212 protein-coding genes, 2 tRNA genes and 2 pseudogenes (2 of these 216 cut by a window edge) are annotated in these 227,908 nt (G+C 57.8%); 117 read left to right on the top strand and 99 right to left on the bottom strand.

Annotated features, from left to right (window positions below; all coding sequences use genetic code 11):
* The 3 genes from U5A05_RS06895 to U5A05_RS06905 form a co-directional block, all read left to right on the top strand.
* A protein-coding gene (locus U5A05_RS06895; RefSeq protein ID WP_261741381.1) for an START domain-containing protein crosses the window boundary here: on the top strand, positions 1–67 show its 3' portion. It extends 542 nt beyond the left edge of the window; the window shows 67 of its 609 coding nt (coding positions 543–609); its start codon lies beyond the left edge, outside the window; the stop codon is at positions 65–67.
* Between the two features lie 265 nt (positions 68–332).
* Entirely contained in the window at positions 333–674 is a 342-nt protein-coding gene (locus tag U5A05_RS06900) for a ribonuclease E inhibitor RraB (RefSeq protein ID WP_019827425.1), read from the top strand.
* A 642-nt stretch (positions 675–1,316) separates the two neighbouring features.
* On the top strand, positions 1,317–2,045 hold the full coding sequence (locus tag U5A05_RS06905) for an amidotransferase (protein ID WP_261741382.1): 729 nt from the start codon (positions 1,317–1,319) through the stop codon (positions 2,043–2,045).
* A gap of 110 nt (positions 2,046–2,155) precedes the next feature.
* Here the strand turns inward: U5A05_RS06905 and U5A05_RS06910 are convergent, their stop codons facing one another.
* The 3 genes from U5A05_RS06910 to U5A05_RS06920 all read right to left on the bottom strand — a co-directional run bounded on the left by U5A05_RS06910 (position 2,156) and on the right by U5A05_RS06920 (position 4,903).
* Positions 2,156–3,127 carry a magnesium and cobalt transport protein CorA gene (locus U5A05_RS06910; protein ID WP_261741383.1) on the bottom strand — a complete coding sequence of 324 codons (972 nt, stop codon included), beginning with the start codon at positions 3,125–3,127 and terminating at the stop codon, positions 2,156–2,158.
* An 83-nt stretch (positions 3,128–3,210) separates the two neighbouring features.
* Positions 3,211–3,993 carry a lysophospholipid acyltransferase family protein gene (locus U5A05_RS06915; RefSeq protein WP_261741384.1) on the bottom strand — a complete coding sequence of 261 codons (783 nt, stop codon included), beginning with the start codon at positions 3,991–3,993 and terminating at the stop codon, positions 3,211–3,213.
* Positions 3,994–4,213: 220 nt separating this feature from the next.
* Positions 4,214–4,903 carry a crotonase/enoyl-CoA hydratase family protein gene (locus U5A05_RS06920; protein ID WP_261741385.1) on the bottom strand — a complete coding sequence of 230 codons (690 nt, stop codon included), beginning with the start codon at positions 4,901–4,903 and terminating at the stop codon, positions 4,214–4,216.
* A gap of 308 nt (positions 4,904–5,211) precedes the next feature.
* On the opposite strand from U5A05_RS06920, the gene U5A05_RS06925 reads away from it, so the two are divergent.
* Positions 5,212–5,301 (top strand) — tRNA-Ser (locus U5A05_RS06925).
* A 944-nt stretch (positions 5,302–6,245) separates the two neighbouring features.
* Here U5A05_RS06925 and U5A05_RS06930 read toward each other — a convergent pair.
* From U5A05_RS06930 to U5A05_RS06960, 7 genes are all read right to left on the bottom strand, one after another.
* A complete protein-coding gene (locus U5A05_RS06930) occupies positions 6,246–7,307 on the bottom strand; it encodes a 2OG-Fe(II) oxygenase family protein (RefSeq protein WP_321835993.1) in 1,062 nt (353 codons plus the stop codon).
* A gap of 1,081 nt (positions 7,308–8,388) precedes the next feature.
* Positions 8,389–9,717 (bottom strand): RES family NAD+ phosphorylase, encoded by a 1,329-nt coding sequence (locus tag U5A05_RS06935; RefSeq protein WP_321835994.1) that lies wholly within the window; start codon positions 9,715–9,717, stop codon positions 8,389–8,391.
* 74 nt (positions 9,718–9,791) lie between these two features.
* Complete coding sequence (locus U5A05_RS06940) at positions 9,792–11,378, bottom strand: hypothetical protein (RefSeq protein ID WP_321835995.1); 1,587 nt, start codon at positions 11,376–11,378, stop codon at positions 9,792–9,794.
* Positions 11,379–11,634: 256 nt separating this feature from the next.
* Positions 11,635–12,270, bottom strand: coding sequence for a hypothetical protein (locus U5A05_RS06945; RefSeq protein ID WP_321835996.1), 636 nt, complete (start codon positions 12,268–12,270; stop codon positions 11,635–11,637).
* 212 nt (positions 12,271–12,482) lie between these two features.
* On the bottom strand, positions 12,483–13,067 hold the full coding sequence (locus U5A05_RS06950; protein ID WP_261741391.1) for a DUF6630 family protein: 585 nt from the start codon (positions 13,065–13,067) through the stop codon (positions 12,483–12,485).
* Between the two features lie 336 nt (positions 13,068–13,403).
* Entirely contained in the window at positions 13,404–13,736 is a 333-nt protein-coding gene (locus tag U5A05_RS06955) for a tetratricopeptide repeat protein (protein ID WP_321835997.1), read from the bottom strand.
* A gap of 307 nt (positions 13,737–14,043) precedes the next feature.
* A complete protein-coding gene (locus U5A05_RS06960) occupies positions 14,044–14,937 on the bottom strand; it encodes a LysR family transcriptional regulator (protein WP_261741393.1) in 894 nt (297 codons plus the stop codon).
* Between the two features lie 94 nt (positions 14,938–15,031).
* Between U5A05_RS06960 and U5A05_RS06965 the strand changes: the two genes are divergently transcribed.
* A complete protein-coding gene (locus U5A05_RS06965; RefSeq protein ID WP_321835998.1) occupies positions 15,032–16,198 on the top strand; it encodes an MFS transporter in 1,167 nt (388 codons plus the stop codon).
* Positions 16,199–16,253: 55 nt separating this feature from the next.
* Here U5A05_RS06965 and U5A05_RS06970 read toward each other — a convergent pair whose 3' ends face one another.
* The gene (locus U5A05_RS06970) at positions 16,254–17,477 is read right to left on the bottom strand and encodes an MFS transporter (RefSeq protein WP_321835999.1); all 1,224 of its coding nucleotides are present in this window, start codon (positions 17,475–17,477) and stop codon (positions 16,254–16,256) included.
* A 220-nt stretch (positions 17,478–17,697) separates the two neighbouring features.
* Positions 17,698–17,778: pseudogene (locus tag U5A05_RS06975) on the bottom strand (type II toxin-antitoxin system RelB/DinJ family antitoxin); the annotation flags it as partial.
* 487 nt (positions 17,779–18,265) lie between these two features.
* On the opposite strand from U5A05_RS06975, the gene U5A05_RS06980 reads away from it, so the two are divergent.
* A complete protein-coding gene (locus U5A05_RS06980; protein WP_321836000.1) occupies positions 18,266–18,616 on the top strand; it encodes a DUF6124 family protein in 351 nt (116 codons plus the stop codon).
* Between the two features lie 69 nt (positions 18,617–18,685).
* Here U5A05_RS06980 and U5A05_RS06985 read toward each other — a convergent pair whose 3' ends face one another.
* Positions 18,686–19,831 carry a serine hydrolase domain-containing protein gene (locus U5A05_RS06985; RefSeq protein WP_321836001.1) on the bottom strand — a complete coding sequence of 382 codons (1,146 nt, stop codon included), beginning with the start codon at positions 19,829–19,831 and terminating at the stop codon, positions 18,686–18,688.
* Positions 19,832–19,984: 153 nt separating this feature from the next.
* Complete coding sequence (locus U5A05_RS06990; protein ID WP_321836002.1) at positions 19,985–21,040, bottom strand: fatty acid desaturase; 1,056 nt, start codon at positions 21,038–21,040, stop codon at positions 19,985–19,987.
* A 394-nt stretch (positions 21,041–21,434) separates the two neighbouring features.
* Between U5A05_RS06990 and U5A05_RS06995 the strand changes: the two genes are divergently transcribed.
* The 3 genes from U5A05_RS06995 to U5A05_RS07005 all read left to right on the top strand — a co-directional run bounded on the left by U5A05_RS06995 (position 21,435) and on the right by U5A05_RS07005 (position 23,222).
* The gene (locus U5A05_RS06995; protein WP_321836003.1) at positions 21,435–21,758 is read left to right on the top strand and encodes a GTP-binding protein; all 324 of its coding nucleotides are present in this window, start codon (positions 21,435–21,437) and stop codon (positions 21,756–21,758) included.
* Positions 21,755–22,510 carry a class II aldolase/adducin family protein gene (locus U5A05_RS07000; protein ID WP_321836004.1) on the top strand — a complete coding sequence of 252 codons (756 nt, stop codon included), beginning with the start codon at positions 21,755–21,757 and terminating at the stop codon, positions 22,508–22,510. The genes U5A05_RS06995 and U5A05_RS07000 overlap by 4 nt, the downstream gene beginning before the upstream one ends.
* Positions 22,511–22,700: 190 nt before the next feature.
* Positions 22,701–23,222, top strand: coding sequence for a hypothetical protein (locus tag U5A05_RS07005; protein WP_321836005.1), 522 nt, complete (start codon positions 22,701–22,703; stop codon positions 23,220–23,222).
* Between the two features lie 88 nt (positions 23,223–23,310).
* Here the strand turns inward: U5A05_RS07005 and U5A05_RS07010 are convergent, their stop codons facing one another.
* The gene (locus U5A05_RS07010; protein ID WP_321836006.1) at positions 23,311–23,646 is read right to left on the bottom strand and encodes a hypothetical protein; all 336 of its coding nucleotides are present in this window, start codon (positions 23,644–23,646) and stop codon (positions 23,311–23,313) included.
* A 233-nt stretch (positions 23,647–23,879) separates the two neighbouring features.
* Between U5A05_RS07010 and U5A05_RS07015 the strand changes: the two genes are divergently transcribed.
* Positions 23,880–24,398, top strand: coding sequence for a DUF4142 domain-containing protein (locus U5A05_RS07015; RefSeq protein ID WP_261741404.1), 519 nt, complete (start codon positions 23,880–23,882; stop codon positions 24,396–24,398).
* Between the two features lie 62 nt (positions 24,399–24,460).
* On the opposite strand, the gene U5A05_RS07020 is transcribed toward U5A05_RS07015, so the two are convergent.
* The 3 genes from U5A05_RS07020 to U5A05_RS07030 form a co-directional block, all read right to left on the bottom strand.
* On the bottom strand, positions 24,461–24,757 hold the full coding sequence (locus U5A05_RS07020) for a DUF6388 family protein (protein WP_016779995.1): 297 nt from the start codon (positions 24,755–24,757) through the stop codon (positions 24,461–24,463).
* A gap of 76 nt (positions 24,758–24,833) precedes the next feature.
* Positions 24,834–26,036 carry an MFS transporter gene (locus tag U5A05_RS07025; RefSeq protein ID WP_261741405.1) on the bottom strand — a complete coding sequence of 401 codons (1,203 nt, stop codon included), beginning with the start codon at positions 26,034–26,036 and terminating at the stop codon, positions 24,834–24,836.
* Positions 26,037–26,184: 148 nt separating this feature from the next.
* Complete coding sequence (locus U5A05_RS07030) at positions 26,185–26,502, bottom strand: ElaB/YgaM/YqjD family protein (RefSeq protein ID WP_261741406.1); 318 nt, start codon at positions 26,500–26,502, stop codon at positions 26,185–26,187.
* Between the two features lie 177 nt (positions 26,503–26,679).
* Between U5A05_RS07030 and U5A05_RS07035 the strand changes: the two genes are divergently transcribed.
* Positions 26,680–26,931 (top strand): hypothetical protein, encoded by a 252-nt coding sequence (locus U5A05_RS07035; protein WP_133077876.1) that lies wholly within the window; start codon positions 26,680–26,682, stop codon positions 26,929–26,931.
* A 110-nt stretch (positions 26,932–27,041) separates the two neighbouring features.
* On the opposite strand, the gene U5A05_RS07040 is transcribed toward U5A05_RS07035, so the two are convergent.
* Complete coding sequence (locus tag U5A05_RS07040) at positions 27,042–27,524, bottom strand: GreA/GreB family elongation factor (protein WP_321836007.1); 483 nt, start codon at positions 27,522–27,524, stop codon at positions 27,042–27,044.
* Between the two features lie 125 nt (positions 27,525–27,649).
* Between U5A05_RS07040 and earP the strand changes: the two genes are divergently transcribed.
* The 3 genes from earP (at position 27,650) to U5A05_RS07055 (ending at position 30,293) form a co-directional block, all read left to right on the top strand.
* The gene (earP, locus tag U5A05_RS07045; RefSeq protein ID WP_321836008.1) at positions 27,650–28,783 is read left to right on the top strand and encodes an elongation factor P maturation arginine rhamnosyltransferase EarP; all 1,134 of its coding nucleotides are present in this window, start codon (positions 27,650–27,652) and stop codon (positions 28,781–28,783) included.
* A gap of 49 nt (positions 28,784–28,832) precedes the next feature.
* Positions 28,833–29,405 (top strand): elongation factor P, encoded by a 573-nt coding sequence (locus tag U5A05_RS07050; protein ID WP_016780001.1) that lies wholly within the window; start codon positions 28,833–28,835, stop codon positions 29,403–29,405.
* 135 nt (positions 29,406–29,540) lie between these two features.
* On the top strand, positions 29,541–30,293 hold the full coding sequence (locus tag U5A05_RS07055; RefSeq protein WP_261741409.1) for a sulfite exporter TauE/SafE family protein: 753 nt from the start codon (positions 29,541–29,543) through the stop codon (positions 30,291–30,293).
* On the opposite strand, the gene U5A05_RS07060 is transcribed toward U5A05_RS07055, so the two are convergent.
* Entirely contained in the window at positions 30,283–31,140 is an 858-nt protein-coding gene (locus tag U5A05_RS07060) for a LysR substrate-binding domain-containing protein (protein WP_261741410.1), read from the bottom strand. The genes U5A05_RS07055 and U5A05_RS07060 overlap by 11 nt on opposite strands.
* A 96-nt stretch (positions 31,141–31,236) precedes the next feature.
* On the opposite strand from U5A05_RS07060, the gene U5A05_RS07065 reads away from it, so the two are divergent.
* Positions 31,237–31,416, top strand: coding sequence for a DUF1127 domain-containing protein (locus tag U5A05_RS07065; protein WP_321836491.1), 180 nt, complete (start codon positions 31,237–31,239; stop codon positions 31,414–31,416).
* 72 nt (positions 31,417–31,488) lie between these two features.
* Here U5A05_RS07065 and U5A05_RS07070 read toward each other — a convergent pair whose 3' ends face one another.
* The gene (locus U5A05_RS07070; protein ID WP_261741411.1) at positions 31,489–32,835 is read right to left on the bottom strand and encodes a class II 3-deoxy-7-phosphoheptulonate synthase; all 1,347 of its coding nucleotides are present in this window, start codon (positions 32,833–32,835) and stop codon (positions 31,489–31,491) included.
* A 158-nt stretch (positions 32,836–32,993) separates the two neighbouring features.
* On the opposite strand from U5A05_RS07070, the gene U5A05_RS07075 reads away from it, so the two are divergent.
* Positions 32,994–33,749 (top strand): spermidine synthase, encoded by a 756-nt coding sequence (locus U5A05_RS07075; RefSeq protein WP_261741412.1) that lies wholly within the window; start codon positions 32,994–32,996, stop codon positions 33,747–33,749.
* Positions 33,750–34,120: 371 nt separating this feature from the next.
* Positions 34,121–35,794 carry a DEAD/DEAH box helicase gene (locus U5A05_RS07080; RefSeq protein ID WP_321836010.1) on the top strand — a complete coding sequence of 558 codons (1,674 nt, stop codon included), beginning with the start codon at positions 34,121–34,123 and terminating at the stop codon, positions 35,792–35,794.
* Positions 35,795–36,099: 305 nt separating this feature from the next.
* Here the strand turns inward: U5A05_RS07080 and U5A05_RS07085 are convergent, their stop codons facing one another.
* Positions 36,100–36,867: a DODA-type extradiol aromatic ring-opening family dioxygenase gene (locus U5A05_RS07085; RefSeq protein WP_261741414.1), complete on the bottom strand. Its 768-nt coding sequence runs from the start codon at positions 36,865–36,867 to the stop codon at positions 36,100–36,102.
* Positions 36,868–36,968: 101 nt separating this feature from the next.
* Here U5A05_RS07085 and U5A05_RS07090 point away from each other — a divergent pair, with 101 nt between their 5' ends.
* Positions 36,969–37,628, top strand: coding sequence for a thiopurine S-methyltransferase (locus U5A05_RS07090; protein ID WP_261741415.1), 660 nt, complete (start codon positions 36,969–36,971; stop codon positions 37,626–37,628).
* 61 nt (positions 37,629–37,689) lie between these two features.
* Here the strand turns inward: U5A05_RS07090 and htpX are convergent, their stop codons facing one another.
* Together htpX and U5A05_RS07100 are read right to left on the bottom strand one after the other, a co-directional pair.
* Positions 37,690–38,577: a protease HtpX gene (gene htpX / locus U5A05_RS07095; protein WP_003446575.1), complete on the bottom strand. Its 888-nt coding sequence runs from the start codon at positions 38,575–38,577 to the stop codon at positions 37,690–37,692.
* 314 nt (positions 38,578–38,891) lie between these two features.
* The gene (locus U5A05_RS07100; protein WP_261741416.1) at positions 38,892–40,103 is read right to left on the bottom strand and encodes a pyridoxal phosphate-dependent aminotransferase; all 1,212 of its coding nucleotides are present in this window, start codon (positions 40,101–40,103) and stop codon (positions 38,892–38,894) included.
* Between the two features lie 222 nt (positions 40,104–40,325).
* Between U5A05_RS07100 and msrB the strand changes: the two genes are divergently transcribed.
* Entirely contained in the window at positions 40,326–40,721 is a 396-nt protein-coding gene (gene msrB / locus U5A05_RS07105; RefSeq protein ID WP_261741417.1) for a peptide-methionine (R)-S-oxide reductase MsrB, read from the top strand.
* Positions 40,722–40,738: 17 nt separating this feature from the next.
* Entirely contained in the window at positions 40,739–41,224 is a 486-nt protein-coding gene (locus tag U5A05_RS07110) for a glutathione peroxidase (protein ID WP_321836011.1), read from the top strand.
* 176 nt (positions 41,225–41,400) lie between these two features.
* On the opposite strand, the gene U5A05_RS07115 is transcribed toward U5A05_RS07110, so the two are convergent.
* Positions 41,401–43,716, bottom strand: coding sequence for a hybrid sensor histidine kinase/response regulator (locus U5A05_RS07115; protein ID WP_321836012.1), 2,316 nt, complete (start codon positions 43,714–43,716; stop codon positions 41,401–41,403).
* A gap of 176 nt (positions 43,717–43,892) precedes the next feature.
* On the opposite strand from U5A05_RS07115, the gene U5A05_RS07120 reads away from it, so the two are divergent.
* Positions 43,893–44,786 (top strand): ATP-binding protein, encoded by an 894-nt coding sequence (locus U5A05_RS07120; protein ID WP_261741420.1) that lies wholly within the window; start codon positions 43,893–43,895, stop codon positions 44,784–44,786.
* Positions 44,779–45,261 (top strand): GAF domain-containing protein, encoded by a 483-nt coding sequence (locus tag U5A05_RS07125; protein WP_261741421.1) that lies wholly within the window; start codon positions 44,779–44,781, stop codon positions 45,259–45,261. The genes U5A05_RS07120 and U5A05_RS07125 overlap by 8 nt, the downstream gene beginning before the upstream one ends.
* On the opposite strand, the gene U5A05_RS07130 is transcribed toward U5A05_RS07125, so the two are convergent.
* From U5A05_RS07130 to U5A05_RS07165, 8 genes are all read right to left on the bottom strand, one after another.
* Positions 45,258–48,215: an HD domain-containing phosphohydrolase gene (locus U5A05_RS07130; protein ID WP_321836013.1), complete on the bottom strand. Its 2,958-nt coding sequence runs from the start codon at positions 48,213–48,215 to the stop codon at positions 45,258–45,260. The two genes, U5A05_RS07125 and U5A05_RS07130, sit on opposite strands and share 4 nt — an antisense overlap.
* 98 nt (positions 48,216–48,313) lie before the next feature.
* Positions 48,314–51,937, bottom strand: coding sequence for a transporter substrate-binding domain-containing protein (locus U5A05_RS07135; RefSeq protein ID WP_321836014.1), 3,624 nt, complete (start codon positions 51,935–51,937; stop codon positions 48,314–48,316).
* 8 nt (positions 51,938–51,945) lie between these two features.
* A complete protein-coding gene (locus U5A05_RS07140; RefSeq protein ID WP_261741424.1) occupies positions 51,946–52,572 on the bottom strand; it encodes a response regulator transcription factor in 627 nt (208 codons plus the stop codon).
* 354 nt (positions 52,573–52,926) lie between these two features.
* Entirely contained in the window at positions 52,927–54,258 is a 1,332-nt protein-coding gene (locus tag U5A05_RS07145) for a deoxyguanosinetriphosphate triphosphohydrolase (protein WP_261741425.1), read from the bottom strand.
* A gap of 171 nt (positions 54,259–54,429) precedes the next feature.
* Positions 54,430–54,768 carry a hypothetical protein gene (locus U5A05_RS07150; RefSeq protein WP_321836015.1) on the bottom strand — a complete coding sequence of 113 codons (339 nt, stop codon included), beginning with the start codon at positions 54,766–54,768 and terminating at the stop codon, positions 54,430–54,432.
* Positions 54,765–55,139 (bottom strand): phage holin family protein, encoded by a 375-nt coding sequence (locus tag U5A05_RS07155; protein ID WP_261741427.1) that lies wholly within the window; start codon positions 55,137–55,139, stop codon positions 54,765–54,767. Before U5A05_RS07155 ends, U5A05_RS07150 begins: the two co-directional genes overlap by 4 nt.
* Before the next feature lies 1 nt (position 55,140).
* On the bottom strand, positions 55,141–55,455 hold the full coding sequence (locus U5A05_RS07160) for an ElaB/YgaM/YqjD family protein (RefSeq protein ID WP_261741428.1): 315 nt from the start codon (positions 55,453–55,455) through the stop codon (positions 55,141–55,143).
* Between the two features lie 143 nt (positions 55,456–55,598).
* Entirely contained in the window at positions 55,599–57,332 is a 1,734-nt protein-coding gene (locus tag U5A05_RS07165; RefSeq protein ID WP_321836016.1) for a cation:proton antiporter, read from the bottom strand.
* A 209-nt stretch (positions 57,333–57,541) separates the two neighbouring features.
* Here U5A05_RS07165 and U5A05_RS07170 point away from each other — a divergent pair, with 209 nt between their 5' ends.
* Positions 57,542–57,778, top strand: coding sequence for a glutaredoxin family protein (locus U5A05_RS07170; protein ID WP_261741430.1), 237 nt, complete (start codon positions 57,542–57,544; stop codon positions 57,776–57,778).
* A gap of 54 nt (positions 57,779–57,832) precedes the next feature.
* Complete coding sequence (locus U5A05_RS07175; RefSeq protein ID WP_321836017.1) at positions 57,833–58,723, top strand: pseudouridine synthase; 891 nt, start codon at positions 57,833–57,835, stop codon at positions 58,721–58,723.
* Between the two features lie 49 nt (positions 58,724–58,772).
* Here U5A05_RS07175 and U5A05_RS07180 read toward each other — a convergent pair whose 3' ends face one another.
* On the bottom strand, positions 58,773–58,994 hold the full coding sequence (locus U5A05_RS07180) for a YgdI/YgdR family lipoprotein (protein ID WP_261741432.1): 222 nt from the start codon (positions 58,992–58,994) through the stop codon (positions 58,773–58,775).
* 105 nt (positions 58,995–59,099) lie between these two features.
* Complete coding sequence (gene mobA / locus U5A05_RS07185; RefSeq protein WP_321836018.1) at positions 59,100–59,669, bottom strand: molybdenum cofactor guanylyltransferase MobA; 570 nt, start codon at positions 59,667–59,669, stop codon at positions 59,100–59,102.
* Between the two features lie 78 nt (positions 59,670–59,747).
* On the opposite strand from mobA, the gene moaB reads away from it, so the two are divergent.
* Together moaB and U5A05_RS07195 are read left to right on the top strand one after the other, a co-directional pair.
* Positions 59,748–60,287: a molybdenum cofactor biosynthesis protein B gene (moaB, locus tag U5A05_RS07190; protein WP_321836019.1), complete on the top strand. Its 540-nt coding sequence runs from the start codon at positions 59,748–59,750 to the stop codon at positions 60,285–60,287.
* Positions 60,271–61,497 carry a molybdopterin molybdotransferase MoeA gene (locus U5A05_RS07195; RefSeq protein WP_321836020.1) on the top strand — a complete coding sequence of 409 codons (1,227 nt, stop codon included), beginning with the start codon at positions 60,271–60,273 and terminating at the stop codon, positions 61,495–61,497. The genes moaB and U5A05_RS07195 overlap by 17 nt, the downstream gene beginning before the upstream one ends.
* A gap of 163 nt (positions 61,498–61,660) precedes the next feature.
* On the opposite strand, the gene U5A05_RS07200 is transcribed toward U5A05_RS07195, so the two are convergent.
* Entirely contained in the window at positions 61,661–63,106 is a 1,446-nt protein-coding gene (locus U5A05_RS07200; RefSeq protein ID WP_321836021.1) for a mannose-1-phosphate guanylyltransferase/mannose-6-phosphate isomerase, read from the bottom strand.
* 158 nt (positions 63,107–63,264) lie between these two features.
* Here U5A05_RS07200 and yegS point away from each other — a divergent pair, with 158 nt between their 5' ends.
* The 3 genes from yegS to U5A05_RS07215 all read left to right on the top strand — a co-directional run bounded on the left by yegS (position 63,265) and on the right by U5A05_RS07215 (position 66,068).
* A complete protein-coding gene (gene yegS / locus U5A05_RS07205) occupies positions 63,265–64,158 on the top strand; it encodes a lipid kinase YegS (RefSeq protein WP_321836022.1) in 894 nt (297 codons plus the stop codon).
* A gap of 95 nt (positions 64,159–64,253) precedes the next feature.
* Positions 64,254–65,189, top strand: coding sequence for a chemotaxis protein CheV (locus U5A05_RS07210; protein ID WP_321836023.1), 936 nt, complete (start codon positions 64,254–64,256; stop codon positions 65,187–65,189).
* A gap of 72 nt (positions 65,190–65,261) precedes the next feature.
* Positions 65,262–66,068 carry an MOSC domain-containing protein gene (locus tag U5A05_RS07215; RefSeq protein WP_321836024.1) on the top strand — a complete coding sequence of 269 codons (807 nt, stop codon included), beginning with the start codon at positions 65,262–65,264 and terminating at the stop codon, positions 66,066–66,068.
* A gap of 146 nt (positions 66,069–66,214) precedes the next feature.
* On the opposite strand, the gene U5A05_RS07220 is transcribed toward U5A05_RS07215, so the two are convergent.
* Positions 66,215–68,143, bottom strand: coding sequence for a transglycosylase SLT domain-containing protein (locus tag U5A05_RS07220; RefSeq protein WP_261741440.1), 1,929 nt, complete (start codon positions 68,141–68,143; stop codon positions 66,215–66,217).
* 215 nt (positions 68,144–68,358) lie between these two features.
* Here U5A05_RS07220 and U5A05_RS07225 point away from each other — a divergent pair, with 215 nt between their 5' ends.
* Complete coding sequence (locus U5A05_RS07225; protein ID WP_261741441.1) at positions 68,359–70,275, top strand: ATP-binding cassette domain-containing protein; 1,917 nt, start codon at positions 68,359–68,361, stop codon at positions 70,273–70,275.
* Between the two features lie 77 nt (positions 70,276–70,352).
* On the opposite strand, the gene U5A05_RS07230 is transcribed toward U5A05_RS07225, so the two are convergent.
* Positions 70,353–70,793: a universal stress protein gene (locus tag U5A05_RS07230; protein ID WP_019827477.1), complete on the bottom strand. Its 441-nt coding sequence runs from the start codon at positions 70,791–70,793 to the stop codon at positions 70,353–70,355.
* A gap of 103 nt (positions 70,794–70,896) precedes the next feature.
* Here U5A05_RS07230 and U5A05_RS07235 point away from each other — a divergent pair, with 103 nt between their 5' ends.
* The 7 genes from U5A05_RS07235 to U5A05_RS07265 all read left to right on the top strand — a co-directional run bounded on the left by U5A05_RS07235 (position 70,897) and on the right by U5A05_RS07265 (position 79,311).
* Positions 70,897–71,334, top strand: a complete 438-nt coding sequence (locus tag U5A05_RS07235; protein WP_261741442.1) for a hypothetical protein — start codon at positions 70,897–70,899, stop codon at positions 71,332–71,334.
* A gap of 381 nt (positions 71,335–71,715) precedes the next feature.
* Entirely contained in the window at positions 71,716–73,863 is a 2,148-nt protein-coding gene (gene fadB / locus U5A05_RS07240; protein WP_321836025.1) for a fatty acid oxidation complex subunit alpha FadB, read from the top strand.
* 27 nt (positions 73,864–73,890) lie between these two features.
* Entirely contained in the window at positions 73,891–75,066 is a 1,176-nt protein-coding gene (gene fadA / locus U5A05_RS07245) for an acetyl-CoA C-acyltransferase FadA (RefSeq protein WP_261741444.1), read from the top strand.
* 86 nt (positions 75,067–75,152) lie between these two features.
* Positions 75,153–75,389: a DUF1653 domain-containing protein gene (locus U5A05_RS07250; RefSeq protein ID WP_261741445.1), complete on the top strand. Its 237-nt coding sequence runs from the start codon at positions 75,153–75,155 to the stop codon at positions 75,387–75,389.
* Between the two features lie 114 nt (positions 75,390–75,503).
* Positions 75,504–78,131, top strand: a complete 2,628-nt coding sequence (gene topA / locus U5A05_RS07255; protein WP_321836026.1) for a type I DNA topoisomerase — start codon at positions 75,504–75,506, stop codon at positions 78,129–78,131.
* A 305-nt stretch (positions 78,132–78,436) separates the two neighbouring features.
* Positions 78,437–78,958, top strand: coding sequence for a DUF6586 family protein (locus U5A05_RS07260; RefSeq protein ID WP_261741447.1), 522 nt, complete (start codon positions 78,437–78,439; stop codon positions 78,956–78,958).
* Between the two features lie 119 nt (positions 78,959–79,077).
* Positions 79,078–79,311: a hypothetical protein gene (locus U5A05_RS07265; RefSeq protein ID WP_261741448.1), complete on the top strand. Its 234-nt coding sequence runs from the start codon at positions 79,078–79,080 to the stop codon at positions 79,309–79,311.
* 68 nt (positions 79,312–79,379) lie between these two features.
* On the opposite strand, the gene sulA is transcribed toward U5A05_RS07265, so the two are convergent.
* Both sulA and lexA read right to left on the bottom strand, forming a co-directional pair.
* Positions 79,380–79,853 carry an SOS-induced cell division inhibitor SulA gene (sulA, locus tag U5A05_RS07270; protein ID WP_261741449.1) on the bottom strand — a complete coding sequence of 158 codons (474 nt, stop codon included), beginning with the start codon at positions 79,851–79,853 and terminating at the stop codon, positions 79,380–79,382.
* 10 nt (positions 79,854–79,863) lie between these two features.
* Positions 79,864–80,472: a transcriptional repressor LexA gene (gene lexA / locus U5A05_RS07275; protein WP_019827486.1), complete on the bottom strand. Its 609-nt coding sequence runs from the start codon at positions 80,470–80,472 to the stop codon at positions 79,864–79,866.
* Here lexA and U5A05_RS07280 point away from each other — a divergent pair.
* From U5A05_RS07280 to nagZ, 3 genes are all read left to right on the top strand, one after another.
* The gene (locus U5A05_RS07280) at positions 80,471–80,710 is read left to right on the top strand and encodes a hypothetical protein (protein WP_321836561.1); all 240 of its coding nucleotides are present in this window, start codon (positions 80,471–80,473) and stop codon (positions 80,708–80,710) included. The genes lexA and U5A05_RS07280 overlap by 2 nt on opposite strands.
* 22 nt (positions 80,711–80,732) lie before the next feature.
* Positions 80,733–81,440: a TetR/AcrR family transcriptional regulator gene (locus U5A05_RS07285; RefSeq protein ID WP_321836027.1), complete on the top strand. Its 708-nt coding sequence runs from the start codon at positions 80,733–80,735 to the stop codon at positions 81,438–81,440.
* Between the two features lie 181 nt (positions 81,441–81,621).
* Entirely contained in the window at positions 81,622–82,620 is a 999-nt protein-coding gene (gene nagZ, locus U5A05_RS07290; RefSeq protein ID WP_321836492.1) for a beta-N-acetylhexosaminidase, read from the top strand.
* A gap of 370 nt (positions 82,621–82,990) precedes the next feature.
* Here nagZ and U5A05_RS07295 read toward each other — a convergent pair whose 3' ends face one another.
* Positions 82,991–85,693, bottom strand: coding sequence for a DEAD/DEAH box helicase (locus U5A05_RS07295; protein ID WP_321836028.1), 2,703 nt, complete (start codon positions 85,691–85,693; stop codon positions 82,991–82,993).
* 11 nt (positions 85,694–85,704) lie between these two features.
* Entirely contained in the window at positions 85,705–89,154 is a 3,450-nt protein-coding gene (mfd, locus tag U5A05_RS07300) for a transcription-repair coupling factor (RefSeq protein ID WP_261741452.1), read from the bottom strand.
* A 285-nt stretch (positions 89,155–89,439) separates the two neighbouring features.
* On the opposite strand from mfd, the gene U5A05_RS07305 reads away from it, so the two are divergent.
* The gene (locus U5A05_RS07305) at positions 89,440–90,903 is read left to right on the top strand and encodes a glyceraldehyde-3-phosphate dehydrogenase (protein ID WP_261741453.1); all 1,464 of its coding nucleotides are present in this window, start codon (positions 89,440–89,442) and stop codon (positions 90,901–90,903) included.
* A 165-nt stretch (positions 90,904–91,068) separates the two neighbouring features.
* Here the strand turns inward: U5A05_RS07305 and tcuC are convergent, their stop codons facing one another.
* Entirely contained in the window at positions 91,069–92,367 is a 1,299-nt protein-coding gene (gene tcuC / locus U5A05_RS07310) for an MFS transporter (protein ID WP_261741454.1), read from the bottom strand.
* A gap of 155 nt (positions 92,368–92,522) precedes the next feature.
* Positions 92,523–93,086, bottom strand: coding sequence for a chalcone isomerase family protein (locus U5A05_RS07315; RefSeq protein WP_321836029.1), 564 nt, complete (start codon positions 93,084–93,086; stop codon positions 92,523–92,525).
* A gap of 236 nt (positions 93,087–93,322) precedes the next feature.
* On the opposite strand from U5A05_RS07315, the gene sthA reads away from it, so the two are divergent.
* Positions 93,323–94,717: a Si-specific NAD(P)(+) transhydrogenase gene (gene sthA, locus U5A05_RS07320; protein WP_261741456.1), complete on the top strand. Its 1,395-nt coding sequence runs from the start codon at positions 93,323–93,325 to the stop codon at positions 94,715–94,717.
* A gap of 42 nt (positions 94,718–94,759) precedes the next feature.
* On the opposite strand, the gene U5A05_RS07325 is transcribed toward sthA, so the two are convergent.
* Together U5A05_RS07325 and U5A05_RS07330 are read right to left on the bottom strand one after the other, a co-directional pair.
* Positions 94,760–95,482, bottom strand: coding sequence for a glycerophosphodiester phosphodiesterase (locus U5A05_RS07325; RefSeq protein WP_261741457.1), 723 nt, complete (start codon positions 95,480–95,482; stop codon positions 94,760–94,762).
* A gap of 15 nt (positions 95,483–95,497) precedes the next feature.
* Positions 95,498–96,103 (bottom strand): PilZ domain-containing protein, encoded by a 606-nt coding sequence (locus U5A05_RS07330; protein ID WP_261741458.1) that lies wholly within the window; start codon positions 96,101–96,103, stop codon positions 95,498–95,500.
* A 94-nt stretch (positions 96,104–96,197) separates the two neighbouring features.
* On the opposite strand from U5A05_RS07330, the gene U5A05_RS07335 reads away from it, so the two are divergent.
* From U5A05_RS07335 to U5A05_RS07345, 3 genes are all read left to right on the top strand, one after another.
* Positions 96,198–97,448: a lipoprotein-releasing ABC transporter permease subunit gene (locus U5A05_RS07335; RefSeq protein WP_261741459.1), complete on the top strand. Its 1,251-nt coding sequence runs from the start codon at positions 96,198–96,200 to the stop codon at positions 97,446–97,448.
* Between the two features lie 7 nt (positions 97,449–97,455).
* Positions 97,456–98,139, top strand: coding sequence for a lipoprotein-releasing ABC transporter ATP-binding protein LolD (lolD, locus tag U5A05_RS07340; RefSeq protein ID WP_261742393.1), 684 nt, complete (start codon positions 97,456–97,458; stop codon positions 98,137–98,139).
* A gap of 63 nt (positions 98,140–98,202) precedes the next feature.
* Positions 98,203–99,447: a lipoprotein-releasing ABC transporter permease subunit gene (locus U5A05_RS07345; RefSeq protein WP_261741460.1), complete on the top strand. Its 1,245-nt coding sequence runs from the start codon at positions 98,203–98,205 to the stop codon at positions 99,445–99,447.
* Positions 99,448–99,559: 112 nt separating this feature from the next.
* Here U5A05_RS07345 and U5A05_RS07350 read toward each other — a convergent pair whose 3' ends face one another.
* Both U5A05_RS07350 and U5A05_RS07355 read right to left on the bottom strand, forming a co-directional pair.
* Positions 99,560–100,909: a heavy metal sensor histidine kinase gene (locus U5A05_RS07350; RefSeq protein ID WP_321836030.1), complete on the bottom strand. Its 1,350-nt coding sequence runs from the start codon at positions 100,907–100,909 to the stop codon at positions 99,560–99,562.
* Positions 100,909–101,589, bottom strand: coding sequence for a heavy metal response regulator transcription factor (locus U5A05_RS07355; RefSeq protein ID WP_321836031.1), 681 nt, complete (start codon positions 101,587–101,589; stop codon positions 100,909–100,911). Before U5A05_RS07355 ends, U5A05_RS07350 begins: the two co-directional genes overlap by 1 nt.
* A 150-nt stretch (positions 101,590–101,739) precedes the next feature.
* On the opposite strand from U5A05_RS07355, the gene copI reads away from it, so the two are divergent.
* A complete protein-coding gene (copI, locus tag U5A05_RS07360) occupies positions 101,740–102,276 on the top strand; it encodes a copper-resistant cuproprotein CopI (protein ID WP_321836032.1) in 537 nt (178 codons plus the stop codon).
* An 82-nt stretch (positions 102,277–102,358) separates the two neighbouring features.
* Positions 102,359–103,189, top strand: coding sequence for an NADPH-dependent 7-cyano-7-deazaguanine reductase QueF (gene queF, locus U5A05_RS07365; RefSeq protein WP_261741464.1), 831 nt, complete (start codon positions 102,359–102,361; stop codon positions 103,187–103,189).
* A gap of 138 nt (positions 103,190–103,327) precedes the next feature.
* On the opposite strand, the gene U5A05_RS07370 is transcribed toward queF, so the two are convergent.
* Together U5A05_RS07370 and U5A05_RS07375 are read right to left on the bottom strand one after the other, a co-directional pair.
* On the bottom strand, positions 103,328–103,801 hold the full coding sequence (locus U5A05_RS07370; protein ID WP_321836033.1) for a peroxiredoxin: 474 nt from the start codon (positions 103,799–103,801) through the stop codon (positions 103,328–103,330).
* Between the two features lie 13 nt (positions 103,802–103,814).
* Positions 103,815–104,375, bottom strand: a complete 561-nt coding sequence (locus U5A05_RS07375; protein WP_261741466.1) for a glycine cleavage system transcriptional repressor — start codon at positions 104,373–104,375, stop codon at positions 103,815–103,817.
* 328 nt (positions 104,376–104,703) lie between these two features.
* Here U5A05_RS07375 and dapA point away from each other — a divergent pair, with 328 nt between their 5' ends.
* From dapA to U5A05_RS07400, 5 genes are all read left to right on the top strand, one after another.
* The gene (gene dapA / locus U5A05_RS07380) at positions 104,704–105,582 is read left to right on the top strand and encodes a 4-hydroxy-tetrahydrodipicolinate synthase (RefSeq protein ID WP_261741467.1); all 879 of its coding nucleotides are present in this window, start codon (positions 104,704–104,706) and stop codon (positions 105,580–105,582) included.
* Between the two features lie 17 nt (positions 105,583–105,599).
* On the top strand, positions 105,600–106,715 hold the full coding sequence (gene bamC / locus U5A05_RS07385; RefSeq protein ID WP_261741468.1) for an outer membrane protein assembly factor BamC: 1,116 nt from the start codon (positions 105,600–105,602) through the stop codon (positions 106,713–106,715).
* 4 nt (positions 106,716–106,719) lie between these two features.
* A complete protein-coding gene (locus U5A05_RS07390) occupies positions 106,720–107,478 on the top strand; it encodes an MBL fold metallo-hydrolase (protein WP_321836034.1) in 759 nt (252 codons plus the stop codon).
* A 28-nt stretch (positions 107,479–107,506) separates the two neighbouring features.
* Complete coding sequence (purC, locus tag U5A05_RS07395) at positions 107,507–108,220, top strand: phosphoribosylaminoimidazolesuccinocarboxamide synthase (protein WP_019410660.1); 714 nt, start codon at positions 107,507–107,509, stop codon at positions 108,218–108,220.
* A 91-nt stretch (positions 108,221–108,311) separates the two neighbouring features.
* Positions 108,312–108,401 (top strand) — tRNA-Ser (locus U5A05_RS07400).
* Between the two features lie 314 nt (positions 108,402–108,715).
* Here U5A05_RS07400 and U5A05_RS07405 read toward each other — a convergent pair.
* Complete coding sequence (locus U5A05_RS07405) at positions 108,716–109,438, bottom strand: pirin family protein (RefSeq protein WP_321836035.1); 723 nt, start codon at positions 109,436–109,438, stop codon at positions 108,716–108,718.
* Positions 109,439–109,688: 250 nt separating this feature from the next.
* Here U5A05_RS07405 and U5A05_RS07410 point away from each other — a divergent pair, with 250 nt between their 5' ends.
* The 5 genes and pseudogenes from U5A05_RS07410 (at position 109,689) to ycaC (ending at position 114,814) form a co-directional block, all read left to right on the top strand.
* Positions 109,689–110,639 (top strand): GlxA family transcriptional regulator, encoded by a 951-nt coding sequence (locus tag U5A05_RS07410; RefSeq protein WP_261741471.1) that lies wholly within the window; start codon positions 109,689–109,691, stop codon positions 110,637–110,639.
* Positions 110,640–110,761: 122 nt separating this feature from the next.
* On the top strand, positions 110,762–111,586 hold the full coding sequence (locus U5A05_RS07415; RefSeq protein ID WP_261741472.1) for an alpha/beta fold hydrolase: 825 nt from the start codon (positions 110,762–110,764) through the stop codon (positions 111,584–111,586).
* A gap of 121 nt (positions 111,587–111,707) precedes the next feature.
* Positions 111,708–112,319, top strand: coding sequence for a putative antibiotic biosynthesis monooxygenase (locus tag U5A05_RS07420; RefSeq protein ID WP_321836036.1), 612 nt, complete (start codon positions 111,708–111,710; stop codon positions 112,317–112,319).
* A pseudogene (locus U5A05_RS07425) lies at positions 112,316–114,155 on the top strand (amidohydrolase). The gene U5A05_RS07420 and the pseudogene U5A05_RS07425 overlap by 4 nt, the downstream one beginning before the upstream one ends.
* Before the next feature lie 32 nt (positions 114,156–114,187).
* Positions 114,188–114,814, top strand: coding sequence for an isochorismate family cysteine hydrolase YcaC (gene ycaC / locus U5A05_RS07430; RefSeq protein ID WP_261741475.1), 627 nt, complete (start codon positions 114,188–114,190; stop codon positions 114,812–114,814).
* Positions 114,815–115,042: 228 nt separating this feature from the next.
* On the opposite strand, the gene U5A05_RS07435 is transcribed toward ycaC, so the two are convergent.
* Positions 115,043–116,470, bottom strand: coding sequence for a mechanosensitive ion channel family protein (locus tag U5A05_RS07435; protein ID WP_261741476.1), 1,428 nt, complete (start codon positions 116,468–116,470; stop codon positions 115,043–115,045).
* Between the two features lie 185 nt (positions 116,471–116,655).
* Here U5A05_RS07435 and U5A05_RS07440 point away from each other — a divergent pair, with 185 nt between their 5' ends.
* Complete coding sequence (locus U5A05_RS07440; protein WP_321836037.1) at positions 116,656–117,552, top strand: LysR family transcriptional regulator; 897 nt, start codon at positions 116,656–116,658, stop codon at positions 117,550–117,552.
* A gap of 29 nt (positions 117,553–117,581) precedes the next feature.
* Here the strand turns inward: U5A05_RS07440 and map are convergent, their stop codons facing one another.
* The gene (gene map, locus U5A05_RS07445; protein WP_321836038.1) at positions 117,582–118,373 is read right to left on the bottom strand and encodes a type I methionyl aminopeptidase; all 792 of its coding nucleotides are present in this window, start codon (positions 118,371–118,373) and stop codon (positions 117,582–117,584) included.
* Positions 118,370–118,612: a ParD-like family protein gene (locus U5A05_RS07450; protein ID WP_321836039.1), complete on the bottom strand. Its 243-nt coding sequence runs from the start codon at positions 118,610–118,612 to the stop codon at positions 118,370–118,372. Before U5A05_RS07450 ends, map begins: the two co-directional genes overlap by 4 nt.
* A 204-nt stretch (positions 118,613–118,816) precedes the next feature.
* Between U5A05_RS07450 and U5A05_RS07455 the strand changes: the two genes are divergently transcribed.
* The 15 genes from U5A05_RS07455 to U5A05_RS07525 all read left to right on the top strand — a co-directional run bounded on the left by U5A05_RS07455 (position 118,817) and on the right by U5A05_RS07525 (position 137,180).
* A complete protein-coding gene (locus U5A05_RS07455; RefSeq protein WP_321836040.1) occupies positions 118,817–120,493 on the top strand; it encodes a sensor histidine kinase in 1,677 nt (558 codons plus the stop codon).
* A gap of 186 nt (positions 120,494–120,679) precedes the next feature.
* Entirely contained in the window at positions 120,680–121,996 is a 1,317-nt protein-coding gene (locus U5A05_RS07460; RefSeq protein WP_321836041.1) for a sigma-54-dependent transcriptional regulator, read from the top strand.
* Between the two features lie 255 nt (positions 121,997–122,251).
* Positions 122,252–123,556 carry an ABC transporter substrate-binding protein gene (locus U5A05_RS07465; protein ID WP_321836042.1) on the top strand — a complete coding sequence of 435 codons (1,305 nt, stop codon included), beginning with the start codon at positions 122,252–122,254 and terminating at the stop codon, positions 123,554–123,556.
* Between the two features lie 28 nt (positions 123,557–123,584).
* A complete protein-coding gene (locus U5A05_RS07470; RefSeq protein WP_321836043.1) occupies positions 123,585–124,907 on the top strand; it encodes an ABC transporter substrate-binding protein in 1,323 nt (440 codons plus the stop codon).
* Positions 124,908–125,056: 149 nt separating this feature from the next.
* Positions 125,057–125,956, top strand: coding sequence for a branched-chain amino acid ABC transporter permease (locus U5A05_RS07475; RefSeq protein ID WP_261741484.1), 900 nt, complete (start codon positions 125,057–125,059; stop codon positions 125,954–125,956).
* A 1-nt stretch (position 125,957) separates the two neighbouring features.
* On the top strand, positions 125,958–126,902 hold the full coding sequence (locus U5A05_RS07480) for a branched-chain amino acid ABC transporter permease (protein WP_261741485.1): 945 nt from the start codon (positions 125,958–125,960) through the stop codon (positions 126,900–126,902).
* Positions 126,899–127,669: an ABC transporter ATP-binding protein gene (locus U5A05_RS07485; protein ID WP_321836044.1), complete on the top strand. Its 771-nt coding sequence runs from the start codon at positions 126,899–126,901 to the stop codon at positions 127,667–127,669. The genes U5A05_RS07480 and U5A05_RS07485 overlap by 4 nt, the downstream gene beginning before the upstream one ends.
* Entirely contained in the window at positions 127,666–128,313 is a 648-nt protein-coding gene (locus U5A05_RS07490; protein ID WP_321836045.1) for an ATP-binding cassette domain-containing protein, read from the top strand. The genes U5A05_RS07485 and U5A05_RS07490 overlap by 4 nt, the downstream gene beginning before the upstream one ends.
* A gap of 8 nt (positions 128,314–128,321) precedes the next feature.
* Positions 128,322–129,476 (top strand): iron-containing alcohol dehydrogenase, encoded by a 1,155-nt coding sequence (locus U5A05_RS07495; RefSeq protein WP_261741488.1) that lies wholly within the window; start codon positions 128,322–128,324, stop codon positions 129,474–129,476.
* 25 nt (positions 129,477–129,501) lie between these two features.
* A complete protein-coding gene (locus U5A05_RS07500) occupies positions 129,502–130,656 on the top strand; it encodes an iron-containing alcohol dehydrogenase (RefSeq protein ID WP_261741489.1) in 1,155 nt (384 codons plus the stop codon).
* Positions 130,657–130,896: 240 nt separating this feature from the next.
* Positions 130,897–131,433: a sugar dehydrogenase complex small subunit gene (locus tag U5A05_RS07505; RefSeq protein ID WP_321836046.1), complete on the top strand. Its 537-nt coding sequence runs from the start codon at positions 130,897–130,899 to the stop codon at positions 131,431–131,433.
* Positions 131,434–131,447: 14 nt separating this feature from the next.
* The gene (locus tag U5A05_RS07510) at positions 131,448–133,037 is read left to right on the top strand and encodes a GMC family oxidoreductase (protein WP_261741491.1); all 1,590 of its coding nucleotides are present in this window, start codon (positions 131,448–131,450) and stop codon (positions 133,035–133,037) included.
* A gap of 3 nt (positions 133,038–133,040) precedes the next feature.
* The gene (locus U5A05_RS07515) at positions 133,041–134,498 is read left to right on the top strand and encodes a cytochrome c (protein ID WP_321836047.1); all 1,458 of its coding nucleotides are present in this window, start codon (positions 133,041–133,043) and stop codon (positions 134,496–134,498) included.
* Between the two features lie 381 nt (positions 134,499–134,879).
* Positions 134,880–136,259, top strand: coding sequence for a glutamine synthetase family protein (locus U5A05_RS07520; protein ID WP_321836048.1), 1,380 nt, complete (start codon positions 134,880–134,882; stop codon positions 136,257–136,259).
* Between the two features lie 270 nt (positions 136,260–136,529).
* Positions 136,530–137,180, top strand: a complete 651-nt coding sequence (locus U5A05_RS07525; RefSeq protein ID WP_261741494.1) for a class I SAM-dependent methyltransferase — start codon at positions 136,530–136,532, stop codon at positions 137,178–137,180.
* On the opposite strand, the gene ampC is transcribed toward U5A05_RS07525, so the two are convergent.
* On the bottom strand, positions 137,177–138,337 hold the full coding sequence (ampC, locus tag U5A05_RS07530; RefSeq protein ID WP_425262895.1) for a class C beta-lactamase: 1,161 nt from the start codon (positions 138,335–138,337) through the stop codon (positions 137,177–137,179). The genes U5A05_RS07525 and ampC overlap by 4 nt on opposite strands.
* 254 nt (positions 138,338–138,591) lie before the next feature.
* Between ampC and rnd the strand changes: the two genes are divergently transcribed.
* The 3 genes from rnd to U5A05_RS07545 all read left to right on the top strand — a co-directional run bounded on the left by rnd (position 138,592) and on the right by U5A05_RS07545 (position 141,074).
* On the top strand, positions 138,592–139,725 hold the full coding sequence (gene rnd / locus U5A05_RS07535) for a ribonuclease D (RefSeq protein ID WP_261741495.1): 1,134 nt from the start codon (positions 138,592–138,594) through the stop codon (positions 139,723–139,725).
* The gene (locus U5A05_RS07540; protein WP_261741496.1) at positions 139,722–140,015 is read left to right on the top strand and encodes a YcgL domain-containing protein; all 294 of its coding nucleotides are present in this window, start codon (positions 139,722–139,724) and stop codon (positions 140,013–140,015) included. The genes rnd and U5A05_RS07540 overlap by 4 nt, the downstream gene beginning before the upstream one ends.
* A gap of 126 nt (positions 140,016–140,141) precedes the next feature.
* A complete protein-coding gene (locus tag U5A05_RS07545) occupies positions 140,142–141,074 on the top strand; it encodes a D-2-hydroxyacid dehydrogenase (protein ID WP_261741497.1) in 933 nt (310 codons plus the stop codon).
* 106 nt (positions 141,075–141,180) lie between these two features.
* Here U5A05_RS07545 and U5A05_RS07550 read toward each other — a convergent pair whose 3' ends face one another.
* Positions 141,181–141,774: a nitroreductase family protein gene (locus tag U5A05_RS07550; protein WP_261741498.1), complete on the bottom strand. Its 594-nt coding sequence runs from the start codon at positions 141,772–141,774 to the stop codon at positions 141,181–141,183.
* A 155-nt stretch (positions 141,775–141,929) separates the two neighbouring features.
* Here U5A05_RS07550 and U5A05_RS07555 point away from each other — a divergent pair, with 155 nt between their 5' ends.
* The 8 genes from U5A05_RS07555 to U5A05_RS07590 all read left to right on the top strand — a co-directional run bounded on the left by U5A05_RS07555 (position 141,930) and on the right by U5A05_RS07590 (position 151,905).
* Positions 141,930–142,379 (top strand): YcgN family cysteine cluster protein, encoded by a 450-nt coding sequence (locus tag U5A05_RS07555; RefSeq protein ID WP_016780096.1) that lies wholly within the window; start codon positions 141,930–141,932, stop codon positions 142,377–142,379.
* Positions 142,380–142,407: 28 nt separating this feature from the next.
* A complete protein-coding gene (locus tag U5A05_RS07560) occupies positions 142,408–143,640 on the top strand; it encodes a hypothetical protein (protein WP_321836049.1) in 1,233 nt (410 codons plus the stop codon).
* A gap of 272 nt (positions 143,641–143,912) precedes the next feature.
* Entirely contained in the window at positions 143,913–144,002 is a 90-nt protein-coding gene (kdpF, locus tag U5A05_RS07565; RefSeq protein ID WP_048358668.1) for a K(+)-transporting ATPase subunit F, read from the top strand.
* 8 nt (positions 144,003–144,010) lie between these two features.
* Positions 144,011–145,705, top strand: coding sequence for a potassium-transporting ATPase subunit KdpA (kdpA, locus tag U5A05_RS07570; RefSeq protein ID WP_261741500.1), 1,695 nt, complete (start codon positions 144,011–144,013; stop codon positions 145,703–145,705).
* A gap of 10 nt (positions 145,706–145,715) precedes the next feature.
* Positions 145,716–147,788, top strand: a complete 2,073-nt coding sequence (gene kdpB, locus U5A05_RS07575) for a potassium-transporting ATPase subunit KdpB (RefSeq protein ID WP_261741501.1) — start codon at positions 145,716–145,718, stop codon at positions 147,786–147,788.
* Between the two features lie 18 nt (positions 147,789–147,806).
* Positions 147,807–148,358 carry a potassium-transporting ATPase subunit KdpC gene (gene kdpC, locus U5A05_RS07580; RefSeq protein WP_321836050.1) on the top strand — a complete coding sequence of 184 codons (552 nt, stop codon included), beginning with the start codon at positions 147,807–147,809 and terminating at the stop codon, positions 148,356–148,358.
* Positions 148,359–148,500: 142 nt separating this feature from the next.
* Entirely contained in the window at positions 148,501–151,167 is a 2,667-nt protein-coding gene (locus U5A05_RS07585) for a sensor histidine kinase (protein WP_261741503.1), read from the top strand.
* 36 nt (positions 151,168–151,203) lie between these two features.
* Positions 151,204–151,905 carry a response regulator gene (locus U5A05_RS07590; RefSeq protein WP_321836051.1) on the top strand — a complete coding sequence of 234 codons (702 nt, stop codon included), beginning with the start codon at positions 151,204–151,206 and terminating at the stop codon, positions 151,903–151,905.
* Here U5A05_RS07590 and U5A05_RS07595 read toward each other — a convergent pair.
* The gene (locus U5A05_RS07595) at positions 151,872–152,921 is read right to left on the bottom strand and encodes a patatin-like phospholipase family protein (protein WP_321836052.1); all 1,050 of its coding nucleotides are present in this window, start codon (positions 152,919–152,921) and stop codon (positions 151,872–151,874) included. The two genes, U5A05_RS07590 and U5A05_RS07595, sit on opposite strands and share 34 nt — an antisense overlap.
* Positions 152,922–153,266: 345 nt before the next feature.
* Here U5A05_RS07595 and U5A05_RS07600 point away from each other — a divergent pair, with 345 nt between their 5' ends.
* The 3 genes from U5A05_RS07600 (at position 153,267) to U5A05_RS07610 (ending at position 155,217) form a co-directional block, all read left to right on the top strand.
* Positions 153,267–153,545, top strand: coding sequence for a hypothetical protein (locus U5A05_RS07600; protein WP_261741506.1), 279 nt, complete (start codon positions 153,267–153,269; stop codon positions 153,543–153,545).
* A 28-nt stretch (positions 153,546–153,573) separates the two neighbouring features.
* Entirely contained in the window at positions 153,574–154,341 is a 768-nt protein-coding gene (locus U5A05_RS07605) for a CHAD domain-containing protein (protein ID WP_261741507.1), read from the top strand.
* 78 nt (positions 154,342–154,419) lie between these two features.
* Positions 154,420–155,217, top strand: a complete 798-nt coding sequence (locus U5A05_RS07610; RefSeq protein ID WP_261741508.1) for an acyl-CoA thioesterase — start codon at positions 154,420–154,422, stop codon at positions 155,215–155,217.
* Here the strand turns inward: U5A05_RS07610 and U5A05_RS07615 are convergent, their stop codons facing one another.
* The 3 genes from U5A05_RS07615 to U5A05_RS07625 all read right to left on the bottom strand — a co-directional run bounded on the left by U5A05_RS07615 (position 155,218) and on the right by U5A05_RS07625 (position 158,162).
* Complete coding sequence (locus tag U5A05_RS07615; protein WP_321836053.1) at positions 155,218–155,475, bottom strand: terminase; 258 nt, start codon at positions 155,473–155,475, stop codon at positions 155,218–155,220.
* Positions 155,476–155,588: 113 nt separating this feature from the next.
* Positions 155,589–157,070 carry a methyl-accepting chemotaxis protein gene (locus U5A05_RS07620; protein ID WP_321836054.1) on the bottom strand — a complete coding sequence of 494 codons (1,482 nt, stop codon included), beginning with the start codon at positions 157,068–157,070 and terminating at the stop codon, positions 155,589–155,591.
* Positions 157,071–157,346: 276 nt separating this feature from the next.
* A complete protein-coding gene (locus U5A05_RS07625; protein ID WP_261741511.1) occupies positions 157,347–158,162 on the bottom strand; it encodes a TatD family hydrolase in 816 nt (271 codons plus the stop codon).
* A gap of 238 nt (positions 158,163–158,400) precedes the next feature.
* Between U5A05_RS07625 and U5A05_RS07630 the strand changes: the two genes are divergently transcribed.
* The 3 genes from U5A05_RS07630 to U5A05_RS07640 all read left to right on the top strand — a co-directional run bounded on the left by U5A05_RS07630 (position 158,401) and on the right by U5A05_RS07640 (position 160,907).
* On the top strand, positions 158,401–159,819 hold the full coding sequence (locus U5A05_RS07630; protein ID WP_321836055.1) for an MltF family protein: 1,419 nt from the start codon (positions 158,401–158,403) through the stop codon (positions 159,817–159,819).
* 103 nt (positions 159,820–159,922) lie between these two features.
* Complete coding sequence (locus U5A05_RS07635; protein ID WP_261741513.1) at positions 159,923–160,357, top strand: DoxX family protein; 435 nt, start codon at positions 159,923–159,925, stop codon at positions 160,355–160,357.
* A gap of 241 nt (positions 160,358–160,598) precedes the next feature.
* Positions 160,599–160,907: a class I SAM-dependent methyltransferase gene (locus tag U5A05_RS07640; protein WP_261741514.1), complete on the top strand. Its 309-nt coding sequence runs from the start codon at positions 160,599–160,601 to the stop codon at positions 160,905–160,907.
* A gap of 170 nt (positions 160,908–161,077) precedes the next feature.
* On the opposite strand, the gene U5A05_RS07645 is transcribed toward U5A05_RS07640, so the two are convergent.
* The 5 genes from U5A05_RS07645 to U5A05_RS07665 form a co-directional block, all read right to left on the bottom strand.
* A complete protein-coding gene (locus U5A05_RS07645) occupies positions 161,078–162,355 on the bottom strand; it encodes an NAD(P)/FAD-dependent oxidoreductase (RefSeq protein WP_261741515.1) in 1,278 nt (425 codons plus the stop codon).
* Complete coding sequence (locus U5A05_RS07650) at positions 162,348–163,937, bottom strand: aldehyde dehydrogenase (NADP(+)) (RefSeq protein WP_261741516.1); 1,590 nt, start codon at positions 163,935–163,937, stop codon at positions 162,348–162,350. The genes U5A05_RS07645 and U5A05_RS07650 overlap by 8 nt, the downstream gene beginning before the upstream one ends.
* 148 nt (positions 163,938–164,085) lie before the next feature.
* The gene (locus U5A05_RS07655) at positions 164,086–165,033 is read right to left on the bottom strand and encodes a dihydrodipicolinate synthase family protein (protein WP_261741517.1); all 948 of its coding nucleotides are present in this window, start codon (positions 165,031–165,033) and stop codon (positions 164,086–164,088) included.
* 47 nt (positions 165,034–165,080) lie between these two features.
* Complete coding sequence (locus tag U5A05_RS07660; protein ID WP_261741518.1) at positions 165,081–166,007, bottom strand: 4-hydroxyproline epimerase; 927 nt, start codon at positions 166,005–166,007, stop codon at positions 165,081–165,083.
* A 54-nt stretch (positions 166,008–166,061) separates the two neighbouring features.
* Complete coding sequence (locus U5A05_RS07665) at positions 166,062–167,705, bottom strand: APC family permease (RefSeq protein ID WP_261741519.1); 1,644 nt, start codon at positions 167,703–167,705, stop codon at positions 166,062–166,064.
* A gap of 203 nt (positions 167,706–167,908) precedes the next feature.
* Here U5A05_RS07665 and U5A05_RS07670 point away from each other — a divergent pair, with 203 nt between their 5' ends.
* A complete protein-coding gene (locus U5A05_RS07670; RefSeq protein ID WP_321836494.1) occupies positions 167,909–168,682 on the top strand; it encodes an AraC family transcriptional regulator in 774 nt (257 codons plus the stop codon).
* Between the two features lie 3 nt (positions 168,683–168,685).
* Here the strand turns inward: U5A05_RS07670 and greB are convergent, their stop codons facing one another.
* From greB to U5A05_RS07685, 3 genes are read right to left on the bottom strand one after another with little or no spacing between them, the layout of a single operon-like run.
* Positions 168,686–169,183, bottom strand: coding sequence for a transcription elongation factor GreB (gene greB, locus U5A05_RS07675; protein ID WP_261741520.1), 498 nt, complete (start codon positions 169,181–169,183; stop codon positions 168,686–168,688).
* A gap of 34 nt (positions 169,184–169,217) precedes the next feature.
* Positions 169,218–171,722 carry an ABC transporter permease gene (locus U5A05_RS07680; RefSeq protein ID WP_321836056.1) on the bottom strand — a complete coding sequence of 835 codons (2,505 nt, stop codon included), beginning with the start codon at positions 171,720–171,722 and terminating at the stop codon, positions 169,218–169,220.
* The gene (locus U5A05_RS07685) at positions 171,722–172,405 is read right to left on the bottom strand and encodes an ABC transporter ATP-binding protein (protein WP_321836057.1); all 684 of its coding nucleotides are present in this window, start codon (positions 172,403–172,405) and stop codon (positions 171,722–171,724) included. The genes U5A05_RS07680 and U5A05_RS07685 overlap by 1 nt, the downstream gene beginning before the upstream one ends.
* A gap of 10 nt (positions 172,406–172,415) precedes the next feature.
* Here U5A05_RS07685 and U5A05_RS07690 point away from each other — a divergent pair, with 10 nt between their 5' ends.
* The 3 genes from U5A05_RS07690 to U5A05_RS07700 all read left to right on the top strand — a co-directional run bounded on the left by U5A05_RS07690 (position 172,416) and on the right by U5A05_RS07700 (position 174,516).
* Positions 172,416–173,021 carry an arylesterase gene (locus U5A05_RS07690; RefSeq protein WP_261741523.1) on the top strand — a complete coding sequence of 202 codons (606 nt, stop codon included), beginning with the start codon at positions 172,416–172,418 and terminating at the stop codon, positions 173,019–173,021.
* 58 nt (positions 173,022–173,079) lie between these two features.
* Entirely contained in the window at positions 173,080–173,373 is a 294-nt protein-coding gene (locus tag U5A05_RS07695; protein ID WP_003446817.1) for a hypothetical protein, read from the top strand.
* Between the two features lie 117 nt (positions 173,374–173,490).
* Entirely contained in the window at positions 173,491–174,516 is a 1,026-nt protein-coding gene (locus tag U5A05_RS07700) for a L,D-transpeptidase family protein (RefSeq protein ID WP_261741524.1), read from the top strand.
* Between the two features lie 127 nt (positions 174,517–174,643).
* Here the strand turns inward: U5A05_RS07700 and oprI are convergent, their stop codons facing one another.
* Positions 174,644–174,895, bottom strand: a complete 252-nt coding sequence (gene oprI / locus U5A05_RS07705) for an outer membrane lipoprotei OprI (protein ID WP_003172710.1) — start codon at positions 174,893–174,895, stop codon at positions 174,644–174,646.
* A 505-nt stretch (positions 174,896–175,400) separates the two neighbouring features.
* Between oprI and U5A05_RS07710 the strand changes: the two genes are divergently transcribed.
* A complete protein-coding gene (locus tag U5A05_RS07710) occupies positions 175,401–175,682 on the top strand; it encodes a GNAT family N-acetyltransferase (RefSeq protein ID WP_019827604.1) in 282 nt (93 codons plus the stop codon).
* Positions 175,683–175,731: 49 nt separating this feature from the next.
* On the opposite strand, the gene U5A05_RS07715 is transcribed toward U5A05_RS07710, so the two are convergent.
* From U5A05_RS07715 to U5A05_RS07745, 7 genes are all read right to left on the bottom strand, one after another.
* A complete protein-coding gene (locus U5A05_RS07715) occupies positions 175,732–176,829 on the bottom strand; it encodes a 2Fe-2S iron-sulfur cluster-binding protein (RefSeq protein ID WP_321836058.1) in 1,098 nt (365 codons plus the stop codon).
* A gap of 1 nt (position 176,830) precedes the next feature.
* Complete coding sequence (locus U5A05_RS07720; protein WP_261741526.1) at positions 176,831–177,886, bottom strand: aromatic ring-hydroxylating dioxygenase subunit alpha; 1,056 nt, start codon at positions 177,884–177,886, stop codon at positions 176,831–176,833.
* 257 nt (positions 177,887–178,143) lie between these two features.
* Positions 178,144–179,256 (bottom strand): DUF2817 domain-containing protein, encoded by a 1,113-nt coding sequence (locus tag U5A05_RS07725; protein WP_321836059.1) that lies wholly within the window; start codon positions 179,254–179,256, stop codon positions 178,144–178,146.
* 25 nt (positions 179,257–179,281) lie between these two features.
* A complete protein-coding gene (locus U5A05_RS07730; protein WP_261741528.1) occupies positions 179,282–180,049 on the bottom strand; it encodes an ABC transporter ATP-binding protein in 768 nt (255 codons plus the stop codon).
* Positions 180,050–180,076: 27 nt separating this feature from the next.
* Positions 180,077–180,790 carry an ABC transporter permease gene (locus tag U5A05_RS07735; protein ID WP_261741529.1) on the bottom strand — a complete coding sequence of 238 codons (714 nt, stop codon included), beginning with the start codon at positions 180,788–180,790 and terminating at the stop codon, positions 180,077–180,079.
* Positions 180,787–181,476, bottom strand: coding sequence for an ABC transporter permease (locus U5A05_RS07740; RefSeq protein ID WP_261741530.1), 690 nt, complete (start codon positions 181,474–181,476; stop codon positions 180,787–180,789). The genes U5A05_RS07735 and U5A05_RS07740 overlap by 4 nt, the downstream gene beginning before the upstream one ends.
* A 111-nt stretch (positions 181,477–181,587) precedes the next feature.
* On the bottom strand, positions 181,588–182,358 hold the full coding sequence (locus tag U5A05_RS07745; protein WP_321836060.1) for an ABC transporter substrate-binding protein: 771 nt from the start codon (positions 182,356–182,358) through the stop codon (positions 181,588–181,590).
* A 345-nt stretch (positions 182,359–182,703) separates the two neighbouring features.
* On the opposite strand from U5A05_RS07745, the gene U5A05_RS07750 reads away from it, so the two are divergent.
* Complete coding sequence (locus U5A05_RS07750; protein WP_261741532.1) at positions 182,704–183,639, top strand: LysR substrate-binding domain-containing protein; 936 nt, start codon at positions 182,704–182,706, stop codon at positions 183,637–183,639.
* 134 nt (positions 183,640–183,773) lie between these two features.
* On the opposite strand, the gene U5A05_RS07755 is transcribed toward U5A05_RS07750, so the two are convergent.
* Together U5A05_RS07755 and U5A05_RS07760 are read right to left on the bottom strand one after the other, a co-directional pair.
* Positions 183,774–184,850 carry a 3-deoxy-7-phosphoheptulonate synthase gene (locus tag U5A05_RS07755; protein WP_261741533.1) on the bottom strand — a complete coding sequence of 359 codons (1,077 nt, stop codon included), beginning with the start codon at positions 184,848–184,850 and terminating at the stop codon, positions 183,774–183,776.
* Between the two features lie 131 nt (positions 184,851–184,981).
* Positions 184,982–185,428 carry a PilZ domain-containing protein gene (locus U5A05_RS07760; protein WP_261741534.1) on the bottom strand — a complete coding sequence of 149 codons (447 nt, stop codon included), beginning with the start codon at positions 185,426–185,428 and terminating at the stop codon, positions 184,982–184,984.
* Positions 185,429–185,485: 57 nt separating this feature from the next.
* Between U5A05_RS07760 and U5A05_RS07765 the strand changes: the two genes are divergently transcribed.
* The 4 genes from U5A05_RS07765 (at position 185,486) to cysB (ending at position 188,451) form a co-directional block, all read left to right on the top strand.
* Positions 185,486–185,812, top strand: a complete 327-nt coding sequence (locus tag U5A05_RS07765; RefSeq protein WP_425262896.1) for a thioredoxin family protein — start codon at positions 185,486–185,488, stop codon at positions 185,810–185,812.
* 39 nt (positions 185,813–185,851) lie between these two features.
* Positions 185,852–186,769: a 5'-nucleotidase gene (locus U5A05_RS07770; RefSeq protein ID WP_261741536.1), complete on the top strand. Its 918-nt coding sequence runs from the start codon at positions 185,852–185,854 to the stop codon at positions 186,767–186,769.
* A gap of 93 nt (positions 186,770–186,862) precedes the next feature.
* Positions 186,863–187,363 carry a universal stress protein gene (locus tag U5A05_RS07775; RefSeq protein WP_261741537.1) on the top strand — a complete coding sequence of 167 codons (501 nt, stop codon included), beginning with the start codon at positions 186,863–186,865 and terminating at the stop codon, positions 187,361–187,363.
* Between the two features lie 113 nt (positions 187,364–187,476).
* Entirely contained in the window at positions 187,477–188,451 is a 975-nt protein-coding gene (gene cysB, locus U5A05_RS07780; protein ID WP_019410733.1) for an HTH-type transcriptional regulator CysB, read from the top strand.
* A 120-nt stretch (positions 188,452–188,571) separates the two neighbouring features.
* Here cysB and U5A05_RS07785 read toward each other — a convergent pair whose 3' ends face one another.
* From U5A05_RS07785 to U5A05_RS07795, 3 genes are read right to left on the bottom strand one after another with little or no spacing between them, the layout of a single operon-like run.
* Positions 188,572–189,708, bottom strand: coding sequence for a catalase family protein (locus U5A05_RS07785; RefSeq protein ID WP_261741538.1), 1,137 nt, complete (start codon positions 189,706–189,708; stop codon positions 188,572–188,574).
* Between the two features lie 43 nt (positions 189,709–189,751).
* Entirely contained in the window at positions 189,752–191,566 is a 1,815-nt protein-coding gene (locus U5A05_RS07790; RefSeq protein ID WP_261741539.1) for a di-heme-cytochrome C peroxidase, read from the bottom strand.
* A gap of 38 nt (positions 191,567–191,604) precedes the next feature.
* Positions 191,605–191,736, bottom strand: a complete 132-nt coding sequence (locus U5A05_RS07795; protein WP_321836061.1) for a hypothetical protein — start codon at positions 191,734–191,736, stop codon at positions 191,605–191,607.
* Between the two features lie 98 nt (positions 191,737–191,834).
* Between U5A05_RS07795 and bamJ the strand changes: the two genes are divergently transcribed.
* From bamJ to U5A05_RS07815, 4 genes are all read left to right on the top strand, one after another.
* Positions 191,835–192,554, top strand: coding sequence for a BamJ family beta-barrel-assembly machinery protein (bamJ, locus tag U5A05_RS07800; protein WP_261741540.1), 720 nt, complete (start codon positions 191,835–191,837; stop codon positions 192,552–192,554).
* Positions 192,555–192,970: 416 nt separating this feature from the next.
* The gene (locus U5A05_RS07805; RefSeq protein WP_321836062.1) at positions 192,971–193,306 is read left to right on the top strand and encodes a helix-turn-helix domain-containing protein; all 336 of its coding nucleotides are present in this window, start codon (positions 192,971–192,973) and stop codon (positions 193,304–193,306) included.
* Complete coding sequence (locus tag U5A05_RS07810; protein ID WP_261741542.1) at positions 193,303–193,671, top strand: hypothetical protein; 369 nt, start codon at positions 193,303–193,305, stop codon at positions 193,669–193,671. Before U5A05_RS07805 ends, U5A05_RS07810 begins: the two co-directional genes overlap by 4 nt.
* Positions 193,672–194,079 carry a tetratricopeptide repeat protein gene (locus tag U5A05_RS07815; RefSeq protein ID WP_321836063.1) on the top strand — a complete coding sequence of 136 codons (408 nt, stop codon included), beginning with the start codon at positions 193,672–193,674 and terminating at the stop codon, positions 194,077–194,079. It abuts the gene before it with no gap.
* Between the two features lie 91 nt (positions 194,080–194,170).
* On the opposite strand, the gene U5A05_RS07820 is transcribed toward U5A05_RS07815, so the two are convergent.
* Positions 194,171–196,252, bottom strand: coding sequence for a carboxy terminal-processing peptidase (locus U5A05_RS07820; RefSeq protein ID WP_261741544.1), 2,082 nt, complete (start codon positions 196,250–196,252; stop codon positions 194,171–194,173).
* 139 nt (positions 196,253–196,391) lie between these two features.
* Between U5A05_RS07820 and U5A05_RS07825 the strand changes: the two genes are divergently transcribed.
* Positions 196,392–197,354 (top strand): zinc-binding dehydrogenase, encoded by a 963-nt coding sequence (locus U5A05_RS07825; protein WP_321836064.1) that lies wholly within the window; start codon positions 196,392–196,394, stop codon positions 197,352–197,354.
* A gap of 127 nt (positions 197,355–197,481) precedes the next feature.
* On the opposite strand, the gene U5A05_RS07830 is transcribed toward U5A05_RS07825, so the two are convergent.
* The 6 genes from U5A05_RS07830 to U5A05_RS07855 form a co-directional block, all read right to left on the bottom strand.
* Complete coding sequence (locus tag U5A05_RS07830; protein ID WP_261741546.1) at positions 197,482–198,135, bottom strand: HAD family hydrolase; 654 nt, start codon at positions 198,133–198,135, stop codon at positions 197,482–197,484.
* A gap of 34 nt (positions 198,136–198,169) precedes the next feature.
* Positions 198,170–199,159: an ABC transporter ATP-binding protein gene (locus U5A05_RS07835; RefSeq protein ID WP_261741547.1), complete on the bottom strand. Its 990-nt coding sequence runs from the start codon at positions 199,157–199,159 to the stop codon at positions 198,170–198,172.
* A complete protein-coding gene (locus U5A05_RS07840; protein ID WP_261741548.1) occupies positions 199,156–199,956 on the bottom strand; it encodes an ABC transporter permease in 801 nt (266 codons plus the stop codon). The genes U5A05_RS07835 and U5A05_RS07840 overlap by 4 nt, the downstream gene beginning before the upstream one ends.
* Positions 199,943–200,779, bottom strand: a complete 837-nt coding sequence (locus tag U5A05_RS07845; RefSeq protein ID WP_261741549.1) for an ABC transporter permease — start codon at positions 200,777–200,779, stop codon at positions 199,943–199,945. The genes U5A05_RS07840 and U5A05_RS07845 overlap by 14 nt, the downstream gene beginning before the upstream one ends.
* Positions 200,776–201,591, bottom strand: a complete 816-nt coding sequence (locus U5A05_RS07850; protein WP_321836065.1) for an alkaline phosphatase family protein — start codon at positions 201,589–201,591, stop codon at positions 200,776–200,778. Before U5A05_RS07850 ends, U5A05_RS07845 begins: the two co-directional genes overlap by 4 nt.
* Before the next feature lie 147 nt (positions 201,592–201,738).
* The gene (locus U5A05_RS07855; protein WP_321836066.1) at positions 201,739–202,806 is read right to left on the bottom strand and encodes an ABC transporter substrate-binding protein; all 1,068 of its coding nucleotides are present in this window, start codon (positions 202,804–202,806) and stop codon (positions 201,739–201,741) included.
* 347 nt (positions 202,807–203,153) lie between these two features.
* Here U5A05_RS07855 and U5A05_RS07860 point away from each other — a divergent pair, with 347 nt between their 5' ends.
* Positions 203,154–203,873, top strand: a complete 720-nt coding sequence (locus tag U5A05_RS07860; protein WP_261741552.1) for a UTRA domain-containing protein — start codon at positions 203,154–203,156, stop codon at positions 203,871–203,873.
* 171 nt (positions 203,874–204,044) lie between these two features.
* Here U5A05_RS07860 and U5A05_RS07865 read toward each other — a convergent pair whose 3' ends face one another.
* From U5A05_RS07865 to minC, 7 genes are all read right to left on the bottom strand, one after another.
* Positions 204,045–206,204: a mechanosensitive ion channel family protein gene (locus U5A05_RS07865; protein ID WP_261741553.1), complete on the bottom strand. Its 2,160-nt coding sequence runs from the start codon at positions 206,202–206,204 to the stop codon at positions 204,045–204,047.
* Positions 206,205–206,312: 108 nt separating this feature from the next.
* Positions 206,313–206,504 (bottom strand): hypothetical protein, encoded by a 192-nt coding sequence (locus U5A05_RS07870; protein WP_261741554.1) that lies wholly within the window; start codon positions 206,502–206,504, stop codon positions 206,313–206,315.
* Between the two features lie 174 nt (positions 206,505–206,678).
* On the bottom strand, positions 206,679–207,968 hold the full coding sequence (locus tag U5A05_RS07875; protein ID WP_261741555.1) for a M18 family aminopeptidase: 1,290 nt from the start codon (positions 207,966–207,968) through the stop codon (positions 206,679–206,681).
* 230 nt (positions 207,969–208,198) lie between these two features.
* Positions 208,199–208,834, bottom strand: coding sequence for an RluA family pseudouridine synthase (locus tag U5A05_RS07880; RefSeq protein WP_261741556.1), 636 nt, complete (start codon positions 208,832–208,834; stop codon positions 208,199–208,201).
* A gap of 90 nt (positions 208,835–208,924) precedes the next feature.
* Positions 208,925–209,179, bottom strand: coding sequence for a cell division topological specificity factor MinE (gene minE / locus U5A05_RS07885; protein WP_019828577.1), 255 nt, complete (start codon positions 209,177–209,179; stop codon positions 208,925–208,927).
* 3 nt (positions 209,180–209,182) lie between these two features.
* A complete protein-coding gene (minD, locus tag U5A05_RS07890; protein ID WP_048358615.1) occupies positions 209,183–209,995 on the bottom strand; it encodes a septum site-determining protein MinD in 813 nt (270 codons plus the stop codon).
* 199 nt (positions 209,996–210,194) lie between these two features.
* Complete coding sequence (gene minC / locus U5A05_RS07895) at positions 210,195–210,932, bottom strand: septum site-determining protein MinC (protein ID WP_261741557.1); 738 nt, start codon at positions 210,930–210,932, stop codon at positions 210,195–210,197.
* 118 nt (positions 210,933–211,050) lie between these two features.
* Between minC and U5A05_RS07900 the strand changes: the two genes are divergently transcribed.
* Both U5A05_RS07900 and U5A05_RS07905 read left to right on the top strand, forming a co-directional pair.
* Positions 211,051–211,983, top strand: a complete 933-nt coding sequence (locus tag U5A05_RS07900; protein WP_321836067.1) for a lipid A biosynthesis lauroyl acyltransferase — start codon at positions 211,051–211,053, stop codon at positions 211,981–211,983.
* A 27-nt stretch (positions 211,984–212,010) separates the two neighbouring features.
* Positions 212,011–213,156 carry a patatin-like phospholipase family protein gene (locus U5A05_RS07905; protein WP_261741559.1) on the top strand — a complete coding sequence of 382 codons (1,146 nt, stop codon included), beginning with the start codon at positions 212,011–212,013 and terminating at the stop codon, positions 213,154–213,156.
* 132 nt (positions 213,157–213,288) lie between these two features.
* Here the strand turns inward: U5A05_RS07905 and U5A05_RS07910 are convergent, their stop codons facing one another.
* Together U5A05_RS07910 and U5A05_RS07915 are read right to left on the bottom strand one after the other, a co-directional pair.
* The gene (locus U5A05_RS07910; RefSeq protein ID WP_261741560.1) at positions 213,289–214,077 is read right to left on the bottom strand and encodes an MlaA family lipoprotein; all 789 of its coding nucleotides are present in this window, start codon (positions 214,075–214,077) and stop codon (positions 213,289–213,291) included.
* Positions 214,070–215,368 carry a serine/threonine protein kinase gene (locus tag U5A05_RS07915; RefSeq protein ID WP_261741561.1) on the bottom strand — a complete coding sequence of 433 codons (1,299 nt, stop codon included), beginning with the start codon at positions 215,366–215,368 and terminating at the stop codon, positions 214,070–214,072. Before U5A05_RS07915 ends, U5A05_RS07910 begins: the two co-directional genes overlap by 8 nt.
* A 230-nt stretch (positions 215,369–215,598) precedes the next feature.
* Between U5A05_RS07915 and U5A05_RS07920 the strand changes: the two genes are divergently transcribed.
* The gene (locus U5A05_RS07920; RefSeq protein ID WP_321836068.1) at positions 215,599–215,961 is read left to right on the top strand and encodes a hypothetical protein; all 363 of its coding nucleotides are present in this window, start codon (positions 215,599–215,601) and stop codon (positions 215,959–215,961) included.
* A 66-nt stretch (positions 215,962–216,027) separates the two neighbouring features.
* On the opposite strand, the gene U5A05_RS07925 is transcribed toward U5A05_RS07920, so the two are convergent.
* A complete protein-coding gene (locus tag U5A05_RS07925; RefSeq protein ID WP_321836069.1) occupies positions 216,028–217,578 on the bottom strand; it encodes a glycoside hydrolase family 17 protein in 1,551 nt (516 codons plus the stop codon).
* A gap of 291 nt (positions 217,579–217,869) precedes the next feature.
* On the opposite strand from U5A05_RS07925, the gene U5A05_RS07930 reads away from it, so the two are divergent.
* From U5A05_RS07930 to U5A05_RS07940, 3 genes are all read left to right on the top strand, one after another.
* Positions 217,870–218,727, top strand: coding sequence for a glycine betaine ABC transporter substrate-binding protein (locus U5A05_RS07930; RefSeq protein WP_261742396.1), 858 nt, complete (start codon positions 217,870–217,872; stop codon positions 218,725–218,727).
* 222 nt (positions 218,728–218,949) lie between these two features.
* Positions 218,950–219,261, top strand: a complete 312-nt coding sequence (locus U5A05_RS07935) for a DUF485 domain-containing protein (RefSeq protein WP_261741564.1) — start codon at positions 218,950–218,952, stop codon at positions 219,259–219,261.
* The gene (locus U5A05_RS07940) at positions 219,258–220,916 is read left to right on the top strand and encodes a cation acetate symporter (RefSeq protein WP_261741565.1); all 1,659 of its coding nucleotides are present in this window, start codon (positions 219,258–219,260) and stop codon (positions 220,914–220,916) included. Before U5A05_RS07935 ends, U5A05_RS07940 begins: the two co-directional genes overlap by 4 nt.
* Positions 220,917–221,176: 260 nt before the next feature.
* Here the strand turns inward: U5A05_RS07940 and gltA are convergent, their stop codons facing one another.
* The gene (gltA, locus tag U5A05_RS07945) at positions 221,177–222,466 is read right to left on the bottom strand and encodes a citrate synthase (RefSeq protein ID WP_261741566.1); all 1,290 of its coding nucleotides are present in this window, start codon (positions 222,464–222,466) and stop codon (positions 221,177–221,179) included.
* A 350-nt stretch (positions 222,467–222,816) separates the two neighbouring features.
* Here gltA and sdhC point away from each other — a divergent pair, with 350 nt between their 5' ends.
* The 5 genes from sdhC to U5A05_RS07970 form a co-directional block, all read left to right on the top strand.
* Positions 222,817–223,203 carry a succinate dehydrogenase, cytochrome b556 subunit gene (gene sdhC, locus U5A05_RS07950; protein ID WP_321836070.1) on the top strand — a complete coding sequence of 129 codons (387 nt, stop codon included), beginning with the start codon at positions 222,817–222,819 and terminating at the stop codon, positions 223,201–223,203.
* Positions 223,197–223,565 carry a succinate dehydrogenase, hydrophobic membrane anchor protein gene (gene sdhD, locus U5A05_RS07955; RefSeq protein ID WP_003446906.1) on the top strand — a complete coding sequence of 123 codons (369 nt, stop codon included), beginning with the start codon at positions 223,197–223,199 and terminating at the stop codon, positions 223,563–223,565. The genes sdhC and sdhD overlap by 7 nt, the downstream gene beginning before the upstream one ends.
* A 3-nt stretch (positions 223,566–223,568) precedes the next feature.
* Positions 223,569–225,344 (top strand): succinate dehydrogenase flavoprotein subunit, encoded by a 1,776-nt coding sequence (gene sdhA, locus U5A05_RS07960; protein WP_261741568.1) that lies wholly within the window; start codon positions 223,569–223,571, stop codon positions 225,342–225,344.
* A gap of 11 nt (positions 225,345–225,355) precedes the next feature.
* Positions 225,356–226,060, top strand: coding sequence for a succinate dehydrogenase iron-sulfur subunit (locus U5A05_RS07965; RefSeq protein WP_261741569.1), 705 nt, complete (start codon positions 225,356–225,358; stop codon positions 226,058–226,060).
* Positions 226,061–226,320: 260 nt separating this feature from the next.
* Positions 226,321–227,908 carry the 5' portion of a 2-oxoglutarate dehydrogenase E1 component gene (locus tag U5A05_RS07970; RefSeq protein ID WP_261741570.1) on the top strand. 1,244 nt of this gene lie beyond the right edge of the window, so 1,588 of the gene's 2,832 nt are visible here — the first part of the coding sequence; it begins with the start codon at positions 226,321–226,323; its stop codon lies beyond the right edge, outside the window.

Genomic DNA, 227,908 nt, shown 5'->3' on the forward strand with positions numbered 1-227,908 from the left:
CAAGTTTGTGGTCGATGCTCCGTTCAACACCCTCAAAGGGCTTAAGGAGCGCGCTGAAAAGCCGTAACCCTTGGTGTGGGCCGCTTGGTCCTGGGCAGCGCATCTGTCCGGGTACCGGGCGCCGGTTTTCCCGGCAAAGGTTAAACCTGTTGAAATTCATGGCTTGCCCCCTTGGCAGACGCTGCGCCCTGGGGCTACTCTGCATCCAGACCAGCGAAGTAATCGACTGGCTCTGATCTTGTTTGCTACATGCTTATTTCTTCCCTTTTCACGGCCTGCCTGCAGCCGAAAGGGAAGCGCTGAATGTCTATCCATTGCGAGGAGGACGTTTCATGAGCACAGCCCATCAAGAAGACCTCAGCAGCTATGTGCTGCGCCGCATGAAAGAAGGCGGTTTTGATTTTTCACGCATCCATCCCATCGAGTTTTACGCAATCTTCCCGGACGAGGAGCGGGCGCGCAGAGCTGCAGGTAAATTTTGTGGTGAATCCTTGAATGCACAGATCAATGTGCGTGATGACGGCGCCTGGTATCTGGAATTAAGCAAAGTGATGTACGCCACCTATGGTGGTATTGGAGATTTTGAGCAGGACTTTGAAGCGGTAGTGGTTCCGCTGGGCGGGATTATTGAAGGCTGGGGCGTCAAGCAGGAGGTGCGTGGCCTGTTGAATTGATACGCGTGCGGTGTATATACGGCTAGCCTTTGGGCTGGCCGTTTTGGTTTTAAGCGAGGTCATTCAAGCGTGCAGTAACCCATGGCCGTCGAAGACGCACAGGGGCTGCACGCCTTCGGCATCCGGGCGAGTCTTTAGCCGATGACCTTGGTCAAGTTCGGCAAGATCAGCAGCAAGGTGGTAGCAAAGAGAATGAGTCCGGCCTGGCGTACTTTCGTATGTTTGAACATGGCTATCTGCCTTTTTTGTTATTCCTGGACGACAATGCCAGCGACAAGGGCACCAATCCTTGAAAAAGCTCGCCCCCCGCGACAGGTTTAACCTTAGAGCCCTCATAAGATATGGCTTAGAACCCTTTTACATCATTCAAGTGCAGTAGGTTTCTAAAAAGCTATTAGGGTTTCTTGGCTTGCGCTGTCACCCCGCAGCTAGACGCAATGGGCAGGTTTACAGTCGATATCCTTAGTGCCCTACCGTTCGTCCGGGAGCGTGGAGCGGGGTGTTTTCGTCCCGCCAAGGCGTACTTTTCTCAGGGCGGGACAGGCTATTACTACGTTCAGTACTTGCCTTGAAATACCCTTTCAAGGCAGGCTCTGACCAGTTGTCATCATTACTTTCGCTTTTATCGTGCCAGGTATTTTTATGTCGCTACGCATCTGCATTCTGGAAACCGACATTCTGCGTCCAGAGTTTGTTGATCAATATCAGGGCTACGGACAAATGTTCGTGCGCCTGTTCTCCACGCAGCCGATCGCTGCGCAATTCAGTGTGTTCAACGTGATGCATGGCGAGTACCCGTCAGACGACCAGGCCTTCGACGCCTATCTGGTGACCGGCAGTAAAGCCGACTCATTTGGCACCGACCCTTGGATTCAGACCCTGAAGGCCTACCTGCTGACCCGCTTTGAACGTGGCGACAAGTTGATCGGCGTGTGCTTCGGTCATCAATTGCTGGCGCTGCTGTTGGGCGGCAAGAGCGAGCGTGCCACCCAGGGCTGGGGCGTTGGCACCCATCAGTACAAACTGGCGGCCAAGGCGCCTTGGATGAGCCCTGTGGTCGAGGAACTGACGCTACTGATCAGCCATCAGGACCAGGTAACGGCCTTGCCGGACAATGCCACAGTCATTGCATCCAGCGATTTCTGCCCATTTGCCGCCTACCACATCAACGATCAGGTGCTGTGCTTCCAGGGCCACCCCGAGTTTATCCACGACTACTCACGCGCCTTGCTTGACCTGCGCCAGGAGCATTTGGGCGCGCAGATCTACAGCACCGGCATCGCCAGCCTGGAGCAAGACCATCATGGCCGCACCGTTGCCGAGTGGATGATGCGGTTCGTTTCGCACAAGCCGCAAACCGAAACCGTGTAACGCTTATTGATTTGTAGCCGCTGCCGCAGGCTGCGATAAGGAGGCCGCTGCGTGCCTCATCGCAGCCTGTGGCAGCGGCTACAGGTCTTGTGTGTGACAGATAGTGAAACTCACAACCAGCCAGACCGCTTGAAACTGACCCACAACCCGGTCACCCCCAGCGTAATAAACCCCAACACGCCAAAGTAGCCGTAATGCCAGCTCAGCTCCGGCATGTTCTGAAAGTTCATCCCGTAAATGCCCGCCACTGCAGTGGGGAAGGCCAGAATGGCTGCCCAGGCTGCGAATTTGCGCTGCACAATGCTCTGGCGTGATGACTCCAGCAATACGACGATTTCAATCGTTTGCGTGGCGATATCGCGCAGGGTGGTGAGGTCTTCCATCTGGCGGGTGACATGAATCTGCACATCGCGAAAATACGGGCGCATGTTCTTGTCGATAAAAGGGAATGTCAGGCGCTGCAATTCTTCGCTGATTTCGACCATGGGCGCCACATAGCGCCGTAATCGCAACACATCGCGACGCAGGGCATGCAAGTGCACGATATCGGCTTCATTGAGTGCATTTCCCAGAATGTTTTGTTCGAGCTGGTCGATTTCGGCATGGATGGCTTCGCTGACGGGCTGATAGCTCTCGGTCACGAAGTCGAGCAGGGCGTACAGCACGAAATCTTCACCATGCTCGAGCAGCAGCGGGCGCGCCTCGCAGCGCTGGCGTACGGCCTTGTACGAGGCTGAGTGGCCATTGCGACTGGTGATGATGTAGCCGTTGCCGGCAAAAATATGGGTTTCGACGAACTCCAGTTTGCCTTCATGGCGAACCGGCGAGTAGATAACAATAAACAGTGCATCGCCAAAGGTTTCAAGCTTGGGCCGGCTGTGTTTCTCAAGGGCGTCTTCGATGGCCAGTTCATGCAGGTTGAACTGGCGTTGCAGGTTGCTCAGCTCTTGCGCGTCGGGTTGCTCCAGACCAATCCAGACGAAGTGGCCGGGCTTTTTGGCCCACTCTATGCCTTCGTCCAGAGTGATAGCGGTGACTTTCTTGCCTGCGTTGTAAACCGCAGCAGCAACAACTCTCCCCATAGTTCTAATCGCTTCTTCTTCAAAGGGTTATGGCACGAATATGCAGCTTAGCGCGCAATCTTGCACTTTGAGTCGACAAACGTTCAGAGGTTCGGATTAGAGGTTGAAGCAGTGCTTCTGGCCACGGGTGGCGCCAGACGTTTATGTTGGCTCAGCAGTTCGCGGTCCATCGCTTCGATGCACTCGCGCATTTGCTCGTGGCACTGCTCCATCAGCCGAGGAATGTCGTCCAGGGTCAGGCCCGCCGTAGGGATCGGGGGCAAGGAGCGAATCTGGATATCGGCACTGTGCCAGCGGTTGAGCTTCAGATGCTGGCTGTAAGTGCTGGCACACACCGGCACAATCGGGACGCCGGCAGTAATTGCCATTTGAAACGCGCCCTTCTTGAACGGCAACAGGGTTTCACCAAAATTGCGCGTGCCCTCCGGGAACACCCAGATTGACGTGTCTTTTTCTTGCAGGGTGCGCGTGGTGGTCAGCATCGATTTACGGGCTTTCTGGGCGTTGCCCCGATCAATCAGCACATTGCCCGCCAGCCAGAACAGCTGGCCAAACAGAGGCACCCACTTCAGGCTTTTTTTGCCGATGCAGACCGTACGGCGCGGCACCACATTGCCGAACACAAACAAGTCGTAATTGGACTGGTGGTTGGCGATGACCACGCAGCTGTGAGGCTTGTCCATCAACGGCCCGACTTCGGTCTTGAGCGTGTACCCGAGGATCCATCTGGACGGCCAGGCATAAAGTCGCGCGCACAGGCGACTGTTGTCCGGATTGAAAGGACGACACATGCCCAACAGCACACCGAGCACGCCTGCGATCATAAAATGCAGACACATCAACAACATACGTATCGAAAGTAGCATTTACAGGCTCGCTGAAACTAAAGATGGCGCAGTGTACGGATGTGCACTGTATTCAGCAATTACCCCGATACAAGTAGGAGATAGCTGAAGTTTTAGCATTTGTTTCAATGGGCTGGTTGAGGTGCAGGCTAGAGATGTTTAAGGGGATTTGTCGCGAGGCGAGGAGGGGGCTGAATCCCGACCGCAGGCTGCAATCGGGATCGGTGTTGAGGGGCTAAGGTCAGAGCGGGTGGAGCTGGTCTTCTTCTATAGCCTTGTCCAGCGTCTCCAGCAGTGCTTTGCGCACTTTGAGCTTGGTGTTCCTGTGGGCCTTCATATTGATCTTCTTCAACTGGCGGGCCACTTCCAGGGCTGCGGCCTGCAACTCTTCGGGCTTGACCACCTTGTCGAGGAAACCTGCGTCTACCGCGGTGAGCGGGTTAAACATTTCGCCGTTGATCACCGAACGATGAAATGCCGATTTACGCAGGCGATCGCGGGCCAGTTCAATCCCGGCGTGGTGCATGGTCATGCCGATCTGCACTTCGTTCAGGCCAATACTGAACGGGCCTTCGACGCCGATGCGGTAATCCACCGACAACAACAGGAATGCGCCCTTGGCCACCGCATGACCGGTACATGCGATAACCACCGGGAAAGGATGCGCCAGCATGCGCCGAGCCAGAGTCGATCCCTGCCTGACCAGCTCAATGGCTTGCTCAGGGCTGGCCGTCATTACCTTCAAGTCATAACCGCCCGAAAGAATACCCGGCTGCCCGGTAATGATGACCACAGCGCGATCCAGCTCGGCCTGATCCAGCGCGGCATTAAACGCGGTGATCACGTCCGGGGAAATGGCATTGACCTTGCCATTGCTCAAGGTCAGCGTGGCGATACCGTCTTCCAGGTGGTAGGCAATCAAGTCACTCATGGCGCAATTCCTTGTTATGAAGTGGGGCAGACGTTACCCAGCCCTACGGCGCAGGTAAAGGGCTATGACTGACTGGTGAGTCAGGCAATTGACCTTCGTCCTCTATATAGAAGGCGGCGCAGCAGCGATTACGGCTGAACGGGCAAAGGAGCCTGGCCCGGGATTTGGCGCAATCACCCGCGAGGGCCGTGCCTAAAAAACGACTATTTTCGTAAGCGCATGAAAATTCTGAAAAAAACATTTGTCATATCGAAAGCTTTCGACTACATTAGCGCGCCTCGACAGACAGAACTTGTTTGAAGAGATACGGTGAAGTGTCCGAGTGGCTTAAGGAGCACGCCTGGAAAGTGTGTATACAAGAAATTGTATCGAGAGTTCGAATCTCTCCTTCACCGCCACATTAAGTAAACACAAACCCCTGATTTTCCTAGAGAAAGTCGGGGGTTTGTGGTTTCTGGCGTCTGGAAAAGGGTGATATGGGGATGCGGGCTTATTTCTCTAGCCAGGGGGCTCCTCTAGGCCGAGATCCGTTTGACCGCATCATGGTGGCTCAAGCGCTTGCGGAGGGTATCAGCCTGGTGACACACAACAGCGCCATGCACGCATACCCTCACACGATCATTGTTTGACCTGTGCGTTACCGTGTTACCAAGCCGCCCATCGAGGCGGTTTTTTTCGGTCTGTCACAAATAGGCCTGTAAACGCACCTTCTGAGACTGCCAGTACGAGCGCACAGCGTTTCTCGTCAAAGTGCTGATGGAAGGTGGTCGCACTTTGGCGTCACCCATAAAGGCTACAAGGCTCTCAGGTGAAGGCCATCGGATAGCAATGTTGACGGGCTTTGGGGTAGTGACGTGCTTCATGCCCAGGCGCGCGCCGTCGTCCCTCCACCTCGCCTGCGGGCTATATAGGTCTTTTTTTCTGCAGTTCTGCGCCTTGCGGGCAGCTGGCTGGGTAGAGAGTTTTACGAGACGAAAAGCCTGCAGATCCCTGCAAGGGTCCGGGTTTTGAGGCAAGGGAGTGAGTTCACATCAACCTGGGCACATGTTTGTGTTCGAGTAGGTCGCCGATGGCGAATGCTCTTTGTACCTGTTCAGTAGAGACCTACCGATTGCTCCAAGTAGCCACAAGCAGCTATCGGCCAGAATCGGTAATCGTGTGGCCACAAAGCTGGGCTATTCAATTTTCACCAAGCTTATATATGCAGCAAACATTGAAGTTGTAGAAGCCCTCTCACCTGGATCTCGTGAGAGGGCTTTTGCGGGCACCTTAACCACTGAGAAGCCCAATATTTTAATGGGCTTACATTACATCTTCGGGGCCCAAGTAATACCTCGACTGATTAGTTTGGGTATTGTTGTTGCGGTCGAAAGACTTCATCTTTTAGCCGTTCGATATGGGCCAAGCGATTCTCGCGGTGAATACGTTTTGTAGTAGTCCGTTCCGGGTAGCAGCGCATGAACATGTTGGTGAAGTGTTCACCATAATGAATTGATGTGTCTCTTTCGCTCCCAAGTACCGGGCGGGCAACAGCTTCGAAGTGAGGCTCGTGGAAGTAGGCGAAGGCAAAGCGCTCGCGGGTGTTCAGCTTGACTTTATGGGGCGTAGAAAGTAGAAGGCCATCAGTCAGAAATTGCAGAATATCCCCGGGGAAGACTGTAAATACGCGGGGGACTGGTTTGACAAATGTCCAAGGCTCCTGGTGCTCGAACTGGCCAGCAGAACTCTCTGATTGCAACCAGTTTCTGTTGCGTTTTTCTCCTGGAACCGGCGGGCGAATATACAAACCGCCCACATCATCCTGGCTGGCGATGACCAACAAACCATAATCTGTATGGGCACCAATCCCTCGGGATGTGCTGGAGGATTCGGCAGGGAAACGAAGCACACGCATGTGGTGCCATCCGTTTTTAGTCAGTGATGTTAGTGTGTTCTTGTCCGGCAACTCAAGCCCTAGGGCAACAAGTTCTAACAGCTTTTCTCCCACAAGGCCTAGCTCGTCCATGTAGTTCTGCATGCTGGACTTATAGTCGGCGTCGGGCCATGGTGCGGGACCGTGACAAGGCCAGCCCTGTTGTACCTGCTCGCTAGTGTGCGGTAAATCTTTGCAGACTGTGAATATCTCAGGGTTGTCCCGTTCGCCAGCAGTAACTTCTTCTCCTGAAAAAACATACCCGCTATAACTCAGATCACTCAAACAGCTTGCTTTTACCGCGTGAGGCATTTTGAAAAAGCGCTTGCTAGCCTGAAGAGCACTTTGCAGTGCGAGCTCTTGATCGGGGGTGCTTGTTATCTGGAAGATACCATCGGTTTGCCATGCTTTAATCAGCGCGTGACCTAGCGCTTTATCGGCAGAGCTGCCAGTGATGTATTCGGGCAAGATGAAGGTTTGTAAGGCAGTCATTATCGTTCCCTCTTAATCCATTTAAAGGGATGTACTCTCAATCAATGAGGCGTTGGACTTCGATACTGCGCTCAACGGAACTTCACCAGAACAGTGAAAAGCCACTGCTGGATCATGTACATCTTAATGTTCCCGTGCGGGAGTAAGTTTTTATCGTGAGTTGGCGGTTTATGCAAGCGCTTTTCGTAATTAAATTTCCAGCCTTATATTTCGCAATAGGTTGAGAGGCTGCTGGAAGTCCGGTATTTGTTGGCTTTGGCGTATTGCACAGACAAGTTATTTTAAGTGATGTGGAATGTAATTTAATCGTAACTCATTAATTCGTAAGGGGTTGATGCTTATAGGTGATTAGTTAATAAAGAGTAATTAGATTACTTATAGGTTACTCAGATATTACCTGTACCGTATCGGCTGTAGCCCTTTGATTTCGGGTGTTACAGACGTTTTTCCCAAGCGCTTACCGTTATTGCCTTTTTTCGATGGCGTTCCCCAAAAAATACACATGCCTTCTCAGGCGGTAGATTCACAGGTTGTCGCACAAAGTCATGGGAACGTTTTTACGCAGACCGCTCCTCTACATTTTTTCCGCACTTCTGCACCAAGCTGACAGCTGGCTGGGCTGTGGGCTGGGTAGAGAGTTTTGGGAGACGAAAACCCTGTGGATCCCTGCAAAGGTAGGTTTTTTTAGGCAATAGAGTGAGTTCACATCAACGTGGCACTTGCTTGTGCTCGAATTGGTCGTCGATGACGAATACCGGTTCTGCCTGTTCGGTAAAGACCTACCGATTGCTCCAGGTAGCCACAGGCAGCTATCGGCCATGAGCGGTCACTCGAACACATCACCTGATCAACTGTTTTGTCAGACAAAGCGGCCACCCATGCTCCGCTCTCAACATTGACCTGAACTGAGAAATGATCTCTGAAGATAGTGAGTCGAGTCGAGTCGATGCGTCACTAGTGGCTTCCGCAGAGGTGGGGGGGGGCTTGAGGCTGGAGAGCAAAGGCCACCCATAAGTAGACATTCAAATCTAGGAATTGCTCAAAGTCGATGAAGAGTGACTAGGAGTCATTCATCACTGCTTTACATTTGATCTAATTCCTCCAGGGAGGTAATAAAGTGTTGTTCACCCTCCCGTTTGTCCCAATCTGACGGGTCAAAATCGTTGGGGTTGAAATCCCATTCATCGTCAGCGTCGGCTGGGTCTATTTCGATGTGACCGTTTTTGACGTCAAACGTGACCTCCTCGTAGATCACTGCCGTGACTTGGTGAACCAGCAAGGTTTCTGCCTTGAGGGCCAATGCTGGAATAGCGGCAGTGAATAAAACAATATTCCGGGCATCGCTGTCATTCTGTCGTTGAGCCGACCTAAAAATCACCCCTTCGATAGGGTTGGGTGGCTGGGTGGCAAAGTATTCTGCAATCACCTGCGTCACGAGGTACTCGTGTTCGTCATCCGGCAAAACCGGCGAACTGATGATCTTGTGCAAAGACTTCAGGAAGTGCTCACGCTGCTTTTGCTCCTGATACGTATCGTCAAAATAGCTAATCGGGACACTCTCGATGTACGCGGTGTCAAGGCCCGCGAAATCAAAAACTCGCACATCCTGGCTGATCACAAATTCTCCGCTTACAACATTCCCTCCAACGGGTGGTCGAAGCTCCGCAATGCAAGTCGCTCGGTCGAATGCACCATAGAAGAAGGGAACTCCCGCTGGGTTCATCCGCCCAGCCTTTGCGAATTGCCTAGGGGGAGCATTAAGCTCGGCGACAGGGTTTAATATTACCTTTTCCACTGCACTTCTGCTGTCGCACCGACGGGCCCTATAGAATGTACTGCCTGCAGGGATCGTTCTTATTACCGACTCACGGTCTGCGAAGGGCGTGTAAACCCCAAACTCTTCAGCTCCTGCAAAAAGCCAATCCAGAAATGGCTTGGCTTCAGAGCTGAAGAATCTGCGTCCATACATTATTTCCGCCTTGAATCGCTTCCAGCGACGCTCGACGTTAGCCGGGCGATATCGGCGTTCAACGTAGTTGATGTCGGGCGGGAACTCGCTTTCCCCCCCATCAGCAATGTCTCGGTGCGATGGTTGTAGTTCACGTGAGATAGCTGCAACGATTGGTAGACTGTCATCGGACAGGCCCAACACATCGCCGATCCAGAACTGCAACGGGTCACCAAACCGCTCCTCATGACTGACTCGATCATCCTCGCCAAAAATCGGGTAGCTGTCGCCAGGCCGGATCAGCCAATTCAAGACGGATTGCACTTCCGCAGTTAGCCATCCAATGGAACAGCACTTTCGCCGTTTGTTACAGAACGAACATTTCGCGGCATCCCCTTCCGACATGATGCTGCTTTTTAAGATCGCATCCCCAACACATCCCCAACACACCTGCTCTTCCATGGATGCCTCATCCGCCTACATCGTGAACTGTAAAAGCAAGGCTACCTGACTGAGAGCCTGGCGATTGGCGGTGCTCAAATACAATGCACCTGGAACGGGATGTCGATACATGCCTTTGCAAGCTCAGACATGATCATGGAATCCGCCTTCAAGTCTGTGATGATATGCACCGTCGCAAGCGGATACATTTGCTTGGCTAGGCGCACGCCCCGGGTGAAGAGCTCAACACTTTCACTACCGGCAAACAGCCACGCGCCGACCGCATTCATGTCGACCTCTAGGGGGCCAGTTGAGGGTAGGCAGATGACTTTATGGGACGTTAGTAGGTCGCTATGCAATTGCCCAACCTTGTCTCGAAGCGCGGCCAGCCTCGCCTCCATGCTTGATGAACCATCAATGATCAGCACGGGCTGGGGTTGAACTTCAACTTGTGAGAATTCGTTGAGCACGGCCGCTAGCGGTGCAGCTAGGGTATGCCGCGTCTGTGGTCTGAACTCGTCGATTAGCGTGTAATCGTGGGGAAAATCGACGTTGTCGTAATTCACCAGTACCAGTGCGCCGTCTGTGGCGACGGCATCAGCATAGGACGCGGCCACACCATCGAAATAGCGTTTCTTCAGCGTCTTCAACGACTCATCGTCAGGCATCTTATGTTGCTTGCATTCGATGATAGCGGCCACGTCATCTGGCTGAATCACCGTCGATGTACCACGGACAACTACGATATCCGGCTGTACATTTTTGCCGGCGCGACGCAGATAGGACGGCTGGTAGATGATCTGGCCAAATGGGAGGCTCTTGCGTTCGGCGACTACGACCGTTTGCCCCAACTCAAGTAGTGCCGCACCTGTCGGCGAGCGATTGAGCTCGAATCCGCGTCGCGCAAACAGCTGTAGCGTAGTGACCAAGCACCAAAGCTCGTAGATTTGCCAACGATGGCGCCAGAATGGCAAGTCAAGGATGTCTTCGGCCTTGAGATTGGGGGCACATTGATCCAGCAGTGACTGTAGATGTGCAAAGGCATGCATATCCCAGAGCGATAGGTTCTTGATGGCCCATAACGCGGGTACTGCATCAGCCGTCCCCCAGTAGCCGCTTTTTTCCAGCCCCTGGTCGCGCACGCTTTCGCATAGGTCGTAAATCCTTGAAGCGACACTTTTGGGCATCGCATCTTTAGGCTTAGCTGGCAGCTTGGCTGGTCTCTCGTTGGGTCTGTTTTCCTGATAGTTCCTGCAAGCGTCAGCGAAGCCATTGCAGAGATTATTGAAAGCATTGCTTTCTGGTACTTGCTCAAGTAGCTGGCGATAGCGCCGAAAGGCCTCGAAATTGATCGTGACTTGGTCACCCTTAATGTTGAAATTCCAACTGATGTCGAGGGTGTGCTTCGACGTCTTCGTCATGCTGCGTTCGCAGTAATTCCAGATGTCTTGGAACATGACCGAGAGTGGTTCAAGGACCTCTAGCATGGCCATCAGGTACTGTTGGGCGCTGATAGCCTTACTCTCGTCGGAAAGAATAAAGCTCTCATCCGGAATGCTCAGCTTGATCGCCAAAGATTTCAGCAGCGCCTCGTCGCGGGGATTTTTTCCATAGCCTTGCGCCACCGCGAGCTCATTGCTGTACCAGAGCTTCCGATGGATCTGCGCGCACGTTTCTATCATGGGGTCCTTTCCGTGGGAGTTGACTGCAGAGGCCAGCCTAGACTAACAAAGAGCCTTGCACCATCATTTCACATTGAGCATTCCTATGGCTGGTACTGGCCGAAAAGGGCCGCTAGCTAGTGGCCGCTTTTGGGCGGCTTCTGTCACTCCTAATTGGTAGAGCTCAGCTAGTTCCGGGCTCATCAGTGCTTGGACGACGAGCGAGCGGCGTTGCGACACTCAAAGGACAAGCATGTCCATTTCCATACTAGGGAAACTAGGCCAGCTGGAACTGCCCACGGAGCTGCAGCGCAAGTCGCGATCGCCATTGCTCCACGACCAGCCCCGCTAAGTCTGCCAGGTTGCTGTCAGTTGAATTCATGATGGCATGGACGGCGGAAAGCAGGTTATCCGCCAAATCTTGTTCGGGGCTCATTCCTAGTGTGCGGATAAGAGTGATTGTGTCTTGCGATTGCCCTGGCGCGCCGCGCCAGTCCTTCGGCCACTCGAAGCGGTGTTTATAAAAATTTGCAGCTCCGTTTGCGATCGCGACGTAGCTCAGGCTTGACCTCGAATCGAGATCTGCCTCCAACGACATCACGGCGTTCTTATTTATCTTCTGTCCGTTTAGCTCGTAGATCCGCTTTACAATCGAAACCGTCTCGGTGATGGCCGCCTGAATAAGTACAAACATGGCCCCGAGCAGTACACCGGCCTCGTCGTATATTAGCTCCGCTGGGTGATCCCAGAATTTTCGCCCCGGATGGCCTATCTCCCGGAGGCGATCAGACCAAGCATCGAGTGCTTGTTTAGTTAACTCCGCGTGCGATCGGATTACGCTGGAGAGGGGAAACTGATCGAGCTCGTCTTCTAGCTCATGCACCAATCTCAATATCTGCGTTTGCTTGTCCAAGATGTCCTCCTATGCAGATGGGCATCATAACGTCAGCAGAGTCCAATGCGCCTCGCTGGATGCGTACAGGGAGACTGTGTCTGGTCGAATCTGCTCTCCCTGGATGACCGCTCCTGGCGGTTCTCTGCCTGTCGCCAACGTCAGCTTCGGGTCGATAGCAGCCGTAAGCGGCACAGACTTAAGGCGTGGGACTGTTTCGGACAGCCTCACGACTAGAAGTTCTCAAAACTGACTTTTATACCAGCTCGTCCAGCCAACTCAGCAATCTCTTCCAGCCGATTAGTGTCAACAATGACACCTTCGTAATTATCATCTCCGAAATCCAGGTGAAGATAACGTTTACCAAACCGAGCCAGCCATTGATCAAAGTCATTGAGAACTTCGGGCATCGATGAGACACCATCCTGCACATAAACGTATGGCTCTTTCAAACCACTGGCTCTAACCAAATAGGGGGCTTGGTACTCAAACACGTCAAAGCCCTTCCAATCCATGCTAAGGAGAACGAGGTTTTCAAGTTTTTGTCCCTTTGAGTCATTCAGAAATCCCTCCGAGAGGGCACTGGATGCGTCGTCTCCCATTGCGTACCTACGCATCACGCGCCTAACAAGCCTAGCGCCTTCTTTTTCTGGAACTACAGCTACCAGCGTTTTGGAAAAAGCCTCAAGAGCTTTTTTCTGGGACGGATCGCTTCGTTCCGGCCGCAGTTCTTTCATGATTGCTGAAGCGCTGAGGTTGGTTTCCTCGGGTGGGGGCATGGTAAAGCGTCCACCAAACAACCGATCTAAGATGCCCATATTAGCCCTCTGTATTACCTTGAAAAAATCATCGGAATCGCCCCGGTTCTCTTAGAGATATCGAAGCCTCAAAAGGACGCAAGCTTAGGCAAGGTTCGATCAGTCAGCTTTTGGCCTAGTGACAGGAGGGTTCGCTGACTTCATTGCTGCGCTGAGTGTGGCTACCCTGCCAAGCGCGGAAGGCTAACTTACCAGGCAGCAAACGAGGTCCGCTTATTGCCGTCGTCGAACTATCATCGGTCAGCTAGCTTATTAAAGCGCGGCACAATTTTTTAGGAATACGAAATACCTAGGGTCATCGCTGCCAAAAATCTCATCTCCAGCCCCCATGTACGCTCACATGAGTACATCGGCGGCTCGATCAGTTTCCCCTCTTTCGTACAGTGCTTGGCCCAGACGCAAATGCAGAAATGGATTGCCGATTGCATCGGGACAAGTCATCGCATACTCAAGAGCTTCTTTTGCCGAGGTGAAGAATCCCCCAAGAAAACAGGCATCGCCGATAGCGGCAAGCACCCATGTCGCCGCCTCCCAGTTATTTTTGGGTTCTGGAATCAGCTCCCACGCCAGGTTGTATTGGCCGATGGCGGCCTTGTAGTCACCACTTTCCAGGAGCCCATCACCCACTTGGCAAAACTCTTTGATCTGCTCATGGGTCAAGGTATCCATTTGATTTCCCTATCCATAAGGTTTAAGCGCGTGAGTCCCGGATTTTGCAAGCACGCTGGTAGATAAACAAGCGTGAAAATGACCACGATAGATAGGGCAGCTTCTGGCCGATTTCTGCCAGTGACGACAGGCAGGAATCGGCCAGAAGCGGTCTTTTACGACGGCCATTTAAGACGTGCGGACGACCCATCAATGCCAGAGCTCACGATTGTTCCAGTAAGGCAAACCACCTATTGATAGTGCACCCAAAAATGTTTTGATCACTTCAACATCACAAGTACCCGAAAATATCAGCGTACGCCTCCGCTTACATCCGGTGATGTTCCAGCAAGAAGTCCACGAACAATCGTACCCGCGCCGGCATTGCCGCCCCGCCGACGAACACCGCATGAATCGGTTCTTGGTCCCCGGGGTTCCAGGCTTCCAACAGCGGAATCAGGTCGCCGCGCTGCAGATCCTCGCTCACGCTGAACTCACCGATACGTGCAATGCCGGCACCTACTCGCGCGAGTTGTGCCAGCGCTTCACCACTGCTGCATTCGATGTTGCCGCTGACCTTTAGGGAAAACTCTTTTCCATCGCGGATGAACGGCCAGTTGGGTTCGGCACGCCGGAAGTTGAAGCGCAGGCAGTTGTGCCGTAGCAGGTCCTCCGGTTCGAGGGGGATGCCGTGGCGCTGCAGGTACTCGGGGGATGCCACCACGACCTGGCCGGTGGCACCGATCCTGCGCGCGGTCAGCGGGCTGTCCGGCAAATGGCCAAAGCGTACCGCCACGTCAGCCTGGCCGCCGAGAATGTCGACGACTTCGTCACCCAGTGTGAGGTCGACGACGATATTCGGATAACGGGCGCTGAATGCTGCCACCAAGGGAACGATGGCCAGCCGCCCATGGCCCAGGGCGGCGCTGACCCGCAATCGGCCCCTTGGTACGCCTTGGTCGGCGATGGCTTCTTCGACCTCGGCCATGTCGGCCAGGATGCGCCGGGCGCCGCGCAGGAAAGCTTCACCCTCGGCGGTGAAGGTGATCGCTCGGGTGGTGCGCAACAGCAGGCGGGTGCCCAGACGCTGCTCGGTACGCGCAATGATCCGACTGACTGCAGAGGGTGTCAGCCCCAATGCACGCGCGGCGGCCGACAGGCTGCCTTCCTGCGCCACCGTAACGAACACGCTCATTTCACCCGACCTGCCGTTGAAGTCCATTTGTGCTCACTACGCAAAGGTGATTGCCAAAAATGCTATCTACCGCCTTGAAAGGGTGGATCGTAGCATTGGCGGCATAGATAAGGAGTTTTCCATGCGTATCAATCCACCACTTGTAGCACTCGCCATTGGCGCCTTTGCCATTGGCGTTACCGAGTTCGCACCCATGGGCATGTTGCCGGGCATCGCTGCGGATCTCGGCGTATCTATTCCCGCCGCAGGTCTGTTGGTCAGTGCTTACGCGCTGGGCGTACTCCTCGGCGCGCCGCTGATGACCCTGACCACCGGCAGAATTCCACGACGCTATCTGCTGATTGGACTCATGGCGATTTTCACCTTGGGCAATCTGATGTCAGCCCTGGCTACCGATTACTACAGTCTCATGGTCGCCAGGGTGGTGACCTCACTGAACCACGGTGCGTTCTTTGGTGTCGGCTCCATCGTCGCCGCCAGCGTGGTCGCACCGCAGAAACGTGCGGGGGCGGTTGCGGCCATGTTCATGGGCCTGACCCTGGCGACCATCGGTGGTGTTCCACTGGCCGCCTGGTTTGGCGAACTGCTGGGCTGGCGCACGGCATTCTGGGGTATTACCGGCCTCGGCGTGGTGGCCATGGTCGCATTATGGTTCGCTCTGCCCAACCTGCCGGCGCCGAAAAGCGTCGGTGTACTGGCCGAAATCAAGGTACTGGGCCGTGGCCCGGTGCTGGGGGCCTTGGCCCTGACCGTTGTCGGCTCGGGAGCCATGTTCACCGTCTTCACCTACATCGCACCGATCCTCAGCAGTGAGACTCACGCATCCACCGCTTACATCACCGCCATGCTGGTGCTGTTCGGTGTGGGTTTGACGCTGGGCAACATGTGGGGCGGCAAGGCCGCCGACCGCTCGATAGATCGCACCCTGATCGTTTCGTTGAGCATGCTGATTCTGGTCTTGCTGGCGTTCACTGTACTGATGCGCTGGCCGCTGCCAGCCGCGGTTGCCATCCTGATATGGGGTATCGCCAGCTTCGCCCTTGTGCCGCCGCTGCAGATGCGCGTTATGGAAGCGGCCAAGGACGCGCCCAATCTGGCCTCGGCGGTAAATATCGGCGCCTTCAACTTCGGCAACGCGATTGGTGCGGCGCTGGGCGGAGCGGTGATCAATGCCGGGCTGGGTTATCCGGCGATCTCCTTGGCCGGAGCGGCGATGGCTGCTCTGGGGCTGCTGATGGTGTTGGCTTATGCCTGGCGTTCCAGAACGATTGAAGCAGCAGTGGTGTGACGAAGATGAGGGGGAGTGGTTCGTTACAGAAAAATGGCAGTGTTGATGCAGGATGTCAGCATCTGTCAGTTTTTCTGCCCAAAAGCAGCGCCACCAACCCCAGTCCCTGAATGCACCCTGCGACAACCAGCAGAGACAATTCCCCGTACGCCCCGCCCATCAAAGATTTCACCCCACCAAAAACCACCGGTGCAAACGCATAGCAGCCCTGTGCGATCGCCACAATCAGCGTAACCACACGATGAACTTGGTAGCGCGGGAACTCTGCCTGAGCGATTAGCGGCGGCAGCGATGTTGCATTGCCAATACCAATGCCGAAAAGGATCATGCCTACCCATAGCAACGCAGGAAATGCACTCAAACCGATCAAGCTCACACATCCGGCAAGTTGGCAGCCGTAATTGATACAGGCAACCGTGCGGCGGTTGATATTTCTCCCCATCAGCCAAGTGGCCAGGTACCTACCGGCTATAGCGCTTGTAGTCGCCACGCCTATGGCCAGGCCTGCGGTTTGTGCTGCAACATGGTTGGTCAACATCAAAAAAAGTTGGCTAACCAGGCCAATTTGCGCGAACAAGCCTAGGGACATTGCCGCCGCCAGGGTAAGGAACTGCCTGTTTACTCTCAGCATTATCGCTGAGGGGCTAGACGACTGCTGAAGTTCGCATAGCTCGTGAGACGCCCCATCGGGGTATTGGCCGAGTTGTTCGGGTCGGATGTTGAACACCATGAATGAGAGTCCAGCCATTACCGCTACGGACAGGATCCCCGTGCCTATCGCCGCATTAGTGAAGCCAAATGTGCTAATCAAGTAGACCCAGGCAGATGAGAAGATCACACCGCCGAGGCTCGCGCCATTGTAAGCCTTGGCTAATGCATCTGGCCGCCTCTTCACGAACCAAGGAGAGATTACTGCATTGACTGCGGCGGCCCCCATCGTTACCCAACCGAAGCCGCTAAGCGTTGCGGCAATAAATAGCTGATAAGGTTGAGTGGCAATGGACCAACCGTACACTCCGATCGAGAGAATGATCACGCCAGCAAGCGTGACTAAAGGAACGCCTGCATGTCTATAAAAGCCAGGTAGGTTCACCACCACCAACGTACCAGACAGAAAGTGTACTGTAACCGCAGCGGAGCACATGGCCAGCGACCAACCGGTACTCTGCATGACTGCGTACATGAAAATTGGTGGGCCGTAGAAACCAATGCCCCAGCCGAATACGGCCATCACAAATGTCGCAACGACTACCTTGTTACCAAAAAAAGACGGCCTCATTAGCCCGCTCCTTCGAATACTGTTGCCGCAGTATGGAGTCTAAGTGGGCGTACACTTCGGGGTTGAACGAAGTATGGATGTACAAGCTGCGAACCGTTCACCAGCTGCGGTTGCCAGCGCAATCGCCGAGCACCGCACAATGCGGCAACACTCCTTCTGCTTACTCCGAATGTTGTAGTTGTGTAGCGTCGACCGGTTGAATCCAAAGCTGATAGCAGTCGGGCAACTTGCGCAGGCGTTCAAGTTCCTGATAGGCGCGGGCTTTGAGTTCATCGTCCACGCGGATGTTGATAGAGGCCATGAACTTGACTCCTGTAATGATATTTGTCATTGCGTTGTCGTTTTTCACATTGCTATGCAAGCGCCATTCGGTGGTTGAAGATTTTAGATAACTCACATTGCCTCCAAGGATTAAACCCCGCCGTGAGGCGATCAGTTATGTGAGATTAGCTAGCGTAAATCAGGACTTTCGTACGACGTTTCGCTTTCAATCCAGTGAAGCTTCCGAGAGAATCCCGCTCGCTTGCGCCTGCCCAAATCGGGGAATAGTCTCGGCCCATCGCTGCAAAATCAGCGGTCGGGTTTAGTCGCCCGGTTTGCCATCTGGCGCATCAGCGCCACCCTAGAGAGGCGCTTTTTTTGGCCCACCTTCTATGGTGGCCGTGCGCAGGGCGCCTTTGGGCGCGCCGGTTTCCAGATGCACCGGTCGACTAACCTGCGTACGGCTGCCACCCCTTCGTTTAGTCGCGACAAGTGGCAGCTCCTTTGGACGCATCTGGAGTTGACCCATGAAAAAGATCACCCCCGATCCACCTTCTTTTACCCTGCAAGATGCTGCTCAGTGCGATACACAGTCGCTGGACCGTGCCGCCGCTGATCGTGCGCTCGATTTCTACCTGCAAAGCCATATGCCTGCTCGCCCCATGGGCGCGGCGATGTTTGCCATCCCGAACAGTGTCAATTTAGAAGCGGCTTTGGCCCAAGCGTCAGACTTGTTGCGCTGCGCGGGTGCTTCGGCGAGTGAGGCGGGGAGTGGCTTGAGCGGTATGCAGCGCGATCTGGTGTTGTCGGTAGCGCATTTGGTGGAGCTGGCCAAGGCGTATGTCGACAAGTCGCTGGATGGTGTGGCGATGCACTAAGCAGCACGCGCCTGGGGCAAGCAGGCGCGTTATTTCTATCAGGCTGTGGAGGCTTCAATCCGTGAACGCCTAGAACGCGGCGTAAGCCAGAGCTGCCAGGTTCTGGGCACGTGGATCAATCATCGTGTGACCACCCGATGTGGTTGTCACAAAGCTGAAGCTGATGTCTCGTTCAGCGTCGGCGAAGGCAATTGGACCGCCAAGGCCTATATGACCAAAGGTGTTGGGCCCCATGCAGTGTGTAGCATCCGGATCGGCCTTCTGTTCCATCATGCAACCCAAGCCATAACGCATTGGCCGCTTCCAGATACGGTCTATGCCGTTGCTGTGCTCCTTGGTGAACTCATTCAGCATCTCTTTGCCGATCAAGCGCCCGGCCAGCAATGCGCTGTAAAAACCGGCCAGTCCACCTGCCGTGCTGTGTGAGCTTGCGCCGGGCTGCTGAAAGGCCCACCACCTGGGATCAGATGATCGCTTGGGCGTCATGCCTGGATTGGTAAATGCAAGCGTCGAGATATCTTCTGAATCAGCAGCAACCACTGCTCGTAAGTTCCTGGAGTAAGGGTCGCCTGTTCGGCCTTTGGCGGCGTTAAAGTGGGCGATGCGGTAAAAATTGTTCTCTTCCACGCCAAGATGAACTTCCAGTCCATGGGGCTGGGTTATTTCCTCTCGGATAAAGGTGCAAGGGGTGCGCCCGTCAGTTCGCTGAATCAACTCCCCGAGGATCCAGCCATAGGTTGTAGTTCCATAGCCAAGTTCGGTCCCGGGCTGCCACCATAACGGTTCAGCAGCCAGTACTTGAACCATATGTTCCCAGTCATACATCTTGGGATTGTGGTCCGGGAATCTCAAAGCGGGAATCCCGGAGGTATGGCTCATCACATGCCGCAGGGTCACTTCACCTTTATCGCCTTGTGCGAACTCAGGCCAATAATGAGCCACCGGGATGTCCAGTTCTAATTTCCCTTTCTCAACCAGCATCAATGCAGCCACCGCCGCGAACGGTTTGACCGTGCAAAATGTATTGACCAATGTATCTTTGTTCCAGGCTTTTTTACCTTCTAGATCCGACGAGCCTGCCCATACATCTATAACGGTCTCATCACCGATCTTGACGCAAAGTCCTCCCCCTCGTTCCTGCGGATCATTAAAGATGGATTCAAAAGCCCGTTTGACGCCTTCAAACTCCGGTGTACATATTCCCTTGGCTTCCATGCTTAAGACTCCCTGCGATTGAAGTTACGCTATTGTTTAACTCGTCAGTTAAGGCAGTCGCCTGAAAGTTGACGAGTGATAACGGTCCGTGTTTGGTGTTTTCGGTGGTGATACTCGATGACTGAGTAAACAGACAGTGAGAAGGTTTTTTATTCAAGACTCCGGCTGAGTAAAGTTGTAGCGGTTAGCGCGTTTATAGGTGCCAAAGTCATTAAAGCGCACACCGTGCTCAGCGAGTACCTTATGGGCAAAGGGCGCTGTCATTTGACGAAGGTAGAACGGGTCTCTGACCACGAAATGATGAATGCAGTGTGTGCTGCCAAAATTGAAGCAAAACAACTGGAATGGCCACAACCACCAATGGTTCATGACTTGGGTTTGCTGCAAGGGATTGCGTGGTGTCACGTCGCCATAATAATGAATGTTGGAGCTAATAAAGAACAGGCAGAACTGACGTATGATATTTGGCGCTACGATGATAACCACCGCGCTATTGATCACGTTCATCAGCATTGAAGTGGTTGGTGATGGCTGATAGGCAATGCCCATAAGGGAGCTTGCCCATGTGTACAGGTGATACCCCAGGAATATATACCAGCAGCCCCAGTACAGGAGCCCCATAGGCGCATTCAAGCGAAGTACCTTGACTGTCAATCTGATCTTTTCTCGCCAGGTAGGTGCGAACAAGGCATTCACAATACCAAATACAAAGCCGTCAATAAGTTTTAAAAACCTCTTTGCACCCCATGTGCTGCCGCTGGTAGTAATCCATGCTTCAACATCGGTATCTGTGCCCGACTCTTTGTGGTGGTGAAAGTGCAGCTCACGCCTTAACCAAGGGCTGGGCATTCCTGGGCGAGTTATCCAGCAAAGCAGCATCATCAGGTTGTGTGCTAAGGGTTGCTTTCTGAAATACAGGCGGTGGATCAAGTCATGTTCAAGTTCGTGTATGAGCGAGGTCAGTAAGGCATTGACCAGAATGCACAGCCAGCCGGGTATTATGCCTTTTATATACAGCGCGCCCATGATCACCATCCCCGTCACGGACAGTGTCATCACACTGGCACCTATGACGTTCTGATAACCTAGCAGGCTGTACCGTTTGCGCAGTTCGTTACTGTGTTGTGTAATTTTTTGCGTGATGTCGTTGATTGACTCTTGCTCTGTTTTTGATAGAGGGCTGGTTGATATTGTATGTGTGTTATTCATCACTTCATCCTTTGAAGACGATGGGGCAGGTTGGCTTCACTAGCAAAGCACAGATAAAATTTAGGGCAAGTTTTAAATGTTTTCGGGAGTTTGATCTGACGAGTGGATATATAAAATGTCGTATTGTCTGACAAAACAGCTTATATGTTGAGCTTAATAAGGTTTTGTTTTTAGCAAAGCATCGGTAGGGGGGTAGCAACTTAGGATGGATACTTGTATTGGCAGTTTTTTATTTTGATGAATAATTGTTTTCGGTGTAAGCAAGCCAAACATTAATAATGACTGGTTAGTCACTCTCTTATATCCCGGTACCTCACGTTGTAGTTTCGCGCAGCCTGATGCGCTCTGGCTGGATTCGGAGCCTGAACCGCGAGGGGCCAAACCGCTAACTCCCGTGTCCCGCGACGATCACAGTGAAATGCTCAGCAGCCGGACATGGCAGCAGACCGCTACCCTCAATATCGAGCGCTTGCGCGGCTGGTTGCAGGCGTTGCCCAGTGATGTTTTCCGGGTCAAGGGCCTGATGGTATTGGCCCAGAGCAGCTCGGCGCACTGGTTGCAGCATGTTGGCAGCCGCAGTCAGTTTTTGCCCGCCACCGATGAAGCAATGGCCAACGTAAGCCGGTTGGTGTTTATTGCTCGTCGTGGCTTCGATGGCTGGGATGCTTTGGAGCGTGGGTTGCAGGCATGCAAAATCACAGAGGATGAGCGGACATGAACCCGGTAGAACAGCATTTACGTGAGCAACTGGCGGCGTGTTATCGACTGATCGCGCACTTTCGCATGACCGATCTGATCTTTACCCACATCTCGGTGCGATTGCCGGGGCCTGAACATCACTTTCTGATCAACCCGTACGGGCTGATGTTCGAGGAAATCACGGCATCCAACCTGGTCAAGATAGACCTGCAAGGCCATGCCGTGGAACCGTCGCCGTACCCGGTCAACCCGGCAGGTTTTGTGATCCACAGCGCCATACACGGCGCCCGTGAAGACGCCCATTGCGTGCTGCATACCCATACCAGGTCCGGGTGTGCCGTGGCGGCATTGCAGTGTGGCCTGCTACCGGTCAACCAGATTTCGATGGAGTTCTATGGCCGTGTCGCGTATCACGACTATGAAGGTGTGGCGTTGGACCTGAGCGAGCAGCAGCGGCTGGTGCAGGACATGGGCGACAAGCCTGTGCTGATCCTGCGTAATCACGGTTTGCTGACCGTTGGTGAAACTGTGAGTCAGGCCTTTTTGCGCATGTATTACCTGGATAAAGCCTGCGAAATCCAGCTGGCCGCGATGGCTGCCGGTGAGTTGGTTTTACCCGCCGCCGATATTTGCGAATACACCGAGCGCCAGTTCAACGACCCCGGCAGGCCGCTGGAGGAGGGCGAGTTGGACGACCCGGACGCCATGCAACTGGCTTGGGCTGCGTTACTGCGAATGCTTGATCGTATTGCGCCGGGTTATCAGGATTGATGCTGGCCCGAGGGCTCCAAGTACCTTGTGGGAGCGGGCTTGCTCGCGATTCAGGCGGCTCGGTCTGGCTGAAGAAGCGCAGTAGCGTGCTCTGCGTTACTATCTGGCCCTGGCAATCATCAAGGACGACTGAATGCATCGGCCGTCCCATTGAGTGCTCCCACTCGAACTCAAATGGATTTAGACGATTATGAAGCTGCTCCCACTTGGCATGCTGTTGTTGCTGACCGCAGGCTGCGCACAGGTCCAGCACTACACGCCCCCAGCCGGCGCACCCCAGGCGCAGATCCGCAGTGAAATGGACGCGTTGAGCAATTATCGCAACTACCTGACCCTGACCGAGGCTCCGATTGTGGGCTGCAAGTACGGCCGGACAGTGGCAGTGAAGCCGGGCCGGCAATTGTTCGCCGTGCGCGACAAAACCTCCCGGCCAGCAGGCTCTATCTCTGTCGAAGCGGCAAAGCCGTTGCATTTAGTGGTGGATGGCGCGGCAAACGCCGGCCGTACCTGCAGAATCGAATTCGTCAGTGAGTTCGCCTCGGGGGCTCGCTATGTGATCAAGGGCGGCATTATTGAAAACCCCGAGACCTATGACTCTTGCCAGGTGAAGATTTTTGACGAGGACACCGGAGCGCCTCTGCGGATGGTCGAGCCGCCAGCCTCCAAGGGCAACGGCTGTGCTCTGGATCGGTTGCCGTTGACGGTGCGTTGATCGCCAGCCTGCCTTCATTCGGGTGAGCCAGTTTCAACGGTGATAAAAACCTGTACGCACCGTTCGCAAGTCTCTTGCGAGGCTTGATTCAGGATGACTGGCTTTTCACCGCCAGAGTTCTGGAGAAAACTTGCTCTGCTTCCACGAATGCAGGTGTTCTGCCAGCGTCTGCATAAACGTCTTCGCCTTCTTCAACCCTGATGACCTCAGAACCCTTCACGTATGGCATGGCCTGTTCAGCTTGTTGGAGCGCGCTATGGATCAGGCCTTGGGTAATGGTGGCCTCATCCAGCCCGTAGGCCTGGGCGAAAGCCTTGATTTTGACCAGATCATGCTTGTGCAACGCAAGGGTGTATTCAACCCGCTCACTGGATTCCTGAGACCTGGATTCCCAGTTGTTGAGCATGTCCCTGAAGATGTCCATAAGGCTTCTCCTGTGTGTCTGGAAGTGTTCCTGGACAGTATGGCTCACGGTTCGCTGAAATGACTGCATGGCCATGTGTGAAGGGGCTCTTGGTAAGAGTCCAATTTTTCCTGGCCCCGGCAGCTTGTCTGAAGCAACCACCCGTCAGAAAAGATAACTTCATCTAAACCTTTGCCATTACGTGCCTTCAGATTCTGTGCAGGGAATAAACCTGCCTTTTTCTGGAGGATGTTATGAAAACCCTGATTGGCCCTAAACGCTTCGTGGCAGGTTGTGCCTTGGTCTGTTCCCTGATCGTGGCGGCCACAGCAGTCGCAGCCAGTCCGGCAGGCTTTGTTGATGAGGCCCATGCAGCAGGGATTGCCCAGATAGAAACCAGCCGTATGGCGATCAGTAAAACCTCTTCAACAGACGTAGAAAGTTATGCCGTGGAGGTAATCAAGGACTACACCAATGCCAACCGGGATTTGAAGGACATTGCCAGCAAGCAGGATCTGCAGGTTGCCAGCGACGAGCAGATCCTCGACAAGGCCAAAAAGCTGATGCTGCAGGTGCAAGAAGGGGATTCATTCGATGCGGCCTATGCGGCCAGTCAGGTGAAAACCCATGAAGAGGTCATTGAGCTGTTCAAGCAGCAAGCCAGCAGCTCTGACTCGCCCGAGTTGCAGGCACTGGCCGAAAAATATTTGCCCAAACTTGAAATGCATCTGGTGATGGCCAAAAAGCTGGTGGATGCCCATCACAAATCCTGAACTTTGAACAAAAAAACGCCCGGAGAGTGATCGACCGGGCGTTGTTTGTGGGGCAGGTTGGTTCAGACGGCGATTTCGTTGAAACCGCAATACTCTTCCCAGCTCATGTCCAGTGCTTCGGCAACTTCCTGGTGCACTTCAAGGCGCATGCTCTTGAGTTCCTCAGGTGAACGGGCGATCAGTTCCAGTGCCAGCTCCCAGGCCTCCAGGCCGCGACTTTCGGCTTCATCTTCAAAAGCCCACAAAATCTGCTGCTGGCGGTCCTCTGCGCTCAGCTCTTTCATTTCTTCGATCAGTTCAGGGTGCGCCTTGATAAAAGTATCCAGGGCCAGTTCATTACGGGATTCTTTAGGGATCATATGGCGTCTCGGATCGTCAGGGCGTTTTTCGCATGCTAGCGATTTCGCATTACGATGAAAAGCGCCATATGAGCGCTTATTCGACGGCTTGCAGCTTGCTTTCGCGTTGCAGGCTGTAGCCCCAGACCGCCAGTGCCAGCGTCGCGACCACTGCGCCGACGACCACGATGCCGTCCCAGCCATACACCGGATAGGTCTGCGCGCCTACCAGCGAACCCATTGCGCCACCAATGAAATAGCAGGTGATATATCCGGCATTCAGGCGGTTACGGGCTGCTGGGCGCACTTTGAACACCGCATTCTGGTTGCTGACGTGGACCAGTTGCACGGCAAAATCCAGCGCCAGTACGCCGATCAGCAAGGCGATCAACGAATGGCCGGCAAACGCCATGGGCAGCCAGCACGCCAGCAGGGCCAGCAGACCGACGGTAGTGGCCAGTTGGCCTTTGCCGCGATCGGCCATGCGCCCGGCCCAGTTTGCGGCTACTGCGCCAACGGCGCCCGCCAGGCCGAACAGCCCGATAACGGCATCCGAGTAGCTGTAGGGCGGCACAGCCAGCAGAAAGGCCAGCGGTGTCCAGAACAGGGCAAATAGCGAGAAGGTCAGCAGCCCCAGCAGTGCCCGCAGGCGCAATACCGGTTCTTCGACAAACAGTTTGAATACCGACCCCAGCAGTTTCGGGTAGCTCAGGCCCGCGCTCTGGTGATGGTTGGGCAGGGCGCAAAACAGGGAGATGGCACTGACCAGCATCAAGGCCGCCGCCACCAGATAAATGGTTCGCCAGTCGCCTGCCGAAGACAGAGCGCCCGCCACCGTTCGGGCCAGCAGGATGCCCAGGAGCAGACCGCTCATCAGAGTGCCGACCACCCGGCCGCGACTTAACGGGTCGGTCAGGCTGGCGGCCATTGGCACCAGCACTTGTGCCGACACTGAAAAAAGCCCGGTTATCGCCGTACCGATCAACAGCCAGGTCAGTGACGGCGCAAAGGCGCTTAAGAGCAGGCCCAGGGCGCTGAGCACGGTCATGGTGACGATCAGTCGGCGTTGCTCGAACAGATCGCCCAGCGGCACCAGCAGCAACAGGCCAGCGCCGTAGCTCAGCTGTGCAGTGATGACCACCGTACCGGCGCTGCTCATACTCAGGCCCAGTTCCTGGGCGATGGTGTGCAGCAGGGGTTGGGCGTAATAGTTGCTGGCGACAGCCAGGCCGGTGGCGGTGGCCATCAGCAGAATCAGGGCTGTACTCAAGGGTTTGGTAGCAGTTATAGAAGCGGACATTGACTGTCTCGTTGGCATGGGGAATGCCGCGAAGTATCAGAATGCTTGCGCTTAATGTCACTGAATATGTCGAGAGTTTTAATTTTTAAACGACAAAGCCCCTGACCATGACCGCCAGGGGCTTTGCTTTATAAAGGTCGCGAGTGGCTTAGTTGCGACGGCCCAGCAGCAGGCCCACTACCAGGCCGAAACCGGCCGAGATGGCCACGGTTTGCCACGGATGGCCACCGATATAGTTTTCTGTGGCATCGACCACGGGCTTGGTGCGTTCACGCACATTGGTGACTGAGTCCAGCGCCTGCTTAAGCTTCAGGCTCACTTGTGCACGCAGTGTCTCGCCCTCTTCGCCGACCAGGGACACGCTGTCCTTGAGCAGTTTTTCAGATTCGGCAATCAATTCTTGCAGCTCGCTGAACGCTTGATCCTTGATTTGATCTTCAGCTTGTACGGCATTTTTTCGAGCCATTGCGGTACTCCTTGCAGGTTAAAAGTGTGATGACTAATGGAGTCAACCCAATGCTAAAAAGTTGCATCTGTTTTGAGTCGGATGGTGTTCTGAGCTGACAGCGTAGTCAAAAACCGGGCTGAGACACTTCTTTGTAGGGTGTAAGATGTCACCTAATTTACGCCGCAGGAAATTCTCATGAGCTTCAACCTCGCCAACAAGCCTCTCGCTGAGCGTGCTGCGCTTGAAGATGAAAAATCCCGTTTGTATGACCTTTGGCAGAGCAACCTGGGCAAGGCCAAAGGGGATGCGGCGCGTTTGTTCGGTGAGCGCGCCAAGCGCAAGGGCAAATGGGCTGAATGGGTGCGCTCGGAGCTGGACGCCATGTCGCCGCCTGAATACGCCAACATGGTGCGCAGCGAAGTGAATCGCATGATGGCTGCCAAGTAAGCTTTACGCAAAACCCGTGGGAGCGGGCTTGCTCGCGATTCAGGCGACGCGGTTTAGATGAGTGATCGAGTCGATACCATCGCGAGCAAGCCCGCTCCCACATTAGTTGCCTAGAGCGTTTCGCAGACGCTGGATATTTGCACCGCCCCGCCAACGTTGATCTGCACCTCGTCATCCAGCTGTTTGCCCAGCAAGGCTGCACCCAGCGGTGAACGTGGGGTGATGACGGTGACCGTGTGCCCGTCGTGGTCGAGCTTGAGCCCGGCGGCATCCGGAGCCAGGAATAGCCACTGCTCACTGCCGTTTTCGGCCTCCAGATGGACCAGCGCCCCGATTTGAATACCCTGCGCCGGGTTGTATGGAGCAAGCGGCATGGCCCGGCAGTTTTTCAGCGCCTGACGAATTTCTTCAACCCGGCGTGCCTGACCTGTTGCCAGATACGAGGCTTCAAGCCCAAGAGTGTCGTACTTGTTCTCGGCGATGTTTTCCGCGTGGGTTGCAGCTTCGTAGGCGGTTTGCGCTGCGCGCTGGAGCACATCGAGGTCGATTTCGAGTTTTTCCAGCATCAGCAGGTGCACAGCGGTCTTGTTCATGGGTCGTGGCTTAATTGAGACGAGCGGCGATTGTCGCACGAGTACCGCACAGATAAATCCGCCTTAAACCTTCTGTACGCGTTGAATTATGCGGACAATCAGCCCTTTGAATGTTGGAGCCCGGAATGAAAGCCTCCTGGGATGTTTTTTGCAGTGTGGTCGATAACTACGGCGACATTGGTGTGACCTGGCGCCTGGCCCGGCAATTGGTGGCCGAACATCAGCTGGGCGTGCGGCTGTGGGTCGATGATCTGCGGGCGTTCGTGCCGTTGTGCCCCGAGGCGGATGTCAATGCTGCGCGCCAATGGCAGCAGGGGGTCGAGGTGTGCCAGTGGCCAGAGCAGTGGCAGCCGACCGATGTCGCTGACGTGGTGGTCGAGGCCTTCGCCTGCAAACTGCCTGAAGGCTATTTGCAGGCGATGAAGGCCCGTGCAACGCCTGCATTGTGGATCAACCTCGAGTACTTGAGTGCCGAAGACTGGGTCAGCGGTTGTCACGGCTTGCCTTCCATGCGGCCCGATGGACTGAAGCGGATGTTCTTCTTTCCGGGGTTTGACGCAGGGACCGGCGGCCTGCTGCGCGAAGCCGATGTGTTGCAACGTCGTCGCGCCTTTGAGCAGGACCCGCAGGCCAGGCAGGCATTTTTGCAGGGGCTGGGAGTTTTTCCGGCCAGTAATGCGCGCCTGGTGTCCTTGTTTGCCTATGAAAACACCGGGTTGGCCAGTTGGCTGGATGCGATGGCAGCTGGCAGCGTTCCGACCCATCTGCTGGTGCCGCAGGGGCGGATCATGGGTGATTTGCTGCGCTGGCTCGGCGTCGACCAACTGGCCCTGGGGTCTGTCGAACAGCGTGGAGCCTTGACCGTTCAGACCTTGCCGTTCGTCCGTCAGGAGGATTACGACCACCTGTTATGGAGCTGTGATTTCAACGCGGTACGCGGCGAAGACTCTTTTGTGCGGGCGCAATGGGCGGGTCGCCCGCTGCTTTGGCACATTTATGAGCAGGAAGAGGATGCGCACTGGGTCAAGCTCAACGCGTTCCTCGCTTTGTATGTCAAAGACCTTTCACCCGCCGCAGCCCAGGCATTTACCGGCATGTGGCACGCCTGGAATAGCGGCGGCGATATGGCACAAAGCTGGAATTTGCTGCTTGAACACTGGCCAGAGATCACTGCGCATGCCGAGCGCTGGTGTCTGGAACAGTCATTGCAGGCCGATCTTGCGCAAGCGCTAGTACTGTTTTATAGAAATTGGATATGATACGCGGCCTAGATTTTTGTAAATCTCAATCCAAATTCGGATATTCGTAATGAAAACTGGTAAAGAGCTTAAACCCGGTACAGTCATCAAGCTCGAAAACGACCCTTGGTTGGTTCAGAAAGCTGAATTCACCAAGTCCGGTCGTAACAGCGCAATCATGAAGACCAAGCTGAAAAACCTGCTGACTGGCTACAAGACTGAAATCGTATACAGCGCTGACGACAAGCTGGAAGACGTGATCCTGGATCGCAAAGAAGCGACCCTGTCCTTCATCAGCGGCGACACCTACACGTTCATGGACACCACTGACTACACCATGTACGAGCTGAACGCTGAAGACATCGAAGCTGTTCTGCCATTCGTTGAAGAAGGCATGACCGACGTTTGCGAAGCGATCTTCTTCGAAGACCGTCTGGTATCCGTAGAGCTGCCGACCACTATCGTGCGTCAGGTTGACTACACCGAAGGTTCCGCTCGCGGCGACACTTCGGGCAAGGTGATGAAGCCTGCCAAACTGAAAAACGGTACCGAGCTGAGCGTTGCAGATTTCGTTGAAATCGGCGACTGGATCGAAATCGATACCCGTGACGGTGGTTCCTACAAGGGCCGCGCCAAGGTTTAAACCTTGCGTTAACCGCACGCTGAAAAAGCCCGGCCTTATGGTCGGGCTTTTTTTTACCCGTGAAAAAGCCCCGGTTTAGAGCTTTGCCCCGGGTCAGTGACTGGTTAGCATGGGCGCTCACAAAGAGGGGCTGCAATGCTGATCGATTTTGCAATGTATACCGCCCTGGGTCTTGCCCTGGGGGCGATGGGCGGGTTGTTCGGGATAGGCGGCGGCTTGATCGCGATCCCGGTATTGGGGTTGTGGTTCGGGCTGGACCAGCAGTTGGCGCAAGGTACTGCGCTGGTCATGTCGGTGCCCAATGTGTTTCTCGCCCTGTATCGCTATCACCAGCGCAACAAGATCGATCTGCGTCAGGCCGTGCCGCTGGTGCTGATGAGTTTTTGTTTCGCCTGGCTCGGGGCAATGCTCGCGGTGGGTGTGGATCCACGCAGTATTCGCTGGGGCTTTATCGGCTTTCTACTGGCAATTACCCTGTACAACCTGATCAAGCTGTACAGCTCGTCCGCACAGCCGGTGGCCGGTTCACGCTACGGCTGGCCTTGGTATGGTGCGCTGGGCGTTCTGGCGGGGACCACGGGCGGGCTGTTTGGTGTCGGCGGGGCGGTGGTGGCTGCGCCAGTGCTGACGAGCGTGTTCGGCACCTCGCAAATTGTGGCTCAGGGCCTGTCGCTGGCCTTGGCCGCGCCGAGCACCGCCGTCACGTTATTGACGTACGCGGTGCATGACGAGGTCAACTGGGTCATGGGTGTGCCAATGGCCATCGGTGGTCTGTTGAGCATCAGTTGGGGGGTCAAGCTCGCTCATGCGATGCCCGAGCGCATGTTGCGCGGCTGGTACTGTGCCTTTTTGCTGGTGTGTGCGGGGTTGCTCGCGATCAAAGCTTGAAGCCTTCGACGATGTACTCGGCAAAGCACTCGATGATGGGCGACGACGCGCTGTTGGGTTTGCGTAGCAGTTCAATGCTGGCGGAGGGTAGCTGCGGCAGGTTCTCTGCCTCGCCAATAATCCGCAGGTCGGGAGTCAGCAGGCTTTCCAGCTGGGCGGTCACGGCCAGCCCGGTACTGACCACGGCGTTAATCGCCGCGAGGCTGGCGCTGGTATACGCGACCCGGTATTCGCGCTGCTGAACATCCAGCGCATTGCAGGCCCAGGTCCGGCAAAAACAGTCGGTATTGAACATCGCCAGCGGCAAAATCGCTTGTTCGTGGGGCGCAAAGCCTTGGGCCACCATCCAGACAAAACGTTCCTGACGCAGGATCTGGCCGATTTCGCTACCGGGCTTGCGGGTCACGATGGTCAGGTCCAGATCGTTGCGTTGCAGCAGCAGGGCTGACGGCTCGCAATGCACTTCGACGTTGATCAGTGGGTAATCCTGTGCAAAACGCGACAACACTCCGGGCAAAAAGCGCATCACATAGTCATCTGGCGAACCGATTTTGACCGTGCCCACCATATGCGGCTGGCGCAGAGTGTTGAACACTTCGCTGTGCAGCTTGAGGATGCGTCGCGCATAACCGAGCAGCACATGGCCCTCGGGGGTCAGGCTGACATTGCGCCCCTCGCGCTGGAACAGTGCACATTGCAGCACGTCTTCTTCCAGCCGTTTCATCTGCATGCTGACCGCCGACTGCGTGCGATTGACCACTTCGGCGGCCCGGGTAAAGCCACCGTGATCGGCGATCGCGGCAAAGGTGCGCAGCAAGTCGGTGTCGATACTGGGGAACTCGGCCATTGATCAATCTCGCAGATGTATCGCATAAGAAACATTCGTTGGATTGATCTTAAGCCTGGGTCGAGACTTGAGCCATACCCCAGGAGGTCTCAAGTGATGAAAGGTCAAACAGGAGTGAGGTGGATTGCCCGTATTTCCCGCTGGTATCAACTGTCGCGGGAAAGGGCGTACCTGAGGCGGATCAGCGATGCAGCACTGAAAGATCTTGGGTTGAGCAGGGCGGAGATCGAAGCAGAAAGCCATCGGGCTTTTTGGGACGATCCGTTTAACAAGTAAGGCAAGCTCGCCTTGATAGCCTGTGGGGGCTGGCTTGCCAGCTCCCACAGGGTTTGTGGATTTGGCAGGGGGTCAGCGTTTGACCTGTTTCAACGTCTCGGCAATCAAAAACGCCAGTTCCAGCGACTGATCGGCGTTCATGCGCGGGTCGCAGTGGGTGTGGTAGCGGTCCGACAGGCCGTCTTCGGTAATCGGGTTGGCGCCGCCGATGCACTCGGTGACGTTCTGCCCGGTCATCTCGATGTGAATCCCGCCTGCGTAGCTGCCTTCAGCCTCGTGGACCTGGAAGAACTGCTTCACCTCGCCAAGGATCTGCGCGAAATCACGGGTCTTGTAGCCGCTGCTGGCCTTGATGGTATTAGCGTGCATCGGGTCGCAGCTCCACAGCACTTGCTTGCCTTCGCCCTCTACGGCGCGGATCAATTGCGGCAAGTGATCGCCCACCTTGTCGGCGCCCATGCGCACGATCAGGTTGAGGCGGCCCGGATCGTTGTCCGGGTTGAGGATGTCGATCAGACGGATCAAGTCCTCGTTATTCATGCTCGGGCCAACCTTGACCCCGATCGGGTTGTTGACCCCGCGCAGGAACTCGACGTGGGCGCCGTCGAGTTGGCGCGTGCGGTCGCCGATCCACAGCATGTGTGCCGAGCAATCGTAGTAATCGTTGGTCAAGCTGTCGCGGCGCACGAAGGCTTCTTCGTAGTTCAACAGCAGTGCTTCGTGGGCAGTGAAGAAGCTGGTTTCGCGCAATTGTGGCGAGCTGTCCATGCCGCAGGCGCGCATAAAGGCCAGGGTCTCGTCGATGCGATTGGCCAGCTGGCTGTATTTCTCAGCCAGGGCTGAGTTGGCAATAAAGTCCAGGTTCCACTTGTGTACCTGATGCAGGTCGGCAAAGCCGCCCTGGGCAAAGGCGCGCAGCAGGTTCAGCGTGGCAGTGGACTGGTGATAGGACTGCAGCAAACGCTCCGGGTCGGGTACCCGGCTTTTTTCATCGAAGCCGATGCCGTTGACGATATCGCCGCGATAGGCCGGCAGTGTCACGCCGTTGATCGTTTCGTCATTGGCTGAGCGCGGCTTGGCGAATTGCCCGGCCATGCGGCCGACCTTGACCACCGGGCAGCCTGCCGCGAAGGTCATGACAATGGCCATTTGCAGCAGGACCTTGAAGGTGTCGCGAATTTTTGCCGCTGAAAACTCCGCAAAGCTTTCGGCGCAATCGCCGCCCTGAAGTAAAAACGCCCGACCTTGAGTGACTTCGGCAAACTGTCGGCGCAGTTCGCGGGCTTCTCCGGCAAATACCAGTGGCGGGTAACTGGCCAGGCTTTGCTCGACGCGCAGCAGGTGGGCCGCGTCAGGGTAGTGGGGTTGTTGCTGGATCGGCAGGGCGCGCCAGCTGTCAGGGGTCCAGATTGGGCTCATCGCAGACTCTAGTATTTGTAGGGGGTGGCCCATGTTAGCAGCAATTAGTGCGTGACCTGTCGCGCTGCAATGGCCGACAATCGCGCCTTTGCGCTCGACACCGAGTGGTTGTTTTTTACAGCGTTGCGGGGAGTGCCGGAGCGCGGCAAGGAGAGGAAATGTCTGAGGAGCGCGTAGAGCGTCTGCTCGCTGAAGTCCATGATGACTTCGGCATGATTCGAGTGCTGGAGGTGGCTGACTACCGTTTCCTCGAATTTGGCGATGCGATCGAGCAAAGTTGCGTATTCACCGCTGATCCCAGCTGGCTGGAATACGACTACACCCGCGCCATGTTGATCGGTGCGCTGTGCCATGAGGCTCCCGAGAGCGCGTTGTTCCTGGGCCTTGGTGCCGGAACCCTGACACAGGCTTGCCTCAAGTTCTTGCCTCTTGAAGACGTCGAAGCCATTGAGCTGCGCCCGGATGTGCCACGCCTGGCCATTGAGTATCTGGGCCTGGACGATGATCCGCGGCTGTATATCCGCATTGGCGACGCGCTCGAACTGTTGGACAGCGCCGAATCTGCGGACCTGATCTTTGTTGACCTTTATAACGACTTGGGGCCCGCCACTGGTCACCTGGCGTGGACATTCCTCGAAAGCTGTCAGAAAAAGCTCTCCCCCAACGGCTGGCTCATCATCAATCAATGGGCCACCGATGACGGCAAGCCGCTGGGCGCTGCCTTGCTGCGCGGCCTGTATCACCGCCATTATTGGGAGCTGCCAGTTAAAGAGGGTAATGTCATTCTGATGGTGCCGGCCGATCTTGAGCAGACGCTGGATATCGACGCGCTGACCGCTCGGGCACAGGCTCTGGCGCCGCGTTTGGGCTATTCGCTGGAGTCGCTGATCAAGGCGATTCGCCCTGCGACCTGATGCCCAAGGATGAAACGTTTTAGCGTCTGCCCCAGAGCCATCAGGCATTAAACGTTTTTTTGCGCACGAAAATATCGTTAAAGCCCGGTCTATAGAGGGGTACAGACGATTGTGCCCCAAAAAAACGCTTCTTTTTTTTGATAAATCCGGTATAGTGCGCGCCGGCCTTTAGCCGGGCCACGTTTAGGTGTCGCATTTCCCGAAGCACGCTTCGGCTGCTCGTCCGTTTCGCGGACAACCCCTGAACGCTCCATTCATTTAACGTTTTCGCAAATCCCCGCCGACAAAGCAGCCAGGGCGACTCTTGAGTCTTACACGGCATGCGCAGCTTTGGAGCATGGGTCTTTGCGGATGCACTTAGAGGCAGACCCATGACCCAGGAAACCGGCGGCTTCGCCGCTTTTAATCTTAATCCGAACATTCTTGCAGCTGTCATCGCGACTGGCTACGAAGAACCTTCGGCTATTCAGCATCAATCGATCCCGATCATTATGGCCGGTCACGACATGATTGGTCAGGCGCAAACCGGTACGGGTAAAACCGCCGCGTTCGCACTGCCGATCCTGCACCGCATCGATCCTGCTAAGCGCGAGCCGCAAGCCCTGATCCTGGCGCCAACCCGTGAGTTGGCGCTGCAAGTAGCAACCGCTTTCGAAACCTACGCCAAGCAAATGCCTGGTGTTACCGTTGTGGCCGTTTACGGCGGCGCCCCTATGGGTCCGCAACTGAAAGCAATCCGTAATGGCGCACAGATCGTTGTCGCCACTCCGGGCCGTCTGTGCGACCACCTGCGTCGTGACGAAAAAGTACTGTCGACCGTGAACCACCTGGTTCTGGACGAAGCTGACGAAATGTTGAAACTGGGTTTCATGGACGATCTTGAAGTTATCTTCAAGGCTCTGCCTCCAACCCGTCAGACCGTATTGTTCTCGGCAACCTTGCCGCAGTCGATCCGTGCCATTGCTGAACGCCATCTGCGCGATCCGCAACACGTGAAGATCCAGACCAAGACTCAGACCGTTACCGCGATCGAACAGGCTCACCTGTTGGTTCACGCTGACCAGAAGACCTCGGCTGTATTGAGCCTGCTGGAAGTTGAAGATTTCGACGCCCTGATCATGTTCGTACGCACCAAGCAAGCGACCCTGGATCTGGCCAGCGCCCTTGAAGCCAAAGGCTATAAAGCTGCTGCGCTGAACGGTGACATTGCCCAGAACCAGCGTGAGCGCGTAATCGAATCCCTCAAGGATGGCCGTCTGGACATCGTTGTGGCGACCGACGTTGCTGCTCGTGGTCTTGATGTTCCACGTATCACTCACGTGTTCAACGTTGACATGCCTTACGATCCAGAGTCCTACGTTCACCGTATCGGCCGTACTGGCCGTGCAGGTCGCGAAGGTCGCGCACTGCTGCTGGTAACTCCTCGCGAGCGCCGCATGCTGCAAGTGATCGAGCGTGTAACCGGTCAGAAAGTTGCTGAAGTCCGCCTGCCGGATGCCCAAGCTGTTCTCGATGCTCGCATCAAGAAGTTGACCAACAGCCTGACACCTCTGGTAGCTGACGCTGAATCGACTCACGGTGATCTGCTGGATCGCCTGATTGCCGATATCGGTTGCAGCCCGCGTGCTCTGGCCGCTGCTCTGCTGCGCAAAGCAACCAATGGTCAGGCTCTGACTCTGGCTGCGATCGAACGCGACCGTCCACTGGTGCCTAACAGCGCACCGCGTGAGCGTTCGTCCGAGCGTACTGGCGACCGTCCGGACCGTGGTGATCGTGAGCGTCGTGCTCCGGTTCCATTGGCCGAAGGCCGTGCTCGTTGCCGTACCGCGCTGGGTGCGCGTGATGGTATCGCTGCCAAGAACCTGCTGGGCGCTATCCTCAACGAGGGTGGCCTGGCTCGTGAAGCTATCGGTCGCATCCAGGTGCGTGACAGCTTCAGCCTGGTAGAACTGCCGGAAGTAGGTCTGGAAAGTTTGCTGGCCAAACTGAAAGACACCCGCGTTGCTGGCAAGCAGCTGAAGCTGCGTCGCTACCGCGAAGATTAATTACAGCTTGCTGTGATTGATCGCTAAAAAAATCCCCGACTGGTTCGGGGATTTTTTTTGTCTGCAATTCCACGAAAAAACCAGCCCTTTGAGGAGGGGCTCCCGTAGCAGTTGCCGAAGGAACGAGGCTACGTTCGGTTGCGTAGCGACCGTAAATCCTGAGTCCGGGATTTGTCTGATCTGTAGGGGTGTCAGATTTTTCGACGGCTTCGCCGCCGGACGTAGCCTCGTTCCTTCGGCAACTGCTACGCAAGTGTTTTGCATAGCAATATCGATTCGCCCGGTAGGTTTTGCGTTGCACCAAACTAACCAAATTTATAGATATCCATCCCCAGCGCGCCCAACGTCCAGCCTTGGTGCGCGATGCTGAACGGGCCGCCTGCGCCGCGGGCGAAGTACAGTGGTAGCAGGTGTTCATCGCTGGGATGGTTTTTGGCTGCAAAAGGCGCCTGTTTTCGATAGTCGTGCAGCGCCGTCTGATCATCAGCGGCGAGCTTTTCGATCATCCAGTCACGAAAGGCCTTGGCCCAAGGTTCTATGCTCTCGGGGCCTGCATGCCAGTCGAGTTCGCGCAGGTTGTGGGTGATGCTGCCCGAGCCGATGATCAGGATGTCTTCGCTACGCAATGCGGCCAGTGCCCGCCCGACCTCTGTCTGGGCCATCGGGCCCAGCTGGCTTGGCAGTGAAATCTGTACCACAGGGATATCGGCTGCCGGGTACATTAGCGACAACGGCACCCAGGCGCCGTGGTCGAAAGGCCGTTTGGCGTCCAGTCGGGCCGGTAAACCGTGGTCTGCCAGCAGTTGCACAATCCGGGCCGCCAGCGCCGGTTCGCCGGGGGCGGGGTATTGCACGGCAAACAGCGCAGGCGGGAAGCCCCCAAAGTCATGCCAGGTCTCGGGGGCCGGGTTGCTGGCGACCCGCAGATCGGTGCTTTCCCAGTGCGCGGAAACCAGCACAATGGCTTTTGGACGAGGCAGCTCGGTTGCCAGGCGCTTGAGCGCCGGGCCACTAGCGCCCGGTTCCAGTGCCAGCATTGGCGAACCGTGGGAGATAAACAGGCTGGGAAGCATGAAAGACGTCCTCAAGGTTAAGATGTGTCATCTTCATCCTGATCATTGATCTAAATCCAATATAAGTTTTAGTGCTTATCTATCGAATTTAAAGGTGAATCATGCAGCCCGAATTTTGGCACGACCGCTGGGACCGCAATCAGATCGGCTTTCACCTGCAGCAGGTCAATCCTTACCTTCAGCGTCTGTGGGGCAAGCTTGAGCTGGCGCCGGGCGGTCGTGTGCTGGTGCCGTTATGCGGTAAAAGCCTGGATATGAGTTGGTTGGCGGCCAATGGCTTTGAAGTGTTGGGCATAGAGCTGACACAGACGGCCGTGGAGCAGTTTTTCAGCGAACAGCAGGTCGAGCCACAGATTCGTCAGCAGGGTGCCTTCAAGGTGTACGAGGCGGGCCCGGTGACGATCTTGTGCGGTGATGTCTTTGCCCTGACCGCGACCGATGTCGCTTCCTGTGTGGGGCTGTACGACCGGGCGGCGATGATCGCATTCCCGCCCGAGATGCGTGCAGCCTACGCTCGGCATCTGACGCAAATCCTTGCACCTGGTTGCCAGGGACTGTTGATTACTCTCGATTACGACCAGTCACAGATGAAAGGCCCGCCGTTTTCGGTGCCGGACGCCGAGGTGCAGAGCCTGCTGGCGTCTGCCTGGGCACTGGACATCATCGAGCAGCCGGATGTGCTGGATCAGGAGTGGAAGTTCCTCAAGGGCGGCGTTACGCGTCTGGTGGAGCGGGTGTATAGCCTGAAAAAAACCGCCTGACCCACAATGCGGACACAAAAAAGGGCGACCGTAGTCGCCCTTTTTTGTGTTTGCCGTGGAGTTAACCGCGGCGACGCAGTGCATCGATACGTTCTTCCAGAGGCGGGTGGCTCATGAACATCCGCGCCAGGCCTTGCTTGAGGCCGCCGTTGATGCCGAAAGCCGCCATGGTGTCCGGCATGTGCACCGGCAGGCCCTGCTCGGAGCGCAAGCGCTGCAGGGCGCTGATCATGGCCGCTGTGCCTGCAAGCTGGGCACCGGCTTCGTCAGCCCGGAACTCACGTTTGCGCGAGAACCACATCACAATGGCGCTGGCCAGGAAGCCCAGAACCAGTTCGGCAAAGATGGTTGCGACGTAGTAGGCAATACCGCGGCCTTCGTCGTTTTTGAACACCACCTTGTCGACAAAGTTGCCGATGATACGGGCGAAGAACATCACGAAGGTGTTCACCACGCCCTGCACCAGTGCCAGGGTGACCATGTCCCCGTTGGCTACGTGGCCGATTTCGTGAGCCAGTACCGCTTTCACTTCATCGGGCGAAAAGCGTTCCAGCAAACCCTGGCTGACGGCGACCAATGCATCGTTTTTATTCCAGCCAGTGGCAAAGGCATTTGCTTCGTATGCGGGGAAAATCCCCACTTCAGGCATTTTGATCCCGGCTTCGCGGGACAATTGTTCAACGGTTTGCATCAACCATTGTTCATGACGAGTACGAGGCTGAGTGATCACCTGGGTGCTGGTGCTCATCTTCGCCATCCATTTGGAGATGAATAGCGAGAACAAAGACCCTGCGAAACCAAAGACCGCACAGAACACCAACAGCTGACTGAGGTTCAGATCAACCCCGTTGGCCGCCATGAACCCGTCAAAGCCAAACAGGCTCAGGGTGATGCTGGCTATCAGCACGACCGCCAGGTTAGTGGCCAAAAACAGCAGAATGCGCATCATGGTTGTAAGAATCTCCTCGTCTTAGGGGTGTTGCCGTATGCGGGTATATAAGGTGCTGCCTCAGGCTATTCAACCGAGTGACTATTTCAAACTGTGTCCTACAGCCTGATTCTAGACGCCTACTGGTTATTTCCTAATACAGATCGACTTTATTTCGAACCGAAAGGTTCATCTAAACCCCGTAAATACAAGGGATTGCCCGGTTTAGAGGTGAGTGTGGCGGTAGAGGAGGGAGGTGTGCGAGCAAAAGTGAAAAATGTTTCAGTAGACACATGCTGTGCGACTTTTCATTGGTCGCACAGCATATAAAGAAACTACTGACGGTAAGTCTTCAGGAAGTTACCGATCCGGCCGATGGCCATTTCCAGCTCGTCGACACGGGGCAGGGTAACGACGCGGAAGTGGTCGGGCCACGGCCAGTTGAACGCCGTGCCTTGAACCACCAGCAGTTTTTCCGAGAGCAGGAGATCGAGCACGAATTTTTCATCGTTGAGGATCGGGCACACTTTCGGGTCGATGCGCGGAAACGCATACAGCGCACCCATTGGCTTCACGCAGCTGACGCCGGGGATGTCGTTGAGCAGCTCCCATGTGCGGTTGCGCTGCTCCAGCAAGCGGCCGTTCGGTAGAACCAGGTCATTGATGCTCTGGTAACCGCCCAGTGCAGTCTGAATGGCGTGCTGGCTGGGCACGTTGGCACACAGGCGCATGTTGGCCAGCATGTCGATGCCTTCGATGTAGCTTTGGGCGTTTTGCTTTGGCCCGGAGATGGCGATCCAACCCGAGCGGAAGCCTGCGATCCGGTAAGACTTGGACAAGCCATTGAAGGTCAGGCACAGCAGGTCCGGCGCCAGCGATGCGGTACAAATGTGTACGGCGTCGTCGTAAAGAATCTTGTCGTAGATCTCGTCCGAGAACACGACCAGATTGTGCTGGCGTGCAATCTCCAGCATGCCCAGCAATACTTCCTTGGAATACACCGCGCCCGTTGGGTTGTTCGGGTTGATGATGACCATGGCTTTGGTGTTGGGCGTGATCCTGGCTTTTATATCGGCCAGGTCAGGCCACCAGTTGGCCTGCTCGTCGCACAGGTAGTGCACCGGATGACCGCCGGCCAGCGTTACAGCGGCAGTCCATAGCGGGTAGTCGGGGGCCGGCACCAGCACTTCGTCGCCATTGTTAAGCAACGCTTGCAGCGACATCACGATCAGCTCGGACACGCCGTTGCCCAGGTAGATGTCTTCAATGCCGACACCTTCTACCTGTTTTTGCTGGTAGTACTGCATCACCGCCTTGCGTGCGCTGAACAGACCCTTGGAATCGCTGTAGCCTTGGGAAGTTGGCAGGTTGCGGATCACGTCCTGAAGGATTTCGTCCGGCGCTTCAAAACCAAAGGGTGCCGGGTTGCCGATATTCAGCTTGAGGATGCGCTGGCCTTCCTCCTCCAGACGCTTGGCGTGCTTGAGCACTGGGCCGCGAATGTCATAACAGACGTTGGCGAGCTTGTTTGATTTGCTGACCTGCATGGCGATGTGATCCCGAAAATGAACGATCCAGGCAATGTGATAACCACGGCTCTGGGGAATTCTGTGTTTTCACACAGTGGCAAACACCGCTTAGCTTCAAGAATCCGTTTGAATGCAGCTAGGGCGGGTGCCAGACTGGCGTTTAACGAGGCGCAATCATACGTGCCACCCGACCCCTGGAAAAGCCACTGGTCGGGGTTTTTCAGTTGCAGAGGCAGAACCATGGAAAAGTTGAACAAAACCCTGGACGAATGGAAGGCGATGCTCGATCCGGAGCAATACAACGTGTGCCGTCTTAAAGGCACCGAGCGGCCGTTTTCGGGTAAATACAACGCGACTAAAACTGACGGCGTTTATCACTGTATTTGCTGCAATGAGCCGTTGTTTGACTCCAGTGCAAAGTTTGATTCCGGCTGCGGCTGGCCGAGTTTTTATCAGCCGATTGGCGACAGTGCGATGGTCGAAATCCGTGACGTCAGCCACGGTATGGTGCGTACCGAGGTGGTCTGCGCCAAGTGCGATGCGCATTTGGGCCATGTGTTTCCCGATGGCCCACCACCGACCGGGCTGCGCTACTGCATCAACTCGGTGTGCCTGGACCTGGTTCCCCGCGACTGAATTTTTGAGGCACGGTCATGAACGACAACCTGCTCGATATTGCGTGCACCACTCTTGGCGGCGAGCCGAAAACCCTGGCTGACTACGCGGGCAAGGCGTTGCTGGTGGTCAATACGGCCAGCAAATGTGGCTTTACCCCGCAGTACAAGGGGCTTGAAGCCTTGTGGCAGCAGTACAGGGATCAGGGGTTGGTGATTCTGGGCTTTCCGTGTAACCAGTTCGGCCAGCAGGAACCGGGTGACGAGGCGGCCATTTTCGAGTTCTGCGAGTTGAACTTTGGCGTGACGTTTCCACTGTTCAAAAAAATCGACGTCAATGGCAGCCAAGCGCACCCGCTGTTTGTCCAGCTGAAGAAACGCGCGCCGGGGCTGTTGGGTTCACAGAGGGTCAAGTGGAATTTCACTAAATTCCTGATCAGCGGCGACGGCAAAAGCGTCAAGCGTTATGCCCCGACCACCAAGCCTGAGGCGCTCAAGACGGATATTGAAGCGCTGCTTGGGTAGCGGTTACACCTGATTACGTAGCAGCTGGCGAAGGAACGAGGCTGCGTCCGGCGACGCAGTCGACGTAAACCCGGTGAACTCGATGTATCTGAAACACCAAGGCTGAATGGTTTTACGACTGCTGCGCAGCCGGACGCAGCCTCGTTCCTTCGGCAGCTGCTACAGGTCTAGCTTTTTTATGCCTTTGGCGGCACCCAGGTGTCGATCAGGGCGGCGAGTTCTTCGCGCCGAAACGGTTTGGCCAGGTAGTCGTTCATCCCCGCCGAGCGGCAGCGCTCGCGTTCTTCGGGCATGGCGTTGGCCGTCAGCGCGACGATGGGCAATTTTGGCCAGCGTCCGCGGTGGCGAATTTGCCGAGTGGCTTCGTAGCCATCCATTACCGGCATATTGCAGTCCATCAGTACCAGATCAACCCCGTTCTGCTCCAACTGGCTCAGAGCTTCGCCGCCGTGGGCTGCAACCACCACCTCACATCCCAGTTTGCTCAACATGCCCTTGGCCACCAGTTGGTTGACCGGGTTGTCTTCGACCAGCAGTATCCGTGCGCGGTGCGCAACAGGTGTGCTGCTGGTTCGAGCGCCCGGGCTCTCCTGATCATCTCTTAGCAACAAGTGCTGCAAGGTTTTGTACAGGGCATAGCGCGAAAGAGGCCTGGCTTTTTGTTGCAGGGGCGCCAGTGCATTGACCTGGTCGCTGGGCATGAAGTTGCCGTAGGCGGTGACCAGCAGTATCGGTGCCGTGATGGCGGGTCGCAGGCCAAACAGGCATTCCGGACAGTCGGTGATCAACAGGTGCGGGTCGGTACCGGCCAGTGAGTCGTCCATGGAATAGCGTTTAAAGTCCACCCCCCAAAGCGGCAGATAGCTGCCGAGCAGTTCGCTCAGGCCGCTGCTCGCGGCACTCACCACCACCACCCGCCCGCATAGCGGGTTTAACGTGATGGCAGGGGTATGACAGGGTAAGGGTAGTTCGGCACAAAACTGGCTGCCAAAGCCGACTTCCGAACTGATGGTCAGTCGCCCCTGCATGACCTCACACAGGCTGTTGGTCAGTGCCAGCCCCAGCCCGGTGCCGCCAAACTGGCGAGTGATACCGGCTCCGGCCTGGGTGAAGGGCCTGAATATTCTGGCTTGGGCTTCCTGTGCGATCCCGATTCCGGTGTCACGCACTTCGATACATACCTGATCGTTTTTCGCGCTCAGGCGCACATCGACCCGCCCGAACCGGGTGAACTTCAGTGCATTGGATAACAGATTGCTGACAATCTGGCGTACCCGGGTCGGGTCGCCCAGGACCAAGGCCGGGAAGTCCGGGTCGATCAAGCACGTCAGCTCTACGCTGGGCGCTGCGTTCTGCGATAACAGGTTGGCGGTATCTTCGATCAGGGTGCCCAGATCGAAGGCTATATGCTCCAGCTCCAGTTGGCCTGCGTCGAATTTTGACAGGTCGAGAATGTCATTCAGCAGTTCGACCAGGACCTTGCCCGAGTCGTGGGCAATCGACAGTTGCTGGTGTTGCTCAGCATTCAGCGGGCTGTCCAGACACAGTGCCAGCATCCCCAGCAGGCCATTGAGCGGCGTGCGTATTTCGTGGCTCATATTGGCCAGGAATGCCGACCGGGCCTGGGCCATTTCCAGTGCATTGCTGCGTGCCGCTTCCAGCTCTTCGTTGGAATGACGCAGTTGATCGTTAATCGCTTCCAGCTCCTGGGTACGCACCGAGACGATGTTTTCCAGTTGAGCCAGGTACTCGGTCAGGCGGTTCTCGGCGCGACGTCGATATTCCATCTCGCGGGTCATGGCCTCGAACTGCTGATTGGCGGTATTGACCAGCACCCCGATTTCATCGTCCTCGTGGCCGGGTGGGCAGTGCACCTTCGATTGCTCGGGGTCCCCCGGCTTGCTGTTGCTGATCTCACGAATGACGCGGACCAGGGGTTTGGTCAGCATCACGTAAAACAGGCCCAGGAGGATGAAAGTCAGAATGACGCCGCGAATAAAACCGCTGAGTAGCGTGACTTCCGCCCGCTGCAAGAACCGCTTGCCAAAGGGGTAGGTATCCACCTCAAGGCGCAATTCGCCCATGCTGTGTTCGGGCAGGGTATTGAAGTACAGTCGCTGCGCAAATGAGCGGTTGGAACCAAACAGGAAATCGCTGAGCGCTCGATAGCGCCCTCTTTCAGGTTGATCCTGTACCGAGGCGAGGATCACGTTGTCACTGTCGGTGATCTGTGCGCTGATGATCGCCGGTGAGCGCAACAGACCCAGCAACAGCTCCTGGGCGAGCTCTGAATCCAGGTTGTAGGCAATGCGCGAAGCCGGGTTATGACTGATCTCTAGCAGTGACTGGATTTCGCGATCGATGGCTGCGTTTTCACTGGCATAATCAATGCCGATCTGCAGCAGGCTCAGCATGGCCCCTAGAACCAAACCGACCAGCACAGTCAGCTTTGCTTGTTTGAAAGACAGGCGCTGGGTGAGTTTTAGATCCATGGGGTGCTGCACCTGTTTCCATTTCCTTGCGGCGTGCAAGAGTAGTCGATTAGTGGGTTAACCGGCAGGCAAAACTGCGGTAAATATGGCTAACCAATTGAGTCATGACGTGGATGAGGGGTAAATGTCTACGCATGGCTATATGCCATCATTGTGTATCAGTCTGAGGAAATGTTGTGAATTCTAAACTGGATGCCTTTCTGGAGCGGGCCGAGGCAGTGCTTGCACGTCTGGAACCCTTGCTGCCCGCGCAGCGCGAATCGATTGAGTGGAACGACTGCCTGGCCGCCCGGTGGCAGCGCGAGGGTCGCTCAGGTTATCTGATGCCGCTGCAGGTCAGTCTCGAGATGCGCCTTACGGACCTGATTGGCGTCGATAAACAGCGTGATCAGTTGAGCCGCAACACTAAACAGTTCCTTGATGGTTTACCGGCCAACCATGCTCTGCTGTGGGGCTCACGGGGTACAGGCAAGTCTTCGATCATCCGGGCTCTGCTCGCTGAATATGCCGGGGCTGGCTTGCGCCTGATTGAAATCGAGCGCGATCACCTGGCCGACCTGCCGCGTGTGGTCGAGCAGCTGCAGGGTTTACCGCAGCGCTTTGTGCTGTTTTGCGATGATTTGTCCTTCGAAGCTGGCGAGAGTGATTACCGGGTACTGAAAAGTGTGCTTGATGGTTCGTTGGAGCAAGCGCCGGATAACGTTTTGCTCTACGCAACGTCGAACCGTCGCCACCTGGTGCCGGAAAAGGAAAGCGACAACGAAAACTGGAAGAACGTCGACGGTGAGCTGCACCCTAACGAGGCAGTGGAAGACAAGATCGCCTTGTCCGACCGTTTCGGTCTTTGGCTGTCTTTCTATCCATTTACTCAGGAACACTTTCTGAGTGTGGTCGAGCACTGGATTGACGTGCTGGCCAGCAAGGCCGGCTTGCAGTGGCAGCGCGACGAGGCGCTGGATATCCTGGCTGTGCGCTGGGCTACCGGGCGCGGCAACCGTAACGGTCGTTGCGCTTATCAGTTCGCGCGGTATTGGGTTGGTTTGAAATTGTTGGAGCAAGCGCATGATTGATTTGAACGCCACAGGTGCAGGCCTGGACGGCTACACCCTGTTACAGGCGCAGTTGGAGTCGTTGTTGGCAGATGAACGTGACTTTATTGCCAACGCAGCGCAGTTTTCGGCGTTTTTGTATCACCAGCTGGATGATCTGAACTGGGCCGGGTTTTACCTCAATCGCAATGAAGAGCTGGTGCTGGGCCCGTTCCAGGGGCAGATTGCCTGCGTGCGCATTCCCTTTGGGCGTGGCGTTTGCGGGGCTGCGGCAGCGAGCAGGCAAACACAGCGGGTAGAGGATGTGCACGCGTTTGCCGGGCATATTGCTTGCGACAGCGCCTCAAACAGTGAGTTGGTTGTTCCGCTGATCAAGGATGGCCGTCTGATCGGCGTTCTCGATCTGGACAGTCCAAGCATCGGCCGGTTTAGCGAGCAAGACCAGCAAGGGGTTGAAGCGCTGGCTGCGATCTTTTTGCGCCTGAGCGAGTGCTAAAACCCCGTCAGCCCGGCCTTTAGCATTAGCGCGTCGATATCAATCGAATCGATTTGCTGGGGGTCGAGAAACTGCTGGGCGTACTGCATATACACCTGTTCGTGCATGAATAGTGCGAACAGCTGCGGGTCAATATGAGCATCGCGGCACATGATGGCCATGATGCTCAGCGCTTCACTTAACGTCTTGCTGCGTTTATAGGGGCGGTCCGAAGCAGTCAGTGCTTCGAAAATATCGGCAATCGCCATCATCCGTGACTCCAGGCTCATCTCCTCACGCTTCAAGCGTTTTGGATAACCGCTGCCGTCCATTTTTTCGTGATGGCCTCCCGCGATTTCAGTAATGTTGCTCAAGTAACCAGGCAACGGCAGGCTGCTGAGCATAAGGATGGTTTGAACGATGTGATTGTTGATGATGTAGCGTTCTTCGCCGGTCAAAGTGCCGCGTTTAATGCTCAAGTTGTGCAACTCGCCCCGGTTGAACTTGTATTGCGGTACGTCGAGTTTGAAGCCCCAGGGGTTTTCTGGCGCAATCACGTCGGCTTCAGGGCGATGAAACAGGTGCTCGGGTTTGTCGGCCAGCAACTGTTCCGTAACCGGCAGGTCTTGCTCCTCGCGGGTGGACTGGCGTTTGTTTTCTTCCCAGGAGACTCCCAGGCGATCATCCAGAGTTCGGCTCCAGGTACGCAGGGAAATAACGTCCAAACGCTCAAGATCAGCCTCCAGCATGGCCTCGCCACCTAGATTGCACCGGGCGACGAAGCTGAAGTCGTCATCCAGTGCCGCCAAGCTGGCATCGCGCAGTTCGGCCAGCTGTTGCTCGTTACCGCCCAAGGCGTGCGCTTGCCAGTAGTTGATCCACGTATCGCGTTTGAGCACTTCAAAGCGGGTACGGATCTCGTGAATACGGTCGTACAGAGTTTCAAGCTTGGTGGCTTTGTCGACTACGTACTCGGGCGTCGTGACTTTGCCGCAGTCATGTAGCCAGGCGGCGATGCGCAGGGCTTCCCATTGTTCATCCGTGGGGTTGTATTGCTCGAACGGTGGCTGCTGGTTCGCCGCGGCTGCTCGGGCCAGCATCAGAGTGAGGGTCGGAACCCGTTGGCAATGGCTGGCGGTATATGGGCTTTTGGCGTCGATAGCGCCCGCCAGCAGTTGAATCAATGCATCCAGCAATTGCTTTTGGTTGGCTTGCAGGCGCTGACTTTCAATCGCGACTGCGGCTGTGCCCGCCACAGCCTGGATAAAGGCCACCCGGTCAGCCTGCACGTTATCCTGATCGACACTGGAGCCACTGTCGTTCAGCACCAGTACCAGAATGCCTACGGTTTCGCTGTGGCGGTTGTGCAGGCGAATACCGATCACGTGGATACTCTGACTGTCCAGTACTTGCATCACCGGTTGCAAATAGCCCGCCTGCTCAAAGTTGAACGCGCGGGTAATACTGTCATTGCCTTGGCACAGAGCCCGCAGCCACTCCGGGCTCTGGCTGTCGTCAGGGTCCAGTGCAGTCTGTGGCAGGATTGTCAGGTCATGGGGCTGGCCATTGATGATCAATCCGTTAAGTTCCAGTTGCGTACTGTCGTTTTTTGTAAGGTAGATCAGGCTGGCCTGTGCCTGAGCGATCTTTAGGGTTTCAAACAGGACTGAATGCAATAAAGGTTCAAACCGGGTGTGCGCCGATAGGCTGGAGGTGATTTCAAAGAAGCTGGCGAGCGTTTCCTTCATACGCCCCATAGACGCCTCCAGCAGATCGATTTCGAGCACGGGCGACTGCTGCTTGAGCGGATAGCTGAAATCGAACCGTCGAATGGCATCGGCTTCGCGCACCAGTGCCTGCAAGGGCCTGACCAGCATTCGGGACGCCAGCCAGCCCAGTGGCAGGCACAGCAGCAGGATGGCCAGGGTCACTAGAGCACCTTGCCATCGCAGCTTGTAGGCATCGGCCAGCAGTTCGTCTTCCGGGATCATCATGGCCAGTTTCAAGCCATTGGAGCTGCCGTCGTTCACCTTGAGCGTCGAAACAATCCATTGGCGTTGGCCGTCGTTTAGACGTTGCGGCGCGTCGGCACCATGATTCATCAGATAGCTTAGGGCCGGACTCAGCTCCGAGACTTTGGGCAGTTGCGTGGGATCCTTGGCGGTTAACAACTTGCTGATATCCGGATAAGCGACTGCACGGCCATCGTCACCGAACAAAACCAGTTGCGTACCGGGCGTAGCCTGATGCTTGGCGAGGATGCCTGATAACTCTGAAAGGGTTACGTCTGCCCCGAGCACCGTGTTTGCAGCGCTGCGTTTGGCTAACGTCGTGCCGACTTCGTGAGTGGTGAAAAACAAATAAGGTCGAGTGGTGGTTTGGTTGTTATCGGCTAGCGCCGGAATAAACCAGCTCCGGGCGCGAGGGTCATAGGTTTCATTGGGGATGCTTCGCTGTTCCAACAGTGCCATGGAGGCATCCAAAAACTGGATTTTTGACTCGACCGTGGCTTGTTGTGCAGAGCGGTTTATGGTCCAGGCCTGGTAGCTGGCTTGTGGTGGGGCTTGAACCTGGCGTCTGGTGGCCTGATCACGCAAGGCTCTGACGAGGAAAAAATTTCCGTTGTCATCTCCAATGTAGAGCGCTGCCAGCGTGGGGTTGTCTGCGAGTATTTGTCCAAAGGGTTGAAGCAGCCTGGTTCTAAACTCGACGTGATCCGTTGTGACATTTGGATTGAGGGCCAACAGGTTCAGTACATTACGTATCGGTTGATAGGCGTTCAGTAAGTCGAGTTGCACCACCTGCTCGATATGGCGAAACAGATCCTGGCTGCTGCCGAGAATAATGCGGGTTGTTTGCTGGTAGTTGAACACGCCCAGCACGGTGCCCAGCATGAGCAACAGAAATGTAAACATCGCACTAATGTGGACATGCAGCGGGAACTGATGCTTGTGGGCGTGCGCAGGGTTGCGCATGAGATGTTTCTCCGCAGATATCTGCGTGCTGGTGCCTGTAAGCATAGTTACTCCGGGCCAATGCGCTCTTTGATTGGCCCAGCGGCGCCAGGAGGGGCTCAGGTGCTGTTGGCCAGTTTCTCAAGTTGCAGGGTTAGTGCCTGCTCCAGCGTTTGCATGGCGGCTTTCACCTCATCACGAATCTGCCCGAGGTTCGAGAGGTTGGCGTGCTCCAGGGCTTCACAGTGCTTGATTAGGGCATGGGCTCCGACGATCCTGGCAGCGCCTTTGATCCGGTGAGCAATATCGACAAACGCTTGCAACTCCCCGTCGTCAGGTAGTTCAAGCAGCGCCACGAGATCCTCGCGGTTGCTGAGTAACAGCTCTTGCAGCAAACGTGTTGTGCGTGTTTCGTCGCGTCCTGAAAGCGAGTAGATGCATTCGACACTGAACACCTCAGGGCAGATATTGAACGGTTCAAGCGTGCTCAAGCGTTGACTCAAGAGGGTCAGACTAATGGGCTTGAACAGGCAGTCGTCCATCCCGGCCTGCTTGCAGCGCTGGCGCTCTTCAGGTTGGGCATTGGCGGTAAACCCCAGCACCGTGCATGGCTTTTGCTGCGAAGCCTGCTCGTGCTGGCGGATGGCGCGAGTCAGGTCATAACCGTTCATGATCGGCATGTTGCAGTCTGCAATGACCAGGTCGAACGCACCTGCTTTCCAGGTTTTCAGGCCTGCTGCACCATCGTGTTCGGTAATAAATCGATGCCCCAGGAATCCCAATTGTTGGCACATCAACAAACGATTGGCGGGATGGTCATCCACCACCAGTACATTCAGTTGGCGAGCGGCCGGGGTGATTGTCGGCTCTTGCGTGGAGAGGGTCATGGCGGGCGCCAAAGCAGGTATTTTGAGGTTTATCTGCACCGTTGTACCGACGTTTGGCTGGCTGTTCAGTTCGAGGGTGCCGCCCATCATTTCGCACAGGCTGCGACAGATTACCAAGCCTAAGCCTGCGCCATTGAGTGCCAGTTGGCCGCTGTTCTCAACTTGGGCAAAGGGTTCGAACAGTCGTGCCTGATCGCGGTCACTGATACCAATGCCGGTGTCTGTAACGCTTAACTGAAGTTCAACCTGGTCAGGGGTAGTGACAGGCAGCAGATCGAGTTCGAGCGTCACCTGGCCGTGCAGGGTGAACTTGATCGCATTGCTGATCAGATTGGTCAGAATTTGCTTGAATCGAAGCGGGTCTATCAGTACATCGGGCGCATGGGTTTCAGGGTTGAATATCAGGCAGAGCGTGAGGTTTTTTTGTCGGGCCAGACCATCAAACACCCGGATCACGGAATTGGCCAGATAGCGCAGGTTGACCCGTTCCGGTGACAGGTTCAGCCGCCCGGATTCGATGCGGGCGATATCAAGGATGTCGCCAATCAACTCCAGCAGGTCTTTGGCCGAGTTGTAGGCAACTTCAATGGAGGGTCGGTCGAGATGTCCCTGATCGGCACGTTTCAAGGTGAGCTCAAGCAAACCGATAACGGCATTCATCGGCGTGCGGATTTCATGGCTCATGGTTGCCAGGAAGGTGCTTTTGGCTCGGTTGGCATCATCTGCCAGCTCTTTGGCGGTGCGCAGTTCATCCAGAAGCTGGCGGCGCTCACTGATATCAATCCAGCCGCCGATGATGCCCTGTACTTCGCCCAGCGAATCCCGGTAGGGGAGGATCCAGTGATAGATAGTGAGATTTTTATCGCCAATCTTCAGCGGGCGATCAAGGATGAGCGGTGTGCCTTCACGCATGACACGCAGGTAATCGGCCTGATAATCGTGGGCTTCGCACTCATTGTTCAGAAGGCTGCAGGTTTGCATCACCGTTTTGCCTATGATCTCTTCGCGCTTGGCCGAAAAGGCGCTCAAGTAGCTGTCGTTACAGGTTTTTAGAATGCCTTGGCGATCACGCACATAAATTGGATGAGGCGTGCCATTGACCAGCGCTCGCATAAATTCGTACTGATCACTGAGTGCCCGTTCGGCGATTTTCCGCTGGCGAATCTGGCGCCGCATATAGGCATTCCAGATCAATGACAGCAAAAGTAAAAGGCTGGTGCCAATAATGATCTGGTAAATCAGGCGGTGGTAGTTGCGCCAGTAGCTGTCAGTTGCCGGGACGTAGCCGCGCCAGCGACTGTTGATGATACCCAGCTCGTCAGGTGCAATGCTCAGTAGCGCCTTGTTGAGGATCGAGCTCAACTCGGTGGCACCGCGTGCGGTGGCGAGGGAAAACGTTGCAGGCTGAGTGCCGATGGTGGCGCTGATCTGCAACCGGTCCTGGAACACTTGTGAGGCCAGTAAGTAATTGGCGATCACCAGCGTGTTGACCGCACCTTGCACTTTTCCCTCGGCCAGCAGTTCTGTGGCGCGATAGATGTTCTCGGTTTCGATCAGTGTTATCTGCGGGTATTCACGGCGCAGGTAAGGGATCAGAGGGTTGCCTTGGGGCAGGGCCAGTTTTTTACCCGCCAGTTGCTCAAGATTTTTGGGGTGTTCATATTCTTTTGCCGTGAGCAGGACAAACGAGTTCACGAGGTAAGGGCGACTGAAATTGAGGGTGTCTTCCCGGGTAACAGACGGGCTGATGGCCGAGATGATGTCGGTTTCGTGCTGATTGATCATCTGGATCATGCTGCTGATGCTGTTCGCGTGCTGTATCTCGAAGCGCAGTCCGGTACGCAGGCGAATCATCTCCAGCAGATCGGCGGTAATGCCCCTGAAGTTGCCGTTGGCATCAAAGAATGTCAGCGGTGCCAGGGTTTCGTTGACCACCAATTTTACCACCGGGTGCAGGGCCAGCCAGCGCTCTTCGCGTTCTGAAAGCTGCAATTTTTGATCGGACATTAAAATGTCACTGCCTGCGCTCCAGCGTTTGGCAATGCTTTCTTGCTCGCTGTCGGGCACGGCCTTGAGTGCCTGGTTGATGATGTCGAGCAGTTGCGTGTTGTCACGGCGTACGGCAAAGCTGAAACCATGGGCTTCGTGTTTGCCGAAGTTGGCCATTTTGATGTTCTTCAGATACCCCTTGTTGATCATGTAATGGGTCGACACCGTGTCCCCCAGAAACACATCGGCCTGATCGAATGCCACGGCATTAATAGCGTTTTGATAAGAGGGGTAGGACTGAATGATCGCATTGGGGTAAAGCGCCTTGACCTCATCCAGTGGCAGGTAGTGGTAAACCATGCTTAAGCGCAAGCCAGCCAGGCCTTGGGAGAGCGAGCGTGTTTCACCCTCGCGGGTCACCAGTACAGGTTGGTCGATGGCATACGGCGTGGAGAGCAACAGGTTCTGGTTGGCGGCCTCAAAGCCATTTGAAGTACCCAGGAGGTCAATCCTGCCCTCTTCAAGGGCCTTGATGGCCGCGTCTCTGGTAGGGAAGCGCTGAACCTTGACCGATACGCTGAGGGCTCTAGCAAGAATGCCCAGGTAATCGGCTGTGAAGCCTTCATAGTCATGACCGCTGTCGGTCATGTCGAAGGGAGGGTAGTCCGCAGTGGAGGTGCCAACCTGGAGTTCGCGTTTTTCCCGCAGCCAGTGACGTTGGGTTTTATCCAGAGGTACTTCCATGTGATAGGTGCCCGAGCGGCTGAGCAATGAAAATGTTTCAGTGCGGGTTGGCTCGGCAAACACGGGCATGCACAGGATTAATCCTGCGAGCAGTGATAGATATTTTTTTAACCGCGTGGGCATCCTATTTCTCACACCAGGGCGTTGCGTTTGGCCAGTTCAATAAGATCAACCAGTGAATTGGCTTTAAGTTTTTGCATAAGTCGCTTTTTGTAAGTGCTCACGGTTTTGTTGCTGAGAAACATTCCTGTGGCTATTTCCTTGTTTGTTTTTCCTTGTGCAAACAGCTTCAGGACCATGAGCTCTCGATCGTTGACTAGTTTGAATAGGTCGATTTCCGAGAGGTTATCGTCTTCGTTTTTTTCAGGAGTCAATGCCTGGCTGGGAAAGTAATTGTAGCCTGAGAATACAGCTTTTATTGCACTGACAAGTTCACTCAGTTCTTCTTGTTTGCACACAAATCCAGCAGCACCTGACTGCATGCAGCGCATGGCGAAAAGCGTCGGTGATTGAGCGGTCAGGACCAGGGTTTTCAGAGTGGAGTTCATGGAGCTGAAACGCGCCAATACTTCCAGGCCATCAAGTTTTGGAATGCTGATATCAAGAATTATCAGGTCGGGGACGCACTCGCGGACCATTTGCATTGCATCTACACCATTGTCGGTTTCCCCGACTATTTCATAACCTTCATGCTCTAACAACATACGAATGGCCAGCCGAATAACCGGATGGTCGTCGACAATAAAAACTGTGCTCATATTAATTCCCCATAAAATGCTTCATAGAAAGCGCGCACCTTAGCTCAGTTATAAGGATGGGGGCACGATTCGAGTCGCCTACAAACGTAGTATGGGAGTTTTCCTACGCCAAATAAGGCGTGAGCTCACGGAATGTTTGAAGTGTATAAATAGTTTAATTGCGGGGCTAGGCGGATGTTTAATGTGTAAGACTATATGATTGTGTTGTTTTAGGTTATTTCCTACGCTGTGTTACTTGTTGTCTACATGGTGTTTTGTTGTGTTGTTTGTGCGTTTCAATAAGTGTTTGCAGATAATTGGTGGGGCATGGCATTTGGTTGTGCCCACCCTTTTCACAAGGGCGGGCAACCGTTGTCAGGTGGGGCTGGAGCGGCCGGTCATTTCTCTGGCCATTTCAGTGGCGTAACCATCGGTCATGCCAGCGATAAAGTCGATGATGCGCATAAACGAACGATGCAATGGCCAGTGTGGATCGGGGGCGTTATTACCCAACAAATCGAGGATGCGGCGGTTCTTGAAGGAAGGCGCGCGTCCGCCATGCTGTTCCAGCGCTGCGCCGCAGAAGGCATTGAGCAGGATTTCGAGGGTGGTATAGGCGCCGATTTCGTGCAGGGTCTTGCGTTTGTCCTGGAAGATTTTCTTGCGCGCCATGTCTTTGGCATCCAGCACGCAGCGCTTTGCCGGGCCGTGCATATGCTCGACCAGATCCCCCGGCAATGTACCTGCCAGCAGCGCATCCTGCTGTTCGACAAAGGCCTGTGCCGCAGCGTTGGTCAGATGTTCAATGGCCTTGCCACGCAGGATCGCCAGCTTGCGGCGCTCTGAGTCCCTTGGGCCGAGCTGGCGATAGGTTTGTGGCAAGTCATCGCCCACCAGGTCCAAGAGCAGGGCTTCGACTTCCGCGTATTGCAGCAGATCCATCTCCAGGCCATCTTCAAGATCGATCAACCCGTAACAGATGTCATCGGCTGCCTCCATCAAGTACACCAAGGGATGGCGCGCCCAACGCTGGTCTTCTATTTGTGGCAGCCCCAGCTTGTGGGCAATACCTTCGAGCAGGTGCAGCTCACTTTGATAGCAGCCGAACTTGTGCTTTTTATAGCCCAGCGAGTCGGCGTGGCGTGCTGTCCAGGGGTACTTGAGAAAGGTGCCCAGGGTTGCATGGGTCAGGCGGGTGCCGCCGTCGAACTGGTGGTACTCAAGCTGTGTCAGCACCCGAAACCCCTGGGCGTTGCCTTCAAAACTCAAGAAATCATTGCGCTCAGCGTCACTCATGTCATCCAGCCAGCCACGTTTGGCTGCTTGTTCAAACCAGTTGCGAATGGCGTCTTCCCCGGAGTGACCAAAGGGCGGGTTGCCAATGTCATGGGCCAGGCAGGCCGATTGCACCACCATGCCCAGATCGGCGGGGTCGCACCACTCAGGCAGGGCGCTGCGGATTGTTTCGCCCACGCGCATGCCCAGCGAGCGACCGACGCAGCTGACTTCGAGTGAGTGGGTGAGCCGGGTATGGATGTGATCGTTACTGTTGACCGGATGAACCTGGGTCTTGCGTCCCAGGCGGCGAAATGCGCCCGAAAAGATAATCCGGTCGTGGTCTTTGTGAAAAGGGCTGCGTCCGAGTTCTTCCGGGCTGTGGTGCGGTTTGCCGAGGCGTTCGCGATTAAGCAGGGTTTGCCAATCCAAGGCGCAGTGCTCCGTTAATGACTGATCACGCAGCTTATCGCTTCTGGGCAGTATTCTGTAGTCGCTGGCGAAGGCTGCGTTGGGCTACGCAGCAACCCCCGCCCTTGTCATTGCAACGAAGGTCCTGCGGCCCCTGTCGCAGTCTGCGGCCTCGGCTACAGAGCATCAGCCTCAAGGCTTGCGCGTGGCCTGTATGACCATTTTGATCAGTGGCAACAGGCCGGTAGTCAGCCCAATCCAGCGAGAGGAGCCGTCAGTGCTTTTGCTTTTGGCGCCTCTACCGGTCAGAAAACCGAGCAGGGTGACAATCCCGACCCCCCACAAGGGAGCGTGCTTGATCCCCAGGGTTTCTTGCCAGTTACTGGTCATCCCGCGCATTTTTTGCAACGGTTGCAGCAGCTGTTGCGATTCATGACGAATCTCTTGGCGGTGCATTTCCATACGCAGGCGAATCAAGGTTTTGCGCAGTTCCTGGCGTGAGGCGTTTTTCGGCAATTCAGGCAGGCTCATGGCAGCAAACGCTCGCGGTCTTTGGCCAGCTCTTCGAGCGTGGCGTTGAAAGGAGAGGACTCGTCGAACACCGCCGCTTTAAGACGCAGCCCGCAGAAAACCGCGGCCAGCGTATAAAACAGACAAAGCCCGAGGATCCCGCTGATGCGGTAACTGTCCCAGAGCAGAATCATCACCAGCGCCGACAGCCCGATCAGCAGCAGTAACCCGAACACCAGTGCCAGCCCGGCAAATAACAACAGGCTGACAGTGCGCGCCTTTTGCTCTTGCAGTTCGATGCCCAGCAGTTCGACATGGCTGTGCAACAGACCTAGAAACGCGGCACCCAGGCGCCGCGGTGAGGAACGGGGGGAGCCGGATTCGTCTGTCATATCAGCGCCGAGTTGCCAGCAGACCAATCAAAAAACCTACGCCAGCTGCAATACCCACGGACTGCCACGGGTTGGTCTGAACGTAATCTTCAGCAGCCACCACGGCAGCCTGGCCACGTTCTTGTAGAGACCCTTTGGTTTCTTCAATGGTTTCACGGGCTTTAAGCAGGCTTTCCTTGATCTGTGCGCGCAGCTCTTCAGCCTGATCACCGGCCAGGGAGGCGGAGTGCTCCAGCAGCCTTTCAGTGTCGAGCACCAGAGCCTGGAAATCGGCCATCAATATTTCTTGAGCATTCTTTGCTGTTTTGCGGGCCATGATTAACTCCGTTAGTGGCTTGATGATCGTTCGAGTGTAGGCCTTCGGTGAAGGTTCACTCGCTTCTCTGACATTACATGGGCTATCGGGATGCACATGCCAGAGAGGTTTATTTTGATACAGGGGTAAAACCTTACCTTAAATCATTCGTTTTCGCGGGAGGTTGCTGCATCACGCGAGTCAGTGCTTTCAAAGCAGCCTTCCAGCAAGTGATAGCGGTTATGACGCACTTCATCCACCCTGCGTTGCACGGTTTTTTCTGGCAGGCCAAGCATGACCAGTGCGTGGGAGGCGAGCATAAGGCTCGACTCCAGGAGTTCCGGCACCACTTCCGTGGCCCCGGCGGCTTTGAGGTCGGCGAGTTGGCTATCGTCGCGGGTTCTGACCAGGATCGGGACCTCGAGGGTTATCAGTCGAGCCTCCTTGAGCACGCTCATGGCCACCTCGGTATTGTCTACGGCAATCACCAGCAGTCGCGCGCGATCAAGGCCTACGGCTCGCAGTAAATCACCCCGCCGGGCGTCGCCGTAATGCACACTGCTGTGCGCTTCGGCTGCTTCCTGAATTCGATCAGGGTCGTAGTCCAGTGCGACAAAGTCCTTGTGCTCGCGGCTTAGAAAACGCCCGATGGACTGGCCTACTCGGCCATAACCGCACATCACCACGTGGTCGTGCAGCTCGGCACTTTGTGCGGTAATTTCCTCCAGTTCGGCTTCTTCGTAGGATTGGCGGTGCAAACGGGCTGCGATTTTTGGCGCGGCCCTTAGCAACAAAGGCGTCAGCAGCATTGAGCAGAATGTGGCAGCCAGCAGGTAGGCGGCAAAATCGGGCGGGATCAGGGAATTGAGTTGCATCTGCGCCATCAGTGCAAAACAGAATTCGCCGCCCTGGGCCAGCGCCAGACCACTGCGCCAGGCCGTTTCACCGTCGCTGCCGCGCAGTTTGACCAGTATTGCCACTACTGCGCCCTTGATCAGCATCAGGGCCACAGTCAGGCCCAAAATCAGGAGGCCGTGGTGGACGAAAAGTTGCAGGTCAATCAGCATGCCGATGCTGACAAAAAACAGGCCCAGCAAGATGTCCCGGAATGGCCTGATATCCGCTTCGATCTGGTGCCGGTAGTGGCTTTCACCCAGTAGCATCCCGGCAAGAAACGCGCCCAGTGCGGGTGACAGCCCGAGCAGATGGGTGAGCCAGGCGGTAAGCAGTACGATCACCAGCGCCAACAATACGAACAGCTCGGCGGAGCGTGATGCGGCCACTTCGTGGAACAGGCGCGGCAGCAGAAAGCGGCTGGCAAACAGCAACCCGAAAAATAAAATTACCGTTTTACCCAAGGTAACTGGCAAGGCCCAATACCAGGCCTGATCGCTACTGCCTGCGAATACGGGCACCAGGGTGAGCAACAGCACCGCGACAACGTCTTGAAACAGCAACACGCCAATTGCGTTCTGGCCGTGGCGACTGAAAATTTCCCCCAGGCTGGTGAGTTCTTTGCTGACGATTGCCGTGGACGAAAGCGCGAGCCCCGCACCGAGCAAAAACGCGCCGCTAAAGCTCATTCCAAACCCATACAACAGACCGCCCAGAGCAATTGCACAGCACAGCACTTGCAGGCTGCCGAGCCCAAACACTACCCGGCGCAGCTTGAGCATCTTGGGCAGAGAGAACTCCAGCCCGAGGGAAAACAGCAAAAACACCACCCCAAGTTCTGCCAGGTCGGGCAAGTCCGGGCTGTCGTTGATCCAGTCCAGTGCGGTAGGGCCAACTAACAGGCCGACACACAAATAACCCAGCACCGGCGGCAACTTCAGGCGCCGAAAGAGGGCAATAACCACCAGCGACGAGGCCAGAATGATGAGTAGATTGGCAAACACGAAGACTTCCCTGTCAGGTCGGGTAAAAAGGTCGCGAGCATCCGGCAATTGAGAAGGGCTGTCGCTGATGTGGGTCAAGCGTAGTCGCAAGGAGCGTAATAGAGCGATTGTATTGCAACATCGGTGAAGTGACTGGTGGTATCTGCTACGGGTCGACGTCGCCCGGCAAGGCTCCTAAGATGAACACTTTATTACTTAGGTCGTTATTTATGCCTCCCGAATGTCAATTGTTCGGCACCTTGGGCTGCCACCTGTGTGAGCTGGCCGAAGCGATTCTAATGCCTTTGGTTGAGCATGGGTTGATGGTCGAACTGGTCGATATCGCTGACAGCGACGCGCTGTTTGAAAGTTACGGTCTGCGTATACCCGTATTGCGTCGGGTAGACACGGGCCAGGAGTTGGACTGGCCTTTTGATGCTGAGCAAGTGGTGAACTTTCTCGGATAAACCCCGGGTCTTTGCGCGATAATCGCCGGCTGCATTTATCGTCCGAGTTCCTCTATGTCGCCCCAGCCTTTCAACGCCGCCGAGCATCAAGCCAGCACTTTGTATCTGCCGCCAGGCAGCTGGCTGACGGTGCTCGACTGTCTGTGTGAGCATTTTCGCGCCATCAGCCGCGACCAGTGGCTCGACCGTATCGCCCGTGGCCGGGTCCTGGACGTTAATGGCGCGCCGATCAGCCCACTGTTGGCCTATAAAGAAGGCCTGCGCATTCACTATTTTCGCGAAGTGCCCAACGAAACACCGATCCCGGTGCAAGAAACCATCCTGTATGCCGATGAGCATCTGGTTGTGGCCGACAAGCCGCACTTTCTGCCGGTGACCCCGGCGGGCGAGTATGTTGAGCAAACGCTGTTACGACGCTTGATCCGAACGCTGGATAACCCGCATCTAGTGCCGTTGCACCGGATCGACCGGCATACAGCGGGCCTGGTGCTGTTCTCGGCTAACCCGCAGAGTCGTTCGGCGTATCAGTCGTTATTTCCCACTCGAAAAATTGAAAAACGCTACGAAGCCATCGCTCGGGCCTTGCCTGATCTGGCACTGCCGCTGGTGCATAAAAGCCGCTTGGTCGAAGGCGAGCCGTTTTTCCGGATGCAAGAAGGGCAGGGCGTCAGCAATACCGAAACCTTGGTCGATCTCTGTGAGAAAAATGGTGATTTGTGGCGTTATGCGCTGTACCCGGTCACCGGGAAAAAACACCAGTTGCGGGTGCATATGGCGGCACTGGGGGCGGGAATCTGCAATGACCCGTTTTACCCCGAGGTACTCAAGGATGCTGTCGATGACTACGCCAACCCGCTAAAGCTGCTGGCCCAGAGCTTGCGCTTTGTCGACCCGCGGACGGGTGAAGAACGTTTTTTTGAAAGCCGGATTCAGCTGGACTGGTGAGCGGATCTCTGGATGTGTGGGAGCGAGCAAGCTCGCTCCCACAGCAGGTTTACAGCTCTTTGACGGTACGAATCTGGTCTTTATTGATACGGGTTTCTTTGCCGTCCAATTGTTTGAACTGGTAGAAGCCCGAAGCGTCATCGTATTTTGGCGCGTCGACTGTCTGGATTTCACGGCCGTCGTTAAGCGTGATCACTGAAGGCGAAGAGCAGCCGGCAAGGGCAGCCAGGCCAGCAGCGAGCATAAGGGCGGCGAGAGTCCGGTTAGTCATGGTGTATCTCCAACAAGTGAATGTGCTGTTATGGATTAACTGTCCCTGAGACGTATACATCGTCTGCAAGTTCCATTGCTAGTGTCGCGCGGACACCTGCGCGGATTATTTCAGGAAGTCCGCCGTATTGAAATTAGTCAGTCGAGAGTCATTGTCCGCGCATTGCCAGGCCCGAGCATTGAGCTGCAGCATGATTTTGCGTGGACTGCGTTCGCCCCTCGCCCATGCAGCTTCGAAGGCGGGTGCCAGTGCAGTCGGGATCACGCACAGCAGCGGCTCCCACTGTTCGCCGTGACGCACCATCACCGGTTGATCGGGGTGTTCGCCAGCCGCGCCAAGCAGTGCGCCGAGCAAGTCGCTGTCCATGTTGGGTACATCACACGGCAACACCAACAAGTGTGAATGCCTGGCCGCGGCCAGACCCACTCGGATCCCCGCCAGAGGGCCGTCAAAATCATCATTGCCATCACTGACTAACTGGTCGGCATATTCTGCGTACCGGTCGTGGTTGCGATTGCACGAAATGATCAGATCATCGGTCAGCGGGCGAGCAATGCGCTGTACGAACTCAATCAATGGTTTGCCCTGCCACGTCACCAGGCCTTTGTCCTGACCGCCCATACGCTGGCCGCGTCCGCCTGCCAGCAGCAAAATTGAGCATTGAAACTGGTGCATAAAGGACTCCGCGCAACCAGCAAAAAGAAGGGCTGTGATATAACACCGGGCTGTTTCTCCTACAACTGGACCTCGTCTATGAAAGCCAAGGTTGATGCACCTTTCGTACCTTTAAATATCGCCGTTCTGACCGTCAGTGATACCCGGACTCTCGAAACCGATACTTCTGGCCAGGTCTTTGTCGACCGCCTGAGTGATGCCGGGCACAACCTGGCTGCTCGGGAGCTGCTCAAGGATGACCTGTATAAAATCCGTGCCCAGGTCGCGACCTGGATTGCCGAGGATGAGGTGCAAGTGGTGCTGATCACTGGCGGCACAGGGTTTACTGCACGCGACAGCACGCCTGAAGCCGTGAGTTGCCTGCTGGATAAACAGGTTGATGGCTTTGGCGAGTTGTTCCGTCAAATTTCGCTGGCTGACATTGGTACGTCGACCGTGCAGTCCAGGGCCTTGGCCGGTTTGGCCAACGGTACGCTGGTGTGCTGCCTGCCGGGTTCGACCAACGCGGTACGCACCGGTTGGGACGCAATTTTGGCCGAGCAACTGGACTCACGCCATCGCCCATGTAACTTCGTCGCCCACTTGAAGCAGGCACCGGCCTGTGAAAGCCGTGGGTAAGCCAGGCCGTACGGGCGAGCTGATGCCCGTCGAAGTGGCTTTGGCGCGCTTGCTGGCGTTGGCCGAAGCTGCGCCGATCCGCGATACCGAGTCGGTGCTGCTGGCAGCCAGTGCTGGCCGGGTGTTGGCCCATGACCTGATTTCAAGTCTTGATCTGCCACCGTGGCCTAACAGTGCGATGGACGGTTATGCGCTGAATGTGGCCGATTGGTCGGGTGAGCCGCTAGCGGTTAGCCAGCGTATTTTTGCGGGCGCGGCGCCAGAGCCCTTGGCTCCCGGGACGTGTGCGCGGATCTTTACCGGCGCGCCTGTGCCTGAGGGGGCGGACTGCGTCGAAATGCAGGAAAACGCCCAGGTGCAGGCTGACGGTCGTGTGGCCTTTACTCAAGCCTTGCATGCCGGTCAGAACATTCGCCCACAAGGGCAAGAAACCACCATTGGCGAAGTAGTCCTGTCGGCAGGCACCCGTTTGGGGCCGGTTGAACAGGGGCTGGCCGCGTCCCTGGGTTGCGCCACGCTGCAAGTGATTCGTCGGGTCAAAGTTGCCGTGTTGTCGACGGGTGATGAGTTGGTTGAGCCGGGTCAGCCATTGGGCCCTGGGCAAATCTACAACAGCAACCGCGTATTGCTCAGCAGTTGGCTGACGCGATTGGGGTGTGAAGTGGTCGATGCGGGGATCTTGCCCGATGACTTGCCTGCGACCCGTCAGCGCTTGGGTGAGCTGAGTGCGGTTGACCTGATTTTGTCTACCGGCGGGGTGTCGGTGGGCGAGGCCGATTATTTGGGCGTTGCTCTGCGCGAAGAAGGCGAGCTGGCCTTGTGGAAACTGGCAATCAAACCGGGGAAACCCCTGACCTGTGGGCATTTCCGCGGCGTGCCGGTGATTGGTTTGCCGGGCAATCCGGCCTCGACCCTGGTTACTTTCGCGATGCTTGCACGACCTTACCTGCTGCGCCGTCAGGGCGTGCAAGCGGTCGAACCGCTGAAGTTCCAGGTGCCAGCCGGTTTTGTATGGCCCAAGCCGGGCAATCGCCGCGAGTACTTGCGCGGTCGCTTGGAGCAAGGGCGTGCGCTGATCTACAAGAACCAGAGTTCGGGCGTGTTACGCAGCGCGGCCTGGGCCGACGGGCTGGTGGAAGTGCTCGAAGAGCGCACCCTGGTTGAAGGCGACTGGGTGGGCTTTATCCCGTTGAGTGAAGTGCTGGGTTGACGCCTTGTGGGGCGGAGAACTTGTAGCAGCTGCCGTAGGAACGAGGCTGCGTTCGGCGACGTAGTCGTCGCGAAATCAGGCACTGCGGTGTGCCAGTAAAACCCGGCTCTCAGAGTTTACGACGACTCCGTCGCCGAACGCAGCCTCGTTCCTATGGCAGCTGCTACGTAATCGGCGCGCGCCCATAAATATCGGTCAAACGCACGATATCGTCTTCGCCCACGTACTCGCCGCTTTGCACTTCGATCATCACCAGATCAACCGCCCCGCAGTTGCTCAGGCGATGAGGGCTGCCGGGTTTGATAAAGGTGGACTCGTTGGTATCGAGGATAAAATCGAGGTCGCCGTTGGTCACCTGCGCCCTGCCGCTGACCACGATCCAGTGTTCGCTGCGGTGCTGGTGCGTTTGCAAGGACAGCGCGGCCAGAGGTTTGACCACGATGCGCTTGATCTTGAACCCCGGGCCTTCTTCCAGCACGGTGTAAGTCCCCCACGGGCGGGTCACGGTGCGGTGCAGGCGATAAGCATCGTGGCCCTGAAGCTTGAGCGCCTGGGCAATATATTTAACGTCCTGGCTGCGCTTGGCATCGGCGACGAGCAGCGCATCCGGTGTGTCGACAATGATCAGGTCATGCAGGCCCACCCCGCCCACCAGACGCTTGGGTGAATCGATGTAGCAGTTATGTACGTCGTGCAGCACGTGTTCGCCATTGCACTGGTTGCCATTGGCGTCTGCCGGGCTCAGTTCGCGTACCGCCTGCCAGGAGCCGATATCGCTCCAGCCCAGTTGGCAGGGCACCACGGCCACTTTTTGCGAATGCTCCATCAGTGCGTAGTCGATAGAGATATCGGGCACCAGGGCGAAGCTCGGGCTATCCAGTTCGAGGTGGCGCTGCTGTTGGCCCTGGAACACCTGGCTGTGTTCCAGGCAATGGATCACTGCGGCCAGTACCTCAGGCGCGTGGGTCTTGAATTCGCGCAGCACGCTGTCGACGCGCATGCAGAACATGCCGCTGTTCCACAGATGCAGGCCGCCATCGAGGTAGTCCTGGGCCGTCCGGGTGTCAGGTTTTTCAACAAACTGCGCCACTTCAAAGCCGCCACTGCTCAGCGCCGGGCCTTTCTCGAGATAGCCGAAACCGGTTTCGGCTCGGGTTGGCAAAATGCCGAATGTTACCAGCCAGCCCCGGTCAGCCAATTGCCGGGCACTGTCGACCGCCTGACCGAAGGCCGCGATGTCGGTGATCAGATGGTCGGCGGGCAGCACCAGCAGTTGTGCATCGCCACCGTAGCGTTGCGCCACCTGCAGGGCGGCGGCGGCAATCGCCGGGGCAGTGTTGCGGCCGAAAGGCTCAAGGATAAAATCCAGCTCGACGCCGCAGGCATTCAGTGGGCGGTAATCGTCGAGCGTGCGGAAAAAGACGTCGCGATTGGTCACAGTCAGTAATTGGCCAACATCAGGTAGGCCGATTGCACGACTGAAGGTCTTTTGCAGCAGGCTCTGGCCGTCTGGCAGGCACATAAAGGGCTTGGGCATGGCTTCTCGCGACACTGGCCACAGCCGGGTGCCAGCGCCACCGGCGATGATGCAGGGAACCAGTGTGCTCATTCAGAACGCCTCTAGAATCATTGAATTGCTGTCAGACGTTGAAGTCTGACGGGTTCTGCGGCTTTGATCGACCTGTGGTTGTTAAATCATGACGGTATGGGTCTTTCTGCTCTGGCTGTTGTCCAAGCATTCAGGCCGTTTATGACGAGGGATGGAGCATGAGTTCAGGTAAGGCGTTTTTGATTTTGCATGGCAAGCAAGCCCTTAACGAAGAGGTGCGGGCGGCCGTTGAGCATCAGCGTGCGGCAGGCTGGGAGTTGGCAGTACGCCTGACATGGGAGGCCGGGGATGCACAGCGTCTGGTGCGCGAAGCGCTGGATGCTGGCTACACCCATCTGATCGCTGGCGGCGGTGATGGTACCTTGCGCGATATTTGTGAGGCCATGGCGCTGGCCGATACCGAAGCCAGTCTGGTGCTGTTGCCGCTGGGCACTGCCAATGATTTTGCGCGAGCGGCAGGTGTATCGCTGGAGCCCCACGAAGCCCTGGCCTTGCTCGATACGCCTGCCCGGGCGATTGACCTGGGGGAGGTCGGTGGTCAGTTGTTTTTGAACATGGCCACCGGGGGCTTTGGTAGCCAGGTGACGGCGAATACGTCCGAAGACTTGAAAAAAGTCCTGGGCGGCGCGGCCTATCTGTTTACCGGTCTGTCGCGCTTCAGCGAGCTGCACGCGGCGTACGCCGAGTTGCAGGGCCCCGATTTTCACTGGAAAGGCGAGCTGCTGGCGCTGGGAATCGGCAACGGTCGCCAGGCGGGAGGCGGGCAAGCGTTGTGCCCTGAAGCCCTGGTCGATGATGGCTTGCTGGACATCAGTATCTTGCCTGCGCCCCAGGAAATCGTAGGCACCCTGAAGAGTCTGATGGCAGAGGGTTGGGGGCTGGATAATCTGTTTGTTCGGGCGCGCCTGCCCTGGATTGAAATCAAGGCTGCCGAGGGTCTTTCAATGAATCTCGATGGCGAGCCGCTTGAGGGTGACGCCATGCGCTTTACGGTGCGCAAGGGCGCCTTGAAGGTTCATTTGCCGGTGGGGTCGCCATTGCTGGGCCAGTGAAGCGTTGCGGGATAGTTGGTGGCTATCCGATATCAAGGTTGCGGGAATTCGGCCGATAAGGTTGGTCATCAAGTTCCTACGCTCAGGAGTTACTCATGGCCGGCATCCTCGACACGGTAGACCAGCGCACTCAGTTGGTCGGTGCAAACCGACTGGAACTTCTCATGTTCCGCCTGGCAGGTCGGCAGCTGTTCGCGATCAACGTATTCAAGGTGCAGGAGGTTCTGCAACTGCCGAAACTGACCCTGATGCCACACCGCCATCCCCATGTCTGTGGCGTGGTCAATTTGCGCGGCAAAACCCTGCCAGTGATCGACCTGTCCCGGGCGATTGGCATGCGTGCTCTGGTGCCAGGCCCAGACAGCACCATCATCGTGACCGAGTACAACCGTTCGGTGCAGGCCTTCCTGGTGGGTGGGGTCGACCGCATTGTCAATATGAACTGGGAGGCCATCCTGCCACCGCCCACCAGTGCCGGGCGCCAGCATTACCTGACCGCTATCAGCAATGTTGATGACCAATTGGTCGAGATCATTGATGTGGAGAAAGTCCTGGCTGAAATCGTGCCGTACAACGCCAAGGTGTCGCGGGAGAAGCTTGCTGATCCGATCTTTGAGCAGGTGCGGGGGCGTGAAGTGCTGCTGGTCGACGACTCCAGCGTGGCCTTGGCGCAACTGCGCGAAACGCTCTCGCAACTGGGGATCAAAATGCACATCGCCAGCGATGGTCTTAAGGCATTGAACATGCTCAAGGGCTGGGCCGACACCGGTCAGGACATGACCGACAAGCTGCTGATGATATTTACCGATGCCGAAATGCCGGAAATGGATGGCTATCGGTTGACCACTGAAATTCGCAACGATCCGCGTTTGCGCAGCCTGTATGTGGTGCTGCATACCTCGCTGTCTGGCAGCTTCAACGAATCAATGGTGAAAAAGGTCGGTTGCGACAATTTCCTGTCCAAATTCCAGCCGGACAAACTGGTGGATGTTGTGCGTCAGCGCCTGATGCTGGACCAAGTGCCTGCGTGAAGCTGCGTATCTTTGCATTGGTGATTGGCTCGTATATTGTGGCCTTTTTTTACCCTGCAGGGAGCATGCGTCATGCTGCGTCTAAGCGCGCTTTATCGTTTTCCACTGAAATCCGGCAAGGGTGAAAGCCTGCCTCAGGCCCGGCTGGACAAGTTGGGGCTGGTCGGTGATCGACGCTGGATGCTGGTGGATGAAGCAAGCGGGCGTTTTCTTACCCAGCGTGCCGATCCAAAAATGAGCCAGCTGTCCGCGCTCTGGAATGCGGCAGGCGGTTTGACCTTGAATGCTCAGGGGTTTGAGGCGCTGGACGTGGCAGTGCCTGAGGCGGATACCGATCTTCGGGGCGTAACCATCTGGCGTGACACCTTGCGTGTGCCGGATGCGGGGGATGCCGCTGCCGACTGGCTAAGCCGCTTTGTGGAAAAACCGGTGCGGCTGGTGCACGTGCCACTGGAGCGGGCACGCACCACTCAGGCGGGCTATGGCCGTGATGATGACAAGGTCGCATTTGCCGATGGCTACCCGCTGTTGTTGATTGGTCAGGCGTCTCTGGATGACATTTCACACAAGGTCGGACGACCTTTGGACATGCTGCGCTTTCGGCCCAACCTGGTGATTGAAGGCAGCGAGGCCTTTGCCGAAGACGGCTGGAAGCGCATCCGTATCGGTGATGTCGAGTTTCGCCTGGTCAAGTCCTGCTCGCGTTGCATCCTGACCACCGTTGATCCGCAAACCGGTGTCCGTGATGAGCAGCGTGAGCCGCTGGTGACCCTGATGACCTATCGCAAGCAGGAAGAGGGCACCATGTTCGGTCAGAACCTGGTGAACGACAGCAATGGCGTGCTGGAAGTCGGGATGCCTGTAACGATTCTGGAATAACGCTACCAACCCCTGTGGGAGCGGGCTTGCTCGCGATTCAAGCGACGCGGTCTCTCATGCAGTCTGCATTGAGGCCATCGCGGGCAAGCCCGGCTCCCACAGGATTTGATTCCCCGCACACCTTCCGGTGTGCGGGTGGGCATCAGTTACTGATCATCAAAATACCGCTCATGCCAGTCCACCACGGGCTGTGGTGCGTTGAGTTTTTGGCCGTAGATCACCGAATAAGACAGCACGTTCTGCACGTACTGGCGTGTTTCGTCGAACGGGATACTTTCGATCCATACGTCGAACCCCAGATGGTTGGCACCTTTGAGCCATTGACGCACGCGTCCCGGCCCGGCGTTGTAGGCCGCTGAGGCCAGCACCCGGTTGCCATTGAACTGGCCATGTACCTGGCTCAGATAAGCCGCGCCCAACTGGATATTCTTGTCCGGGTTCAGCACCTGCTGCGGTGATGCCAGCGGGATATTGAATTTTCGTGCAGTCTCTTTGGCGGTGGCTGGCATCAATTGCATCAGACCACTGGCACCCACGCCGGAGCGGGCGTCATCCATAAAGGCGCTTTCCTGGCGGGTAATGGCGAATACCCAGCTGGAATGCAGGCCGCGGAGCTTGGCTTCACGCACCAGCGTGTCGCGGTGGGCCATCGGGAAGCGAATGTCCAGATCATCCCAGTACTGGGCCTGACTGATGGTTCGGATAGCCGGAAAATACCACTTCAGGTCATAGGCAAGCTTGGCTTGGGCGACCATCTCGTCGCGGTTGAACAGGCGGCTGACGTAGTACCACTCACGGCGGCCATCGACGATTTGCCCGCGATCATGAAACTCCAGTGCGCGCTGCACACCTGCAGTGTTGCGTACTTTTTTGATCAGTTGCGGGCTGAGCATCAGTGGCTTGTTATTGAGCTGGTAAGGCGTTTGCGCCCGATCAGCGGCCAGGAAGCCATAGAAGTCGCGCTCGTTGGATACTTTTTTAAATAGCGCCAGTGCTTGTGGGTTCTTCGGTTCGGCCAGTTCAAGGCTGCGCGCTTGCCAGTAACGCCAGCGGCTGGTGGTTGCCAGATCTTGTGGAAGCTTGCGGGTCAACTGGTAAGCGTCTTCCCAGCGACCCAGGCGCAGCAGCAGGCGCAGGCGCCATTCGGTGACGGTGTTGTCACGCAACTCCGGGTCATATTTGGTCATGATGTCCAGCCCGCGACTGTCGTAGCGGCGGGCGAACGTCAGGCCGATTTCCCGGGCGATGGCGACTTTTTCGTCGCGCGAGAAATGCATATTGGTGGCGTAGGTGTCGAGCAGGGCTGCGGCTTTTTCCGGATCCTGGCGGGCCAGGCGGCGCAGGCCCAGGCCTACGGCGTCAGACATTGCCTCGCTGGCTGGGGCAAAGCGCGATGGCTGGCTCAGCATGTCGGGCTTTTGCGCCACATCAATCATCAGTCTGGCCTGTGGGCCCAGGGTATTGAGGCCATTGGCCAATGATGTCGCCAGGGCGTAATTGCGCGCCTCGGCAGCGAGCTTGACCCGCTGCCAGCGTTTTTTCTCGGTCAACTGACCTTCGGCGGCCCACTGGCTGAACAGTGCGTCGCAGGCTGCGGGCTGCGCTTTACCGACCAGCCACAGTTTTTCGGCGTTGGCATACCCTTCGGCCTTGCGGTTGTGTTGCAACTCATACTGGCCATTGAGGCAGTCCAGTTCGGTGAAATTCAGCTTGGGGTCGTAATACTTTTCGAAAGTAGCCCAGTCGCCACGGTCTGCCAGCCAGCGTAACCAGCGCAGTTTCATCCAGTTGGCTTGCGGCAGGTCGCCGTGTTCAGCCAAAAACTGCTCGATTTCGGTGTTGCTGGCTGACTTCAGGCGTGCGGTCAGCTCGTCATAGGCCAGGTAGGGCGTCAGCGGGTAAGTGCGCAGGGCTGAAGCATTCTGAAAATAAGGGCCGGAATCGCCTTTGGCCAGTGCGAGCTTGGCTTGGTCGTAGAGTTGGCGTTGTTGAGTCAGGTCTGCGCCGTGGGCGGCTTGCACGGCACAGCTAGTGAGAAGCAGGCAGGATAAAAAGTTGAAGAGACGACTGCGCATGAGGCTTCCGTACAGATAAAAAACGTGACGAGTGCGGGGCGGGCCAGCACTGATTGTTACGTAGCTTAGCCTTTTGCCAGCGGCGCGTGAAAGCCTTGCAGGCCAACGGGTGCAACTTGGCACTAAATGAAGGGAAGAGGGCACCGTACAAGAAATACCCGGCCGCCCAAGGGTACAAATCAGGTAGAATGCGCGCCCAGTTTTTGGAGAAGCTCATGACCCTGCTCAAATTCAGCGATGTGTCCCTTGCTTTCGGCTCTATGCCGTTGTTGGACAAGGTGTCCTGGCAGATCGCCCGTGGAGAGCGGGTGTGCATCATCGGCCGCAACGGTACCGGCAAGTCCAGCATGATGAAGCTGGTTAAAGGTGATCAAAAACCCGATGACGGCTCTGTTTGGCGCGCGCCCGGCCTCAAGATTGGCGAATTGCCGCAAGAGTTGCCGGTAGCCGACGAGCGGACCGTGTTCGACGTTGTGGCCCAAGGTCTGGACGGTGTTGGCGAGTTGCTGGCCCAGTACCACCACCTCAGCCAGAACATCGTCACCGATGCTGACCTGGACAAGCTGATGCACGTCCAGCAAGACCTCGAAGCCCGTGATGGCTGGCGCTTGCAGCAATTGGTCGACAGCACCTTGAGCCGTCTGCAGTTGCCGGCTGATAAAACCCTTGCCGAATTGTCTGGCGGCTGGCGTCGTCGCGTTCTGTTGGCACAAGCACTGGTTTCCGAACCGGATCTGCTGCTGCTCGACGAACCGACCAACCACCTGGACATCGGTGCAATCGCCTGGCTCGAAGAGGCCTTGATGGGCTTCCAGGGCGCGGTTCTGTTTATTACCCACGACCGTTCATTCCTGCAAAATCTGGCTACCCGGATTCTGGAACTGGACCGTGGCGGCCTGATCGACTGGAACGGCGACTACGCCAGCTTCCTGGTCCACAAGGAAGCCACACTGGCCGCGGAAGAAACCGCCAACGCGCTGTTCGACAAGCGTCTGGCCCAGGAAGAAGTCTGGATCCGCCAAGGCATCAAGGCTCGTCGCACCCGTAACGAAGGCCGCGTACGCGCCCTGAAGGAACTGCGTGTAGAGCGCAGCGAGCGTCGCGAGCGTACCGGTAAAGCCAACATCCAGCTGGACACGGCCGACAAGTCCGGCAAGCAAGTAATGGTGCTGGAAAACGTCAGCTTTGCTCACCCGGGTGGTCCGTTCCTGCTCAAGGACTTCTCGATGGTGCTCCAGCGCGGCGACCGTATTGGTCTGCTGGGTGCCAACGGTACGGGCAAAACCACACTGCTCAAGCTGATGCTGGGCGGCCTGGTGCCAACCGAAGGTACAGTTGAAGAGGGTACGCGCATCGACGTGGCTTACTTCGATCAGCTGCGTCATCAACTGGATCTGGAAAAAACCGTGATCGATAACGTGGCCGAAGGCCGCGACTTTATCGATATCGACGGTCAAAGCCGCCACGTGCTCAGCTACCTGGGCGACTTCCTGTTCAGCCCTCAGCGTGCCCGCACGCCGGTCAAGGCGCTGTCGGGTGGTGAGCGTGCCCGCCTGTTGCTGGCCAAACTGTTCAGCAAGCCAGCTAACCTGCTGGTGCTCGATGAGCCAACCAACGACCTGGACGTTGAAACCCTGGAGCTGCTCGAAGAGGTCCTGCTGACCTTCAAGGGCACTGTGCTGATGGTCAGTCACGACCGGGCATTCCTCGACAACGTGGTTACCAGCACTCTGGTATTCCAGGGCGAAGGCAAGGTTCGTGAATACGTGGGTGGTTATCAGGACTGGCTGCGTCAGGGCGGTTCACCGCGCCTGCTGGGCGTAACCGAGAGCAAGTCCGGCAAGGCCGACCTGAACTCGGCCGTGGTCGAGGCTGCACCGGCTCCTGTGGCGGCTCAGGCTGCTCCTGCGGCGAAAAAGAAACTCAGCTACAAGCTGCAGCGTGAGCTGGAAGCTTTGCCGGCTGATATCGACGCCAAAGAACAGGCGATTGCTGCTGTTGAAGCAGAAATGGCCGACGCTGGTTTCTATCAGCTGCCTGCTGCTAAAACCGCTGAAGTGATCGCCAAGCTTGAAAAGCTGCAAGGCGAGCTTGAGCAACTGGTTGAGCGCTGGGCTGAGCTGGATGCCTGATTGACCCTGTGCTGAATTGAAAAAGCCCGGCCCTTTAACAAGGTGCCGGGCTTTTTTGTTGTTACATGCAGATAAACTTAATCAGGTTTTTTCAGGCTGACAGCCAGCACGTCGCACGGAGCACCGTGCAGTACGTCGTTGGCGGTAGAGCCCAGCAGCAGGGCAAGGCCGTGACGGCCGTGGCTGCCGACCACGATCAGGTCGCATTTTTGCGCTTTGGCCAAGGCGTGGATTTCCTGGCGCGGCTGGCCGTAGTTAAGGTGGCAGTAATCCTTGTGCAACTGCGGGTACTTGGCGATCAGCCGCTCAAGGCGTTCCTTGGCCTGATCGAACTGTTGTTGTTGCAGTTGCGAGAGATCCATTGGCACGTCGCCGCCAAACGCCATCGCCATCGGTTCTACGATGTGTATCAGCGACAGTTTGGCGCCGTTGGCCTTGGCGCTTTCGCTGGCGCGGTTGATCACGGGGTCGCATTCGTCGGTCAGGTCGACAGCGACCAAAATATGTTCGTAGGGCATGTGGGGTGCTCCTGTAAATGGCGATCAGTTATGAGTATGGCCCTTTTCCAGAGCCTTGGTTCAAGTCCGGGTCATTCGTTTATCAAGTTATGAGAGTACAGATATGACGGTATGGATAGTGGTGTCAATCCTGGCACTGGTTCTCAGCCCTTTGGCCTGGTTGCGGCCTTCCCGGGGGCAAAGCGGGCGGATGGATTTGCGCATGGAGGCACGGCGCATTGGTTTGTCCATGCAGCTGGCGCCTCAGGAGTGGCCGCATTGGCTTGAGCCGCAGCCGCCCGGTTCTTGCGCGCAGTATCACCGCCCGCGCCGCAGTACTAAGCCTGATGTTTGGTGCTATTGGCAATCGGCACCGGGAAAATGGCTCAATCGCTGGCAAGAAGAATGTGAGGATGAGCGCTTGCTGGAGCAGTTCAAAAAGCTTCCGGCCAACGTCTATAAAGTTGAGGCCGATGGGCAAATGATCGTGCTGGTATGGGGCGAGAAGGGCGAGGCGCAAGTGCTGAAGGCGATTGATGAAGTGCTTAAGGCGCTGGCATGAGCACCTGCACACCCTGTGTGGGAGCTAGTCTGCTCGCGATGCAGGCGGTGCGGTCTATCAGTTACACCGAGGTGATGCGATCGCGAGCAGGCTCGCATCCCGCAGGCGAAATGTGTTTTTGAACTGACTACCGGGTCGTTTTGTCATCATTGTTTTGGACAATTGACAATCGATCGCTTTTCCGTGAAGGTGTCGACACCCAAATCAAACGGGCGTATGAATTGAGTGTTTGTCATGTCAGACGACTCTCATTCAACCCCGATTATCGCGTTGGCGGGTGTGTCTGGCGTATTGGCATCAACCTTGACGCAAAGGTCAATGACAGCCAGACGCAGGCGTGCGACGTGTACTGTTCAGCTTCCATATCCTGGAGATCAGTTGATGATTTACGAAGGTAAAGCCATCACGGTTACGGCTCTTGAAAGTGGCATCGTCGAACTGAAGTTCGACCTCAAGGGTGAGTCCGTCAACAAGTTCAACCGTCTAACCCTGAACGAATTGCGTCAGGCGGTAGATGCGATCAAGGCAGATGCTTCGGTCAAGGGCGTCATCGTTTCCAGCGGTAAAGACGTGTTTATCGTCGGCGCCGACATCACCGAATTCGTCGAAAACTTCAAATTGCCGGATGCCGAGCTGATCGCTGGCAACCTGGAAGCCAACAAGATCTTCAGTGATTTCGAAGACCTCAATGTGCCTACCGTCGCGGCCATCAATGGCATCGCGTTGGGCGGCGGTCTGGAAATGTGTCTGGCTGCTGACTTCCGGGTCATGGCTGATAGCGCAAAAATCGGCCTGCCGGAAGTCAAGCTGGGCATCTACCCAGGCTTTGGCGGCACCGTGCGCCTGCCGCGTCTGATCGGCGTTGATAACGCGGTTGAGTGGATTGCCTCGGGCAAAGAAAACCGCGCCGAAGATGCTCTGAAAGTCAGCGCCGTCGATGCTGTGGTGACGGCTGACAAGCTGCGCGCTGCCGCGCTGGACCTGATCAAGCGTGCCATCAGTGGCGAGCTGGACTACAAGGCCAAGCGCCAGCCGAAGCTGGAAAAGCTCAAGCTCAACGCAATCGAACAAATGATGGCTTTCGAAACCGCCAAAGGTTTTGTAGCTGGTCAGGCGGGTCCAAACTACCCGGCACCGGTTGAAGCAATCAAGACTATCCAGAAAGCCGCGAACTTCGGTCGTGACAAGGCGCTGGAAGTGGAAGCCGCAGGTTTTGCCAAACTGGCCAAGACCTCAGCTTCGCAATGCTTGATCGGCTTGTTCCTGAACGATCAGGAACTGAAGAAAAAAGCAAAAATCTACGACAAGATCGCCAAAGACGTGAAGCAGGCTGCCGTTCTGGGCGCTGGCATCATGGGGGGCGGTATTGCCTATCAGTCGGCTTCCAAAGGTACGCCGATCCTGATGAAAGACATCAACGAGCACGGCATCGAGCAGGGGCTGGCTGAAGCCGCCAAGCTGCTGGTAGGTCGCGTTGACAAGGGTCGCATGACCCCGGCGAAAATGGCCGAAGTGCTGAATGGCATTCGTCCTACGCTGTCTTATGGCGATTTCGGCAACGTCGACCTGGTGGTCGAAGCTGTAGTCGAGAACCCGAAGGTCAAGCAAGCCGTACTGGCGGAAGTGGAAAATCACGTTCGCGAAGACGCCATTCTGGCTTCCAACACCTCGACCATTTCCATCAGCCTGTTGGCCAAAGCCCTCAAGCGTCCGGAAAACTTCGTCGGCATGCACTTCTTTAACCCGGTGCACATGATGCCCCTGGTGGAAGTGATCCGCGGTGAGAAGTCCAGCGATCTGGCTGTAGCAACCACCGTTGCCTATGCCAAGAAAATGGGTAAAAACCCGATCGTAGTTAATGACTGCCCGGGCTTCTTGGTCAACCGTGTGCTGTTCCCGTACTTCGGCGGTTTTGCCAAGCTGGTCAGCGCCGGTGTCGACTTCGTGCGCATCGACAAGGTCATGGAAAAATTCGGCTGGCCAATGGGCCCGGCGTACCTGATGGACGTGGTCGGTATCGACACCGGCCACCACGGTCGTGACGTGATGGCTGAAGGCTTCCCGGACCGTATGAAAGACGACCGTCGTTCGGCGATTGACGCTCTGTACGAGGCCAAGCGCCTGGGTCAGAAGAACGGCAAGGGCTTCTACGCCTACGAAGAAGACAAACGCGGCAAGCAGAAGAAAGTGGTTGATTCGAGCGTGCTTGAAGTACTCAAGCCGATCGTTTACGAGCAGCGCGACGTGAGCGACGAAGACATCATCAACTGGATGATGATCCCGTTGTGCCTGGAAACCGTGCGTTGCCTGGAAGACGGTATCGTTGAAACTGCAGCCGAGGCCGACATGGGCCTGGTGTACGGTATTGGCTTCCCGCTGTTCCGTGGCGGCGCTCTGCGCTACATCGACTCGATCGGTGTTGCAGAGTTTGTAGCACTGGCTGATCAGTACGCTGAACTGGGCGCGCTGTACCACCCGACGGCGAAGCTGCGTGAGATGGCCAAAAACGGCCAGAGCTTCTTCGGTTAAGCGCCCCATTAGAGTGAGAGTGAAATTATGAGCTTGAATCCTAGAGACGTGGTGATTGTAGACTTCGGTCGCACCCCGATGGGCCGCTCCAAGGGTGGCATGCACCGCAACACCCGTGCTGAAGACATGTCTGCGCACTTGATCAGCAAAGTGCTGGAGCGCAACAACAAGGTTGACCCGGGCGAAGTGGAAGACGTGATCTGGGGCTGTGTAAACCAGACCCTGGAGCAGGGCTGGAACATCGCGCGCATGGCGTCGCTGATGACCCAGATCCCGCACACCTCTGCTGCGCAGACCGTGAGCCGCCTGTGCGGCTCGTCCATGAGCGCCCTGCACACTGCAGCGCAAGCGATCATGACCGGTAATGGTGACGTGTTCGTGGTTGGCGGCGTCGAGCATATGGGCCACGTGAGCATGATGCACGGCGTTGACCCTAACCCGCACATGTCGCTGTACGCGGCAAAAGCCTCGGGCATGATGGGTTTGACCGCGGAAATGCTGGGCAAGATGCACGGTATTACCCGTGAGCAACAGGATGCCTTTGCCGTGCGTTCTCACCAACTCGCCCACAAGGCGACGGTAGAAGGCAAGTTCAAGGACGAAATCATCCCGATGCAGGGTTATGACGAAAACGGTTTCCTGAAAGTTTTCGACTACGATGAAACCATTCGTCCAGATACCACCTTGGAAAGCCTGGCGGCGTTGAAACCTGCGTTCAACCCTAAAGGCGGCACCGTGACTGCAGGCACTTCGTCGCAAATCACCGATGGTGCTTCGTGCATGATCGTGATGTCTGCCCAGCGTGCCAAAGACTTGGGTCTGGAGCCGTTGGCAGTCATCCGCTCGATGGCGGTTGCCGGTGTGGATCCAGCGATCATGGGCTATGGTCCAGTACCGGCTACACAAAAAGCATTGAAGCGTGCGGGCTTGAATATGGCCGATATCGACTTCATCGAGCTTAACGAAGCTTTCGCTGCACAGGCTCTGCCAGTGCTGAAAGATTTGAAAGTGCTCGACAAGATGAATGAGAAGGTTAACCTGCACGGCGGTGCCATCGCTCTGGGTCACCCGTTTGGTTGTTCAGGTGCGCGTATCTCCGGCACTTTGCTCAATGTAATGAAGCAAAATGGCGGTACCTTCGGGTTGTCCACCATGTGCATTGGTCTTGGCCAGGGCATTGCCACCGTCTTCGAACGCGTCTAAGCGTTGCGTTGATGGAAGCCGGGGCCTTGTGCCCCGGTTTTTGTTTTTAAGCGAGTTTATTTTTTTATTTGCAGAGGGGCCGCAACATGCCGCTACAACCTGGGCTCTATCAGCACTACAAAGGCCCGCAATATCGGGTATTCAGTGTGGCTCGCCATTCTGAAACCGAAGAGGACGTAGTGTTCTACCAAGCCCTGTATGGTGATTACGGCTTTTGGGTGCGCCCGCTGAGCATGTTCCTGGAGTCAGTCATCGTCGAGGGCGAACAAGTCCCGCGCTTTGCCCTGATTCAGGCCGAAACCAGCCTTTTTTCCCGGCCATAAGGCAAGGTCGCGCAGAACCCTGTGCTTGACCTCACCTTGTAGCCACTATATATAGCGGTGCCGCGTCAGGCGCGAACCGCCTTTCACTTCTAGAATTCAGGAATTTTCTGATCCATGGGCAAATCGCTGGTCATTGTGGAATCCCCGGCTAAGGCCAAGACCATCAACAAGTACTTGGGTAACGAGTACGTGGTGAAGTCGAGTATCGGCCATATCCGAGACCTGCCCACCAGCGGTTCGGCTAGCGCCAGCAAAGAACCGGCTGCCAAGCGTGGCAAGGCAGCGGCGGGCGAAGCGCCGGCCCTGTCGCCAAAAGAGAAGGCTCAAAAGCAGCTGATCTCGCGCATGGGCGTCGATCCCGAACATGGCTGGAAAGCCAAGTACGAGATCCTGCCCGGCAAGGAAAAGGTCATCGAAGAGCTGCGCCGGCTCGCCAAGGATGCTGACACCATCTATCTCGCAACCGACTTGGATCGCGAGGGGGAAGCCATTGCCTGGCACCTGCGCGAAGCCATTGGTGGTGATGACAGCCGCTACAAGCGCGTGGTGTTCAACGAAATCACCAAGAAGGCGATTCAGGAAGCCTTCTCCAAGCCGGGTGAGCTGGATATCAACCGGGTTAACGCCCAACAGGCACGCCGCTTTCTCGACCGCGTAGTGGGTTACATGGTTTCACCGCTGCTGTGGGCCAAGGTTGCCCGTGGCCTGTCGGCTGGCCGTGTGCAATCGGTCGCCGTGAAGCTGGTGGTTGAGCGTGAGCGCGAGATTCGTGCGTTCAACCCTGAAGAGTACTGGGAAATTCACGCCGACCTTGGTACTGCCAAGGGTGCGAAAGTGCGCTTCGACGTCGCCCGTGAAAAAGGCGAGGCGTTCAAGCCGCTGAACGAAGCTCAGGCCATGGCGGCGCTGGAGAAGCTCAAGGCTTCGAACTACAGCATCGTCAAGCGTGAAGACAAGCCGACCAGTAGCAAGCCGTCGGCACCGTTCATCACCTCCACCCTGCAACAGGCCGCGAGCAATCGTCTGGGCTACGGGGTGAAGAAAACCATGATGATGGCTCAGCGCTTGTACGAAGCGGGCTACATCACGTACATGCGTACTGACTCCACCAACCTGTCGGTTGATGCAGTCGAGATGGCGCGTACCTACATCGAAGGCGAGTTTGGCGCGGACTACCTGCCGCCAGCACCGAACGTCTATAGCAGCAAGGAAGGCGCACAGGAGGCTCACGAAGCGATTCGTCCTTCTGACGTAAACATGCACCCGAGCAAGCTGTCGGGCATGGAGCGCGACGCTGAGCGCCTTTACGAGCTGATCTGGCGCCAATTCGTGGCTTGCCAGATGCTACCGGCCAAATACCTGTCGACCACTGTCAGTGTGGCTGCCGGTGATTTCGAGCTGCGTGCCAAGGGCCGCATCCTGAAATTCGACGGTTACACCCGTGTGATGCCGCAAATTGCCAAACCGGGCGACGATGACGTACTGCCGGACATGGTCCAGGGCGACGTGCTGAAACTGATCGAACTTGATCCGAGCCAGCATTTCACCAAGCCGCCTGCGCGTTACTCTGAAGCCAGCTTGGTAAAAGAGATGGAAAAGCGCGGTATTGGTCGTCCTTCGACCTACGCCGCGATCATCGGGACCATTCAGGATCGTGGTTACGTGGCGTTGCATAACCGCCGCTTCTACTCCGAAAAAATGGGTGACATCGTTACTGAGCGCTTGTCCGAGAGCTTCTCCGACCTGATGGACTACGGCTTCACGGCCGGTATGGAAGAGAACCTCGACGATGTGGCTCAGGGCGAGCGCGACTGGAAAAACGTGCTGGACGAGTTCTACGGCGACTTCAAGAAGAAGCTTGAAGTAGCGGCGGCGCCGGAAGGCGGGATGCGTGCCAACCAGCCAGTGATGACTGATATTCCATGCAAGGAATGCGGTCGTCCGATGCAGATTCGCACGGCTTCTACCGGTGTATTCCTGGGTTGCTCGGGTTACAGCCTGCCGCCTAAAGAGCGTTGCAAGGCCACCGTCAACCTGGTGCCGGGCGACGAAATCGCTGCGGACGACGAAGGCGAGTCCGAATCCTTGGTGCTGTTGGGCAAACACCGTTGCCCGATTTGCAGCACGGCGATGGATGCTTACCTGCTGGATGAGAAGCACAAGCTGCACATCTGCGGTAACAACCCGGATTGCGTGGGCTACGAAATCGAAGAAGGTAACTATCGCATCAAGGGCTACGAAGGTCCGAGCCTTGAATGCGACAAGTGCGGCAGCGAGATGCAGCTAAAAACCGGCCGTTTCGGCAAGTTCTTCGGCTGCACCAATGCAGAATGCAAAAACACCCGCAAGCTGCTGAAAAGCGGTGAAGCTGCGCCGCCGAAAATGGACCCGGTGAAAATGCCGGAGCTGAAGTGCGAGAAGGTCAACGACACGTATATCCTGCGTGACGGTGCTTCGGGGTTGTTCCTGGCCGCGAGCCAGTTCCCGAAAAACCGCGAGACCCGTGCGCCGCTGGTGATCGAGATTGTTCCGCACAAGGACGAGATTGATCCCAAGTACCACTTCTTGTGTGAAGCGCCGAAGAAAGACCCGGATGGCCGCCCTGCAGTGATTCGCTACAGTCGCAAGACGAAAGAGCAGTACGTGCAGACGGAAGTAGACGGCAAGCCGACTGGCTGGCGTGCGTTCTACGACGGTAATAGCTGGAAGGTAGAAGACAAGCGTAAAGAAAAAGACGCTTGATCCGAGCTGGTAGCTGAATAAAAAACCGCGCAAGGGCTGCATGCCTTGCGCGGTTTTTTGTTGGTGCAAGGCCTTGTAGCAGCTGCCGAAGGAACGAGGCTGCGTTCGAGCGCGAAGCGGTCGTAAAACCTGAGCATGCGGCCTCTCAGGTAGATTGCGGCCTCTGGTTTTACGACGGCTGCGCCGCCGAACGCAGCCTCGTTCCTTCGGCAGCTGCTACAGAGGGTTGTTAGTCCTTGCGCCAGCACAGCCTGATCCCTGAGACTGCACAACCTGCCTTTACCCTTTCGCTGTGGAGCGCCCGCATGGCTCACGAACTCTATACCCGCACTAATCAGAAGATCTATTTTGCAGGCCTGGCCCTTGAGGCGATGAACAAGGCGGGGGAGGGGCGAGCCATGAATGCTCAGGCTCTGGTTCAGGCTGAGCGCGAGTCGGCGGTGTTTCATTTGTATGGCGCGCTGCTGGGTTTGTGTCACGAGATAGCGGGCTTTTATCGCCTGCCCCAGGCCAATGCACCTCGGGTCGAGTTGCTGCTCACTCAGCAAGTGCTTGATCAGAAGGCTATTCCTGAGCTCGCAGAACTGGTTGAGTTGGCGCAAGCGCCGCAGACCTGGCTGGCGCAGCTGGTGGCCACCCATGCCGCGCTGTATCAGCCGCTGCAGGCGCCGAAAAAGGTCAAGGCGGATGTGTTCCAGCCTTTGATCGTTGCGGTCAACCTGGAAGACGAGGCGCCCCAGGCGTTGAGCCGCGAAACAATGGAGGAGTGGCGTCAGAACCTTAAAGGTCTGGCTATCCGGTTTCGTGACGGACTCAATGAGTGTTAAAGGTCTAAACCGAAACGGTACAGTCATTCATCAGTCTGTAATGCAAAGCGCTACAGATCCCGGGAATTTTCCACGGGATGGCTGATATACTCCCGCGCTTTCGTGGAGAACAAATTTATATGCCAACGTCCTTTCTAGAAATTGTCGAGTTGCCAGACGGCCGCATCGAGTTGCGCCGTGCTGAAGACGAAGGGTCTTTGGTAACGCTGAATTTTTCTGAAGATGCCAAGGCATTTCTTCAGGGTCAGCACGTAGAGGTGGCCAAAGCCATGCTCAGCGTTGGTGTGCAAATGGCGGGTCGACTGGCCGAAGGCGACCTCGAAAAAGACGATGGGCCGCGCATTCTTCATTAAGCGGCCCTGAACCGTGTGCCACAGCCAGGCCATTGCGTTCTGCACTGGCCCTGTGGCGGCGTCAGGTTTTAGCCCAAGCGAATATTCAAGCTTTGCCCGTGGCCTGTGCGTGCTGCGCTGATCAACTGTTGGCGTGCTGCGCTGTTCAGTGGGTTGATCCAGCTCACCACGGTGTGGCTGCGACCCAGGCGCAGCGCTTCGCAGGTGAGTTGCAAGGCGCTTTTATTGCCGTTGGGCTGCAGCAGCAAGATACGCTCGCGGTTCAGCCCGGCGTCGCGTAACCAGCTTTGAGTCAGGCTTGCAGGCGGTGCGATCAGTGTCAGCCAGCGGGCATTTTGTTGCTCGCTAAGTTCGCGCAGCATGGGAGCAAGCAGGTTCAGGCAGTTTCCGGCGGCACCGCGTAGCGACAGTTCACTGAATACTTCAGGTTCGGCGCTCCAGGGTGAGTCGAGCACGTCCTTGATCGCAGGGGCCATGGGTTGTGCCATGAACGCTTCGAACAGGGTGAGTTGTGCTGGCAGCGGTGTGTGTGGGAACTGCATGAAGCCTCCTTTAGCGGCGAATTACGCCGACGCTCAAGCCTTCAATGACCAGTTCCTGGTCTTTGAGGTTGACTTCAATCGGGGCGAATTCAGGGTTCTCGGCAATCAGCCAGACCTTGTTGCCTTCACGCTTGAAGCGTTTTACCGTGACTTCGTCGTCGATGCGGGCCACAACGATCTGGCCGTTACGGGCTTCGCGGCAAGTGTGCACAGCAAGTAGATCGCCATCGAAGATGCCGACATCCTTCATGCTCATGCCTTGCACCCGCAGCAGGTAATCGGCTCGCGGATGGAAGAAGGTCGGGTTGATGTTGCACGACTCTTCGACATGCTCCAGCGCCAGAATCGGGGCGCCTGCAGCCACCCGGCCGATGATGGGCAAGGTTGACTCGTCAGACTTGGCTTCGAAGCCAGGGATGCGAATCCCGCGCGAGGCACCGGGGGTCATCTCGATGGCACCCTTGCGGGCAAGGGCCTTGAGGTGCTCTTCGGCGGCGTTGGGGGACTTGAAGCCCAGCTCCTGTGCGATCTCGGCACGGGTGGGCGGGTATCCGTTGTCATCCAGGCATCGCTTGATGAAGGCCAGGATCTCAGCTTGGCGTGGCGTCAGTTTTAGCATGTTGATCGCTCTGTCTTTTTATACAGTGACTGGGATTATATACAGTGAAGGCTTATTGGCAATCACCCATTTCCAGCAGTCCGCTGGACGGTCGTTGATACGCGGTGCGGCCCGTACTTTATCAGGTGGGGCCTGGCTGGCCGAGGCTGTGGTTAAATACGAAACCGCCCGGTCGCAAAACGAATACGTCATCTTGACTTTTTACAAGCTGAAACGTATGTTTCAAACAAGTGTTTAAATGTATGTCAGGCGGAGTAGTCATGGCCCAGTCGGAAACCGTTGAACGTATCCTTGATGCTGCCGAGCAGCTGTTCGCGGAAAAAGGGTTTGCTGAAACCTCATTGCGGCTGATTACCAGCAAGGCCGGGGTCAACCTGGCGGCGGTCAATTACCATTTTGGTTCGAAAAAGGCGCTGATCCAGGCGGTTTTTTCGCGTTTTCTGGGGCCTTTTTGTGCCAACCTGGATCGCGAACTGGAACGCCGTCAGGCCAAGCCTCAGAGCCGGCCCAGCCTTGAAGAGTTACTGGAAATGCTGGTCGAGCAGGCACTGGTGATCCAGCCGCGCAGTGGCAATGATCTGTCGATTTTCATGCGTTTGCTGGGGCTGGCATTCAGCCAGAGCCAAGGTCACTTGCGACGTTATATTGAAGACATGTACGGCAAGGTGTTCCGCCGCTATATGTTGCTGGTCAACGAAGCTGCCCCGCAAATTCCGCCTATCGAATTGTTCTGGCGCGTGCACTTTATGCTGGGTGCGGCGGCGTTCAGCATGTCGGGGATCAAGGCATTGCGTGCCATCGCCGAGACCGATTTTGGCGTCAACACCTCAATTGAGCAGGTGATGCGCCTGATGGTCCCGTTCCTCGCGGCAGGCATGCGTGCTGAAAGTGGCGTTGTTGATCCTGCGATGGCTTCTGCCCAGCTTCGCCCGCGCAGTAAAACCGTGCCGGTTACCGTCAAGGTCTGACCTGCTGCGGGTGGGCGTGGCAGCTTTGTTCCGCTAAGCTAGCTGCCATGCCCAGCCCTGACTTATTCCCGTCTCTCATTTTTCCGCTGCCTCTCTGTAGTGCGGTGCGCAAGCCTGTGCCCGCGTATCCGGATCGGGTAATGAGCACTCTCTTTCTTAAGGATTTCCCATGAGTTCTGCCTTGCAAGGCTCCTTGATGGTGGACGTCGCCGGTACTTGGCTGACGGCCGAAGACCGGCAATTGCTGCGCCAGCCTGAAGTGGGCGGCTTGATCATTTTTGCACGCAATATCGAGCATCCGCGCCAGGTGCGTGAGTTGAGTGCGTCGATTCGTGCGTTGCGCCCGGACCTGCTGCTGGCGGTTGACCAGGAAGGCGGCCGGGTGCAGCGCTTGCGTCAGGGCTTTGTGCGCCTGCCAGCGATGCGTGCCATTGCCGATAACCCTAACGCCGAGTACCTGGCCGAGCAGTGTGGCTGGATCATGGCTACTGAAGTACTGGCCGTAGGGCTGGACTTGAGTTTTGCTCCGGTGCTGGATCTGGATTACCAGCGCAGCGCTGTGGTTGGCAGTCGTTCATTCGAGGGCGACCCGGAGCGCGCAGCTACATTGGCCGGGGCTTTTATTCGCGGGATGAACGACGCGGGTATGGCTGCTACGGGTAAGCATTTTCCGGGGCACGGGTGGGCAGAAGCTGATTCCCACGTCGCCATTCCGACTGATGAGCGCAGCCTTGAGCAGATCCGCGCCCATGACCTGGCGCCTTTTGCGCGTCTGAGCAAGCATCTGGCAGCTGTCATGCCGGCTCACGTGATCTATCCGCAAGTGGACAGCCAGCCAGCCGGTTTTTCCCGGCGCTGGTTGCAGGACATCCTGCGCGGCGAATTGCAGTTTGACGGCGTGATCTTCAGTGACGACCTGTCGATGGCCGGTGCGCACGTGGTGGGTGATGCCGCCAGCCGTATTGAGGCTGCCTTGTCGGCTGGTTGCGACATGGGGCTGGTGTGCAACGACCGTGCTGCCGCAGAGCTTGCCCTCAGCGCAGCGCAGCGCTTGAAGGTCACTCCGTCGCCCCGGATCGCGCGTATGCGCGGCCAGGCCTGGGCCAGCACCGATTATCGCCAGAGCCCGCGTTGGTTGGTGGCGATGGGCGCTCTCAAGGATGCTCAGCTAATAGATTGACGGCATCCCTCAATCAAGGCTTAAGCAATTATTGGCGGTATAGGGCTGATCATCAGCCCTGAATCGTTTTGTAGCCGCTGAGGGGCGGAGCGAGGCTGCGATCAGAGACGTAGTTGTCGTGAGATCAGACGCTGCAGTGTGCCAATTAAATCCGGTGCTCAGGATTTACGACTGCTGCGCAGCTGAACGCTGCCTCGTTCTACTCGTCAGTGGCTACAGAGATACTTCAAGCGTGGGAGCGAGCCTGCTCGCGAAAAACATTCGCGAGCAGGCTCGCTCCCACTGGGGCTTGACCTGGAACAGAGTATCTACAGAGATCATTCGCGAGCAGGGAACAGAGCATCCACTGGTTTATGTTTTACAGTGGAGTTCAGCGCTTCTCGGTTTTAGGCGGCAACGGTGCAAACAGGGCGTCGATGTCGTCGTCCTGGAGTTTCCAGTCTCCGGCGATTCGACCGTCCAGTACGCCTGCTGCCAAATCCGATTTTTCCTGCTGCAAGTGCTGGATTTTCTCTTCCACGGTGCCGCGGGCAATCATCTTGTACACAAATACCGGTTTTTCCTGGCCAATGCGGTAGGCGCGGTCGGTAGCCTGATTTTCTGCCGCCGGGTTCCACCACGGGTCGTAGTGAATCACCGTGTCGGCTTCAGTCAGGTTCAAGCCAACGCCACCTGCCTTGAGGCTGATCAGGAAGATTTGCAGCGTGCCACTCTGGAAGTCCTTGACCGGCGCGCGCCGGTCGCGGGTTTGCCCGGTAAGGATGGCGTAACGGACGTTGCGTTTTTTCAGTTCGATTTCGATCAGGGCAAGCATCGAGGTGAACTGCGAGAACAGCAAAATGCGCCGCCCTTCGGCAAACAGTTCTTCGAGCATCAGCATCAAGCTATCGAGCTTGCCCGAGGTGCTGCCTTTTTTCGGCGCAGTGTCGCTGACCAACCGCAAGTCGCAGCAGACCTGGCGCAGTTTTAGCAGCGCTTCCAGGATGATGATCTGACTGCGCCCGACACCTTTGCGGGTGATTTCGTCGCGCACTTTTTTGTCCATCGCCAGGCGCATGGTTTCGTATACATCGCGCTGCGCTTCATTGAGGTCAACCCAATGGATGATCTCGGTCTTGGGCGGCAGTTCGGTGGCAACCTGTTCCTTGGTGCGGCGCAGCAAAAACGGTTTGATCCGTGCATTCAGGTGTTGCAGGCGTTCGGCGCTGCCCTGGCGTTCGATGGGCACCCGGTAGTCGCGATTGAAGGTTTTAACGTCGCCCAGCCAGCCGGGGAGCAGGAAGTGGAACAGTGACCATAACTCGCCCAGGTGGTTTTCCAGTGGTGTGCCGCTCAGGCACAGGCGTTGCCGCGCAACCAGCTCGCAGGCAGCCTGGGTGGCCTTGCTGCCTGGGTTCTTGATGTATTGGGCTTCGTCCAGCACCAGCAAGTGCAAGGGCAGTTTGGCCAGGTGCTCGATGTCCTTGGGCAGCAAAGCGTAGGTGGTCAGGATTACGTCGTAGTCATTGAGGTGCGCAAAGTGTTTTTTACGGGTGGCGCCATACAGCGCCAGCACCTTGAGCTGCGGGGTGAAGTGCGCGGCCTCGTCGAGCCAGTTGGGAATCAGGCTGGTGGGCATCACCACCATGGCTGGGCGATCCAGGCGACCAGCGTTTTTTTCGCACAGAATATGCGCCAGGGTCTGCAGGGTTTTGCCCAGGCCCATGTCGTCAGCCAGCACGCCACCGACCTCAAGCTGGCGCAGCGACTGCATCCAGCTCAGCCCTTCGAGTTGGTAGGGGCGCAGGTTGGCGTTGAGGCCCTCGGGCACTTCGACGCTGAAGTCCTTGATGTCACGCAGTCGCTGGGCAAAGCCACGAATCTGCTCACCACCTTCCCAGCGCAAGGGCAGGGCATCCAGAGCGTTGAGGCGCAGCGCGTCGGCGCTTTTGATTCGCAGCGAGGTGGCATCCGGCTCGCCCAGATAGAACTCGTCCAGGGTTGCGAGTACCGGCTTCAAACGCCCAAACGGCAAGGCAACTTGCAGCGCGCCGTGGCCGCTGCCAGGGTTGGCCGGAATGTTTACCAGAATCAGTTCGTCATCTCGGCGCCGGGCAAGTTTCTCCGGGTTGAGGATGTCGTTGTGGGAGCGCATCAGGTTCAGCAGTATCGGCAGCAGGCTCAGGTGGCGGCCGTTGACGATAATCCCCAGTTCCAGGTCGAACCAGTCACGCTCCGGGGCTTCATCGACATTGGCGTACCAGTCTTCGACCGGGCTCAGGTCAAAGCCGAAGCCCTCATCGATCTGCAACTCCCAGCCTTGTTCGCGCAGGGCTTGCATCTGGTTGAGGGTGAAATTCAGCCAGGCACTGTCATTGACCAGCTCAAACAGCTCGCCGGCACTTTCGGGTAGCGCTTTGCTCTGGCGGGTGGCAATTTTGAAGCCCAGGCTGCGCAACTGCTCTCGGTAGACATTCTCGGTGTCTGGCTGGCGTTTGATCCGTAGGGTCTGCTGTTCCTGGCGCAGCAGAATGTCGGTGTTTTTTTGCCCGCTGACGTACTGGTCCAAGTAGTTGAACGACAATGCGGCGCGGTGCTGGATATAGCGTTGCATCTTGCCGTTGCGCGGTTCGAAGGCGCTGAACTCGGCGCTGGCCAGCCACAGGCGTGGCACTGGCTGGACATCGTCGACCAATTGCTCGGGCAGGTTGTTGGGGCGACGTGAGTCGAGTACGGCCTGGAGTTTCTCCAGAAGCTCGGCATCCTGAGCGGCGGCAGGGTAGTTCAAGGTTTCTTCAATCTTCAATAAGACGGCAGCGGTGTGCTTGCAATTGGTGCGTACCGGGCAGGTGCAGGTTGCGTCCACCAACAGCAGAGTGCCTTTGGCGGATTCGCGTAAATGTATGGTCTGACGGTAGGTGTTTTCGCCTGAGCCCTGACAGCTGGCGTTGATCATGCTGTCGCCGATCTGGACGATTCTGACGCGGTTTTCCTTGGCGTAGCGGCGACCACGCTCAAGGCTTTGTTCTTTGAAGCGACTGACCCAAGTCGGTGCGAGCGGCTTGGTCAGTCGGGGTGTCTGGCTCAGGGGCATGGGTATTTCATTCAGGGCGACTTCGGCGTGAGGCGCTCAAACAGCGTCTCAATGTTATTGAAGCGTTCTTCTGGGCGCTCCATTGGCACCATGAACTTGAACAGGGTCGCGCCTTCGAATTTGTAACGGTTGGGTTGGCCCTGGATCAATTTGATCAGCACCATCGGATCAACCGGGGTGTCAGCCGCAAACTCGATTCTCCCGCCCTGTGGCCCGGCGTCGACTTTCTTGATGCCCAATTGCTCGGCCTGCAACTTGAGCAAGGTAATGCGCACCAGGTTCTTGGTCGGCTCGGGGAGCAGGCCGAAGCGGTCGATCATCTCGACCTGCAAGTCCTTCAGGCCTTCTTCGTCGGTGGCCGAGGCGATGCGTTTGTAGAGAATCAGCCGGGTATGTACATCCGGCAGATACGCCTCGGGGATCAGTGCGGGCACCCGCAGATTGATTTCCGGACCGCCACCCAGGGGCTGGTCGAGGTTGGGCTGTTCGCCCTTGCGGATTGATTTGACCGCACGTTCGAGCATTTCCATGTACAGGGTAAAGCCGACTGCCTGGATCTGGCCGCTTTGGCCGTCACCGAGCAGCTCGCCCGCGCCGCGGATTTCAAGGTCGTTGGTGGCCAGGACAAAACCGGCCCCCAGGTCCTGGGTGTTGGCGATGGCTTCCAGACGCTTTTGCGCGTCCCCGGTAATTTGCTGGCGTGGTGGCGTCAGCAGGTAGGCGTAGGCCTGGTGGTGACTGCGCCCGACACGGCCGCGCAACTGGTGCAATTGCGCCAGCCCGAACTTGTCGGCGCGCTCGATAATGATGGTGTTGGCGCTCGGCACGTCGATCCCGGTCTCGATGATGGTCGAGGCGATCAGCACGTTGAAGCGCTTGTGATAGAAGTCGCTCATCACCTGTTCGAGTTCGCGTTCGCGCATCTGCCCGTGGCCGATGCCGATCCGTGCCTCGGGTACCAGTTCGGCCAGTTCGGCGGCGCATTTCTCGATGGTTTTTACATCGTTGTGCAGGTAGTAAACCTGCCCGCCGCGCAGCAGTTCACGCAGCAGGGCCTCTTTGACCGTGCTTTTGTTCTGCTCCATGACAAAGGTGCGTACCGACAATCGGCGCGCCGGTGGCGTGGCGATGATCGACAGGTCGCGCATGCCCGACACCGCCATGTTCAGCGTGCGCGGGATCGGCGTTGCGGTGAGGGTCAGGATATCGACTTCACTGCGCAGGGCCTTGAGCTGTTCTTTCTGGCGAACCCCGAAGCGGTGTTCTTCGTCAATGATCACCAGGCCGAGGTTTTTGATTTTGACGTCGTCTTGCAGCAGCTTGTGGGTGCCGATCACGATGTCGATCTTGCCTTCGGCCAGGTCGGCCACCGCGGCATTGATCTCTTTGGCTGACTTGAAGCGGCTCATTACCTCAACCGTTACCGGCCAGTCGGCAAAGCGATCGCGAAAGCTGTTGTAGTGCTGCTGGGCGAGCAGGGTGGTGGGCACCAGGATGGCCACCTGACGACCGCCATGCACGGCAATAAAGGCCGCGCGCATCGCCACTTCGGTTTTGCCGAAGCCCACGTCGCCGCACACCAGACGGTCCATCGGCTTGGGCGACAGCATGTCGGCGCGCACGGCTTCGATGGTGGTTTGCTGGTCCGGGGTTTCTTCAAACGCGAAGCCGGCGCTGAAAGTGGCGTAATCGGCTTTCGGGTCGGCAAACGCGTAGCCCTCGCGAGCGGCACGGCGGGCGTAGATGTCGAGCAGTTCGGCAGCCACGTCACGTACTTGCTCGGCGGCTTTGCGTTTGGCTTTTTGCCAGGTTTCCGAGCCCAGACGATGCAATGGCGCCAGTTCATCATCACTGCCGGTGTAGCGGGCGATCAGGTGCAGGTTGGCCACCGGCACATACAACTTGGCGCCCTCGGCGTATTCCAGGGTCAGGAACTCGGCTACCTGATTGTCAACTTCCAGCGTCGCCAAGCCTTGATAGCGGCCAACACCATGGTCGATGTGAACCACCGGCGCGCCTTCGCGCAGCTCGGTGAGGTTCTTGATCACCGCATCGTTGTTGGCATCTGCGCGTTTCTCGCGGCGCCTGCGCTGCATCACGCGCTGGCCGAATAACGGGCTCTCCGCGATCAACGCCAGCGCCGGGTCGTCCAGTAGCAGGCCATCATCCAGCGGGGCGATAGTGATGGCCAAGCGGTGCTTGCTGGCAACGAAGTCGGGCCAGCTATCGACCGTTTTTGGCCGCAGTTTGAGGCGCTCAAGCAGTTCGAGCAGCACTTCACGGCGACCGGCCGATTCGGCGGTAAACAGCACGCGGCCATCAAACTGCTCAAGAAAGCTCGCCAGGGCATGCAGCGGCTGATTGGCCTTGGCTTCAATCGCCAGATTGGGCAGCGTTTGCGCCGGGAAGCGTTCACGGCTGCTGCCGGTGTCGACGTCATCCTGGCTTGCGACCACGCGGGGCCAGTTTTTCAGGCGGGCGAAGCAGTCTTCGACCGGCAGGAACAGCTCGGCAGGTGGCAGCAATGGCCGCGAAGGATCGATGCGGCGCTCTTCATAGCGGTTGCGCACGTCAGACCAGAAGTTCTCTGCCGCCTGCTCAATGCCTGGCAACGAGAATACTTGGGTGTCTGCCGGTAAATAATCGAACAGGGTCGAGGTGTCATCGAAAAACAGCGGCAGGTAGTACTCGATGCCCGCGGGGGTGATGCCGCTGGTCAAGTCCTGGAAAATCGGGCAGCGCCGGAAGTCGACATCAAAGCGCTCACGGAAGCGGGCCTTGAAGCGGGTTACGGCGTCTTTTTGCAGCGGAAACTCGCGGGCGGGCAACAGGCGGACCGACTCGACCTTGTCGATCGAGCGCTGGGTTTCCGGGTCGAAAGTGCGCAGCGTCTCGATTTCGTCATCGAACAGGTCGATCCGGTACGGCAATTTGCTGCCCATCGGAAACAGGTCGATCAATGCGCCGCGTACCGCGAACTCGCCATGCTCATACACCGTGTCCACGCAACGATAGCCACTGGCTTCAAGCCGGGTGCGCATCTGCTCCACATCCAGCTTCTGGCCGATATCCAGCACCAGGCTGCTGCCGAGCAGAAATTTGGTCGGGGCCAGGCGATGTAGGGCGGTGGTAATCGGCACTACCAAAACGCCATGACTCAGCTCCGGCAGCCGGTACAGACTGGCGATGCGCTGGGAGATGATGTCCTGGTGTGGCGAGAACAGATCGTAGGGCAGGGTTTCCCAGTCGGGGAAATGCAGCACCGGTAACTCGGGCGCAAAAAATCTCAGCTCTTGCTCAAGGCGTTCAGCGCTTTGGCTGTCGGCGGTCAGGAGCAGGGTGAAGCGCTTGGCGGCGCTGGCAGCCTCGGCAATCGCGAGGCTCAGGGCAGCACCGGGCAGGTTGCTCCAGTGCTGTTTACCTGCCGTAGCAGGGAGTTTCGGTAGACGCAGGACGGGCACGGAAGGTTGAGCTCCAAGCGTTGCGACAAAGTCGGCAATTGTAGCGGGCCAAAGGGCTGGCTGTCAGTTGCAGTGTTCAAGCAGGTGCAAATCAGCGCGAGATAGCGGGCATGGGGGTGCCGGCGGGGCTACTCAGGGGGTGAAGGTCAATTAACGGGTGAATGTTAGAAAAATTTTCGCCAATATTTGTTGGTGCTTAATCGTTTCAGTAACTGAGTATGACAGGCGTGCATTGCCCCTGCAGGGGCGCAGCGGCATAATGTAGCCCCTTTTTTCAGCCCCTACATGTGGAAGGTTCCCGTGACTCAGAAGCCCGACCAGTGTCTTGGTGAATGGATCGACCGTGAAGCACTCGCAGAAGCGATGATTCCGCTTATCGGTCAGCTTTACCGCAATAACAATGTGGTTAGCTCGATCTATGGCCGCAGCCTGATCAACCGTTCAGTCATTGCGATTCTCAAGGCTCACCGCTTTGCTCGCCATCGTCAGTCCGATGACATCGAATTGTCCGTGCACGAAACTTTCCCGCTGCTCAAGGCAATGAGCGAGCTTAAGCTCGGCGCTGCTTCGGTAGACCTGGGCAAGCTGGCCGTGAAGTTCAAGGCCGAAGGCAATGGCCGCACGGCTGAGCAGTTTGTGCGCGATGAACTGGCCGATGTAGTAGGTCAGCAAAACGCTTCTGCACGTAAAGGCACCGACGTTGTGCTGTACGGCTTCGGTCGTATCGGCCGTCTGCTGGCGCGCATCCTGATCGAAAAAACCGGTGGTGGCGACGGCCTGCGCCTGCGTGCCATCGTTGTGCGCAAAGGCGCCGACAACGATCTGGTCAAGCGTGCAAGCCTGCTGCGTCGTGACTCGGTACATGGCCCGTTCGATGGCACCATCGTTGTCGATGAAGCCAACAACACCATCACCGCCAACGGCAACCTGATCCAGGTGATCTACGCGAAGAACCCTACCGAGGTGGATTACACCCAGTACGGTATCAAGAACGCGCTGCTGGTGGACAACACCGGCGTATGGCGTGACGCAGACGGCCTGGGTCAGCACTTGCAGTGCCCTGGTATCGACCGCGTGGTGTTGACCGCACCTGGTAAAGGCAAGCTGAAGAACATCGTTCACGGCATCAACCACGGCGAAATCACCGCAGACGACAAGATCGTTTCGGCGGCATCCTGCACCACCAACGCCATCGTGCCGGTGCTCAAGGCTGTCAACGACAAGTTCGGCATCGTAAACGGTCACGTTGAAACGGTTCACTCGTACACCAACGACCAGAACCTGATCGACAACTTCCACAAGGGCGATCGCCGTGGCCGTAGCGCCGCGCTGAACATGGTTATCACCGAGACCGGTGCTGCCACCGCTGCTGCCAAGGCATTGCCTGAACTGGCCGGCAAGCTGACCGGTAACGCGATCCGCGTTCCGACGCCAAACGTGTCGATGGCCATCCTCAACCTGAACCTTGAGAAGCCGGCTACCCGTGAAGAAATGAACGAGTACCTGCGTCACATGGCGCTGCACTCCGATCTGCACAAGCAAATCGACTTCGTGAGCTCGCAGGAAGTGGTTTCCACTGACTTCGTAGGTTCGCGTCACGCCGGTGTGGTAGATGCTGAAGCCACTATCTGCAATGACAACCGCGTTGTGCTGTACGTGTGGTACGACAACGAATTCGGTTACAGCTGCCAGGTAGTACGCGTGATGGAAGACATGGCCGGGGTTAACCCGCCTGCGTTCCCACGCTAAGCGCTCGCCGCAACTGAAAACGCCCCGATTTGTCGGGGCGTTTTTTTTGTGCAGAAAAAACGTGTGGGAGCGGGCTTGCTCGCGATTGGATCACCGCAGCGTTTTAGTGAAGCCGCATCGCCTGCATCGCGAGCAAGCCCGCTCCCACAGGTTGTGTGAAGCCTTTTAGCCGTTACTTGGCACCGCCGATTGCGCCGTACGTAACTGGTGCTGATTGCCACGGAACAGCACCACGGTTGCAATCAACCCCAGTATTGCCGCGCCGGTCAGCCACAGGCCGGGGGCGGCCTTGTTGTCCAGGACGTGGATCAGGTAGGTGCAAGCCGCCGGGGTAAAGCCGCCGAAGGTCGCAGTCGCGAGGCTGTAGGCCAGCGAGAAACCTGTGGTGCGCACTTCAATCGGCATGATTTCGGTCAGGGCTACGACCATCGCGCCGTTGTACGAGCCATACAGGAACGACAACCACAGTTCGACGATCAGCAGGTGACTGAAACTCGGGTTGGCTACCAGCCATGACAGCGCTGGATAGGCGGTCAGGATCGCCAGAATGGTGGCGCCCAGCAGCAGCGGTTTGCGACCGATCTTGTCAGACAGTGCGCCCATGACTGGCAACCAGAAGAAGTTCGACAGGCCAATGCACACGGTCACCAGCAAGGCATCCAGATCTGACAGGTGCAGTTCTGCCTTGCCGAAGGTCGGGGTGTAGGCGGTAATCAGGTAGAACGACACGGTGGTCATCACTACCAGGGCCATGCCGCCCAGTACCAAGCCAAAGTTCTGACCGATAGAACGCACGATTTCCCGCAGGGTAGGGTGATGTTTGCGAGCCTCGAACTCTGGGGTTTCTTCCATTGAGCGACGGATCACAAAGATCACCGGCACGATCATGCAGCCCAGCAGAAACGGAATGCGCCAGCCCCATTCACCCATTTCTTCAGGGCTCAGCCAGTGGTTGAGGCCAACCCCGAGCAAGCCGGCAAACACCACGGCCGCTTGTTGGCTAGCAGACTGCCAGCTGACGAAGAAACCCTTGCGTCCGGGTGTGGCGATTTCCGCCAGGTACACCGACACGCCGCCCAGTTCCACGCCTGCCGAAAAGCCTTGCAACAAGCGCCCGACCAATACCAGCAACGGCGCTGCAACGCCCAAGGTGGCATAGCCCGGTACGCAGGCGATCAGCACGGTGCCCATGGCCATCAGTGCGAGAGTAATGATCAGGCCTTTGCGGCGACCATGACGGTCGATGTAGGCGCCGAGAAAGATCGCACCTAGTGGGCGCATCAGGAAACCGGCACCGAAGGTCGCGAGGGCGAGCATTAATGAGGCGAAAGCGCTGTCGCTTGGAAAGAAGGTTTTGGCAATGGCCGTGGCGTAAAAGCCAAAGACCATAAAGTCGAACATCTCTAGGAAGTTACCGCTGACAACGCGAAAAATCGCCTTGCCTTTGCCCGTACTGGAGGCCATCTGAAATCACCTGCTCTTATCTGTTTTTATGCGCAATCCATGTTTTTACTCGTCCACACTGCAAGCTCAAGGCATGCGCCATGGTGCAAAACAGTTTTGTAACAATATGTGTATCGAGAATTGTAGGCAACATTTGTTGCTGCTACACGGGCGGGTCAGGGGCTTTGTGCTAATAAATTCAGGCGAAGGTTTTCGGGCAGGCCTTCGGGTGCGAGCCAGATCCCCAGGTAGATCTTGGCCAGTTCTTGATTCTGGCTGTTGAAAATCACCGCGCCATTGCGCTCGATGTTCAATCCGCGTTGCGGGTCGTAGTCCAGGGCATAGCGGTCGCCACGTTTGATGTCGCCGAAGCTGGCTTGCAGTTTTTTTAATGGGCCGTCGAGACTGGCCAGGATGGCTGCTGATTGCTGGCGCTTGAGGATAGTGGCGGATGCTTTGGTGATATCACCGTGATTCAGGTCGCGCAGATAAAACAGCTCAATGCGCAAGTCGAGCTGTTCGTTAAAGGCCTGTTGCGGGGTGATGCCTGGTTGGGTGAACAGGGCGGCGGCGTAGATGTCGGCCCACAAATACGTCAGTACGATCTGGCCTTTGCGTTCCATGACTTGCGAGCCGTCTGTCCAGTGATCTGGAAAATTGGCTTCTTTTAATCGAGCAGGCTCGGCGGCCACGCCGGTGGTGCTGTAGATCAGCAAAAGTACGATCAACATCTGGCGCATGATGGGTGGCTCTGATCGATTGAAATGTAGCCCGCGGCAGCGGCTACACAAGAGTGAAGCTCAATCGCCTATGTAGTGAATACAAAAATAGCCAACGACCAGACCAAGGGTTAATGTTCGCGGCGTTCAGGCTTCTATAGACTGTGCCCCACGTTTTGATCCTTCATGGCGCTGGCCGCGACATGATTTAGCCGCAGGTGCCCACAGGGTGCCACGGCCTGTTCTGAGGAGTACGCATGGCTGTCTACAACTACGACGTAGTGGTACTGGGTTCCGGCCCGGCAGGAGAAGGTGCGGCAATGAACGCCGCAAAAGCAGGGCGCAAGGTAGCGATGGTCGATAGCCGACGTCAGGTCGGTGGCAACTGCACGCACTTGGGCACTATCCCGTCCAAAGCCCTGCGTCACTCGGTCCGCCAGATCATGCAGTTCAACACCAATCCGATGTTTCGGGCCATTGGTGAGCCGCGCTGGTTCTCGTTCCCGGACGTACTGAAAAGCGCAGAAAAAGTTATCTCCAAGCAGGTCGCTTCCCGCACGGGCTACTACGCACGTAACCGTATCGACCTGTTCTTCGGCACCGGCAGCTTTACCGACGAGCAAACTATCGAAGTGGTCTGCGCCAATGGCGTGGTTGAAACCTTGATGGCCAAGCAAGTCATCGTTGCTACCGGCTCGCGTCCATATCGCCCGGCCGATATCGATTTTAGCCACTCGCGCATCTACGATAGCGACACCATCCTCAGCCTGGGCCACACCCCGCGCAAGCTGATCGTTTACGGTGCTGGCGTGATCGGTTGTGAATACGCGTCGATCTTCAGTGGTCTGGGGGTTTTGGTTGAGCTGGTGGATAACCGCGAGCAACTGCTGAGCTTCCTCGACTCCGAGATCTCGCAAGCGCTGAGCTACCACTTCAGCAACAACAACATCACCGTGCGCCACAACGAAGAGTACGAGCGGGTTGAAGGCGTTGAAAACGGCGTGATCCTGCACCTCAAATCCGGCAAGAAGATCAAGGCCGACGCCTTGCTCTGGTGCAATGGCCGTACCGGCAATACCGATCAGCTGGGCCTGGAAAACATTGGCATCAAGGCCAACGGCCGTGGCCAGGTTACGGTTGATGAGAATTACCGCACCACAGTGCCGAACATCTATGCCGCAGGCGATGTGATCGGCTGGCCAAGCCTGGCCAGTGCCGCGCATGACCAGGGGCGTTCGGCGGCGGGCAGCATCGTTGATAATGGCAGCTGGCGCTTCGTCAATGACGTGCCAACCGGGATCTACACCATTCCGGAGATCAGCTCGATCGGCAAGAATGAGCAAGAGCTGACCCAGGCCAAGGTGCCGTATGAAGTGGGCAAGGCGTTCTTCAAGAGCATGGCGCGGGCGCAGATTGCCGGTGAGCCTCAGGGCATGCTGAAAATCCTGTTCCACCGTGAAACCCTGCAAGTGCTGGGCGTTCACTGCTTCGGTTATCAGGCGTCGGAGATTGTGCACATCGGTCAGGCGATCATGAACCAGCCGGGTGAACTCAATACCTTGAAGTACTTCGTTAACACCACGTTCAACTACCCGACCATGGCTGAAGCCTATCGGGTAGCTGCTTACGATGGTCTAAACCGGCTTTTTTAAGCGGCTCCGGCCGGTGGCCTGAGCCGGCCGGGGAGACCGATTTCAGCCATTCCCAAGGGTGGCAGTGGCCAAACCGGGAAAGTCTGTAATCAGGCTATCTACGCCGAAGTCGGCGAGCCTGCGCATCAGCGCAGGCTCGTTGACTGTCCATACCGACACATGCAAGCCCTGGCGCTGTGCCTTCTCAAGGCGTTCAGGCGTGCAAAGTGTCCAGTTCAGCGCCAACATCTCGCAGCCATAGCTCTGGGCGACCTTGATCGGGTCGAGCCAGGCGTATTCGGCTACCAGTCCGCGTGACAGATCCGGGGTCAACTCCAGCGCAGCCTTGAGCACTTCGCGAGAACTGGATGTGACGGTGACCTTGTCCAGGATGCCGTGACGTACCGCCATTTCACGAATCGCCAGCACGGTAGTGGCTGCGCGGGTGCGTGAGGCGCTTTTGACTTCCAGCTGCCAGTGCTCGAAGTTGCATTTCTCAAACAGTTCTTCAAGACGCGGGATCGGGCACGGATGCATCCAGCCCGGGCCGCCCTTGCGTGCGTCATAGGTCACCAGATCGGCAGCGGTTTGTTCGATCACCTTGCCGCGCCGGTCCGTGGTGCGTTTGAGCGTCGGGTCGTGGATTACCATCAGCTCGCCATCCTTGGACAGATGCAGGTCGAGCTCACAGCGACGAACGCCATGCTTGAGGCATTGCTCAAAGCTGGCAAGGGTGTTTTCCGGTGCTTCGCCTTTGGCGCCGCGGTGGCCATAAATCAGGGTCACAATTGCTCCTTGTAATTAGTGCTCACGGCCCGGTGCTTGCTCGGCCGCAGATTCGTGTTGTTCGCGGGCCAGGCGGCGTGCCTGTGCCTGTTTTTGCAAAATATAGCGCGCCAACAGCTGGCGTTGCGTATCGGTGATGGATTCAAACTCAGTGTCTATTTTGTAACCGGCACCCTGTGCCAGGCATTCGCTGACGCGGGCGCGCAGTAGCAAACCCAGGGCTTGTGGCATCAATACCAGCTTGATCGACAGGTGGCTGCCCGCCGGGTAGGCGTGCGGGTGATGAAACGCGATACCGGCTTCGGACAGCTGTACTGGCTGCGGCTCGCCGATTTTGCCCAGCACGGTTTGTGCGACGATCTGGCTGAGCAGTTCGACGCGTTTATTCAGGGTTTTAAGGTAGCTGGAAAGTGCACGATCACGCTCGCTGATCTGGCGCAGCAGGTGTTGGGACTCGAATTCGCTCAGGTGCAACTCACTGAGTAAATTGAACAACGGCGACGCATCCTGCAACACTTCGCTGCTCGCGGCTTCGGGGGCCGACAGCGGGGTTATTTCCAGTGCGATCAGATCCTCGATACGGTAGTATTCGCGGCGATCTGCGTCATTTAATGTCGACATGGCGAACCCGTGATGGCGGCTGTGGTCTGAGTGTAAAGCTGCTTATCAGGCCCCGCCACAAGGACGTCTTCTTTTCCCTCGAACAAGCCCCGACATGTTCAGACCTCTCTCTTTATTTATCGGCACGCGTTATACCCGTGCAAAGCGCCGCAATCATTTTGTGTCGTTCATTTCTCTGACTTCAATGATCGGACTCGCCCTCGGCGTGGTCGTGATGATTGTGGTGCTGTCGGTGATGAACGGCTTCGATCATGAGATGCGCACCCGTGTGCTGGGCATGGTGCCCCACGCGACTATCGTCGGCGATCAACCGATCAGCGACTGGCAAAGCCTGGCCGCCAAGGTCAAGCAAAACCCGAAGGTGGAGGCGGTTGCGCCGTTCACCCAGATGCAGGGTTTGCTGACCAATGACGGCAATGTGCAGAAGGTACTGCTCAATGCCATCGACCCGGCGCAGGAGCGCAATGTGTCGATCATCGATCAGTTTATGCAGCAGGGGCAGCTCGATTCGCTGACTCCGGGCAGCTTCGGCATCATCATTGGCGACAAGGCGGCGAAAAAACTCGGCGTGGCCGTTGGTGACAAGCTGACCTTTGTTGCGCCGGAAGTCACCGTGACCCCGGCAGGCATGTTCCCGCGCATGAAGCGCTTCACCGTGCAGGGCATTTTCCATGTCGGCGCCGGTGAGATTGACGGTTATCTAGGTATCACCAACCTGCAGGATCTGGCGCGTTTGCAGCGCTGGAAACCCGATCAGGTGCAGGGCCTGCGGCTCAAGTTCGATGATCTGTTCGAGGCCCCGCGCACCGCATGGGAAATCGCCCAGCAGTTGGGTGAAAACCAGTATTACGCCCGTGACTGGACCCGTACCCACGGCAATCTGTACCAGGCCATTCGCATGGAAAAAGCCATGATCGGCCTGCTGCTGTTGCTGATTGTGGCCGTGGCCGCGTTCAACATCATTTCCACGCTGGTGATGGTGGTCAATGACAAGAAAGGTGACATCGCCATCCTGCGCACCCTGGGTGCAACGCCGGGCACAATCATGGCGACCTTTATGGTGCAGGGCACGGTGATCGGTGTGGTCGGAACCGCGATCGGGGCTGTGGTCGGAATGTTTGCCGCACTTAATGTCAGCGCCGCGATCTCGGCCCTGGAAGGTCTGATCGGGCACAAGTTTCTCAATGCCGACGTGTATTTCATCGACTACCTGCCGTCGCAATTGCAGGCGCAGGACGTGTTGATGGTGTGCGGTGCGGCATTGGTTCTGAGTTTCCTCGCGACCTTGTACCCGGCCTGGCGTGCTGCGCGCACCCAGCCTGCGCAGGCGCTTCGTTATGAGTGAGTTGGGCATGAAAGAACAAGCAGTGTTGAGTTGCCGCAACCTGGGCAAGTCCTATGAGGAAGGCCCGGAATCAGTGGTTGTACTGTCGGGCCTGCAGCTTGAGCTGCATCCCGGTGAGCGGGTAGCGATTGTCGGCACCTCGGGCTCGGGCAAAAGTACCCTGCTCAATATGCTCGGCGGCCTTGATACCCCGACTACCGGCAGCGTCTGGCTGGCCGGTGAAGAGCTGTCAGCGCTGGGCGAAAAGGCCCGTGGCCTGTTGCGTAATCGTTCGTTGGGTTTCGTTTACCAGTTCCACCACTTGCTGCCCGAGTTCACTGCGCTGGAAAACGTCTGCATGCCGCTGTTGATCGGCAAGACGGCGATTCCCGAGGCGCGTGAGCGTGCCACTGCATTGTTGACCCGGGTAGGTCTGGGCCATCGCCTGGAGCACAAACCGTCGGAGCTGTCGGGCGGCGAGCGCCAGCGTGTGGCAATTGCCCGAGCACTGGTCAACAAGCCGGGGCTGGTGATGCTCGACGAGCCCACCGGCAACCTCGATTCGCACACCGCCCAAGGCATTCAGGATCTGATGCTGGAGCTCAGCACGTCGATGCGCACTGCGTTCCTGGTGGTGACGCACGACATGAATCTGGCCCGCCAAATGGACCGCGTGTTGCACCTCCAGGAAGGTTGCCTGACCGCGATCTGATCGGCCAGAACCCGGCGCCTGCCAGCAGGTGTCGGGTCTTTAATTTTTATACGGTGCCCGCGAATGTTCAGACCGTTATCGATTTTCATCGGCACGCGCTATACCCGCGCCAAGCGCCGCAATCGTTTTGTTTCGTTTATCTCCATGACCTCGATGATCGGCCTCGCCCTGGGCGTGCTGGCGATGATCGTGGTGTTGTCGGTGATGAACGGTTTTCAGCGTGAAATGAGTAATCGCATCCTCGGTATGGTGCCGCACGCGACCATCGTTGGGGTAAAACCGATTGATGACTGGCGCCCGGTAGCCGATGCCGCGATGAAAAATCCTGAAGTCACGGCAGCTGTGCCCTTCACCGAGCTGGACGGCATGCTGTCCTTCAAGGGGTTGATGCAGCCGATCCAGATCAGCGGTATTGACCCGGCTCAGGAAGGCAAGGTGTCGATCGTGACCCAGCATATTGCGCAGGGCAGTCTCGAAGACCTGAAACCGGGTGAGTTCGGTGTGGTGCTGGGTGATATTACAGCGCGGCGTTTTCGCCTGGCGGTCGGTGACAAGATCACTTTGATCGTGCCCGAGGCCAGTACTGCGCCGGGCGGGATCACCCCGCGTTTACAGCGTTTGAACGTGGTGGGCATCTTCAAGGTCGGGGCTGAGCTGGATGGCACCATGGGCCTGATCCATATGGCCGATGCTGCTGCCATTCAACACTGGGAGCCGAATCAGGTGCAAAGCGTGCGCCTGGCGGTCAAGGACCTGTACGCGGCGCCGCAGGTTTCGCAGCAGGTGGCAGCGGGCCTGGGGGATGGTTACAAGGCGGACGACTGGACCCACACCCAGGGCAGTCTGTTCAGTGCCATGAAAATGGAAAAAACCATGATTGGTCTGTTGCTGCTGATGATCGTTGCCGTGGCGGCGTTTAACATCATCGCCACACTGATCATGGTGGTGAACGACAAGGGCGCGGATATCGCAATTTTGCGCACCATTGGCGCTACACCGCGCCAGATCATGGCGATTTTTATGGTCCAGGGTACGGTGATCGGCATCGTCGGCACCTTGATTGGTGGCGTGCTGGGGGTGATTGCGGCGTTGAATGTCAGTGAGCTGGTGGGTTGGATGGAGCGGGTTTCCGGGCAGCACATCTTCAGTTCCGACGTGTATTTCGTCAGCAATCTGCCGTCAGAGTTGCAAGGCGGTGATGTGGCGTTGATCTGTGGCGCGGGCTTTGTGCTGAGCTTTTTGGCCACGCTGTACCCCGCGTACCGTGCAGCCAAAATCCAGCCGGCCCATGCGCTGCGCTATTCCTGATTGGATTCGCCGTTATGTGTGGGAGCGGGCTTGCTCGCGATTGGATCACTGCGGTTAGCATGACAGACCGCAGCGCCTGTATCGCGAGCAAGCCCGCTCCCACGCGAGAAGGTCAGGCAGGCAACTCAATTACAAACCGTGTGATCCCTTCCTGCGACTCACAGCGAATCTGCCCACCATGGGCACGAATGATCGACTGGGTGATCGCCAGCCCCAGCCCCGCATGCTCGCTACTGCCTTCACGGCGCGCCGGGTCTGCCCGATAGAACCGGTCAAACAGGCGCGGTAGCAACTCGGCGGGTATCCCGTCGCCAGTGTTCTCGATGCTGATGCGTACCCCGGTCGTTGATTGGCCAATCAGGACCTTGATCGCACCCCCGTTTGGCGTATAGCGCAGTGCGTTATCCAGCAGGTTGGAGAGGGCGCGGCGCAGCATGCTTCGATCACCTGCCAGGTGCGCGCTGCCTTCGCGGCTCAGCCCTATCTGCGAGTCTTCGGCCAATAGCGCATAAAATTCCAGCAGCGCCTCCACTTCATGACTGAGGTCCAGCGGCTCGCGGCGCGGCGTAAGCAAGCCATGGTCGGCCTTGGCCAGATACAACATATCGTTGACCAGCTGGGCCATCCATTGCAGTTCCTCGAGGTTGCTGTGCAGTGCCTCGCGATACTCTTCAATGCCCCGTGGGCGGGTCAGGGTGACTTGAGTGTGGGTCAGCAAGTTGGATAGCGGAGTGCGCAACTCATGCGCGATATCGGCGGAGAACGCCGACAATCGCTGAAATGATTCGTCCAGCCGTTCAAGCATGGCATTGAAGGCAGTGGCCAGGTCCGCCAGTTCGCTGGGCATTTGTTCCTGGGGCAAGCGGGCGTTGAGCGAGTCAGCCGAAACACTGGCTGCAATCGCGCTCATGCGACGCAAGGGGCGCAGGCCGCTACGTGCTGCCCAGGCGCCGAGAATTGCCGTAGCCAGCGCTGAGAGGCCGACAGTCATCCAGATCAGGCGTTGCATGCGCTGCAGAAAGTGCTGGTGGTGGGTGATGTCCAGCAACAGCGTCAGATGCGGGGCGTTTGGGTTGTCGTTCTGCGGCACCAGCACGCGGTAATCGGTGCCATTGATTTGCAGGCTGCCCAGGCCCGGCCGGGTTTCAAGGTCAAGTGGCAGGCGCGGTGAGCTGTCAAACCACAGGTGCCCGTCCGGGCCGCGCACCCGCACTGCAAGATCCGGCTGGTGGGTCAGGTCCTGTTGCAGTGCCGGCAGGCGCAGGGTGAAGCGCTCCAGGGTGTCTGCTCCTTGCAGCGTGCTGCGCAAGACGGCGAGGCGGCTTTCCATCAGTTGCTGATCGAGCTCGACAAAATGTACTTCGCTGGCCCGTCCGAACAGCACCCCGGCAAACAGCGATACCACCGCAGTGCAGCCTGCAAACAACAGTGCCAGGCGGCTGCTCAGGGACAGCCGGCGCATCAACTGCTGCGCTCTTCGAGTACGTAGCCCATGCCGCGGACGGTGTGGATCAACTTCTGCTCATGGCTGTCGTCGATTTTCAGGCGCAGGCGGCGGATCGCGACTTCGATGACGTTGGTGTCACTATCAAAGTTCATGTCCCACACCTGCGAGGCAATCAGGGACTTGGGCAGCACCTCGCCTTGGCGGCGCAGCAGCAGTTCCAGCAGGGAGAACTCCTTTGCGGTGAGGTCTATGCGCTGGCCGTTGCGTTCTGCGCGGCGGCGGATCAGGTCCAGACGCAGATCGGCCAGTTGCAGGCTGGTTTCCTGCGGTGTATTGCTGCCGCGACGCAGCAGGCTGCGCACCCGCGCCAGCAGTTCGGAAAACGCGAACGGCTTGACCAGATAGTCGTCGGCCCCCAGTTCCAGCCCGTGGACGCGGTCGTCGACGGCATCGCGCGCGGTCAAGAACAGCACCGGCATGGTCAGCCCTGCGCTGCGTACCGATTGCAGGATTTGCCAACCATCGCGACCGGGCAACATGACGTCGAGAATCAGCAGCGAGTAGTCGCCGGTCAGTGCCAAGTGTTGCCCGGTAATACCGTCGGCAGCCAGTTCGGCGGTGAACCCGGCCTCGCTCAAGCCCTGACGCAAGTACTGGCCGGTTTTAACCTGGTCTTCGACAATCAGCAGTTTCATGGTCGACTCATCGTAAAAATTAACCTCAGCCTTATACCTTGGCTCTCGTTATGTAGGGTCAAGCTGACAAAGTTGTAATCTTACGGTCAGTTGAATGCCAGTACCGGGATTTTAAAGTGGTGATATGACTTTTGGTTTCTGGGAGCAAGTATGACCGTACGTATCCGTTTGTCGCTCGCGGCCTGTTTATTGGCTTTGGGTTTGCCGGTGATGGCCTCGCCTGCCGGCCATTATGATTTCGGCCAGCCTGCGCCAGCCGCCAGTGCCACGCGTACGGTGGAGGTGGACATGACCGACATGGCTTTCACGCCAAAGTCACTGGAGGTGAAAGCCGGTGAGACCGTACGTTTTGTACTGGTTAATAATGGGCAGTTGCTGCACGAATTCAACCTGGGCAATGCGGCGATGCACGCGGCGCACCAGAAGGAAATGCTCGAAATGCAGCAAAGCGGCATGCTCACGCCGACCGGCGTGGGGCGCGGGGCCATGGATCACTCGGCAATGGGCCACGGTTCGATGGAGATGCCCGGCATGAAGCACGACGACCCTAACAGTGTGCTGGTGGAGCCGGGTAAAACCGCTGAACTGACCTGGACTTTCAGCAAGGCCGACAACCTGGAATTTGCCTGTAATGTGCCCGGTCACTACCAGGCGGGTATGGTCGGCAAGGTAAAAGTGGCGCCTTAAAACGCCCTGGTCGTCAGTGAACGCTGAAAGCCTGGCTTAAACCCGATAGAATTACCGGGTTTTTCTAGCCAGGTTTTTTGTCATGCATCCCGCCGCCGAACATTCCCCGCTGGGCAAGTCCAGTGAATACATCAGCACCTATACCCCGTCCTTGCTGTTCCCGATCCCGCGTGCGGCGAAATGGGCAGAGCTGGGCCTGAGCGCCGAAACCCTGCCTTACGTCGGGGTGGATTTCTGGACCTGCTTCGAACTGTCATGGCTGTTGCCATCGGGCAAGCCGGTGGTGGCCATTGGCGAGTTCTGCTTTGCCGCTGATTCGCCAAATATTGTCGAATCCAAGTCGTTCAAGTTGTACCTGAACTCGCTGAATCAGAGTGTGTTTGCCGATACGCCAAGCCTTGTGGCCACATTACAGGCTGATCTGTCAGCTGCATCTGGTAAACCTGTCAGCGTGCGCGTACGAAGTCTGGATGAGTTTCAGGCTGATGGCGTGGCCGTTTTGCCGGGTGTGTGCATTGATGACCTGGACATCACGGTCAGCGATTATGCGCAGCCGCGTCCTGAGCTGCTCAAGTGCGATGATTCGCGGGTCGTTGAAGAAAGCGTTTACAGCCATTTGCTTAAATCCAACTGCCCGGTCACCAGCCAGCCGGATTGGGGCACTGTTGTGGTGCAATACCGTGGCGCGGCGCTGGATCACGCCAGCCTGCTGGCGTATCTGGTGAGCTTTCGCCAGCACTCGGACTTCCATGAGCAATGTGTGGAGCGGATCTTTCTCGACTTGCAGCGCTTGCTCAAACCCGAGAAGTTGACTGTGTATGCGCGCTATGTGCGCCGTGGCGGGCTGGATATCAACCCGTACCGCAGCACCGAAGCGGTCGAGTTCCAGAATGTGCGGTTGGTGCGTCAGTAACAGCAAATACTGTAGATACTCTGTTGCGGGTCAAGCCCCTTGTGGGAGCGAGCCTGCTCGCGAATTGCTCTTCGCGAGCAGGCTCGCTCCCACGCTTGAAGTATCCCTTCGGCAGCGCCTACAAAGTGATCGGAGCTCTTAGATCCGGCTCAGTGCCTTCGCCTGCTCCAGCACGGCTTCGACATGCCCTGGCACTTTCACCCCGCGCCACTCATGGCGCAGCACACCATTCTTGTCGATCAGGAAAGTGCTGCGATCAACGCCCATGTATTCCTTGCCATACAGCTTTTTCAGCTTGATCACGTCAAACAGCTGGCACAGGGCTTCGTCCTTGTCGCTCAGCAACTCAAACGGGAAACCCTGCTTGGCCTTGAAGTTTGCATGGGACTTGAGGCTGTCGCGGGACACGCCGAACACTTCAGTATTGGCCGCCTGGAACTCAGCGTAATGGTCGCGAAAGCCCTGGCCCTCGGTGGTGCAGCCCGGTGTGCTGTCCTTGGGGTAGAAGTAAATCACCACCTGCTTGCCCTTGAGCTGCGACAAGCTGACGGTTTTTTCACTCGTCGCAGGGATCTGGAAGTCGTCTACGGGTTGGTCAATTGCAACGGCCATTAAGTCGGTTTCCTTACATCGGGTTCTGTGGGCGCCACGGTTCGATCAGTGCGTCCAGGTTCAACGCGTCGGCGAAGTCCAGGAACTGATCACGCAACCAGCTGATTTGTACGCCAGCTGGCAAGGTTACGGTGAACGTGGCATTGAGCATGGTGCCGCCGGTCTGTGGGGCCAGATAGGTGTCGCATGTCAGGTTTTCCAGTTCAACCTGGTGGTCCATGAAAAACTGGCACAGCTCGTTGATGATGTCCGAGCGGTAGGCCGAACTCACGTAAGCGACATACGGCAGCGCTTGAGGGCGGATTTCAAGGGCGGCACTGCGCACAACATTGACGCTGAACGCATGTTTTTTGGCCAGCGCTGGCAAGCCTGCTTCAAGGCGCGCCAGGGCGTCCCAGCTACCGGTGATTTCCAGGACCAGCGCACTGCATTCGCCGTGGCGAGTCAGGCGCGAGGTCACGACGGCGCAGCGATTTTCATGGCTGGCGCGACACAGGACGTTAGTCAGCTCCATTGGGTTGGCGCCAAGGGCACTGATGACAAGGAATTGTTCGCGGACTGTGGGGGTGGACATGCAGCCTTCCTAAAACGATGAGCGGTCAGTACGGTCGATGGGCTGCGAGTCGAATATTCAGTTGCCTCTCAAACGCCTGAACCCCGAAAACACGCCATTACAGACGGTTTGCAGGCTCTGCAAACCGCGCTCGGCGGCGTTTGGGCGGGGCTTTGAGCGTCTGGTGAAGGGCCGTGAAACAGACCCGCACGCACATCAGTACCAATCAAAGCCTGAAGGGTAGCGAAAAGCAACGCTAAGGGGAATGCTCATCGGGCGCGCTGTTGCTTGTGCAAGGGTCATGGCGCCAGTACCATTACGGCTCTCTTTTTCCGGCAGGAGCGGTTGCATGATTGCGGGCAGTATGGTGGCACTGGTCACACCTATGGATGCACAAGGTCGTCTTGATTGGGACGCTCTGAGCAAACTGGTGGACTTTCACCTGCAAGAGGGCACCAACGCCATTGTTGCCGTTGGCACTACAGGTGAATCGGCAACTCTGGATGTGAACGAACACATCGAAGTGATTCGTCACGTTGTCAAACAGGTTGCAGGGCGTATTCCGGTGATTGCCGGTACGGGCGCCAACTCGACGCGTGAAGCGATCGAACTCACCACTAATGCAAAGGCCGCTGGCGCCGATGCATGTCTGCTGGTAACGCCGTATTACAACAAGCCGACCCAGGAAGGCCTGTATCAGCACTTCAAGGCCATCGCTGAAGCAGTCGATATCCCGCAGATCCTTTACAACGTTCCGGGCCGTACCGCCTGCGACATGCTGCCGGCCACCGTCATTCGTCTTTCCACCGTGCCGAACATCATCGGTATCAAGGAAGCCACCGGCGACCTGACGCGCGTACCGGTCATCCTCGCAGGTGTGAGCGATGACTTCCTGGTGTACTCCGGCGACGACGCCACCGCAGTCGAGCTGATCCTGCTCGGCGGCAAGGGCAATATCTCGGTAACTGCCAACGTTGCCCCGCGTGACATGAGCGAAATGTGTGCCGCTGCGATGCGTGGCGATGCCGTCACTGCCCGCGCGATCCACGAAAAGCTGATGCCGCTCAATAAAACCCTGTTTATCGAATCCAACCCTATCCCCGTGAAATGGGCTCTGAGCGAGATGGGCTTGATGTCGGACGGTATCCGTCTGCCACTCACCTGGCTCAGCGAGCCTTGCCACGAACCGCTGCGTCAGGCAATGCGCCAGTCCGGTGTTTTGGTTTAATTGAGGAAGCACTACGCATGAAGCGATTGGCCGGACTTTCCGCACTAGCCGTGATTATTTCGAGCACCAGCGGCTGCGGTTGGCTGTGGGGTCAAGACGGGTACTTCCGTGACCGTGGCAGTGATTATCTGGAGGCGCGTCAAACCGCCCCGATGCAATTGCCAGCGGGTGTCCAGACAGACAAGCGCCTTGTGCCGCTGTTGCCGATCCCGAGCAACGTACCCGACGACACCGTTACGGGCGAGTTTGACGTGCCGCGGCCACAACCATTGACGGTTGCTGCCAGCGCCAGCGACTACAGCCTGCAAAAAAGCGGTGACAGCCGCTGGGTAATGGCGCAACGCTCTCCATCCGAAGTCTGGCCGGTAGCGATGCAGTTCTTCCAGGACAACGGTTTCCGTATCGACGAGCAACGCCCGCAAACCGGCGAGTTCACCACAACCTGGCAGCGTGCTGACGAGCTTTCGGCTCCGATGGCCCGTCACGTGGGCAGCAGCGGCCTGGCCTCCGACAGCGAGACCCGCCTGCGGGTGCGCATCGAGCCGGGTGTGCAGCGCAACACCAGCGAAATCTACGTCGTCAGTGCCAACCGTCCAGCGGACAGCACCGCGAATGTCGATTTCGGCAACCGCTCGGTCAACACCGGTCTGGATGCTGCTCTGGTTGATGAAATGCTGATCAGCATGAGCCGCAGCGCCGAGAAGGGCGGTTCGGTCTCGTTGCTTGCAGCGCGTGATTTCGACACCCCGGCCCGCGTCACCCTGAGCGAAGACGGCAGCGGCAACCCGGTACTTACCCTGACCGAAGACCTCGACCGTGCCTGGTCAGGTGTTGGGCGTGCGCTTGAGCAGGGCGAATGGCGCGTTGAAGACATCAACCGCACCTTGGGCCTGTACTACATCAACCTCGCCGAAAAAGCCGAGAAGAAGGACGAGAAACCTGGTTTCTTCTCTGGCCTCTTCGGCAGCAAGCCGGACAAGGAAGAAGTTGAAGCCCGTGCCCAGCGCTATCAGGTTCGCCTGAGCAAGGTCGGTGACAGCGTGCAGGTCACTGTCGAAGAAAACATCAACACCGTTGCCTCGCCAGAAGTGGCGCGCAAAGTGTTGGGCGTGATTCAAGACAACCTGGGCTGATTCTATGCGTTTTGCCGTTCTCGGCAGTGGTAGCCAAGGGAATGGCACGCTGATAACCAGCGACAACACTTATGTACTGGTCGATTGCGGTTTCTCGTTACGAGAAACCGAGCGACGCCTGGCCCGGTTGGGCGTTAGCGCGCACCAATTGAGCGCGATTCTGGTAACCCACGAACATGCCGATCACGTGCATGGCGTGGGTTTGCTGTCTCGGCGCTACAATTTGCCGGTGTACATGAGTCGCGGTACTCAGCGCGGGATGCGCAAACCCTTGGAGCCTGCCGGTTACGTGGCAGGTGGCGAGACGTTGCAGATAGGGGCGTTGACCATCAGTGTGACCCTGGTTGCCCATGATGCTCAGGAACCCACCCAGTACGTGTTCAGTGACGGCAAGCGGCGCTTTGGCCTGCTGACCGATCTGGGCTCGTACTGCGCTGGTGTGCTGGACAGCTATAGCAACCTGGATGCATTGATGATCGAGGCCAACCATTGCCGCGACCTGCTTGCCCGTGGTCACTACCCGGCTTTTCTCAAGCAGCGGGTAGGCGGCCAGGAAGGACATTTGAATAACCATCAGGCCGCAAACCTGGTGGCCGAGTTGGGCTGGCAAGACCTGCAACACCTGGTACTGGCCCACCTCAGCAGCAAGAACAACCTGCCGCAGCTGGCCCGGCAATGTTTCGTCGACACCCTTGGGTGCGACCCGGACTGGCTGCAACTGGCCGATCAAGATTCAGGGCTCGACTGGCGCACAATCGCCTAGCCCACTTACTTAGCATGCGGAGCCCATCATGGAAAAACGTGAAGAACTCTATCGCGGTAAAGCGAAATCGGTTTACAAAACCGATGACGAAAACCGCTTGATCCTGCTGTTTCGCAACGACACTTCGGCGTTCGACGGCAAGCGTATTGAACAGCTTGATCGCAAAGGCATGGTGAACAACAAGTTCAACGCCTTCATCATGCAGAAACTCGAAGAAGCCGGCGTGCCGACCCAATTCGACAAACTGCTGGGCGACAACGAATGTCTGGTCAAAAAACTCGACATGATCCCGGTCGAGTGCGTTGTGCGTAACTACGCTGCAGGCAGCCTGGTCAAGCGTCTGGGTGTGGAAGAGGGCATGAAGCTCAATCCGTACACCTTCGAACTGTTCCTGAAGGACGACGCCAAGGGCGACCCGTTCATCAACGAATCCCACGTAGTGGCATTCGGTTGGGGCACTGCCGAGCAACTGGTTCGCATGAAAGAACTGTCGCTCAAGGTCAACGACGTATTGAACAAACTGTTCGACGACGCTGGCTTGCTGCTGGTGGACTTCAAGCTTGAATTCGGCGTTTTCCACGACGGCAGCATCGTTTTGGGTGACGAATTCAGCCCGGATGGCTGCCGTCTGTGGGACAAGGCAACTGGCAAGAAAATGGACAAGGACCGCTTCCGTCAGGGTCTGGGTGACGTAATCGAAGCCTACGAAGAAGTTGCCAACCGTCTCGGCGTCCCGCTTTAAGCTGTAAAGGCGCGCAAGCAACTGATACAGCGCGGTTTTTTTGAAAAAAGGCTTTGCCATAATCAAAAACCGCGCTATTATTCGCGCCGTTGGAGAGATGCCAGAGTGGCCGAATGGGACGGATTCGAAATCCGTTGTACTGGCGACAGTACCTAGGGTTCGAATCCCTATCTCTCCGCCATTATTGAACAAGACGAAGCCCCTGAAATGGTTAAACATTTCAGGGGCTTTTTCGTGGGCGCCAAAAAGTCGTGGAAGATTCTGGCGCAATGTCTGCTTTTTAAATGGTGGAGTTGCATCTATTGATCCAGGCGTGAGGCTTTCAGCTGTTTTTCGGCGATTTTCGGTGATTTTCGGTGATTTTCTGATTTTTCCCCAACCGTTTTATCGAGCTTGAGTTCAATGCTCCCCCGCAACCGACCTCTATATCTGAAGCTTTCCCACAGTGTCCCACTCGCCCGTTACTGATTGGACGAGCGGGTTTTGGCTTAGGCCTCAAGGCATCTGCGGCAACTCCTGCGTCCGCAGATCGAACACCAGCACCTCGGCGTCTCTGCCATTGCTCAAGGTCAGCAGTTGTTCCTTGCGCACTCGCACGCCGTCGCCTTCCTGAAGGGCCATGCCGTTGAGTTCGACGCTGCCTCGGGCTACGTGCACATAGGCGTAGCGGTCGGCGGCGAGTTCCAGTGTGGCGTTTTCCTTACCGTCTATCAGGGCTGCATAGACCCGGGCATCCTGGCGTACGTGGAGCGAACCATCGGCGCCATCGGGCGAGATGATCAGTTGCAGACGCCCGCGTTTTTTTTGCGTGTTGAAGTGCTCTTGTTGGTAGCGGGGTTTGGCGCCGCCGATGTCAGGCACGATCCAGATTTGCAAAAAATGCACAGGCTGGCTGTGCGAGTGGTTGTACTCGCTGTGCGCCACGCCGCTGCCAGCACTCATCAATTGCACGTCACCCGGGCGGATCACCGAACCTGTGCCCAGGGTGTCCTTGTGCTCCAGCGCACCGTCGAGCACGTAGGAGAAAATTTCCATGTCGCGGTGGGGGTGCTGGCCGAAGCCTTTGCCCGCTGCCACGCGGTCGTCGTTGATCACCAACAGGTCGGAGAAACCTTGCTCATCGAGGTTGCGATAGTTGGCAAATGAGAAGGTGTGGAACGACTTCAACCAGCCATGATTGGCGGCGCCGCGATCAGATGCTTTGCGAAGGGTCAGCATGATGACATCTCCTGTGTGGACGTTAATTCGTCCGAGTGAGGAGAAGGTTAATGGTTACTGTGGAGTAAATTAAGTAGCTTAAAATTGAAATACTGTCTCTTTGAGGTTGACAATTTTAGCGAATTTTTCACGTATTATTTCCCGACGCTTGCTCATGATCTGCGCTTCAGCAGTAGACCGTAGGCAGTGCAACAGCGGTAAGCCCACAGGGGAATTCGTTCATGCAGCTGCTCACAGTGATACCTGACCTATGAAAACCGTGGCCATCGTGTTGTTCCCAGACTTCCTACTGCTCGACATGGCGGGTCCCATGGAGGTGTTCTCTATTGCCAACCGCTATTTACATCCGGATCAGCAGTATGAGTTGACCACTGTTGCTACCGAGCCAGGCCTGCTGCGCGCCTCAAACGGTGTGAGTTTGCAGGCGGATTTACATATTGATCAGGCCAGCGGGCACTATGACTTGTTGCTGGTACCCGGTGGTCCAGGGGCCTACAACGACAAGCCGCTGCCCTTGCTGGAGTGGCTCAAGGGCGCCGTCACCCGGGCCGGGCAATACGGTTCGATCTGTACCGGGGCATTCGTGCTGGGCTTCGCCGGTTTGCTGGACGGCTACCGCGTCACTACCCATTGGCATTACACCGAGCGGCTGATCAAGGCCTTCCCCAAGGCCAGCGTTGAGATCGACCAGATTTTCGTGCAGGACCGCAACCTCATCACGTCTGGCGGCGTCACGGCCGGTATCGACCTTGCGCTGTCGGTGGTAGCCAATGACCACGGTAAAAAAGTCGCCTTGGACGTGGCAAAAGTGCTGCTGGTGGTGATGAAGCGTCAGGGCGGGCAGGCGCAGTTCAGTCCGTTGATGGCCAGCGTAGGCACGCTCGAAACCCCGATAACCCGAGTTCAGAACTACATCCTCGAACACCTCGATCAGACCTTCAGCATCGAATCCATGGCGAGGTTGGCCAGTATGAGCCCGAGGCACTTTGCCAGGGTTTTTGCCCGGGAGGTCAACATGACACCCATGGACTTTCTCCAGGGCGCGCGTATCGATCGCGCCAGAAGCCTGCTGGAGACCAGTGAGTTGCCACTCAAGACAGTGGCCTTCAAAAGTGGCTTCGGCAGCGTCCGGCACATGCGTTTCCTGTTCAATGAAAAGCTCGGTTTGACCCCTGCACATTACCGAGAGCAGTTCAGCTAGCCCCGATTGTCCGTTGTGCGCACCGAGATGGCCGTAATGCTCCTACCAGAGCAGTTGCGCTGTCATCCATGCCTGCCAAGATAGATGAGAACTCTTTGCACTTGCACAAGGATGACCGCCCCATGAGTACTTTCACCACCAGTGATGGCACCGAGATCTACTACAAGGACTGGGGCACGGGGCAGCCCGTGGTTTTCAGCCACGGTTGGCCGTTGAACGCCGATAGCTGGGAATCACAGATGCTGTTCCTGGCCTCTAAAGGTTATCGGGTCATTGCCCATGATCGGCGCGGCCATGGTCGTTCCAGCCAGCCATGGGCAGGTAACGACATGGACACCTACGCCGATGACCTGGCGCAGTTGATCGAGCTGCTGGATCTGCAAGATGCCGTGTTGTTCGGTTTCTCTACCGGCGGCGGTGAAGTGGCGCGTTATATCGGTCGCCACGGTACGGCGCGGGTGGCGAAGGCGGGGCTGATTTCATCGGTGCCGCCTTTAATGCTCAAGACCGAAGCCAACCCCGGCGGCCTGCCGCTTGAGGTCTTTGACGGGATTCGCAAGGCGTCTTTGGCGGACCGTTCACAGCTGTATATCGACCTCGCCAGCGGTCCTTTCTTTGGTTTCAACAAACCAGGGGCCAAACCCTCCCAGGGGATGATCGACTGGTTCTGGATGCAGGGCATGACCAGCGGCCATAAAAACGCCTACGACTGTATCAAGGCGTTCTCTGAAACCGACTTTACCGAAGACCTGAAGAAATTCGACATTCCGACCCTGGTGGTCCACGGCGATGCCGACCAGGTGGTGCCGATTGAAGCCGCGGGCATCGCGGCGGCAGGATTGGTCAAAGGTTCTACGCTGAAGATCTACCCCGGTGCGCCCCACGGGCTGACTGATACCCACAAGGATCAGCTCAATGCCGATCTGTTGGCGTTTCTCAAGGGCTGATACGCGGGAAACCCTGTAGACACTCTACCGGTCAAGGCCACCTGTGGGAGCGAGTCTGCGCGCGCCCACGGTTAAAGTATCTACAGGGGATATTCGTCTGGATATCTTTGGAGCCTTTTGCATGTCTGAATCCACTGAGATCGACCCGCCGACCCGGGTTTTCGATGAGGTTGTGACCCTGGTGGTCAAGCATCGGGTCAAGGCCGGTTTTGAAGTGCCCTACAACGACTGGCTGCGCAAGATCGTGCGCATTGCCGGGCAATGGGACGGGCATCTGGGGGTGGATGTCGTGCCCGGCAAGAGTGCCGGTCTGGACACCTATACCTGCGTACTGCGCTTTTGCTCCACTGACGCCATGCAGCGCTGGCTGGACTCGCCGCAACGTCGCGAACTGGTCAACGAAGCCACGCCGATGCTGGCGGACGGCGACCAGACCGAGGTCAACCCGGCCAACGAATTCTGGTTCGCGCCCCTCACCGAATCCCGTCTGCCGCCACCCCGCTGGAAACAGGCAGTGCTGACGCTGATGGTGATTTTTCCGCATACCTTGCTGGTGCCGCTGATCTGGAAGCCCTTGCTGGGCTTGAGCCCCTTTTTCTCCCAATACCTGGTTGCCACCTTTGTGATCACGCTGACCATCGTTGTCTCGGTGGTTTATCTGTTTATGCCAATGGCGACGCGTGTGTTCGCGCCTTGGCTGACGGCTCCCACTGAGCCCAAGGAAACGCGATGAACGCCGATCTGATCTTATTCAATGGCCAATTTCATACCGTCGATCGCGACAACCCGCATGCCAGCGCCGTGGCCATCCGCGAGGGCCGCTTTGTGGCGGTCGGCACCGATGCTCAGGCGATGGCCCTGCGCGGTATCGGGTACGCAAGTTATCGACCTCAAGGGCCGCTGTGTCATTCCTGGCCTTAATGACTCACACCTGCATCTGATCCGTGGTGGCCTGAATTACAACCTCGAACTGCGCTGGGAAGGTGTGCCATCGCTGGCCGATGCGTTGCGCATGCTCAAGGAACAGGCCGAGCGCACGCCGACGCCGCAATGGGTGCGGGTGGTGGGCGGCTGGAACGAATTCCAGTTCGCCGAAAAACGCATGCCTACCCTGGAAGAACTCAATCAGGCGGCCCCGGATACCCCGGTATTTGTCCTGCACTTGTATGACCGGGCCTTGCTTAATCGGGCCGCGCTGCGGGTTGCCGGCTATACCCGTGATACCCCGAACCCGCCGGGTGGCGAGATTGTGCGAGATGCCAACGGCAACCCGACCGGCATGCTGGTGGCGCGACCCAACGCGATGATTCTCTACTCGACCCTGGCCAAGGGGCCGAAGTTGCCGTTGGAGTATCAGGTGAACTCCACCCGCCAATTTATGCGCGAGCTCAACCGCCTGGGCCTCACCAGCGCGATTGATGCCGGCGGTGGTTTTCAAAACTATCCCGACGATTACCAGGTCATCGAACAGTTGGCCAAAGACCAGCAGTTGACTATCCGTATTGCCTACAACCTGTTTACGCAAAAGCCCAAGGAAGAACTGACCGACTTCAAGAACTGGACCGGCAGTGTGAAACTGCACCAGGGCGATGACTTCTTGCGGCACAACGGCGCCGGGGAAATGCTGGTGTTCTCGGCGGCGGACTTCGAGGACTTCCTTGAACCGCGCCCGGACTTGCCGCAAACCATGGAAGACGAACTGGAGCCGGTGGTGCGTCATTTGGTGGAGCAACGCTGGCCGTTCCGCCTGCACGCCACCTACAACGAATCCATCAGTCGCATGCTCGACGTGTTCGAGAAGGTCAATCGCGATATCCCGTTCAATGGCTTGCCGTGGTTTTTCGACCATGCCGAAACCATCACCCCGCATAACATCGAGCGTGTGAGAGCACTGGGTGGGGGCATTGCGATTCAGGATCGTATGGCATTCCAAGGTGAGTATTTCGTCGAACGTTACGGCGCCAAAGCGGCCCAAGCTACGCCCCCCATCAAGCGCATGCTGGCCGAAGGCGTGCCGGTGGGGGCGGGCACCGATGCCACCCGCGTATCCAGCTATAACCCGTGGACTTCGTTGTATTGGATGGTCAGCGGTCGCACTGTCGGCGGCCTTGAGTTGCACGCCGAAGGCTTGCCCCGGCTCACCGCACTGGAGCTGTTCACCCACGGCAGCGCCTGGTTTTCATCCGAGCAGGGCAAAAAGGGCCAGATCAAGGTCGGCCAGTTGGCAGACGTGGCGGCCCTGAGCGCGGACTTCTTTAGCGTCGACGAAGAAGCCATCAAGTGGATCGAGTCCGTGTTGACCGTGGTGGGCGGCAAGGTGGTGTACGCCGCCGGCGACTTTGAAAAGCTTGGGCCAGCCCGTGTACCGGTGTTGCCCGACTGGTCACCGGTGGTCACCGTCCCAGGCCACTGGCGCCCTGGCGCGCCGTTGCTGGCGCAGGCCCACCAATGCAGTGGACCGTGCGCGGTGCATGCCCATGGCCATGAAAAAGCACGCTTTTCGAATGCGCCGGTCAGCGACTTTGCCGGCTTTTGGGGCGCCTTTGGCTGCTCGTGTTTCGCGTTTTGATCCCGTAACACCTATCCATCGAGGAGTTTCACATGAGCAATGTTCCGTACAAACGCCTGAACAAAGATGATGCTGTGGTGTTGCTGGTTGACCACCAGACCGGTCTGATCTCGTTGGTCCAGGATTTCTCGCCTAACGAATTCAAGAACAACGTACTGGCGCTGGGCGATGTGGCTAAGTTCTTCAAACTGCCGACCATCCTCACCACCAGTTTTGAAAACGGCCCCAACGGTCCGATGGTGCCGGAGCTCAAGGAACTGTTCCCGGACGCCCCGTATATCCCGCGCCCCGGTCAGATCAATGCTTGGGATAACGAAGATTTCGTCAAGGCGGTCAAGGCTACCGGGCGCAAGCAACTGATCATTGCGGGCGTGGTGACGGATGTATGCGTGACCTTCCCGACACTGTCGGCGCTGGCTGAGGGTTTTGACGTGTTTGTGGTGACAGATGCCTCGGGCACCTTTAACGAAACCGTGCAACAGGCCGCCTGGGCGCGGATGGCGGCAGCGGGTGCACAGTTGATGAACTGGTTCTCGGTGGCGTGCGAGCTGCAGGGGGACTGGCGCAATGACATGGAAGGCCTGGCCAACCTGCTGTCGCCGCGCATTCCCAACTACCGCAACCTGATGAACAGCTACTCGGTATTGACGGCAAAATAAGGCAGCACATTTGCTTCTGTAGCCGCTGCCGCAGGCTGCGACAAGGGCCGCAGGACCTTGGCTTTCTTTTGGAATCCGGGGCCGCTTTGCAACTCATCGCAGCCTGCGGCAGCGCAGATACTTCAAGTGTGAGAGCGAGCCTGCTCGCGAAGATCATTCGCGAGCAGGCTCGCTCGCACTAGTGGCTTGACCTGGAACAGAGTATCTACAGATGTCACCGTAATGTTTTCAGCGCTTGTGCAACCAACTCAAAAACCCCCCTTTCCTGATCGGTGCCGGTGCGGCCATCAGCGCCATGCGGCTGCTCTGCTGACGTACTGCCTGCAACGTATTCAACGCCCGTCCTACCTCAGCCTGTTGCCCCATGCATTCGCGGGTCACGGACTTGTCGAGCCGATAAATGATGCTTGAGGTCAGGGTAGTAAAGGTCGCCTGGGACGGCGAGTCCGTGAGGATGCTTTCTTCGCCCATGATCTCTCCGGGCCCCATGCGCCCGGCTTCAACAGGCCCCGTGGCGTTGGGCACGGTCACGCTGACCACGCCGGTGGCGATGACCATCAGGCTGTCCGGCACCTCGTCCAGAGCCAGTACCACCTGACCTGCCGCGTATTGCTGGGCAACCATGGAACGGGCGATCTGGTCGCGTTCCTCTGCACTCAGCGAGCGGAAGATTTTCACCTCGTCGAGCAATGCCCGTGCCCGGCCCGCGGGCTCGATCACAGCGTCAGGCTGGCGCGAAATACCTGCCGCCTCGAGATGCCGATGCGCGAGGTCAAACAGTTGGTTGCGGACTTCGCTTTTTTTAGCCAGCTCGGCAATAAACCCGCTGGCCACGTATTCGGACATGATCTCACCTGCCTCCTTGAGCACCGCTTTGGGAGCAGGGTTGAGCAGCAGACTGCTGCTGCCCTGCAGCGTGCGCTCCAACGCATCGAGCACCCGGCGCGGGCGAACATGGTTGGGCACCTGAATGCTGATCGACACGCCGTGCAGATTCGTGGGCCGGCTCAGGTTGACGATCTTGGCCTTGGCCGCCACGGAGTTGGGCACTACCGCCGTGCTGCCCGCGCTGGTCAACAAATGGGTGGCGCGCCAGTCGATATCCAGCACCTTGCCTTCGACACCGTCGATCACCACCCAGTCATCCACCTGATACGGCTTGGTGGTGTTGAGCACGATGCCGGAAAACACGTCGCTCAAGGTGCTCTGCAATGCCAGGCCAACCACAATCGCTACCACCCCGGACGTCGCCAGCAAGCCTTTCACCGGCAACTCCAGAACGTAACCGGCTGCGGCGACGATAGCCGCCAGAAACACCAGTGCGCCGATCACATCCTGCAGCAGGCGGCCGCTGTGACCGATGCGGCGCATCAGCACCAGGCCGAGCACCTCCGTAAGCACCCGCGCCGCGTACAGCCACCACATAATTCCCAGCGCCGTAGCCCCTAATTGCTCCACGCGGTCATCGGTAAACAGCGGCGCCTGCAACGGGCTGACTCCGGCGTTGATGATGATTGTGCTGAACATCGCAAACAGTGCCAGTCGCACGCATACCCGAGTCACACGCTGCTTGAATGGCGCCAGATGCCAGAGCGCGGCGTCGATCACCAGCAGTACAGCACCCCAGGACAGGGGGTGATCGAGGAGAAAGGGCATGGGTAAACTCCGAAATGAGAGAGGGGAATTCGTGGGAGCGAGCCTGCTCGCGAAGGCTCTAAAAGTGAAGCGCTTCGCGAGCAGGCTCGCTCCCACGGATACACCTGCAGCGAACAGAGCATAGTCGGGTGTTGAAAAGGGGAAAAGCCGTTATAAAGGGTTTAACTGTCCACTAGGTCGTGACAATGAACCCGTTCGAAGATATGCGTATATTTTGCCAGGTCATGGACTCCGGTAGCTTCACTGCGGCGGCCGACCAATTGGGTCTGTCCAAGCAATTCGTGAGTCGGCGATTGATACAACTGGAGGCGCGATTGGGCGTACGTCTGCTCAACCGCTCCACTCGGCGACTGGACGTCACGCCCCTAGGGCAAAGTTATTACGAGTCGGCCATGCGCTTGCTCAACGACGTCGAGCATATGGAGCAGGGTATCGCTGGCCAGACCAGCGAGCCACGCGGCACCTTGCGGGTCAGCGCACCGCTGTCCTTTGCCATGGCGCATCTGGGCTGCCTGCTGCCGTTGTTTTTGCAGCGCTACAGCGGCGTGACCGTAGAAGTGGACCTCAGCGACCGGCCGGTGGACTTGCTCAGCGAAGGCTATGACCTGGCCTTGCGCATCGGCGTGCTTGAGGACTCGACTCTAATTGCCCGTCGTATCGCCAGCATCGAGCGTGTTTACTGTGCCAGCCCGGCCTACCTGGCCGAGCGCGGCACACCGCTCAAACCCCAGGATCTGCACGAGCATGATTGCCTGCCCTACGGCCACGGCCGTCAGGTGCAGTGGCGTTTCGAAGGGCAGAGCAAGCCCCTGACCATCAACGTCAGCGGGCGCATGCGGGTCAATAATGGTGAGTTGCTCAGGGACGCAGCTATTGCAGGGCTGGGCATTACCTACCTGCCGACCTTTATCGTTGGCTCGGCTCTGGAGAGCGGGCAACTGGTACGCGTGCTGGACGATTACCGCTGCGCGCCGTTGGCGTTATCGGCGGTGTATCCGCAGCATCGCCAGCGTTCGCTACCGGTGCAGGCATTGATCGAATTCTTGCGCGAGCGGCTGGATCAGGGGCAAGGCGGGTTGTAGGGGGGACTCAGGCTCCCCCCGGTAGCTCGTCAAACGATGGCGGGGTAATCGGCCATCGTGTCAGGCCACGGGCTCAACACTTCGAAACCATCGTCGGTCACGGCGACCATGTGTTCCCACTGGGCTGAAAGCGAGTTGTCCTTGGTGACCACGGTCCAGTTATCGGGGAGGGTTTTCACATGGCGTTTGCCAGCGTTGAGCATGGGCTCGATGGTGAAAATCATGCCGGTCTTGAGCTTCATGCCCTGGCCCGGATAACCGTAGTGCAGTACCTGCGGCTCATCGTGATAAACCTTGCCGATCCCGTGGCCGCAATACTCACGCACCACGCTGTAGCCTTCTTTCTCGGCAAGGGTCTGGATGGCATGGCCGATATCACCGAGGGTCGCGCCAGGGCGCACCATGCGGATACCTGCGCACATGGCATCGTAAGTGGTTTTCACCAGGTGGCGTGCCTCGGGGCTAGGTTCGCCGACGAAGTACATGCGGCTGGTGTCGCCGAACCAGCCATCCTTGACCACCGCGATATCGATATTGACGATATCGCCGTCCTGCAGCACCCGGTTTGACGGAATGCCGTGGCAAACCACCTCATTGACCGAGGCGCACACGGTTTTCGGGAAGCCGTGATAGCCGACATTGCCGGGTATGGCCTTCTGCACATTGACGATGTAGTCGTGGCAGATCTGATCGAGCTGGTCGGTGGTGACGCCAGCCTTGACGTGCTCACCGATCATGGCCAGCACTTCGGCTGCCAGTTTGCCCGCGACCTTGGACTGGGCGATTTGTGCCGGGCTGTTGATCACGACGCTGGTTCTCATTGTGCCGCTCCCGCAGTGGCATCAGCCAGCTCGCACAGTTGCTTCAAATCGAGGCCGCCTTGCAGTTCGGCGCGGATCAGCAAGCGGCAGATCTGGTTGTGGTCCAGATCGGGGTGCAGCTCGGTCAGCATGCCGATGCGCATCCAGTGCTCTGCTTGTGCGTTGATTGAACGGTTGAGTGCGTTGCTGGCGACCCGCAGGTTTTCGTGGGTGGCGTCCGATATTTTTACGATGCCCATCTGAATGCTCGATATGAAGTATATATGAAACGTATATTAATCTAGGGCGTGGCAGGATCGCAACTCAAAGGTCTGTTAGTCATGGACAGCCCTGCGGGTCGATCCCTATGCTGGTGCGATTAAAAAAACAATCAGAACACCATGACCCTCAATGCCTCCCTCCATGCGCTACTCCACTGGCTTGCCCGGCCGCACCGAAGCCTGGTGGCACGGTATACCTTGCTCTCGGTGTTCGTGATGAGCATTGCGCTGGTCACTCTGGCCGTTCTTTACGAGCAATTGGCCAAGGACCTGCTCAATCGCCTGACCGGCGAACGCCTTGACGCCCAGGCGCTGTCGACGGCAAACCGCTTGTCGTCGTTTCTGGATGACCGTTTTTACCAGCTCTCGGCGCTGTCCAATCATCCCAACATGCCGGATTTCATTGTCGATCCGTCGCGCGTGATCAGTGATGTGGATTCGCTGCTCAAGATCGAGGGCGATTTGCCCTTTATTTATGGCGTGCTGTTTTTCGATGAACAGGATCGCCTGATCAAAGTGCTGCCCGGCCAGTCGGCTTCCGGGGAGCCTTACTGGGGCAGCGAGCACTGGTCCATCGCGGGCCTGCCGGTGCAATGGGTAGGGGATGTCGAAGTGATTGGCCCGCTGCTGGCGTACGCCGGAGGCTCCGGCAGCTTTTTGATCCGCAAGAGCATCCGTAACGGGCGAACCAATCAACGGGTACGCATCGCGCTGCACTTGCGTCTGGCGTCCTTGACCGAGTTGCTGGTCAGTGCGGGCATGAGCGGTGTGGTTGCGCCGTTGCTGCGCGTACCCGGCGGCGCGTTTGTCGACCCCACCGGGCGTCAGGTCAAGGCGCCCGGCCAATGGCACGAAGGGCCGGTAATCTTGCCGGGCTGGCAACTGGTGTTCAGCGTTGAGCCGGGTGCAATCCTCAAGCCGCTCAACGATGCCCGCTGGTGGCTGTACTGGGTGGCTGCGGGATTTATCGGGTTTATTCTGGTGGTGTTTTTTACCCTCTCGCGGCAACTGCGCTCGCGGGTCAGCACGTTGTTGCAGGGTGCTCATCAACTGTCGATGGGCGACTTGAGCTATCGCCTGGCCCAACAGCCGCGGGACGACGAAATCGGCCACGTTGCCCGTGCGTTCAACGTCATGGCCGAACGTCTGGCGCAGGTGATGGAAAAAACCGTGCGCACCGAGAACCTCGCGGTCCTTGGTACGTTTGCCACCGGGGTGGCCCATGAAGTGCGCAACCCGCTGGCAACCATGAAAACCACGGTGCAGGCCTTGTTGCGCCGTGAACAGGAACCGCAACGACGTTTGCTGCTGAGTGATCTGGTCAAGGAAATCGATCGCTTGTCACGGGTCACCAATGACCTGCTGGAATACGGCAGACCGCGCCCGGCCCAGCCGCAAAACGTGTCGGTGGCGCAGCTGTTTGAGCAGACCGCGCACTTGGTCGCGCCGCAGATGCAGGCCCGCAATATTGAGTTTCAGTGCAGGGCACCGGTGGATTTACAGATCTGTATCGATCCGGATCAGGCGCAGCAGGTATTGCTCAATCTGTGCCTGAACGCCTTGCAGGCCAGCAGCGAGGGGCAAACCGTCCGGCTTGATGCCGAGGAGTGGCAGGGGCGGGTGCGTATCGTTATAACTGACCAGGGCTGTGGTATTTCGGCCACTGACTTGCAGAATATCCGCCAGCCGTTTTTTACCCTCAAGGCCCGGGGCACCGGGTTGGGCCTGAGTATTTGTCAGCAACTGCTGGAGGCCAATGGTGCCCGGATGGAAATCCTCAGCACCCTTGGGGAGGGCACGCAGGTAATACTGGATTGCCCTGCTACTGCCAATGACACAGGCGTTGAGCGTAATTCGTAGCAGCTGCCGCAGTAACGAGGCTGCGTGCGGCGGCGCAGCCGTCGTAAAGTCAGGCTATGCGGTGAGTCAGGTAAATCGCATGTTCAGGTTTTACGATCGGTTCGCAATCGAACGTAGCCTTCGGCAACTGCTACGGGTTTTGTATATGCCTGAAATCTCCAGAGAACGTATTGAAGTGAGTCGCAGATGTCTGATGTTCACGTTTTAATCGTCGATGATGAAGAGGCGCTGGTGCGCTCGCTCAGTTTTGCGTTGCGCGAGGAGGGCATGCGCATCAGCACGGCCGGCAGTGGCGAAGCGGCGCTGCAACATGCCCTGGACGATGTCGATATTGTCCTGCTGGATCTGGGCCTGCCGGGCATTGATGGCATGGCCACCCTGGACGGCTTGCGCCAGCGCAGTCCGCTGCTGCCGGTGATCATGATTTCAGCTCATGGCGACACTCGTGCGGCGGTTCAGGCGGTCAAGGGCGGGGCTACCGATTACCTGACCAAGCCGTTTGAACTGGATGACTTGCTGGCCACTATCAGCAGCACCCTGGCTCTGGATGCCGTGGAGCCTGAAGTGACGGCGGGCCTGCAAGGGCAGAGCGCGGTCATGTCGGCCCTGCATGGTGCCGTACAACGAATTGCCCGCAGTTCGGCAACGCGAATCTTGCTGCTGGGCGAATCCGGCACCGGTAAAACCCTCGTGGCTCAAGCCCTGCATAGTCACAGCTCGCGGGCGGGCAGTGCATTTATCGAGGTCAACTGTGCGGCCCTGCCCGAGCAGTTGATTGAGGCTGAGCTGTTTGGCTCCGAGAAGGGCGCTTACACCGGGGCTCATCAAAAGCGTGCCGGGTTGGTCAGCCAGGCCAATGGCGGCACGTTGTTCCTTGATGAAATTGGCGAATTGCCCCTGAGCCTGCAGGCCAAGCTGCTGCATTTTCTGGAAAACGGCAGCTACCGCGCCGTCGGCGCCAGCCAGGCCAGTAGCGCGGATGTCAGGGTGGTGGCCGCAACCAATCGGGATTTGGCCGACGATGTACGTCTGGGGCGGTTTCGCGAAGACTTGTTTTACCGGTTGAACGTAATCACCGTAGATATACCGGCCCTGCGTGACCGGGCAGATGATCTGCTGCTTCTGGTCCAGTATTTTGCCCAGCGCCAAGCGCTGGAAGAGGGCGTGAGTCCGATCCGGTTCTTGCCCGACAGCATTGCGCTGCTGCGTCGGCATCGCTGGCCCGGCAATGTGCGTGAGTTGAAGAATCTGGTTGAGCGCTTGACCATTCTTTTACCAGGTCAGGACATCAGCGCCGCGATGCTGCCTGCGCAGTTGCAGGACAGTGCATCGCCAGGTAACCCAGCTCTGGTGCTGGGCGATCAGCTCGAACGCGCCGAGCGTGAGCTGGTCACTGACGCCTTGACCCGCACCGCGGGCCACAAAGGCCTGGCCGCGCAACTGCTGGGGATCTCCCGGCATGCGCTCAAACGCCGTCTGCAACGTCTGGGCATTGAGCGCTAAGCGCTCAGCCTTGCGCGCATGTTGAGCGGTTAGCGCTCAACATTTCTGCAAACCCTTAACCTGTAGCCGTTGCCGCAAGCTGCGATGGGTTGCGTAGCGACCCCAGAATTTAATCGACAGCGAAGTCCTGCGGCCCTTATCGCAGCCTGCGGCAGCGGCTACAGGGTGGCGATATATCTTGGCACACCCTTTGCTCTATCCCTCTGGCTGCTCAACAAGAGGCGTTTTCAACGCCCAAAGGAATTTATGCACCCGATGCGTTCATGGCGCCATTGCGCCCTGGCTTTGGCTGGTCTGCTGCTTGGTTCGTTCGCTTGTGCCGAGGTCGGCCGACTGGAGTTGGGCGTGCCTGCTGCCCAGGCCGATCTGACCATGGGTTGCCTGTATCCGATGACCGAGCGTGCGGCCATCTACGGGCAAGACAGCATTATCGGAATCCAGGTGGCCCTCAATGAATTGCAGGCCCGCCGCCTCGCCGGTGAGCCCGTACCGCGTTTGCGGGTGATCATCGATGATGATCAGTCCAAGGCTTCATACGGCGTTAGTCTGGCCCGCAGCTTTATCCACAAGGACGGGGTACAGGTACTGTGCGGCATGGTCTCGTCCGGGGTCGCGCTGGCAGTCAGCCAATTGGCCCTGCAGGAAAAAGTACTGATGATCGGCACCGATCATGCCTCTTCGCGCATGACCCTGGAAAACGGCCATCCCTATTACTTTCGCGTAACCAACGACACCTGGACCTCCATGGCGGCGGGTGCTCGCTACCTGCAGGCGTTGCAGAAAAAAACCGGCTGGAAGCGCCTGGCCTTTATTGGTCCTGATTACGAATACGGTCATGTGTCCCGTGATGATTTGCACACCGCCCTCAACCAACTGGGCGTGAAATTCGACGACGTGATCGAGCTATGGCCGCGCCTGTATGAGCCGGACTACTCGCCCTATATCACCGCGCTGGAACAATCCAGACCGGACATCATCGTGTCGGCTATTTGGGGCGGCGATTTCCACGCATTCGTCAAACAGGCTGCCGGTTCCCGGCTGCTCGAAACCTCGCGCCTGGCGAACTTCGATACCGGGGCCAATTTCGATTTTCTGGTTGCCCTGGGGGACAAGGCCCCTGCGGGGTTGATCCTCTCTTCCCGGCACCACAACAACTGGCCGACTACCGAGCGCAACCGCTCGTTTGTCGAGCGCTTTCACGCGCTGAGCGGGCGCTACCCGACCTATGCCGCACAGGGCGCCTACACCGGTGTCATGGTGCTGGCCCAGGCCTATGAAAAGACCGGCGGCGTGACCGAGACCCAGGCGCTGATCCACGCACTGGAAGGCCTGGAAATTGCCTTGCCGGAAGACCCGCCAGGCACCTGGTCGCGCATCGATCCGGTGACCCATCAAATCCAGCAGAGCCAGGCCATTGGCACGCCGCTACCCAATACCGCTTACCCGCCTGCCCAACTGATGCTGGGTGACTGGTCGGTGTACTCGGCGCAAGAGCTACAGCTCGACAGCGCCACGCTGAAGCGGCGACTGGCCGCACGAAAAACCGTTGTCGAGCCCTGACGGCTCACTCATCCATTGAGAGACAAGCATGAACAATTCCAAGAAAAGCATGTTGAAACACCCTTTGGCATTTGCCATCACGGCAGCCGGGCTGGCCCTGTCCTTGAACGCTGGGGTCCAGGCCGCTGAAAACGGCAAGTTCCGCATTGGCATCGTGACCTTTCTGTCCGGCCCGGCCGCCGGGCCGTTTGGCGAACCTTCGGCCAATGCTGCCAAGGTGCTGGTCGAAGGTTTGAACAAGGGCCAGTTGCCCGCGCCCTACGACAAGTTGGGGATCAATGGCGCCGAGATCGAAGTGGTGATCATCGACGAGGCGGGCGGCGCCGCGAAACAGGTCGAAGAATTCCGCAATCTGGTACAGCGCCAGAAGGTCGATGCGGTGGTGGGTTACATCTCGTCCGGCGACTGTCTGGCCATCGCGCCGGTAGCTGAAGAGCTGGGCGCGATGACCGTGTTCTACGACTGCGGCACTTCGCAACTGTTCAAGGAAGACAAAACCCCGCAATACGTGTTCCGCACCAGCCTTGATGCGGCGGTGGACAACATAGGCGCCGCGCGTTACCTGGCCAAGGTGCGACCGGATGCGCAGAAAGTCGCGGGCATCCAGCAAAACTACGCCTGGGGCCAGGACAGCTGGAACGACTTCACCCACTCCATGGAGCAACTGATGCCCAAGGCCAAGGTGGTCGAATCGCAGATGCCCAAAGTGTTCCAGGGCCAGTACGGTGCCGAGATCTCTGCGATTTCGGTCAAGCGCCCGGACATCATTCACTCCAGCTTCTGGGGTGGCGACATGGAGGCGCTGGTGTTGCAAGCCAACGCCCGTGGTCTGTTGGAAGATGCCACGGCAGTCCTGACGTGCGGCGAGTCGGCAATTGACCGCTACAAGGACCAGGCCCCCAACGGCATGATTATCGGTGGCCGTGGTCCGTTCGGCGCCTTTGCCCCGGATAACGAACTCAACCGCTGGTTCAAGGACAAGTACGTAGCGGCTTACAAGACCGCGCCGACTTACCCTGCGAGCAAAATGGCCCAGGCGATTCTCGGCCTCAAGCACGCGGCTGAAAACGCCAAGGTCGAGTCCGGCAAAATCCCGGCACCGTTGGAAATTGCCAAGGCGTTCAAGGGCGCGACCTTCGAGTCGGTGTCCGGCACCGTGCAAATGGCCCGCGCCGAGGGGCATCAGGCCATGCAGGGCATCGCTTACGGCGAGTACAACTACGACCCGGCGAGCAAAAAAGGCAGCGTGCAAAACGTCATCGCCTTTGCCGGTGAGTGCGTAACGCCACCGGACGGCACCACCGCGCTGGAGTGGATCAAGGCCGGTTTCCCTGGCGCTCAGTGCAACTGATTACCACACACCTGTAGCTGCTGCCGCAGGCTGCGATAAGGGCCGAAGGACCTTCGCTTTTGAAAAGGCGCGATCCCTGCGGGCTCGATCGCAGCCTTCGACAGCGGCTACAACAACGGTTGCGTGATTGATTCCAAGGTAGGACCTCTATGATGAGTCTTTTCGCGGTGCTGATTGACGGCACCATCTATGCCTCGTGGCTGTTTCTGGTCGCAGCCGGGTTGACGGTGATTTACGGGGTGATGCGCATCCTGAATATGGCCCACGGCAGCTTCTATGCCATTGGTGCCTACACCGCAGCCTCGCTGGTGGGCTGGTATTTCAATAACGGGATTGGCCCCGTCTGGGCCGGGTATCTGCTGATGCTCGGCTGCGCGCTGGTGGCCGGCCTGATTGTCGGTCTGATTATCGAGCGCGGCCTGTTGCGCTTTATGTACGGGCGCGACGAAGTCCTGATGGTAATCATCACTTACGCCCTGCTGCTGGTGCTCGAAGACACCATGAAAATGATCTGGGGCGTGAATCCTTACTTCGCTTATCAGCCCTACGCCGAGATGGGCCGCAGCGCCCTGGCGGGGCTCAAAGTGTCCAATTACGACCTGATGCTGGTCGGCGTTTCCGCCGTGCTGGGCCTGGGCCTGTGGTTGTGGCTGGAGCGCACACACCAGGGCAAGGTGCTGCGCGCCGTGATTCATGACCGCGAAGTGGCCATGGCCATGGGTGTCAATGTACGGCGCATGTTCACCCTGGTGTTTGTGCTGGGCACCATGCTCGGCACGCTGGCGGGCGCCTTGACCGCCCCGGCCATTTCGGTGGTGCCGGGCATGGGCGTGGAAATCATCGTGCTGGCGTTTGCCGTGGTGGTGATCGGTGGCATGGGCAGCATCGAAGGCGCTGCTGTGGGCGCATTGCTGGTGGGGTTGAGCCGCGCGGCGGCGGTGCATTACGCACCGGAGTTCGAGCTGTTTGTGATTTACGGGGTGATGGCGCTGGTACTTGCAGTGCGTCCCCAAGGGCTGTTCGGCCGCGTGCTGGCGAGGAAAATTTGATATGCGCCTGAGTAAAACCGAATTGATTCTGCTCGGCGTCGCCGTGCTGCTGGCCGCCGGTGGCTTTATTGCGCCGCAATGGCTGGTGTTCCTGCTGACGATGGCCCTGGCCAAAGCCATGGTGGTACAGGGCGTGGTGATGCAGATGCGCGCCGGTCTGGTGACCTTTGGCCAGGGCCTGTTCTTCTGCGTGGGCGGTTATGCGGTCGGCATGAGCGGGCACTTTCTGGACATTACCGATCTTGCTGTATTGCTGCTGATCGGGGTGGGTGCTGCGGTGCTGCTGGCGATGCTGCTGGGGCTGTTGATGACTCGCTACCGCGAGATTTTCTTCGCCATGCTGTCGTTGGCCTTCTCGATGATCCTCTACGGCGTACTGGTCAAAAGTTCGGCCCTGGGCAGTACCGACGGGTTCAACGTCAAGGCCTGGACCCTGTTCGGCTGGACTCCGGCTTCGGGGCAGGCACCGTTAGCGTTATTTGTCATCATCGTGGCCTGCTCGGCACTGCTGGCGGTGTTGCTGCATCGCTACAGTCGCAGTAGCGCGGGGATGATGTGCGAAGCCATTCGTGAAAACGAAGTGCGCGTCGAATACCTGGGGCAGTCACCGCGTTGGGTGCTGTACATGAACTATGTCGCGGCCGCCGCCGTGTCGGCATTAGGCGGTGGCTTCATGGCCCTGTCGGCCGGGCATATCGACCCGGAAATGGCTTACTGGATCACCTCCGGTGAATTCGTGTTTATCGCCCTGTTGGGTGGTACTGCCCATGTGGCGGCGCCGTTTATTGCCGCCATCCTGTTTGCGGTAGTGCGTACCTACGCCATCGAGCTGGTGCCGCACAGCTGGCAGATGATTCTGGGCTTCACCTTGTTGGCGATCATCGTATTTCTGCCTAAAGGCCTGTGGAGTCTGTTCACTGGTCAGGCACGGAGGGCCAAAGCATGAATTGCATTCTGGAAACCAAGGGCCTGTGCAAATCGTTTGGCGCGGTCACCGCCGCCAAGGATGTGAACGTGCGCATCCATAAAGGCGAAGTGGTCGGCGTAATCGGCTCAAACGGCGCGGGTAAAACCACCTTTATCAATATGGTCACCGGCTACCTGAAACCCAGCAGTGGCGAGATCCTGTTCAACGGCCAGTCGATCCTCGGCCGCACCCCTAGGGCAATCACCCGCGCGGGCATGGCCCGTTCGTTCCAGGTGGCGCAGCTGTTCCCGCAGTTGAGTGTGCTGGAGAACCTGTTAATAGCCGTGTCTGCTGCGCAAAGCCCGTTCCCGTCGCTGCTGGCACCGATGCGCAACGCGTCGCGCATCGCTCAGGCGGATGCGATCCTCGCTGAATTCGATATCAGCCGCTGGCGCGATACCCAGGTCACGGCCGTGCCGCAAGGCGTACGTAAACTGATCGACATCGCCATGGCGCTGATCGGTGATCCGCAAATGTTGCTGCTCGACGAACCCACCAGCGGGGTCAGCGCAGAAGAGAAAACTGCGCTGATGGACACGGTGATGCGGGTGGTCGCCCAGCATCAGGTCACGGTGCTGTTCGTTGAGCATGATATGGACGTGGTGCGTCGTTATGTATCGCGAATTCTGGCCTTCTACAGCGGTGAAGTACTGGCAGACGGTGCCCCCGAAGCGGTCCTGGCCAATGCACGGGTGCAGGAATTCGTGACCGGTGGCCCGAACGCTCACAAGAGGGCAGCGCAATGAGTCTGGATATTCGCAATTTGCATGTTTCGATCGAAGGCGTACCGATCCTGCATGACGTTTCCCTGCACGTAGGCAGCGGGCAGATGGTGGGCCTGATCGGCCACAACGGTGCCGGTAAAACCACGCTGATCCGCGCCATCATGGGCCTGCTTGACGCCGATTCCGGTTCGATCACCTTTGCCGGTCAGGACCTGCGCAGCCAGGCGGGCTTTACCCGGGCCGGGGCCGGTATCAGCTACCTGCCCGAAGACCGGCGGCTGATTCCGTCGCTGAACGTGGAAGAAAACATCCTGCTGCCGGTCTGGGCCAACAAGTTGGCTGACAGCAAGCGCCGCCTGAAATGGGTCTACAGCTTGATCCCGGAAATCGCCCAGTTCCGTGACCGCAAGGCCATGCAACTGTCTGGCGGGCAACAAAAGCTGGTGGCACTGGCGCGGGCATTGATGCCGGGTAACAAGTTGCTGCTGCTCGATGAGCCTTTCGAGGGCGTGGCGCCGGTGCTGTCCCGGCGCTTGAGCGAGGTGATCGCCAAGCTGGGCCAGGAAGGTCTGTGCGTGCTGATTTCTGAATCTGATGACACTCATTCTGCCGATCTGGTCGATGCGTTGTTTCGCATCGAGCGCGGCAGTGTGACCGTAGGGTAGGGACCACAATGTCAAAATTCACCTTTGAAACCACACCGCGGGTGATCTGCGAAATCGACGGTGCGCTGCGTCTTGGCGCCCTGTGCCGTGAGCTGAAGGCCGAGCGTGTATTGCTGATCAGCGACCCAGGGTTGCTGCGCGCGGGGCTGCTGGATGCACCGCTGCAGGCCATGCGCGACAGCGGCCTGCAGGTCACGCTGTACAGCGATGTGCAGGCCGATCCGCCTGCCGCATCGGTGCAGGATGCGGTCGATGTGGCGCGTCAGTGTCGCGCCCAGGCGGTGATCGGCCTGGGCGGCGGCAGTTCACTCGACACCGCCAAGCTGGTGGCCCTGCTCTGTGGTCAGGAGCAGCAGTTGGAGGATATTTACGGCATCGGCCTGGCCAAGGGGCCGCGCCTGCCGCTGATTCAGGTGCCGACGACCGCGGGCACTGGCTCGGAAGTCACGGCGGTGGCGATTGTCACCACTCCCAGCCATGAGAAAAAGGGCGTGGTCAGCCCCTTGCTGTACCCCGACATTGCCTTGCTCGATGCGCGGCTGACGGTCGGCCTACCGGCTGCGGTCAGTGCCATGACCGGTGTCGATGCCATGGTGCATGCCATTGAGGCGTACACCAGCGCGCACAAAAAGAACGTGTTGTCCGATGGTTTGGCGGTGCAGGCCCTGACGTTGCTGGCTGCCAACATGGACCGCGTGCTGGCCGAGCCGGCTGATTTGCAGGCGCGCTCGGACATGCTGCTGGGCTCGATGCTGGCCGGCATGGCATTCGCCAATGCACCGGTGGCGGCGGTGCATGCGCTGGCGTATCCACTGGGCGGGCAGTTCCATGTACCCCACGGTTTGAGCAATGCCTTGGTGCTGGTGCCCGTGCTCAACTTCAACCGTTCGGCGGCTGAACCGCTGTATGCACAACTGGCCGGGGCGGTATTGCCGGGGCAGCGATTTGCCAGCGCCAGCGATGCCTGCGACGGCTTTATCGAGTTTATGACCCGGCTGGTGGCGCGCATGCCATTTGCCCAACGTCTGCACGAAGTGGGCGTCACCTCCGAGGACCTCGACCGGTTGACCGATGACGCGCTGAAAGTCGAGCGCCTGTTGATCAACAACCCGCGCCCGCTAAACCGCGACGACATCTACGGCATCTACGCCTCGGTGCTGTAAGCCAGCCTCACTACAGGAGTTAGTCATGAACCATGAATTCAGAAGTGTGCCACGCATTGTCTGTGAGGCTGGTGCACTACAGGAAGTTGGCTACGTATTTAGAGGCCTGGGTGCACAACGCGTGATGCTGGTATGCGATCCGGGGATTGTCAGCCTGGGCTTTGCCGGTAGGGCGCAGGAGGTGCTGGAAGCTGCGGGTTGCGCAGTGTCTGTGTTTGATCAGGTGGCGCCCGACCCGTCCTCGGCGGTGGTTGAACTGGCGGTCAAGCAGGCGCAAGAGTTCAAGGTTGATGGCGTACTGGGGTTGGGCGGCGGCAGCTCACTGGATGCAGCCAAACTGGTGGCATTGCTGATCAACAGCGAGCAATCGCTGGAACAACTGTACGGCACCGATAAAGCCCAGGGTAAGCGCACACCGCTGGTGTTGATGCCCACCACCTCGGGCACCGGTTCGGAAGTGACCTGGGTCTCGGTGATTACCGATGCGCAGCAGCGCAAGCAGGCGGTTTATTCGCCTCAATTGCTGCCGGACGTGGCGCTGCTCGACCCGCTACTGACCCTCGGCCTGCCCGCGAAAGTCACAGCGGCCACCGGGCTGGACGCCATGGTTCACGCCATCGAGGCCTATACCAGCCGGACGCGCAAAAACCCGATTTCTGATGGTCTTGCCACGGCGGCCCTGGCGTTACTCGGGGCTAACCTGCCCAAGGTGTTGGCCAACGGCCAGGATCTGCCAGCCCGCAGCGCCATGCTGCAAGGCTCGTTGATGGCCGGTATGGCGTTCGTCAATGCATCGGTGGCGGCGATCCATGCACTGGCCTATCCACTGGGCGCCCGCTTTCATATACCTCACGGCCATGCAAATGCTCTGGTCATGGCCCCGGTGATCCGTTTCAATCTGGCCAACGCTCAACGCCAATACGCGGAGCTGGCGGCGTATCTGCTGCCGGGTGAACATTTTGTAGATGAGGCGAGCGCCGCCGAAGCGTTTGTCCAGGCGATTGAAGGTCTGGTCAAGAACAGCGGCCTGGAGCAGCGCCTGTCCAATTTGAATGTCGATGAAGACTCACTGCAGGTGATGGCGAGCGAAGTGGTGGTGGGCATTCGTCGCCTGATCGACAGCAACCCGCGGGATATGAATGAACAAGACGTGGAGGCGATTTACCGGAGTGTTTTTTAAAGGTCATTTCGCGCCCCTGTAGAGACTTGATTGCTGTTCAGGCATCGACGTCTTTACGGGTTGTGAATACTTCTTGTTTGTAACTTCGACCAGGAAAGTTCTAAAAAAGTTGTTCCAGGCCGTTATTCATGCAGGCACATAGATAATCTCTGTAGGATGTTTCATACATTCTTTGTAACAACCTGATTTTCCGAAGGTCTAGGCACTACGCCTTTATTTTTGGCAATCAAGGAGATCTATGTGATATCTCGCAGAAAGTTACTGTTTTCAGGCGCTGCTATTACCAGTGCCGGCCTTCTTTCCTCTACTTGGGTAGGCTCGGCACTGGCGCAGCAAGTCCACAATGCCGCCAGTAACGATGTCGAACAACTGCACCAACTGTCGCTGTTTCTCACCGAGCGCGAGGCGCTGGACCCGAGCCTGACGCTGCGGGTTCTGGCCCGTTGTACCGAGGCTGATCCATTGTTCCCCGACAAGATGAAAGCGCTGTGGGGCAGCATTGCGCAACAAGGTTTGAACCGCGTGGGCCAGCTGAGTGCCAGCCCGATTTATCAGAGCCCGGCGCACAAGGACACGGTGCAAAAAATTGTCCGCGCCTGGTACTTGGGTTACACCGGCACGCCGGTCAGCATGCGCGCCGTGGACGATACCAAGTTGGTCACCTTCACCGGTGCGTTGGCGTATACGCCGACCCTGGATGCCACGGTTATTCCAACGTATTCGCGGGGGCACACCAACTATTGGGTTAACCCGCCGTCCACCGTCGCTAATGATTAATACAAGGGGTACCCATGAATCAGGTCTTTGATGCTGATGTCATTGTTGTTGGGTCCGGAGCCTTGGGCAGCAACGCAGCGTTTGAACTCGCCAAGCACGGCAAGTCGGTGATTATTCTGGAAGCGGGTGAGCATATTCCCCGTTGGAAGATCGTCGAAAACTTTCGCAATTCGTCGAATAAAAGTAACTACAACTCGCCGTATCCGAATGAGCCGTGGGCGCGTAACTCCTACGATGAGCAGTACATTGAGAACACCGGTTCGTTTGAATTTCGTCCGGGCATGTTAAAGCTGGTGGGTGGTACTACCTGGCATTGGGCGGCGGCCTGCTGGCGCTATCTGCCAAACGACATGAAGCTTAAAACCCTGTACGGGGTAGGCCGCGATTGGCCGATGGAGTACAGCGAACTGGAACCTTATTACGCACGGGCCGAAGTGGCGCTGGGCGTATGTGGCAGCGATACCCAGGATCAAAGCGGGCACGACGGTGAGGCATTCCCGCCACGCTCGACGCCGTATCCGATGCCGCCTGAAGGCGATACCTATTTGTTCCAGCGCCTGCGTGCGCGTCTGGCGCCTGCAGGTTATGTGTTTTTGCATGAACCCAATGGTCGCGCCACCACGCCTTATGACGGTCGCCCGGCGTGCAGCGGCAATAACAACTGCATGCCGGTGTGTCCGATTGGCGCGATGTACAGCGGCGATGTGCATGCCAAACACGCGCAACAGGCGGGCGCGAAGCTGTTGACCGATGCCACCGCCTACAAGTTGGAAAAGGGCGAAGGCGGCAAGATTGTGGCCGTGCATTACCGCAGTTCCAAAGGCGACGATGTACGCCTGACCGCCAAGTACTTTGTGGTGGCTGCCAATGGCCTGGAAACCCCCAAGCTGTTGTTGATCTCGGACGTGGCCAACTCCTCCGACCAAGTGGGTCGCAACCTGATGGACCACACTGGACAAGGTTTGCAGTTTTTGGCCGATGAACCGGTATGGCCGGGCCGAGGGGCAGTGCAGCAAGGCGGGATTTTCAACCGTCGCGACGGTGAATTTCGCAAGGAACGGGCGTCGGTTAAACATGCTTTTGCCAACAATGTACCGAACATGGCGGTGGCCCAGCGTTTGATCGAGCAGGGCGTTTTCGGCAAGGAGCTGGACGAGCGTATTCGCCACGATGCGGCGCGCTGGGTCGATGTGTCGACGGTGTACGAAACATTACCGCTGGCGACCAATACCATTCGCCCGAGCACCACCCGCACCGATGCCCTGGGCATTCCGATGATGGTGGTCAACTACGAAGTGGATGACTACGTTAAAGCGGCCAAGCCTGGCGTGGACGCCGACTACGCCGACTTCGTGAAAATCATGGGCGGCACGGTGGTGGAGGACAACACCGGCTGGCAGAACCGCGACCATTTGATGGGCACCGTGATCATGGGCAGCGATGCCAAAGATTCGGTGGTCAATCATGAATGCCGCACGTTCGATCATCCCAACCTGTTTTTGGCCACCACCGGGGTGATACCGGCTTCAGGCACTATTAACCCGACGTTGACCGGGGTGGCGTTGAGCATTCGCCTGGCCGACATCATTGCGCGGGAGGTCTGAGCCATGAACGTTCAAATCTCACGTTTGCGTGGTCTGGTTGCCCTGTGCGGGCTGTTTGCGTCGTTGTCGGTCTGGGCGGTTGAAGACAACGCTGCGTTAGTCAAGCAAGGCGAGTACGTGGCGCGAGCTGCCGACTGCGCCGCTTGTCACCGTACCGTGGAAAAGGGCGGTGCAGCCCTTTCCGGCGGGTATGCCATCGACTCGCCGATGGGCCGGATCATCTCCAGCAACATCACGCCTTCCAAGGCCTATGGCATTGGCGATTACACCGAGCAACAGCTGGCGGACGCCGTGCGCAAGGGGGTTAACGCCAAGGGTCAGAATCTTTACCCGGCTATGCCATATACCTCTTATCAGGGTATGAGCGATGCAGACATTCATGCGCTGTATGCATACCTGCAGCAGGGTGTGAAAGCGGTCGACATCCCGGTGGAACCGACGCAACTGGCGTTTCCGTTCAATATTCGGCCCTTGATGTTTGGCTGGAACCTGCTGTTTCTCGATACCCAGGGCTTTGTTCCTGAAGCCGGAGCCGATGCTCATCAGGTACGTGGTCAGTATCTGGTCGACAACCTTGCGCACTGTGGCGCCTGCCACACCCCGCGCAATGCGTTGATGGCCGAGGACAACAGCCGTTATCTGTCCGGTGCGGAGCTGGGTGGCTGGATTGCGCCGAATATCACGTCCGATAAGGCCACGGGCGTGGGCAGTTGGAGCGCTGATGAACTGGTGGGCTTCCTGAAAAACGGCCACGTCACTAACAAGGCGCAAGCGGCGGGTGGCATGGCTGAAGCGGTAGAGCACAGCCTACGCTTTTTGACCGACGATGATCTGCACGCGATGGCGAGCTACCTGAAAACCGTTCCGGCGATTGCCACCGGTAATCATGTGGCCAGCCATCCGCGCGAGGTGACGCCGATTGACATGACCACCCTCGAAACGGGGCAGGGCGATCAGGCCTCGTTGGTAGACGCCAGCGAAACCGACGGCGCACGCCTTTACAACTCGGCCTGCGCCAGTTGCCACGGGCGAGACGGGCAGGGCACCGTTGATGCGTTCTACCCTTCGTTGAGCCAAAACAGCGCCTTGACCGGCCAGCATGCCAATAATCTGGTGATGGCGATCATCGAAGGCATCGACCGCAAAGGTGCCGACCTTGAGGTCAACATGCCCGCCTTGGGTGATGACCTGAACGATCAGCAAATTGCCGCCATCGCCAACTACAGCCTGCAACGCTTTGGTAATCCGCTGCTCAGTGTGGATGAGCAAACTGTAGCCAAATGGCGTCGTGGTGGTGATGCACCGTTGTTGGTAACGGCAATGCCTTACGTGATGTGGGGCGGGGGCTTACTGCTGTTGGTTTTGATCGTTTGGGCCTTGGTAGTGCGCAGCAAACGCAGGCGTGTGCGGGCCATTGAGGCCAAGAAGATCGCCCTGAACCGGCGTTTCCACTCCCGTTGAGCTGACCTGGCCCCCAGTGGGAGCGCCGACCGGCGCTCCCACAGATTTTGCAACAAAGTAAAGAGATTCTAATGTTTAGCGCAGGTGTAACCAAAGGTATGAAAGCCTGCATTTAAACAACCTGCTCAGCCATGTGAGGCTGGGTTCCCTTTTTGGCAACGGTTGCAGGTATGAGGCTTGGTCTGATCAGAATTCAGTACCCATGGCCGTCGCGCGCTCCAGCCGTGCGGCGTGTTCCGTGCCTGCCTTCTGAGCTGGCCTTTTGGGCCCTGTTCCATTGCCGCCATGCCCGCCCGCCGGATGCTCGTATTTCCTGTTAAGTCTTGATTGTCTGTGCCCGGAAGGGTGCGCCTGCCTGATATGAATTCTACGAGTATTGTCATGAGTGCCACGACCGCGTTTGCCCCGCTACAAGAAGCCCTGGATTTTCTGGAACTGAACCCGGATATCGAGATGTTCGAGCTGTTTATCATCGACAACAACGGCGTGCCCCGCGGCAAGTTGTTGCATCGTGATGAACTGCTGGCGGTCTACGAGAGTGGGCGGCCGCTGCCGAGCACAATTCTGGGCTTGAGCATCAATGGCGATGATGTGGAAAACACCGGACTGGTATGGGACGTGGGCGATATCGACTGCCGTGCCTACCCGATCAGTGGCAGTTTGCAACGCATGCCGTGGCGCCTGATCCCAACGGCGGCAGTGCAAGTCAGCATGCATCCGCAGCAGGGCATGCCCGCCACCGTGGCCGACCCTCGGCACTTGTTGGCCAAGGTGATCGACGGGCTCAAGGCGGACGGTTACTACCCGGTGATGGCTGCCGAGCTGGAGTTTTACCTGCTCGATCAGCAGCGCGACAGTAACGGGCGGCCGCAGCCAGCGCGCGATGCCGATGGTCAGCGCCCGCGGGCGACCCAGGTGTATGGGCTGCGGGAGCTGGAGCAGATCGAGCCGTTTTTGGCCGATTTGTACAGTGCCTGCAAGTTGCAGGGGATTCCGGCGCGCACGGCGATTTCCGAATACGCGCCGGGGCAGGTGGAGATCACCCTGGAACATCGCAGCGATGCCTTGCAGGCGATGGACGAAGCGGTGCGCTACAAGCGTCTGGTCAAGGGCGTAGCGCACAAGCACGGGATGGTCGCCTGTTTTATGGCCAAACCGTTTGATGACTTGGCTGGCACCGGCATGCATATGCATGTGAGCCTGGCCGATAAAGACGGCAATAACCTGTTCGCCAGCGAAGCGCCGGACGGCACGCCGCTGCTCAGGCAGGCGGTGGGCGGGATGCTCAGTACTTTGCTCGACTCGTTGCTGATGTTTTGCCCCAATGCCAACTCTTATCGCCGTTTTCAGAGCAACAGCTATGCGCCGCTGGCCGCGACCTGGGGTGTGGACAACCGTACGGTGAGCTTACGAGTGCCGGGAGGCCCGGCGTTCTCGCGGCATATCGAACACCGGATTTGTGGCGCCGACGCCAACCCCTACCTGGCTGCCGCCGCGATTCTGGCCGGGATTCATCGCGGTATTCGTGAGCAGCTCGATCCGGGGGCGCCGATTGAAGGCAATGGCTATGCCCAGGCCAGCGAAATGCTGCCGACCGACTGGCTAACCACCTTGCGCGCGCTGCAAGCTTCGGTATGGGCCCAAGAGGCCTTCGGGCCAGAGTTTTTGAAGGTGTACCTGGCGGTGAAAAACTCCGAGTACCGACAATTTATGGGCGAGGTCGGCGAGCAGGACTGGCGCTGGTATTTGCAGCAGGCGTAAATCCAGATCAGGAGCCCCCGTAGCAGCTGCCGAAGGAACGAGGCTGCGTTCGGCTGCGTAGCAGTCGTAAACCCAGAGAGCTGGATGTGACTTGCACACCGCAGGGTCTGATTTCGCGAGCGCTGCGCGCTCGAACGCAGCCTCGTTCCATCGGCAGCTGCTACGGGATGCTCCTGATCCCTTTGTTTTTCATGCTTCTGTGACAATTTTTTCACTGGTGCCGCGTTAACCTCTGAGCCGATCATCATCAAACACAAGAGTTCGCGGGCCATGTCATCGCAGCCACCTTCCACCCATATTGAGCTTGAGTTCGCCGAGCGTTATGACCGCGAGCATGCGAAGGTTTGCCTGCAAGCACAGCCCCAAGGGTTTGTTCGCAGGTTGGCGTTGTGGCGCGAAAAACGTCTGGTTCGCCGTGCGCTGAAGGTCGCAGGTGAACCTGGGTTGGTACTGGATCTGGCTTGCGGTGCAGGCCGGTTCTGGCCGGTTTTGGCCGAGCACGGCAATCGGGTCATTCTGGCCTGCGACTCTTCGCAATCCATGCTCAATCATGCGCAGACTCATCACCCGGCGAGCCTGCTGGCGCGGATCAAGCTGTTTCAAAGCTCAGTGTTCTCCATCGACATGTCCGCAAACGCGGTGGACTGCATTTTTTGCATGCAGCTGTTCCACCATGTGCGAGACAGCGACCATCGACTGGCCATTTTGCGTGAGCTTCACCGGGTCAGCCGTGACAGCTTGATCCTGTCAGTACCGATTGGTCGTGCAGCAGCGCGGATCGAAGAGCCGCAACCCATCGTGGTGAGCAAGAGCGAGATTGAAAGTCAGTTTGCGCTGGCGGGTTTCAACATTTTCAAGCAGAACGAGGTGCTGCCCGGTTGTGACATGGGCAGCATCTATATCTTGCGCAAAGACACTTAATTCAGGGCTTTCAAGATCTCGTACGCCAATTCGACCCGAGCGTCGTTGGGGTAGTTTTTGTTGGCCAGGATGATGATCGCCTTTTGTTCGGATGGCACGAAGACCGCGTAGGCACCAAAGCCATTGGTCGAACCGGTCTTGTTGATCCATACCGCTTGCTGTGGCGCCAGGACAGGGTTCAGGGCAATGGCATCATTATTCTCGTAAGCCATTTTGTTTGAGTTGCCCACCAGCAGCGACTTGAGTTCGACGGGGTAAGGATACTGCTCCCAGATCAGGTCCTGAATCATCGGGCCTACTCGGAAGTAACCCGCGTGTGTGTCAGCCAATGCGCGACGCACAAGCGGACTGGCCTCGCCCTGGCCCATGTTCAACTCGGTAAAGTGGATCAGGTCGCGGGTAGTGGTCTTCACGCCGTAGGCTTCGTTGCCGAGCACTCCAGGGTTGAGCCTGACCGGTTCGCCCTGTTTGTTATAGCCTTGGGCATATAGCCCCATTTTGCTTGCGGGTACTGTGTAGTAACTGCTTTTAAGCCCAAGTTGTAGGAATAATTGCTGTTCCATGGCCTGGGTAAAGGGCAGGTTCATGCTCTTGGCGGCAATCATGCCGAGCATGCCGATACTGGGGTTGGCATAGCTGCGTTGGGTGCCCGTCGGGTACACAGGCTTCCAGGCTTTGAGGTAGTCCATCAGTTGGCGTTCGTTCTGTACGCTGTCCGGGACCTGCAAAGGGAAGCCGCCAGCCGTGTGGGTGGCCAGATGGGTCAGCGTAATCTTGCCAAAGGGCGTGCCCTGAAGTTCGGGTTCGTACTTGGCGACTGTGTCTGCCAGTGAAAGCTGGCCCTTGGCTTGGGCATAGGTGGCCAGGGTGGCGGTAAACACCTTGCTGATAGAGCCGACTTCAAACAGCGTGTCGGGGGTTACGGGTGCTTTGGTCGTTTGTGATGCCACGCCAAAATTGTAGAAACGTTGTTTGCCATTGACGCTGACGGCGATGGCCAAGCCGGGCACCGCGTGCTGCTGCATTACCTGTTTGGCGCCGTTTTGCACCACGGTGTCGAGTTTGGATTCTGGAGTTTGGGCCAGGGCCACATTGCCAAAGGCACAGAAGCCTACCAGCGAGAGAGCAATACCTGACAACTTGCGGGACATGTGCATTGGGTCATCCTCGGTTTTTATAGGGCGCAAATCTACTCGTGTCCTCACGCAGTGACCTCTCCGGCTTGTCACATTATGTGTTGTAACAAAATTTGTGTGTCGAGGCTCCGGGCAACCTACACACAAAAACGGTATGTGGATGCAGGTTTTAGATCTAAACCTCGTAGGTTTTTTCGCGCACAACATGACGAGTCAATGTCCGGAAATCCCTGACGACGATATATACTGCGCGCCATTCTTCAAGGGAGAGCCGTGTGGCCATCGATATTCACTGGATTCGCGACAACGATAGCCTCGGCCAACATTGCGCCGAATGGCAACATTTGCCGTTCGTAGCCCTCGACACCGAATTTATGCGGGTCGACACCTTTTACCCGATTGCCGGCCTGATCCAGATTGGCGACGGCACACGGGCTTACCTGATCGACCCGTTGACCATCGACAACTGGCAGCCATTGGCTGATCTGATGGAAAACCCGTCGGTCGTCAAAGTGCTGCATGCATGCAGCGAAGATCTTGAGGTTTTGCTGCGCCTGACCGCCAGCTTGCCGGTGCCGTTGTTCGATACTCAACTGGCCGCCGCCTACCTGAACCTGGGCTTCTCGATGGGCTACTCGCGCCTGGTCAAGGAAGTGCTGGATATCGACCTGCCCAAAGGCGAAACCCGCTCCGACTGGCTTCAGCGTCCGTTGTCTGAAACCCAGATCAGCTACGCCGCCGAAGATGCCCTGCATCTGGCTGAAGTCTACAAGTTGCTGTATCCGCGCCTGTCGGCAGAGAAGTACAGCTGGGTGCTGGACGATGGTGCTGAGCTAGTTGCCAACCTGCGCCGTGAAGTAGACCCGAACGAGGTGTACCGCGACGCGAAGTTGGCGTGGAAGCTCTCAAGGGACCAGTTGGCTGTGCTGCGTGAAATTTGCGCATGGCGCGAGCACCAGGCCCGTGCCCGTGACCTGCCGCGTAATCGGGTTATACGTGAGCATGCGTTATGGCCTTTGGCCAAAACGCAGCCTGACAACCTGGTCGCGCTGGCGCGTATCGAAGATATGCACCCGCGCACCGTGCGTCAGGATGGCGAGTTTTTACTTGATCTGATCAAGCGTGCTGGCAGTCTACCGCCAGAACAATGGCCGCCCGCTGTGCCTGAGCCGTTGCCGGTTGAAGCGGCGTTGTTGATCAAGCGCCTGCGTGCCATCGGTCAGGCTGAAGCCGAGCGCCTGAACATTGCGCCGGAACTGATGCTACGCAAGAAAACCCTGGAAGCCCTGCTTAAAAGTGGCTTCCCCAATGGCCCTTATCAATTGCCGGAATCACTGCGCGGCTGGCGCCGTGAGCTGATGGGCCAGGCCTTGCTCGATTGCCTGGCCACCGCTGGAGAACCGTCTTGAAACGTATTTGCTCTATCTACCGCAGCCTCAAACGCAACGAAATGTACCTCTACGTGCTCAAGGCCGATGCCCTGGAACGCGTGCCCGAAAGCCTGCTGGCCGCCTTCGGCAAGCCGCATCACGCTTTTGATCTGGTGCTTACCCCTGAGCGCACACTGTCTCGCGAAGACATCAACAAGGTGCTGGAAAACCTTGAGACTCAGGGCTATCACCTGCAAATGCCACCGGCCGAAGACGAATACATCGAGCACTTGCCCGAAGAGTTGTTGCGTCGCAACGACCCGATGTAAATGAAGCGCCAGGTGCCCGGCTCCGGGCGCCTGTCTCAAACGGACTCATTTTGATTGGCGGTGGCCGAACGCGACGGGGCAAACCTCGGCGGCGGGTGCTGGCAGTGTTTTAGAAAGGTTAGCAACATGCGCGTCCTGATTGCCGAGAACGACTACCCGCTCTACACCCAACTTTTGCAACGCATGGCACCGGATCTCGAGGTGCAGTCCAGCGGCGACTCCGAGCAACTGTCGCGCATGGCTGGCGAGTGCCCGGTATGGCTTGGCCAGCCGGACTTGTTGGCGACACTGATGCGACAGGGGCACAAGCCTCAATGGTTGCAGTCGACCTGGGCGGGGATCACTCCGTTATTGGCCCAAGGCCTGAATCGTGATTATCGGCTGACCCGTGCGGTAGGTATTTTTGGCCAGGTAATGGCCGAATACGTTTTGACTTACATGCTCGGCCACGAGCGTGAAGTCATGGCCCGGCTGGTCAGCCAGGTCGAACGCAAGTGGGACAACCGCATGGGCCAGAGCCTGATAGGGCGCAAGGTACTGATTGTCGGGGCCGGGGATATAGGTCAGACGGTGGCGCAGTTTCTGCTGCCCTTTGGTGTCGAGCTGTATGCCATCGCCAATACCCCGCGTGAACTGGCGCCTTTCAAGGAAGTCGGGGTGTTAAGCGACTTGCCGCGTCTGGTGGCGCAGGTGGATTACGTGATCAATCTGCTGCCAAATACCCCGGACACCCATGATGTGTACGATGCAGAGTTGTTTGCGCAATTCAATCCGAATGCGGTGTTTATCAATGCCGGGCGCGGCGTAGCCGTGGTCGATGCCGATCTGGTCGAGGCTTTGCGAGTGGGGCATCTGGCGGGGGCGGTGATCGACGTGTGCCGTCAGGAGCCATTGCCGGCCAAGCATCCGTTCTGGACGGCCTGGGGCCTGCTGCTGACCGGTCACAGCTCGGCGCCGACTTCACCGCCAATGATGGTGCAGTTGTTTGTCGACAACTTGCGTGCGTTTCAGGCGGGCGAAGCGCTGCGTGGCGAAGTGGACTTCGATCGAGGGTATTGAAACCGCTAGCTATGTGTAGCCGCTGTCGCAGGCTGCGATCCTGCTCTAAAAGCGAAGGTCCTGCGGACCTTATCGCAACCTGCGGTAGCGGCTACAAGACTTGCATTTACAGGCTGAAATCGCCTTCAGCCACCAGCTTGCTCAGCGGTTCGCGCTGGCTTGGTACTTCCTTGGCTTGCAGGTAGTCCACCAGGCTCGACTTGTCGCCGATTTTGCCGATGGCGACCATGGCTTGTACCGCGTAACCCTCGGGGATTTTCAGCTCCTTGCGCGCCCGTTCGAAATCCAGGCCGCTCATACCGTGGGTATGCCAGCCGCTCAGGTGCGCTTGCAGTGCCAGGTGACCCCAGGCTGCGCCTGCGTCAAAGGCGTGGGTCGGCGCGGGTTTTTCTTCGGTGGTGCCCGGTGCGGCGAAGGTGGTTTTGGAAACAATCACCACCAATGCGGCCGCATGCTTGGCCCAACCCTGGTTGAATTCCACCAGCAGGTTCAGGTAGCGGTCAAAGTCCGGAGTACCGCGCAGGGCGAACAGAAAGCGCCAGGGTTGTGCGTTGTAGGCCGACGGAGCCCAGCGAGCAGCTTCAAAAAAGCTCATCAGAGTGGCTTTGTCGATGGTCGCATCAGTAAAAGCACGGGGCGACCAACGCTGGGTGAATTGCTCATGGATTTGGTGTTCGGCAATGCGGTTAGAAGCTGGCATTCGATTTTCCTGAGTTGAATTTTCAGGCACAAAGCTACTGTTAAGCCCTTAATGTGACAAGTCCAGTTACACCGTCAGTCACTAGCGCTTGGCCCGCGGGGCCTTGGGCACTAGACTGGCGGCCTTTTCCACTCCCTGATGTTGATGTTTGAGCCATGGCCGCAATAGTTGAACCGTTCTGGATCCGCAAGACCCTCGATCAACTTGATCAAGAGGAATGGGAGTCGCTGTGCGACGGCTGCGGGTTGTGCTGTTTGCAAAAGCTCGAAGATGAAGACGACAACAGCGTTTACTACACGCGTATCGCCTGCAAGCTGCTCGATCTGAAAACCTGTCAGTGCACTGACTATCCTAACCGTCGTGATTCAGTTCCGGACTGCATTCAGCTGTCGCCGGGCAAGGCCGAAGAGTTCAAGTGGTTGCCGCCGACCTGCGGTTACCGGCTGGTGAGCGAACGCAAGGATTTGCCGCTCTGGCACCATTTGGTCTGCGGCGACCCGGACGCGGTGCACCATGAACGCATTTCGCAGTCCGGGCGCATGCTCGCCGAAGGCAGCGTGCCGGAAGACGACTGGGAAGATCATCTGATTTTCCGCGCCGGTTAAGTGCCGGAGCGGTTGCCAAGGAGTGAATATGCCGCTGCGTTACAAATTGCCCCTGGGCCTGCTGCTATTGCTGGCCAGTGGCCCGCTGTGGGCTGCGCAAAAAGTCGATCTGAACTACCACGTACGCCTGTTGCCGCAAAGCGATCAGGCTGAGGTGCGGCTGACCCTGGCTGAGGGTTCGGCCGTGCGCAGCCTGGATTTTGATCTCGGGGCGCCGGGCAGATACAGCGATTTCAAGGCGGACGGGCAATGGCAACTGACCGCCGACCCGGCCCATAGTCGCGGCTTGTGGCGGCCCGCGCCGGGCAAGGCCAATCTGAGCTATCGCGTGCGTTTGAGCCAGCCGCGCAAAAACGGCACGTTTGACGCCCGCATTACCCCCGATTGGGCATTGTTTCGCGGCGAAGAGCTGATCCCGCCCGCCAACCTTGATCAGCAGGACGGCGTCGAACTGGTGTCACGCCTTGAGTTCGAATTGCCCAAAGGCTGGAAAAGTGTTGAAACCGCCTGGCCGCGTATTGGCAAAAATCGCTTCCGTATCGATGATGTCTCGCGGCTGTTCGACCGGCCCACCGGGTGGATGCTCGCGGGCAACCTGGGTAGCCGCCGTACCACTATGGGCGAAACCGAAGTCACGGTGAGCGCACCCAAAGGGCAGGGCATGCACCGCATGGATGTGCTGACCCTGTTGACGTTTGTCTGGCCGCAAGTGCAGGCCGTGTTCCCGCGCAACCCGCCCAAGCTGCTGATTGTCGGGGCGGGCAGACCGATGTGGAAAGGCAGTGCGGCGGGGCGCAACTCGATCTACCTGTACAGCGGCTTGCCGCTGGTCAGCGAGAGCGGCACCAGCCCGTTGTTGCGCGAAGTGGTGCAGTTGTTCAGTGGCATCAATGACGAGCCGGGCCATGACTGGATCGGCGAAGGCCTGAGCGAGTACTACGGCATTGAACTGATGCGTCGCGCAGGGGGCATGAGTGACGAGCGTTACCAGACCTTGCAACACAAGCTCAATGCTGCTGGTAAAAGCGTTACCCACCTGCGCGGCCAGCAGGCAGGCCCGGCTGTGGTGGCTAGGGCTGTCACGCTGTTGCAGGCGCTGGACCGTGAAATTCGTTTACAGACCCACAACAAGCGCTCGCTGGATGACGTCAGCCAGGCCCTGATGCGCATGGACAAGGTCAATACCCAGAGTTTTATCCAACTGAGCGAAAGCGTGCTCGGCGGCCCCTCCGAGGTGCTGGACACGCCGTTGCTGCGCTGATGTTGTAGCAGCTGCCGAGGAACGAAGGCTGCGTTCGGCGACGCAGTCGTCGTAAAACCATCCAATGCGGTGCTTCAGACAAACCGTGCCTACTGGGTTTACGACGACTGCGTCGCCGAACGCAGCCTCGTTCCTTCGGCAGCTGCGGATTCCCCCCTCCTGCTTCTTTACGCCTTCTTTACGCCCCCGCATCCCTCTCGATCTCGATCCTTTACGCCCTGATTACCCACACTCTCTCCATACGCGGCAAGTGCCGCTTTGGGAGAGTTGCCATGGGCGTTCTGGATGGAGTGTCGCTGCTGCTGGCAGTGGCGCTGTTCGTTTATCTGCTGGTTGCGCTGTTGCGCGCAGATCGGAACTAGGAGCGGGTATGCACAGTTATGACTATGGGCTGATCCTCGCCTTTTTCGCCTTGGTGCTGCTACCGGCACCCTGGCTGGGGCGCTTTTACTACAAAGTGATGGAAGGCCAGCGTACCTGGCTGAGCCCGGTGTTCGGGCCGGTCGAAAAAGTTTGCTATCGAATTGCCGGGGTAGACCCGGCGACCGAGCAAAGCTGGCAGAAATACACCCTGGCCCTGCTGGCCTTTAACCTGACGGGTTTTGTGCTGTTGTTTGCAATTGTGCTGTTTCAGCAGTACTTGCCGCTTAACCCGCAGCAGTTGCCGGGGCAGGAGTGGACGCAAGCCTTCAACACCGCAGTGAGTTTTGTCACCAATACCAACTGGCAAAGCTACAGCGGTGAAGCGAGCCTGAGCTACTTCAGCCAAATGGCCGGCCTGACCGTGCAGAACTTTGTCAGCGCCGCCACCGGTCTGGCCGTGCTGGTCGCGTTATGCCGCGGTATCAGCCGTCGTTCGGCGCACACCTTGGGCAACTTCTGGGTCGATATGACCCGTGCCACGCTCTACGGCCTGCTGCCGTTGTGTCTGGTATTGGCGCTGTTTCTGGTCTGGCAGGGCGTTCCGCAAACCTTCGCCCATTACGTCAACGCTGTGACCTTGCAAGGCGTGGATCAAGTGATTCCGCTGGGCCCGGCTGCCAGCCAGATTGCGATCAAGCAACTGGGCACCAACGGTGGCGGCTTCTTCGGCGTCAACTCAGCGCACCCGTTCGAGAACCCGAGCGCCTGGAGCAACCTGTTTGAAATGGCCTCGATCATTCTGATCCCGGTGGCGCTGGTGTTCACCTTCGGCCATTACGTCAAGGATCTGCGTCAGAGCCGGGCGATCATTGCCTGCATGCTGGCGCTGTTCCTGATCGGCGGCGGCACCGCGCTGTACGCCGAATATCAACCGAACCCGGCGCTCAACAGCCCGCTGGTTGAACAGACTGCACCGCTGGAAGGCAAGGAAGTGCGCTTCGGCACCACCGGCACAGTGCTCTGGACCGAAACCACGACTTCGGCTTCCAACGGTTCGGTGAACGGGATGCACGACAGCCTCAACCCACTGACCGGGATGGTGGCGCTGGTCAACATGATGGTTGGTGAGGTGATCTTCGGCGGCGTTGGTGCCGGGCTCTACGGCATGTTGCTGAACGTGTTGGTCGCGGTGTTCCTTGCCGGTCTGATGATCGGCCGCACCCCGGAATACCTCGGTAAAAAGCTCCAGGCCAAGGAAGTCCAGTTGCTGGTGGTGACCCTGCTGGTGATGCCAGTGGGCGTGCTGGTGCTGGGTTCGATTGCCGCCGTGCTGCCCAGTGCCGCGGCCTCGGTGAGCAACCCCGGCCCGCACGGTTTCAGTCAGGTGCTGTACGCCTTCACCTCGGCCAGTGCCAACAACGGCTCAGCCTTTGCCGGGCTCAACGCCAACACGCCGTTCTACAACCTGATGTTGGGCCTGGGCATGTTGATCGGGCGTTTCGGCTACATCCTGCCAGTGCTGGCTCTGGCGGGCAGCCTGGCGCTGAAGAAAACCGCACCGATTGGCCAGGACAGTTTTCCGACCCACGGCCCGCTGTTTGTCGCGCTGTTGACCGTAACCATTTTGCTGGTGGGCGGCCTGACCTTCTTGCCGACATTGGCCCTGGGCCCCATCGCCGAACAACTGACACTGGGCTTCTGAGGAGACGATGATGACTATGCCTGCTCCTGTTTCAAAGTTGACGCCAACGCCTGAAGCCAAGGCGCCCGAGTCGCCGAAAACCTCGTTTGCCGATATTTGGCGCCCGGCGCTGCTGCAAGCTTTCGTCAAGCTAGACCCGCGTCAGCTCAAGCGTTCGCCGGTGATGCTGGTGGTCGAGCTGACCGCGATTTTTACCACTGTGCTGTGCTTTATTCCCGAGCCCGCGGTGCCCACTGGGGTAGCGGTGCAAATCGCCTTGTGGTTGTGGTTTACCGTGTTATTCGCCAACTTTGCTGAAGCCCTGGCCGAGGGCCGAGGCAAAGCTCGGGCCGACAGCCTCAAGGCGGGCAGCGTGGGCCTGAGTGCGCGTCGGCGCACCGCTACGGGTGGCTTTGAAGTCGTACCGGCCACCCGTTTGCGCAAGGGTGATGTGGTGCGCGTCGAGGCGGGGGAGATGATCCCCGGCGACGGCGAGGTGATTGAAGGGATTGCCGCGGTCAACGAAGCGGCGATTACCGGTGAATCCGCGCCGGTGATCCGCGAGTCGGGCGGTGATCGCTCGGCGGTGACCGGCAACACGCGTCTGGTGAGTGACTGGCTGCTGGTGCAAATCAGTGCCAACCCCGGCGAGTCGACCCTGGACCGCATGATCGCCTTGGTCGAAGGCGCCAAACGCCAGAAAACACCCAACGAAGTGGCGCTGGATATCCTGTTGATTGGCTTGACCCTGATCTTTTTGATCGTGGTCGTGACCTTGCAGCCTTTTGCCTACTTCGCCGGTGGCAGCTTGCCGTTGGTGTTTTTGGTGGCGCTGCTGGTGACGTTGATCCCGACCACCATTGGCGGCTTGCTGTCGGCCATCGGTATTGCCGGGATGGACCGTCTGGTGCGCCTCAACGTGATCGCCAAATCCGGACGTGCGGTGGAGGCGGCCGGTGATGTGCATGTGCTGATGCTCGACAAGACCGGCACCATCACTTTTGGTAACCGTCGCTGCACGGCGCTGTATGCAACCACTGGTGTGACTGCCAAAGAGCTGGCCGAAGGCGCGCTGCGCGCCTCGCTGGCGGACGAGACGGCTGAAGGCAAGTCCATCGTTGAGTTTATTCGCGGCCAGCACAGCCTGCCCGAGTTGCCAGTGTCTGACTTTACAGCGGTGCCGTTTACCGCTGAAACGCGCCTGTCGGGTATCGACTACGACGGCCGGGTGTACCGCAAGGGCGCTGTGGATTCGGTGTTGGCGTTTGTTGGCCTTACACGTGGCGAACTGCTGCCTGCCTTGTCGCGAGAAATCGACAAGATCGCCCAGAGCGGCGGCACCCCGTTGCTGGTGTGTGCCCAGGGCAAATTGTTAGGCGCGATCCACCTCAAGGACGTTGTTAAACCGGGGATTCGCGAGCGCTTTGCCGAGTTGCGCAAGCTGGGGATTCGCACCGTGATGGTGACTGGCGACAACCCTCTGACCGCCGCCGCAATTGCCGCAGAAGCGGGTGTGGATGACGTGCTGGCCGAAGCCACGCCGGAGAAAAAACTGGCGCGTATTCGTCATGAGCAAAATGACGGGCGACTGGTTGCCATGTGCGGCGATGGCGCCAACGACGCTCCGGCATTGGCCCAGGCTGACGTCGGCATGGCGATGAACGACGGCACCCAAGCGGCACGCGAAGCGGCGAATATGGTCGACCTCGACAGCGATCCGACCAAGCTGCTGGACGTGGTGCAAATCGGCAAAGAGCTGCTGGTGACCCGGGGTGCATTGACCACCTTCTCGATTGCCAACGACGTGGCCAAGTACTTTGCTGTTCTGCCAGCGCTGTTTGCTTCGATCTACCCGCAGTTGGGCGTGCTGAACGTGATGCGCCTGAGCAGCCCGCAGAGTGCGATTTTGTCGGCCATCGTGTTTAACGCGCTGATTATCGTGGTGCTGATTCCGTTGGCGCTGCGCGGGGTACGGGTACAGGCGGCGAGTGCCGCGCACCTGCTGCGTCGTAATCTGCTGATCTATGGCGTGGGTGGGCTGGTGGTGCCGTTTGTGGGGATCAAACTGATCGACATGCTGCTCACCGCGTTGCATCTGGTTTAAGCATTGGAGGGTTACACCATGACTACTTTTCTACGTCCGGCCCTGAGCCTGATGCTATTGATGACCGCCATTACCGGCGTGATCTACCCGCTGACCGTGACCGGGATTGCGCAACTGGCCTTCCCTGAACAGGCCAACGGCAGCCTGGTGCGCGACAGCACTGGCAAGGTACTGGGTTCGGCGTTGATCGCGCAGGACTTCAGTGGCGACAGCTGGTTTCATCCACGGCCCTCTGCGGGGGCGTTTGCCACGGTAGCCAGTTCGGCGAGTAACATGGCGCCGAGCAACCCGGCGCTGGCTGCACGGGTCAAGGATAGCGCCGCCCAGCTCGCGGTGCCCGATCAGGGCCCAGTGCCCCTGGCGCTGCTGACCACCTCGGGCAGCGGGTTGGACCCGCACTTGCCACCAGAGGCAATACGCTATCAACTGGTGCGCGTAGCCGCAGCCCGTAACTTGCCGGTGCAGACCGTCGAACAACTGGTGGAAAAACATATCGAGCAGCCGTTGGTGGGGCCACCGGTGGTTAACGTGTTGCTGTTGAACCAGGCATTGGCGCAGCTTAACAACTGACTTCAAGCTTGACCTTGATCTTGTGGGAGCGAGCTTGCTCGCGATGCAGGCCGCGCGGTGAATCAGAGTGACCGCGTAGCTGCCATCGCGAGCAAGCCCGCTCCCACAGGTCATGCCTCCCCCTGATTTACAGGAAAATCACATGAGTCATTCCGTGCGCGCCGATGCGCTGTTAGCTGATTTGCCACGCGCAGGCCGTGGTCGGCTTAAAGTGTTCCTTGGCGCGGCACCCGGTGTGGGCAAAACCTACGCCATGCTGCAAGCCGCCCACACCCAACTGCGTCAGGGTGTGGAGGTATTGGCGGGGGTGGTTGAAACCCATGGCCGGGCGGAGACCGAAGCGCTGCTCAACGGTTTGCCCCAGCAACCAATGTTGCGCTCGGAATATCGCGGCGTGCAGCTCGAAGAAATGGACCTCGACGGTTTGCTCGCGGCCAAACCCACGCTGGTACTGGTCGATGAGCTGGCCCACAGCAACGCTCCCGGTAGCCGGCATGCCAAGCGCTGGCAGGATGTGCAGGAACTGCTTGCCGCCGGAATCGACGTGTACACCACGGTCAACGTCCAGCATCTGGAGAGCCTTAACGATCAGGTGCGCGGTATTACCGGTGTGCAAGTGCGTGAAACCCTGCCGGACTGGATCGTGCAGGAAGCTTACGAGCTGTTGCTGATCGACCTGCCTCCCCGTGAACTGCTGGAGCGTCTGCGCGAGGGCAAGGTGTATGTGCCGGAGCAGGCGCGGGCGGCGATCGATGCGTTTTTCAGCCAGACTAACCTCAACGCCCTGCGCGAATTGGCCATGCAGACGGCGGCGGTGTATGTCGACGATGAACTGGACAAAGGCTACCGCCAGCAGGGGCAATCGGCGCCTGCACTGCGGGGCCGCTTGCTGGTGGGGATCGATGGCGATGTGCATGCCGAGCGCCTGGTGCGTCACGCCAGCCGGGTCGCGGAGCGTCGGCATTTACCCTGGAGCCTGGTGCATGTCGATAACGGCACGGTGCGCGATGAGCAATCGCGCTTGCGCCTGCAGAGTGCTCAGCAATTGGCTGAGCGCCTTGGCGGCGAAGTGGTGTTGCTGCGTGCCGGTGAAGTGGCCAAAACCCTGATCCAGCACGCCAGCGAACGTCGTGCCAGCTTGCTGCTGGTCGGCCAGTCACGGTTGACCTGGCGCCGCCGCGTGTTCGGTGGCGGGCTGGCAGCGCGCTTGTTGCGCGATGCCCACGGTCTGGAAATCAACGTGCTCGACAACGAGCAATCCCCCACGCCAACCAGCAGTCGCAGTGAAATCAGGCTGGTGTGGTTTGACTATGGCCTGGCGCTGATTGCCACGGTACTGGCCAGTGCACTGGCGTGGGGGGTGTCCAGCGTGCTGGCGCTGCCCAATATCTCGCTGGTGTTTCTGGCGGCGGTGCTGCTGGTCGCGGTTCGCAGCAGCCTGGGGCCATCGCTGGCCTGTGCGGCGATGTCGTTTTTGGCCTATGACTTCCTGTTTATTCCGCCCAATTTCTCGTTCAGCATTCAGCGCGAAGAAGATGTACTGACGTTGGTGTTCTTTCTGCTGATGGCGGCGCTGACCGGTAATCTGGCGGCTCGCCAGCGTCGGCAGTTGCAGGCTCTGCGCGACACCCAGCATGAAACCACCGAGCTGCTCGATCTGTCGCGCAAGCTCACTGCCGCCACCGACCGCAAAGCCGTGGTCAATGCTGCCGGGCAACATTTGAGCGGCTGGAAAGAGCTTGATGTGTGCCTGCTCAATCGTAATGACGCGGGTGGCTGGGACGTCGAAACGGGTGGCCCATTACAGTTTTCCGAAGCCGAGCGCGCTGCTGCGGACTGGGCTTGGGCCCATGACCAGCCTGCGGGCAAGGGCACCGGCACGTTACCGATGGGGCGTTGGTGGTGGTGGCCGATAAGCGCCGAGGAGGGGCCGCTGGCCTTGCTCGGCGTATGCCCGAAACAGGGGCAGCAGCTTGTCGGTCAGCGTCGGCGCTTGCTTATGGCGCTGAGCCAGCCCCTGGCCCAGGCATTGGCCCGTGCGCGTTTGGTCCAAGACCTTGAAGCTGCGCGCCTGCATGGCGAAACCGAGCAGTTGCGCAGTGCGCTGCTGGCGTCGGTGTCCCATGACCTGCGGACCCCGTTGACCACCATGCGCGGCAGTATCGACACCTTGCTGGCGTTGGGCGAAGCGATCCCTTTGGCTGACCGGCGCGATTTGCTTGAAGGCACCCGCGATGAGGCCGAGCGTCTGGATCGTTATATCCAGAACCTTTTAGACATGACCCGGCTAGGCCACGGCGCATTGAAGCTGGCCCGCGACTGGGTATCGCCGGCCGACATTGCGGGCAGCGCCTTGAACCGTCTGCGGGCAGTGCTGGCGCCCTTGCAGGTGGCTGTGGATGTGCCTGCGCAATTGCCGCTGCTGCACGTGCACGGCGCATTAATTGAGCAGGCGCTGGTCAATGTGTTGGAAAACGCCGCGCGTTTTTCACCACCTCATGGCCAATTGCAACTGTCGGCCGGGGCGGACGAGGGGGAACTGTGGTTTGCCGTCAGTGACCAAGGGCCGGGCATCCCCGAAGAAGATCGGGCGCGGATTTTCGACATGTTCTACACCGCTGCCCGAGGCGATAGAGGCGGACAGGGCACGGGATTGGGGCTGGCAATCTGCCTGGGCATGGTGGGTGCCCATGGTGGGCGGATCACTGTTGGCGAGGGCATTGGCGGGCAGGGCACATGCATCACCTTGTACCTGCCGTTACGCGATCAGCCCGACCTGGACAATGAAGGGCCGGACGGTGAACAGTGATAATCTTTGGCCATCACTTTGCTGCGAAAAGATGCCATGAGCCAGAGCGCGACCATTTTGGTCATCGACGACGAGCCGCAGATCCGTAAGTTCTTGCGGATCAGCCTGGTGTCCCAGGGTTACACCGTGCTGGAAGCCGCGACCGGTGCCGAAGGCTTGAGCCAGGCGGCGCTTAAGCGCCCCGATGTGCTGGTACTGGATCTGGGCTTGCCGGACATGGACGGGCAACAGGTGCTGCGTGAATTTCGCGAATGGTCCAACGTGCCGGTGCTGGTGCTCTCGGTACGCGCCAGCGAAGCGCAAAAAGTCCAGGCGCTGGACGGCGGGGCCAACGACTACGTGACCAAACCCTTCGGGATTCAGGAATTTCTGGCGCGGATTCGGGCGTTGCTGCGTCAGGCTCCTGCCGGGGAGGCACAGGAGTCGGCGCTGGAGCTTGGCCCGTTGATCGTGGACCTGGCCTTTCGCCGGGTGTTGCTCGATGGCGTCGAGGTGGCACTGACTCGCAAGGAGTATGCGGTGCTGGCGCAATTGGCGCGCCATCCCGGGCGCGTCGTCACTCAGCAGCAATTGCTCAAGGATATCTGGGGGCCGACCCATATCGAGAACAGCCATTACTTGCGGATCGTCGTTGCGCATTTGCGTCAGAAGCTGGCGGATGATCCGACCCGGCCCCGGTTTATCGCCACCGAAGCCGGGGTCGGTTATCGGTTGCTGGAGCCGTCTTCGCTTTCGTAACGGTCCAGAGTGTCTTTGGCAATCTGGCGCCCAAGAGCGATCAGCTCCGGGGCTTTATAAAACTCGAAGAATCGGCACACGCGCTTGGGTACGTTGATCAGGATGTCGGGCGGGTAACCGGCAATCTTGTATTGCGCCAATGAGGTTTGCATCACCTCGAAACTCTGGTTGATCAAGTCCAGCAGTGAGGCCGGGCCGACGTTGTCGATGATAAATGAGCCGGTCGCGGACTTGGGCGAACCTTCCCCAGTGGGCTTTCGCGCCGGTTGGGTTGATTCAAGCCAGGGGTTGGTCGGCTCCTGTTCCAGGGGCTCGCTCAACGGATTGAGCAGTTCCTGCTCCAGGTTGAGCAGTTGCTCGGCGTGTTTGTTGCGAAACGGTATGTGCGAGCCCAGCGAGCTCATCAGGTTGTCAAAGCGCCCTTTAAAGGCCGCAGGCCGCTGGATGACGGGCAGTTGGTAGTTGCTCTGGTTGGTTGAATTGAGGTTGACCGCAACGATCAGGTCGCAATGGCTGGAGACCACCGGCACGATAGGCAAAGGGTTCAGCAGGCCGCCATCGACCAGCATGCGGTTGCCTTGCATCACTGGTGTGAAGAGGCTGGGAATGGCCGCCGAGGCGCGCATGGCCTGGTGCAGGCAGCCTTCCTGAAACCAGATTTCCTGCTGATGGGTAAGGTCGGTGGCCACGGCGGTGTACGGAATGCGCAGGTCTTCGATATTGATTTCGCCGACGATATTGCGGATTTGGCCGAAGACTTTCTCGCCGCGAATCGCGCCCAGCCGAAAGCTGACGTCCACCAGGCGCAGTACATCGAGATAGTCCAGGCTTTGAATCCAGTCGCGGTACAGATCAAGCTTGCCGGCAGCGTAAATCCCGCCCACCACGGCGCCCATGGAGCAACCGGCGATACAGGCAATGTCATAGCCGCGGCTTTCAAGCTCTTCAATCACGCCAATATGGGCATAGCCCCGGGCGCCACCGGAGCCCAATACCAATGCAATACGTTTTTTCATGAACCGAACCTTCGCACTGACAAGTGCCCACAATGCCTTTTTGTGAGGCTCAGTGACAGCTTTGAGGATGAACTCGTATCCTCAAGCTAGGCTAGGTACGTAATGTTGTTCTTTTAAATTGGTGGGAGCGAGCCTGCTCGCCAAGGTCGTCAGCGATACCGCGTGCTTATTGGTTAACTGCGGTGTCTTGATGCCTTCACGAGCAGGCTCGCTCCCACACATCACTCGATCGATAGAACAGCAATGAGGCAAGGTGAAAGGTTTTTTTGATCTTTGCGTTGTGGCACTTTTATGCGGGTTGCTCGTCAGAGACTGCACTGAACTTTAATTTCCGAGGGAAACACCATGAAAGCATGGATTTGTGTGCCGTTGATTGCGCTGGCGTTGGCAGGTTGTGCGGGAACTAAAGCTTACCGCGACACGTGCGCAACGAATCTGGACGCGGCCTGGCATGAGCTGGATCTGGCCAAGGCTGAAGGCTTTGCAGGTACGGTCAGCTACTCCAAGGCTTTGTCCTTGCTGACCGCAGCTAAAACTCAGCAGCAATTTGAAGCGTTTGAGGGCTGTACGATTAAATCCCAGAAAGCACGTTTCTATATTCGTGAGTCCCGCGCCGGTCGTTGAGCCGTATCGGCAATGAAGGAGGGTAAGGATGTCTGAGCTGGTTGACCGGATAGTTGTAAACATTGTGCGTCTGGAGGTCAGGTTGCTGGCCTGCCAGGCGCGTCTGGCGGCCGACACGGACCCGGAGGCCCTGCATGACCTGCGCACCACAGTGCGCCGTTTGCGCAGCCTGTTGCGGCCACTGCGTGGTTTGCCGGGTGTGGTGCAGCTGGAGATGTCAGCCTCCCAAGTGGGCGCCCTGACCACGCCCTTGCGCGACCTTGAAGTGCTGGCGGCGCATTTGCAGGAGCAAGGCTATCCGATGCAGGCACAAAGGCGCGTGGATCAGTTGTCTGGCAGTTATGCCCTGGTGGCCGACAGTGAACAGTTGGCGCAACTGCTGATGATCCTCGACGTGTTCCCGCGTTTTCTGCGTGCCGCACAACGTGAAGGCATGCTGCGCGGTTTGCGCCAGCGGATCGAAAAGGTGCTGAAAAAGCAGTGGCAAACCCTGGAAAAAGCCCTCAATGATCCGGGCCACGATCGCCATCGCGTCAGGCTGCTGATCAAGCGTGTGCGCTACGCGGCTGAGGCTTATCCTGAGCTGGACCAATTGCCGCCGCTGGTTTTGGCCCGCCTTAAAGTTGCACAAAAGGCGCTGGGTGAATGGCACGATGCTTGGCAATGGCTGCTGCAGGCCGGGCAACAGGCCGATTTACAACCCTGTGTGGCGAAATGGCAGGCCACCCTTGAGCACGGAGAAAAACGGGCTGACAAGGCGCTGATAAAATTGACTGCAGCGTGCTTTCACTCCTGATGTTTGGCCGATACAGCACTGTTCACAGTCAGGTGGATGGGTAGTATTCCGTCATGTTTTTCTGTTTTTGAGGTGCTCATGCAGTTTTCCGAATTGGTTGCGGCGGTACGTAAGACGCCACTGGACGTGACAATCCCGGCAGACTGGGGCCAGGGACGTGCCAGCTTCGGTGGCTTGGTGGTGGCCTTGCAGTACGAGGCCATGCGCGCCCAAATCTCTGTAGAGCGTGCGCTACGTTCGCTGGCGGTGAGTTTTGTCGGCCCGGTGGCAGCGGATGTGCCGATCCGATTTGAAGTCGAGGTGCTGCGCGAGGGCAAGGCCGTCAGCCAGGTATTGGGCCGCGCTATACAGGACGGTCAAGTGGTGACCTTGGTACAAGGCAGTTTTGGCGCGGCACGGGAGTCAGCGGTGAGCGTCGACAGCGTGCCCGCCCCTGAGATGAAAGCCCCGGCAGAGTGCCCGTTGTTGCCCTACATCAAGGGCGTTACCCCTGAATTCATGCGGCATATGTCCATGGCCTGGGCTGTCGGTGCTCTGCCTTTCACCGGTCGCGGAACGCGAGAAATGGGCGGTTGGGTACGTCTAGCCGGTGAGGTCCCGGACGAACCCCTGACTGAAACCCATTTGCTGGCACTGGTCGATACCTGGCCACCTGCTCTGCTGCCGCTGCTGAACAAGCCGACTGCAGGCAGCACGCTTACCTGGACCATCGAGTTCGTGCAGCCGCTGCCCACGGCCAGCACCCTGGAGTGGTGCAAATACCTGGCCGTCATCGAACATGCCCGTGACGGTTACGGCCACGTGGCGGCCAATCTGTGGGCTCCTAGTGGTGAGCTTATTGCGATCAGCCGCCAGACAGTGGCTGTGTTTGGTTGATCAGAACTTTTCGCTGTTGCGCGGCGCGGCTTCGAGCTTGCGGCCCTGGTGTTGCAGAACCAGCGCCGCAAACAAGGCAACCAGGCCGATCACTGCGCTCGTTGCGTTCTCACTGAACACCCCCGAAACCAGCAGCAGAAAGGCTATCACCAGCATCGGCATGGCGATCAGATTGATCGCCTGATGCGTGGTGCTCTGATGGCTCTGTGGGTTGGAGCGCCATTGCCAGGCCGGTATGTTTGGATGACGTTTGCCCATGATTGCTCTCCTTGTTCGAGGGCTCAGCCTTGGCTGAACCGGATAAACAAAGGATAGAGCTGCGAGTCGCGTGCGGCGAATCAACAATGGCTATTGGCCTTATAGCTGAATGCCTATAGCTTTAATTGACCAATGGCCCGGTTCAATTCACCGGCCAGTGTTGCCAGTTGATTGCTGGTAGTGGCCGAATCAACCGTCTGTTGCACGGTGTTTTCGGTGACATCGCGGATGCTCACCACCGCCCGGTTCATCTCTTCCGCGACTTGGCTTTGCTGTTCGGCAGCTACGGCAATCTGGGTGTTGCTTTCGCGCATTTGTGCCACTGCGTGGGTGATCTCGGCCAGTGCCGCACCTGCTTCCTGGGCCTGCTGTACGCAGTCGTCGGCCTTGAATGAGCTTTCCTGCATAAAGTCCACGGCGTCGCGGGTGCCCGCCTGCAAGGCCGAGACCATCGTGGTGATTTCGTCGGTGGAGGTTTGCACCCGCTTGGCCAGGTTCCGCACTTCATCGGCGACTACGGCAAAGCCACGGCCCATCTCGCCTGCGCGAGCGGCCTCAATCGCTGCGTTCAATGCCAGCAGGTTGGTCTGTTCGGCGATGCTGTGGATCACACTGACCACGCTGTTGATCTTTTGGCTGTCCTGCGCCAGTTGTTGAATCATCTCGGCGGTGGTTTGCACCCCGGTCGACAGGCTGGCGATGGATTGCTGGACCCGGCTGACTACTTTCTGCCCGCTGCCGGCCAGGTCATCTGCGGTTTGTGACAGGTCGCGGGTGGCGCCAGCGTGTTGCGCAATGTGGTAGACCGTGGCCGACATCTCATTGATTGCGGTGGCGGCCTGGTCGGTCTCGCTTTGCTGGCCGAGCATGCCGTGGCGCACCTCATCCATGCTGCTGGCCAGGCGCGCGGCACCAGCGTCCAGTTGCGCGGCGGTCTCGGCTACGGTGTTGACTACCCGCTGATAGCCAGCCTGCATGGCGTTAAAGGCACTGGCCATTTGTCCGACTTCATCGGTACAGGCCAAAGGCACCCTGGCTGACAGGTCGCCGGTTTTCTCGACATGCAGCATCACGTCCTTGAGCGTATTGAGCTGGCTGAGGAGGAAGCGGATCAGCAACTGCGAGGCGCACAGCATGGCCAGCATCAGGATCAGCACCGCAGCCGCATAGTTGGGCAGCCGCTCGACAAACACTTGCGCCAGGCTTGGCGTATACGCCAGAACCGCGATTTTTTGTCCGTCGTCGCGGGTCAGCACATCGGCGCCCAACAACAGGTCGCGACCCAGCAGCGGCATGGAGTTGATCGAAACCCAGCCGTGGGCGTTGTTTAGCTGAGGCAGGGGTTGCTGGTTGATGTTGGGGGTTTGTCCCGGTTCAAGGCGCAACAAGTGTTTGGCTTCAGGCAAAGCCTGCCCGGCGGGCCAGGCTCTGAGCAGTTGCGCCTGCTCCTGGGCGTTGACCTGCGCGGCGTGACTGCGCGATTGCTGCTCAAGCTGCACGGCGTACAGCACCAGCAGCAGCGTGGTGACAAAGGCCACCGCGTTGACGGCCCAGAATTTGTATTTAAGCGAGATGTTGCTAAGCCAGGTACCCATGGGAGGTCTTCTCTGATTTGGCGCAAACAATATTGGCAAGGTGCCATCATTGTGCCGCTATTCAGTGACGATCTTGTTGATGTGGGTCAAGGATGCAAAAAATACGCTGAGATCTCCGTAGCAGCTGCCGAAGGAACGAGGCTGCGTTCGAGCGCGCAGCGCTCGCGAAATCAGACCCTGCGGTGTGCAAGTCACACCCAGCTCTCTGGGTTTACGACTGCTACGCAGCCGAACGCAGCCTCGTTCCTGCGGCAGCTGCTAGGTGATATTTGGTTGCTACGCAATATTGGCCAGTACCGGCAACCCATAAAACGCCCGCGCGCAGGCGGTAGTGTGGGCGGCCAGGTCCTGCTCGCTTTCGCTTCGATGTACCGCCACTTCACGCAGTACGTCGGTCAGGTAGGCCGGCTCGTTGCGACCATTTTTCGGTTTGGGCCGCAGGGTACGCGGCAGCAGGTAGGGCGCGTCGCTTTCGAGCATCAGGCGCCCGCGTGGGATGTCACGCACCAGCGGATGCAAGTGGGTGCCACGACGCTCGTCGCAAATCCAGCCGGTAATGCCGATATGCAGGTCCTGATCGAGGTAGCTGAACAGCGCCTTTTTTTCGCCGGTAAAGCAATGCACAACTGCCGCTGGCAAGCGGTCGCGGAAGTCACGAAGGATTTCCAGCAGACGCTGGCTGGCGTCGCGCTCATGCAGAAAAACCGGCAATTGCAGGTCCACCGCCATCGCCAGGTGTTCTTCCAGTACTTTCTCTTGCTGGGCCCGGGGCGAGAAGTCGCGGTTGAAATCCAGGCCGCACTCACCGACGGCGCATACACCGGGTTCCTTGAGCAAGGCGAGCAACTGCCGGGCGCTGTCGCCGTTCCAGTCACTGGCCGAGTGCGGGTGAATACCTGCGGTGGAGAACAGCCGCTGGCCGCTTTCATCCAGCTCGCGGCACAGTTGCAAGGCCAGTTCACTGCCGTCAACGCTGGTGCCGGTGAGGACCAATTGGCAAACCCCGGCCGCGTACGCACGGTCCAGCACGGCCTGGTGTTTGCCGTCGAAGCTTGGGTTAGTCAGGTTGACGCCGATATCGATGAGTTGCATGGTGCTACCTCAGGCCACAGGCCGTGAAGCATATCAGAGCTGTAGATTTAATAAGAAAAACCAAGAACTACAGACAGTTATGGTTGTCTTTGAATGCCGCAACAACGCAATGCCCGGTTTTCCACAGGACGCATTGACTGTTTTGCGCGCTGATTCCAGCGCTTAAAAGCCCCAAAAGGGGCAACCGGTTGTCGGGTAATCCGACAGGGTGCTGGGCTGTATTCTTTCCGGAGAACGGATGACAAGACCGACGCTATTGATTGCGCTGTGCCTGATGCTACTGCCACTCCCGGCACTGGCACGCCTGGCTGGACCGTTACAGGTCGGGCAGCCGAGTCAGGTCCGCGATCTGGCGCAAATCCGCAGCAGTCAGGTACTGCGAGTACTGGTCAACCAGAGCCGCAACAGTTCGGGCGAGGTCCAGGGCCAGTCCATTGGCGTCGAGTACCATCGATTGCGTGCATTTGAGCATTACCTCAACAGCCACGCCCGCGATGGTCAGGAAATCACCCTCAAGATCATTCCCAAAGCCAAGGACCAGTTGCTTGGCGCCTTGTCGCGGGGTGAAGGCGATGTGGTTGCTCCGGGAGAGTTGATCGACTTCATGCCCAGCCATGCCATCAGCGCCAGTGACCCGATCATCGACCATGTCCCATTGCTGCTGGTAGGGGTTAAAGGCGAGCGCCGTTTTACCCGTTTTGAGCAGCTATCGGGGCGTACCGTGGCACTGACCACAGGCAGTGCGGCCGGTGCGTCGGTCAACTTGATCAATCAAAAGCTGGCCCTGCGCAAATTGCCGCCAGTCAAAATCGAATGGGTGGACCCGACGCTGGCGGTGGAAGACGTGCTGGAGATGGTTCAGGCCGGGATTTTCCATCTGACAATTGTTGAACAGCCGATTGCCGAGCGCTGGGCCACGTTGATGCCCAAGCTGCGTTTTGACCGCAAGGTGCTGGTCAGTGCACCCGATGCGATGCACTGGTATGTGCGCCGCGATGCCTCGATGCTGCGCGCCAGTATTGATCGCTTTCTGGCCGGTTATAAGGCACCGGCCGACCAGGATGTGGCCTTTGAACGGGTATACCGACGTTTGTATCGGGTGCATTACCCCTTGGCCCGTGCCGACCGCCAAAAGCTTGAAAAATTGCGCCCTGTGTTGCAAAAACATGCCCGGCAACAGGGCATGGACTGGCTCAATCTGGCAGCGCTGGCGTTCAAGGAGTCTACCCTCGACCCAGACGCCAAGGGCTCTGGTGGGGCGACCGGGTTGTTGCAGATCACGCCTTCGGCGGCACAGCGGGTGGGGGTCAGCAATATTCAGAACGTGGATAACAATGTGCAGGCCGGGGCCAAGTACCTGGCGTTGATCCGTCGCAAGTTCTTTGCCAGCCCCAAACTCAACGAGCGTGAGCGCATGGCCTTCGTGCTGGCGGCCTACAACATGGGCCCTGAGCGGGTCCAGAGCATGCGTGCGGAGGCCAAACGGCGTGGCCTGAACCCCAATCAATGGTTCTTTCAAGTGGAACGTATTGCCATGGAACAGGTGGGAATGGGTGCCGTCAGCTATGTTAATAGCGTGAATAAATACTATTTGGCCTTTGACCGGGAGCGCGATTCGCTGGAACCCACAAAAGTTGAACTGGTAACACGCAAATAATCTAATAAATTGATCGTTATCACGGACTTATTAGGCTATTAACATTATAAAAACTGATTAGTATGGCGAGCATTCCCCAACTGATTACCTAAAGGATTTCACCATGAGCAAATTGATCCATACCGTTTTGGGCTCACGCGCAGGTTATGGCTTGACGGTTCTGCGCATTTTTGTGGGCATCATCTTTGCTGCCCACGGTTCGCAAAAGCTTTTTGGATGGTTTGGCGGTGGTGGTCTGGCCGGTACGGCGCAATGGATGGAAAGCATTGGGTTGGCACCGGGTACGCTGATGGCGGCAATGGCGGGCGGGACCGAGTTTCTAGGGGGGCTGGCATTGATCGTAGGTCTACTGGCCCGACCTGCGGCATTGGGCTTGTCTTTTACGTTGCTGGTGGCGATTTTTTCAGTGCACATCCATAACGGTCTGTTTATGGCCAACAACGGCTATGAGTTTGCTCTGGCTCTGCTGGGTGGCACCGTGGCGGTATTGTTCGAAGGCGCGGGCAAGTTGTCTCTTGATCGTGCGATTGCCGACTAAAGTGCCGTGTTCTCGAAGAGGCCCGCCCGAGCGGGCCTTTTTCGTTTTAGATGACTGTTGACAGTTGTAAGCAGGTTTATCTAGGATGTTTCTTGCGCCGATTTAAACAGCTACTTGCGGGGCGCCAGAGGGTCGCAAGACCGTCTAAGAGGTTTGAAGCAAACCTCGAAATACCGCTAAAGCGCTGGTTCGGTGTTGCCTCTCACCTGCCACGCAGAATCTTGAGGCGGAGAACCGACACATGAGTCACCCACGTCCCCTGGTACGTCTTGCACCGCTTGCGGCCAGCCCGGCCCTGCGCAATCCTAAAATCCTTCTCGGCGGTAAACACCAACCAACGCTGTTGCGCTACCTCGACGGCTGGCCACGACGCAAAGGCCGGGCTACGGCATTCTTGATCCAGTTTGTGGAAGCAGGCGATCAGTTGGCGCGATTTGCCGCTGACAGCTTTGATCTGGCAGTGGTCCAGTCCCCCAGCGCCGAAGATGCCGCACAGGTGATTCACAACCTGACCCGCGTGAGCCGTCAAGGGCTGATTACCCTGCGTTGAGATATTAGATCCGTAGCAGCTGCCGAAGGAACGAGGCTGCGTTCGGCGGCGCAGCCGTCGTAAACCCGGTAATCACCGTGGATCTGAATTACCTGGTTGTATGGTTTTACGACGGCTGCGCCGCCGAACGCAGCCTCGCGGAGCTCGTCAGCTGCTACGTACGTTCTGTTTCAGAAACGGTCCAGTCTATAGGGCGCCAGCGCCGGTAACGCATGGGTGCTGCCCGCTGATGCCAGTTGTGCAATCATCTCAGCCGTTACCGCTGCCTGAGTCAGGCCCAGATGCTGATGGCCGAAGGCAAGCAGCACTTTGCCGTCGCACACCCGATCAATGACCGGCAGTGAGTCGGGCAACGATGGCCGAAAGCCCATCCAGGGTGTGGCGCCTTCAGCGCTCAGGTCGCGGCGAAATAACCCTTTACTCAGGCGATGCAACTGCCAGGCGCGTTCCATGTTCGCAGGCGCTTGCAGCCCCGCAAATTCAACTGTACCCGCCAGCCTTAACCCATCGGTCATCGGGGTCATGATGAACTTGCGCTCCAGCGAGGTGACGGCAAACGGTAGCCGGTCACGTTCGGTGGGCAGCATCAGGTGATAGCCGCGCTCGGTATCCAGAGGGACTTTCTTGCCGGTCAGGGCGCTGGTGAGTTTCGCTGAGTGGGCACCGCAGGCGATCACGACCCGGCGGGCAGTCAACCGGCCCTGAGGGGTCACCAATGAAACCCCGGCCTCGCTCATTTGCCCGCCGGTTACCTGTTGTTTGATGAACTGCACACCGCAGTTTTTGGCGGCTTTGACCAGTTCGCATACCACGCGGTAGGGGTCGATAAAATGCCCCGTACTCGGAAAAAACAACCCGCCCTGGATATTTTCGCTGAGTTGCGGAGCAGTCTCGAGCACGGCTTTTGCCTGCCAGAACTCAACCGGAACCTGTTGCTGGCGCATGCGCGCCTCCAGTGCCTGGAGTGCCTGACGCGATTCAGGTCGTTCGTATACCAGCAACGAGCCGTCTTCCTTCATCAGGCCGGGGCAATCGATGCCCTCCAGCAGCCGGTGCCAGGCACCCAGGCTGCTTTCATTGAGGGCACGAATACCTGCAACGGTGCGTTGAAACGGTGCCGGGCGCAGGTTCAGCAGCAGGCGGGTGAACCAGGGCATGGCCCGAGGCATGTATTTCCAATCCAGGCGCAAGGGCCCCATGGGGTCCATCAGCATGGCGGGCAAGCGCTTGAGGATCGACAGGTCGGCAATCGGGAACACCTGTTCGGTCGCCAGGTGCCCGGCATTGCCGAATGATGCGCCCTGGCCCGGTTCCTGCTGGTCTATGACCACCACTCGCAGGCCCTGGCGCGCCAGTTGCAGGGCACAGGCGACGCCGATAATGCCAGCGCCGACCACCGCAATGTCGGCATTCTGGTGTGGGCTGTTAGACGTGGAGTTATCAGGCATTTTCTTGAGCTTCTCTGTGGCCATCGAGCAGGCGGCGCAGTTGCAGAGGGTTGGCATGCTTGAGGGCGGTGGGCAACAGGCTGTCCGGGAAATCCTGATAGCAGACCGGTCGCAGGAAACGCAGAATGGCTGCGGTGCCTACCGAAGTTGTACGGGTGTCCGAGGTGGCCGGGAAAGGGCCGCCGTGGACCATCGCATCGCACACCTCAACCCCCGTTGGCCAGCCGTTGACCAGCAGGCGCCCGGCCTTGCGTTCCAAGGTCGGGAGCAAGGCTCTGGCACTTTCAAGGTCCGCGTCATCCAGTTGCAGGGTGATGGTCAGTTGGCCTTCCAGATGCTCGGTGACCTGGCGGATTTCGTCATCACTGGCGCATTGCACAATCAGCGACGCAGCTCCAAAGATCTCGGCCTGCAACGCCGGGTCGGTGAGAAAGTCCTGCGCCCGGGTAACAAATAAATGGGTCTGGCACTGGTTTGGTGTGTTGCCCCTAAGGCCTGCGGCGGCCTCTTGTGCGCTGCTCAGTTCGAGCAGCGAGCCGACGCCAGCTTCATAGGCCTGGAAAATCCCCGGAGTGAGCATGGTTTGTGCGGGGCTTTGCTGGACGAGGCTGGCAGCGGTGCTGATAAATTTATCCAGCGCCGGGCCTTGATGTGCAACGACCAGGCCCGGGTTAGTACAAAACTGCCCGGCACCTTGAGTCAGGGAGGCCACGAAGCCTTGGGCCAGTGATTCGCCGCGAGCCTGCAGGGCCGCCGGGAAAAGCAGTACCGGATTGATCGAACTCATTTCCGCATACACTGGGATCGGCTCGGGCCGCGCCTGGGCCGCCTTGCACAGGGCCAGACCACCACTGCGCGAGCCGGTAAAGCCGACAGCCTTGATGCGCGGGTCGCTGACCAGAGCAACACCCACCTCGCGACCGGAACCAAACAACAGCGAAAACACGCCGGCATGCAGGCCCGATTTTGTCACCGCACGGGCGACCGCGTGGCCAACCAGTTCGCTGGTGCCGGGGTGAGCGCTATGGGCCTTGACCACCACCGGGCAGCCGGCAGCCAATGCTGATGCGGTATCGCCGCCGGCCACGGAGAAGGCCAACGGGAAGTTGCTGGCGCCGAATACGGCCACCGGCCCCAGAGGTACCTGGCGTTGACGCAGGTCGGCGCGGGGCAGGGGCTGACGCTCCGGCAAGGCGTTGTCGACCCGCACATCCAGCCACTCGCCGGCGCGCACGGTACGGGCAAAGGTGCGCAGTTGCTGGCAGGTGCGTCCACGTTCGCCGAGGATACGCGGACGTGGCAGGCCTGATTCGCTGACTGCGCGGTCGATCAGTTCATCGCCAAGGGCTTCGATTTCTTCGGCGATGGCTTCAAGAAAAGTGGCGCGAGTTGCCAGTGGCGTCTCGCGAAAGCTGTCAAAAGCTTCCCAGGCCAAGGCGCACGCCTGCTCGACATGTTCGCCGGTACCGCCGAGGTAGGCCGGTTCGAGCGCTGTGCCGGTGGCGGGGTTGATCGCCCGAATTGCCTCGCGGCTACCGGTGATGGCTTGCTGACCGATCAGCATGTTGCCTGTCAGAGTCATGGCGTGTTCCTGAAAAAATTGGGCTGGGGGTGTGGGAGCGAGCCTGCTCGCGAAGGTTTCAAGGACATCGCGATTATCCGGTAAGGCCTTCGCGAGCAGGCTCGCTCCCACAGAAGCACCGCTCGTTTAACTGAACGGAGTTGAGCGATCAGGCAACGTTCTGTTCTGCAGACCAGTTTTTGTACCACTGGCGGAACAGGTTGTACTGATTCTCTGCATAGTTGCGCTGGGCATCACTCAGAACATCGGTTTCATTGAAGTGCAGGCTGTATTCGGTGTCGCCATTGAGCACCATCAGGTGCTTGTAATAGAGCACCAGGTCGGTGCCTTCATCGAACGACGACAGCACTGCGAGGGCGGCTTCCAGTTCGCGGGCCAGGCGACGGGCCTTGGGATCGCCCGTGGCTGCTTGCTTGCTCAGGGCTACCAGTTGCAGCACTTCGCGTGGCAGGGCGTTACCGATACCGGTAATGGCACCGGTGGCGTTGCAATTGACGAAACCGTGCACCACTTGGGTGTCAACGCCGACCATCAGGGTCACGTCATCGTCCTTGGAGGTGATGTGCTCGGCGGCGTAACGCATGTCGGCCGCACCGCCGAACTCTTTGAAGCCGATCAGGTTCGGGTATTCGCGGCGCAGTTCGAAGAACAGGTCGGCGCGGGTGGCGAAGCCGTAGTAAGGGCTGTTGTAGATCACCGCTGGCAGCTCAGGAGCAGCCTCGAGGATGGCGGCGAAGTGGGCTTTTTGCGCAGCAGGCGAGGCCGCACGGGACAGCAGGCGTGGAATCACCATCAGGCCCTGGGCGCCGACCTTGGCCGCGTGTGCCGCATGGGACACCGCTTCGCGGCTGTTTACGGCGCCGGTGCCGACGATGGTCGGAATGCCTGCAGCCACCAGGCGTGCCACGCCTTCCTGGCGCTCGGCTTCGGTCAGCAAAGGCCAGTCACCCATGGAGCCGCAGTACACGACGGCGCTCATGCCGATATCGATCAGCTCGCGCCCCTTGGCCACCAGCGCGTCGAAGTCCGGCTTGCGCTGGGCGGTGCACGGGGTCATCAGGGCAGGCATGCAACCGGTGAAAATGTTATCGCTCATTGTTGTAACTCCTGGAGTCGTTTATTCGGATGTGTGCAGCGGGAGGCTTAAATGCCCCACGCGAAAGGGTCTTGTTCGTCGATCAGCAGCGTGCTGTCGGCGGTCATGTAGGCCTGGCCGGTAATGAACGGGCGAATGCGTTCGCCTTCCCATTGATAGCTGCCGACAAACTGGCTGGCGGTGATGCTGGCTTGCACCCAAGGCTCGCCGGGGGCCAGTTTTCCATCAGCCGCCAGGCACGCCAGCTTGGCGCTGGTGCCCGTGCCGCACGGCGAGCGGTCGTAGGCTTTGCCCGGGCACATGACGAAGTTGCGGCTATCGGCCTTGTCGTCGTCGGCAAACAGTTCGATATGGTCGATAAGAGCGCCGTCTTCGCCGTGGATACCCTGAGCTTCCAGAGCCTTGAGCATCGCCCAGGTGTACTCGGTCAGGGCTTCGACGTTATCCAGTTGCAGCGCTTGGCCGTGATCGGATACCAGGAAGAACCAGTTGCCGCCCCAGGCGATATCGCCGTGTACACGGCCATGCCCCGGGACTTCAACGGCAACCTGCTGGCGGTAGCGGTAGGCGGGGACATTGCCCACGGTGACGCTGCCGTCTGCATGCAGAGTGGCAGTGACCGGGCCGACCGGAGTGTCGATTTTGTGCTCACCGGCCTCGATCATGCCCAGATGGTGCAACGAGGCAACCAGGCCGATGGTGCCGTGACCGCACATGCCGAGATAGCCGGCGTTGTTGAAGAAAATCACGCCGCAGGTGGCATCCGCCGAAACCGGTTCGCAGTACAGCGCACCGACCAGTACATCGTTGCCACGCGGCTCCAGCAGGCAGGCCCGGCGCCATTGGTCATGCTGGTCGCGCAAAGCATCGCGCTTCTGGACCATGGTCTGGCCGCTCAACTGCGGGAAGCCTTTGATCACCAGGCGAGTGGGTTCGCCGCCGGTGTGGGAATCAATGATATGTACTTGCTTCATAAACCTATCCATTAGATGAGAACAACGGCTGGGAGGACGATGGCTAACGGTGTCTCAGGACGAAGTCTGGATAAATGCTCCGGTGGCGTGTCGGGCTGGCGCGGTGCGGGCAGGTTGCGGTGCCTCTTCGCTTTCCTCGTCGTCTTCCAGACGCACAAGGTGAGCTGGTACGCCGGTTGCCGCGCCCCAGTAATAGATACCCATTGCGCATACCGCCACGGCCAGGGTGTCGAAGGGGTGAGTGAGCACGCCCATGCCGCCGAAGGAGCCGAGTTTGGACAGTACGATGGTCACGGCGTAGAAGCCGATCAGCCACAAGGAGGAACGCACTTGTTGCGCCAGGCTCAGGTGGTTGGTCGGTACAAAACGGGCACACAGCAGGTACACCACGAACATCACGATTTGCAGGCCAAGTAGCCAGGACACGGTGTTCCAGCCTGACCAGTAGACGATCAGCGCGGCGATGATGAATGACAGCGGACCCATGACGCTCATCCACTTGACCCGGAACGGGCGCGGCATATCCGGGGCATTGCGGCGCAGCGCGGCAACGGACACCGGGGCTACGGCATAGCTCAACACCAGGGCTGCGGAGACCACGTTGATCAACGCTTCCCAGGACGGGAACGGCAGGGTCCAGAATACCGACAGGCCAAAGGTCAGCCACAGCGCCGGGCGCGGGATGCCGGATTTTTCATCGATGCGGGTGAACACCTTGAAGAATGTCCCGGTTTGCGCCCAGCCGTAGATCACGCGGGGCGTGGCGTTCATGTAGATATTGCCGCAACCACTGGGCGAGATCACTGCGTCGGCCACCACCAGATAAGCCAACCAGCCCACACCCAATGCCAGGGCGATGTCGCGATACGGCAAGGCCAGTTCCTTGGTCACACCGGCCCAGCCATTGGCGAGCATTTCGGTAGGTACGCCGCCGAGGAAAGCTACTTGCAACAGCACATATATCACGGTGGACAGCAGAACCGACAGGATCAAGGCAATCGGGATGGTGCGTTGCGGGTTTTTGACTTCGCTGGCTACCGAGATGATAGGTGTCAGCCCCAGGTAGGCGAAGATAATGCCACCTGCAGAAACGGCCATTTGCACGCCCGACAGGCCGAAGGGGGCGAAGCCCTGGGAGTAGAAGTTTTGCGGTTTGAAGAAGGTGAACAGCACGCCGATGACCAGCAGCGGCACGATAAACTTGAACACGCTGACCAGGTTATTGGCCATGGCAAAGGTTTTCACGCTGCGATAGTTGAGCATGAAGAACAGGCACAGCAGGCCGAACTGCAGGAGCCAGCCCAGGATTGAGGGATCGCTGGAGCCTGCCTTGGTCAGTTCGGGGAACCATGCCGCGGCATATTGGCGGGCGGCGACCACTTCAATAGCCACTAGGCTGGAGAATGCAATCAGGGTAATAAAACCCATCAAATACCCGAGCAACGGGCCATGGGAATACACCGGATAGCGGATTACGCCACCGGCGCGTGGCAGGGCAGCGCCCAGCTCACAGTAAACAATGCCCAGCAGCAGTACGGAAAAGCCGCCCAGCAGCCAGGAAAAAATCCCCGCAGGGCCTGCGATTGCTGAAACGTGACTGGCTGCAAACAACCAGCCGGAACCGAAGATGGCACCCAGACCGATAAAGGTCAGGTCCATCAGTGAGAGCTGTTTCTTGAATTTGCCTTTACCTGACATTGCGGCGCCTTTTTGTGAGTTATTGGTTAGGCAGGTGTGATGTCATTTGCCATTGCGCCAAAACCACTGGCGGGTGTGCAATGGCGCTAGATTGAACGTCTCAAGAGGTTTGCGATTGATGTTTTCCATTGAAGCCGATGACGAAATCGGCACAATGCACGCCAGCGGGCATCGCCAGATCCAGTAGTGGGGGAGTGAGATTGATAACGCACAATGCTTTTGCAATCCTGAGCGTGGGCAGCGACTTGAGCCGCCCCGAGAGCCTTGAACAATTGCTCTCGGGCGTGGCGCTGTTGCTGCCGATGCTGGATGTGATTCCCAACGCCGCGATTTTTATCAAGGACATTCAGGCGCGCTATGTATTGGCCAACCGCACGCTGGTGCAGCGTTGCGGTTTGAAACAGCTACAACCCTTGCTGGGCAAAACCAGTGCCGAGGTGTTTCCCGAGCAATTGGGGCCTGGCTATACCGAACAGGATCGACGGGTGCTGGAGCAGGGCCTGGTGCTGGAAGACCAGTTGGAACTGCATTTGTACGGGAGCCGTGAGCCGGGTTGGTGCCTGACCCACAAGCGACCGCTGTACAACCGCATGGGAGAGATCATCGGCCTGGTCGGGATTTCGGTGGACCTGCAATCGGCCAGCGACACCCATCCGGCCTATCAGCGGCTAGCGGCGGTGGATGAGCACATTCGCGCGCACTTCAATCGTCGCGTCACGTTGGGCGAGCTGACGCGGATTGCCGGTATATCGGTGGCGCAACTGGAGAGGTACTGCAAACGGGTGTTCCACCTGACGCCACGGCAGATGATCCAGAAGGTCCGCCTTGAGCATGCCCATAGGCTGCTGCTGACCGAGATCCCCATCACTGAAGTCGCCTTGCAATGCGGCTACACCGACCACAGTGCATTCACACGCCAGTTCAAGGCATTGACCGGTTTTACGCCGCGTCAGTATCGCGAGGCTACGGCGCGCTGAGCGTTACGGGTAATCAATCGCGACGATATACACCCACTGCTCCCCGGTGGGTGTGTGGACCTGTACTTCGGCATCCAGCGCTTTGCCGATCAGCGCCCGGGCCAGAGGTGAGTCGATGCTGATCAGGCCTTGCTTGAGGTCAAGTTCATCGGGCCCGACGATGCGATAGCGCGCCTGTTTGCCGTCTTCATCCTCAATGGTGACCCAGGCACCGAAGTAGACCTTGTTCGGATCGCTGGGTTTTTCGCTGACGACCTTAAGGCTCTCAAGGCGCTTGGTCAGGAAGCGCACCCGGCTATCGATCTCGCGCAGCATTTTTTTGCCGTAGGTGTATTCGGCGTTTTCCGAGCGATCGCCCTGGGCCGCCGCCTCGCTGACCGATTGCGTGACCTGCGGCCTGCGTACGTGCCACAGCTCGTGCAATTCGGCACGCATCCGCGCTTCACCTTCAGGGGTGATCAGCGCGGTGCCGGCAGGGCGGGGAGGGCGATAGCGACTCATGGGCAATCCGTTGTCAGTGAAGAGCGCGAGTCTATCAGCCCTCGCGCAACACGGTTAGCGGGCTGGCATTGAGTGCCCGGCGCGTGCCGAACACACCTGCACCGCCGACCATCACGGCGCCCAGTACCGGCAACAGCAGCAGCCACGGATGCGGGTGCCACGGCAGGTCGAAGGCGAAGCGGTACAGCACCAGGCTGACCAGTTCGGCGCCCAGTGCCGCGAGCAAGCCGCTGGTGGCACCCAGCAGGCCGAACTCGATGCGCCGGGCCTTGACCAGCAGTTGGCGCTCGGCCCCCAATGCCCGCAGCAAGGCGCCCTGGCGAATACGTTCGTCGAGGGTGGATTGCAAGCCGGAAAACAGAACCGCCATGCCTGCCGCCAATACAAACAACAGCACGTATTCCACGGCAATGGTTACTTGCGCCAGGATGCTGCGCAGCTGTTCGAGCAGGGCGTCGATGGGCAGGATGGTCACGGCCGGGAAGCTGCGCGACAGTTCGATGACTTCCTTGTCGTGCCCAGGTGCCAGGTAAAAGCTGGTGAGGTAAGTGGCCGGCAGGTCCTGCAAGGTGCCCGGTTGGAAGATCATGAAGAAGTTGGGCTGGAAGTTGTCCCAGTTGATGCTGCGCAAACTGGTGACCTGAGCTTCGCGATTGACTCCGGCAACGGTAAACATCAAGTGGTCGCCCAGCTTCAGCTTCAGGCTTTCGGCGACTTTGGCTTCGACCGACACACCAGGCACATCCCCGGCAGGCTGTTGGGTCCACCAGGTGCCTGCGGTCAGTTCGTTGTCGGCTGGCAGGTTAGCGGCCCAGGTCAGGCTCAGGTCGCGCTGAGTGGCTTTGTCGCCGCTGGAGTCCTTGCTGACGATGTCTTGCACCGGTTCGCCGTTGATACTGATCAAACGCCCAGGAATCACTGGATACAAGGGCGCGGCCTGGGCTTGAAGGGTCATCAGGTGGGCGCCGAAAGCGTCCTTGTCGGCCGGTAAAATATTGAGCGCAAAGTAGTTGGGCGCATCCTTGGGCAACTGGTTTTGCCAAGTGTCGAGCAACTCGCCACGCAGCAGGGCGATCAGTGCCATCGACAGCAGGATCAGGCCGAAGGCCAAGGCCTGGCCTGCGGCTGCCAGCGGGTGGCGCAGCAACTGGCCCAAGCCGAGGCGCCAGGGCAGTGAGGCCCGTGCCAGCAGGCGGCGAAGGCTTTGCAGGCCCAGCAGCAGGATGCCGCCAAGCACCAGTGCGGCAATTACCCCGCCACCGAGCAGGGCGAAGGTCAGCACCAGATCGAGGCTCATGCGCCACATGATCAGTCCGAGGGCCAGCAGGGCCGCGCCGTAGACAGTCCAGGTGCTGGCGGGAATCGGTAGCATGTCGCGGCGCAATACCCGCAGCGGCGGTACGCGACCCAGCGCGGCCAGCGGCGGCAGGGCGAAACCTGCGAGTGCTACCAGACCGGTGCCCATCCCGGCGATGGCCGGGATCAGGCCGCCGGGCGGCACGTCAGCAGGCAGCAAGTCATGCAGCAGGGCGAACAGCCCAAGCTGCGCCAGCCACCCGAGCACTGCGCCTGCAAGGCTGGCCAGCAGCCCGAGTACCGTCAGTTGCAGGGTGAACAGCCACAGGGTTTCGCGCCGCGACAGGCCCAGGCAGCGCAACAGGGCGCTGGCATCAAAGCGTCGATTGGCAAAGCGTGTCGCAGACAAGGCCACGGCCACGCCCGAAAGCAACACCGCCACCAGGCTGGCCATGTTCAAGTAGCGCTCGGCCTTGCCCAGCGCGCCGCCGATCTGCTGGTTGCCATCACGGCCATCCAGCAGGCGTTGGTTGGCCTCCAGGCCGGGTTTGATCACCTGGCGATAGGCTTCAAGCGCTGGGGCTTCACCGCGCCACAGCTCGCGGTAGGTGACCCTGCTGCCCGGTTGCACGATGCCAGTAGCGGCAAGGTCGTCGAGATTGATCAGTACGCGCGGGGTGAGGCTGTAAAGGTTACCGGCACGGTCTGGCTCGTACGTCAGTACGCGGGTGATGCGCACGGGTTTGGAGCCGATATCGATTTCGTCGCCGACATTGAGGTTCAGCGCGGTGAGCAGGCGTGCTTCGGCCCAGGCTTCGCCGGGGCTGGGGCCGCCGCCGGGTTGCTCTTCGGCGTAGGGCTGGGGGGCGCTTTTCAGTTCGCCGCGCAACGGGTATGCAGCGTCTGCCGCCTTGATGCTGGAGAGCTGGATGCCGTTGTCGGTGGCAATCACGCTAGCAAACTCGACCACCCGGGCATGCTGGAGCTGCAGATCGGTGCCGATCTTGATTTGTTCTTCGCGGGCAGGGGAGCTGCCATCAAGCACCAGGTCGGCGCCGAGGAATTCGGTAGCGCGCAACAGCATCGCGCCATTGAGACGGGCCCCGAAGTAGCCGATGGCGGTACTGGCCGCGACCGCGACCAGCAGGGCAAAGAACAGCACGCGCAACTCACCCGCGCGGGCATCGCGCAGCAATTGGCGTACGGCGAGGCTTAGCAGGCGCAATAGCGGCAAACGTGCCATCAGGGCTCCAGAGGGCCGACCAGATGGCCAGCTTCAAGGCGGATCAGGCGCCGGCAACGATGTGCCAGGCGTTCGTCGTGGGTCACCAGCACCAGGGTGGTGCCGCTTTCCTTGTTCAGTTCAAAGAGCAGGTCGGTGATGCGCTCGCCGGTGTGGCTGTCCAGGTTACCGGTGGGTTCATCGGCAAACAGCACATCCGGGTTGGCTGCAAACGCCCGGGCTATGGCGACACGTTGTTGTTCGCCGCCGGACAGCTGGCGCGGTGAGTGGCTCAGGCGTTGGCCCAGGCCGACCCGCTCAAGCAGATGCCGGGCATGCTCACGGGCATCTTTGCGGCCATCCAGCTCCAGCGGCAGCATGACGTTTTCCAGGGCATTGAGGCTGTCGAGCAGTTGGAACGACTGGAACACAAAACCCACGTGTTCGGCTCGCACCCGTGCGCGCTGGTCTTCATCCAGCGTGCTCAGGGCGCGTCCGGCCAGGATCACTTCGCCCTGACTGGGCAGGTCCAGGCCTGCGAGCAAGCCCAGCAATGTGGACTTGCCGGAACCGGATGCGCCGACAATCGCCAGGCTGTCGCCCTTGTTCAGCTCTAGGCTCAGGGGGTGGAGGATGGTTAACTCGCCTTCCGCGCTGGGAACCACTTTGCTAAGGTTCTTCGCGGTGAGAATACTTTCGCCCATGGAGAATCCAATGCGTGTGTGGTTTTTAAGTGCTGCTCTGGCCCTGATGTGCATGGCGCAGACGGCAACGGCGGGAACAATCTTGATCGTTGGCGATAGTATCAGCGCGGCTTTCGGCCTGGATACCCGTCTGGGATGGGTGTCGCTGCTCAAACAGCGGCTTGTGGAGCAAGGATACGACGACAAGGTAGTCAATGCTTCGATCAGTGGCGACACCAGCGCTGGAGGGCTGGCGCGGCTGCCCGCGCTGCTTGCAGAGCATAAGCCCGAGGTGGTTATTGTGGAGCTGGGTGGTAATGACGGTCTGCGTGGCCAGTTGCCAGCGCAATTGAAACAAAATCTTGCGGGGATGATTGATGCCTCGCAAAAATCGGGTGCCAAGGTGCTACTGCTGGGGATGCAGTTGCCGCCCAATTATGGTGCGCGATATACCCAGGCATTTGCTGCGGTTTATACCGAACTGGGTAAGGAAAAAAACGTCGTGCTGGTGCCATTTTTCCTTGAGGGCGTAGGGGGAAAACCCGAGTTGATGCAAGCCGATGGCATCCACCCGGCGGTCGGAGCGCAGGGGCTTTTGCTGGATAATGTGTGGCCGGCGCTAAAACCCCTGCTTTGATGCTTTTCTAGTGGCAGTGTTTCGGCTAAGGTGGCGCCCCCCCGATTTGGAGCCCCTGATGTCGCGTCCTGCCTGGTCTTTATATGCCTATCAACTGATCGAGCCCGATGAGCAGCTCGATTTGTTCGCCTGCCAGGAGGTACGGGTGCATCTGGTGACGCGTCAACTGGAGCTGGGAGGCACCATTGACCGTACGTTGTGCGGCTCATTGCTGCCAGCACAGCCGCGCTGGTCGGATGTCACGCGCAAGGTCTTTCAAGACCATCGGCTGTGCCCGCTGTGCCGGGCAATTATCGAGTCGCAGCGCCGTGGCACCGAGCCTATCTGGCCAGAGTTGCGCTTCGAGCTGTAGAGTTGCGCTTTGAACTATGATGTTACGTGTTTGACGTCTTAACCGGCCCGCGATCCCTGCGGGCGCGGTGTACACTCCCTTTTTTGTCCCCCGTTGATTATGCGAAGGATGTTCCGGATGTTGTCGCGCCTACCTGCCGTCACCCGCTACCTGTCAGTTGCCGCACTTTGTGTTGCGGGTCCCGCTGTCGCGCTTGAATTCCCGTTGCCACCGCCTGGCGAAGATGTCGTCGGCGAGGTGCAGGTGATCAAGGGCAAGTACGAAGACTCCTTCGCTGATCTGGGCAACAAGTACGAACTGGGTTACTCGGAAATGATCGCTGCCAACCCTGGGATTGATGCCTGGTTGCCGGTCAAGAAGAACCTGGATGGCACCATAGTCGACACCGATATCGTGTTGCCGACCCAGTTCATCCTGCCGCCGGGCAAGCGTGAAGGGATCGTGATCAACCTGGCCGAGTACCGGTTGTACTACTTCCCCAAAGACCAGAACAAGGTTTACACCTTTCCGCTGGGGATTGGCCGTGAAGGCTGGGGTTCGCCTTTAGGTCAGACCAAGGTCACCGCCAAGACGCCTAATCCAACCTGGACCCCACCGGCTTCGATCAAGGCAGAGCACGCCAAAAATGGCGATCCGCTGCCGAACGTGGTGCCTGCAGGCCCTGATAATCCGTTGGGCCCGTTCAAGTTCACGCTTGGCATGCCGGGCTACCTGATCCATGGCTCGAACGCGAAGTTCGGTATTGGCACCGGGACCAGCCATGGCTGTTTCCGCATGCTCAACCAGAACGTTCTTGAAATGTCGCGCATGGTGCCTGTCGGTACGCCGGTAAGAATCATCAACGAGCCGTACAAGATTGGCGTCAGTGGCGGCAAGGTTTTCCTCGAGGTCCATGAGCCCCTGAACGTCAAGGATGGCTCCTTGTTGGCGGTCAGCGACAAGTCCCACTTGACCCCTGAAGACTTGCAGAACAAGTACGCAGGCTTCATCAACTTTCTGCTCAAGCACAAAGACCTGGAAAACAAAGTCCAGATAGACAAGGACAAGGCGTTCCCGGTAGTGGGTGCCGAGACGGGCATACCGGCAGAAATCGGTGTATCCAACTCAGTGGCCGTCGGCCAGTCGCTGGACTACGTGCAGTAAAAACGCACTAAAAAAAGCCGCCGCGGTTATTAACCTCGGCGGCTTTTTATTGCCTGTTTAGTCGCTGGCAGGCAATAAAAAAGCCGACCTAAAAATAGGTCGGCTTGGTAACAATCCCGAAGGACTATTACTTGCGGCTTGCTTTTTCAAGCATGCGCAGAGCGCGCTCGTTAGCTTCATCAGCAGTCTGTTGTGCTTTTTGAGCAGCAGCCAGAGCTTCGTCAGCTTTACGGTAGGCTTCGTCAGCACGAGCCTGGGAGCGAGCTGCTGCATCTTCAGTTGCAGTCAGACGGGCTTCAGTTTCTTTAGATACGCTGCTGCAACCGGTAGCCAGAACTGCGGCCAATGCCAGAGCAGAGAATTTCAGAACGTTGTTCATCGTGTTCCCCTTCAAGGACTTTCTAATTAAAGCTGTTCCTTCAAAGTGAGGAAACAGCCGGCGTACATAGTACCCATTACTTGTAGTAAGTAAAATGACCTAGCGCAAGAACCAAAAAAAATAATTGGAAAGCATTGTTGATGGGCTAGCTTTAACAGATTGTGTTTGTAAAACAGTCAGTTTCAAGTGTTACGCAATGCCATGCCGGTGTTGCCAGTACGTGACTTTAAATGCGCGTCTACGTCATAGCCTCAACCTTCCGAAAAATGTTCAGGGCTTCTTTCGGGTTATCGGGCTGACGAAACGTTTGGGCAGGCTTATTCTGCTGACAACTGCCGATCGCATGAATTGAACATTTGCCTTGAGAGTGGCTACTCTTTGCTCAGTCCTGTCGACCTGTCGACCTGTCGCGTGTTGGCAGTGTGGGCGATGGCGTAGTAGTTCCCTCGGCGGAAAAACATCAGTAAGGTAGGGGTCACGGTTCGAGACCCGCGAAGGAGCAATGATGAGCGAGGCGTTGTCTATCCACCATGACCAGGCAGGTCACCAGTTTGAGACCACTGTCGACGGTCATCGTGCTTACCTGACCTACATGGATCTGGGCAAGCAGACTCTGGATATCTATCGCACGTTCGTGCCCAACGCCTTGCGTGGTCGGGGTATTGCGGCAGCATTGACAGAGCAGGCGCTCGATTACGCCGACAAGATGGGCTATGAGGTGATCCCCTCATGTTCTTATGTTGAGCGCTACATGGAGCGCCACAAGCGCCCTCAAGCCAACACCTGAAAGCAGATTCACAAAAACGCCGGGCACGCCCCGGCGTTTTTGTGTGCGGCTATAACTGCACGGTGATCGCGCTGGTGGGGCGAGTACAACACAGCAGGATGTCGCCATGTTGCGGTGCCTCCAGCGGTTCCTCCAGATACTCCACGGTTCCCTCCTGCAGTCGTACCTGGCAGGTGTTGCACAGCCCCGCCCGGCAGTTGAAGGCGGGCTCAAGGCCTGCCTGCTCGGCCAACTCCAGTAGCGAGTGACAGTTTTCATCCCACACCACCCGAGTACCGGACGGCATAAAGCACACGCTCAGCGTGTCGGCTTCCGGACGCTGTGCGGTTGGTGGACTGACAGGTGCTGCCAGCGGGCTGACCTCGTCTTCTTCAAGCACGGCAGCCGGGCCAAAGAACTCATAGTGGATACGTTCCCTGGCGACCCCCAGGCTGCGCAACAGGCGCCAGTTCGCTTGCATGAACGGGCGTGGGCCGCACAGGTAGACATCGTAGTCGTCCAGCGGCAGCAACTGTTGCAGGGTCTGGCGGGTAATCAGGCCTTCGCTATGGTAACGACTCCGGTCGTCTGCGCCGGGGGTGCGATAGCAAAAATGCACGTTGATACCCGGGCGCCGGTCGGCCAGGGCCAGGACTTCATCGCGCAGGGCATGTACCGTGCTGTTTTCGCAGGCATGCACAAAATATACGGCGCGGCTTGAGTCGCGGCTCAGGCTGTGGAGCATGCTGACCATCGGCGTCAGGCCAACCCCGCCGCTGAACAACAGCACGGGGCGGGTACTGAGTTCATCCAGCACAAAGGTTCCGGACGGGCCTGCGACTTGCAGCAAATCGCCCGTCTGTACGCAGTCATGCAGGTGGTTGGAGCCCAGCCCCGGCGGCAGTTGAGGCTGGTCAAGGGGCGCCGGTTCGCGCTTGACCGAAATCCGCACCTGGCCCGGTTTGGCGGCGCAGGCGCTGAAGCTGTAGTTGCGCAGCAACGTGCTGTTGTTTGCCAGAGTCAGGCGCAGGGTGAGGAACTGCCCTGGGCGAAAATCCAGACGGCTGATACCGTCCGCAGGTGCCAGCACGAAGGAGGTGATGATGGCGCTTTCCGGTTGCTTGTCGATCACCCGCCAGGCACTGAACCCCGGTGTTTGCGTACTCATCTCAGGCCTCCACTGCAGGCATCAGCGGGATCAGCTGTTCCGGTTGCTCAAGTGCAATCAAGCGCGCCAGGTTACGCCGAAACCGCAGTGGGCCCGCGTCTGAAGCCAGGTCAATATTGGGGCTGCGCTTGTGGGTCATGCCTTGATGGACTGCGCTGAGCACAATCCGGTCTTCGGCAAACGCGTGGCGTACGTCTTCATCAAACTGACGGGAAATATCCGGGTTGTCCTGATCGAAATTGCGCACCTGAAACCAGTAATAGCGCGTGTTCGATTCGTCGATGGGGGTCATGAAGTTATAGGAGTTCATCAGGAACACCTGCTCATGCAGCTCGCCATCATCGCTACCGGTGCCCGCGGGGGTGAAGATGGCCTTGATAATGGCCTGCGCGGGGTAGTGGACTTCGTAGTGTTGCTTGCGATCGCAGTTGCCGCTGAATTTGACGAACTTGGCATAGAAGGGCGCAACTTCAACGTCACGCATCCAGCGCGAAACGATTACGCCGACATCGCTGACCCGGGTTTGCAGCGGCTCCTGGGCGCAGGCGGCGTTGCCAAAAGATGACTGATGGACCCACGCCACATGGGACGGATCAAGCAGGTTGTCGGTCATGTACAGATAGTTGCACGGGATAAGCATGCTGTCGCCACGGTTGAGTCCCCAGGCCGGATCGTCCCATTCGGGTACCTGGCAAATCTTGTCGGCATCGGCCAGTTCGGCATCGCCCATCCAGATCCAGATCAGGCCGTAGCGCACTTGCAGCGGATAGCTGCGCACTTTTGCGCCCTTGGGGACATGGCTGCTGCCGGGGGCCTTGACGCAACTGCCGGAGCAGTCGAACGTCAGGCCGTGATAGCCGCATTCGATGTCATCGCCCTTGCGTCGGCCCAACGACAGCGGCAACTTGCGGTGCGGGCAGGCATCCTCCAGGGCAACCGGGGTGCCATCGCCCTTGCGATACAGCACCACGGACTCGTTGAGCAACTTGACGGCAAGCAACTCCTCACCCAACTCGGTTTCACTGGCTGCGACGTACCACGCGTTGCGCATAAACATGCGGTCTCTCCTTATTATTCTGGTATATGCCCTGTGCGAGGACGAGACCAGAATAAGAGGGAGCGCTTGAGTAAGAATAGATGGGTAAATCTGTTGTTTTGTTTAGATTTACTTAACTGATGACGTTGGTCGAATACACCCCTGTAGATACTCTGTTCCAGATCAAGCCCCAGTGGGAGCGAGCCTGCTCGCGAATGATCTTCGCGAGCAGGCTCGCTCCCACGCTTGAAGTCTCTCTGCGGCAGCGGCTACAGGATTTATGGTGTAGCTGACTTGGTCAGCTCTTCCAGCGCCCGCTCCCAGATCTGCCGCGTACGCACCCAGACCAGCTCTTGCCAGTCAGGGTCGGCCGGGAAGAATTGCTCCAGCAGTTTGAGTTTGATCTGTCGCGCCTCGGGGCTGAACAGGTCGCCGTGCAAATGCAGCCACTGATCGTCGCGCAACACCGTATGAATCTGCTCGCCGGGGTAGGTGCCGCACTCGATCACAAACGGCATCAGTTGCACTTGGGGCAGGGCATCAATGATGGCCTGTGAGGTGTAACCGGTGGCGGTGGCGGCCACCCCCGTGTCGCTGTGGCTACCAGCACCGGTCATCAAGGTGTACAGCCACGGACCGAACAGACGCTGGGCATCTTTCAGTGCCGGGTAAGGGGCCTGGGCGATGGTCATCAGCATCGGATGGCCGTACTCACCGGCCCCGGTGTGCAGGTCGAAGCACATGACGCTGCTGGCGTGCCCCAGATGCTCCTGCAGAATGCGGTGCAGCGTCCGGTTCGACCAACTGGCAGCGTTACCGCCGTAAAACAGCCCATCGGGATGGCGATACTGGCCCGCTTCGACAATCGACATCACCGCCGACCAGCCTTCACGTTGCACCCGCTCATTGAGCAGGGCATCCGCCTGCTCGCGGTGCGGGCCGCGCAGTTGGTCGCAGGTATAGATCGCGTGCAGTGCTTCGTAAGGCTGGTTGTCGGGCGCTGCCTGATTGAAGTCCAGGTAGTTGCGATTGAGGTCGATATTGTCTTCGTTAACCCGGCGCATCCAGGCCGTGCCCCACGGGTTGATCAAGTGAATCATCAACACCGCGACATCCTCGGGCAGGCTGCGCTCGCGCAAGTCGTGCAGCCATTGACGCTGACAGTCCGAGCCGTAATAGCCTTCCACGCCGTGGGTGCCGCTCAGGGCTACCAGCAGGTGTTTGGCCTGGGGGTTGCCGATCAGCGCGCCGTCGGTGCTCAGTGCCTCGCCAAATGGGCCGCGTAGTGGATGGGGATACTCATGAAGTTGCGCGCCAGCTTCGTTGGCCGCAGCCAGAAATTGTTCCCGCTGGTGGGCAAAACTGCGGTGTGAAGGGAAACCTGTGGTCATGCCTTTCTCCTGTTGAACTGCCTACTCACTTCAAGCGCCCGGAAAGAAACTGGGTCAAACGCTCACTCTTGGGATTGACCAGCACTTCGCCCGGCGGTCCTTGTTCTTCCACCAGTCCTTGATGCAGAAACATCACATGGTTGGAGACATTGCGCGCAAAACCCATTTCATGGGTCACGACCACCATAGTGCGGCCCTCTTCAGCCAGGGCCTGCATCACCTTGAGTACTTCACCGACCAGCTCCGGGTCCAGGGCCGAGGTGGGCTCATCGAACAGCATCACTTCCGGTTCCATCGCCAGAGCCCGGGCAATGGCGACCCGCTGCTGTTGTCCGCCGGAAAGATGGGACGGGTACTTGTTTTCGACTTCCGGTGCCAGGCCCACTTTGTGCAAATACTGGCGCGCCCGCTCGATGGCTTCCTTGCGCTTGATGCCCAGCACATGCACCGGGGCTTCGATGATGTTTTCCAGTACGGTCATGTGTTGCCACAGATTGAAATGCTGAAACACCATGGCCAGCTTGGTGCGGATTTTTTGCAGCTGGCGTGGATCAGCCACACACAAGGCTCCGTTCAGATCCTGTTTGGTACGGATCGGCTCATCGTTGACCGTGATGCTGCCGGCGCAGGGCTGTTCCAGAAAGTTGATGCAACGCAGGAAGGTGCTTTTGCCCGAGCCACTGGAGCCAATAATGCTGATCACGTCACCGGCCTTGGCCTGGAGCGACACGCCCTTGAGGACTTCGTGATTGCCATACTTCTTGTGCAAGCCCTCGATACTGAGTTTGTACATGCTCGATGTTCTCCAAATGACGCCGGTTTAATGGGCCTGCGGTTGCAAGAAGGCTAGCCAGCGGTTTTCGCAGCGGCGAAACACCCAGACCAGGGTAAAGACCATCACCGCGTACAACACGGCGGCCAGGCCAAAGGCTTCAAACGAGGAGTAGGTGGCCGAGTTCACATCGCGAGCGACCTTCAACAGATCCGGCACCGTGGCGGTAAAGGCCAGGGTGGTGGAGTGCAGCATCAGGATCACTTCGTTGCTGTAGAACGGCAGCGAGCGGCGCAGCGCCGAGGGCAGAATGATGCGTCGGTACAGAGTGAATTCAGACATGCCGTAGGCACGCCCGGCTTCAATTTCGCCATAGGGCGTGGCTCGAATGGCCCCGGCAAAAATCTCCGTGGTGTAGGCACAAGTGTTGAGCGCAAACGCCAGCAGGGTGCAGTTGATGCCTTCGCGAAAGAACGCGTCCAACGCCGGCTGGTCACGCACTATCTGCAAGCTGTAGATCCCGGTGTAGAGAATCAGCAGTTGGATGTACAAGGGCGTGCCGCGAAACACGTAAGTGTAGAACCACACCGGGATGCGCAGCAGCGGGTTGCGCGACACCCGTGCGACAGCCAATGGCACGGCCAGAGTGCCGCCGATGGCAATCGAAGCAACCAATAGCCACAAGGTCATGGCCACGCCCGACAGCTGATAACCATCGAACCACAGGTAGGACTTCCAATATTCCTGGATGATTTCGTTCACAGTTGGGCACCTCTGACGCCGACCGAATAGCGACGCTCAAGCCACATCAATACGCCGTTGGACACGGTGGTCAGGGCCAGGTAAATCAGCCCGCCGATCACGCTGAAAAAGAACAGGTCCATCGAGTTTTTACCGGCATCCTGGGTGACTTTGACGATGTCGATCAAACCGATGATCGATACCAGCGCCGTCGCTTTGATCAGTACTTGCCAGTTATTGCCGATGCCCGGCAGCGCGAAACGCATCATTTGCGGGAACAGCACGCGGATGAATACCTGACGCCGGTTCATGCCGTATGCCACGGCTGCTTCGAGCTGGCCGGCAGGCACGGCCTGAAAGGCTCCGCGAAAGGTTTCGGTGAAATAGGCCCCGTAAATAAAACCCAGAGTCAGCACCCCGGCGGCAAACGGGTTGATGTCGATCTGATCGACTTGCAGCCACTCGGTGAAGTTGTTCAGCCAGATTTGCAGGCTGAAAAACAGCAGCAGCATGATCACCAGATCCGGCACGCTACGGATCAGCGTGGTGTAGCCCGCTGCCAGATTGCGCAAGGTCCGTTGTTTCGACAGCTTGGCCGACGCGCCGATCAGGCCCAGTGTTACGGCCAGCAGCATCGACAGCAGTGCCAATTGGATGGTTGCCAGCGTCCCTTCGACAATCAGTGAGCCATAGCCCTGTAAAAGCATGTTCTGTCGCTCCAGAGGCAACGACGGCCCGCAGGCCGGTTGCGCGAAAGTGCAATACAAGGCGCCGGACCACCTGCATGCAGGCTATCCGGCACCGTTCAGACGCGGGCTTCAGTTATAGATATCGAAGGTGAAGTATTTTTTCTGGATGGTGTCGTAGGTGCCGTCCTTGTGCATGGCTGCCAGTGCCCGGTTGATGGCTTCGAGCAATACCGGGTCATCCTTGCGCAGGCCGATGGCGATGCCTTCGCCGAGGATCTCGGTGTTGGTCACCGCGTCACCGGCGAACGAGAAACCGGTGTTCTTGCTGGTCTGCAAGAAGCCGATATCCGCCACGGCAGCATCGGTCAGGCTGGCATCGATACGACCACTGATCAGGTCGGGGTACAGCAGGTCCTGGTTGGGGTAGGTGACCATGATCACCCCCTGCGGCGCCCAAATGGCTTTGACGTAAGCTTCCTGAGTGGTGCCTTGGGCGACGCCGACACGCTTGCCTTTGAGCGACTCGGGGGTCGGCAGCAGGCCGCTGTCTTTCTTCGCGATCAAGCGGTTGGGAGAGTTGTAGAGGCGATCCGAGAATGCGACGTTCTTTTTGCGCTGCTCGTTAACGGTCATGGCTGATAACACCGCGTCGAACTTCTTCGCGCGCAAGGCCGGGATACTGCTGTCAAACGGGGTCTCTACCCATTTGCACTTGACCTTGAGTTCGGCGCAGATGGCGTTGCCCAGATCAATATCAAAGCCCACCAGTTCACCCTTTTCGTTTTTGGACTCGAAGGGCGCGAAAGTGGGGTCAACACCGAAGCGAATCTCGCTCAGATCCTTGGCCAGAATGCCGGTAGATACCAGTGCCAAGACGGTTGCGAGGACAAGTTTTTTCATTGTTATTTTCCTTTGTCAGACGGATTCAGCGTTATGACCGATCTACATATACGATGCGCATTGACCGTACCTGTATATACATGACGAGCAAATTACAGGCCAATTCGGTGGGATGGCGTGCCAGAGCGGTTCTCTGGCCTGGTACGGGCCACTAACGCGCGGGCTGTGCCAGCCAGTAGGGTGTGCCGTTACGTAGAGTTACATCTGTGTGGGAATTTTCCTCGCTGTGCGGCGCAGGGGCTCTTCAGAATACGAGGCTTTCATTTTTCTAAAAGAGGGTGAAAGCTGTGGCTTTCTATAGCTCAGCTAAAGTATCGACCCGCTGAATTGCCTCTGGAGATGTGGATGAACAGCTTGCCTTCCCTGCGTGCCTTGCAGGTTTTTGAAGCCGTTGGACGCTTTGGCGGGATTGTGGAGGCGGCCAGGCGCCTGGGGATTTCGGCCGGGGCTGTCAGTCAGCAGATGAAACTGCTGGAGGACACCCTGGGTTTGAGCCTGACCCACAAAGTCGGCAAGCGCATCCGCCTGACCGTTGCCGGGCAGCGTTATCACGAGAGTTGTGCCGCTGCTTTTGAAAGTTTGCGCATTGCCCAGACCGAAGTCGAGCGCTCGAAAAATGCCAGCAACCTGCGCATCAGCGCGTTGCCGTCGCTGCTTTCGGAGTGGTTGGCGCCGCATATTTATGCCTGGCAGGCCGAGCACCCCCAGCTCAATGTGTTTCTTGATGGCAGCCATGCCGAGCCGTCGCCTGACGGCTATGACATCGACTTTCGCTTCACCTACGGCGATTACGTGGCGAGTGAGAACGCCATTGAGCTATACCGCGATTGCGTGGTGCCGGTGCTGAGCCCGCAGCTGTTGCGCACCGAGGCGCCGCTCAACAGCCCGCAGGACTTGCTGGCCTATCCCTTGCTGTCGATTGACTGGTTGCCCAAGTTTGCTTCACCACCGTCGTGGCGCGACTGGTTCAAGGCCCAGCAGGTTGACTGCGAAGGGTTGCGCGACGGTTATCGGGTTTATTCATTGTCGGCCATGGCAATCCATGCCGCTCAAGCGGGGCAGGGTGTGGTGTTGGCGCAATACTCGATGGTGGCTGATGCCCTGGCGCAGGGGCGCTTGGTCATGCCGTTCCCTTACGGCTTGCCCTTGCCTTCAGCGTATTTTCTGGTGGGCGCCAAGGGCGCTTTTGACAACGCGCATTGCCGCGATTTTCATCGCTGGATGGTGGCGCGTGGGCGGGAGCAGATGGTGGCAAGCCAGCGTTTGCTGGGCTCAGACTGACCTGTAGCCGCTGCCGCAGGCTGCGAGAAGGTCCGAAGGACCTTCGCCGTTGAAGGCAGGACAGCTAGGCTGCCCATCGCAGCCTGCGGTAGCGGCTACAAGTTGAGGAGTATCAGCACTACAGATCAGGTGTGTTAGCCGCGATCACGTTTTGGCAGCACATCCTTGAGCTTGGCATGCATGCTGCGCAAGGTGCTTTCGGTGGCCGCCCAATCGATGCAGGCATCGGTAATCGACACGCCGTATTGCAGGTCTTCGAGGTTTTTCGGGATTGCCTGGCAGCCCCAATTCAAGTGACTTTCGACCATCAGGCCGATAATCGACTGGTTGCCCTCGACGATCTGGTTAGCCACGTTTTCCATGACCAGCGGTTGCAGCGCCGGGTCTTTGTTGGAGTTGGCGTGGCTGCAGTCGACCATGATATTCGGACGGATTTTTGCCTTGTTCAGCGCTTGCTCACAGAGCGCGACGCTGACCGAATCATAGTTGGGCTTGCCGTTGCCGCCGCGCAATACCACGTGGCCGTAGGCGTTGCCCTTGGTGGTGACGATCGACACGCCGCCTTCCTGGTTGATCCCCAGGAAGCGATGCGGGCTGGAAACCGACTGCAGGGCGTTGATCGCCACGGTCAGGCCGCCATCGGTGCCGTTCTTGAAACCTACCGAGGAAGACAGACCGGAAGCCATTTCGCGGTGGGTCTGCGATTCGGTGGTACGGGCGCCAATCGCCGACCAGCTGATCAGGTCCTGCAAGTACTGCGGGGAAATCGGATCAAGGGCTTCAGTGGCCGTTGGGAGGCCCATTTCAGCCAGATCCAGCAGCAGTTTGCGGCCAATGTGCAGACCGTCTTCGATCTTGAAGGAGTCGTCCAGGTACGGATCGTTGATCAGGCCTTTCCAGCCCACGGTGGTCCGTGGCTTTTCGAAATAAACGCGCATCACCAGGTACAGCGTGTCGCTGACTTCTGCGGCGAGCACTTTAAGGCGCTCGGCATACTCGTGGGCAGCCTTGATATCGTGGATCGAGCAAGGCCCGATAACAACGAACAGTCGATGGTCGGTGCCATCCAGGATGTTGCGAATCACCTCACGGCCTTTGGTCACGGTCTGCAGAGCCGTTTCACGCAAAGGCATTTCGCGCTTGAGCTGTTCAGGTGTGATCAGGGTTTCGTTGGAGGCAACGTTTAGGTCGTCGATCGGTAAATCAGCCATCGTGTTACTCGTCAGGTCACGGGTGCCGGCCGCCAGCGATCCCCGTGCGGCGGAGCACTGCTTGGTTGATCGCATCGGGGAGCCGAACCTTAACGCGTTAACCGGTTATTCGACAATGGGCAAGCACAGCTTTAATCCAGCACTGCCTGCGCCATTGCGTGATCGAGGGTCGCCTGGGAGAACTCCGCAGCGTGGTGACTGACCCATTCCAGGGCCAGGGCCTCCAGGTCTTGCGGGCATGGATTTTGTTGGCGCTGGAGGCGTGAGTAGTGCTCGATCTGGCAAATCTGTTCGCCCATGCGCGCGCCAAACAGGGTTTGTTCGTCGATCAGGGCAATCCCGACGCGGTAACCCTGCAGGTGTTTCTCGCACCAGGCGATATAGCCTGGGTAATGTGCGTTTTCCCCCAGGGTGGGCATGTACAGGTCGACCGCAGTGCCGCGTCGCCAGCCTCTATCGCTATTGCATGACACGCCGCCGAGGCTGATAGAGTGCAGCTTCTGACGCGAAAGTGAAGGTTGTTTGCGCAGCGTTATCTCAACGGGAACATCATCTGGGTGAGGTAAAAAACGACCCATGAACACTGACTCCAAGTGCCATCAATTTAATATTGTCTTATGAGTATAGTGAGCGAAATGGAACTGACCGACTTTGATGCCGATCAGCTGCTGCTGGCGCTACCCGGGACCTCGCTGGTGATTTTTACCAGCGCTGGTTGTTCGGCCTGTCGCACTGCTCGGCGCATGCTGCCAGAGATGCAGTTGCCCATTGACCGGCTGTGCTGGATCGATGCCAGTGACAACGGGGGCCTGGTCGAGCGCTATGAGATTTTCCATTTGCCAACCCTGTTTGTGGTGCGCGACGGGGCGTTTTACGGTGAGCTCAAGTCCCGTTTGAGTGAAGGCGAATTGGCGCACCATATTCGACTCGCCTTGATGCTTGAGCCTGACGAGTTACCTTGATCCGATATTTGTACTCGCTTGAAAACCTGTGGAGGCGATATGAGCAAAGGCTTAAAAGGCAAGCTGGTGCTGGCCATCTCTTCTCGGGCCCTGTTCGACTTGAGTGATAGCCATCAGGTGTACTTGACCCAAGGGATCGAGGCATACCGCCAGTACCAGATCGAACATGAAGATGAAGTACTTGCCCCGGGGGATGCCTTCGCGCTGGTCAAGAAGCTCCTTAGTTTCAACGCCAGCCTTGGGCGCGAGCGGGTCGAGGTGGTGCTGGTGTCGCGCAACAGTGCCGATACCGGGTTGCGGGTGTTCAATTCGATCCAGCATTACGGCCTGAATATTTCCCGGGCAGCGTTTTCCGGTGGGCGCAATCCGCATCCATATCTCAATGCATTTGGCTGTGATCTGTTTTTATCGACCCATGCCGATGATGTGCGCAGCGCATTGAATGCCGGGTTTGCGGCGGCGACCATTTTGTCGGGTGGCGCGTTGCGTGCCGAGAGCAACGAATTACGGATTGCCTTCGACGGTGATGCGGTGCTGTTTTCCGATGAGTCAGAGCGCGTGTTTCAGACCGGTGGCCTTGAGGCGTTTCAGTCCCTTGAGCGCGAGTCCGCGCGCAACCCGTTGCGTGGCGGGCCGTTCAAAGGTTTTTTGGAGGCGCTTAACCTGCTGCAACGCGAGTTTCCTGATGATGCATGCCCGATTCGCACCGCGCTGGTCACCGCACGTTCGGCGCCAGCCCATGAGCGGGTGATACGCACGTTGCGTGATTGGGATATTCGCCTGGACGAGTCACTGTTTCTCGGCGGGCTGGATAAATCGGCGTTTCTGGAAGCCTTTGCAGCGGACGTGTTTTTCGACGATCAGGCCGGTCATTGCGAAAGGGCGCGTCAGGTTGTCGCTACCGGTCATGTGCCCCACGGCATCAGCAATGAATCCGCGGACTCAACGCCCGAGTAGCCGCGTGGGCAAGTTATTGCGCGGATCATCGTACTTGTCCGTGCGCTGCTAAGCTGAATCAATCTCGTCCATTAAAGCTGTCGAGGGGGTCGTATGATTCGCTCAATTCTGTACGCCACTGATCTCGGTATTTACTCGCCGGTAGTGATGCAGCATGCGTTGGGGTTGGCCAGCAGTTTCGGCGCAGATCTGTATGTAGTGCATGTGGTTGAGCCCATGGGGCTGTTTGCCGAGTCGGTATTAGAAAGCTACCTCGATGAGCAGGCGTTGAGCGAGCTGCATCAGCAGGGCATGGACACCATGCTTTCAAATATAGAGCTGCGGGTTTTTGCAAGTATTCGCGAAGAGTTGGCAGGGGGGGAGCGGGAACTGGCCCTGATTCGATCGGTCAAGGTTATTCAGGGCGAGCCTTCGCAGGTCATTCTGGAGCAGTCGCGCAAACTGTTGGTTGATCTGCTGGTTCTGGGCAGTCATGCCCAGTCAACGGGGGGCGAATCGCATTTGGGGCGTACGGCAGCCCGGATTATCGATCTGGTACAGATCCCGGTGTATCTGGTGCCGCTGATGCAGCGTCGGCGCAGTACTGATGTGTAAGGCTGATGAATCGATAAAAACGATAAAAAGTTCTAGATTTCTTATTCCAACCTTCCATATAGTTATATACCGCCGCCGATACCCTTGGCGTCTATCAGCTTTGAGGGATGCATATGAAGCTTCAACAATTGCGCTACATCTGGGAAGTGGCGCACCACGACCTCAACGTTTCGGCCACCGCGCAGAGTCTTTACACCTCACAGCCGGGTATCAGCAAACAGATCCGCCTGCTTGAAGATGAGCTGGGGGTCGAGGTCTTTGCCCGTAGTGGTAAACACCTGACCCGAGTGACACCGGCAGGCGAGCGTATTATCACCACCGCTGGCGAGATCCTGCGCAAGGTCGAAAGCATCAAGCAGATCGCCCAGGAATTTTCCAACGAGAAAAAAGGCACGCTGTCGATTGCCACCACCCACACCCAGGCGCGTTATGCCTTGCCGCCGGTGATCAGTAATTTCATCAAGCAATACCCGGATGTTGCGTTGCACATGCACCAGGGTTCGCCGATGCAAATTGCCGAAATGGCCGCCGATGGTACGGTCGATTTTGCGATTGCCACTGAGGCCCTGGAGCTGTTCGGTGATCTGGTGATGATGCCGTGCTACCGCTGGAATCGCTGTGTGGTGGTGCCACAAGGTCACCCACTGACCAAATTGCCGAAGCTGACCCTTGAAGCGCTGGCTGAATACCCGATCGTGACCTATGTGTTCGGCTTTACCGGTCGCTCCAAACTCGACGAAGCCTTCAGCCACCGCGGCCTGACCCCTAAAGTGGTGTTTACCGCTGCTGACGCCGACGTGATCAAAACCTATGTACGTTTGGGTCTGGGTGTTGGCATCGTGGCCAAAATGGCCGTGGACACCAAACTCGACAACGACCTGGTGGTACTGGATGCGAGCGAACTGTTCGAGTCGAGCATCACCAAGATCGGTTTCCGCCGTGGCACCTTCCTGCGCGGGTTTATGTGCGACTTTATCGAAAAGTTCGCTCCGCACCTCACCCGTGAAGTCATGGCCAAGGCCATTGCGTGCCACAACAAACAGGAACTGGAAGACCTGTTCGAAGGCGTTGAACTGCCGGTGCATTAAGTGCGCCATTCTGGACTTTAGCCGCTACCGCAGGCTGCGATAAGGTCCGCAGGACCTTTAAGAATCAGGGCCGCTGCGCTGCCCATCGCAGCCTGCGGCAGCGGCTATATGTGTTTGCGGTTACTGCTCGGCATTACGCGTATGTCGGTACGCGCTCACCGCGTCATACACGGCCTTGCGCAAACGGTTGATCCCGCCTATCGGCCGATGCTCTTCAATCCCGTGCCACGGGCTGAACGACAGGTTGTCACACGTCAGATTCTGACTTGGGGTGTCGAAGTCTTGAGGGGCAATCTTGACTCGTGCCACGGTCTCGAAGGGCGCGTCAGACTCTTTCCACTCGATACTGGTGTCTTCGATCGGCATAAAGCGATTGGCGTTCTGACGCTGGATTTGCAGCACAAAACAGGCCGGTACTCGGTCCGTGGACAGTTGCTGGTTCAAGGCGTTGCGCAAAAAGTTGGGCAGCGCCTCGTTCTGCTTGGGCAAGTTATACGCCGGGCAACTGTCGGGGTCAGGGGCTACCCGGTATTTGGCATTGGCCGTGCCGAACTTGTAAGGCGATACCGAAAAGTAGGTGGTTTGAGTTGGGCTGGCCGGAGCCGGTGCCAATGTGGCCAGGGCAATAAACAAATGACGGACTTGCCAACTGCGCGGGTCCCATGACGGGAAGAACGCTGCGATCTTTTTGCCATCGGCCTGGGCCGCGATGTTCTGACGATATTCGGCAACATCGCTGACAAAGAAGTTGGGGTGGTTGAACATCACAAAGTCCTGTTCGTGACGGCCTTGCTGGCTCGGCAACAGTTGAGCCCCCGGCACGTCGAGCAACTTGATCGCCATGCCACGGGCATCGCGGATGCTGTCGAATTGCGGGTAAGCGTTGCCATTGGACAGGCGCATCACGGCTTGCCAGGTTTTGCCTGGGGTGGCAAACACGCCTTCGCGCAAAGTCGGGTCCAGGTCATCCAGCACCTGGACTTGCGCCTTGACGCAGCCATGAGCCTTGGCGTGGGCATCGCGCAGATAGCGGGTGTTCTCGCGATGCTGGTCGACGATCCTGATCGCTGTCTGGAGGGTGTCCTGGGTCATGGCGGCTTCACCCGCCGGTATCTGCTCCTGAGCCGAGACCGGCCCGCGATGCTGCCAGGCGTACCAGCCTGTAGCAAGCGCCCAGCCGAGTAACCCCAAGGCAATCAGCAGCAACAGCAACTTGCCCAGCCATTTGCCGAGTCGAAGCCAGAAAGTGGTCAGCATGCAAACATCCTTTTAGCGAAAGCTTCGGTGTGTTGAAGGCGCTTCATTGGTTGGGCAACTGTTGCTCAAGAGGACCGCCGAGCACTTTCAAGTACTCCAGCAGCGCCCAGCGTTCTTCGGGTTGCAGCAGGCGGCCGATCACTCCATTGCCACGAGGACCGGAGCGGAACTCGTGACCGCTGTTGTGATTGCCGCTGATGCGGGTGTCGAGTACAAAACCGCCGTCAAAGGCCTCTGTGCGGTAGCCCAAATGGCGCGGGTCGTACTCAAAGCTGCCGCGATAGAAGGTAGCGTCGCGCTCGGACTGTGGTGACAGCAGTTGGTACACCGTAGGTACCGAACCGTTGTGCAGGAAGGGTGCCGTGGCCCAGATCCCGTCGAGCGGCCGAGCCTTGTAGGCACGCAACTCCATGACGCCAATCGGCAGGCCAAAGCCATTGAGGCGATCCTGCTCTTCAGGGCCGATGTTGGCGTCGTGGTAGGCACGCTTTTCAACAAAGGCGGTTACGTAGGCCAAACCCTTGGCTACCGACAGTTTGCTCATGTCCAGAGGCGCGTCGGTTTTGGGGAACAAATCCACATTCATTCCGGCCAGTTCGGCGGGGTCCCATTGCAATGCGCTCAGGTCGTAACGGTTGTCGGCGATGTTATTCGCGGTATTGGGATCGGTGCCAATCACCTCGACCGGCAGCATTTTGAGTTGCTTGACCCATCGCCCGTTTTCTTCAACCACAGGCGGCACGTGACACCCGGCGCAATTTTCGCTGAATAGCGCGCGACCTTTGGCGGCCAGAGGGCGATCGACCGGGCCGAACAGGTCTTCGGGCCAGACCGGGGGCTTGAGTTTTTGCAGGGTCTCTTCGATCAGGTGCAGGTCATTGACCCGGACACTCGACGGATAACGAGCATCGCCTTGCAGTGGCTGACCATGGGGGTCGAAAAAGTTCAGGGTGGCGCCAACGCCAAGCGCTTCGCCAATGTTGCGTGCCATCGGCTGCTTGGCCGAGCCGGTCCACTGCACCCAGTCAAACGTCCACATATCCCACAGGTGTGGATAGTCTACCGGAGCGTTGGCCACACGGTAGTTGGCGGGGGAAATTGCATCGCCGAAGCTGGCGTTGGCAATACGCCCAAATGCATCGGTGCGGCCAGGGCCTTCTAGCGTCGGATAGAGGCCGCGATGGGTGTCGTTCCAGGCCACACTCAGGAAGTTGTCCAGCGACGCCTTGAAGTCCTTGCGCAGCTGCTGGTGTTGCGCATCGTATTGATCGCCCAGCACCGTGCGGGCGAAACGCTCGAATTTCCACGGGTTGTAATAAGTCGCTGCAAGGCTGGCTACCAGCGCCTGGCCAAAACTGCCGCCGCGCAAGGTAGGTACGCTGGATGGCAGCACGTGCTGTGCCGGGGCGCCGTCAATGCGCAGTGCCTGGCCTTTGAACCGCAACTCGCCGGTGTGACAGGCTGCGCAGGTGATATCCAGGTACTCCACGGTGCTGCCAGGGTTCTGGTGACGAGTAAAACCCACTGGCAAATTGGCCGGGTTGGCGGCACTGGCCTGTTGCTGGGGAGCAACCAGAAAGCCAAAGCGCGCCAAATACTCGGGTGCTGCGAAAGGCTGCTTTGAAAAAGGCAGCTCCAGGGCGCTGAACCAGTCGTAATGCAGGCCTTTAACCTGTGTGCCCTGAGGGGTGTAGTAATAAGTTTGACGGTCAGCAGGGCTCCACTGGTCAAGATAGTGCAGTTGCTGCGGGGGTTGGTAGGCAGGCAGCTTCGGGTTGGCAATGAAGTAAATCACCAGGCCAATTCCCAGGGCCAATGCCACCAGCAACCCCAGCAAAACACGGTAAAACAGACGCACAATAACGCTCCTTGTAAGAATATTTACAGCCTTATGCCTCAGGTGTGGCCTGGCATCAAGCAATCATGGGGTGGCACCGTCAGGTTTGGCAGGTTCTCAGATGTGTAAATAAAAGTTGCGGCTATTATGAATTCTTCCGAGAACACCGTTCCGGCGGTGAACTTATCCATGATTTGTCTCTCTTAACCCGGTAGCCATTGGTCGCGGCCGCCTGATAAGCTCGCGGCTTTATTCGATTGCCCATTTGGCGCATGAACAAGGAAATAGCATGAAACAGCATCGGTTGGCGGCAGCTGTGGCCCTGGTAAGTCTGGTACTGGCGGGTTGTGATTCGCAGACCAGCGTAGAGCTGAAAACCCCTGCGCAAAAAGCCTCGTACGGCATCGGCCTGAACATGGGCAAAAGCCTGGCTCAGGAAGGCATGGATGACCTTGATTCCAAGGCTGTAGCCCAGGGCATCGAAGATGCCGTCGGCAAGAAAGAGCAAAAGCTCAAGGACGATGAACTGATCGAAGCGTTCGCAGCACTGCAAAAGCGTGCGGAAGAGCGTCTGACCAAAATGAGTGAAGAAGCCTCTACTGCAGGTAAAAAATTCCTCGAAGAAAATGCCAAGAAAGCTGGTGTTGTCACTACCGCTTCTGGCTTGCAGTACGAAGTAATCAAGAAAGCCGATGGTCCTCAGCCTAAAGCTACCGACGTGGTGACTGTTCACTACGAAGGCAAACTGATTGATGGCAAGGTGTTCGACAGCTCGGTAGAGCGTGGTAGCCCGATTGATCTGCCGGTTAGCGGTGTAATCCCGGGTTGGGTTGAAGGCCTGCAACTGATGCACGTTGGCGAGAAGTACAAGCTGTACATCCCAAGCGAACTGGCTTACGGCGCACAAAGCCCAAGCCCGTCGATCCCGGCCAATTCGGTACTGGTATTCGACCTGGAACTGCTGGGCATCAAAGATCCTGCCAAAGCAGAGCAAGACGCTGCCCAATAAGCAGTTTTTTGTACGCACAACGCCCCGTCTCGACGGGGCGTTGTCGTATCTGTAGTCCGAGTTGTATTTTTGTAAGTTCTGTCCTACAAAACTCAAAATGTCCCATAAGTTCCATTGGCTAGTGGTTGCTGACTGCCAAGTCAATGAATTTATGGGTTTTTTTATGTGTGTAAAAAACGCCCGATCTGACTACAAGCCTTATGGGACGGGCCTTTCAGCCATGAAAAACAGCTCTGTTCACAAGGTTATCCACAATTTGTGTGGATAACATTTGCCGATCAACGTGCTGTTTTGGGGCGTTTTCCACTAATCGCCTATTTGAGATCAAAAACTCCCGAGCCCTTGGTAGCTGTTAGGATTAGGCTTATAGGGAAAGTTCCGACTCGAGCTATATAAAAGTCTGACGGGGTTTAGTAATGGATCTTCAAATTATCAAGCGCAATGGCGAGCCCGAATACGCAGTTCTCTCATGGGAAAGCTATCAGGCTCTGCTCAAGGCTGCAGGTATCAAGGAGCCGGCACCAGCACCGGATGTGCAGCCGGCAGTTCCCGAGCAGGTTCTGCTCGGGCTCGATCAATTGCGCGTTCTGCGCGAGAACAAGGGCCTGGCCCTTGAGGCGCTGGCGCGCACAGTAGGCATCAGTGCGTCGTATCTGGGAATGATCGAATCCGGGGAGCGTCTTCCGGATCTCGCTATTCGTCGCAGCTTGGCCTGGGAACTGGGTATCGCAGGTTGGAGGGAAGCATCATGAGCGTTCGCATCAGTCGGCAACACTGGGACGGGTTGTTGGCTGAGCTCGATCAGGCGCGTCGACAGCGCCATTTGCTGACGTACCGTGCGTTGTTGGAGCGGTTGCAATTGCCGAGCCCGGCCATGTTGACCTTGACCGCAGCACTTGAGCATCTGGCGGCGATGGATGCCAAGGCCGAACAACCATTGCGCAGTTCGCTGGTGATCAGCCAGGGCGCAAGCCGTCTGCCACGTACCGGTTTTTTTGAATGCGCAGAGCGACTTGGACGCTTTCCCGGCCCGCCGGATGGCATTGCTGCCGCGTCGTGGCATGCCTCTGAGGTCGTACGGGTGTTTGAGTACGCTTACGAGCACGAGGAAGCTTGAGTGCTCTGGCGACTTAAAGCGCGCTTGAGCTACTGGCTGGCGCGCAAGTTGTTTCACTGGTCCTGGTGTGTCCGCCAACCGCGTATCTGGCGCTGGATGGAAGGACAGTTCTCGCGCATGGCCAACCTGGGGGATACCCGCGCCCAAAGCTTCTATGGGCATATCCTGGCCTTTCGCGGTCAAGGATTGGGGGCGAAGGAGGAGGGCGTGCGTTTGTTGCGCCTGGCAGCGTTGAGCGGCGATGCGAAGGCCGCATACCAAGTGGGTGTTTTCTGTCTGGCAGGTTCGCTCGGCAAAGCGCCTGATGCAGTCGAAGCTGCACGCTGGTGGACGATGGCGGTAAAAGCCGGGCACCCGTTGGCAGCACATAAACTGGAGATGTTGAATGAGCAGGGTGGTCCGCGATAGCAGGCCGACCCGCAACTGCCCTGGCATTACCCATCGCCAATAAAAAGGGCGGGCGCATTACGCGGCCCGCCCTTTTTTTCATCGGCTGGAATTACTTCTTGGCAACCTGCGAGCTGAGCTTGAGGTAGTCCAGCAGAATCCGCCCGGTTTCACTCAGGTAGGCGTCATCTTCCGGTTTGGTCTTTTCAGGTTCGACCGGCAATGCATCTTCGTCTTCTTTCTTCATTTCCTTGAGCGGTGCTTCGCCTTTGGCCTGACGACGGGCGTTTTCCATCACCAACTGCTTGGCGTCGATGTCGGCGTGTTGTGCGCGACGTTCCGCTTCGTTGAGGCTGACGGTTTTCTCGGTCATCAGTTTTTCGGCGAGGGCCAGCTTGTCGCGGATAAAGATGAACTCGGCATCTTTGGCAACTCGTGCGTCATGCTCGGCTTTCAGCTGATTGATGAAAGGCTTGAACGGATCGACAGCAGGCTTGATGGCAGGACGGATGGTGTCCCACGGCATGGCTTCAGGCAGTGCGCTCTCGCCGATTTCCTTGGTGTCGATGATCGACGGGAAAGCGACATCGGGCAGTACGCCCTGATGCTGGGTGCTCTGACCGGATACCCGGTAGAACTTGGCCAGGGTCAGTTTCAGTTCGCCATGATTCAGCGGCTGGATGGTTTGCACCGTCCCTTTGCCGAAGGTCTGGCCGCCAATGATCAGCGCACGATGGTAATCCTGCATGGCACCGGCAAAAATCTCCGAGGCTGAAGCCGACAGGCGATTGACCAGCAACGCCATCGGGCCTTTGTAGAACGCGCCCGGGTTTTCGTCTTCAAGAACGTCGACCTTACCGTCGGCGTTACGCACCAGAACGGTTGGGCCCTTGTCGATAAACAGGCTGGTCAGTTCGGTGGCTTCCTGCAACGAACCGCCGCCGTTGTTGCGCAGGTCGATGATCACGCCATCGACTTTTTCTTTCTGCAACTCGGTCAGCAGTTTTTTGACGTCGCGGGTGGTGCTCTTGTAGTTCGGGTCGCCTGCACGGAACGCTTTGAAGTCCAGGTAGAACGCCGGGATTTCAATCACGCCGAGCTTGTAGTCCTTGCCATCCTGTTTCAGGTTGAGAATAGACTTTTTCGCGGCCTGCTCTTCAAGCTTCACCGCTTCGCGGGTGATGGACACGATCTTGCTGGTCTGGTCGTTAGGCGCGTTGCTCGCTGGAATCACTTCCAGGCGCACCACAGAGCCTTTAGGGCCACGAATCAGTTTGACCACTTCGTCCAGACGCCAGCCGATTACGTCGACCATCTCTTTATCGCCTTGGGCGACACCGATGATCTTGTCCGCCGGAGCGACCTGTTTGGTCTTGTCGGCCGGGCCTGCGGGCACCAGACGGACAATTTTCACCTGGTCGTTATCGCTCTGCAACACGGCGCCAATGCCTTCCAGCGACAGGCTCATGTTGATGTCGAAGTTTTCCGCGTTATCTGGCGACAGATAGTTGGTGTGCGGATCGTAAGACATGGCGAAGGTGTTGATGTACGCCTGGAAGATATCTTCGCTGCGGGTCTGATCGAGGCGCGCCAGTTGATTCTTGTAGCGCTTGGTCAGCAGTTCCTGAATTTTCGCAGGCTCCTTGCCGGCAATCTTCAGACGCAGGACTTCGTCCTTGATGCGTTTGCGCCACAGATCATTGAGCTCGGCTTCGGACTTGAGCCATGGAGCTTCCTTGCGGTCGATCTCCAGGCTTTCCTTGGCTTTAAAGTCCAACGAATCAACGCCTTTGTTCAACTCGGCAAGGGCGAAGTCCAGACGCGACTTGACGCGATCCAGATAGCGCTTGTAGATGATGAAACCGGGGTTGAGGTCGCCGCTTTTGAGGAAGTCGTCAAACTTGTACTTCCACTTGTCAAATTCGGCAATGTCGCTTGCCAGAAAGTAACTGCGCGAAGGGTCCAGCAGCTTCAAGTAGCTGTCATAGATGATCGCCGAGCGGGCGTCATCCAGTGGCGGCTTGCTGTAATGATGGCGCTTGAGCAGCTCAACAACGTTAAGACTGGCAATTACCTCATCACGATCGGGCTGAAGGTTATCCCAACTGTTAGCGGCAAACGTATTGGCCGAAAACGGCAAAACGCCTAAGCCAATGAATAGGGCAAGTGCGGTGCTAGGGAATAAATGCTTCATGCTGATTCGACGCGGGGGCAATTGATAACGCATATTAGGCCGTCTTTGAAGTCGCCGGTTCCATCAAGGACCGGTCGCATAATGCAAAAAGCCCGGTGCTATAGCGCCGGGCTCAGTCCAGACTCACTATGGAGGCACTGTGAAAGCATTGCAAGGCGTTGAAGGTCAAGTGACATGGGTTGAGGAGCCAAGCCCTACCTGTGATGTAGGACAAATTCGGATTCGAGTAGCGGCTGCGGGTCTCAATCGGGCCGACTTGTTACAGAGCGCTGGCTTGTATCCGCCGCCGCCGGGTGCCAGTCAGATGTTGGGGCTGGAGTGCTCCGGAGTGGTCAGCGAAGTGGGCCCGGGTTCCTCCTGGCAGCTTGGCGACCGGGTTTGCGCGCTGTTGGCGGGCGGTGGCATGGCGCAAGAGGTGGTGGTCGATGGCCGTCACGCTTTGCCGGTGCCGGAAGGCTTGTCGTTGATTGAAGCCGCGGCCTTGCCTGAGGTTTACAGCACGGCTTGGCTCAACCTGTTTCAACTGGCGGGTCTCAAACCAGGTGAAAAAGTGTTGTTGCACGCGGGTGCAAGTGGTGTCGGTTCAGCGGCCATTCAGCTGTGCAAGGCCTTTGGCAGCCCGTGCTGGGTGAGCGTAGGTTCGGCTGACCGGCTGGCTTACTGCCAGGCGCTGGGCGCTCAAGGTGGAGTGGTGCGCACCGATGGGCTGGACGATCTAAAGGCCTTGGGTCCTTTTGATGTAGTGCTCGACCCGGTGGGCGCCAACTATGCCGAATCCAACCTCAAGTTGCTGGCACAGGACGGGCGTTGGGTGTTGATCGGTTTGATGGGCGGTCGCAAGGCCGAGCTGGATCTGGCGTTGGTACTGGGCAAGCGTATCCAGTTACTGGGCTCGACCTTGCGCAGCCGCAGCGACCAGTTCAAGGCTGACCTGCTCAGTGATCTGGGGCAGCAGGTATGGCCGTTGTTCACCGAAGGCCGCTTGAGCCCGCAACTGGCTAAAACCTTCCCGATTGAAGAGGCCCAGGCGGCGTTTGCCGAACTGGCCAGTAATCAGGTGTCGGGCAAGCTGGTGCTGGTGATTGACGCGAGTCTGGTGTAGCTATTTGAAGCGTACGCACATCGTTTAGATACTCTGTTCCAGGTCAAGCCCCAGTGGGAGCGAGCCTGCTCGCGAATGATCTTCGCGAGCAGGCTCGCTCCCACGCGCAGGCTACAGGTGTGAGGTGTTACTTCCAGTGATGGATCGGCCATCCGGCCTTTTCAGCCTGTTCGAGCAATACCGGATCCGGATTGACGACATGGGGATGGTCAACCTTGAGCAATAACGGCAAATCGTTACGCGAGTCGGAGTAAAAGCTCGCGCCTTCGAGATTCTCTTCCTGCTCATCGAGCCATTCCAGCAGGCGCGTGATCTTGCCTTCGCGGTAAGTCAAAGTGCCCACGGTGTTGCCGGTGTAGAAACCGTGGGCAACTTCCAGTTCAATCCCCAGTACTTCATCGATGCCCAGGCGCTCTGCAATGGGCTTGACCAAGTGTGTGCCCGAGGCCGAAATCACCAGGATCCGGTCACCTGCCTTGCGGTGTGCGGCAATGGTTCGCGTCGCGTCACTGAAAATGATCGGTTCGATAAAGTCTTCAACCCAGGGGCCGACCAAATGCTCGACTTCTTCGGGGGTGCGACCGATCAGGGGTTCCAGGCTGAAGGCCATATAGTCCTCCATGGCCAGCTCGCCCCGGCTGTAGGCGTCCATCAATTCGTTGTTGCGCTGCATGAACGACTTCGGGTCGACCCAGCCCAAGCGGCCCATCTGCTCGCTCCACAGGGTGGCGCAGTCGCCGTGAATCAGGGTTTCGTCCAGATCAAAGATTGCCAGAGCCATCAGCACAACTCTCCCTTCAGTAAATTCAAGTACATCAGGCTACCTCACAAAGGGTACTCGAATCGATCGACAGCGCCACGCGCTGACCGTCCGGGTACAGATCGCCGGGGGAGCGGTTGAGCACATCAACGATCAATTCGACCCCGCGCGTCTCGACGCGATAGCGGATCACATTGCCCAACAGGCTGTGGTTGCGGATCAACGTGTCGGGCTCGCCTTGCAGGCTCAAGCCGAGGGTTTCCGGGCGGATGGCGATGCGGCTGTTGATCGGGCGTTGCAACAGGCGGCTGGCGGTGTCGGAGTCCAGCAGGTTGTAGTTACCGATAAACCCTGCGGCGAACGCGTCTGCCGGTGCGGCATAGAGGGTCTGCGCATTGCCGCTTTGGACGATGTGGCCTTTGTTCATCAAGAAAATACGGTCGCTCATGACCAGGGCTTCTTCCTGATCGTGGGTGACGAATATTGTGGTCAGGCCCAGCTCGCGCTGAATCGTGCGGATCTGCTCGCGCAAGTGCTTGCGAATGCGTGCATCCAGCGCCGACAGTGGTTCATCCAACAGCAGCAGGCGTGGGCGCGTTACCAGCGAGCGCGCCAACGCGACCCGCTGGCACTGGCCACCAGACAGTTGGTGGGGGTAGCGCTTGGCAAAGTCATTGAGTTCCACCAGTTGCAACACTTCGGCCACGCGTTTGTGGCTGTCATCGGCTTTGACCTTTTGCATGCGCAAACCAAATGCCACGTTTTGCTCGACAGTCATGTTGGGGAACAGCGCATAGCTTTGAAATACCATGCCGATCCCGCGTTTTTGCGGGCTCAGCGGCACTATGTCCTGGCCATCCAGAAGGATTTTGCCGCCATCCACCGGGGTTAGCCCCGCGATGCAGCGCAACAGTGTGGACTTGCCGCAGCCGGACGGACCGAGAAGGGTGACGAATTCACCTTTGGCGATGTTGCAGTTGATATCACTGAAGACCGGCGTGCCGGAATAGGATTTTTGCAGGCGTTCGACGCTGACGAAGCTCATTGGCTTTTGTCCTTGTTCAGGAAGGTGGCAACCCAGGTCAACACCAGTACAAAGAGGAAATAGGAGATCACGAGCGCGCTGGTGAAGTGGCCGCTGCTGTTACGCATGTTGTTCAGGAACACCTGCAGGGTTTCGTAGCGGGTGCCCACCAGAATATTGGCAAATACAAACTCGCCAAACAGGAACGAGAACGACAGCAGCAGGGCCACCATCAGGCCTTTGCGCAAATTGGGCAGTACCACCAGAAACGCGGCCTGCCAGGTGCTGGCACCCAGCAGTTGGGCGGAGTCCATCAGGTCGCGCAGGTTGATTGCTTGCAGGTTGTTGGTGATCGCTCGATACATAAAGGGCAGCGCGACGGTGAAATAGCAGCCAATCAGAATCCACGGAGTGCCGACCATTTGCAGCGGGCCGGAACCATATAGCTGCAGCAGGCCTACCGATGACACCACGGGCGGTACGGCAAAAGGCAGCAGGATCAGGATGTTCATCAGCGCATCCAGCTTGGGGAAGTGGTAATGCACCACAAACAGCAGCGGCAAAATCAGAATCACCGACAGTACCAGCGCAGCGACACACACCAGCAGCGACTGGCCGAAAGCGGCAAGAAAACGCGGGTCGCTCCACAGTTGGCTATACCACTTGAAGGTGAAACCACTGGGCAGGATAGTCGCCGACCAACTGCTGGCTATGGAATAAACCAGGGTGCCCAGCAGCGGCAGAAGTAAAATCAGAAACAGCAGCCAGACCACGCTGCGGTGGTAAACGCTGGCAGACGTGGATTCAACGCGCGACATGGTAGCTCCTCTTTAACAGCCACTGATGGACCAGGGTTACCAGGGTCATCAAACCCACCAGAATCACCGCCAAGGCGCTGGCCATATTCGGGTCCAGGCTGATATCACCGGAGACCATCGCGGCAATACGGATGGGCAGTACGTTGAAGTTACCGGTAGTCAACGCATACACCGTGGCGTAGGCGCCCAGGGCGTTGGCCAGCAGAATCACGAAAGTACCGAGCAATGCCGGGGTGAGTACCGGCAGGCCGATATGGCGCCAGAACTGCCAGCTGTTCGCGCCCAGCAAGGAGGCTGATTCGCGCCAGTCTTCGCGCAAGGCATCGAAGGCGGGGTAAAGCAGGAGCACTCCGAGCGGAATCTGGAAATAGGTGTACAGGATGATCAGGCCGGTTTTGGAGTAGAGGTTGAAATCCTGGATGATCCCCGCCTGTTTGAGCATGATCGTGATGCTGCCGTTAAAGCCCAGCAGAATGATGAACGCAAAGGCCAATGGTACACCGGAGAAGTTGCTGGTCATGTTGGCGAACGCGTTAACAAAATTGCGCAGCCGTGAATCCACCTTGCGCAGGGAGTAACTGCCCAGTACGGCGATCACGATGCCAAACAGGCTGGACCAGAAGCTGATCTCCAGGCTGTGCTGAATCGCTTGCAAATAGAATTTCGAGTTGAAGATCTTGATGAAGTTGGCCAAGCCCCAGCCGCTTTCTTCAGATTGCACACTGTGGATCAGTACCCACACCAGCGGGGCAATCTGAAACACGATAAAAAAAACTGCGAAGGGCACCAGGCACAGCAGCGCAAGCCATTTGCCACGACTCATGATGCGGGCCTCAACAGGTCCTGGCACCACGGTTTGTCGTGGGCTACGCCCAGCAGTTCGCAGACGGTGCCACACAGCTCGGTCTGTTTAGGCGCGACATCCGGATTGAGGCTAAAGGCATCCCCCAGCACAAACAGTGGCACTTCACGTTCTTCGGGCAGTAAGCCGTTGTGCGAACGATCGTTGTTCATGCCGTGGTCGGCAGTCACCAGTACTTGGTAGCCAGCGTCCAGCCAGCCTTGCAGATAATCGGCCAGAATGATGTCGGCCGAACGTGCGCTGTTGCGGTATTGCGGGGTGTCGAGACCGTGCTTGTGCCCGGCATCATCGATGTTCATGGGGTGAACCAGTAGAAAGTTCGGCTGGTGCGCCAGGCGCAGGCTTTCGGCGTCGGCGAACAAGTGAGAGTCGGGGTAGTGATCGCTCCAGTAGAAATGCCCGTTCTGAATCGGCAGATCGGCTGCAACGGTATGGCGGTCCCGGGCAACGACGAACGGGGAGCGGTTATACAGTTCGCTGACCCAGTGATAGGCCGCGGCCGCAGTGGTCAGCCCGCCATCACGGGCGTAATGGAACACGCTGCGCTGATTGGACAAGCGCGCCACATTGTTATGCACGATGCCGCTTTCAATCGGCGGCACACCGGTGAGGATACATTCGTAGAGGGGGCGCGACAGTGCAGGCAGTTCGCAGGTGAGCTTGTACAGCGCGCAGCGCCCGGCTCCGACATAAGCCTGCAAATGCCCCATTGCCTGGCGGGCGACCTCGTAATTCAAACCGTCGAGGACTACCAAAATAACGTTGTGTTTCATGTACGGCGACTCCGCAAGCAGATGTAGCATGCCAACCCTGTAGCCGCTGCCGAAGGCTGCGATAGGGCCCGAAGGCCCCCAAAAAGCAGGGCTGCTTCGCAACCCATCGCAGCCAGTGGCAGCGGTTACAGGTGCCGGTTCAGTCAGTTACTGCATATTGATAATGACTTCTTCCTGCCACAGCTGCGGCAAGGCCTTGGAGGTTTTTTCCCAGGCGTCTGCGTCCTTGATCGGCGTTACATTTTTGTACTGATCGTTGGAAAGCAGCTTGGCTTGAACGTCTGCTGGCAGCTTCAGGTGCTCAGCACGAATCGGCCGAGCATTGCCTCGCGCCAGGTTGGTTTGACCGGCATCGCTGAAGATGTATTCGCGGGTCAGTTTGGCCGCGTTCGGGTGCTTGGCGTATTTGTTGATGATGGTGGTGTAGCCCGAGATCACCGAGCCATCGGACGGGATCAGCACCACGTAGTCATCCGGGTTGACCATTTTGGCTTTGTAGCTCAGACCGTTGAAATCCCAGACTACGCCGACTTCCACTTCGCCCTTCTCCATGGTGGCGATGGTCGGGTTGGCCAGAGACAAGCGACCTTGCTTGGCGATGTCAGCAAACATCAGCAGGGCAGGTTGCACGTTCTTCTCATCACCGCCATTGGCCAGCGCAGCTGCCAGCACGCCATTGGTGGCTTGCGCTGCAGTGCTCACGTCACCGATTGAAACCTTGTATTTGCCGGACTTCAGATCAGCCCACTTGGTTGGAACTTCGGAACCGTGCAGCAGCTTTTTATTGACGATAAACGCGATGCTGCCGGTGTAGGCCAGGGCCCAGTTACCGTCCTTGTCCTTGGCCCATGCAGGGATCTGGTCCCAGGTGGTCGGCTTGTACGGCTGGGTCACGCCCTTGGCGACTGCAATCGGGCCGAAGGCTGCGCCTACGTCACCAATGTCGGCGCTGGCGTTGTCTTTTTCTGCTGCAAATTTGGCGACTTCCTGGGCCGAGCTCATGTCAGTGTCGATGTGCTTGAGGCCGTAGAGCTTGTTCAGGTCGGCCCAGGTGCCTTTCCAGTTGGCCCAGTCATCGGGCATGCCGACACTGTTGACCGCACCTTCAGCCTTTGCTGCGGCTTCAAGGGCTTTTAAATCGACATCGGCGGCCATGGCCGACGTGCACAGGGCGATGCTTGAACCTAACAGTGTTGCCAGGAAAAACTGTTTCATCCGAAGCTCCTTGGGCGTTTTCAACGCTGGGTTTTATTGCTCTTTTGCGGTGGGTTGGTCTAGGTCAGCAATACCTGAGCCAATTTAAGCCCGGCAGATGACACTTTAATGTCGGCATTACTTGTGCAGGAGGTGTTGCAGGTCCGCGGGTGTGTTACGAACAAGCTTAGACCATCGACAAGGCCCCGACTGGCAAGGGCTTTGGGGCTTTTCAAGTGGCATGCGGCGCGGCGCTTGTCATGTAACAGTCATATGTTCTGCCTAGGCTGGCAGGCTCAAGGATTGACCCGTTAACAGGTCAGGCCTGCCCACATTTGGTGCTGGACTAGTCCAGATAGGTAACGTTGATGCGAGAAGGTGCACCCAAAGCGGTGACAGCGATCAGTCGCACGCTGCAAGAGCAGATAGAGCACGGCCTGTTGGCGGGCGGCAGTCAGTTACCCGCTGAGCGAAAACTTAGTGAGCTGTTTGCCACCACCCGGGTCACGGTGCGCGAGGCACTGCTGCAGCTTGAGGCTCAAGGGATGGTTTATCGCGAAGAGCGCCGTGGCTGGTTTATTTCACCGCCACGTCTGGCTTACAACCTGATGCAACGCAGCCACTTCCATGCAATGGTCACGGCCCAAGGGCGAGTGCCGACCACCGAAGTGATTTCGGCGCGCCTGCAACCCGCAACGGCGGCGGTGTGCGAACGCCTGCAATTGCCGGCGCTGTCCAGCGTGATCCAGATTTGCCGTGCGCGGCGCATTGATGGGCGGCTGGTGCTGTATGTCGAGCACTACCTGAATCCGCAATATTTCCCACGGATTCTGGAATGTGATCTCACGCAGTCGATCACCGAGCTGTATGCCCGGCACTACGATTTACATTACGGTCGGGTGCGTTTCGAAATCGTGCCCACGGCGTTGCCGATGGAGGCTGCAGCCACGCTCAAGGTTTCAACGGGTAGCCCAGGCTTGCGAATTGCGCGGGTCAATTACGATCAGCACGAACGGCTGATCGATTGCGATCTGGAGTATTGGCGACATGATGCGATTCATGTCGGGGTGGATGTGCTGGAGCGCTGAACCAATGCGTGCTCCGTAGCAGCTGCCGAAGGAACGAGGCTGCGTTCGGCGGCGTAGCCGTCGTAAAACCTGCACCCGCTGTCTATCAGTTAAATCGCGGCCTCAGGTTTTACGATCGCTTCGCAATCGAACGCAGCCTCGTTCCTTCGGCAGCTGCTACATGTCCAGGCATCAATCCTTCTGCAATATTCCGCTGCCCGCAGTTACCACCTGCACACTCAGGCGCGGGGTCGCCAGGTCCAGCCCGGCTTCATCCAGATGCCGTTTGAGCGACAGGTTGAATGCCCGCGACACTTCCCATTGCTTGATCGGAGCAGTCTTGAAACGAGCACGCAAAATGGCGCTGCCGGACTCGAAACTCTCTACCCCCTGGATCTCCAGTGGTGACCAGATATTGCGTCGCTGCAGGGGGTCGGTGCGCATCTTCTGACCGACTTCGCGCATCAGTTTTATCGCGTCGTCGATGTCCATGTTGTAGGGGATCGCAACCCGAAAGATGGCGTAGCCAAATTCGCGGGAATAGTTCTTGATGCTTTTGATTTCGCTGAACGGGATGGTGTGCACGATTCCGTCGATGTCCCGCAGGCGTACCGTACGAATTGTCAGCCCTTCAACAGTGCCCAGGTGCCCACCGACATCGACGTAGTCGTCTATGGCCAGGGAGTCTTCAATGATGATGAACAGGCCGGTGATCAGGTCGGCTACCAGTGACTGTGCACCAAAGCCGATGGCCAGACCGATCACACCGGCACCCGCCAGCAGGGGGGTGACGTTCATGCCCATATTGGCCAGGGCAACGATCAGCGCAATGATGAAGATCGCCACGAACAGCACGTTGCGAATCAGCGGCATCATGGTTTGGGCGCGCGCATTGGCCAGACCTTTGCGCGAGCGGGTCAGGGCGTGATGCACGGCGGTGTCGGAAAGAATCCAGATCAGCCAGGCAAACAGTAGAGTGCCGCCGAGGCTGAACAGCTTGACGCTGATCTCGTGCCCTTCACCCTCGGTGAAGCTGATCAGGGACATGCCCCAGACCCGCAGGCCCAGTTCGATGAACACCAGCCACACAACCAGATGCGCCAGGGTATAGAGGAAGCTTGTCAGACGTTCGGAATACAGCGCGTGACGCTTGTGTCCGCGTTGCGGTTTTTGCGAATGACGTCGCACCAGCCCGTTGATCACCATGCACAACACCACCAGCACGGTGCAGATCAGTGACTGGCGCAATGCAGTGCTGGTATCGCCTGCCGAGACAAACGTCGCGACCAGCGAAACACCAACCAGAATCAGTGCCGGTATATACCAGTAGGTACCGAGGATCTCGATGCTGTCGCTCAAGGCGCGGCGGGTCAGGCGCCGCGACAATGGCTGGTTGCGGATCAGGTGGGCGATGGGGCGGCGGAACCGGATGATAAACAGCCCGGTGGACAGCGCGGCCATCACATTGGCAAACGTAGCTGCCGTATGGGCCAGATGCACGCCGAGGGTCGCAACCAGCCGCGGGTCGCTCAGCGCCTCACCAAACGCTGCGAAGCTGCCGATCCACCACAGCGGGCGAAAAGCCTGGTGCCGCAAAATATGCAGGGCTCGGTGGCGGTGGGGTCCATCGAGCAGCGAGAACAGGATGACGCAAATGGCCGAGAAGCACGTGCCGATAACCAGGGCATAGGCCAGCACCATCGCCAGGTCTTTGCCCAGCGACGACGGCAGGGCGTAGCTCATGTACACCGTGATCATCAGCGCGACCATCCACGGGCCCAGCTTGCGCAAGGCAAAGCGCAGCATGTCGACGGCCTTGGGGTGTTGCGGCAATTCTTCACTAAGGCCAAAACGCACGCGCACACGGTGGCTGACCCAAATCAGCAGTGCGGCCAGCAGGCTCCAGACCATGATGATCAATGCAAAGGCAAAGATGATCGGTATCCATTCGCTGGCTGGCAGCATCAATGCTTCCAGCTCGTCCTGGGCCTGTGATATTTCCTTGGACCAGCGATAGCTCGGGCTGTCTGTGCCGGAGAACTGTTTTTCGAGGTCGGCCAAGGTGCTACCGATCAGACCCAGTACGCCGATTTCGGCTTCGGGCTGGGCTTTTTTGGTGGCATCGCGCAGCTTTTTCAGGTCAGCCAGCAGCTTGCTGCGCTGTTGATCGTTTTCGAGGTTTTTGATCACCTCGTCGAGCGATTGACCCAGCGGCTCGCTCGGTTGTGCCTGGGTTTTATCCGAACTACCCAGGATGCCCGGCAAGCCAACGGCTTGCGCCGACGTCATGGGCAACAGCGTCAGCAGGCAAACCAGCAGGCAATAGGGCAAGGCGAATAGACGAAGAAACACTGGGCGATCAACCTCGAAGGGGGCAAATTGGCCGAGTGTACGCTAGGGCCCGCGATCATTCATTTCTTGTAACCGATAAATAAACGATTGCGGACGCGGAGCAAAAAATCAGAGCGATGACTCGTTCAGTTTGGCGAGGATTTTAAAGATGATGGTGCCGAAAATCAGCAGCATGCCAGCCCAAATCATCAGCACGCCGACGCCACTACTGCGTTCGCGGAAGTTGAAGCCAATGGTCAGCAGCAGCATGCCGCAGACAATGGGAATCATCATGGAGTGGAACGCAGACGTTTCGAACATGGTTATGGACCTGTGGAAAAGAATGATCCCAGTCTAGGTCGGATTACGCAGATGTGTGGTGATGTGTGTCAAAAATGAATCGGCCAGATGCGTAGCCTGTAGCCGCTGCCGCAGGCTGCGATGGGTTTGGCGGCCCTTATCGCAGCCTACGGTAGTGGCTACAAGGCATTTGCCTCATGGCAATTGGTTGCTGGCGTAAAACGCGCTCAACACTTTGACCAGATGCGCCAGGTCATGGCTGCCGGCCAGTTCGCGGATCGAGTGCATGGCGAATGTCGGCAGGCCGATATCCACGGTGCGCACACCCAAATGGCTGGCGGTGATCGGGCCAATCGTCGAGCCGCAACCCATGTCGCTGCGCACCACAAAGCTTTGCACCGGAACTTCCACCGCCATGCACAGGTGACGGAAGAACCCGGCCGTTTCGCTGTTGGTGGCGTAACGCTGATTGCTGTTGACCTTGATCACCGGCCCGGCATTGAGCTTGGGGCCATGATTGGCGTCGTGTTTATCGGCGTAGTTGGGATGAACGCCATGAGCGTTGTCTGCCGAGACCAGCAGCGATTTTTGGATTGTACGTACGTACTCGTCGCCGTCAGGCAGCACACGTTGCAGGATCTGCTCCAGCATCGGGCCATCGGCACCGCAGGCCGAGCAAGAGCCGACTTCTTCGTGGTCGTTGGCCACGAACAGGCAGGTTTCTTCAGTCTCGGTAGTGAGCAGGGCTTGCAGGCCGGCATAGCACGACAACAGGTTGTCGAGGCGCGCACCGGCGATAAAGTCGCCATTAAGGCCGATGACTGCAGCACTTTGGGTGTCGTAGAAACTCAGCTCGTAATCAAGCACTACATCGGCATTGAGGCCGTGCTCACGGGCCAGCTGGTCGGCGAGCAGGGCGCGGAAATCAACACGCTCATCGCCTGCCACTTGAGCCAGGATCGGCGGCAGTTCGGTCTGGGGGTTGATTGCCCAGCCTTCGTTGGCGGTACGATTGAGGTGAATCGCCAGGTTGGGGATGGTCGCAATCGGCGCCTTGAAATCGATCAGTTGGCTTTCGACCTGGCCATCGCGGCGGAAGGTGACTCGCCCAGCGAGCGACAGGTCGCGGTCGAACCAAGGGGCCAGCAAGGCGCCGCCGTAGACTTCGACGCCCAACTGCCAGAAACCCTGGCGTTGCAGTTCAGGCTGAGGCTTGACGCGCAGGCACGGGCTGTCTGTGTGAGCGCCGACCATACGAATGCCGCCTTGCAGCGCAGAGTGACGCCCCAGCTTGAAGGCAACAATGGAAGAGTCATTTCGGGTGACGTAATAGCGACCATTGGCTTCGGTGAACCATGTCTCGCGCTCGTCGAGGCGTTGGTAGCCTGCAGCCTCCAGGCGTTGCACAAGACTGGCAGTGGCATGAAAGGGGGTAGGGGAGGCCTTCAGAAAGTCGATCAGGCCTTGGTTCAACTCTTCGCGCATAAGTTACTCCAGACAGCAAGGCCGCGAGTTTAGCGCATTGATCGCAAGAATTGTTGCGGTGCAATTTCCGTAGCAGCTGCCGTAGGAACGAGGCTGCGTTCGATTGCGAAGCAATCGTAAAATCTGAGTGCGCGTTTTACCTGATAAAACGCGATGCCTGAATTTACGACGGCTGCGCCGCCGACCGCAGCCTCGTTCCTACGGCAGCTGCTACGGAAGCGCCGCAGCAGTCAAAACGGAGCCGGGCACTCAAACCGCAGGCGTTCGCCGGTTTGCGGGTGGGTGAAACTCAGCATGCTGGCGTGCAGGCACAGGCGCGGCCAGGCGGCCAGGGCTTGTGGATGCGCATAAAGGCCATCGCCCAGCAGCGGGTGACCGATAGACAGCATGTGTACCCGTAGCTGGTGCGAGCGGCCGGTGATCGGCGTCAGCTCAACCCGGCAGTAATCGCCGCAGCGTTCCAGAACTTTCCAGAAGGTCAGCGCGTTTTTGCCAAATTCGTGATCAACCACGTGCCGGGGCTTGGTCGGTGGGTCGTAACGCAAGGGCAGGTCGATGCTGCCACTGTCCAGCTCGGGCTGCCCCCAGGCCAGTGCGGTATAGGCCTTTTCGGTTTCACGGTCGTGAAACTGGCGCGACAGTTCGCGATGGGTGTCAGCGTCCCGTGCCAGCAGAATGATCCCGGAGGTTTCCCAGTCCAGTCGATGGACAATGCGCGCCTCGGGATAGCCGTTTTCCTGCAGGCGGGTGATCAAGCAGTCCTTGTTGTCTTCGGCCCGGCCCGGCACCGAAAGCAGCAGGGTCGGCTTGTTGACCACCAGGACGCCAGCGTCCTCATGGATGATGTGAATATTGGACAACGGCATTAAAACAGCCTCTTAACAAACGCCAACGGCGACGAGGGAACCTCCCCCGCAAGGAAGGCGCCCAAGTCGCCGTGGTGTCAGCCGGATCGATTAACGGTCAGGCAGTGTGATGTTGAGTTCCAGAATCGAGCAGCTACCCTCGTTCTCGAGGGCGATCTGTACTTGATCATCCCCGATATTGACGTACTTGCGGATCACCTCGACCAGCTCTTTTTGCAGGGCAGGCAGGTAGTCCGGGGTGCTGCGTTGGCCGCGCTCGTGCGCCACGATGATCTGTAGACGCTCTTTCGCAACCGACGCGGTGCTTGGCGTTTTGCGAGTACGAAAGAAGTCAAAAATGTTCATTGTTTAGTTGCCTCCAAACAGGCGCTCGAAGAATCCCTTCTTCTGTACATCAAGGAACCGGTGCTCCACGGTTTTGCCCAGCAGGCGATCAACAGCATCGCTGTAGGCCTGGCCGGCGTCGCTCTGATCGTCAAGGATCACAGGTACGCCCTGGTTGGAAGCCTTCAGTACAGCCTGGGATTCTGGAATGACGCCCAGCAGGGCCACGGCCAGAATCTCTTTGACGTCTTCAACGCCGAGCATTTCGCCCTTGGAGACGCGGTCCGGGTTGTAGCGGGTCAGCAGCAAGTGTTCCTTGATCGGGTCTTCGCCCTTCTCGGCGCGGCGCGATTTGCTGGCCAGCAGGCCCAGCATGCGGTCCGAGTCACGTACCGAAGACACTTCCGGGTTGGTCACGACAATCGCTTCATCAGCGAAGTACATGGCCAGGTGGGCACCGGTTTCGATGCCTGCCGGGGAATCACACACCACGAATTCGAAGGTCTCTTTAAGTTCCATCAGAACTTTTTCGACGCCTTCCTTGGTCAGTGCATCCTTGTCGCGGGTCTGGCTGGCGGCCAGCACGTAAAGGTTTTCCAGACGCTTGTCTTTGATCAGTGCCTGCTGCAGGTTGGCTTCGCCGTTTACCACGTTGACGAAGTCATACACCACGCGGCGCTCGCAACCCATGATCAGGTCGAGGTTACGCAAGCCGACGTCGAAGTCGACGATTACTGTTTTGTGGCCGCGCAGAGCGAGGCCGGTACCGATAGCGGCGCTGGTGGTGGTCTTACCCACACCACCCTTGCCGGATGTAACCACTAGAATCTTGGCCAAGGTGTTTCACCCCTAAGGAAAAAGGACTTTTTAGCCCCTGAATAACATCTCTATGAACGACTGCAGGTGAACAGCCTTGGCGGGGCATTGTTCAGGTTGCGTTTACGGTGTGTAAATGCGGCCTGATTGTTTGTCCCTACAAGGAAAAGTCTGTTTTCACTACGATTTTGAGATGGTTGGAAAATGGCGAGAGTATCCGTTAAAGCCGGGTGATGTTCAACATGTCACTTGACAGACTGATCTGAACGCCTGTTCCCCACAACGGATCTCGACGCAAGTCTTCAGATACCTTGTACTTGCCTGCAATCGACACCAGTTCGGCGCTCAACTGCTGGCAAAAAATCCGGGCCTTGGTGTTGCCTTTATGACCTGCAAGCGCTCGGCCACGCATTGGCCCGTAAACATGGATGTTGCCATCGGCCATAAGTTCCGCACCGGGGCTGACTGAGGCAATAACTACCAGGTCACAACCTTCGGCATACACCGTCTGGCCGCCGCGTACCGGGCTGGTGATGATTTTCGTCGGCTTGATCACAGGCTCTGGCGGTTTTTCGGGTTTTTTCGGCTGGACCACTTCGACAGGATCAATCGGTCGCTCGCGTGCGCCTGAAGGCGGCAGCACTGGCAGGTCGATGGCGATGGCCGCTGCGATGTCTTCAATGCGATTGGCCCGAATGGCCAGGGTGCGCAAGCCATGCTGGCGGCACACGCGCATCAGCCCGGGCAGATCGATAGCACCTTCGCCGGCGGGCAGTTTGTCCAACGCCAGTACGAGAGGGGTGTTGCTGAAAAAATTTGGTGCCTGAGCCACTTTGGCGGCCAGTTGGCGGTCCAGTGCCTCAAGGTTGTTGTGTGCCAGTTCCAGCACCGTAATGGCGAGCATACTGCCCTTAAGCTGGAACACAGGGGCTTGGTCTAGCGATTCGGTTTGGGTCATGGTCTGTTAACGCGGCTTGTCACTTAAAGTGCTGAGACTTATAACGAGAACGCCCGCGAGCCGCAAGCGGGGTCGAACGATGTAGAATGCCCGGCCATGTGTCTGTCCGGAATCATTAATGGATCGCCCGCGTTTTCGTGCTGCTTTTTTTCATCCGCGCTTTTGGCTGCTTTGGCTAGGGCTGGGCGTGCTGTGGCTGGTTGTTCAACTGCCTTATAAAGTCCAGCTGTGTATCGGCCGAGGGCTGGGTGCGCTGATGTACCGGGTAGCCGGTGATCGTCGGCGCATTGCGACGCGCAACCTTGAATTGTGTTTTCCTGAAAAAACTGCCGCCGAGCGCAAGCAGTTGCTCAAGGACAATTTCGCCTCGACCGGCATCGCTTTTTTTGAAATGGCCATGAGCTGGTGGTGGTCCCGGTCGCGATTGGCCAAGCTGGCCCATGTCGAAGGGCTGGAGCATCTCAAACAGGCCCAGCTGGAAGGCAAGGGTGTGATCCTGATGGCGTTTCACTTCACCACGCTGGAGATTGGCGCCGCCTTGCTCGGTCAGCAGCACACCATCGATGGCATGTACCGCGAGCATAAAAATCCATTGTTCGACTTTATTCAGCGTCGGGGGCGTGAGCGGCATAACGTCGACTCGCTGGCAGTCGAGCGTGATGACGTACGCGGCATGCTCAAGTTGCTGCGCTCCGGGCGGGCGATCTGGTATGCGCCTGATCAGGACTACGGCGCCAAGCAAAGTATCTTCGTGCCGTTGTTCGGTATCGAGGCAGCCACCGTGACTGCCACCAGCAAGTTTGCCCGACTGGGCAAAGCGCAGGTTGTGCCCTTTACTCAACAACGACTGGCCGACGGCAGTGGTTACAAGTTGGTCATTCATCCTCCCCTGAGGGATTTCCCCGGAGAAAGCGATGACGCGGACTGCCTGCGAATCAATCAATGGGTCGAACGGGCGATACGTGAGTGCCCCGAGCAGTATCTGTGGGCCCATCGTCGCTTCAAGACCCGTCCGCCCGGCGAGCCCAAGCTCTACGACAAACGCCGCTGACACATACCCCTGCGAGGGCGACTCGTGATGAGTGCCGTCGCGCCCGTTACGGGCCTGATACTGTCAGGCGGTGGGGCGCGTGCGGCCTATCAGGTTGGCGTGCTGGCGGCGATTGCCGAATTGCTGCCAGCAGGCGCGGCTAATCCGTTTCCAGTGATCGTCGGCACGTCGGCGGGGGCGATCAATGCGGTCAGCCTGGCCAGCGGAGCGATGGATTTCACCCGTGCAGTCGAGAGCCTGACCGCGTTCTGGCAAAACTTTGAAAGCCATCGCGTATTGCGCAGCGACTGGCCGGGAGTTCTGCGTCAGGCCAGTCGGTTTATGTTCCACAGTCTGCTTGGGCTGGGTTCGCAGGTACCGGTGGCGTTGCTCAATAGCTCTCCGTTGCGGGACCTGCTTCACGAAAAGATCAATTTTCAGGGTATTGATCAGGCGATTGCCGGGCAACACCTGCGCGCGGTGGCGGTGACGGCGTTCGGTTATTCCTCGAGCCAGGCCATAACCTTTTATCAGGGCAAGGGCACTATCGATGGCTGGCTGCGTCACCGACGTATTGGTATGCCCACCGCGCTAACAGTAGAGCACTTGCTGGCCAGCTCGGCGATTCCGTTGTTGTTTGCTCCGGTCAGGATTGGTGAGGAGTACTTCGGCGATGGCGCGGTGCGTCAGTCGGCGCCTATCAGTCCTGCCCTGCATTTGGGGGCAACCCGGGTGCTGGTGGTGGGGGTCAGCGGTAACCCGCGCGGGCCGGATCTACAAGGCGCTGAGCCGCGTTACTACAATGCAGCGCAACCTACCCTGGCGCAAATTGGCGGGCATATGCTCAACAGCACGTTTATTGACAGCCTGGAGAGTGATATCGAACTGCTGGAGCGTTTGAATCACTTCAGCCGCTTGCTGCCCCGGCAAACCGATAATCTTGGGCTGGCGCCCGTGGAAGTGCTGGTTATTGCGCCGAGCCAGCCCATCGACGAGATCGCGGCCCGTCATCGACATGAATTGCCTGTTGCGCTGCGTACATTTTTGCGTGGCCCCGGTGCGACCAAGACCAGTGGTGCAGGGGTGCTGAGTTACTTGTTGTTTGAGTCGGGCTATTGCCGCGAGTTGATCGAGCTTGGGCGCCGTGACGCGATGGACAAGCGCGAAGCGCTGTGCCGGTTTTTGCGGGTGTAGTTCATGCGATTTGTGTAGCTGCTGCCGCAGGCTGCGATAAGGTCCGCAGGACCTTCGCATTCGATCAGAATACGGGGGCCGCTGCGCAGCTTTCGCAGGCTGCGGCAGCGGCTACAGATTTTGCCTGTGTGGTTACTCGGCGATCTGCAATTTACGCGCTTCGGTGTAGATATAGCGCAACTTGTCGTACTCAAACGGCGAGTCGAACTGGCCATAGCGGAAGCTGGTGTTGTAACGCTTGTCGACAGCGCCCAGTACCCAGATCTCGGGGTGGCGGGTGCTTTCGTGAGGTACGTTGAGGAAGTTGATTTCCTGGTTGACGCCAAAGTCGACCGCCAGACCGGTGGTGTCACGCAAGTTCGACGGCCCGAGGATAGGCAGCATCAGATAAGCGCCGCCCGGTACTCCATAGAAGCCCAATGTCTGGCCGAAGTCTTCGCTTTGGCGCGGCAGGCCCATTGCCGTAGCCGGGTCCCACAGGCCGCCAACACCCAAAGTCGTGTTGAGCAGCAGGCGCCCTGTAGTTTCCAGAGAACGGTGGCCCTTGAGTTGCAACAGGCTGTTGAACAGGTTGGGTACATCACCCAAGTTGTTGAAGAAGTTACTCACGCCTGTACGCAGAAAGCTCGGCGTAACATAGCGATAACCGTCGACCACCGGCAGGAACACCCACTGGTCGAAGCGGTAGTTGAAGTGGTAGATACGGCGGTTGAGTGACTCCAGCGGGTCATACACATTGAGCGCGTTCATGGTGGCGCGTTCGAACTCGCGCTGATCCAGGCCCGGATTGAACTTGAGCAATTTCAACGGTTGGGTAAAGCCGTCGATATCCGGCGTCAGCTCCGTGTGGGCCTTGCTGTTATCCGCTTGGGCGAACCCTGCGCTGAGCAGGGCGGCAAGAAGCAATAGTTGTTTAGCCACGGAAGAACTCCAGCATAGCGTCAGCGTTGACTCGGTAGTTGAGGTTACCGCAGTGGCCGCCATACGGATAAACCGTCAGGCGATTGCCGAAGGTCTTACGCAGAAACCCCAGGTCGCCAGGGCCAAGGATGATGTCGTCAGCGTTATGCATGACGGCAATTTTCGGGCTGTTTTTAAGGTAGTCCTGGAGCGCGTACAGGCTGACTTGATCGATCAGTTGCAACAGGCTGCCGCCATCAGTTTTGGCGCGCCACATGGGAATCACTTGCTCGGTCAGGTAGCAGTCGAAGTCACACTGCAACGAGCGCTTGAGAAACGGCGTAAGGCTGGTGCCTTCGGTGATCGGGTAGTTCGGCGGAGTGATCAGGCCGCGGCGGTTGATCAGGTCCGAGGTGAACACGATGTCGGCCGACGAAAAGCGGAACACGGTGCCGATCAGCATTGCCATCTGCTCGTTGCTCAGGCGCTCCTTGGAGTTTTGCAGGTCATAGACCAGGGCAGCATTCAGGTCTACACGGCCTTTGTCCTGGAAGTAGCGGGTCAGCTTGTTCAGCACCAGTTCGTAGAAAGTGGTCGTGTTGTTGATGCCTTTGACTTCTGTTTGAACGAGCCTGTCGAGGTTGCTGATGGAGGTGAACAGGTTGACCGGCGGGTTAAGCATCAACACCTTTTTGAAGTTGAAGCTTTTGCGGGTTTCATCCAGGTGGCTGACGAAAGCTGCATCCAGCGCTCCCAGGCTATAGCCTGCCAAGTAGTAGTCGGTTACGGGGAGGCTTGCCTGTTGGGCGCGTACGGCTTGCATCACGTGATACAGGTCTTCGGCGTCGTACTGGCTGATGCCTGGTGTAGCCAGGCGTGAGGCTGCACTCATAAAGTCATAGCTGGTGGGTGATGACAGCTGAACGACGTGATAGCCCTCTTGGTAGAAGAGTTTTTTCAAGTATTCATTGAGGCTACTGTCATAAGCCGCGCCGGTGCCTGCAATCAGAAACATCAGTGGCGCCGGATGATCCTGTTTGGCCATGCGGTAGGTCAGCTTTTTCACGGCCCAAAAATTAGCGGGCAGAGTGAATTCGCGTTCGGGGCGCAGGCTGAGGGTGTAGTCCGACTGGTTGATGTCATCTTCGGCGGGCAGCAGGGGGCGCATGTCCGGCGGAGTGGTGGCAATCGTGGCTTCAAACGGATTGGTAATCGGGTAGCCATACGTTGCGGGGTCGACATCGACCGCCTGTGCGGACGCACTCAAGATAAGGCCGCCCAGTAAGGCAGCGAGGGGCAGAGAACGAAGCATGAAGACTATCCCTAAAAAGGTGCGGAAATGATTCGCAGGCTATGACCACAGGGCTAGTGCTGAAGTGCCGTATGGCGGCACTAAATAAATCCCCACAGAGTCGCAGGCAGGCAAAAGGCTACCCAACGATACACGTTGAATGACTTTAGTTAACAGATATCTGATTGCAAGGCTTGCATAGACGAGGATGGAGATTAAGCTGGGCGCCGCTTTTGTCTATCGGAGTTTTTATGCGACCTCGTTTGCCGTTGATCTTGCTGCTTATCGCCCTGCCTGTGTGGCTCGTGGCCAGTTATGGGCTGCGATACGGCTTGATGGAAGACCCGCAGTGGGTGGGCACGTGTGTTGCTGAGGCTGCGCGCTGGGAATGCCAGTTGCGCTCCAACCTGGGACTGTTGATCCATTTCCGGGTGATGGGCTGGATCGCGTTGGTACTGTCGATTGTCGCGTTCTTTGTGCGCGGACGGGTCGGCAGCGCGCTGGCGGTACTGGCCTTGTTGTTCGGCTTGCCGGCGCTGGCATTGTATAACGCCAGCCTGGCGGTGTTTGCGGTGGTGATTGCAGGGCTGCGATTGGTGCGGGCAGCCAGATAAGAGTTTGTACGATCAGTTGTGGGAGCGAGCCGGCTCGCTCCCACAAGGGGTAATGCTAAAAGGGTGTTATGCGCGCTTGCGCACGCTGCGCCACAGTGCCATCACCATCAGTACGCTCACCAATGCCCATGTCCACGCCTGCTCATTGATCAGGCCCTCGCGGTACAGCTGCACCGGAATGCCCGCGCCTATGATCAATGCCAGCAGCCCGAATTCGCGGCGTGGGCCGGTTACCGGGCGTAGCAGGTAAACCAGTGCAGGCAATAGCAGCGCTGCACTCGGGAAGCTGCGGTAGCGCGGTTCAAATACCAACCCAAGCATCATCACGGCACCGGCAAAACCGGCCGCAGCCAGCCACCAACCCGCACGCCGCTCCAGCAAGTTGAACAGGCGTTCGCGCCAGCCGTCTTTCTGGCCAAGGGCCAATGCGCCATGGGTCAGTACGATCAGGTTCAGGCCAACCAGTAAGCCAGCCCATAGCCACTCGCCAGCAAAGCGGCTGGTGACTGACGCCAGCTCGGCCCAGGCCACGATGCTGCATCCCGCCACAGCCCCCAGTGCTGGCAGCAATAGCGCGGCGCGAGTTGAACGAACCCGCCCGCCAATCAGCAGCGTGCCCAGAAACAGGGTGGCGCCAAGACCTAGCCACACAGGCCAGTGCGGCAGGTTGGACACGGGCCCGGCGAGGATGCCCTTGTCCTGGCGATCGGCATCAAACAAACCCCAGTAACCTCCAACAGCACCTTCGCTGCCACGCTTCCAGGGTTGGTCGAACGCTTCGATCAGGTTGTATTTCCAGCCGTTCTGTTCGGCTAGCGTGACAAAGCCACGAATGAATTTCGCTTCGTTGACCCGGCTCGGCAGGGCGGTTTCACGCTGGCGACCTTCGCTGGGCCAGCCGGTCTCGCCGATCAGAATGTCTTTAGGGGCAAACTTGTTGCCGAACACCTGACGGACCTGCGCCACATGGTTCACTGCCTGATCAATGCCCGCTGGGTCATCTTCCCAGTAAGGCAGCAGGTGGATGGTCAGAAAGTCCACTGCCGGAGCGATTTCCGGGTGTTGCAGCCAGAACTCCCAAACATCTGCGTAAGTGACGGGTTGCTTGACCTGGCTTTTAACCTTGCCGATCAGCTTGACCAGTTGCGGGGCTGTTATTTCTTTGCGCAGCAGGGCTTCGTTGCCGACGATAACCGCGCTGACCACGTCTGGATTGGCGTTGGCCGAGGCGATCAGGGCGTCGACTTCCTGTTCAGTGGCGACAGGGTCGCTGCTGACCCAGGCTCCGATCATCAGTTTCAGGCCGTGCTTGCGTGCCAGCTCCGGCAGGGCTTCAAGGCCTGCCTGGGAGTAGGTGCGAATACATTGAAAGCGCGTGGCGAGCAATGCCAGGTCTGCGTCCATGCGTTCGGCACGCGGTACGAAAGGCTGGTCGAAGGGGGACTGGTCCTTGTCGAACGGCGTGTAGGACGCACATTGCAGTTTGTGGGTCGGTGTCGCGGCATCGGGCAAAATTACCGGTTGGCCAAGGCCGTACCAGAAGCCGGCAATGGCAAACACGCCCAGTAAGCAGGCAAACAGATAAGGCAGCACGGGGAAGCGGGCAGTCGCAGACATGGTCAGGCCGTATGGGAGCAAAGCCGCGCATCTTACCTGCAATTGAGCCGGTTCAGCGCCCGCGTATAATTTTGACATGCAAAGTTCAGGCAGTCTTGCGGGCAAAGTGCCGGGGTTCCAACGGGGTATGGTCGCAATGTCGTTGGTTGCTGCCTGGAAGTCGTCGTCAGAGCATGACTGTCGGCAGTCGAGGTTGATTATCACGGTGCAGGTTAAGCAGGGGGTACAAACCCTGCACCAACCCTGATGTGGCCCGGCACTCGTCGGGCCCGGCACTGTGGGGAATCAAAGATGAAGATGCGACGCCTTTTGAGCGCGGGAGCAGCCTTGGTGCTGGCGATGAGTGCGGGTTTGGCAAGCGCTCAGAGCAAGCCGACCCTGAATATTGGTTATGTTGATGGTTGGTCCGATAGCGTGGCGACTACCCATGTAGCGGCCGAAGTTATCAAGCAGAAGCTGGGTTATGACGTGAAACTGATGCCGGTAGCAACCGGGATCATGTGGCAGGGCGTGGCGACGGGCAAGCTGGACGCGATGCTGTCCGCCTGGCTGCCGGTGACTCATGGCGAGTACTGGGCCAAGAATAAAGACAAGGTTGTCGATTATGGTCCGAACTTTAAAGACGCAAGAATTGGCCTGATCGTTCCGGAGTATGTAAAGGCACGGTCCATTGCCGACCTGAAGGGCAGCAGCGAGTTTAAAAACAAGATTGTCGGCATTGATGCCGGCTCAGGTGTGATGCTCAAGACCGATCAGGCAATCAAGGATTACGACCTGAAGGGTTACAAGTTGCAAGCCAGTTCAGGGGCTGCCATGACTTCTGAGTTGGGGCGCGCTTATGCCAAGAATGAACCCATCGCAGTGACCGGCTGGGTGCCACACTGGATGTTTGCCAAGTGGAAGCTGCGCTTTCTCGATGATCCGCAGGGCGTGTATGGCGCTGCAGAAACCGTTAATAGTATCGGCAGCAAGGAACTGGATAAAAAAGCCCCTGAAGTAGCGGCGTTTTTGCAGAAGTTTTCCTGGGATTCAAAAGATGAGATTGGCGAGGTAATGCTGGCTATTCAAGAGGGTGCAAAACCTGAAGCTGCGGCCAAGGAATGGGTCGCTAAACATCCGGAACGCGTTGCTCAGTGGACCGCTAAATAATCGCGAAGTGTCTGGGTCGCAGTACACAAGACCGTTTGGCGTTTACGCCAGGCGGTTTTTGCATTTATGGGCGGTTGTGCTAGCGGTCATCGTCCTTGCAGGCTAGAGAAATCGGGGGCTACAGCAAATTGGGGCTCTACTACTAAAGTCGTCTGGAATTGAATCAGCAGCGCCCTAATAGTGAAAGCGTTCCATTTCATCTGTGCTGCGAGGACAAAAATAATGAACGACAGCATTTACCTCTCGATTCAAAACAGCCCGCGCTTCAAGGAGCTGGTTAAAAAAAGAGAACGATTCGCCTGGATTCTCTCGGCAATCATGCTCGGGTTATATGCCGCCTTTATCCTGTTAATTGCTTATGGGTCGCACATCATGGGGGCCAAGTTGACCCCTGATTCGTCTATTACCTGGGGTATTCCGATTGGTGTGGGGCTGATTGTTTCAGCCTTTATTCTGACGGCAATCTATGTACGCCGGGCCAATGGTGAGTTTGACGCGCTGAACAATGCAATTCTCAAGGAGGCGGGGCAATGATCAGGCGTCTATTGGCAACACTGGGCATCGCTGCCCTTGCACCAGCGGTTTGGGCGGGGGAGGCCCTGACTGGCGAAGTGCAAAAACAACCGCTTAATATTGCCGCGATCATCATGTTCGTTGCATTTGTTGGCGCCACGCTGTGCATTACTTACTGGGCATCGAAGCGTAACAAGTCGGCAGCCGACTATTATGCAGCTGGCGGCAAAATCACAGGGTTTCAGAATGGTCTGGCGATTGCGGGCGACTATATGTCCGCCGCCTCCTTTCTGGGTATTTCCGCGCTGGTCTATACCTCTGGCTACGATGGCCTGATCTATTCGATCGGCTTCCTGGTGGGCTGGCCCATCATCCTGTTCCTGATAGCAGAGCGTCTGCGCAACCTGGGCAAGTACACCTTTGCTGACGTGGCGTCGTACCGTCTTGGGCAAGCCCAGATTCGTTCGTTGTCAGCGTGCGGTTCGCTGGTGGTGGTTGCGTTCTACCTGATCGCGCAAATGGTGGGTGCCGGTAAGCTGATCCAGTTGCTGTTCGGCCTGGATTACCACGTAGCGGTGATCATGGTGGGCATCCTGATGTGCCTGTACGTGTTGTTCGGCGGCATGCTGGCAACCACATGGGTGCAGATCATCAAGGCGGTACTGTTGCTGTCCGGTGCGACGTTCATGGCCGTGATGGTAATGAAGCACGTCAACTTCGACTTCAATGCGCTGTTTGCTGAAGCGGTCAAGATTCACCCTAAAGGTGAGGCGATCATGAGCCCGGGCGGGCTGGTGAAAGATCCAATTTCTGCGTTCTCTCTGGGCCTGGCATTGATGTTTGGTACTGCTGGCCTGCCACATATCCTGATGCGTTTCTTCACCGTGAGTGATGCGAAAGAAGCTCGCAAGAGCGTGTTGTACGCAACCGGCTTTATTGGCTACTTCTACATCCTGACCTTCATTATCGGTTTTGGCGCGATCATCCTGGTGAGCACCAACCCTGCATTCAAAGACGCTGCTGGCGCCTTGCTGGGTGGTAACAACATGGCGGCCGTGCATCTGGCTGATGCGGTAGGTGGCAGTATCTTCCTGGGCTTTATCTCGGCAGTGGCGTTCGCCACCATCCTGGCGGTGGTTGCGGGTCTGACCCTGGCTGGTGCTTCGGCGGTGTCTCACGACCTGTATGCCAGCGTGATCAAGAAGGGCAAGACCAACGACAAGGATGAGATTCGGGTTTCGAAAATCACCACCATTGCATTGGCAGTGTTGGCGATCGGCCTGGGTATCCTGTTTGAAAGCCAGAACATCGCGTTCATGGTGGGCCTGGCGTTCTCCATCGCGGCTAGCTGCAACTTCCCGGTACTGCTGCTTTCCATGTACTGGAAAAACCTGACCACTCGCGGTGCGATGATTGGCGGCTGGATGGGGCTGGTGAGTGCGGTAGGCCTGATGATTCTGGGGCCGACCATTTGGGTGCAGATCCTGCATCATGAAAAAGCGATCTTCCCTTACGAGTACCCAGCACTGTTCTCGATGATCATTGCGTTCGCGGGTATCTGGTTCTTCTCTATTACTGACAAGTCCAAGTCAGCAGAGAAAGAGCGTGCGTTGTTCTTCCCGCAGTTTGTGCGTTCGCAGACCGGTCTTGGGGCGAGCGGGGCGGTGGATCATTAATCAGCGGTAGGCGTTATGTGTAAAGCAATCCCCCTGTCGTGAGGCAGGGGGATTTTTTTGTGTTGAGGTTTGTGTGGGGGCGGGCTTGTTCGCGATGGCATCACTGCGGCCTGTCAGGCGAGCCACGGCGATACCATCGCGAGCAAGCCCGCTCCCACAGCAGTCAGTTCTGCACAGGGTTAAAACGGCGCAAAACAAAAACGGCCTCTATATATAGAGGCCGTTTTGTTTGCAGCTAAGGCTATATCGTGGGATATGCCTTACTTGCGGTCTTCCAGTTTGGTCAGGTCACGCTGCTCGTAGCCGGTGTACAGCTGGCGTGGGCGGCCAATCTTGTACGGGCTGGAGAGCATTTCTTTCCAGTGCGAGATCCAGCCGACTGTACGCGACAGAGCGAAGATCACGGTGAACATGCTGGTTGGAATGCCGATCGCCTTGAGGATGATCCCCGAGTAGAAGTCGACGTTCGGGTACAGCGAGCGCTCGATGAAGTACGGGTCGGTCAGTGCAATCTCTTCCAGACGCATGGCCAACTCAAGTTGTGGATCATTTTTGATCCCCAGCTCTTTAAGTACTTCGTCGCACGTCTTCTTCATGACTGTGGCGCGTGGGTCGCGGTTTTTGTAAACGCGGTGACCGAAGCCCATCAGTTTGAATGGATCGTTCTTGTCCTTGGCCTTGGCGATGAAGGTGTCGATGTTCGAAACATCGCCAATTTCGTCGAGCATGGTCAGCACGGCTTCGTTTGCGCCGCCGTGGGCAGGGCCCCACAGTGCAGCGATGCCAGCGGCAATACAGGCGAACGGGTTAGCACCCGAAGAACCCGCCAGACGCACGGTGGAGGTCGAAGCATTCTGTTCGTGGTCAGCGTGCAGGATAAAGATCTTATCCATTGCCTTGGCCAGTACCGGGCTGATCGGTTTGATCTCGCACGGCGTGTTGAACATCATGTGCAGGAAGTTTTCGGCGTAGGTCAGGTCGTTACGCGGGTACATCATGGGTTGACCCATGGAGTACTTGTAAACCATCGCTGCGAGGGTTGGCATCTTGGCAACCAGACGGATCGCGGAAATTTCGCGATGCTGCGGGTTATTGATGTCCAGGGAGTCGTGGTAGAAGGCCGAAAGGGCGCCGACTACACCGCACATGACCGCCATCGGGTGGGCGTCACGACGGAAGCCGTTGAAGAAAGTCTTCAACTGCTCGTGAACCATGGTGTGGTTCTTCACGGTGCTGACAAATTGAGCCTTCTGCTCTGCAGTCGGCAGTTCGCCGTTCAGCAGCAGATAAGCGGTCTCAAGGTAGTCAGAGTGTTCAGCCAGCTGTTCAATCGGGTAGCCGCGGTGGAGCAGGATACCGTTGTCACCATCAATATAGGTGATCTTCGACTCGCAAGATGCAGTCGACATGAAGCCAGGGTCAAATGTGAATCGGCCCGTAGCCGTTAGGCCGCGCACATCGATTACATCGGGACCCACGGTGCCAGTTAAAATGGGCAGCTCGACGGGGGCTGCGCCCTCGATGATCAACTGCGCTTTTTTGTCAGCCATGTGGCCTCCTATTTATGCTTGAAATCATCAGACAGACCCCCCACGCAGGGCCCGCACCACTATAGTGAGATAAATTTGAATGTCAATTTGCCTAAAGTCTTGCTGTACAAGGCTTTGAGAAGCATTTTTTCGCGAATATCCCAGCCGTTTACGCCTTTTATAGCCTAAGCGCAATGCGCTATTAGGGGGAGGTGTTTGCGTTGTCATTAGTGACCTAACTGTCTATACTCGGCAGCCGACCGCCAGGGGCTTTTGGGCCTGTTTAGATGGGGGTCGTCACTCCCGGGTGGTGGGTACCTGACCAGTGCGCATCCCAACAAACTTGCCCTGATTGTTAGGGGCTCTTCAGTGTGAAAAAAGCCGTGAATAGCCAACGACCTGTAAACCTAGACCTAAGGACCATCAAACTCCCCATCACCGGCGTTACGTCATTTCTGCACCGTGTATCGGGCATTATTCTTTTTCTCGGCCTGGGCATCATGCTTTATGTATTGAGCAAATCCCTGGGTTCCGAAGAAGGTTTTGCCGAGGTGAAGGCATGCTTGACCAGTCCGCTGGCCAAATTCGTTGCGTGGGGCCTGCTCTCTGCCTTGCTGTATCACTTGGTTGCCGGTGTGCGCCACTTGATCATGGACATGGGCATCGGTGAGACGCTTGAAGGCGGCCGACTGGGCTCGAAAATCGTAATCGCCATTTCCGTGGTGATGATCGTTCTGGCGGGAGTTTGGATATGGTAACCAGCGTTACGAACCTATCGCGTTCGGGCCTCTATGACTGGATGGCACAACGTGTGTCTGCGGTCGTTCTAGCGGCTTATTTCATTTTCCTGATCGGATACCTCGTTGCGAACCCTGGCATTGGCTACGCCCAATGGCATGAACTGTTTGCAAGCAACTGGATGCGTATCTTCAGCCTGCTGGCCCTTGTTGCTCTGGGCGCACACGCCTGGGTAGGCATGTGGACCATCGCGACCGACTACCTGACGCCAATGGCGCTGGGCAAGTCCGCGACAGCAGTACGTTTCCTCTTCCAGGCAGTCTGCGGCGTTGCAATGTTCGCTTACTTCGTCTGGGGTGTGCAGATTCTTTGGGGTATCTGATTCATGGCTAACACAGTTAATACACTTTCGTTCGACGCCATCATTATTGGCGGCGGCGGTGCTGGCATGCGCGCTGCTCTGCAGCTGGCACAAGGTGGTCACAAGACTGCCGTAATCACCAAGGTTTTCCCGACTCGTTCGCACACCGTATCGGCTCAGGGTGGCATTACCTGCGCGATCGCGTCTGCAGATCCAAACGATGACTGGCGCTGGCACATGTACGATACCGTCAAGGGTTCCGACTATATCGGTGACCAGGACGCTATCGAATACATGTGTTCCGTAGGCCCGGAAGCCGTATACGAACTTGAACACATGGGCATGCCGTTCTCCCGTACTGAACAGGGTCGCATCTACCAGCGTCCTTTCGGTGGTCAGTCCAAGGACTTCGGTAAAGGCGGTCAGGCTGCCCGTACCTGCGCTGCAGCCGACCGTACCGGTCACGCGCTGTTGCACACCCTGTACCAGGCCAACCTGAAGGCTGGCACTGTATTCCTTAACGAATACTACGGTGTCGATCTGGTGAAGAACGAGGCTGGCGACTTTGTCGGCATGATCGTTATCTGCATCGAAACAGGCGAAACCTCTTACGTTCGCGCTAACGCCACCGTATTGGCGACTGGCGGTGCAGGCCGTATCTACTCGTCCACTACCAACGCTCTGATCAACACCGGTGACGGTATTGGCATGGCGCTGCGTGCTGGCGTGCCGGTACAAGACATCGAAATGTGGCAGTTCCACCCAACCGGTATTGCCGGCGCCGGTGTACTGGTTACAGAAGGTTGCCGTGGTGAAGGTGGATACCTGATCAACAAGCACGGTGAGCGTTTCATGGAGCGTTACGCTCCGAACGCTAAAGACCTTGCTGGTCGTGACGTTGTAGCTCGCTCGATGGTTAAGGAAATCATCGCGGGCAACGGTTGCGGTCCAGATGGCGACCACGTAATGCTGAAACTCGATCACCTGGGTGAAGAAGTTCTGCACAGCCGTCTGCCAGGCATCATGGAACTGTCCAAGACCTTCGCTCACGTCGATCCAGCCGTAGCGCCGATCCCGGTTGTTCCAACTTGCCACTATATGATGGGCGGCGTTGCCACCAACATTCATGGCCAGGCGATCACTCAGGACGCTGATGGCGTTGATACCATCATCCCTGGCCTGTTCGCAGTGGGTGAAGTGGCGTGCGTATCGGTACACGGTGCCAACCGTCTGGGCGGCAACTCGCTGCTTGACCTGGTGGTGTTCGGTCGTGCTGCAGGCCTGTTCCTTGAGCAGACCCTGAAAGAAGGCGTTGATTACGCTCGTCCTCGCCAGTCCGACATCGACGCTGCCCTGGCACGTCTGGACGGCCTGAACTCGCGTACTGACGGCGAAGACGTAGCTACCCTGCGTAAAGAGCTGCAAAGCTGCATGCAGAACTACTTCGGTGTATTCCGTACTGGCGAATACATGCAGAAGGGTATTGCCCAGCTGGCTGATCTGCGCAAGCGCATCGCCAACGTGAAAATCAACGATAAGAGCCAAGCGTTCAACACGGCCCGTATCGAAGCCCTTGAGCTGCAAAACCTGCTCGAAGTGGCTGAAGCAACTGCAATCGCTGCTGAAGTTCGTAAAGAATCGCGCGGTGCTCACGCCCGTGAAGATTTCGAAGATCGTGATGACGTTAACTGGCTGTGCCACACCCTGTACTTCCCGGGTGAAAAGCGCGTTGCCAAGCGAGCCGTAAACTTCTCGCCGAAAACCGTCCCGACCTTTGAACCCATGATTCGGACTTACTAAGGGTGGCCGATATGTTGAAAGTCAGTGTTTATCGCTACAACCCGGACCAGGACGCTGCGCCGTTCATGCAAGAGTTTCAGGTCAATACCAATGGTAAAGACCTGATGGTGCTGGACGTGCTGGCGCTGGTTAAAGAGCAGGACGAGGGTTTCTCCTATCGTCGCTCTTGCCGTGAGGGCGTTTGCGGCTCCGACGGCATGAACATCAACGGCAAAAACGGCCTGGCGTGTGTAACGCCGCTGTCCGCTGTCGTTAAAGGTAACAAGCTGATTGTTCGTCCATTGCCAGGTTTGCCGGTTATCCGTGACCTGGTCGTCGATATGAGCATCTTCTACAAGCAATACGAAAAAGTTAAGCCGTTCCTGCAGAACGACACTCCGGCTCCGGCCATTGAGCGTCTGCAATCGCCAGAAGAGCGTGAAAAGCTCGACGGTCTGTACGAGTGCATCCTGTGCGCTTGCTGCTCGACCTCGTGCCCGTCCTTCTGGTGGAACCCGGACAAGTTCCTGGGCCCTGCTGCACTGCTTCAAGCCTATCGTTTCCTGGCTGACAGCCGTGACACCAAGACCAGCGAGCGTCTGGCTTCACTGGATGACCCGTTCAGCGTATTCCGCTGCCGCGGGATCATGAACTGCGTAAACGTGTGTCCGAAGGGCTTGAACCCGACTAAGGCCATTGGACACGTGCGTAGCATGCTGCTGCAAAGCGGCGTGTGATCCAAAGCTGTAACGCAGGACCGCTGTAACCGTAGATGCTACGGCGCAGGCTTCAACCGGCGCCGTAGTTTTAACCTGAGCAGCAGCTCATAAAGCTGCGGCTCTTATTTTGAAGAAATGAGACCAGCAGGGGCATCCGGGCTGGTACCCGGACTATCAGCGTGATCCTAAGTGGCTTGTTTTAGTCGCTGTATTCGGACTTTCTCAAGCGTGCTCTGGTGTTCTCGTCGATGGTGTCCCCTAACCGAGGGTGACCAAGCATGCAAGAAAGCGTGATGCAGCGCATGTGGAACAGCGGCTATCTTTCAGGTGGTAACGCTGCCTATGTGGAAGAGCTCTACGAGCTCTACCTGCACGACCCTAACGCTGTGCCAGAAGAATGGCGCACCAAATTTCAGACGTTGCCCGCTGACGGCAACTCTGCCAACGATGTTTCGCACTCCACAATCCGCGATCATTTCGTGCTGCTGGCAAAGAACCAGCGCCGCGCCCAACCGGTTTCCGCCGGGAGCGTGAGCAGTGAGCACGAGAAGAAGCAGGTTGAAGTGCTGCGATTGATCCAGGCCTATCGGATGCGCGGCCACCAGGCAGCCCAGCTTGATCCGCTGGGGCTGTGGCAGCGTCCTGCACCTGCAGACCTGTCGATCAATCATTACGGCTTGACCAATGCCGATCTTGATACGACCTTCCGTGCCGGCGACCTGTATATCGGCAAAGAGGAAGCGAGCCTACGCGAAATTCTCGAAGCGTTGCAGCAGACATATTGCCGCACCATCGGCGCAGAGTTCACGCACATCGTCGATTCCGAGCAGCGCCACTGGTTTGAACAGCGCCTCGAAAGCGTACGCGGCCGTCCAGCGTATTCGGCTGAAGTCAAAGGCCATCTGCTTGAGCGCGTCACTGCTGCTGAAGGTCTGGAGAAGTACCTGGGTACCAAATACCCGGGCACCAAGCGTTTCGGCCTGGAAGGCGGCGAAAGCCTGATTCCTTTGCTGGACGAGCTGATCCAGCGTTCGGGCAACTACGGCACCAAGGAAATCGTTATCGGCATGGCCCACCGTGGCCGTCTGAACGTATTGGTGAACACCTTCGGCAAAAACCCGCGCGAGCTGTTCGACGAGTTCGAAGGCAAGAAAAAAATCGAGCTGGGTTCCGGTGACGTTAAATATCACCAGGGCTTCTCCTCCAACGTCATGACCTCCGGTGGCGAAGTTCACCTGGCAATGGCGTTTAACCCGTCCCACCTGGAAATCGTTTCTCCAGTGGTTGAAGGGTCTGTACGTGCTCGCCAGGACCGTCGTAACGACAGCACCGGCGAAAAGGTACTGCCGATTTCCATCCACGGTGACGCTGCATTCGCAGGTCAGGGCGTGGTCATGGAAACCTTCCAGATGTCGCAGACTCGCGGCTTCAAGACTGGCGGTACGGTTCACCTGGTCATCAACAACCAGGTTGGCTTCACCATCAGCAATCCGGAAGACTCGCGTTCTACCGAGTACTGCACTGACGTCGCGAAAATGATTCAGGCCCCGATCCTCCATGTAAATGGTGATGATCCGGAAGCCGTATTGTTCGTGACCCAGCTGGCTATCGACTACCGCATGCAGTTCAAGCGTGACGTCGTGATCGACCTGTTCTGCTACCGCCGTCGCGGTCACAACGAGGCCGATGAGCCAAACGGCACTCAGCCGCTGATGTATCAGCAGATCGCCAAGCAGCGCACTACCCGTGAGCTGTATGCCGAGCGTCTGACGCAAGAGAAAGTGGTAGACGCAGAGCGCGTTCAGGCCAAGATCGACGAATATCGCAACGCGCTGGACAACGGTCTGCATGTTGTGAAAAGTCTGG

It is taken from the genome of Pseudomonas kulmbachensis (assembly GCF_963681935.1).
Taxonomy (GTDB): Bacteria; Pseudomonadota; Gammaproteobacteria; order Pseudomonadales; family Pseudomonadaceae; genus Aquipseudomonas; species Aquipseudomonas kulmbachensis.

Coding starts and splice junctions, on each gene's coding strand:
- U5A05_RS06900 (WP_019827425.1), top strand. CDS start 333: ATGAGCACAGCCCATCAAGAAGACCTCAGCAGCTATGTGCTGCGCCGC.
- U5A05_RS06905 (WP_261741382.1), top strand. CDS start 1,317: ATGTCGCTACGCATCTGCATTCTGGAAACCGACATTCTGCGTCCAGAG.
- U5A05_RS06910 (WP_261741383.1), bottom strand. CDS start 3,127: ATGGGGAGAGTTGTTGCTGCTGCGGTTTACAACGCAGGCAAGAAAGTC.
- U5A05_RS06915 (WP_261741384.1), bottom strand. CDS start 3,993: ATGCTACTTTCGATACGTATGTTGTTGATGTGTCTGCATTTTATGATC.
- U5A05_RS06920 (WP_261741385.1), bottom strand. CDS start 4,903: ATGAGTGACTTGATTGCCTACCACCTGGAAGACGGTATCGCCACGCTG.
- U5A05_RS06930 (WP_321835993.1), bottom strand. CDS start 7,307: ATGACTGCCTTACAAACCTTCATCTTGCCCGAATACATCACTGGCAGC.
- U5A05_RS06935 (WP_321835994.1), bottom strand. CDS start 9,717: ATGGAAGAGCAGGTGTGTTGGGGATGTGTTGGGGATGCGATCTTAAAA.
- U5A05_RS06940 (WP_321835995.1), bottom strand. CDS start 11,378: ATGATAGAAACGTGCGCGCAGATCCATCGGAAGCTCTGGTACAGCAAT.
- U5A05_RS06950 (WP_261741391.1), bottom strand. CDS start 13,067: ATGGGCATCTTAGATCGGTTGTTTGGTGGACGCTTTACCATGCCCCCA.
- U5A05_RS06955 (WP_321835997.1), bottom strand. CDS start 13,736: ATGGATACCTTGACCCATGAGCAGATCAAAGAGTTTTGCCAAGTGGGT.
- U5A05_RS06960 (WP_261741393.1), bottom strand. CDS start 14,937: ATGGACTTCAACGGCAGGTCGGGTGAAATGAGCGTGTTCGTTACGGTG.
- U5A05_RS06965 (WP_321835998.1), top strand. CDS start 15,032: ATGCGTATCAATCCACCACTTGTAGCACTCGCCATTGGCGCCTTTGCC.
- U5A05_RS06970 (WP_321835999.1), bottom strand. CDS start 17,477: ATGAGGCCGTCTTTTTTTGGTAACAAGGTAGTCGTTGCGACATTTGTG.
- U5A05_RS06980 (WP_321836000.1), top strand. CDS start 18,266: ATGAAAAAGATCACCCCCGATCCACCTTCTTTTACCCTGCAAGATGCT.
- U5A05_RS06985 (WP_321836001.1), bottom strand. CDS start 19,831: ATGGAAGCCAAGGGAATATGTACACCGGAGTTTGAAGGCGTCAAACGG.
- U5A05_RS06990 (WP_321836002.1), bottom strand. CDS start 21,040: ATGAATAACACACATACAATATCAACCAGCCCTCTATCAAAAACAGAG.
- U5A05_RS07000 (WP_321836004.1), top strand. CDS start 21,755: ATGAACCCGGTAGAACAGCATTTACGTGAGCAACTGGCGGCGTGTTAT.
- U5A05_RS07005 (WP_321836005.1), top strand. CDS start 22,701: ATGAAGCTGCTCCCACTTGGCATGCTGTTGTTGCTGACCGCAGGCTGC.
- U5A05_RS07010 (WP_321836006.1), bottom strand. CDS start 23,646: ATGGACATCTTCAGGGACATGCTCAACAACTGGGAATCCAGGTCTCAG.
- U5A05_RS07015 (WP_261741404.1), top strand. CDS start 23,880: ATGAAAACCCTGATTGGCCCTAAACGCTTCGTGGCAGGTTGTGCCTTG.
- U5A05_RS07020 (WP_016779995.1), bottom strand. CDS start 24,757: ATGATCCCTAAAGAATCCCGTAATGAACTGGCCCTGGATACTTTTATC.
- U5A05_RS07025 (WP_261741405.1), bottom strand. CDS start 26,036: ATGTCCGCTTCTATAACTGCTACCAAACCCTTGAGTACAGCCCTGATT.
- U5A05_RS07030 (WP_261741406.1), bottom strand. CDS start 26,502: ATGGCTCGAAAAAATGCCGTACAAGCTGAAGATCAAATCAAGGATCAA.
- U5A05_RS07035 (WP_133077876.1), top strand. CDS start 26,680: ATGAGCTTCAACCTCGCCAACAAGCCTCTCGCTGAGCGTGCTGCGCTT.
- U5A05_RS07040 (WP_321836007.1), bottom strand. CDS start 27,524: ATGAACAAGACCGCTGTGCACCTGCTGATGCTGGAAAAACTCGAAATC.
- earP (WP_321836008.1), top strand. CDS start 27,650: ATGAAAGCCTCCTGGGATGTTTTTTGCAGTGTGGTCGATAACTACGGC.
- U5A05_RS07050 (WP_016780001.1), top strand. CDS start 28,833: ATGAAAACTGGTAAAGAGCTTAAACCCGGTACAGTCATCAAGCTCGAA.
- U5A05_RS07055 (WP_261741409.1), top strand. CDS start 29,541: ATGCTGATCGATTTTGCAATGTATACCGCCCTGGGTCTTGCCCTGGGG.
- U5A05_RS07060 (WP_261741410.1), bottom strand. CDS start 31,140: ATGGCCGAGTTCCCCAGTATCGACACCGACTTGCTGCGCACCTTTGCC.
- U5A05_RS07065 (WP_321836491.1), top strand. CDS start 31,237: ATGAAAGGTCAAACAGGAGTGAGGTGGATTGCCCGTATTTCCCGCTGG.
- U5A05_RS07070 (WP_261741411.1), bottom strand. CDS start 32,835: ATGAGCCCAATCTGGACCCCTGACAGCTGGCGCGCCCTGCCGATCCAG.
- U5A05_RS07075 (WP_261741412.1), top strand. CDS start 32,994: ATGTCTGAGGAGCGCGTAGAGCGTCTGCTCGCTGAAGTCCATGATGAC.
- U5A05_RS07080 (WP_321836010.1), top strand. CDS start 34,121: ATGACCCAGGAAACCGGCGGCTTCGCCGCTTTTAATCTTAATCCGAAC.
- U5A05_RS07085 (WP_261741414.1), bottom strand. CDS start 36,867: ATGCTTCCCAGCCTGTTTATCTCCCACGGTTCGCCAATGCTGGCACTG.
- U5A05_RS07090 (WP_261741415.1), top strand. CDS start 36,969: ATGCAGCCCGAATTTTGGCACGACCGCTGGGACCGCAATCAGATCGGC.
- htpX (WP_003446575.1), bottom strand. CDS start 38,577: ATGATGCGCATTCTGCTGTTTTTGGCCACTAACCTGGCGGTCGTGCTG.
- U5A05_RS07100 (WP_261741416.1), bottom strand. CDS start 40,103: ATGCAGGTCAGCAAATCAAACAAGCTCGCCAACGTCTGTTATGACATT.
- msrB (WP_261741417.1), top strand. CDS start 40,326: ATGGAAAAGTTGAACAAAACCCTGGACGAATGGAAGGCGATGCTCGAT.
- U5A05_RS07110 (WP_321836011.1), top strand. CDS start 40,739: ATGAACGACAACCTGCTCGATATTGCGTGCACCACTCTTGGCGGCGAG.
- U5A05_RS07115 (WP_321836012.1), bottom strand. CDS start 43,716: ATGGATCTAAAACTCACCCAGCGCCTGTCTTTCAAACAAGCAAAGCTG.
- U5A05_RS07125 (WP_261741421.1), top strand. CDS start 44,779: ATGATTGATTTGAACGCCACAGGTGCAGGCCTGGACGGCTACACCCTG.
- U5A05_RS07130 (WP_321836013.1), bottom strand. CDS start 48,215: ATGCGCAACCCTGCGCACGCCCACAAGCATCAGTTCCCGCTGCATGTC.
- U5A05_RS07135 (WP_321836014.1), bottom strand. CDS start 51,937: ATGCCCACGCGGTTAAAAAAATATCTATCACTGCTCGCAGGATTAATC.
- U5A05_RS07140 (WP_261741424.1), bottom strand. CDS start 52,572: ATGAGCACAGTTTTTATTGTCGACGACCATCCGGTTATTCGGCTGGCC.
- U5A05_RS07150 (WP_321836015.1), bottom strand. CDS start 54,768: ATGAGCCTGCCTGAATTGCCGAAAAACGCCTCACGCCAGGAACTGCGC.
- U5A05_RS07155 (WP_261741427.1), bottom strand. CDS start 55,139: ATGACAGACGAATCCGGCTCCCCCCGTTCCTCACCGCGGCGCCTGGGT.
- U5A05_RS07160 (WP_261741428.1), bottom strand. CDS start 55,455: ATGGCCCGCAAAACAGCAAAGAATGCTCAAGAAATATTGATGGCCGAT.
- U5A05_RS07170 (WP_261741430.1), top strand. CDS start 57,542: ATGCCTCCCGAATGTCAATTGTTCGGCACCTTGGGCTGCCACCTGTGT.
- U5A05_RS07175 (WP_321836017.1), top strand. CDS start 57,833: ATGTCGCCCCAGCCTTTCAACGCCGCCGAGCATCAAGCCAGCACTTTG.
- U5A05_RS07180 (WP_261741432.1), bottom strand. CDS start 58,994: ATGACTAACCGGACTCTCGCCGCCCTTATGCTCGCTGCTGGCCTGGCT.
- mobA (WP_321836018.1), bottom strand. CDS start 59,669: ATGCACCAGTTTCAATGCTCAATTTTGCTGCTGGCAGGCGGACGCGGC.
- moaB (WP_321836019.1), top strand. CDS start 59,748: ATGAAAGCCAAGGTTGATGCACCTTTCGTACCTTTAAATATCGCCGTT.
- U5A05_RS07200 (WP_321836021.1), bottom strand. CDS start 63,106: ATGAGCACACTGGTTCCCTGCATCATCGCCGGTGGCGCTGGCACCCGG.
- yegS (WP_321836022.1), top strand. CDS start 63,265: ATGAGTTCAGGTAAGGCGTTTTTGATTTTGCATGGCAAGCAAGCCCTT.
- U5A05_RS07210 (WP_321836023.1), top strand. CDS start 64,254: ATGGCCGGCATCCTCGACACGGTAGACCAGCGCACTCAGTTGGTCGGT.
- U5A05_RS07215 (WP_321836024.1), top strand. CDS start 65,262: ATGCTGCGTCTAAGCGCGCTTTATCGTTTTCCACTGAAATCCGGCAAG.
- U5A05_RS07220 (WP_261741440.1), bottom strand. CDS start 68,143: ATGCGCAGTCGTCTCTTCAACTTTTTATCCTGCCTGCTTCTCACTAGC.
- U5A05_RS07225 (WP_261741441.1), top strand. CDS start 68,359: ATGACCCTGCTCAAATTCAGCGATGTGTCCCTTGCTTTCGGCTCTATG.
- U5A05_RS07230 (WP_019827477.1), bottom strand. CDS start 70,793: ATGCCCTACGAACATATTTTGGTCGCTGTCGACCTGACCGACGAATGC.
- U5A05_RS07235 (WP_261741442.1), top strand. CDS start 70,897: ATGACGGTATGGATAGTGGTGTCAATCCTGGCACTGGTTCTCAGCCCT.
- fadB (WP_321836025.1), top strand. CDS start 71,716: ATGATTTACGAAGGTAAAGCCATCACGGTTACGGCTCTTGAAAGTGGC.
- fadA (WP_261741444.1), top strand. CDS start 73,891: ATGAGCTTGAATCCTAGAGACGTGGTGATTGTAGACTTCGGTCGCACC.
- U5A05_RS07250 (WP_261741445.1), top strand. CDS start 75,153: ATGCCGCTACAACCTGGGCTCTATCAGCACTACAAAGGCCCGCAATAT.
- topA (WP_321836026.1), top strand. CDS start 75,504: ATGGGCAAATCGCTGGTCATTGTGGAATCCCCGGCTAAGGCCAAGACC.
- U5A05_RS07260 (WP_261741447.1), top strand. CDS start 78,437: ATGGCTCACGAACTCTATACCCGCACTAATCAGAAGATCTATTTTGCA.
- U5A05_RS07265 (WP_261741448.1), top strand. CDS start 79,078: ATGCCAACGTCCTTTCTAGAAATTGTCGAGTTGCCAGACGGCCGCATC.
- sulA (WP_261741449.1), bottom strand. CDS start 79,853: ATGCAGTTCCCACACACACCGCTGCCAGCACAACTCACCCTGTTCGAA.
- U5A05_RS07280 (WP_321836561.1), top strand. CDS start 80,471: ATGTTGATCGCTCTGTCTTTTTATACAGTGACTGGGATTATATACAGT.
- lexA (WP_019827486.1), bottom strand. CDS start 80,472: ATGCTAAAACTGACGCCACGCCAAGCTGAGATCCTGGCCTTCATCAAG.
- U5A05_RS07285 (WP_321836027.1), top strand. CDS start 80,733: ATGGCCCAGTCGGAAACCGTTGAACGTATCCTTGATGCTGCCGAGCAG.
- U5A05_RS07295 (WP_321836028.1), bottom strand. CDS start 85,693: ATGCCCCTGAGCCAGACACCCCGACTGACCAAGCCGCTCGCACCGACT.
- U5A05_RS07305 (WP_261741453.1), top strand. CDS start 89,440: ATGTGGAAGGTTCCCGTGACTCAGAAGCCCGACCAGTGTCTTGGTGAA.
- tcuC (WP_261741454.1), bottom strand. CDS start 92,367: ATGGCCTCCAGTACGGGCAAAGGCAAGGCGATTTTTCGCGTTGTCAGC.
- U5A05_RS07315 (WP_321836029.1), bottom strand. CDS start 93,086: ATGCGCCAGATGTTGATCGTACTTTTGCTGATCTACAGCACCACCGGC.
- sthA (WP_261741456.1), top strand. CDS start 93,323: ATGGCTGTCTACAACTACGACGTAGTGGTACTGGGTTCCGGCCCGGCA.
- U5A05_RS07330 (WP_261741458.1), bottom strand. CDS start 96,103: ATGTCGACATTAAATGACGCAGATCGCCGCGAATACTACCGTATCGAG.
- U5A05_RS07335 (WP_261741459.1), top strand. CDS start 96,198: ATGTTCAGACCTCTCTCTTTATTTATCGGCACGCGTTATACCCGTGCA.
- lolD (WP_261742393.1), top strand. CDS start 97,456: ATGAAAGAACAAGCAGTGTTGAGTTGCCGCAACCTGGGCAAGTCCTAT.
- U5A05_RS07345 (WP_261741460.1), top strand. CDS start 98,203: ATGTTCAGACCGTTATCGATTTTCATCGGCACGCGCTATACCCGCGCC.
- U5A05_RS07350 (WP_321836030.1), bottom strand. CDS start 100,909: ATGCGCCGGCTGTCCCTGAGCAGCCGCCTGGCACTGTTGTTTGCAGGC.
- U5A05_RS07355 (WP_321836031.1), bottom strand. CDS start 101,589: ATGAAACTGCTGATTGTCGAAGACCAGGTTAAAACCGGCCAGTACTTG.
- copI (WP_321836032.1), top strand. CDS start 101,740: ATGACCGTACGTATCCGTTTGTCGCTCGCGGCCTGTTTATTGGCTTTG.
- queF (WP_261741464.1), top strand. CDS start 102,359: ATGCATCCCGCCGCCGAACATTCCCCGCTGGGCAAGTCCAGTGAATAC.
- U5A05_RS07370 (WP_321836033.1), bottom strand. CDS start 103,801: ATGGCCGTTGCAATTGACCAACCCGTAGACGACTTCCAGATCCCTGCG.
- U5A05_RS07375 (WP_261741466.1), bottom strand. CDS start 104,375: ATGTCCACCCCCACAGTCCGCGAACAATTCCTTGTCATCAGTGCCCTT.
- dapA (WP_261741467.1), top strand. CDS start 104,704: ATGATTGCGGGCAGTATGGTGGCACTGGTCACACCTATGGATGCACAA.
- bamC (WP_261741468.1), top strand. CDS start 105,600: ATGAAGCGATTGGCCGGACTTTCCGCACTAGCCGTGATTATTTCGAGC.
- U5A05_RS07390 (WP_321836034.1), top strand. CDS start 106,720: ATGCGTTTTGCCGTTCTCGGCAGTGGTAGCCAAGGGAATGGCACGCTG.
- purC (WP_019410660.1), top strand. CDS start 107,507: ATGGAAAAACGTGAAGAACTCTATCGCGGTAAAGCGAAATCGGTTTAC.
- U5A05_RS07405 (WP_321836035.1), bottom strand. CDS start 109,438: ATGCTGACCCTTCGCAAAGCATCTGATCGCGGCGCCGCCAATCATGGC.
- U5A05_RS07410 (WP_261741471.1), top strand. CDS start 109,689: ATGAAAACCGTGGCCATCGTGTTGTTCCCAGACTTCCTACTGCTCGAC.
- U5A05_RS07415 (WP_261741472.1), top strand. CDS start 110,762: ATGAGTACTTTCACCACCAGTGATGGCACCGAGATCTACTACAAGGAC.
- U5A05_RS07420 (WP_321836036.1), top strand. CDS start 111,708: ATGTCTGAATCCACTGAGATCGACCCGCCGACCCGGGTTTTCGATGAG.
- ycaC (WP_261741475.1), top strand. CDS start 114,188: ATGAGCAATGTTCCGTACAAACGCCTGAACAAAGATGATGCTGTGGTG.
- U5A05_RS07435 (WP_261741476.1), bottom strand. CDS start 116,470: ATGCCCTTTCTCCTCGATCACCCCCTGTCCTGGGGTGCTGTACTGCTG.
- U5A05_RS07440 (WP_321836037.1), top strand. CDS start 116,656: ATGAACCCGTTCGAAGATATGCGTATATTTTGCCAGGTCATGGACTCC.
- map (WP_321836038.1), bottom strand. CDS start 118,373: ATGAGAACCAGCGTCGTGATCAACAGCCCGGCACAAATCGCCCAGTCC.
- U5A05_RS07450 (WP_321836039.1), bottom strand. CDS start 118,612: ATGGGCATCGTAAAAATATCGGACGCCACCCACGAAAACCTGCGGGTC.
- U5A05_RS07460 (WP_321836041.1), top strand. CDS start 120,680: ATGTCTGATGTTCACGTTTTAATCGTCGATGATGAAGAGGCGCTGGTG.
- U5A05_RS07465 (WP_321836042.1), top strand. CDS start 122,252: ATGCGTTCATGGCGCCATTGCGCCCTGGCTTTGGCTGGTCTGCTGCTT.
- U5A05_RS07470 (WP_321836043.1), top strand. CDS start 123,585: ATGAACAATTCCAAGAAAAGCATGTTGAAACACCCTTTGGCATTTGCC.
- U5A05_RS07475 (WP_261741484.1), top strand. CDS start 125,057: ATGATGAGTCTTTTCGCGGTGCTGATTGACGGCACCATCTATGCCTCG.
- U5A05_RS07480 (WP_261741485.1), top strand. CDS start 125,958: ATGCGCCTGAGTAAAACCGAATTGATTCTGCTCGGCGTCGCCGTGCTG.
- U5A05_RS07485 (WP_321836044.1), top strand. CDS start 126,899: ATGAATTGCATTCTGGAAACCAAGGGCCTGTGCAAATCGTTTGGCGCG.
- U5A05_RS07490 (WP_321836045.1), top strand. CDS start 127,666: ATGAGTCTGGATATTCGCAATTTGCATGTTTCGATCGAAGGCGTACCG.
- U5A05_RS07495 (WP_261741488.1), top strand. CDS start 128,322: ATGTCAAAATTCACCTTTGAAACCACACCGCGGGTGATCTGCGAAATC.
- U5A05_RS07500 (WP_261741489.1), top strand. CDS start 129,502: ATGAACCATGAATTCAGAAGTGTGCCACGCATTGTCTGTGAGGCTGGT.
- U5A05_RS07510 (WP_261741491.1), top strand. CDS start 131,448: ATGAATCAGGTCTTTGATGCTGATGTCATTGTTGTTGGGTCCGGAGCC.
- U5A05_RS07515 (WP_321836047.1), top strand. CDS start 133,041: ATGAACGTTCAAATCTCACGTTTGCGTGGTCTGGTTGCCCTGTGCGGG.
- U5A05_RS07520 (WP_321836048.1), top strand. CDS start 134,880: ATGAGTGCCACGACCGCGTTTGCCCCGCTACAAGAAGCCCTGGATTTT.
- U5A05_RS07525 (WP_261741494.1), top strand. CDS start 136,530: ATGTCATCGCAGCCACCTTCCACCCATATTGAGCTTGAGTTCGCCGAG.
- ampC (WP_425262895.1), bottom strand. CDS start 138,337: ATGCACATGTCCCGCAAGTTGTCAGGTATTGCTCTCTCGCTGGTAGGC.
- U5A05_RS07545 (WP_261741497.1), top strand. CDS start 140,142: ATGCGCGTCCTGATTGCCGAGAACGACTACCCGCTCTACACCCAACTT.
- U5A05_RS07550 (WP_261741498.1), bottom strand. CDS start 141,774: ATGCCAGCTTCTAACCGCATTGCCGAACACCAAATCCATGAGCAATTC.
- U5A05_RS07555 (WP_016780096.1), top strand. CDS start 141,930: ATGGCCGCAATAGTTGAACCGTTCTGGATCCGCAAGACCCTCGATCAA.
- U5A05_RS07560 (WP_321836049.1), top strand. CDS start 142,408: ATGCCGCTGCGTTACAAATTGCCCCTGGGCCTGCTGCTATTGCTGGCC.
- kdpF (WP_048358668.1), top strand. CDS start 143,913: ATGGGCGTTCTGGATGGAGTGTCGCTGCTGCTGGCAGTGGCGCTGTTC.
- kdpA (WP_261741500.1), top strand. CDS start 144,011: ATGCACAGTTATGACTATGGGCTGATCCTCGCCTTTTTCGCCTTGGTG.
- kdpB (WP_261741501.1), top strand. CDS start 145,716: ATGACTATGCCTGCTCCTGTTTCAAAGTTGACGCCAACGCCTGAAGCC.
- kdpC (WP_321836050.1), top strand. CDS start 147,807: ATGACTACTTTTCTACGTCCGGCCCTGAGCCTGATGCTATTGATGACC.
- U5A05_RS07585 (WP_261741503.1), top strand. CDS start 148,501: ATGAGTCATTCCGTGCGCGCCGATGCGCTGTTAGCTGATTTGCCACGC.
- U5A05_RS07590 (WP_321836051.1), top strand. CDS start 151,204: ATGAGCCAGAGCGCGACCATTTTGGTCATCGACGACGAGCCGCAGATC.
- U5A05_RS07595 (WP_321836052.1), bottom strand. CDS start 152,921: ATGAAAAAACGTATTGCATTGGTATTGGGCTCCGGTGGCGCCCGGGGC.
- U5A05_RS07600 (WP_261741506.1), top strand. CDS start 153,267: ATGAAAGCATGGATTTGTGTGCCGTTGATTGCGCTGGCGTTGGCAGGT.
- U5A05_RS07605 (WP_261741507.1), top strand. CDS start 153,574: ATGTCTGAGCTGGTTGACCGGATAGTTGTAAACATTGTGCGTCTGGAG.
- U5A05_RS07610 (WP_261741508.1), top strand. CDS start 154,420: ATGCAGTTTTCCGAATTGGTTGCGGCGGTACGTAAGACGCCACTGGAC.
- U5A05_RS07615 (WP_321836053.1), bottom strand. CDS start 155,475: ATGGGCAAACGTCATCCAAACATACCGGCCTGGCAATGGCGCTCCAAC.
- U5A05_RS07620 (WP_321836054.1), bottom strand. CDS start 157,070: ATGGGTACCTGGCTTAGCAACATCTCGCTTAAATACAAATTCTGGGCC.
- U5A05_RS07625 (WP_261741511.1), bottom strand. CDS start 158,162: ATGCAACTCATCGATATCGGCGTCAACCTGACTAACCCAAGCTTCGAC.
- U5A05_RS07630 (WP_321836055.1), top strand. CDS start 158,401: ATGACAAGACCGACGCTATTGATTGCGCTGTGCCTGATGCTACTGCCA.
- U5A05_RS07635 (WP_261741513.1), top strand. CDS start 159,923: ATGAGCAAATTGATCCATACCGTTTTGGGCTCACGCGCAGGTTATGGC.
- U5A05_RS07640 (WP_261741514.1), top strand. CDS start 160,599: ATGAGTCACCCACGTCCCCTGGTACGTCTTGCACCGCTTGCGGCCAGC.
- U5A05_RS07645 (WP_261741515.1), bottom strand. CDS start 162,355: ATGCCTGATAACTCCACGTCTAACAGCCCACACCAGAATGCCGACATT.
- U5A05_RS07650 (WP_261741516.1), bottom strand. CDS start 163,937: ATGACTCTGACAGGCAACATGCTGATCGGTCAGCAAGCCATCACCGGT.
- U5A05_RS07655 (WP_261741517.1), bottom strand. CDS start 165,033: ATGAGCGATAACATTTTCACCGGTTGCATGCCTGCCCTGATGACCCCG.
- U5A05_RS07660 (WP_261741518.1), bottom strand. CDS start 166,007: ATGAAGCAAGTACATATCATTGATTCCCACACCGGCGGCGAACCCACT.
- U5A05_RS07665 (WP_261741519.1), bottom strand. CDS start 167,705: ATGTCAGGTAAAGGCAAATTCAAGAAACAGCTCTCACTGATGGACCTG.
- greB (WP_261741520.1), bottom strand. CDS start 169,183: ATGAGTCGCTATCGCCCTCCCCGCCCTGCCGGCACCGCGCTGATCACC.
- U5A05_RS07680 (WP_321836056.1), bottom strand. CDS start 171,722: ATGGCACGTTTGCCGCTATTGCGCCTGCTAAGCCTCGCCGTACGCCAA.
- U5A05_RS07685 (WP_321836057.1), bottom strand. CDS start 172,405: ATGGGCGAAAGTATTCTCACCGCGAAGAACCTTAGCAAAGTGGTTCCC.
- U5A05_RS07690 (WP_261741523.1), top strand. CDS start 172,416: ATGCGTGTGTGGTTTTTAAGTGCTGCTCTGGCCCTGATGTGCATGGCG.
- U5A05_RS07695 (WP_003446817.1), top strand. CDS start 173,080: ATGTCGCGTCCTGCCTGGTCTTTATATGCCTATCAACTGATCGAGCCC.
- U5A05_RS07700 (WP_261741524.1), top strand. CDS start 173,491: ATGTTGTCGCGCCTACCTGCCGTCACCCGCTACCTGTCAGTTGCCGCA.
- oprI (WP_003172710.1), bottom strand. CDS start 174,895: ATGAACAACGTTCTGAAATTCTCTGCTCTGGCATTGGCCGCAGTTCTG.
- U5A05_RS07710 (WP_019827604.1), top strand. CDS start 175,401: ATGAGCGAGGCGTTGTCTATCCACCATGACCAGGCAGGTCACCAGTTT.
- U5A05_RS07715 (WP_321836058.1), bottom strand. CDS start 176,829: ATGAGTACGCAAACACCGGGGTTCAGTGCCTGGCGGGTGATCGACAAG.
- U5A05_RS07720 (WP_261741526.1), bottom strand. CDS start 177,886: ATGTTTATGCGCAACGCGTGGTACGTCGCAGCCAGTGAAACCGAGTTG.
- U5A05_RS07725 (WP_321836059.1), bottom strand. CDS start 179,256: ATGACCACAGGTTTCCCTTCACACCGCAGTTTTGCCCACCAGCGGGAA.
- U5A05_RS07730 (WP_261741528.1), bottom strand. CDS start 180,049: ATGTACAAACTCAGTATCGAGGGCTTGCACAAGAAGTATGGCAATCAC.
- U5A05_RS07740 (WP_261741530.1), bottom strand. CDS start 181,476: ATGCTTTTACAGGGCTATGGCTCACTGATTGTCGAAGGGACGCTGGCA.
- U5A05_RS07745 (WP_321836060.1), bottom strand. CDS start 182,358: ATGAAAAAACTTGTCCTCGCAACCGTCTTGGCACTGGTATCTACCGGC.
- U5A05_RS07750 (WP_261741532.1), top strand. CDS start 182,704: ATGAACAGCTTGCCTTCCCTGCGTGCCTTGCAGGTTTTTGAAGCCGTT.
- U5A05_RS07755 (WP_261741533.1), bottom strand. CDS start 184,850: ATGGCTGATTTACCGATCGACGACCTAAACGTTGCCTCCAACGAAACC.
- U5A05_RS07760 (WP_261741534.1), bottom strand. CDS start 185,428: ATGGGTCGTTTTTTACCTCACCCAGATGATGTTCCCGTTGAGATAACG.
- U5A05_RS07765 (WP_425262896.1), top strand. CDS start 185,486: ATGGAACTGACCGACTTTGATGCCGATCAGCTGCTGCTGGCGCTACCC.
- U5A05_RS07770 (WP_261741536.1), top strand. CDS start 185,852: ATGAGCAAAGGCTTAAAAGGCAAGCTGGTGCTGGCCATCTCTTCTCGG.
- U5A05_RS07775 (WP_261741537.1), top strand. CDS start 186,863: ATGATTCGCTCAATTCTGTACGCCACTGATCTCGGTATTTACTCGCCG.
- cysB (WP_019410733.1), top strand. CDS start 187,477: ATGAAGCTTCAACAATTGCGCTACATCTGGGAAGTGGCGCACCACGAC.
- U5A05_RS07785 (WP_261741538.1), bottom strand. CDS start 189,708: ATGCTGACCACTTTCTGGCTTCGACTCGGCAAATGGCTGGGCAAGTTG.
- U5A05_RS07795 (WP_321836061.1), bottom strand. CDS start 191,736: ATGGATAAGTTCACCGCCGGAACGGTGTTCTCGGAAGAATTCATAATA.
- bamJ (WP_261741540.1), top strand. CDS start 191,835: ATGAAACAGCATCGGTTGGCGGCAGCTGTGGCCCTGGTAAGTCTGGTA.
- U5A05_RS07805 (WP_321836062.1), top strand. CDS start 192,971: ATGGATCTTCAAATTATCAAGCGCAATGGCGAGCCCGAATACGCAGTT.
- U5A05_RS07810 (WP_261741542.1), top strand. CDS start 193,303: ATGAGCGTTCGCATCAGTCGGCAACACTGGGACGGGTTGTTGGCTGAG.
- U5A05_RS07820 (WP_261741544.1), bottom strand. CDS start 196,252: ATGAAGCATTTATTCCCTAGCACCGCACTTGCCCTATTCATTGGCTTA.
- U5A05_RS07830 (WP_261741546.1), bottom strand. CDS start 198,135: ATGGCTCTGGCAATCTTTGATCTGGACGAAACCCTGATTCACGGCGAC.
- U5A05_RS07835 (WP_261741547.1), bottom strand. CDS start 199,159: ATGAGCTTCGTCAGCGTCGAACGCCTGCAAAAATCCTATTCCGGCACG.
- U5A05_RS07840 (WP_261741548.1), bottom strand. CDS start 199,956: ATGTCGCGCGTTGAATCCACGTCTGCCAGCGTTTACCACCGCAGCGTG.
- U5A05_RS07845 (WP_261741549.1), bottom strand. CDS start 200,779: ATGAGTCGTGGCAAATGGCTTGCGCTGCTGTGCCTGGTGCCCTTCGCA.
- U5A05_RS07850 (WP_321836065.1), bottom strand. CDS start 201,591: ATGAAACACAACGTTATTTTGGTAGTCCTCGACGGTTTGAATTACGAG.
- U5A05_RS07855 (WP_321836066.1), bottom strand. CDS start 202,806: ATGAAACAGTTTTTCCTGGCAACACTGTTAGGTTCAAGCATCGCCCTG.
- U5A05_RS07860 (WP_261741552.1), top strand. CDS start 203,154: ATGCGAGAAGGTGCACCCAAAGCGGTGACAGCGATCAGTCGCACGCTG.
- U5A05_RS07870 (WP_261741554.1), bottom strand. CDS start 206,504: ATGTTCGAAACGTCTGCGTTCCACTCCATGATGATTCCCATTGTCTGC.
- U5A05_RS07875 (WP_261741555.1), bottom strand. CDS start 207,968: ATGCGCGAAGAGTTGAACCAAGGCCTGATCGACTTTCTGAAGGCCTCC.
- U5A05_RS07880 (WP_261741556.1), bottom strand. CDS start 208,834: ATGCCGTTGTCCAATATTCACATCATCCATGAGGACGCTGGCGTCCTG.
- minE (WP_019828577.1), bottom strand. CDS start 209,179: ATGAACATTTTTGACTTCTTTCGTACTCGCAAAACGCCAAGCACCGCG.
- minC (WP_261741557.1), bottom strand. CDS start 210,932: ATGACCCAAACCGAATCGCTAGACCAAGCCCCTGTGTTCCAGCTTAAG.
- U5A05_RS07900 (WP_321836067.1), top strand. CDS start 211,051: ATGGATCGCCCGCGTTTTCGTGCTGCTTTTTTTCATCCGCGCTTTTGG.
- U5A05_RS07905 (WP_261741559.1), top strand. CDS start 212,011: ATGAGTGCCGTCGCGCCCGTTACGGGCCTGATACTGTCAGGCGGTGGG.
- U5A05_RS07915 (WP_261741561.1), bottom strand. CDS start 215,368: ATGCTTCGTTCTCTGCCCCTCGCTGCCTTACTGGGCGGCCTTATCTTG.
- U5A05_RS07920 (WP_321836068.1), top strand. CDS start 215,599: ATGCGACCTCGTTTGCCGTTGATCTTGCTGCTTATCGCCCTGCCTGTG.
- U5A05_RS07925 (WP_321836069.1), bottom strand. CDS start 217,578: ATGTCTGCGACTGCCCGCTTCCCCGTGCTGCCTTATCTGTTTGCCTGC.
- U5A05_RS07930 (WP_261742396.1), top strand. CDS start 217,870: ATGAAGATGCGACGCCTTTTGAGCGCGGGAGCAGCCTTGGTGCTGGCG.
- U5A05_RS07935 (WP_261741564.1), top strand. CDS start 218,950: ATGAACGACAGCATTTACCTCTCGATTCAAAACAGCCCGCGCTTCAAG.
- U5A05_RS07940 (WP_261741565.1), top strand. CDS start 219,258: ATGATCAGGCGTCTATTGGCAACACTGGGCATCGCTGCCCTTGCACCA.
- gltA (WP_261741566.1), bottom strand. CDS start 222,466: ATGGCTGACAAAAAAGCGCAGTTGATCATCGAGGGCGCAGCCCCCGTC.
- sdhD (WP_003446906.1), top strand. CDS start 223,197: ATGGTAACCAGCGTTACGAACCTATCGCGTTCGGGCCTCTATGACTGG.
- sdhA (WP_261741568.1), top strand. CDS start 223,569: ATGGCTAACACAGTTAATACACTTTCGTTCGACGCCATCATTATTGGC.
- U5A05_RS07965 (WP_261741569.1), top strand. CDS start 225,356: ATGTTGAAAGTCAGTGTTTATCGCTACAACCCGGACCAGGACGCTGCG.